Source organism: Paenibacillus sp. FSL H8-0259 (assembly GCF_037963255.1).
Lineage (GTDB): Bacteria > Bacillota > Bacilli > Paenibacillales > Paenibacillaceae > Paenibacillus_AQ > Paenibacillus_AQ phytohabitans.
The window spans coordinates 7,378,653-7,609,338 of the sequence record NZ_CP150147.1 but is presented as its reverse complement, the minus strand read 5'-3'; the positions used below and the strand labels follow the sequence as shown (position 1 = coordinate 7,609,338).

Below are 230,686 nucleotides of genomic sequence, written 5' to 3'. Positions count from 1 at the left end.
GCATGTTGCCCTCATGTACAGTCTTGATGCCCTGAATGATCCGGTCCGGCGGAATGTTCTTGAGCAGATAACCGCTGGCTCCGTTACGCAGTGCTTCAATGATATATTCATCATCGTCGAAGGTAGTCAGCATCAGAACGGCTACGTGCGGATAAGCTTCTTTGATCAGGCGTGTGCCTTCGACGCCACCGCAGCCCGGCATCCGGATATCCATGAGTGCGACATCAGCCCCGCCGCCTGGCGCCCCCAGCAAAGCGAGCGCTTCAAAGCCATCTCCTGCCGTTCCGGCCACCTCAATCTCAGGGTCCAGCCCAACCAGCACCTTCAAGCTCTCACGGATAAAAGAGTCGTCGTCCACGATTAATACTTTAATCATCCTATGTTTAGCTCCCTCTCACTGTAAATGGGGCTCTGCCAGCCCATAACTATTACTGAAAATCCTCTCCTTGCCTGTACACAGGCAACCGGGTAATGACTGTGAACTGCGGCACTGGCCGCAGCTCAAGGGTTCCGCCGATCAGGACGGTGCGTTCCGTCATACCGGTTAGACCCATGCCTCCGCCGCTTTGCAGTTTATGCAGGACGTCTTCTTCGGGCAGCCGGCCGTTATTTCCTGCCTCCATCATGATCTCGTGATCCCTATACGATAAGGTAATCCAGACAGAGTCCGCCTTGCCGTGCCGCAGTGCATTGGTGATGGCTTCCCGGGCGTTTTTGTAGAGCACGACCTGAATGCTCGGGTAGAGCGGATAGGGAATCCCTTGCACAGTATAGGCGGTTGCAATACCGGTATCACGGCCTACCTCCTCCAGCAGCCGGTCGAGCGCATACGCACCTTCAAGCTGCGGCGTATAGTTGATCCGCTTCAGCGCAGCCCGCATATCTTCCATACTGGCCGAGAGCTGGTCCCGGACCTGATGCATCATGCCAAGGCCAGTTTCGGGAGCAGCCGGCAGCGTATGGATGGCGGCTTCGGTCATCATTTTGACCCGGATTAGCCGGTGTCCGATATCATCATGCAGCTGGCGTGCGATCCGCACCCGTTCCTCCGCTTGCGCGGCAACCTCTACCTGCGAGGTGAACTGGAGCAGGCGCGAGCGTGCTTCCTCAAGCTCGAAATGCTTCTTGCGCAGCTCATCGTAAAGAAACAAGGTATCTGTGCGGCCGCGTCCAGTCCGGATCAGCTGTATATTCAGTGCGGCGGCCAGCAGGAAGGTAAGGTTCGTGAACGCCTGCACAGCCGGGGCAGCATCGCGGAAGGCAACATTGAGCAGCAACAGGTGAATACAGAAGAAGGCTATTGCCGTATTCTTACGCTGCAGCCAGGAGTAGGACAGTACCGCCGACAGGGCCGGAAAAATCATCAATGTGCTGTACTGGTAACACAGCCAGGCTGTGAAGATCAGCTCAATGCCCCCGGTGAGCAGAGGGAAGGGCTGCGGCAGTTTTGTGCCAAGCGTCGCGATCAGGAGCAGCAGGAGGAAATGAAGCGTGAACTGTTCATAGTCGGCGTACTCATAGACGTAGATAGATAGTACTGCAGGAATGATAATGAGACCGTAACGCAGCATATTCAGTTCTCTGGTCAATTAGGGTCATCCTTTTTTGGAATATATGAATTTATATGTCTTACTCGATAACTTATCCTTCTATCGCTTCTCAGGTATCTCCATCTTAGCATAAGAGCGCCATCGTTCAGGAGATGACTTTGGTCACCTCTGGAGGATGACCTTCTGTACCTTCGGCGGCGCCTTCACTGCGCTACAATGAGAATACGAGAACTAAGGGAACAGGAGCGATGGCAAATGGCACTTGCGGTATTAACCGATGTGGTGAAAAGGTATGACAGCAAACTGATCGTGGACCATGTGAATTTCAGTCTGCAGGAAGGTGAAATATTCGGTCTGCTCGGCCCTAATGGTGCCGGGAAAAGCACAACAATCAGCATGATCTGCGGTCTGCTTAAGGCGGACAGCGGCGAGATTATGATCGATGGCCTGTCCGTAAGGGAGAAGCCGCTGGAGGTTAAGAAGCGTATAGGGCTTGTCCCTCAAGAGCTGGCTTTATACGAGAATATGTCGGCGGCAGAGAATGTAAGCTTCTTCGGGAAGCTGTATGGCCTGCGCGGGAAGCTGCTGAAGGAACGGATCCAGGAAGCGCTCGAATTCACAGGTCTTAGCGACCGGGCCAGGGATAAGCCGTCCACCTTCTCGGGAGGGATGAAACGGCGCCTCAATATCGCCTGTGCCATCATGCACCGGCCGCGGCTGATCATTATGGATGAGCCGACCGTTGGCATTGATCCGCAGTCCCGCAATCACATTCTGGAATCAGTCAAAACACTGAATAAGCTGGGCTCAACGATTATCTATACCAGCCACTATATGGAGGAGGTAGCAGCGGTCTGTGACCGGGTGGCAATTATGGATAAAGGTCATATTATTGCCTGCGGCACGGAAAGCGAGCTGCGGGAACGGGTAGCCCATGAGGAGAAAATCGTAGTTAAGGCGGCGAATATCACTCAAGCTCTAATTAACGAGCTTCGTCAGCATCCACGGATTAGCCGGGTGGAGGTTGTGCAGGATGCTGTGGAGATGTATCTGCCTTCTTCACAAAATGAGCTGCAGGACATTCTGTTTATTTTCGCCAAGCATGAAGGGGTAATTGCCTCCCTTAACATTGAAGAGCCGGATCTGGAGACGTTGTTCCTCAGTCTGACCGGACGGACATTACGGGATTAGAGGGGGGACAGCGAGATGAATACCTGGACCATTATGAACTATGAACTGCGCAGATTGTTCCGCTCACGTTCGATGCTGCTTAATATGTTTCTGCTCCCGCTGGTGCTGATCTTTCTGCTGGGGGCTTCGCTCTCCGGGGTGGTGGGTGTGAAAGAAGCCGATGAGATCGACCCAGTACGGGTAGCTGTTGTGAATGCCGCAGGCGGAGAAGCAGGGACCTCTGCTATGATAACTGCTTTTCTGGAGGCACCGGAAGTGAAGGATCTCATCATCGCCCACAAGCCAGAGAGCCGGGAGGCGGCAGAAAGCGGGCTTCGTACAGGCAAATACGCCTATGCGGTCATTGTCCCTTCCGGCTTCGATGAAGAGGTACAGCGCGGAGAACACGCCCGGCTGGAGTTTATTCTCGGCAAGGATCATACCGATAATCTGGTGGCGGGAACGGCTTTTGACAATTTTCTTAGTACGATCAATTACAAGCAATCGGCAGCGGTAGCGCTTGGGCCGGAAGCACTTGCAGTTCCTCCGGTAACGGCAGAGGCAGGGGCAGTGGTGATGGGTGATCTGAATAACGGGGGTAAAACCTATACAGCCTCCCAGTTCTACGCGGCTTCCATGCTGATGATGTTTCTTCTGTACACCGGGCTGACGGTAACGGGCTCTCTCTTCAGTGATAAAGAGAACCATACGCTTTTTCGGATCAATTCGATGCCGGTCAAGGGCTCCCAGCTGTTTATCGGCAAAATGCTGGGGGTAGGCCTGGTCAGCATCCTTCAGTGTCTGGCGATCATTGTGCTGTCAGACCGGCTGTTCGGTGTATACTGGGGCAACCGGCCGGGACTTCTATTGTTGTTCTGCCTGTTGATGATCATCGCGTCCATGACGTTCTCCATTGTCATCTGCCTGTTCAGCAAAACTTCGGCCAGTGCAACGAATGTTATTAATGTTCTCGCCGTAGTGATGACCTTCGTCAGCGGGGGGATGGCTCCGCTTCCTGATTCCTGGGTGAACAGCATCGGTGCATTCACAGTCAACCATTGGGCACAGCAGGCGATTATCCGCATGATGCTCCATTCCGGTCTGAAGCAGATTCTGCCGAACTTATGGGTGATGTGTCTGATTTGTGCAGTTCTGCTGTGTGTAATGACTGTCTCATACCGGAAGGTGGGCTACCATGAATAAAATAATAACCATTGCCTGGAATATGATCCGCCGAAGCCTGGGCTCTGTCAAAGGGGTGCTGATATTTATTCTGCTGCCCAGTGTTGTGGTTGCAGGAATCATTTCGCTCACTGGGGGCGTTGGCGATGGTCCGGCGACCATATTGTACGCCAATATGGATAAGGGTGCTGCCGGAAAGCATCTGCTCTCCGAACTGGAGCAGACCGGCGATTACAAGTTTGAGCAGCGCAGGGATGAGGCGGCATTGAAGGAAGCGGCGATCGGGCAGGAGGGGGCGGCAGGGATATGGATTCCAGAGGGGTATTCAGCCGCCCTGATTGCCGGGCAGGAGCCGAAGATTAGCATCTATGAGCTTCGCGCGAGCGAGAGCTCCATTATCGTCAAGATGAAGGTCAATGCGATTGCCGGAAACATGGCTGAAGCTGCGCATGCCGTTGCTGCACTCAGCGGAGGCGCGGCAGCAGATCAGCAGGCGCAGTTCGCTGCTGTACTGAAGCAGGCGGAGCAGCATCATGTGGGAAGCATTCGTACGGATTATGATTTATACCCCCGGGAGACGCTGGGTGTGATTACCGGTCTGACGCTCATGTTCCTGATGACACTGGTGACAAGCTCCGTGTCCCTGATCAACGATGACCGCCGGGGGCGCACGATGATGCGGATGTTCAGCGCCCCGGTCCGCTCTTACGAAATTGCCCTCGGCAATTTCCTAGGCAGCTTTCTCGTAGGGATTATTCAGATCATCGTGGTGCTCTCGCTTGGGAGATGGGTGCTACGCTACGATTATGAGATGCCGATGTTTCTCTACTTCCTGGTTCTGGCCGCATTCATGCTGGTATCCATGGGCATCGCCAGCACCGTAGCGGGACTGATCCGTAATCCGCGCAATGCCGGCATGCTCAATTCGCTGATCCTTATACCCACCTGTATGCTGGGCGGCTGCTTCTGGCCGATCTCGATCATGCCGGATTATATGCAGAAGCTAGCTAATTTCACACCGCAGAAATGGGCCATCCAGGCGGTAGATATCGCCGCAACGGGCGGAGGCTGGAACGAGCTGTGGCTGCCTTTTGCCATTCTGGGCCTGATGGCGGCAGTCCTGCTGACGATTGGCTCCACCATACTGCGTCCGAATGAAGCGGGAATCAGTGGCTGAGCTTTAACATGCGTCGTGGTTTATAGCCATGTGTTTTTAGGAGGAGCCCGTCACCAAGGGTTCCTCTTTGTCTTTTTTAGGGACCCAATACAGAGTAAAGGGAGTAGAATGCAACATGGAATTCATCTTATATTTGCTGCTGATTCTGTTATTCACCAAACTGGCAGGGGAACTGTCCGTGCAGCTGGGGCAGCCTGGTGTTCTTCGCCGCCGCTGTCCTTGCAGGCTGGCTGGTTGTACCCCGGGTGATGCGCTGGCTTGCTCCGCTGCGGGTGACCGAAGCGACGATCACGGCAGCGCTGGTGATTCTGTTCGGATATGCTTATTTCGCTGAAATGATGGGGATGGCAGGCATTATCGGCGCGTTTGCCGCCGGGATTGCCAGTGCACAAACCTCCTTCAAGCATGTGGTGGAGTCCAAAGTAGAGCCGATTGCGTACTCGCTGTATGTGCCGGTCTTTTTTGTCAGCAGCGGTCTCAGTGTCAGCTTTGAGGGCCTCGGCAGCCAGATCGGATTCATGGTGGTGTTGTCGCTGGTCGCCATTCTGGCCAAGCTGCTTGGCGGCGGAATAGGCGCACGCCTTACCGGCTTCAATACCCGCTCGTCACTGGTGATTGGTACAGGAATGATCTCCAGAGGCGAGGTCGCCCTGGTCATTGCGGCCACGGGACTTGAGAGCGGGCTGCTGCGGAAGCAATATTTCACCGGTGTTATCATTGCCGTAATTATCACCACATTGGTGACACCGCCGCTGCTTAAGGTGGTGTTCCGGGAAGAAGAGATACAGGGGGTATGAATCCGGGTTAAGAGCAGCAGAGCAACTTGTCCATATTCTTTTTAAATAGATCTCTCGTTTCCAGGCTGTCCTCAACAGAACGGCCTTTGAATGATCAACTAAGCAAATCCCGCCAGTGAAATTAAACTGGTGGGATATTTTAATGCTTCAGGACTAAAAGCATAACATTATGCTCTATTAGATGATGATATCCATCAGTTCCCAGGCTGCTTCTACCGTGGGCAGCTCAATCGATCGCTTGGTGCCAAAATCCAACCGATAGCCATCCTCCATTTCATACTGCAAAATAAAGTAGCCCTTATGCTCCTCGATCTCCGTATAGGGATCCAGAGTAGCCAAGGTAAAGTAACTGACCGCAGCATCAGAATAGACTCGGCCACAGTCAGAGGTTGAATACCCTACTTTTTTTCTGGCTCTGGAACCTTTTCTTTATTTCTAATGGATTCTATAGCTTGTGTTAGCCCTTTTAAAGAGGCGTCCAAATTATCTAATTTTTCGCCAACAGTTTGTAATACATAGCGAATCAGAATAAAGCAAAGCGTCACGGGAAAACCGACATTAGTTACTAGCGATATTAAATCTGCAACTTGCATCAGTGCTACTCCTTTCTCTTTTATCTTTACCAATAGGGAAAAGAATTGCCACGTTCTACAACTTAGATGTAAAATATAATTAATAGAAACATATGTTCTTATTTAAGTTGTTAAATTAATCCCAAATTTCCCTATATATAGACACATTCAGTGAGGTGATATCTCGAATGGGAAAAGACACATCAATTTACGAGCGCTACAAAACCGAAATTTACCGAATAGGTTGGAGATTACAGTACAGAGCCAAAAAGATCAGAAGCCGAGAATGTTCTATTGACGACCATAATCCTAGCACACCTGACTTTACAGTAGTATCTGATGAAAAATTAATAGTTCAGCAGTTGTTTGCCACTTTAACCCCGCAAGAAAGATCACTACTGATAAAAATATATTTTCAGAACCTATCTGAAGCTGAAATTGCAAAACAATATCATATCAGTCAACAGGCGGTGAACAAATGGAAAAGAAAGATGATACAGAAATTATCTCAGACGATGAGATGATGAATTTATTGCACGCTGCCAAGAAAAGAGACAAGGAAGCCACTTTAAAACTGGTAGATCTATATAAGGAAGATATACAAAGAATAAGTCGATATATTTATTTACCGACTGAAGATGTAGTCTCTATGATTATCGTTGAGTTTCTAGAAATTTTATATAAATAAGCATTTTTCATAATTCATATTTTGATTCAAAGTCATAGTTAGGCCACAGTGGAAATTAATTGTAAACCACTCATAAGCTACGTATTAACCTTAAGAGGACCACTTCAAATGAAGCGGTCCTTTATTTCAGAAGAAGTCGAAAGAAAATAAGGTTGTAGACTGCCACAATAGGTTCGATCGTTGTGGAGAATTTATCTGTATGCAAATAGTGATGGGTAATTTCCTTAGTGTGAAGGTGGTGTATATAAGATTGGTGGCACTGCGTGGAAACCTATCTTAAATGCTTTCTTATTAAGGATATAAAATCCTTATTATGCAAAATCAACACCATTGATTTTGATGTCGGTATATTTTTTATTTTTTGGAATAAAGTGATATGATGGTTTTAGTATATATTTGCAGAGGAGGACAACATTGTGAAATGGGTGGGTTTAGGCTGTAAATTCATCTAAGTCTTGGCATACAAAGCAACGATCCTGCAAGGAGCATGTAGCAGTTGTCGACCTCTTAAGAGGCAGAACGAGAAATCTTAGGACTGTACTGTCGTGACAATATAGGGCAATCCGTCAGGTGTCGATATCCAAAGTGCGATCACAGGGAATATTTCAAGGTCCGGTTTTTCCGCCACCGGATTGACAGAAAACAAGGGAGGCCTAATATTTTTATGCGTAGTCGAAAGGTTCATTTAGCATTAAGAATTATATTTGCTGCCATTCTTATTTTCCTCTTATTCCAAAGTTATGGTAACACTCTTCGAATTTTGTTAAGTTCCGAAACAACCTTAGGAAATGTGGTTACCGTTCTACCTAAAAAGGATATAACAACAATTACTTTTCTTGCTAAAAATGACATAAAAAACGAAATCAAACTTACAGACGATGATATTCTTAGCGATATGATTAATCGACTTTCAAACTTGGAAGTCAAGGAAAAGATAAAAGGTGATCATAATTCAACAGATCAGTTTGACTCGATATGGTTAGATGTTCAGGGAACCCTAAAAATTATTCTGAATGTCTCAGAAGATAGGAATGAACTGCTTGTAATTGATCTTAACGATGAGAAAAAAATCAACCGTTGGTATTCTATCATTAACAAAGAGGATATTAATAATTTAGTAAGCACCATAATGGAAAAGAAAATAAATTGATAATTAAAAAAACCCATGTCATTTTCATGCCTGGTCGGGATTACCCCCCTAACGTGAGACAAATCAAAACACCTTCAAGAGAATGAAACCATGTCGTAAGATATGGAGATAACCTTGAAGGTGTTTTTGCGTTGGCAAATGAGTTAGCTACAGTAGAAATTATGATGGAATCCATTGAGATGAAAGAAATGAACCGGAGTTACAGTGCGGGAGGTCATGGAGCAGTTAGGCATCCGAAATGTGACTTCACTAAAGGTATGGATGAAGTGGTATCGAAAAGGTAAAATTCACCCCTGTAGCTGTAGGTAAGCAGTATAGTTAGGTCCGTAACACTCTTCAGAGTACGGAAAAATTGTGGCTTACAGTATAGCAGATAAGCAAGACACTTCCTTGGTTTTGGATACGTTAAACCAACTTCCAAAGCAGGAAACGGTGTTACTCCATAGTAACCAGGGCAGTGTCTACACCTCCTTTGTGTACAAGAGGCCGTCAAAGGAAAAGGCATTACCATGAGCATATCCCACAAGGGAGCGCCTGCTGATAATGCTCCCATTGAATCGTTTCATTCCAACGCTAAAGTCTAAAAACATTCTATCTCGAAGGGTTAACCTGCAAAACGCCTGCAATCGTTAAACAGACCGTTCGAGACTACAGTATCTATTACACCTAAATTCGAATTCAAACGAAGCTAAAAGCCAGTCGCCGATTAAATTCCGACGACTGGCTGCTTAGACTTGTAAGGTGTTTCGATCCCAGTCTCATTTACAGGCGGCAGTCTCATAATACCAAACAAGGCTTTTATTAGTTAGCATTGATCCAACCCGAAGGTGTATGAAGACGAGTAATTGTCCCATAGCCCGAAACAAATCTCCAGTTATCGGCACTATTGTTATAAGTGTATTCTAAAAATGGAAGCTGAACTTCAATTTGATCATATTGTGCGCTACTGTTTATAGCAGTGTTTACTGTTGCAAGAAATGAGAGTCCTTTATTTGCCATGAATTCGGCAGATGCTTTTTCATCTGGGAACAATGAAGAAAATACGGCGACAATTCCAGATGCAAGACTGGGTATAGTTTTCTTAAATATCAGAAGAGACAAAACTGAAGTAACTGCAGACACAGCAGAAATGAAATTAGAACTATTTGGTACCTTGATACCATGCTGAATAATAGCATTTTGTTCAGTAAGCGCTTGGGACACTTGAGATTTGGTCATCACAACAACCTGCGTATACTCATTTGTATAAACGGACATTTAAATTCCTCCTGTTTTGTATTTAGCCTAGCAGGGCGTTCTCGGCTAAACACTTCATTTAGTTAAGGTAAGAAAAGTGCCCTTTACTTTCCTCCTCACCTATTAGGGAGATTTTGAATATCACTTAACAACCAAGGTAGAAACATTAAATAATTTATGTGTTGAAACTTCTGTATTTTCGTCGTCTTCTCTATACAGAAGAAGAGAAGATTTGATCGCATTCTACCGTTTCTTACGGCAAAAAAACTCGTTATCTTCTATAAAATGAAAAAATGAGCGATTCAATAATGCAGCAAATGTTCGACGATTTTATTCAACAACTAGATCAGACAGGAATAGCCGATTGGACGATTGCAAATTACAAGGCAACTGCTTCCCTGGTTGCTAGGGACATTAGTAAAATGAGAGAAGAGTTACTTTTAAAACTTTTTTCAGCAAAAGGGATATTAGTAGAATCAGTTAAAGCCGCTGCCCACAGTTCCCTTGCTTTTTTATTGTGCTCCTTCGGTACGGGCGATGAGATTTCCTTAAGTCTGCTTATCGTCAAAAACTGCTGTTCTTCGCCGTTACCGTCCTCGCCGGCTGGCTGTACCCCGGGTTATGTGATGGAGTCCAAAGTAGAGCCAATTGCGTACTCGCTGTATGTGCCGGTCTTTTTTGTCAGCATCGGTCTCAGTGTCAGCTTTGAGGGCCTCGGCAGCCAGATCGGATTCATGGTGGTGTTGTCGCTGGTCGCCATTCTGGCCAAGCTGCTTGGCGGCGGAATAGGCGCACGCCTTACCGGCTTCAATACCCACTCGTCACTGGTGATTGGTACAGGAATGGTCTCCAGAGGCGAGGTCGCCCTGATCATTGCAGCCACGGGCTTAGAGAGCGGGCTGCTGCTGCCGCAATATTTCACCGGCGTTATCATTGCTGTAATTATTACCACACTGGTGACACCGCCGCTGCTAAAGAGTATGTTCCGGGAAGAAGCGGTACGGAATTCGCCTTAATTGCTATGCGGCGATACCAGGTTATTCTTTAACAGGCTGTCCTCTACAGGGCAGCTTTTTTGCGTTGTACCTCTGGAAGGAGGCGCCACCCGCCTTAAGACCGAGAACGAAACCCTCCGCCGGACCGTTTTGGCATCAGCCCAAAGCTTCTACACTTAAGCAAGAATCTGCAGCTCATACATAAGAGAACAGACATAAAGAGTTCAATACATTTGATGAAATGGAAGGGGTAAAAGAAATGACATGGCTTACGAAATGGTCGTTTGGCAATAAGGGGGCAGTCGGGCTTCTGGTGGTTATGGCGCTTGTGGTCGGTATCATGAGTTATACCTCGCTGCCGATGGAATTCATGCCGGAGGCAGATAATCCTCAGGTGACCGTTGCGGTTCTGGGTCCTGGCCAGGATGCGCATGCGATGGAGACGCAAGTGACGAAGCCGATTGAGGCTGCGACCTCACTGGTGAAAGGCAAGACGGAGCAGATGTCCACTTCCGCTGACGGCTATGCCAAGGTGGATATTTATTTTGACGGCAAAACCAATATGAAGGAAGCGGCGCAGGAGGTTGAGAAGGCAGTTCATGCCCTACAATTCCCGCAAGGCGTGATGGACCCGTTCATCATTCAGCTGAATACCTCGATGATTCCTGTGTCGCAGGTCACTGTAGCGTTCGATGAAGGGCTCACCAAGGAGAATCTGGAGATTGCCGAGAACAAGATCCTTCCCGAGATGCAGAAAATTGATGGTGTAGCGAGCGTAGCCCTCTACGGCAAAACTTCTCCGCAGGTCCGGGTGAAGCTTGATCCGGCAGCAATGGCTGCGAAGGGAGTAAACACGGCGCAGGTCATGGGATTGCTTCAGGGCCGCAGCGTATCGGCATCTGTGGGTGAGCAGACGATTGGCGGCCAGACGGGCAATGTGAACGTGGTTTCATCCATTGAGAGCGTCGATACGCTTCAAAAGCTGCCGGTGGCAGCGGGAGTAACACTAGGAGATATTGCTGCTGTCGAGCCCAAGCTGGACCAAGAGAGTGTGAGCCGCTCGAACGGCAAGGATGTACTATTCCTCATTATCACCAAAGAAGCAAGTGCCAACGCGGTGGATGTGGGCGACAAGGTGCGCAGTACAGCAGAGGAGCTTAGCGCCAGCGTCAAAGATGCCGAGGTATCCATGATCTTCAGCACTTCGGATATGGTCGTGACTTCGGTAAACAGCATGCTGCGTGAGGTGCTGCTCGGTGCTTTATTCGCCACGATTGTGATCCTGATCTTCCTCCGCAATGTACGGGCAACGCTGATTACGGCTATCTCCATTCCGTTATCACTGGCGGTTACCTTGTACCTGCTGAAGGTATCCGGGATCACGCTGAATATAGTTACGCTGGGCGGCGTTGCCGTTGCGGTTGGACGGCTGGTCGATGACAGTATCGTGGTGATCGAGAACATCTACCGGCGGATGCAAAAAGAACGCTTGTCCCGCGAAATGGTAGTCAGCGCAACTGGAGAGGTCGCCCGGGCGATTACTACCTCTACGATTGCCACGGTAGCAGTATTCCTGCCGATGGGGCTGCTGCGCGGCGGGCTGCAAGCCTTCCTGCTGCCGTTTGCCCTGACCGTCACTTACTCGCTGCTGACCTCGCTTATAGTTGCCTTAACGGTAGTACCGCTGCTCAGCTCCTTGCTGCTGAAGGGCTCCTCCTTGAAGGAGCATGAGCCTTCCCGCAAGTTCAGCCGCTTCCTGGAGTGGAATCTGCAGCGGAAGTGGATTACGTTATCCCTCGGACTGCTGCTGCTTGTGGGGTCCATTGGCGCCTATGTCACGATGCCCAAAGGGGCGCTCGATGCTACAGATGCCAGCACGGTAACCGTTCAGCTGGTCTATCCGAATAATGTGCCGGTATCAGAGGTGCTGGAGAACGGCAAGCAGCTGGAAGCTGAACTGATGAAGCAGCCGCAGGCGGAGATCGTCATTATGCAATCCGGTAATAGCGCAGATTCGGCACAATGGGGCAGTGTGGTGTCGCTGACCCAAGTGGATTATACCGTCATGATGAAGGAAGATGCAGATGCGCAGGTATTCATGGACCATATCCGCAGCTTGCAGTCTTCCTATGACGGAGCAGCATTGACCGTGGGAGCAGCCAGTATGATGGGCTCCAGCTCAACCAATGAATACATTGATATTGTGGGCGATGATCTTCAAGCCATTAATGCGGTTGCCAAGGAAGTCGCTGCCAAAGTGAAAACGATCGAAGGCGTAGGGAAAGTAGCCAGCAACATGGAGGATACCAAGCCGGTGTTTGCGTTCAAAGTAGATCCGGCTGTGGCGAATGCCCAGGAAATCTCCATGCAGCTTAGTGCGATGCTGAATCCGGTTCCGCTGGGCCAGATCGAGCTGGATGGTTCCCCTGCCTCAGTAGTGCTGGAGCCAGTGGTTCAGCCTGCATCGCAGGAGGAACTGCAGAAGATTATGCTTATGACATCCGCCGGCCCGCAGCCGCTGTCACAGGTGGCAGAGCTTACGGTCACTGACCAGCCGGCAATGCTGTATCATAAAGACGGCAAGCCTTATGTACGGATTACCGCAGAGGCAGATCCGAAGCGGGTCTCGGAGATCGGTGCAGATATTAAAGCAGCGACTGACAGCATTACCTTGCCAGAGGGAGTAACCCTGTTCGCAGGTGGTGCCTCGGCCGATCAGGCCGGAGATTTCAGTGATCTGGGCATGACCGCATTGATCTCAATTGGTCTGGTGTACCTGATCATGGTATTGACCTTCAAGACGCTGCGTGCGCCTCTGGCGATCATGTTCTCCCTGCCGCTCGCAGCAATCGGGGCCATCGTAGCCCTGCTGATCTCGGGTGTGACCCCTGACTTCACCGCATTGTTCGGCGCATTAATGCTCATCGGCATCGTGGTCACCAATGCGATCGTGCTGATCGACCGCATTAAGCATAATGAGGAGCATATGACGGTCCGCGAAGCCATTCTGGAGGCAGCCGGCACGCGGATGCGTCCGATTCTGATGACAGCCATTGCTACCGTCTGCGCCATGCTGCCGCTCCTGTTCGGGCAGTCCGAGCAGGGAAGCATCGTCTCGCAGAGTCTGGCCATTGTAGTTATCGGCGGCCTGACTGCGGCAACCCTGTTAACTCTGATCGTAGTTCCGGCAATCTATGAGCTGCTCTATTTCCGCAAATCGGCCAAAGAACGCAAGCAGCCTGCCGCAGCCGGAACTGTGGCGTCAACGGATCTGCCTAGCTGATTGGGGAAGTAGCTGCAGGAAGAAGGGAACGGGATGGAATAGCTGGAAGTAGTAGTTGATGAAATTAGTAGTGGATAGTAGTTATTGGGACAGCAATGGCAGTTGGCAGCAGTAGTGAGAGCATAAATGAGAGCAGTGCGGAAATGTCCGCACTGCTCTTCGCCGTCTGCGGGACGGCGGTCATGGAGCTTTCTTCGTCAGCTTCTTCCAAACTAGGCCGCACTTGAGACCGCAGGCAAGCAAGTAACTGATCCTGCGCTGGTGGAACCAGTCAGAGAAGCCTTCATTTTGCATACCGGATTTGTTGCTGGCAGGGGTGAGAATCTCAAGTTCACACTCGTAGGCAAAAATGTTGTACGTATTACAACTTTGACTTAAGGATACACGGGTGTTTAGGAAGATTGTTGTATGAAATGCAAGAATTGTTCCGCTAAGCCGCCGGGATGAGCGGGATTGTTGTATTTTGTACAACAATTTAGGATTATGGCCGTTTTGATGAGAGAATTGTTGTATTTTGGGCAGGATTTACGAGAAATACGATAGTTGCAGCCGGATATTATGCTTGAGTTGCAGGTTGTTCCGCTACGAGACCTCCACTTAAGTTCTAACTAAGTTCAATCTAAGCTCAATCTAAGCGCTAACTGTGATTTAAACAACTAAACCGGGGCTATTATTGCGCATGAGGCGTATAGAGATAGTAGTTACTATTTTTTAATGCATAGAAGATAAGATTTAAATTTGTGAGAGGATATTCTCAATGGCTGTAGTGGAAATTCCGGCACTTGAAGAAGTAATCAGTCTGTTCCCCCTGGAGGGACAGGCCAGTTCAGCGCTGATTGATTCCGTTAATGATGAGGGGACCATCCGGGCGAGAGCAGCGACGGAGCTGGGCGAACTGCTGATGATCTCCAGCGGTCCGGAAGAGCGGGGGCACCTGAATGTCTCCACCATTGACGGTGTGGAAGGGGATCAGACCTATCAGGCGGATTACTCCATCGTGTATAGGGAGGATAATCAAAACTCCCTATTGAACTGGTTGCTAACACTTTCAGTTTTAAAAGGTAGGTTTCTTTTTTGCAGTATTCAGGTATTCCGGTCTTCTGGCATTTATGTGATTAAAGGTGTTAAACCGATTCCCGCTTAAACAGCGGAGCGGACGGAACGATTGTGTAAAAGCGTTAGCGGTCGCCTTTGTGTCCGGATTTTCACCGATAGTTAAAATCAAAAAAATCTGGACACAACAGCGATTGGAGCAACGTTCCGATTGCTGAGCGTCCACCCGAGTGCTCACGTATATCCTACTCCAACTTGTTAAAGGTTGTTGCTGTTATTTCGCCATCAATTCCCCGTACTCTCATACTTAGACAATCCATACCGGAAGATACCATAAGCCGCAGCCGCGCTTCCTATTGCCGCAACAGGGGCGAGCAGCCACCAGCCGGACCATCCGCTTTTGCCGAAAATATAGGTTGCCGGATAAAAGCTGATGAACGCATAGGGCAGCACAGTAGAAATAAAGATGCGGATCGCCTGCGGAAACAGGGTAATCGGATATTTGGCCAGATCGGACAGGTTATGCACCATCAGCGGAAAGGCATTGCCCGCATTGCGGATCCAGAAGGCGGCGGAATTCCCCGCGAGGTTGATCGATACCCGGATGATAACCGCAGTAATAAACAGCAGGATCAGGATGGCGGCTTTGCCCAGCGTCCAGTGAACCGGGCTATGCACGAGCGACTGCCAGACGATCACTCCGCCAATCAGCAGATTACCGAGTCCGTTGATGCCGATCCCGGTGCAGAACACCTGAAGGACAACGGGCACCGGCCGCAGCAAATAACGGTCCAGCTCGCCCATGTTGACCAGCCGCCCGAGGCGCCAGGTGCCTTCGAAGAACAAAGAGCCGATGCCCTCCGTCAGAAAGATCATGGCGTACATAAACGTAACTTCCCAGAACTTCCAGCCGTTAATATCCGGAATCCGGTCATAGATCACCCAGAGGAAGACAAACCCCAGAATCTGTGTCAAGGCGGCAGAGCACATCAAAATATAGAAGTCCTTATTATATTCCAAAATCGCTTTAAGCTGCTGCACATACAGCCGTTTGTAGAGGTAGAGCATTTGGGACATTTTCATTCTGCGGCCTCCTCCTGCCTTAGCCTCCATGGATGGTCACCTGGCGTACCGCCCAGTTCCACATTGCCCTGCCGGCAATCCAGAGTGCTGCCCCCCAGAAAAGTTGAATACCGATCAGCTGCAGACTCTCCCCGGTATCTGCCTGCTGCAGAAAGATCATCGACGGCGTGTGGATGATGGCCTGGAAGGGCAGCAGGAGCGCCAGCTTTTCCAGCCAGTCCGGGAAGAAGGCCAGGGGCACCAAAGCTCCGGACAGGAGATTGGTCAGAGCAATCCGTGTCCAGACGATGCCCATCGATCCGGTGGACCAGAAGCATAAAAGTGCCGCCAGATAGACAACGCCGAATTTCACCACGATTGCACCGAGCAGACTGACTGCGAACAAGACATAGACAGAGAGCGAACCCGGAAAGGTGACTCCGGTCAGGAAGGTGGCGAACAGGATCAGCAGGACCGTACTCATGCCGCCTTCAAGCAGGCTCGAGCCCAAGGTTTCCGCGAATCTTGCGGTCTGGAAATCGACCGGCTTAAGCAGGTCTACGGCGACGCTGCCGTCAAGGATTTTGCCGGAAATGGCCGATTCCGAATACCAGGACAACACAGAGTTGGCCAGGAAGGTAACCAGCAGATAGGTTTTCATCTGGTCCCAGGTATAGCCGCCTACCACCTCACGCCCGCTGTAAATGCCCTGCCACAGAAAGTAGATGGCCAGCAGATTGATAGAGTTCGCCAGAAAGGTAATGATGTAAGAAATCCGGTAAGCCAAAACCCGTTGCAGGGAGCGGTTCGCGATACTTCTGTACATTTTAAACTGGGCAGCAGTCATCATCTTGTGTAAACCTCCTTATTCCCCGGTTCCGGTCAGATCCAGCTTGCCGTCATAGACGGCCTTGATGACCTGCTCAATATTAGTGTCTTCCATCCGGAAGTCGACCACTTCGCCATATCTCATCACCCGGCCCACCACTTCACTGGCGGTATATTCGTACCGGTCAAAAGAGACCGAGAATTCCTGCGCGCTCTGCTGCGCAAGCTTCATTCCCGGTGTCTTCGCGAGCTGCGCGTATAACTCCGGCATCGGTGATCCGACCTGAAAGAAGATGACACGGTTTTTGGCAAAACGGGCCTTGACCTCGCTCAGGCTGCCGTCATAAATAATCGCCCCATGGTCGATGATAATCAGCCGTTTGCACAGATCCTCAATATCCCCCAGATCATGGGTGGTCAGCATCACCGTAGTGTTCTGCTCCTGGTTGATCTGTTTGATGAACTCGCGGATTTTTTGCTTCACGGATACGTCGAGGCCAATGGTCGGCTCATCCAGATACAGAATCGGCGGGTTATGCAGCAGGGCTGCGGCCAGATCGGCGCGCATCCGCTGACCCAGGGAGAGCTTCCGGGCAGAGAGATGGATGAACTCGCTCATTCCCAGCATTTCAGTGAACAGCTCCATATTCGTCTTGTAGACGGCGCCAGGAATCTGATAAATATCTTTCAGCAGCGAGAAAGACTCCACAATCGGGATATCCCACCACAGCTGGGTACGCTGGCCGAACACGGCGCCAATCTGGGCGGCATTGTCCATTCTTTTTTTGTACGGATTGATACCGTTTACAGAAACAGTGCCGGCTGAGGGCATGAGGATTCCTGTCAGCATTTTGATGGTAGTCGATTTGCCTGCACCGTTCGGGCCCACGTAGGCCACCGTCTCGCCTGCTTCTACACTCAAATCCAGCGGCTTAACCGCCACCTTCTCAATATGCCGGGGGAGGAAGAGGTGCTTAACCGCTCCCCCCAGGCCCGGCTCCTTCACTGCCTGCATAAATGACTTGCTCAGCCCTCTGGCTTCAATAATACTCAAGGCTAACCCTCCTGAAAGTTACTTTGAAAGCGCGTTCGCTTTATCGCAGCATATAAATTTCTGAATCCCAATCTATGTAAAAGACGTATGAATAAATATATCACTGCGGCAATGTCGAAAACTATCATAATCCATCGAATGAATATATTTATTTAGATTATTATGGCGAATGATGCTGCAAAAAAGCGGCTACCCTGGTTAACTAGACTAACCGGGATTTGCCGCTTCGTTCGAGAATGGCTTTGAGGAGTAACCCTATTAATAGTGGCAGCAACAGCTGAACTTCCAGTCTCCAGTCTACAGCGTACAGGTCTACAAGGTTGATCTGCTTCAATAGAACATAGACCACGTTGTACATCAGGAAGGAGCAGCTGACCGTGAGCAGCGGGATTAGGGCCAGATTGCTTTTGGAGCGGAGCAGCCTGTAACCCAGGAAGAGCATTAGTGTATGGCTTATCATGATCGCCAGTGCATAATTACTGCCGAAGCGCATGAATGATACCATAGCGGTTGCCAGATTCAGGACTGCCGAGATATAGCCGATGCGAAGCATGTAGAACCTCCTTGCTGAAAGGGTACGGTCCTTATTACAGGACAACATAGCCGTTTTCACTGGTGATTTTTGACTGCAGATTTTTCTATTTTACAGCGCTTGCAGGTTCATTTACAGGTCCAATGCTGAATGTTCTTTATTCCGTAATTGTATGTTATAATACTTTCTTTTAAAATCGGTTATATAGGAAATGGTAAAAATGGAGGGGGATCGTCGTGAGAATCTTTGAACAATCGAGAGCATGGAGCGTGCCCGGAGATTTGGAAGCACAGCAGCTTGAAGCCTTCCGGCCGCTTGACGCAGAGCAAATCGAATTACATAGCGGGCAGTCCGGGGTTTCTTTTCCAGAAGAATCGAAGGAGCATATCTATCACAGAGCCATGATATCTTCCATCCGCAGTGAAATGAATAAATTAAACCAGCTGCTCTCTATTCCTTATGTTGTATTCCTGACGGACAAGGCGGGTACCATTCTGGAGCTGGTCTGTTCTTCTCCGGTTACCCGGGATGAGATGGAACAGGCGGAGCTGCGTCCGGGAGTTAGCTTATGCAGGCAGCGCTCGGGCATGAATGCCGTATCCTTGGCCATGGAGATGAATTGCATCGGGGTAGTGCGGGGGGCGGAACATTCCGACCAGGCCTTCCAGAACTGGAACTGTGTGTGTGCTCCGCTGCAGAATGAGGATACTGTCTTCGGATATGTGGACATTTCTTTTAATAGAGGAGAACCGATTGAATTCGCGATTCCGTTCGTGCAGCAGATTGCCGAGAATATTATGGAGAAGTGGATGGAGAAGAACCCGGAGATGCAGCAATACCGCCTGGAAGCCACTTTCCAGGAATATAAGCTGACAGCGCGGGAGCAGGATGTAGCACGGCTATGGTTACTTGAGAAAAGCGCGCTGCACATCGGGAGTGATCTGGGCATCAGTGAAGGCACGGTTCGGAATATGCTGAAGAGTATTTACAGTAAAATGAGGGTGAATGACCGCTTCCAGTTCGTCAAACGGCTTACGCCATAGAAGGCGCGCAAAGCCTATATATACATAAGAATAGCCGGGCAGTGATACTAGCGTATCGCTTGCCCGGCTATTTATTTGCGGTGCAGTTATTTTCGCCTGCGCGTTGCCGCCAGTGGCATTTAGCCGCAGGAGCAGTTCAGTACCGGCTTCCGCGCGGCCTGGGTCTCATCCAGACGGCTGATCTCCGTGGTATGCGGTGCATTAATTACGATCTCCGGTGTCTCCTGCGCTTCCTTAACGATCTGAATCATCGTCTCAATGAAGCCGTCCAGCGTTTCCTTGCTTTCGGTTTCAGTCGGCTCGATCATCATACATTCCTCTACCGTCAGCGGGAAGTAGACAGTCGGCGGATGGTAGCCGAAGTCGAGCAGCCGTTTGGCCACATCCAGGGTACGTACGCCGTACTGCTTGAGGTTTCTGCCGGACATGACGAATTCATGCTTGCAGACACCCGGGAATGGAATTTCGAAATAAGGTGCCAGACGGTGCATCATGTAATTGGCATTCAGCACAGCGTTCTCGGACACCTCGCGCAGTCCGTCCGGGCCGTAGGTGCGGATATAGGCGTAAGCGCGGACCAGAATACCGAAGTTGCCATAAAAGGCTTTGACGCGGCCAATAGATTGCGGCCCGCCGGAGTCAAGCGAGAAGCTGCCGTCTTCGTTCTGCACCACCGACGGCTGGGGCAGGAACGGAATCAGCTTCGCCTTCACGCCGACCGGTCCGGCTCCCGGACCGCCGCCGCCGTGCGGCGTACTCATCGTCTTGTGCAGGTTGAGATGGACCACATCGAAGCCCATATCGCCCGGGCGGGTGATGCCCATGATGGCGTTGGAGTTCGCTCCGTCATAATAGAGCAATCCGCCGGCTTCATGGACAATCGCGGCGATCTCGACGATCTGCGTCTCGAACAGTCCGAGAGTACTCGGGTTCGTGAGCATCAGCGCGGCGGTGTCGCTGCCGACCGCGGCCTTCAGCGCTTCGAGGTCGACCATTCCCTTATCATTGGAAGGAATGGTGACGGTGTCGAGTCCGGCGGCTGCGGCGCTGGCCGGGTTGGTACCGTGCGAGGAATCCGGCACGATGACCTTGGTGCGGACCTCGCCGCGGCTTTCATGGTAGGCGCGGATCATCATCAGGCCGGTCCATTCGCCATGGGCACCGGCGGCAGGCTGCAGGGAGACCGCATCCATGCCGGTCAGTCCGGCGAGATCCTTTTGCAGTGTATACATCAGCTCAAGTGCACCCTGGATACTCTCTTCCGGCTGGTACGGATGGATCTTGGCAAGGCCGGGGAAGCGGGCCACATCCTCATTGATCTTCGGATTATATTTCATCGTACAGGAGCCGAGCGGATAGAAGCCGTTATCGACCCCGAAGTTACGCCGGGACAGGGCAGTATAGTGGCGGATAACATCCACTTCGGATACTTCCGGCAGCACTACCGGCTCGCTGCGGAGCAGGCCCTCAGGAATCAGTGAGCTGATGCTCTCTTCCTGCGGCACATCACATAGAGGCAAAGAGTAAGCCGAGCGGCCGGGGCGGCTTAATTCAAAGATCAGGGTTTGTTCCGGTTTCATATACAGCCCTCCAGTGCAGTGGCGAATTCGTCAATTTCGGTCTTGCTTCTTTTCTCAGTCACGGCAACCAGCATATGTCCGGCAAGCTCCGGATACTCACGGCCCAGATCATAGCCGCCCAGATAACCTGCCTTCAGCAGCCTGGAGTTCACTTCACTGACACTGCTGCCTTCCGGGAGCTTCAGGACAAATTCATTGAAGAACGGGGCGGTGAAGACGCGCTCTGCACCGGTGATTTCAGCCAGCCGTCCGGCGGCGTAATGGCTCTTGCGGATGTTCAGCTCACCAACCTCGCGCATGCCCTCCTTGCCCATCACGGACAAGTAGACGGATGCGCATAACGCCAGCAGCGCTTGGTTAGAGCAGATATTCGACGTCGCTTTCTCGCGGCGGATATGCTGCTCACGCGCCTGCAGGGTCAAGACGAAGCCGCGCTTGCCGTTACGGTCAACGGTCTGGCCGACGATCCGGCCCGGCATGCGGCGCATCAGCGGTTCGGCAACCGCAAAGAATCCGCAGGTTGGTCCTCCGAGCGATGCAGCGATACCCAGCGGCTGTGCATCGCCGACTACGATGTCGGCGCCCAGCTTGCCGGGCGTTTCCAGCACGCCGAGTGCAATGGGATTCGCGCTGACCACGAGCAATCCCTTGACGGCGTGGATCAACGGCTCAACCTGGCGCAGATCCTCGATGCCGCCGAAGAAGTTGGGCGACTGGACCAGAACGGCGGCAGTATCGGCATCAATGGCCTCAGCCAGCTTGGCAAGATCGGTAACCCCGTCCTTATAATCGATTTCCACGATTTGCAGGCCCCAGGCATTGGCCGAAGTACGCAGCACCTGGCGGGCTTCCGGATGAACCGTACGGGAGACAATCAGCTTCTTGCGTTTGGTGGCGCCTGCGGCCAGCACGGCTGCTTCGGAGAAGGCCGTTGCACCATCGTACATGCTTGCATTAGCGACCTTCATGCCGGTCAGCTCACAGATATAGGACTGGAATTCGAAGATTGCCTGAAGCTCGCCCTGGCTGATTTCCGGCTGATAAGGGGTATAGGCAGTATAGAATTCCGAACGGGAAATAATATGGTTAATGACAACAGGAATGTGGTGGTCATAGAGGCCGGCGCCAAGGAAGCTGGCATGGGTATCAAAGTCGGCATTCTTGTCAGCCAGACCCTTCATATGGCGCAGCAGCGCATATTCGTCCAGCGGGCCGGACATCGGCATCGTTCCCTGGTAGCGGACAGATTGAGGGATATCAGCGAATAGCTCATCGATGGACTGAATCCCGACAGTCTCCATCATTTCTGCGCGGTCTTGCTCCGTCATAGGCAGATAGCGGTGCTTCATTACGGCTTCACTCCTTGGCTCTTTTTGTAGAACGGGGCTTTGATCACGGCAGCCTTCAGTTGCTTGCCGCGGATCTCCACATACACCTCTGTGCCGATCTCAGTATAGGCAGCATCCAGCAGGGCAAGTCCGAGATTCCGCTTCAGCGTTGGGGATTGAGTACCGGTTGTGACTTCACCGATCTTCACACCGTCGGCATATACAGGATAATGGGAGCGGGGAATCCCGCGGTCGATCATTTCAAGCCCCACAAGGCGGCGCGGGAGACCGGCTTCCTTCTGCTTCAGCAAGGCATCACGGCCGATGAAATCCGCTTTGTCCAGCTTCACGAAGAACTGGACACCCGCTTCGAGCGGCGTAATATCCGCCGAGAGCTCCTGGCCGTACAGCGGCAGCTTGGCTTCGAAGCGGAGCGTGTCGCGTGCGCCGAGTCCGGCAGGGGTCAGGCCATGCGGCGCGCCTGCGGCCAGCAGACCATTCCAGAGTGCAGCCGCTGTGTGGACCGGGGCGTACAGCTCAAAGCCGTCCTCCCCGGTATAGCCGGTGCGGGAGAGCAGTACAGATACGCCGCAGACCTCGGCGTGTTCGATGAAGTGGAAGGGCTTCAGCTCTGCGAGCGGGGCAGAGGTAACTTCGGCCAGAATCGTCTCAGCCAGCGGACCCTGCAGAGCGAGCAGCAGCGTCTCATCAGAGACGTCCTTCAGGCTGACACCGCTGAATTCAGCGGTGAGATGTTCCTGCAGCCACTGGAAGTCCTTGTCGATATTGGAGGCGTTCACGACGAGCATATAGCGCTCATGGCCCAGGCGGTAGACGAGCAGATCATCTACTACGCCGCCGCTCGGATAGAGCATCAGGGTATACTGCGCCGCGCCGTCTGCAAGGCGGCTGACGTCATTTGTGGTCAACTGCTGCAGGAAGGCTTCAGCGCCGCTGCCGTCAACCATGAATTCACCCATATGCGATACATCGAACAGTCCGGCCTGCTGGCGGACCGCTTCATGTTCCTTAACGATGCCAGTAAACTGCACCGGCAGCTCCCAGCCGCCGAAATCAATGCATCTGGACTCCGCATAAGCGGCATAGAGATCATAAAAAGGCGTTCTTCTCAAAGACTCCATCGTGTCACCCCTTAGTCTGTTTACATGCAAAAAAGGACAGGCGAAAGTCCATCAATGCACAACAAACATGCATCAATAGACGTTCGCTCTGTCCTTTGTACCTGAGAGTTACCCTGCTATCATGCCCGCAGGTTTCCCCGTTGGTGATCCGTTTCCTGTTGTCCAGGCTGTGGATGCTCTCCAGAGATGCGTCCGGCAAAGGTCCTTTTGCCTGAGAGATTCACCCATCCCGGGCTTACTCCTTCGGCGCTGCCCCTGAGGGTCAGTCTCTCCCTATGCCATCATTCGCAAACCATATGTTTTTCTACTGACTCCATTAAACCGGGTTTACAAGCACGCTGTCAATCAAAAAACGTCAAAAAGATGACAAATTTAATTTTCCTGTCAGTTATATTGACATTAGGCAAGGTCATAACTTAGGCTATAACTAAATTTAGAACTCCAAATGTGGAAAAGAGGCGGCTTGGAAATGAGTGAAGTGTTGGACAACCTGCTATACAGCGAAGAGCATGAATGGGCACAGCAGGGTGAAGGACGCGTAGTACGTGTGGGAATTACGGATCATGCGCAGCATTTATTGGGCGACATCGTGTTTGTTGAGTTTCCGGAAATCGGCGCAGCCATTACCGCAGGCGACAGCGTAGGCAGCATCGAGTCTGTTAAGACGGTGTCGGAGCTGTATTCACCGGTATCCGGCAAGGTTACCAAGATCAACGACGCACTCGAATCCAGCCCGGAGCTGATCAATGATCAGCCATACGGCGGCGGTTGGATTTTTGAGCTGGAGCTTGACGGTGAGTTTGCCGAGGCAGCTTCCGGCCTACTGGATGCGGCTGCTTATAAGGAATTGGTTGGGGAATAGTTTCAACCGTTTATGTACCCGGATTATTAGAATAGATGACTGAACTGGATTTACGAAAAGATGAACACGGCAGGCTTCTCTTATTACATTAGATGTCACTAATGTGAGAGGTCTGTCTTTTTGCGTTTCTGTATCACTCCGGAAAGCTAAGCAGCCCCGGATAAATGCTTGGCGCCAAGTGCCAAAGGGCGGGGAGCAGAGCCAGACCCGCAACGGCAAAGATAAGGCACAGCAATAGGAACCGGTATCTTTTTCTGGGACGGGTATTGGGTTTGAGCACGAAGTAATACACACCGGCCGAATAAAACGGGAAAAGCACCACGGCAGACATGCCCATACAGACCAGAAAGGTGGATTCCCCGGCAGAGGAAGGGATCATGGCTTCCGGGTCATAGACCGGATTGATCTGCAGAAAGAGAATCACAAATGTCAGATAGGCGAAGAGTAAAAGAAGAGGGAAACAGCGGATGCGTCTATCCTCGGACAAACCGTACAGCATCCACCAGACCCCGAGCCAGGGCAGGGCAAAGACTGCGCCGGCAATAAGGAAGTCAATGCCTATATACATCAGTTTATCGGGTGGATACACATGGGCCAGGTCCCCCCAGAAGTAATCGGAGGAGAAGAACATCATAAATATAGATAATAAACCCGCGAAGAAGGTGATTATTCCCTGGGCAAAAACAATCATGATCAGCGAAACCAGCTGCCGCAGAAAATAGAGAAAACGGGTGGCGTCCGGTGTCGTTCCGTTTGTAGTCTGCATAGCGTTCAATCTCCTTATACTAGCAAATGGTTGCCGTGCCTTCTCATCTGCAGAACTCTGAGCTGATTCGCTTGCGGATTCGCGTTATTCTTCCTCCTGAAGCTGCCGCAGGACAATGAGTTCGACCCGGCGGTTTTTTTGCCGTCCTTCAACGGTAGTGTTATCGTAAGCAGGTCTGGTATCCGCGTAACCGGCATATTGGAAAGTATCGGGGCTAAGCCCCTCGTTATCCAGGAAGAAGCGCAGCACAGAGAGTGCGCGGGCGCCGGATAGCTCCCAGTTATCCGTGTAATCTGAAGCGGCGGTTACCGGGACATTGTCGGTATGGCCTTCGATGCTGATCGTGGCACCAATTCCGCGGAACAGGCCGGATAGCTGACGCAGTGCCGGGAAGGCAGGTGATTTCAGCTCGGCTTTGCCGGCATCGAACAGGAACCGGTCGCTAAGCGTGATGGCAATGCCCTGCGGTTTATCCGCTACAAAGATCTGCTCCCCAAGGTTGTTATCTTCCACGTATTTGGTGATTACACCCATGAGCGCGGCCAGTTTGGCCTCCTGCTCACGAAAAGCGAGCTCACGCGCCGAAGGCTGGTGTTCGGCAGTCTCCCCGTTTTGCCCGGAGGTATCCGTGCCCGTCCCGGTTCCGTTCGAACCATTCTCCTTCACATTGCCCCCGGAAGAAAGACCGCCACCGGTGCTTCCGCCTGCTTCTTGTTCATTCGAGACTGCGGCTCCCGTGTTCCCCTGATTACCATCCAGCACTCCATTTCCGCCTTCAAGCACAGGACTGCCGCTCTTAAAGGTATCAGATAATGAACCGGTAACGATCGCGTATTTTTGCGTATCCAGACTGCTCATGGCGTACAGGATGATGAAAAAAATGAGCAGAAGCGTAATCAGATCCGCATAGGTAATCATCCAGCGGTCCCGGTTCTCCTTACCTCTACTACGTCCCTGGCGGCGGTTTCTTTGTCTCATAGCGGGTCTCCCGGGTTATTATTGCTGCTGCGTCTAGGTGAGGCATCGGGAATAAAGGCGGTCAGTTTTTTGCGGACCAGATGCGGATGATCCCCATTCTGCAGGGACAGGATACCGACAAGTAGCATCTCCATGCTACCCAGTTCGCTTTGGCTGCGGGATTTGATTTTGGAGGCGATGGGTAAAAATATAAGATTAGCACTGGCTACGCCATAGAGCGTTGCTGTAAAAGCTACAGCGATCGAGGCCCCCAGATTAGAGGGATCCGTCAGATTGCTCAGTACCCGTATTAATCCCATTACGGTGCCGATGATGCCCATAGTCGGAGCATAGCCGCCGGCGGCTTCGAAGATTTTGGCATAGCCTTCATACTTCAGTTCCTTGGCGTCCATCTCCAGTTCAAGAATTTGCCGGACCTGATCAGGATCGGTGCCGTCGACAATAAGAAACAGCCCTTCGCGGGTGAAGGTATCCGGATGCTCCTCCGCTCTCTTCTCCAGCGCAAGCACACCCCCGCGCCGAGTGATTGCAGCCATGGAGATCAGCTCCTCGGCCTTCTCCTGGGTGGTGTCGGGATGTCTGCCGAATGCCAGGCGCAGAGCCGCCGGGACGCTGCGTAATCTGGAGGCCGGAAAACTGATGAGTACAGCGGCAAGGGTGCCGCCGAATACGATCAGCGCGGCGTTCAGCTGCAGCAGGCCGGATAAGCTTCCGCCTTCCCAGAGAAAGCCGCCGATCATTGCGGCAATGCCTGCCAGCAGGCCGATAATTGAAGTGATATCCATAAGTTCAAGCTCCTTAAATTTCTATATATTATGGTTTGCATCAATCTGGGCAACGCTGTATAATAGACGGGAACATGTATTCCTATCTTCCATATTTTTCAGTACGGTATGGACAGGCAACTATTAGGGCTACAATTATAATATATTCATATATTTTAGACGATAGAGGGGAGACGGGCAAATGAGTGATATTGTCGTCAGTACAAAGACATTTGAACTGGAGTCCGAGTATACACCCCAGGGCGATCAGCCTCATGCCATAGAAGAATTATTGGACGGCATCCGGCAGGGCAAGAAGCACCAGACGCTGCTGGGAGCGACAGGTACAGGCAAGACCTTTACCATCGCACAAGTGATTTCCAAACTGAACCGCCCGACGCTGGTCATTGCGCACAACAAGACGCTTGCGGCGCAGCTGGCGAGTGAGTTCAAAGAATTTTTCCCGAACAATTCCGTTGACTACTTCGTCAGTTACTACGATTACTACCAGCCTGAGGCGTACATTCCTTCCTCCGATACCTTCATAGAGAAAGATTCCAGCATAAATGAAGAAATTGACAAGCTCCGGCACTCCGCCACCAGTTCGCTGTTCGAACGGCGTGACGTTATTATTGTTGCGAGTGTGTCCTGTATTTATGGCCTCGGTTCGCCACAGGAATACGGAAGTATGCTGTTGACACTGCGGGTAGGGATGGAGAAGCCGCGCAATCAGATTCTGAGCAGGCTCGTGGAGATCCAGTACCAGCGCAATGACATTAACTTCGTACGCGGGACGTTCCGGGTACGCGGCGATGTGGTCGAGATCTTCCCGGCTTCACAGGGGGAGCATGCGATCCGTGTGGAGCTGTTCGGAGATGAGATAGAGCGCATTACCGAGATTGATGTTCTCACAGGAGAGCTGATTGGTGAGCGCGATCATATAGCGATCTTCCCGGCTTCGCACTTTGTTACCCAAGAAGAAACAATGCGTGTAGCTATTATCAACATTGAGCGGGAGCTTGAGGAACGGCTGGCCGTGCTTCGTGATGCGGGCAAGCTGCTGGAAGCCCAGCGCCTGGAGCAGCGGACGCGGTATGATATTGAGATGATGAAGGAAGTGGGCTTCTGCTCCGGTATCGAGAACTATTCCGGCCCGCTCACCTTCCGTGAGCCGGGAGCAACTCCATATACCTTAATGGATTACTTCCCGGATGATATGCTGATTGTTATTGATGAGTCCCATGCAACGCTGCCGCAGATCCGGGCTATGTATAATGGTGACCGTGCGCGTAAGACTGTACTGGTGGAGCATGGCTTCCGCCTCCCGTCCGCGCTGGATAACCGTCCGCTGCAGTTCGAGGAATTCGAAGAGAAAGTGAACCAGATTGTATATGTGTCTGCTACACCGGGACCGTACGAAATGGAGCACTGCGATACTATGGTGCAGCAGATTATCCGTCCTACCGGCCTGCTGGACCCGATCATCGAAGTACGCCCTACAGAGGGGCAGATCGATGATCTGATCAGTGAAATTCGTGACCGTGTGGAGCGTGATGAGCGTGTACTCGTTACAACACTTACGAAGAAGATGTCCGAGGATCTGACCGATTATTTCAAGGAAATCGGGATTAAGGTGCGTTATATGCACTCCGATATCAAGACGTTGGAGCGGATGGCTATCCTGCGTGATCTCCGCCTCGGTACGTTCCATGTACTGGTGGGTATTAACTTATTAAGAGAAGGTCTTGACCTGCCGGAGGTCTCCCTTGTCGCCATCCTCGATGCTGACAAGGAAGGCTTCCTCCGCTCCGAGCGTTCGCTCATTCAGACGATCGGCCGGGCGGCCCGTAACTCTGATGGACGTGTCATTCTGTACGGCGACCGTATTACGGATTCCATGGAGAAGGCGATGAGCGAAACCCAGCGCCGCCGTGAAATTCAGATTGCCCATAATGAGAAGCACGGCATCACGCCAACGACAATCAATAAGAAAGTGCGTGACATCATCGAGGCCACCAAGGTGGCCGAGTCCAAGGCCGATTATCTCACCGGCGCCGGCGGCAAGCTGAACAAGAAAGAGAAGCAGAGCCTGATGCAGCGTCTGGAGGCCGAGATGAAGGACGCGGCCAAGAACCTGCAATTCGAACGCGCCGCCGAGCTGCGCGATGCGTTGCTTGAACTGCGGGCCGAGTAAGCTGGCCCCGCCAGCACTTACACTTAATGATCACGGAACGGCGCTTCACTGGCCGTTCTTTTTGAAGATACATTTGCACTTCGCGCATCCCGTAGGGACAGCTGCAGTTAAGCACTTAGCGCATTCCGTAGGAACAGCCGTAGTTTGCGCATCCCGTAGGGACAGCTTGTAGTTAAGCATTTAGCGCATTCCGTAGGAACAGCCGCAGTTTGCGCATCCCGTAGGGACAGCTGCAGTTAAGCACTTAGCGCATTCCGTAGGAACAGCCGCAGTTCGCGTATCCCGTAGGGACAGCTGCAGTTACGCACTTAGCGCATTCCGTAGGAACAGCCGCAGTTCGCGTATCCCGTAGGGACAGCTTGTAGTTAAGCTCTTAGCGCATTCCGTAGGAACAGCCGCAGTTCGCGCATCCCGTAGGGACAGCGGTTGTCGGCCCGCTAGTAGCATGCAGCGAGCCGTATCCTGCGCCTATAGTATAGCGGTCCCGTAGGGACTAGCGCTCCCATTGCCCCAGTAGCCAATTCCATCCCAGTCCTAACTCTTTCCGCCGAGCTTGCGGGTGTCCAGAGGGTGCAACCCTTGGGGCCCTCCCTTGGAAGGGAGGGTTTGGGAGGGATCGAAAATATTTTGCTAAATGTTTTTCCATTTTAATAGGTTTTTATAAAGGAGAGGTACCGTTGGCGAACGAAAGTATAATAATCAAGGGCGCAAGGGCCCATAATCTCAAGAACATCGACGTAACGATTCCGCGTGACCGCTTCGTCGTGCTGACGGGACTGAGCGGCTCGGGTAAATCATCTTTGGCATTCGACACGATTTATGCCGAGGGCCAGCGCCGTTACGTTGAATCGCTGTCTGCCTATGCCCGCCAGTTCCTGGGTCAGATGGAGAAGCCGGATGTGGATTCCATTGACGGGCTATCCCCGGCAATATCGATTGACCAGAAAACTACAAGCCGCAACCCGCGTTCGACCGTAGGTACGGTTACAGAAATTTATGACTATCTGCGGCTGCTGTTTGCACGGGTTGGGCATCCCCATTGTCCGGATCATGGCATAGAGATTACATCACAGACTGTGGAACAGATGGTTGACCGGATTATGCAATACCCGGAGAAGACCCGCCTGCAGATTCTGGCACCTGTGATTTCCGGCCGTAAGGGTGAACATAAAGGCTTGTTCACGGATATCTCCAAGCAAGGTTTCGTTCGTGTGCGTGTTGACGGTGAGCTTCGCGAAGTTACGGAAGATATTGTGCTGGAGAAGAATAAGAAGCATACGATTGAAGTTGTTGTCGACCGGATTGTCATTAAGGACGATATTGAGACCCGTCTTACCGATTCATTGGAGACTGCACTGAAGCTGTCGGGCGGTCAGATTCTGGTCGATGTGATGGGCCAGGAAGAGCTTTTATTCAGCGCAAGCTTTGCCTGCCCAATCTGCGGGTTCAGTATAGAAGAGCTTGCTCCGCGTATGTTCTCGTTCAACAGCCCGTTTGGTGCCTGCACGGAATGTGACGGGCTTGGTGTGAAGATGGTAGTCGATCCGGATCTGCTGATCCCGGATGCGGAGAAGTCCATCGAAGAAGGTGCATTCTTAGCCTGGACAGGCAGTACGTCGAACTACTATCCGCAGTTCCTGAAGTCGGTATGTGAGCATTTCAATATTCCGCAGAATGTTCCTGTCAGCAGCCTGTCGCCGGAGCATATGACCAAGCTGCTGCACGGAACGGGCAGCGAGAAGATCCGCTTCCGTTATGAGAACGACTTTGGCCAGCGCAAGGATGCACTTGTTGCTTTTGAAGGGATCATCCCGAATCTGGAGCGCCGTTACCGCGATACTGCCTCCGAAGGCATCCGTGAGTTTATCGAAGGCTTCATGAGCGCCAAGCCATGCCATGTCTGCAAAGGCAAAAGACTGAAGAAAGAGATTCTGGCCGTGACGATTAATCAGCAGAATGTTGCCGATGTAACGGATCTTTCGATTGGAGATTGTCTGGATTTCTTCGAGAATCTCAAGCTCAGTGAGAAAGAAACGGCCATCGCTAACCTGATTCTTAAGGAAATCAGCAGCCGCTTAGGATTCCTTGTAAATGTAGGGCTGAACTATCTGACGCTTAGCCGCGCAGCGGGCTCGTTATCCGGCGGTGAAGCGCAGCGGATCAGGCTGGCTACACAGATTGGCTCCAGTCTGATGGGTGTACTGTATATTCTGGATGAGCCGAGCATCGGGCTTCATCAGCGGGATAATGACCGGCTGATTGCTACGCTGGCTCATATGCGCGATCTGGGCAATACTCTGATCGTCGTTGAGCATGATGAGGATACCATGATGGCTGCCGATTATATTATTGACATTGGCCCCGGTGCCGGAATACATGGCGGACAGGTAATTGCTCAAGGTACACCTCAGGAGATTATGGACGATCCGAACTCCCTGACAGGTGAATACTTAAGCGGACGCAAATTCATCCCTGTCACCTCGACGCGCCGGCCTACCGATAATGAGCGCTGGATAGAGATTCGCGGGGCTAAAGAGAATAATCTGAAGAATGTAAATGTGAAGATTCCGCTTGGTGTCTTTACAGCGGTCACCGGAGTATCCGGTTCCGGCAAATCTTCACTTATTAACGAAATTCTCTATAAGAGCCTGGCACGCCAGCTTAACAAGGCTGTCAAGGTCCGTCCCGGTGTGCATAAAGAAATCCGCGGTCTGGAGAATCTGGATAAAGTAATTGAGATTGACCAGTCACCGATCGGGCGTACACCACGTTCCAATCCGGCCACGTATACAGGTGTGTTCGATGATATCCGCGATTTGTTCTCCAAGACCAATGAGGCTAAGGTACGCGGCTTCCAGAAGGGGCGCTTTAGCTTCAATGTGAAGGGCGGCCGCTGTGAGGCTTGCCGGGGAGACGGGATTATCAAGATTGAGATGCACTTCCTGCCGGATGTGTATGTGCCTTGTGAAGTCTGCAAGGGCAAACGGTATAACCGCGAAACGCTGGAAGTGAAATATAAAGGCAAGAGTATCTCCGATGTATTGGAGATGACCGTCGAGGATGCAACGGAATTCTTCAAGAATATCCCGCGTATCCACCGCAAAATGCAGACGCTGCTTGATGTGGGTCTGGGCTATATCAACATCGGCCAGCCGGGGACAACCTTGTCCGGTGGTGAAGCGCAGCGCGTGAAGCTGGCTTCCGAGCTGTACCGCCGCAGTACCGGCAAGACGCTGTACATTCTGGATGAGCCGACGACCGGCCTGCATGTAGATGACATTGGCCGTCTGCTTGAGGTGCTGCACCGTCTGGTGGATTCCGGTGAATCGGTCCTGGTCATTGAGCATAACCTCGATGTAATCAAGACTGCTGACTATATTATTGATATGGGGCCGGAAGGCGGCAGCGGCGGAGGAACGGTGCTTGCGACCGGAACGCCGGAGAAGCTGATTACTGTCGAGGAATCCTACACAGGCCGGTATCTGAAGCCAGTCCTCATCCGCGACACCGAACGTACTCAGGCGCTTGAACTTCAGACCTCTGATACGGTGTAACCGGAGGAAGCTGCAAACTTAAATAGCCCATGGTCCACTGCGAGGTGGGGCATGGGCTGTTTTTTTACTACAACTCACTCCGGATACCAAAGATCACTTTGAAGTGATTGCGCGCTTTGGTGGCTTTCTTGAAGCCGTCCTGTGAATCCAGAATCCATACCGTTCTTCTGATCCAGACTCTTATATACAGGGAACGGCATTTAACAGGCCCGATAATTCCCCGTGCTTCGGTCTCTGTACCATCAGGCTTCTCGGTCTCAGTTCGTACCAGCCATCTGTTTCCTATTCCGAATTCGATGTATTTCAAGCCGGCGGGCACCTCCAGTTCTGCATGACTGATCATAACATCGTCGTCAGGAGTTTTACAGTGAGGGTTGTGGCAGGCGATTTCATGTGCGCAGACAAAAATTAAGCGGGCGGCAGAGAAGCAGAACTGGCATAACTACAGCATGTCCGCAGTAAGATTCAAAGAGAGGGTTTTGCGTTGAATGATTAGCAGAGGCTGTTGCGGTTGCAATAGGAATCAGCTCCTTGAAAATCACATACCACAACGAATGGTCAATGATAAATATCTCTGTATTTTAGCTGATTTCCGGCTTCGGAAATATTTTTTATGACAAATACATAATTTTTAGACAATTTCTATTGCGTCACTGAAATGGTAGCGATAACATAGAAGGTGATATGGATTAGATGAACTTGCTTGACAACACTTTCAGGGAGGGATTGCCATGCTGCTTGCAGAAGCTGCCGCGCAAGAACCGTCTACATTTCATACCTTCGATGTATTTATGATTCTATTCACGATCCTGATATTTATCGGTGTGGTCCGGCTATTGAAAGCTCCGCAGAAGAACAAATTTGCAATCGGCTTCGGAGTGGTGAGCCTGCTGGTTTTTGCAGTCTCTGACTATGCAATGATTATGAATTGGTTCAGCTAAGTTCAGGCACAACTAACTTCAGAAGCAAGGTCTTTCAAAGACACCTTTATCCGCCACCCGGCGAGCCTAAAGGCGTCTTTTTTTAAAATGATGAAGGAATCAGCTGTACAGGAGAAAGGGGGAAGGCGATGAACGCGGGAAAGAATGCAGTTGCCCGGAGTGGCATTGTGCTGTTGTGCGGGTTGATATTGTCGGGATTCACAGGTAGTCCGCTGTCTGCACTTGGCACAGTGTACGGAGGGACAGGCCCTGTAACGGCTGGACAAATAGGCGGACTCAAGCCCGTTAACAAGGAGCAAGCGGCTAAACCTGCAGTGGATCCGGTACCACAAATTATCCGCGCGGTGTCGGCATCGGTCGTGGGCATTATCGGCAAAGCCAGTGGTGAATCTGGAGGCCCGGATGACCGCTACAATCTGACACACGGGTCCGGAATTATCGTCAAAGCAGACGGGTGGATTATTACCAATGCCCACGTCATGGAGGGGCTGCAGAATGCAGTAGTGGTTACCTCAGATGGCAAGAGCTATAACATTACGGATACATATATGGATGAGGTGAGTGACCTCGCTCTGATCAAGATTACAGCCAAATCCCTGAAGCCGGCAAAGTTCGCCGCTAGCCCGGCAGGGTTACAGGTTGGAGAGAAAGTCATAGCGATCGGCACACCTATTTCGTTCTCCCTCAGAAATTCGGCTACCGTAGGAGTGATTAGCGGCCTCAACCGTTCGGTGGATGCGGCTTACCGGCTGATTCAGAGCGACACGGCGATTAACCCTGGCAACAGCGGAGGGCCGCTGGTCAGCATGAAAGGTGAGGTGCTTGGGGTCAACAGCTTGAAATTTGCGGCAGTAGGCGTGGAAAATATGGGCTTCTCCATTCCGGCAGATACGGTGCAGTATATTATGAATCAGCTGCTCAAATACGGTGAGGTCCGTCGCCCGAGCCTTGGAGTTGAGCTGGAGGAGAGCTGGCCCGTCATTGTCGGGCTGCCTACCCAGGAGCCTTTAACGGTTACGAAGGTGGTCACTGCAGAAGCACGGAAGGCGGGGATTGCCGAGGGAGATGCACTGTATGCGATAGACGGCCACCGGGTCGCGTCCCTTGTGGACATTAACGAATGGTTCAAGCAATACAAGCCGGGAGCAGTGGTCAAGCTGCTCATGCAAAGTGACGGCGATATCGTCGCCAGAAGCCTTGTTCTGGGGCAAGGTGATCCATTGGTGAATACGGAAGAGGCGGAGGTGGATGGCGATGATCAGGCGGAAGAGTAGAAGACTTGCAGAAGCAGGAACGCGGCGATTGGGGAGGAAATCTATACCCCGCGGACTGTCTGTCATGCTGGTAGTGCTATTGTTGCTTGCTGTATTTCCGGGCATGAATGCCTATGCGGCAGAAACTCCGATTCTAAAGTTAAGCCTCAAAGTAGGCAGTGCATCTGCAAAGGTTAACGGGGAACCGATAGTGATTCAGAAGCCTTTTACGGAGAGCGGGGCGGTCATGGTGCCGCTGGGGATTTTCAAAAAAGCATTCGGCAGCACAGTCTCTCTTGAAGGTAACGATGTAGTGAAGGTGATGTACGGTCCGCATACCGGAGCGATGACGATAGGCAGTACCACTGCCTGGAAGGATGGCGTCAAAATTAAGCTTGCTGCGCCGCCGCGTATGGTTTCCGGTGTGCTGATGGTGCCCCTGCGGTTCGTGACAGGAGTGCTCGGTGCATGGATTACTGCGGCAGATGGCGGGGGATTGCTGGTTACACTTACTCCTTCGGAGAAGGAGGCGGCAGCAGAACCGGAGAGCGGCATCGACAGTGATGTCGGCAAAACCCGGATCGGCAACAGTTATTTTGAATGGAGTATGAATTATCCGTCCGGACTTGTTGTGGGTGACAGCGGGGGGAATGAGAATGTAGCGACTTTTATGAGTGCAGAGAATAATTATTATCTGGAGGTCCATGCTTCACCGCAGGAGGTACCGCTTGATCCGGAAGGGCTGCTGGAGAATCTGGTGCGGTCATCGGAGGAGGGCGGAGAGACTGTACTGGACCGGGAGGTCGTGCCTGAAGCCAAGCTTCCTTACGCCCGGATAGTCAGCAAGGATTCCAGTGGAGCGCTGTGGGAGGGCAGGCAATATTATGCCAGCGGCAGGCTGTATGAAATTTATCTGACGGACGATAACGCGGTGAACTATAAGGATCTGGATCAGTATGCCGTGCTGCTGGACTCCTTCCAACCTTCCTATAATTCTTCCGACAAAAGCATCCGTGATCTCTCCACAGTCACAAACGGCCTGCGCGAAGGATATAACGAAGACTACGGAATCTCACTGCTGGTGCCGGCAGACTGGAGTGTGGATGACCAGCATTTATATTATGAGAGCAAACAGGGAAGCTATCTGCGTGTAAAAGTGAGCTCTGCCCCTGCGGGATCAACGCTCGAGAGCTGGAGCCGGGAACTGGAGTCGCAGCTGCGTGACACCTACGTGGCCGAAGCTTATACGCTGAAGAACGGCATCGCAGGCAAAGTCTCCGGTGAGCCGGTATTGATCCATGAAATCGGACTCAATCCAGGCAACAGCTGGAGTACGGAATATCAGATTCTGCTGCTGAAGAACGGCTACCGCTATTATTTTGAATACCAGACAGCGCCAGGACAGGATGGCGACAAGGCGCGGTTCACAGATGTGCTTAACTCCATCGATATTGATTTTGCGCAGATCAAGGAGAACTTTGGCCGTCTGGAAACCGATGATTACGCGCTGCTCAGCACAAAGTCGATCCCTAAGAGCTCCAAAGCTTACGGTTACAGTATTGATATTCCGCGCCTGTGGACGCCATATCAGGATCTTTTTGAGAGCCAGACCGTGGAATACCGCTTCACCGGCGGACGGTTCCAGATTTATGCCAGTCCGGATGTTACCATGGAATATGCCGTCAGCCAGCTGCAGAGCTATTATCAGAACACCAAAAAAGACCCGAAAGGGCCGCAGGTGAAAAGTGTGGAGGAAACCACCTTTGCAGGAGTGCCTGCCACAATTCTCACCGTACATCAGACCAAGGGCAGCATCCCTGTGAGCACTCGGAATATTATCTTCAGCAAGAATGATGTGGTGTTCACGATCACTGTTACGCTGAATGATGCCAATGCAACAGCCAGCCAGCAGGCGGTGCTGGAGAGGGTGCTGGGGTCGTTTGGGTGGGGGGAATCCTCATAGTTTAATGTTAGCGTAAAATTAGCTATGACTAAGAACGTCTCAGTTGCCGGTAGGCAGTGGGGCGTTCTTTTTTATGTAAGGGAAAGAGTTTGAGAAGGTGTATGAATACTGGATGAGATATGATTTACTACAGCCGGACGATATTCCGTACACTGGTGATTTGCGATGTAAAAGACAAAAAAATGCAGCATGATGCTTCTGTCCTCCTATTATTCATATAATTCTTGCCATTTTGATGGCGCAGAGGTGTGATATTTGATACAATTAATAAGTTAAAAAGCTGTAAATGACCCGCCGAACAGGCGGTTTAGGAGGATATAAATGAAAGAGCAACAAATACGCAGAGAAGACGTAGAACTGCTGGCTCCGGCGGGAGACTGGGACTGCATGCGTGCAGCAGTGGCGAACGGGGCGGATGCTGTCTTTTTTGGCGTAGAGAAATTCAATGCACGGGCCAGAGCCAACAACTTCCGTATGGACGAGCTGCCGGAGATTATGGCCTTTCTGCACAGCTATGGAGTGAAGGGGTTTCTGACCTTTAATATACTGGTGTTTGAGAATGAGCTGCCGGATGCAAAGGAACTGATCGATGCCTGCGTGGATGCCGGTGTGGATGCGGTTATAGTACAGGACTTGGGTCTGGTCCAGATGATTCGTGAGATCTCTCCGGATTTCCCGATTCACGGTTCTACGCAAATGACGATTACTTCACCGGAAGCGGTGGAGTTCACGAAGCCTTGGGGGCTGGAACGTGTAGTCCTTGGCCGTGAAAATAATCTGAAGCAGATCCGCACGATTGGCGAACAAGCCCGCCTGCCGATGGAAGTCTTCGTGCATGGTGCACTATGTGTATCCTATTCCGGACAATGTCTGACTTCCGAAATGTGGGGCGGACGCTCTGCGAACCGCGGAGAATGTGCTCAGGCCTGCCGCCTGCCGTATGACCTGGTGGTAGACGGAGAAGTGAAGCCGATGGGTGATGTAACCTACCTGCTGTCCCCGAAAGATCTTGCCGCTATTGATCTGATGCCCGAACTGATTGAAGCTGGAGTGACCTCTTTCAAAATTGAAGGCCGGCTCAAGACTCCCGAATACGTTGCGAATGTGGTTAGTAAATACCGCAAAGCGATTGATAAGTATTTTGACGGTAACTGGACACCGACCTCGAAGGAGGACATGCGTGAGCTGCAGCAGAGCTTCTCGCGCGGCTTCACTCATGGTTTCCTGGACGGTACTAACAATAAGAAATTAGTTGATGGCACCTTCCCGAAAAGCCGGGGGGTGTTCATGGGAACCGTCGAACAGATTCTGCGCGACGGTGTAGTCTGCCGTATTCATGCTCCGCTTAAGCGCGGAGACGGAATCGTGTTCGATGCCGGAGATCCGACCAAGAAGGAGGAGGGCGGCCGCGTCTACGATCTGCGCCGCAAAGGCGTCAAGCTGGAGGGCGAAGCCGGTGAAGGCTGGATTATCGACATCGTACCCGGCCGTAATGACGTGGATCTGCGCCGTCTGCATGTTGGCGACCGCATCTGGAAGACGAATGATCCGGCGCTCGACAAGGCGCTGCGCCAGTCGTATGAGACTGAGAAGCCTTACCGGGTCTTCCCGGTTCACGTGAGAGTGCAAGGCTGCGCGGGGGAGAAGCTGACGACCTGGTGGACGGACATTCAGAAGAAGGTAACCGTCCGTGTGGATTCGGAGCTCGCGCTGGAGACAGCGCAGAAGCGTCCGATGGATACCGCGCTGCTGGAAGAACAATTTGGCCGCCTGGGCGGAACCGTATTCCAGCTTGAAGCGCTGGAGTCGCATCTGCAAGGCGACGTGATTGTGCCTATGCGCGAGCTGAACAGCATCCGCCGCCAGGCGGTGGACCTGCTTGCAGGCGAGCGCCCGAAGCCTCCCGTGTATGTGAAACGGGAGGTAGAGGTCTACGGCGGCGCTTCCCGCAGGGGCGCCGCAGAGGCGCGCGGTGAAGCAGAGCTCACCGCGCTGTGCCGCAGCCTGCCGCAGGTGCAGGCTGCGCTCGAAGCCGGCGTGACGAGCATTTACGCCGATTTCGAGTTCATCAAGCAGTTCCCGGCGGCAGTAGACGCTGTGCGGACTGCAGGGGCCAGCATCACGCTGGCCACACCGCGCATCCATATGCCGAACGAGAACGGCTATCATGCCAACATCCTGCGGCTGCAGCCGGATGCTGTGCTGGTGCGCAATACCGGCGCGCTGTATTATTACCTGCGCCACCGGATGGAGCATCCGGATGCTGTGCATCCGCGGCTGATCGGCGATTTCTCGCTGAACATCGCCAACCACAGAGCGGTTGATCTGTTCCTGAATGCCGGCCTTGACGTGGTGACACCGTCGTATGACCTGAACATCCAGCAGATGGTTGATCTGCTCGGACACAGCGACACCTCGCGGATGGAGGTTGTTATTCACCAGCATCTGCCAATGTTCCACACTGAGCACTGCGTATACTGCACCTTCATGAGTGAAGGTACTGACTACACTAACTGTGGCCGTCCTTGCGAGGAGCAGCGTGCTTCGCTGCAGGACCGGATCGGCATGTCCCATCCTGTCCGTGTAGACGAAGGCTGCCGCAACACCGTCTATAACGCCGTTGAACAGTCAGGTGCAGAATACCTGAATCACTTCCGTGAGCTTGGCGTATCTTCTTTCCGCGTAGAGTTCCTGGAGGAAACACCGGAGCAGGTAGCTGAGGTTATCAGCCTGTACAGCCGCGCACTGCGCGGAGAAATCTCCGGAACGCAGGTTTGGAAAAGCCTGAAGGCCACCAACCAGCTTGGGGTTACACGCGGGCAGTTGGTTAATGCGAAGTAAGGATTGAAAACTGTATACAAGGCCAGTCTTACCGAAGTATTAATGGATAATCTTCGGAACAGGCTGGCCTCTTTTTTTAGACTTTCATTTGAAAGTGCCTCTTCTATCATAAACAGCATTACATATACATTCTAAGCATCATAATCGATCTGCCCAATATAGCCCATAACTGCTATAATTGAATCAAATATGCCATTTTTCTTTAAGAAATCAAGTGGTGCAAACAAGATAATAGAAGGAGCTATGTGATGAAGATCCGTAAAGCTATTATTCCCGCAGCTGGTCTAGGTACCCGCTTCCTACCCGCAACTAAGGCAATGCCCAAAGAAATGCTGCCGATTGTAGACAAACCAACTATCCAATACATTGTTGAAGAAGCAGTGGCTTCCGGAATTGAAGATATCATTATTGTGACCGGGAAGGGCAAGCGTGCAATTGAGGACCATTTTGATAACTCATTCGAACTGGAGTTTAACCTGGCTGAGAAGCAGAAGTGGGAGCTGCTGGAATCGGTGCGTAAATCCTCGGAAATGGCCGATATCCACTACATTCGTCAAAAAGAACCGCGCGGCCTTGGACATGCCATCTGGTGCGCACGGAAGTTCATCGGTAATGAGCCGTTTGCGGTGCTTTTGGGAGATGACATCGTAGAATCAAATAAACCTTGTCTTAAACAGATGATTGAAGTGTACGAGCAGTACAAGTCCTCTATCGTAGGCGTTCAGCCCGTGCCTTGGGAAGAGGTTTCCCGCTACGGGGTGGTCGATGGATCTGAACTGGCAGAACGTGTCTATAAGGCTAACCGGCTAGTCGAAAAGCCGAAGCGTGAAGATGCACCATCCAACCTGGCGATCCTGGGACGGTATATCCTGACTCCGCGTATCTTCGACATGCTTGGTGAACAGCAGGTGGGCGTAGGCGGAGAAATCCAGCTTACCGATGCTATCTCCCGTTTAAGTGAAGTGGAGCGGATCATTGCTTATGATTTTGAAGGCAAACGTCATGATGTCGGTGAGAAAATGGGCTTCATTCAGACAAGCATCCATTATGCGCTTCAGCATGAGGAGCTTAAAGAAGGGCTGTTGCAGTATCTTAAAGAAGTAATCGAGAATGAGGAAAGACTCATTAGCAGATAAAAGTTCATCTTGAGGCTAACAATCAGCTACTATGTACCCTTGCCTATTCATTATTAAAATGTAAAAAGCGGCCCACTGTACTCAGACAGGGGCCGCTTTTCTATATGTGTTCAGTTATTCGGTTCAGTATTGTGTATTTACAATAGTATCAATCTCTGCGGCCTCTGCAGGATCAGCTGCAATGAGCTTATCGTACACAGGTTGATCCTGTGCCGCTCCAGCCTTTTTCAGTGCCGCTAAATACCAGCGGGCTGCATCGCTGTAGTCATCGCTCAAGGCAAGTTTTAAAGTCGCCGCAGCTGCCTGTACCTGACCTGCCATATACTGAAGTTTTCCTGCATTCAAGTTGATTGACGAAGGAAGAGGCTGGCCTTGCAGATCAGATGCCACTTGATTGTAGGCATCCAGTCCAATATTGAGATGAATCATCTTGTTAGCCTCATCCTGCTGAGTGAAGGATTGTTGTGCCAGTTCGAAGGCACGGGCAATCAGAGAGCTATACCAGTTAGTGTCCCATAGTGTTGTGCTACTGACGATATCTGCATAATTGTCTGCAAAACCAAGCTTCAAGGTAGCAGCAGCTTGCTCAGCTTGTCCTGATAGCAATTGCAGCTTTCCGGCATTCAATGCAATTGTTGGCGTGATTGAGAACGGGCGGCCCTGCAGCTGTTCAGGCGGCAAAGTCTTCAGGTGCTCTACCCCGTCAACCACATGCTGGTACGCTTCAAGACCGGCAGTCAGGTACTCCTGTTTCTTAGCTTCGTCTTTTTGCACATCGGCAGCAGCTGCAAAAGCCTGTGCACGGCGAATCAATGCTTCATACCAATCGATATCCCAATTGAATTTATCTGCGTTGTCGCGGTAGACATTGAAGCCCAGATCATTTTGTCCTTTGAGATCGTAGTAACTGATCAATTGTTTCAGTAGATCTTTATTGTAAGGCTCATCCTTGAGTGCGCGGCTCAGAACATTATAAGCTTCAGCCAGATACTGCTCATCTTGTGTTTGTTTAAAGACCGTCAGGTCAAGGGATGCAAGGTAGATTGCTGCTTCCGGCTGGAACGGACGGCTCTTCAGCGCCTCAACCAGCGGAGTCTTAATCTCTTCGTATGATTGACTCACGCTAACTAGATTTTTACCTTTGAGTGCAGCATTGCTGGACCCGATATAGCTGATGGACAGGAAGAGCAGGAACACAGAACCGATGGCCAGCACAGCAAAGTACCCGAAGCGCAGTCCAGCCTTGTTCCAGCTCTGGCGTAGAGGCTTGTTGTCCATACCTGCTCCCATACCTGCCAAACCAATGAATACCAGAATCCCCATGAACGCGTAACTCATGTTAAAGTCCAGCAGACTGTGAACAAGAATGGACAGAGCAATAATGTAGAAGAAGAATCCATTATTGAACTCGTCCTTGTCCCGTTTCAGGTAAGCACGGATGTATTTATAGAAAATATATCCGATAAAGCCCATAAACACGATAAATCCGACGATTCCGACCTCAATCAAATACTGAAGGAAGAAATTGTGAACCTGACGGCTTACATAAGGGTTGTTCTGATAATGCTCATATAAGGAAGCCCAGCCGCCGCCGCCGGATCCGATTATCGGATAATCCTTCACAACCTTCATAGCATCCTTATAAAAAGTGATGCGTTCCAGTACACTATGTTGTTTAAAGTTAATGTTCTCCAGCCGTGTTTCAATATTATCAGGTAATATACTACGTACGCTTGTCCCGATAAGCAGGAAAGCAACAATAGCTACAAGAACGATTGAACCGAGTGGAATCCACAGCCCTGTTAATTTACGTGTTTCCCAGCTTCCCAGCTTCTCTTGCAGCCACGGAGCGGCGAAACGCTGAATTGCCCAGCCCAGAGCGGCAACAGCCGCTGAGGCAACAAGCAGGTACGCCCAGGCATTTAATGCAGCTGATGAAGTGAAGGTAGTGTTCAGCTCAGTTCCAAGTGTAGTTAACGGACTGGTAACCAGCAGAGCAGCGATACCGGAAATCGCAAGATGAATAATCCACAGAATCTGCTGAGCAGGCTTCAGGAACAACAGCAGAAGAATAAACACTACAGGCAGCATTACGAGCCCGCCACGGGATAAGGTCAGCAGCAGAGATACAATAATCGGTACAAGCATGAAGCTGTGAGTCAATGTACCGTACCACTTTTTAGAGCGGACGAGTGCAAACACTGCAACAAACAAGAAAGCCATCAGGAAAGCAGCGTAAGTGTTGGCATACTGGAAAATAGAAGTCAGACGCAGGCCGTTCGAGTCTGTCATCACGGCATCCAAGTATTTACCACTGCGTACTGTGTTGGAGAACCAGCCTATAAGGCCTCCAGCGAATTTCCAGCTTCCAAGCCAGTTCAGCAGGCCAAAGCCCACGATGAAATAGGCAATCGCCAGAATGGCATTCTGAATGACAACATTTAGTTGCTTTTGCTGGAGCAGATATAACGCTATAATGAATATTGCGACATACATGCTCTGTATAAACAGCAGGTTCATCGCCATATAATGCGAAACAGCGCCAATAAGCGACAACGCATACGTAGCGGGAAGCAGGAGCGAGGCTACAGCCAACAAGTCACGCTGTCCTTCCAGCTTGAACTTTGTGAAGTACAAGCCTACCCATACCAGCAGCAAGAGGCTGCTCAGCAGCGATGACACATAAATCGGCTTCTCGAAGTCGATCTGCTGCCCATTAAACAATCCCACTTGAAACGGGGTCCAAACCAAAAACACAATGAAACCAATAACCAAAGCCCATATGTAACTGGATATCTTTTCAACATTTCTCGACTGTACAGCATTTTTACCGTATACTGGTTTCGACACGTTATGATCTCCTTTTCCTGTAGGTACGACAATATTTTAGCATATAGAATTATAGCAGAGCTACTTTGCTCGGATTTTTGTGTTGTTTTTTGCGATATAGTTATATGAATGTTTCACCTAGACATATTATGGGGGCTTTGTTAATGGAATTCAATATAGGGTTGAATGTTAGATATGAGTAGTATCAAATCATTACTGTATAAAAGGCTTTATCAGCTTGCTGTTAAATTAAAACCAATTGCAGTTAAGATATTCCCCTTCGAAAAGAGACAAAGTATCAAACGGAAACTACTTAAAACTGCTTTTCCAATTGATAAAAATGGTGATACAAGTTCCATTAAGGGGAATGTAACAGGTGTTAATCTAGTGGGTTATTCGAGGGCAGAAATGGGTATTGGAGAATCTTGCAGAATTGCCGCTAAAAGTATAAATGCTGCTGGAATACCCTTCGGCATGATAAATTTTACAGGCACTAATTCGGCTAGGATGAGTGATACGACTTGGATGCACAAAGAAACGGAAGAACCCGAGTTTAATCTCAATGTATTTCATATTAATGCCGAACAAATGATCGAAATATACGCTCATTACGGGAATTCTATTTTTAAGGACCGATACAATATAGGATTTTGGCACTGGGAGCTTCCGGATTTTCCGGATGAGTGGAAGGAAAGCTTTAATTTAGTGGATGAGATATGGGCTCCTTCAACCTTTGTTGTTGATTCTATCGCGATGAAAAGTCCCGTGCCAGTTGTGAAAATCCCTCACAGCATCGAAGTGAGTATTGCTGATAAGCGTGATAGAAGCTATTTTGGTTTACCAGAGCATGCTTTTCTATTTCTCTCAATGTATGATTTAAAGAGCTATCAAGAGAGGAAGAATCCACAAGCATCCATTAAAGCCTTTCAACTTGCATTTGAGTCTGATGATATGTCTGTTGGTCTTGTTATCAAAGTGAACAGTGCGGAGCAAGGCTCAAAAGAGCTTGAAGAATTACATCAATTGATTGGAGTCTACAAGAATATTTATTTAGTAGACAAAACCCTATCCAGGAATGATACAAATGCTCTGATCTCAGTAACGGATAGCTATGTATCTCTGCATAGAAGTGAAGGATTTGGACTTGGCCTCGCAGAGGCGATGTTTTTAGGTAAGCCCGTTATCGGTACAAACTGGTCATCTAATACCGATTTTATGAATCATAACAACTCATGTTTGGTTGATTATTCACTCATACGACTTAACCATGATCACGGTCCTTATAAAGCGTATCAGACTTGGGCTGATCCTAGTGTTGAACATGCAAGCCGTTATATGCGTAGACTTTGTGACGATAAGAACTTTTATAAAGAGATCTCGTCTAAAGCTGAAGAACATATAAAACAAAACTACTCACCAGCAGCAATAGGTGAAATGATTAAACGAAGATTGGAATACATTTCTTTGTGGAAATTTGGAGGATGAAATGACAATTACATGTGTGATTATGGCAGGCGGTAAAGGGGAACGTTTTTGGCCTAAAAGCCGGACAAATCTTCCCAAACAATTTTTAAACATATCGGGCAATAAATCAATGATTCAGCAATCCATAGCCCGGCTCGAGTTGCTGATCGATATCAGTCAAATTTTCATTGTTACCAATGAATTGTATGCTGAATTGATCAAAGCTCAAATTCCACACTTACCTCATGAGAATATCATCATTGAACCGGTGGGTAGAAATACAGCACCTTGTATTGGATTAGCTTCTATTATTATAGAAGATCGCTTTCCTGATAGTACAATGATTGTTATCCCATCCGATCACATCATTGAGAACGAAGAAGGATTCGTTAAAATATTGCAAACCGCAGTTGAGGTAGCACAGGATAACTGTAATCTGGTAACTCTTGGAATACAGCCAACTTATCCAGAGACTGGGTATGGTTATATTGAGAGCAGCAATCAGTCACAGCAAATTAATGAACTATTCGTTCATAAAGTAAATAAATTCGTTGAGAAGCCTGATTTGGCTACAGCCCAGTCTTACCTGGAATCAGGTAATTTCTACTGGAACAGCGGAATCTTTGTCTGGAAGATTGAAACGATTAGAGGTTACATACAAGAACTCATGCCTGAGATGCATGATATCTTGGAAACGATGAAAACTGTTCTTGGTTCAAAAGATCGTGATGCGATTATCCGCTCTGAATTTTTGAAGATGCCTGATCAATCAATTGACTATGGTATTATGGAAAAGGTCAACAACATATATGTTATCCCTTGTGTTTTTGGATGGGATGATGTGGGTAGTTGGACGGCGCTGGAACGAATAAGCGATTTGGATGAAAATGGAAATGTGATAAAGGGTAACATATTAAACCTTGATACTAAACATTGTATTATTGAAAGTAATGGCAAACTGATTGCTACCTTAGGGATTGAGAATTTGATTATTGTTGATACTGAGGATGTTACTCTTATTTGTACGAAGGACAAAGCTCAGGAAGTGAAGCTTTTGCTTAAAGAACTTCGGATGCAGAAGCTTGAACAATATTTGTAGGATTAAGAATTAATTTTTATATAACCAAAAAGGGGAATAATGAAAAATGACTAAACGCGCACTAATCACGGGTATAACAGGGCAAGATGGATCTTATTTGGCGGAGCTTTTGCTGTCCAAAGGATATAAGGTATTTGGTTTACGCCGTAGAACGAGCATGCCAATTATGGATAACATCGAACACTTGAAAAATGATATAGAATTTATTGATGGGGATCTGCTGGATCTAGGCTCATTGATCAATGCTGTACGCATTTCTGATCCAGATGAAGTATACAACCTGGCTGCGCAATCATTCGTAGCAACTTCGTGGATTCAACCTGTAGCAACTGGACAAGCCACGGGGATTGGTGTCACCAATATGCTTGAAGCTGTTCGTTTGACTAAGCCGGAAGCGAGATTCTACCAAGCATCGAGTAGTGAAATGTTCGGTAAGGTAGTAGAGACTCCGCAGAAAGAAACTACTCCATTCTATCCACGCAGTCCTTATGGAGTTGCTAAGGTGTATGGCCACTGGATTACTGTTAACTATAGAGAAAGCTACAATATGTACGCTTGCTCAGGTATCTTGTTTAATCATGAATCTCCACGCCGCGGTATTGAATTCGTAACCCGCAAAGTAACGGATGCTGTTGCCAGAATTAAGCTCGGTCTCCAAACTGAACTTCGTATGGGAAACCTGGATGCTAAGAGAGACTGGGGTTTTGCAGGTGATTATGTAAAAGCTATGTGGTTGATGCTGCAACAGGATAAAGCTGATGATTTCGTTATTTCTACTGGAGAAACCCATACGATCGAAGAACTTGTTGAGATTGCATTTAGTCACGTTGGTTTAAACTGGAGAGATTATGTAGTTATCGATCAGAAGTTCGTTAGACCTGCTGAAGTGGATTTACTGCTTGGTGACTGCACCAAAGCAAAAGAAGAGCTTGGCTGGGAACTTGAAGTTGGATTTGAACAACTGGTCAAGATGATGGTGGATAGTGATCTGGAGAAGGTGTCAAAATGCTATCATAGCAATACGAAAAAAGGTGTTTGATATGCGAGCTTTGATTACGGGTATTACTGGATTCGTAGGAAGTAATTTGGAGAGAACGCTAAAACAACAGGGATATGAGGTATGGGGGACAACTAGAAAAAGTTGTTCCCTTACAATTCATTCAGCATTAGAAGGCAATGTTATCCCAATCGATTATAATAATGAAGAAGAAATTATAGGAATAATAAATAAAATCAAGCCTGATGAAATATACCATTTGGCAGGGCAAAGTTCTGTGAAATTCTCCTGGGATAACAAAGTGGAGACGTTTGAAGTGAATATTCTCATAACATTACGTTTATTAGAGGCGTTGCGCAAAAGTAAGATGGCGGAAACAACTAGAGTGATTATGGTTGGATCTTCTGAAGAGTACGGAACTATCGATAAGAGTGATATTGCTATTATAGAGACGGAAAATTTAAGGCCAATAAGCCCATATGGTGTATCAAAAGCCTCGACGTCACTGTTATTTCAACAATACGTAAGAGTATATGGATTGAAGCTTATATACGCTCGACCATTTAATCATATTGGTCCAGGTCAGGAGTTAGGTTTTGTTACGTCTGATTTTGCACAACAAATTTCTAGAATCGAGAAAAACATATTAGAACCTGTGATTTTCGTGGGTAACTTGGAGGCGCAACGAGACTTTACTGATGTGCGCGATATAGTTAAAGCATATATTATGTTAGCTCAACACGGCAAGGTAGGAGAAATATATAATATTTCATCTGGAGAGCCTCTATCCATAAAATTTATATTAGATCACTTGTTATCATTAAGTACTCATAAGAACATTGAAATACAACAAGATAATAACAAAATGAGACCATCAGAGTTTCCTATTTATATTGGTGACTCCTCCAAAATAAAGGAAGCAATCGGCTGGGAAAAAGAATATTCAATTGAAAAATCACTGCAGGATATTCTAGATTACTGGAGGAATTTGATTTAAGGGGATTGGAAAATGTTGAGAAAGATTAAAGAAATATTCAAATATAGACAAATGCTTGAAAGCATGGTTTTAACGGATTTGAGAACGCGATACAAAGGATCATTTTTAGGCTTTTTTTGGACGCTTCTTAACCCCTTATTAATGCTGGCAGTTTATTCAATGATTTTTAAATACGTAGTTAGGATTTCTTTAGATAATTATACATCATATTTATTCATAGGAATTATCACTTGGAATCTATTAAGTCAATCACTGACATCTGGAGCGTCATCCGTCATCAGAAACGCTGGTCTCGTAAAAAAAATTTACTTTCCTAAAGAAATACTGCCTTTAGCTGTAGTTATAGGTGGAATAATAAATTTCTTATTGAGTCTAATAGTTCTATTCCCGGTTCTGATTATATCACGTATCGAAATGGGATGGTCTTTATTACTTGTTCCGGTAATCTTGACAGTATACTCAATCTTTACGCTTGCATTAACTACCCTAGTCTCTTGTTTGAATGTTTATTTCCGTGATTTGGAGCATATTATTGGGGTTGTTATCATGGCTTGGTTTTATTTAACACCAATTGTTTTTACAGCTGATATGATTCCTGCAGGTCTACAATCTGTATTTAACCTTAATCCGATGACGACAATAATGGAGAGTTTTCATGATGTCTTTTTCTATAATAAAACTCCAGATTTAGTGGGGCTCGGCTATATTGCTGTTATATCTGTATTATTGTTGATACTATGTTACGCTATTTTTTCTAAGTTGAGTAGGAATTTTGCAGAAGAGATCTAAGGAGGGGGCAATAATGGATGCAATCTCCATTAAAAATGTAACAAAATCTTTTAAAATATTTACTGAAAGATCAGCGACTCTTAAGGATAGAATAGTTAATCGCAGAAAAAATAATTTCCAACAGTTTTTTGCCTTAGAAAATGTTTCACTTGAAATTGAACAGGGGCAAACAGTTGGTTTCATGGGGAGGAATGGTTCTGGAAAAAGTACTCTTCTAAAGCTTTTGACAGGAATATTATATCCTGATGCTGGTGAAATTGATGTTAAAGGGAAAGTGTCAAGTTTGCTTGAACTTGGGGCAGGTTTTCATCCTGATTTCACGGGCAGAGAGAATATTTTTATGAACGCCGCAATACTAGGACTTACTAAAAAAGAAATTAAAGCGAAATTAGATGAAATAATTTCATTTTCAGAGTTAAAGGAATATATTGACAATCCGGTTAGGAACTATTCTTCGGGTATGTATATGAGACTAGCCTTTTCAGTAGCCATTATGGTTGAACCAGATGTACTGTTAATAGATGAAGTATTAGCTGTAGGAGATGCATCGTTTCAACAGAAGTGTATGGACCAACTTTTACGAATGAAATCAAAGGGAACTACAATTGTTTTTGTATCTCATGATTTAGGAGCTATGGAGAAATTATGTGACCGAGTAGTTTGGATTAATAAAGGAATTGTTATGAGTGATGGAAAACCTAAAAAAGTTATCGACCAGTATTTAGCATATCTTTCAGAGGAAGAGAACAGAAGATTAATTGATGAATCTGTAATTAGTTCAGAACTAAATAAAGAGGCTAATATATCCGCAAGTGATACGGAGAATGTTGAATTAGAAGAGCCTTCAGATCCAGAAAGATGGGGAAATAGGTCAGTAGAAATTACGAGCGTGTATTTTACTGACTATAATGAACAAAATAAATTTAGCTTTTTGTCAGATGAACAAATGATTGTAAAAATTAAATATAGAGGTAAGAAGAAAGTGGAGAATCCTATATTTGGATTGGCTATTCACACAGTTGACCATACTCATTGCTATGGAACAAATACATTTATCGATTATTTTAAAGTGAATGATATTTATCCTAATGAAGAAGGTTTAATTCAGTTTAGAATTCCTTCTATAAACTTATGTTCTGGAACTTATCTTGTTACAGCAGCGGTACATGACGAGCATGGAAATCAGTATGATTTTCACGACAAAAAGTTTTCGTTCAAAATCACTAGTCTATCCAAGGATGTGGGTATCGCTAAAATTTCTCATGAGTGGCAACAAAACACGTAGAGGGAGAAGGAGTATGCAATGAATGATAATAAAATTAATCCCGGCAGCATAATGCATCAGATTCGTTCTGGGGTTAGAAAGCAAGAAATTGAATTGAAAAACCGTGATACTTTTCAGGAAGAACATGTTCTCCTTCTTGTAGATAGTGATTTGCGTGAAGATTTGCAGAAATTAAATACTAAAATCAATAAATTAGTTCACCGTATAACCCCAAATATGCCTGTTGCTTTTATGGAACCTCGACTGGTTTCACGATATAAAATTTTGGATAGATTTATAACACCGATTAGAAGGTTTGGTAATAGATTCTTTTCTAAATGGTATATTGATACAGTTTCAAATCAACAAAAGTACTTAAATAATGATTTATGGTTTGGATTGAATAATTCAATTGAAATTATTACAGAACAAAACAAGCTAATTGCTCAGTTAGTACAAAATGTATCCGCGTTAGAAAAGTATAATGATCAATTAAAGATGGATCAAAATAGTCTAAATATGGAACAAAATAATCTAGCACTTGAATTCCACCAATTTTTAAATTCATATAACCAAAAATACACAATCACAGATTTTAAATATTCTGATTTTGCTAAAAGGTTCTCTGGTGATGAAAAAGATGTGAAGAGAATATTCTCCCAATATATTCGGTATTTTAAGCCGAATGATAAAATAATAGATATTGGCTGTGGTAAAGGTTTTTTCTTAAAATTATTGAAAGATGAAAATTTAAAGGGTGTTGGCATAGATACTGATCCACAACTCATTGAAGAATGTAGATCAAAAGGATTAGAGGCATACGTTTATGAGGGTAGCGAATATCTTTTAGAGCAAAGTGATTCAAATATTGACGCTGTTTTTTTTGCTCATGTTATTGAACATTTATCTGTACCTCAAAAGATTACATTCCTAAAATTATGTTATCGGAAATTGAAAGAGGGGGGGATCTTAATTATTGAGACTCCTAATACTACTTCTAGTTATGTAATGAATAATCTATATTATCTTGATCCTACTCATGAAAAGCCACTATTTCCAGAGGCACTCAAACATTTATCTGAAATGGCTGGTTTTAAAGTAGTTAATTCATATTTAAGTGAAGAGATAGCATTAAATGATGAAGATACAAAACAATACTATAATTATTCATTGATTTTGGAAAAATAATATTGCAAGGGGATTTAGAATGAAGATAGCGTTAGTAACACCATGGTTTACTGATAGCATCTCCGGTGGCGCAGAACGGTTTGCAGGCGGTATTGCAAATAGTCTGCGTGAAAAAGGATGCAATGTTGAAATACTGACTACTTGTGGAAAAGACTCATTTTGGGATTGGGATAAAGATTTTTACGAACCTGGTATTTATAAAATCAACGGTATATCCGTTCGCAGATTCCCATTAAGAAAAAGAAATAAAAAAAAATACGAAGAGATACTTGGCAAGTTGCTTAATAAAGAGGAGATAAAATATACCGAAGAAATGCAATTATTCCATGAAACAGTAAACAGTGATGCTATGTATGAGTTTATTGCGGACAATAAGGACGGTTACATTTTTCTGTTCATTCCTTATATATTCGGAACTTCATACTGGGGCAGTAAAATGGCCCCTGATCAAAGCTTCTTAATTCCATGTCTTCATGATGAGGATATGGCATATTTAGAATCAATAGGACAGATGTTTAACAGAGTAAGGGGAATTCTTTTTAATACTATTGAAGAACAGTTACTCACTCAGAAGCTACATAATATTAATGTTGATGACTCAGTTATATCTGGAGGTGGAGTTGAAGTTAATTATACTCCAGATAATATGGGCTTTCGTAAGAAATACAATCTTAATGAAGAGTACTTTATATATGTAGGTAGACTTGTGGGCGGGAAAAATGTACCTCAAATGATTGAATTGTTTAATAAATATTATGAAGAAAGTGACAAAAATGTAAAGCTTCTAATAGTAGGTAAGGGTGAAGAACAAATTATTGAAACAATTAAAGGATCGCCAGGTATTATACACATGGGGGAGCTTAATGATGAGGAAAAATTCAGTGCTATTGCTGGGAGTATAGCATTGATACAGCCTTCATTAATGGAGAGCTTTTCAATTGTCATTATGGAAAGTTGGCTTTGTGGAGCTCCTGTCATTGTTCATGAGAATTGTGCTGTGACGAAAGGGCATTGCGATAGAAGTAACGGTGGTCTTTATTATAAAGACTATGGCTCTTTCCAAAAGGTGCTTAGTGTTTATGTTAATTCAAAAGAGAAGGCTATGCAAATGGGACAGAGTGGGAAAGACTACGTGGAGAAAGAATATACATGGGAAATGACAGCAAAAAGAATTATCGAGTTTTTAAATCAAAAAGGATTTAGTAAGGAGGAGTTCCTAGCTTGAGAATACTTATTGATATACAAACTCTATTTACAGATGAAAAAAAAAGAGGTATTGGGATATACACTTATCACTGGTTGAAAAGCTTTGTTAATATTAGTGGAAATCATCGAATATATTTAATGAAAAGAAACTTGGATAAATGGCAGTTTAGTTTTATATCAAAATTTGTCGATTTTGACATGAGAATAAATGAAGAAAGATATTGGTATGAACAAGATTTGGAAGAGTTTATAGAAGAGAAACAAGTAGATATTGTGCATTTTACTAGTCCCTACATGTTTGATGTGGAAATTCCTGATTTAAAAAATGATAAAGTGAAAAAGAGTTATTTAGTTTATGATTTGATACCTATTGTAATGGAACAGGAGTACTATGCTAAATGGCCGAAACACATACAAAGCTTGTACAAGAAAAGATCGCAAAAATTAAAAGAAGCAGATATGATATTGACAATATCTGAAGCTTCAAAACAGGACATTACTAAATTTCTTAGTATTGAACCTAATAAAATAGATGTAATATATGCATCTACTAATGAAAGTTTATTTATTCCTAAGTCAAGTTCTGATCAAAAAGAGCTCTTGAGCAAAGAACTGCATATAGAAGGAGCATTTATATATTCTTTAACCGGGTATGATCCTCGCAAAAATAATAAAGGACTGATAAGTGCCTTTTCCAAAATATCTCATACTAATGAAGATATAACGCTTATCATAGGAGGGATAAAACAGCCTCAAGAAAAAAAGGAGCTTGAAGACTATGCTAAAAGCAAAGGCATAGAAGAAGGGCGTTTGATCATTTTAGGTTTCGTGTCTGAGGATGCCTTAACAGCACTCTACCAAGAGTGTGAAGTTTTTGTGTTTCCCTCACTATATGAAGGTTTTGGGCTACCTGTATTAGAAGCGATGAGATGTGGCGCTCCAGTAATTACTAGTAATTGTTCATCCTTGCCTGAGATTGTTGGTACTTCTGCCGAACTTGTGGACCCTAACAGTGAACAAGAAATTGAACAAGCGATAACTCGTGTGATCTCAGACAAGGGTCTTCGGGATAGATTAATTAATCAAGGGTATAAACAATCTTGTAACTTTTCATGGGAGATTGTTGTTTCGAAGAGTTTGGAGAAATTCTTAGACTTGATTTTGAAAGGGAAGGAAGCTTCTCAGTTATATACACATAATAAACCTAAGCTAGCTTACTTTAGCCCCCTTAATCCTCAAACATCCGGAATATCAGATTACAGCGAAGAATTGCTTATGAATTTAAAAGAACATTATGAAATTACTATATTTGTAAATCAGTATCAACCCAATAACAATTTTATAATAGATACATTTGAAATTGTGGATATAAATAATCACAACGGGTATTTGGATTATTTCGAGAAAAAATTGTATCATATTGGAAATAACGAATACCACGAGTGGATTATAGATACATTAGAGAAATACCCTGGCTATATAGTTTTACATGATTTTAACTTATTTGGATATTTCGTTTACACGACATATCTGAAGGGTAGTAAAGAGAAGCTTGCATTCGAATTGATCTATAATAGCGGGAAGCAAGGTGAAGAGGCTGCAAAGTTATTACTTGAGGCTGGTATCATACCCGAAAGCCAACAATTCCCATTAAGTAATAGGATTGTTGATTTGAGTTTAGGCGTTATAGCTCATAGCAATTGGATCAAAAAATCGATAACTTTGAATAATAATTTTACAGGTCCGATTGAAGTAATACCTCATGGATTCACTATTGAGCCTGCTAAAGAACATGAAGTATTGAATGGAAAAAGCGAATTAATTATTGGAGTGTTCGGAAATGTTATTCCAAATAAGAGAGTGGACATTATAATTAGAGTAATATCCAGACTTCTAGAAACAAATCCGAAAGTGAAGCTTTACATTATTGGCCACGCAGAAGAGAATTACCTGAAGGATCTGACAAAACTCATTGATAATTTGAAATTAAAAAAGAGTGTTACCTTTATCGATTCTCCTGATATATACACTTTTAAAAATCATATCAAAGAAAGTGATATATGTATAAATTTACGTTGGCCAACAATGGGTGAGACTTCAGGTACTTTAATGAGAGCACTAGGCTACGGAATTCCATGTATAGTGTCCAATGTTGGCTCATATGCTGAATATCCTGATGACTGTGTTTGGAAGGTTGACGTTGATGAATATGAAGAAGAATTATTATTAGCATATTTAATAGAGCTGTGTAACAATCCAACTGTACGTAAGGAAATGAATCTTAATGCAAGAAAATATATAGAAGAAAAGTGCGATTTTAATATTACTGCTTCTCTATACAAAGAATTTATAGATTTGTAGTGATTTTGGGAATTAAAATCAAAGGGGAAAATTAATGTTATATATAATTATGTTCTTTTTATTTTATGTACTTATCGCCTCTGCATATGGGGGGCTGTATGGTGTTTATGCTAAAACTTATAATGCTAAAATTGAAGGGATGCATTTATTGTATCCTTTCTTTGGCTTTGCCATTTTAGTAGCCCTTTCTCAATTTGCAGGAATTTTTGTGGGGGCGAAACTTTTTAACCCATTTTTAATCTTTGGGGGTATTATAATTTGTTTTATCTGGATTTATAGAATTTTAGTTCAAAAACATGGTTTTGTGAAAAAATATAATAAAGTTCAACAAATAAGTTTTAGCATATTTGTAGGGGGAGTTTTTTTGGTGTATTTCCTCCCGAGTTTATATGCAGGGTTACCTACTTCTTTTGCAAGTATAAATAATGATTTGATTTTTTATTTGTCAATACCAGAATGGTTGATAGAGAAAAGTTACTTTTCTTTTTCAGTATCGGATAGTTTCCATCCATTTTTTTCAATCGCAGAAATTCACTTTTCAAGGTTTTCAAGAGTCGGGGCAGACTATTTTAATACCCTAGGAATGACGTTTTTTAATACCGATGCTATACACACATTTAATGTGATATCCTGTTTTTTTGTTTTTCTATTTTCTCTTTCAGTTTATTACACTTGTAAGTATAGCTTCCGTTTTTCAAACGAAATTGTATTTACTGCCGTTATATTAGTCACTATTAATACATTGTTGTTTTGGATGTTTACTACTCAATATATGCCTCAAATTGGAGGGAATGCATTTTATGTGTTATCTGCAGGGTTTATTTATCGAATCATTAATGAGAAAAGTAAAACTTTAATTCTACCAACTTGCTTAAGCATCTCAGGTCTTATAGCAGTGTATAGTGAATACTCGCTTTATCTATTTATACCTGCGATAATATTTCTAGGGATATCTGGTTTTAGAGATTTTAGGAATATGAAGTCCTATGTCAAAATTTTGGCTTGGATCATACCTCTAGTAGCACTATTAAATCCTGTGAGTACATTTTTGGCTGTGAAATATAACTATTTCGCATATACGTCTACTCAAAATTCTACTGGGATTGTTGAATACATCCCTTTCATTAATCAAGTACTAATGGTTTTTGGATTTAAGTCCCTTGATTATAGCCTTCCATCAGGAATGCATGTTGTACTTGCAATGATTTTCTTGGTTTTTGTGGCGTTGGGCTTGCTGAAAATGGGGAATAAAGTAAAACTATATTTGTTAGTATATTCTATTTTTATAATTTCATTATTTTTATATTTAAACTTTATAAACAAGTTCCCTTATGGCTATTATAAAACATTAATGTTTTCACAACCCTTTGCAATAATATTGTTCTCGATAGGACTTAACTTCCTAATAACTAAATATTCAATATTAAAAAATACAAGGATTATTTTAGTGGGGTTTTTATTAATCATAAACTTATTGCAGATAAGTAAATTAGAGAAGGTTATTCTCACTAAAGGATTATTAGTTACAAATGAATATAACGAGATTAAGGAAATTAATAATTTGATACCTAAAAATGAGATACTTTCCATAGAAAATGTGACTAAGGACGAAGAACACATACTTTCTTTTTTATTAAAAGATACAAAAATATCATTTAAAAACTCCAATTCTTATTTTGCTCCATCATCGATACCGGAAGAATTAAGATCGAATTACACACTAAAAGGAAGAGGAGATATTCTAAATTATAGTAGTTCTTTAATTTGGCACAATGAGAAGATGAATCTATATAAGAATTTTAATGTTTCATTGACGGAAGGTTGGCACGGTTTAGAAAATTGGAATGGAGTTCCTTCAAGATGGACTGAATCCGAATTTGAAATTACTGTGAAATCTCAAAACTCAACTTCACTATCCATTCAGTTTACACCGGTCTTACCTCCTAATATAACAGAACGAACTCTTTTGATTTATGTTAATGATAGGCTTACTGAAACGATAAGAGTGGAAGACCATAAGGAAATGTCCACAGCTGCATTTGATATAGAATTAAATGTCGTAAACAAAATAAAATTTATAGTTAAAGAAGGAGCAGTACAAGTAGGTCAAGATACAAGAGCGCTGGGAATAGCAATGCAAAATGTCGAAATAATTAATTAGTGGCTCAATTTAGTTTGAGTGAATATTGCTATGAATTATCATCACATGAATTATCATCATTATACTGATTGATTTTATCCAATTACTAAAGGTTAGTTGGTGTGTTATATTGTTGAATGAAAAGCAGACGGAGAAAATGAAAAGTGTATTGGAGTTTGTGAAATATAGTTTTTGGGGAGCTATTTCAACTGGTATTAACCTTTTGGCGTTCTTTTTACTGAACAATTTGGGGCTATACTATATTATTGCTAATATACTTAGCTATATATTTGCTGTTTTTGTGAATTATATTCTCAATAAGAAGTTTGTATTTAATAACCAATCCTCAAATAATAAGGAGAGCAGCCAACTCCTAAAATTCTTAGCGGTGAGATTAATCGCATTACTTATAGACAATATTTTGTTCTATCTATTAGTGTCCGTATTACATTACAATGTAAATATATCAAGAATTGCTCTGAGTGTTCTTCTTATTATAGCGACTTATGGTGTTAATAAATTTTTTGTGTTTAATACAAAGAAGAGGTAAACAATGAAATTAAAAATCTTGATCGTACTAAATTACTACTACCCCTATATAAGTGGTCTTTCTGAATGTGCTAAATCTCTAGCCGAGGAGTTGGCTAAGGATCATGATGTCACTGTACTTACAGCAAAGCACGAGAAGCATCTTTCTAATTCTGAAGTTATAAATGGTGTTAAAGTTGAACGGGCAGACTTACTTTTTAAAATAAGCAAAGGTTATATTAGCCCCGATTTTTTCAGGAAGTTCTATAAACTTCAAAAAAAATCTGATATTGTGAATTTACATTTGCCTATGGCAGAAGCTTCGATTTTCAGTTACCTCACAAGCAAACAAAAGTTAATTTTAACTTATCAATGTGATGTGAATTTGCCCAAATCTCTTTTTAATTCTGTCATTGTTAATCTGATGGATAAATCTTCACGAGCGAGTTTTAAACGAGCGAGAAGAATTGTTGTTAGTTCATATGATTATGCACATAGTTCGAGAGTATTGCCTGATTTTAAAGATAAGTGGGTAGAAATCCATCCCACCTCATCGTTTTATAAAGAGTTTAATACAACTCGCCTTGGAGCGACTGGGGATAAAAGTATAATTGGTTTTTGTGGCAGGATTGTCGAGGAAAAAGGTATAGATGTTTTGCTTAAGGCAGCTCCTCATGTGAAGAAGGCGATACCGAATGTACGGTTCCTAATCGCAGGTGATTATAAAAATATAGCTGGCGGTAGCATTTATGAAGAATTAAAGTCTGGAATAGGCTGGGATGAGACTTATGTTGAGTTTTTAGGTAAGTTAACGACTGAAGAGCTTATTGATTTTTATTACTCCCTTGATTTGTTTGTATTACCCAGCACTAATTCGCTTGAAGCCTTTGGAATGGTACAAGTAGAAGCAATGTTAGCTGGAGTACCTGTTGTGGCTTCAGACCTTCCGGGAGTAAGAGAGATAACGAGAAAAACAAAAATGGGAGAAACGGCCACACCTAAAGACGAGAAGAAGCTTGCTGATGCTATTATTAAGGTGCTCCAGAACCGAGATGCGTATATAAAAGACAAGGCTAGCATTGATAATTTGTTTGGAGTATCCAGCGCAGCTTTTAAGTATAGCAAGTGTTTCAAAGAGATATAACTTATACTTATAAGGGAATGGGAGAAACGGAAATATGTATTATTGCTTTGTTCCTTTTGTCGCCTGGCTTGTTGCAGGTTCATTGAAATATTTAATAAATAGATTCAGGTTTGGAAAAGCTGCTCATGGCTATATTGGAAATGGTGGGTTTCCTAGTAACCATACTACAGTAGTTACTACAATCACCTGGTTAATAGGTTTAAAGGAAGGGTTTGACTCACCGGTTTTTGGACTAGGTATTGCTGTGATTATGATAGTTATATTTGATGCGACAGGACTAAGAAGGTATGTTGGAAATCATGCGAGAACAATTAATGTTTTAATTCAAAATCCCGTGGAAAAGCATAGGGAGAGGATTGGACATACCAGAACTGAAGTATTAGGTGGTTTATTATTAGGAATTATATTGGGTTATTTAATATTTCTTCTATAGTGGGAGTGTGTATTTTGAATCATATTGTTTTGAAAAAGGAACGGAATGTTGCAACTTTTATTTTGAATATATTACTTGAGATGCGAATTAAACAATGGACCAAAAATCTACTGGTATTCGCATCTGCTATTTTCTCTGGAGCGATACTAAATCCTACTACATTAATTGATGCTTTCATAGGGTTTCTTTCATTCTCGTTTATGGCAAGTACAATTTATATTATCAATGATCTTGTAGACGTAGAAAAGGACCGTCGTCATCCAGATAAAAGACGCAGGCCTATTGCTTCAGGAGCTATTAATATCCCCTCAGCAATCGTGTTGGCGGTTTTTACGTTTATCATTGCGGCTGGACTGGCGATTTATGTTAATAACTATGTCTTTTTAGCCGTGCTAGTTTATTTTGTTATGAACCTCTCCTATAGTCTTTATTTAAAACACGTAGTTTTAATTGATGTTATGATTATTGCTGCTGGTTTTGTTCTGAGAGCAGTGACAGGAGCACTTGCGGTAGATGGGGTTCTTACATCTTGGTTTATCTTATGTACCTTAGGACTTTCATTGTTTTTAGCTTTAGGAAAAAGAAGACATGAATTATTACTCTTTAAGGATGATCCTGCTAATCAACGGAAGGTTTTAAATTTTTATAGTGTGGAACTTTTAGATCAGCTTATGAATATAATAACTGCTGTCTTGATTATGTTCTATTCCATGTATGCTGCTTCAGAGGAACCAGCAATGATGTTCTCGATTCCTTTTGTACTCTACGGTATATTCCGTTACTACTATTTAATTCATATGAAGAATGCTGGTGGAAAGCCGGAAGAAGTTTTATTGAATGACAAACATATTTTAGTGACTGTGCTCTTGTTTTCAGTCTGTGTTGTTGCAATCAAAAAATTTATGTGAAATTAAACGGAGTGGATCATATGAAAGGTATAATCCTAGCCGGAGGAACAGGCTCTCGCCTTTATCCTCTGACCAAAGTAACCAATAAGCATTTGCTCCCTGTAGGGAAATACCCAATGATCTTTCATGCCATATATAAGCTCAAGCAGGCCGGGATAAAGGATATCCTTATTGTTACAGGAAAAGAGCATATGGGAGATGTAGTCAACTTATTAGGAAGCGGAAGCACAATGCACGTCACATTTACCTACAAGGTCCAAGACGAGGCTGGCGGCATAGCACAAGCTCTTGGGTTGGCTGATCAGTTCGTCGGTCAGGATCAATGTGTTGTCATTCTTGGGGACAATGTATTTGAGGAGGATATTACTCCGTATATCCAGAACTTCCGGACGCGAGGGAATGGGGCCAAAATATTAATCCAAAAGGTTTCTGATCCCCAACGCTTCGGTGTGCCAGAATTGCAAGATGACAAAATTATTTCTATTGAGGAGAAACCTCAAATTCCAAAGAGCAGCTTTGCGGTAACCGGCATATATATGTTTGACAGTAAGGTTTTTCAAATTATCAAGACGCTCACCCCTTCTAAACGTGGAGAGCTTGAAATAACGGATGTAAACAATGCATATATTCTAAGGAATGAACTCACCTACGATGTTCTAAATGGTTGGTGGACTGATGCGGGTACACACGCATCGCTGGCCAGAGCGAATGAATTGGCGCAGAATATTGTTTTTGAGGAAGAGTTCGGTAAGCTGAAACTATAGATATGAGGAGGAGCTCCATTATGAATGTCACTCCTTTAAAACTTCAAGGCGCAAGCCTACTCGAACCCGTGGTCCATGGCGACAAACGGGGTTTTTTTATGGAGAGCTATAACGAAGAAATAATGCATAAGACAGGGGTGAACTTTAACTTCATCCAAGACAATCAATCCCTCTCGGCAGAGGTTGGCGTACTCCGGGGACTTCACTACCAATTGAATCCCAAGGCGCAGACCAAGTTGATTCGTGTACTCACAGGGGCGATTTATGATGTGATCCTAGATATCCGCCGCAACTCCCCCACATTCGGACATTGGGTCGGAGTTATTCTCAGTGAATATAATAAGCGGCAGCTGCTGGTGCCTAAGGGGTTTGCTCATGGCTTCTGCACGCTCGTGCCAAACACCCAAGTCTTGTATAAAGTGGACGAATATTATTCCCCTGAGAATGACCGCGGCATACTATGGAGTGATCCGGCGCTTGGGATTGACTGGCCCACAACGAAGCCAGTGTTGTCTGACAAAGATCAGCATCATCCGTTATTAAAGGATGCAGAGTTGAATTTTGATTAATACTCAATGTACAGAATCGCTTCCTCCTTGGAGTCGATAGCATAAATCATTTCTCAAGTAAAAGGTGGTCTAACAAATGAAACTCCTCATCACCGGCGGAGCCGGCTTCATCGGCAGCAACTTCGTAATTTATATGCTGCAGCAACATCCTGATTACAAGATCGTCAACGTAGATGCGTTGACTTACGCAGGGAATCTTGAGAACTTAAAATCAATCGAGAATCATCCGAACTATACATTTGTCAAAGCGGACATTACCGATGTAGCGGCGATGGATGCGCTGATCGGCGACGGTGTGGATGTCGTGGTTAACTTTGCCGCAGAGTCTCACGTGGACCGGAGTATTCTGGAGCCGGAAGTGTTCGTGAAGACGAATGTGCTGGGTACTCAAGTGCTGCTGGATGCAGCTAAGAAATACAGTATAACTAAATTCGTGCAAGTATCCACGGATGAGGTCTATGGATCGCTTGGCGCTACGGGTCTGTTCACTGAAGAAACACCGCTGACACCGAACAGTCCTTATTCCGCGAGCAAAGCGGGCGGGGATTTGCTGGTTCGAGCTTATCACGAAACATTCGGATTGCCGGTTAATATTACCCGTTGCTCCAATAACTACGGGCCTTATCAATTCCCGGAGAAGCTGATTCCGCTGATGATCTCCCGTGCGCTGGCTGATCAGGCGCTGCCTGTATATGGTGACGGAATGAATATCCGTGACTGGCTGTATGTTGAGGATCACTGCAGCGCAATCGATCTGGTAATTCATGAGGGTGTTAACGGTGAAGTGTACAACATCGGTGGCAATAATGAGCGGACGAATGTGCATATCGTGAATACCGTGTTACAGGAGATGGGCAAACCGGATTCGCTGATTTCTTATGTTCAGGACCGTCCTGGACATGACCGCCGTTACGGTATAGATCCGACCAAGATCACGAACGAGCTGGGGTGGAAGCCAAAGCATACGTTCGAAACGGGCATTAAGGAAACCATTCAGTGGTATCTGAATAACAAAGAATGGTGGACCCGCATTCAGTCCGGAGAATACCAGAAGTATGCCGCACTCCAGTACGGCAGCCGTCTGGGGGATTCACTGTAATGGCGAAAATGAAAGTGTTCGTTACAGGTTCGGGAGGACAGCTGGGGCAAGATCTTATGCTCTTACTTCAAGGTCAGGATTATGAGGTTCTGGGCTGTGACCGTCAGGAGATGGATATTACTGATCTGGACCAGTGCCAGGAGGTTATCGGTGCTTTTGCTCCTGATGCTGTTATTCATTGTGCGGCCCATACCGCGGTTGATGCGGCAGAGACCGATGTTGACGCAGCGTACCTGATTAATGCTACCGGAAGCCGGAATGTGGCTCTTGCTGCAGAAAAGGCGGGCGCCAAGCTGGTCTATATCAGCACGGATTATGTGTTCGATGGCATGGGGGTTCAGCCTTACCATGAATATGATAATACAGATCCTAAGAGTATCTACGGTAAGTCTAAGCGGGCTGGAGAGATCCTGGTCCAGTCTTTATCGTCTAAATTCTTTATCGTACGTACCTCTTGGGTTTATGGCAAATACGGCAATAACTTTGTGAAAACCATGCTGAAGCTGGGGCAGGAAAAGCCGTTGCTGCAGGTTGTAGATGACCAGAAGGGCTCGCCTACCTATACGGTGGACCTGGCAAGATTCTTGCTTGAGCTTATCCAGACTGAAAAGTATGGAGTGTACCATGCCTCGAACACAGAGTCTTGTACATGGTATGAATTCACCCAGGCCATCTTTGCGGAAGCAGAAGATATTCTGGGGCTGAAGTTCACAGCGAAGCTTGAGCCGTGTGCTACCGAACAGTTTCCACGTCCAGCGCCGCGTCCGCGCAACTCGGTGATGGAGCATCTGGCCATCCGTACCAACGGGTTTCAGGACATCCGCCCATGGCGGGAAGGTCTGAGAGACTTTTTGCTGGAGCTGAAGTAACCATTGGCGCGGGATTTGCATAAATAACTAACTATATAAGCCGCATTAAAAAATAAACAAAAAGCGAAAGAAGCGGAGGACAAATTTGGAACTGTAGGAGCGGTAGCGACCGCCTTTGTCACCGGATTTCTACCGCGAATAGCGGATCAAGAAATATGGGACAACAGCGGCCGGAAGTCCAAATGTTCACCGCAGTGACGACTAAGCTTCAAGTTCAAATTAAAAGTGAGTCTTATATAGCAACTAATGAAACTCCTGATCGCTTATGCGGTAAGGAGTTTTTTGCTGTCTGTGACAATATAGCAATAGGGTTGAACCACAATAACTATGTAACTAACATTACCTTCTAATGTGCTTAACATAGCCTGTCAACCTTCTTTTCGCTATAATAGGTATAGATTTCCCAATAAAGAACCAGGAATTCGAGGTCACCTATGAACCCTAAAACAGTCAGTGTACATATCGTTACCTATAACAGCGCGGATGACATCATTGAATGCTTGTCGGCTGTATTAGCTCAGGATTATCCGGTCAAAAAAATTGTCATAGTGGACAACGCTTCAACGGATGGTTCGGCGGATAAAGTCAGAGCGTTCTACCACGGGCTAAACTCGAACTCGGCCCAAGGAGCTACAACTGCCCAAGGAGTAGCCGATTCTGCAAGTAGCAGTACCCTGACACCTTCACTTGTCTTACTTGAGAATGAACATAACACCGGCTTTGCCCCAGCACACAATCAGGCTATTGCCGGTACAAATACAGATTATGTGCTGGTGTTGAACCCTGATCTTACGCTTGCCCCGGACTATATATCCAGACTTGTCGCCCGCTTTGAAGACAATCTCCAGATCGGCAGTGCCACAGGCAAACTGCTGCTGAAGGCGGATCACTCACTCGTTGACAGCACGGGACTGCGGATGAATAAAGCCCGCCGGGCGTTTGACCGTGGAGCGGGAGAGTCCGCTGATCTGTGGAACGAGTCTGGTGTGGTATTCGGTGTATCCGGTGCAGCAGCGATGTACTCCCGGCGGATGATTGAGGATGTCAGCGTCGAAGGCGAGTTTTTTGATGCGGACTTTTTTGCCTATAAGGAAGATGTGGATGTAGCCTGGCGCGCCGGATTGTTTGGGTGGCAGGCCTACTATGATGCGGAAGCGATAGGTTACCACGAACGGGGCTGGAAGACATCCGGGCGGAGCGGCAAGGCGATGTTCATCAAGCGGATTTCTTATATCAACCGTTATAAAATGATTTATAAGAACGAGTCCTCCCGCAGGATGTTGCTTACCCTGTTATATTCCTTGCCTTATGAGATCGCCGCACATGGCTACTCGTTATTGAAGGAACCTAAGTTATTAGGAGCCTGGCCATCTTTCTTCTCGCAGTGGACAGCTCTGAAACGCAAGCGCCGTTATATTCAGGAGAAGGCTAAGCGTCAGGGATTATGAAGCGAAACGAGAGAGAACTCAACCGATTGTGAAAAAGATTCTTCTATTCCCCGGATTTCCGTCAGCTATTTAGATTGAACTTAAAAATAAATGGACAGGGAAAAGTGGCGGAGGAGAATTTTGGAACTGTAGGAGCGATAGCGTCCGCCTTTGTCTGCGGATTTCCACCGAGAACAGCGGTAAAAATCAAGAAATCTGCAGACAACAGCGGCCGGAGGGCCAAACTTTCTTTGGAGTCACGGCAATCCGATAATAGATAAAATACAAGTTCAATCTTATAGCACTGTTCCTCCCACATTATCCTCACGCTTGTAAAAACCTCCCTGAACAGGCTGCGCCTATCAAGGAGGTTTTTGTGTTATAATAATTGTCGATAGATTACTATATTTGTCAGGAGAGTATAGCAGTGAATGTAGATGTTAGTATAATCATTCTTAATTACAACACATGCCGCCTGACGATGGACTGTCTGAGGTCGGTATATGACTCCGAGACCCGCTACTCCTATGAAATTATTTTAATAGATAATAACTCCCATGATCACTCGGTAGAGACGATAAGCAAGGAATTCCCGGATGTGCTGCTGATTGCCAATTCGGAGAATGTAGGGTTTGCCAAGGGTAATAATCAGGGGATGGAAGCGGCCTCCGGGCGATATGTGCTGCTGCTCAATTCCGATACGGTGGTGCGTAAGGATACGCTGGAGACAATGGTTGCTTTTATGGACACCCGTCCGGATCTGGGGGCTTCTGGCTGTAAGGTGATTTTGCCGGATGGTTCGCTGGATAAGGCGTGTAAAAGAGGATTCCCGACGCCATCCGCTTCCTTCTATTATGCTTTTGGCTTCAGTAAGCTGTTTCCGGACCGTCCAAGGTTCAACGGCTATCAGCTTGGTTATCTGGACCCCGACGACTCCTACCCGGTAGATTGTCTGGTGGGAGCGTTCATGCTGCTGCGGCGGGAGACCATCGAGCAGGTGGGCGGACTGGATGAGACGTTTTTTATGTATGGAGAGGATCTGGACTGGTGTTACCGGATCAAAGCGGCCGGCTGGGGGATTTATTACTATCCGCAGACATCGATCGTGCATCTCAAAGGTGGCAGTGCGCGCCGCAGACCGTTTAAGATCGTGTACGAATTTCACCGGGCGATGATTTTATTCCATAAGAAGCATTATAGCAGGCGGTACAACAGTATGATAAACGGAGCGGTATATGCGGGAGTTGGCGTCAAGTTCACGCTTTCGCTGCTGCGCAATGCGCTGATTGCTCCACGCAAGGTTCCAACACCAGCACAGAGTCTGACTGTCCCCGGGGAAGCCGGTTTACGCAATGAATCGAATGCTGAGGTGAGATTATGATCCGCCGTAATCAAAAGTTTCTAACACAGTTATATATGGTTGCCGATTTCCTGGTCATTCAAGTGGCCTTTCTGGCTGCCTGGTGGCTGAAGTTCAAAAGCGGTTTGCTGGAATCCTACAGGACTCTTCCTGTAGAGTCTTATGCCTACTGGAGTATTATCTACGGAGCCATCGCTATTCTGATCGGAATTGTGCTTCAATTGTATTTGCCGAAGCGCAAGAAACGGTTCATTGACGAATTCATCAAAATCTTTCAGGTTCACGCCATGGGTATCTTCATTCTGCTCGGCCTGATGTTCTTCCTGAAGGAGATTGACGTCTCCCGTCAATATCTCGCTATATATATGGGCTTCAATATTCTTTCCATTATGCTGTACCGTTATGTGCTGAAGAAGATGCTGAAATCGCTGCGTGAAAAAGGCTTCAACCGCCAGTTTGTACTGATTCTCGGCGCAGGTACGCTGGGTAAGAGATTCTACAATAATCTGGAGCAGTATCCTGAGCTGGGGTACGAGGCCATCGGCTTCCTGGATGATTTTCATGAATGGGATGGTCTTGAGGAACAACGGTATAAGCCGATTCTCGGCACCGTGGATCAGCTGGAAGGCATGCTGGAGATGCTGCCGGTCGATGAGGTCATTCTGGCGCTTCCGCTGGATGCCCATTCGAAATATCCGACCATTATCGCTACCTGCGAGAAGGCGGGTGTACGGACACTGATTATCCCTGACTTCTTCGACTACCTGCCGGCCCGTCCTTACTTCGATAACTTCGCCGGGATGCCGATGATTAACGTACGCGACATTCCGCTGGATATGGCCGGCAACAAAATGGCGAAGCGGGCGTTTGATCTGGTGTTTTCCCTGTTCGCCATTATTATGCTGTCTCCTGTAATGCTGATTGTAGCGCTGGGTGTGCGCCTAACCTCGCCCGGACCTATTATTTTCAAGCAGGAGCGTGTAGGACTTAACCGCCGTAACTTCATGATGTACAAGTTCCGTTCGATGAAGATGCAGACAGACGGTGAAGTGGATACGGGCTGGAGTACGCGTGAAGATCCGCGCCGCACACGTTTTGGGACATTTATCCGCCGGACCAGTCTGGATGAGCTGCCGCAATTTTTCAATGTGCTGTTTGGCCAGATGAGTGTGGTCGGTCCGCGTCCGGAGCGCCCGTACTTTGTAGAGCAGTTCCGCGGTGAGATTCCGAAGTATATGGTGAAGCACCATGTGCGTCCGGGAATTACCGGCTGGGCTCAGAGCAACGGTCTGCGCGGGGACACGTCGATTGAGGACCGGATCAAACACGACATTTTCTATATCGAAAACTGGTCACTACTGTTCGACATCCGGATCATCGCCAAAACCATCCGCAACGGCTTCAAGAACGCTTATTAATGGACCGGTCTCATACTATATCATTCCATAGAAACGGTTGCTGCCCCCCTGAGGACGACACAGCCGTTTCTTCTTGTTTTCAGGCCAACTACTCTAACACTTGCAAAGGAACCTGCCATCATGGATAGAAAAAAGATTATCGCCTCCGTCATTATGATCGGAGCTATTGTACTCCTGCTTGTACTCACACTTGGGGGAAAAGAGAAACAGCCGGCTACCGGCTTTGCAGCCCATAGAGTTGTAGCTCATGCTATGGGAGGGATTCATAACTATACGTATACGAATACGCTGGATGCTTTTATCGCTAACTATGAGCAGGGAACCCGGGTTTTTGAGGCAGACCTGCTGCTGACAAGTGATGACAAGCTGGTGGCCCGCCATGAATGGACCGCTAATATGAGCAAGCTTCTGGGCCAGCAGGGTGTTCTTCCTGCCGCGAAGCAAGGGATCGTACTCAACTATGCGGATGTCATGAGCAGCCCGATTCTTGAACTCTACTCCCCGCTGGATATTGATAAGATCATGGACTTGATGGTGATCTACCCGGATGCCTACATTGTAACGGACACGAAAGAGCTCGAACCGGAACTTGTAACGAAACAATTTCAGCTGATTGTGGAAGCGGCCGAGAAGAGGGACCCTGCCCTGCTGCAGCGGATTGTTCCGCAGATTTACAGCCGGGATATGCTGGATGTGGTGAACCGGGTGTACGCTTTTCCTGAAGTGATCTTTACGCTATATCAGACGCAGGATAGTGATGAAGTGGTCATTGATTTCGCCAGTCAAACCGGAGTGGATATCACCATGCCGACGGTAAGAGCTACCAAGAGTTTCGTGCGGAAGCTGAAGAATGCCGGGGCAAGAGTCTATGTGCATACAGTGAATGACGAGAAGGAAATTTCGGAGCTGTCCCGGATGGGAGTGGACGGATTCTATACCGATTTTGTCTCTGAGGACGACTTAAGCAGGGTCAAGGGTGTCCGCTAGTAGTTGAACGTGCAGGCTTCTGTACATCAAAAAGCTTATACTCTAAAAATGCGAAAAAATGTTCGCATTTTTGTTCGCTTTAAATTGACACCCGCCTTCGTACTGACTTAGACTAGAGATACGGCTTTTGCATGTGCAGGAGTATATTTGTTGTTTTGAAATACTGGGAAATAGAGTATTTACTTAGATGAACATTGAGGATGGACGATAATGAATGGAATGCGGCAAATGATCAAGCCGTGGCGGCATGTGTTCAAGCTGGACCCGGACCGGGAGCTTGCTGATAGGGAACTTGCGGCTGTCTGTCTCTCGGGAACCGATGCGATACTGGTAGGCGGCTCCACTGGAGTGACTTATGAGAATACGGTGAGTCTTCTCTCGAGAATCCGGCAGTATGATCTGCCTTGTGCCCTGGAGGTGTCGGATCTCGAAGCCGCTGTGCCCGGATTTGATCTGTATATGATTCCCATGGTGCTCAACACTGCCGATACTTCATGGATTCTTGGCCATCACCGCCGGGCAATTGAACGGTTCGGCAGTCTGATTCCATGGGAATTGCTGCTGACAGAGGGCTATATTGTGCTCAATGGCGATTCATCCGTAGCGCGGCTTACAGGGGCAGACCACTCGCTTAGCGCAGACGGGGCAGCGGCTTATGCGCAGATTGCGGACAAGCTGATGAATCTGCCTGTCGTTTATCTGGAGTACAGCGGAAGGTTTGGAGATATGGAGACTGTGCGTGAGGTCAGGGCAATGGTCGAGCACAGCCAGCTTTTTTATGGAGGCGGTATTACAGGTGAGGAAGAAGCCATGCAGGCAGCTGCTCTATGTGATACAGTAGTGGTCGGCAATATTATTTATTATGATGTGGAGCAGGCGCTGCTGACCGTTCAGGCAGTGAGAAATACGCAGCAGCTGGACCGGGAGAACTTATAAATTTCAAGCTTATATTCAGAAAGGAGCATGTCACACATGCAACTTGTTAACATACAAGACGCCGTAAGCCGGCTAAACCCCCCGCAGCGTCAGGCTGTAGAAGCTACCGAAGGGCCTTTATTGATCATGGCCGGAGCGGGCAGCGGTAAGACCCGCGTGCTTACCCACCGGATCGCCTGGCTGATTGCGAACCGCAAGGCACCGCCTTGGGCGATTCTGGCGATTACTTTTACGAACAAGGCCGCCCGGGAGATGCAGGATCGTGTCTCCAAGCTGGTAGGGACGGAGGGCCGGGATATTTGGGTATCCACCTTCCACTCGATGTGTGTGCGGATCCTGCGGAAGGATATTGAGCGAATCGGCTTCACTTCGAACTTCTCCATTCTGGATTCGACGGACCAGTTATCCGTTATCCGCAATTGTATGAAGGATCTGGACATTGATACCAAGAAATTCGAGCCGAAGGCCATTCAGGCTGTGATCAGTACGAACAAGAATGAGCTGATTACACCGGCGCAGTATGAGCAGAAGATCGGCGATTATTTCGAAGGCCTTGTGGCCAAAGTGTATACCAAGTACCAGCAACGGCTGAGAAGTAATAACTCGCTGGATTTTGATGACCTCATCATGAAGACGATCCAATTGTTCAAGGAAGTTCCTGAGGTATTGGATTTCTACCAGAAGAAGTTCAAATATATTCATGTCGATGAGTATCAGGATACGAACCGGGCGCAGTATATGCTCTGCAAGATGCTGGCCGAGGGTCATCACCGGATCTGCGTAGTCGGGGACAGTGACCAGTCGATCTACCGCTGGCGCGGGGCGGATATTTCGAACATCCTTAATTTCGAAGAAGACTATCCGGAAGCCAAAACCATTCTGCTGGAGCAGAATTACCGTTCAACCTCCAATATTCTGAACGCAGCCAATGGTGTTATCGCACTCAATACCGGACGCAAGCCGAAGAAGCTGTGGACCGATTCGGACGAAGGCGCGAAGATCAAGGTGTTCCGCGGTGACTCCGAGCATGATGAGGGATACTTCGTCACCGGAGAGATCAGCAAGAATGTGAAGCAGGGCCAGGCGTACCAGAACCATGCGATTCTGTACCGTACGAACGCCCAGTCCCGTGTAATAGAAGAAATTCTGATCAAGTCGGATATTCCTTACCAGATTGTCGGCGGGATCAAGTTCTATGACCGCAAAGAAATCAAGGATCTGCTGGCGTATCTGCGCCTGCTCTCCAATCCTGATGATGATATCAGCCTGACGCGGATTATCAATGTTCCCAAGCGTGGCCTCGGGGATACGACTGTCGGTAAATTGGCTGCAGCCGCGGCTTCCCAGGGAGTATCAATCTTCCGGGCGCTGCAGACGGTGGATGATTTGGGCTTTGCCGGCCGGACGCGTAATACGCTGGTGGAGTTCTATGATATGATCGAAGCCCTGCACCGCATGGTGGAATTCCTCTCGGTGACCGAGCTGACAGAGAAGATTCTTGAACTGTCCCAGTACCGACTGGAGCTGCAGAATGAGAATACTCTTGAATCCCGTTCCCGGCTGGAAAATATCGATGAATTCCTGTCCGTAACGATGGAATTCGAGAAGAACAACGAGGATAAGTCGCTGGTCTCCTTCCTGACGGATCTGGCGCTGATCGCTGACATTGACAGCGTGAATGACGAAGAAGAGCGCAGCGATGCTGTCGTGCTGATGACAATGCACAGCGCGAAGGGGCTGGAGTTCCCGACCGTCTTCATCATCGGGATGGAAGAGGGAGTGTTCCCGCACAGCCGTGCCTTCCAGGACAATGACGAACTGGAAGAGGAACGCCGGCTGGCGTATGTGGGCATTACCCGTGCGGAGAAGCAGCTGTTCCTCAGCTGTGCACGGATGCGCACGCTGTTCGGGCGGACGACCGCGAATGCGCCGTCCCGCTTCCTGGAGGAGATTCCGGAGGAGCTGAAGGAAGACACCGTGAAGGAATCAGACCGCTTCCGGCGCGGAGGCGCGGAGGTTGGCGGTGCATATGGCGGCCGCGGCTTCGGCGGAGGCGGAGGCAGCCGCGGGAACTTTGGCAGCCGCACCGCTGCTGCCGGGAACGCGCCGGCAGGCGGCGGGGCCGCCAGCTTCGGCAGCGGCAGCTCGGCGAGCGCGGTGCCTGGCGCGGGCCGCGTTGTGGTGACGACCGGAGGCGCGCAGAGCGCTCCGGGAGCAGGGGCCGCAGCGTCCGCCGGCTTCAAGGCGGGCGACAAGGTCTCCCACGGCAAATGGGGCATAGGCACCGTTGTGGCCGTGAAGGGCAGCGGCAACGATACGGAGCTGCAGATTGCCTTCCCGGCGCCGGTGGGCGTGAAGCGGCTGCTGGCCGGCTTTGCACCGATCACCAAAGTTGAATAAAGCAAGCTGCGATTAACGATTGTGTTTTTGGATCACGCTAACCGTAGGAAACCTATTTGACGGAGGGATGTGCCGGATGGATATTATGTTCACGATGGAAGAGCTCGTAGCCGAGCTGAATCAATATAACTATCATTACTATACAATGGATGCGCCGCAGATCAGCGACAAGGAATATGATGCGCTCTATGACAAGCTGGTGGCGCTGGAAGCGGAGAGCGGAATTGTACTGCCGCATTCTCCAACACAGCGGGTGGGCGGGGAACTGCTGAAGGGCTTCACGCCACACCGCCATCTGGCACCACTGTGGAGTCTCGACAAGGCGCAGAATATTGAACAGCTGCGCACCTGGAACGCCCGTGTGCTGAAGCTGGTGAATGACTACAACACCAAGAATCCGGAGAATCCTCTGCCTGACCCGTGTTATGCGGTGGAGCTGAAGTTTGACGGCTTAACGCTGAACCTGACCTACCGTGACGGCGTACTTGTCCAGGCGGCAACACGGGGCAACGGCGTAACAGGCGAAGGTATCCTTGCCCAGGTGAAGACGATCAAATCCGTTCCTTTGAACATCCCGTTCAAGGAAGGCCTGATCGAAGTGCAGGGCGAGGGGATCATGAACCTGTCTGTACTGGCTGACTATAATACACGTGCGGCGGAGCCGCTCAAGAATGCGCGCAACGGTGCAGCCGGTGCGCTGCGCAACCTGAATCCTAAGATGACTGCAGACCGCAGACTGAATGCCTTCTTTTATAATGTGGGGTACTCGGAGGGCGTACAGTTTGCCGATCATCAGGAAATGATGGATTTCCTGCGCAGCAACCGGTTCAAGGTCAACCCGTATCTCAATTACTTCAGTAATTTCGATGACGTTACCGAGCAGCTGGCTGAGATCGAAGAGAGCCGTTCCGGCCTCGATTATCTGATTGACGGGGCAGTCATCAAGGTGACAGATTTCCGGATCCGCGAAGCGCTGGGCTATACGGATAAGTTTCCCCGCTGGGCGGTTGCCTATAAATTCGAGGCGGAAGAAACCACGACGATTCTGGAGTCGGTCAGCTGGAACGTAGGCCGTACAGGCAAAGTAACTCCGCTGGCGCGCGTAGAGGCTGTGGAGCTTGCCGGTGTTACGGTGCAGAATTGCACACTTAACAACGTGGGCGACATTGAACGGAAGAATCTGAAGTTTGCACTGGGCACACGGGTGTTCATCCGCCGCTCCAATGATGTAATCCCGGAGATTCTGGGCAAGGTGACCGAAGAGAGTGACGGCGGGGAGATTATTTTCCCTGAGAATTGTCCGGCCTGCGGCTTCCCGCTGGAGATGCGCGGTGCACATCTGTTCTGTAATAACAAGCTGGACTGCAAGCCGCAGATTGTCAGCCGGATTACGCATTTTGCCTCTAGAGATGCCATGGACATTGAGACATTCAGTGAGAAGACGGCTGCTCAGCTGCATGAAGAGCTTAGTGTACGTGAGCCGGCCGATCTCTATGAATTGACCTTCGAGCAGCTCGTGAAGCTGGACCGTTTCGGGGAGAAGAAGGCGGATAATCTGCTCCAAGCACTGGAAGAGAGCAAAGGGCGGGACCTCGCCTCCTTCTTATATGCCCTCGGTATCCCGAATACCGGAAAAGCAACCACCCGAATGCTGGCTGACCACTACCGCAGTCTGGACGCTGTAATGTCCGCTACGGCGGAGGAGCTGGCCGGTCTGCCGGATATCGGCGGAATTGTGGCTGAGAGCATCGTGAATTATTTTGCCGACCCGTTCGTGGTTGTAAGCATTAACCGCATGCTGGCGCTGGGTGTAGAGGCTAAGGCACCCGAAGCTCCGCGTGTATTCAGTACCAATACTTTCTTTAGCGGCAAAACCGTTGTCCTGACCGGTTCCCTGCAGAAAATGACCCGCGAGGAAGCGGCTGAGCGTCTGGAGGCTCTCGGAGCTAAGGTGTCCGGCAGTGTCTCCAAGAAGACCGATCTGGTCATTGCCGGTGAGAAGGCAGGCAGTAAGCTGGCCAAAGCGCAGCAACTCGGCATTCAGGTCATTGAAGATGAAGACGAACTGATTCGGCTTCTGGAAAGCTAAGCATACACAAAATCCCGGGGTCCTCGCACTTAGCGAACGACACCGGGACTTTTTTTATCTCAAATATAGACTATGCCTGCATTATTTCGCCGCGTTCAGCCCCATCGACTGCAGAAGCTTATCAAATATAAGAGTGTTCTCATAGACGCCAGTGAATAGCTGGGCGTTCTTGCCCATAGCCGTAACCGGAATATCAACAGCAGTATGTCCCGAAGTCGTCCAGTCGACTACAAAGTTAAGCTTGGAGTTGGCAATAGCGAAAGGGCCATCTTCCTGAGAAATAGCATCTCCGCTCTCATCCTCTGCATCCACCGCTTCAATCGAGAATCCGCCCGTTTCATGGTCAGCCAGTACAAGTACCAGGGTGTCAGGGTTTTTCTTCGCATAGTCTTTAGCCACCTGAACGGATTTGTCCAGCTCCTGGCCGGATTTGATCGTCATTTTGGCGTTGTTTTTGTGGGCGAACTCGTCCGTGCCTTCTTCTTCAACCATCAGGAAGAATCCTTTGGAGTTGGCGTCCAGCGTATCGATCGCTTTCTTCGTCATCTCAGCCAGGGAGACTACAGACTTATAGATATCCCCTTTGCCTTCTTCATTCTGCTGGAACATTTCTTCATTGGCGAAAAGCCCCAGCAGCTTGCTGCCCTTAGCCTTCTGCAGATCAGTCTTAGTGGAGACATAGCTGTAGCCCAGTTGTTTCGCTTTTTCTACCAGATTCCCCTGGGTTCCCTTGCTCTTCTCGGAAGGATCTTCAGCAGGCTCGTCCGGGAATTTGCCGGGCTGTCCGGCCGGATACCAGAAATCCTCCCCTCCGCCGAGTAGCACATCTACCTTGCTCTTGGTCAGCAGCTGGAGTGCGATATCGCTCTGCTTGGAACGGTCTTCCACATGTGCGCCAAAAGCAGCTCCTGTAGCGTCAGTAACCTGGCTCGTCGTCACCACTCCGGTGGACTTACCCGCTTTTTTGGCATATTCCATAAGAGTCGCAACCGATTTCTTGTCGGCATCCATGCCGATGGCCCCGTTATAAGTCTTCACACCGCTTGCGTAGGCTGTTGCGGATGCCGCAGAGTCCGTTACCGGAACCGTGGAGCTTGTATGAATCAGGCCGACGTATGGCATCGAGTCCATAGCAAGGTTGCCTTTTTCACCTACAGTGGCTAACCGGATGGCATTACGCTGAGCAGTCCCCATGCCGTCGCCGACGAATAGAATTACATTTTTGGTTTTGGAGGTTGCCGCGTCGGCCTGATTGCTTGAAGATCCTGTGGTGACTACACCTGAGACGAGCAGCGCAGCGGCTGCAGTTGCGGCAAAAGCGGTCTTCACTCCATACTTTTTAGCTGATTTCATATTTACCCTCCTATAATCTTTGGTTTACTCCCTTATACTAGAGAGCATTCATTAAGAGAGTGTTACTCGAATATACATATAATGTAAAGGTAGATGAATGTTTATATAAAAATAAAAATCTCCCGCCCCTGATCCAGGGAAGCGAGAGATTAAGAGTAGCCTTAAGTTACAGCATATAGAGAGTAGAGTGGAGAAGTTATACCCGCTTGGCGTTAGGCAGCCAGGCATCAATGTCATACCCGCGCTGTTCCCAGTAGCCGACATGATCACCTGCGATCAATTCGATACGGTTGAGCCATTTAACCGACTTGTAGGCATACATTTGCGGAGTAACCAGGCGTACAGGTCCGCCGAGCTGATTAGGGATAGGTTTGCCGTCATGCATTACAGCCACCATGATATCCTCCATCCGCGCTTGAGCCAGCGTTAGAGAGTCCGTGTAGACACCGTCTCCCGAGTAGAGCTTGACCGTGACAGCTTCATCCTGCACACCGGCCATATCCAGCAGCTTATAGAGTGGAAGACCCTCCCATGTGTTTTTATAGACCGACCAGCCGGTTACACAGTGAAAATCACTGACCTGCACCTCGCGCTGCAGCTTGACGAATTCTTCCCAGCTCCAGGTGAACTTTTTGTCCACCAGACCGTCGATTGTAAAAGACCAGTTGGAGTTATCGAAGGCGGGAATGTCAGTGACGGTGTATACACGAAAGCTGCCTTCGGCTCCCCCGCCGATGGGAGGGGCTGATTCCGCCAGCGGAACCGGATCGGGAATCAGGGCATTGGCATTGGAGGCCGCATAATCGGCTGTACCCGGAAGCTGCAGGGATTTGCCGATCCAGCGTACAAAGGTTGGGCCGAGCGTTACGGCGAGACCTGCTCCTACAGCTACTTTGATGAAACCTCGGCGTGTGTACATAGGTTGAGCTTCTGACGAAGCTGCGGGTCGTGGCCGTACAGTAGGTTCAGTATTACTCTCTACAGGTAACGTCTCCGCTATGATAGAGCGCTTCTTAGGCTCCTTCAGCCATTTAACCCGGGTAACGGAATGGTAGATGATCACCGGGAGTCCTACCCAGGTCAGCAGATCATGAACGAACAGCGCACTGTTAGCCGCTCTGGGCCCGGCAAGTCTGAATTGCCACAGGACAACTCCGGAGACCAGCCAGCCGATCAGAAGAGTGAGCACAAAGATGACATTAGCCTTTTGACCCGTTTTGCCCTTCAATCGCTTCCAATGCTTCGCAGCCAGCAGCAGATAATAGACGACAGGGATCAGCAGCGCCAGTCCAAACATAATATGGCCCCATTTCAGCCACACTCTGCCTTCGCCCAGCATCTCCCTCCAGAAACCGCCCACCAGCATCAGGCCGCTGAGCGCGAGGAACAAGACCAGCCAGGCATTCCACATGTGAATGGATACTAGCTTTTTACCGTACCCTTTGCGGATTTTCGTAAGTATATTCTTCAATTGCCTACCTCCTTCGGAGCTTCCAGCCTGACAATAGATAATTCAAGTTTAAACTAATTGTACCGCAAAAAAAGCCTGTTGAATAATGTTCCCCAGCCAGGCTGGACAGAGTGGTTGCCTTTCCTGAACTTTATCTTATAGACTAATGGAAAGAGCTCTGGAAAGGATCAAGTACCCGTGAACCAAGAAACGATTCTGCTGGTGGATGATGAAGTGGAGATTGTGGAGCTGCTGGATATCTATCTTAGTAATGAGGGATACCGGCTGCTTAAGGCTTTTGACGGAATGGAGGCGCTGGAGTGCCTTGGCAAAGAGGAGGTGGATCTCATTATACTCGATGTGATGATGCCCCGCATGGACGGGATTGCCGCCTGCATGAAGATCCGTGAGGAACGGAACATGCCGATTATTATGCTCTCCGCCAAGAATGCGGATATGGACAAAATTCTTGGACTCAGCATCGGTGCCGACGATTATGTAGGCAAGCCGTTTAATCCGCTGGAGCTTGTGGCGCGGGTCAAATCGCAGCTGCGCCGTTACCATAAATTGAATCGGGACGCTCCTGCCAGAACGAATGAGCATGAACTGGTCTTTGAAGATTTGCTGATAGATACGCTTCGGCATGAGGTGAGCGTGGACAACCGCAAGGTAAAGCTGACGCCCCGCGAGTTTTCTATCCTGGAACTGCTGGCGCGGCATCAGGGACAGGTGCTCAGTATGGAGCAGATTTACCTGAAGGTGTGGAATGAGCCTTTTCTGGATGGGGGCAACACCGTGATGGTGCATGTCCGCAATATCCGTGACAAAATCGAGCTGGACGCCAAGCAGCCCCGTTATGTGCAGACCGTGTGGGGCATTGGCTACAAGCTGGATCATCCGTCCTGAAAGCTGAGGTGAAATGTAGTGAATACCAAATATATCAGTACCATCCGCTGGAAGTTCATCTGGGCCTTTGTACTGAGTATTATGTCGGGGGCAGTGCTGCTTTTGGGTGGCTATCGGCTGGTCAATTCCATGATCTATCTGAATCCGGCGGAGCCCTCCGCACCGTACTCTCGTATTCTGAAATGGATTATCAACCATATCGGTTCGGCGCCGCTGATGACTGCTGTCGGGATCGCCAGCTTCCTGATCTTCTTCTTCATCTACACGCGTAAAATCGTCTCCTACCTCGAAGAGATCACCAGAGGTATCCAGCAGATTACGAAGCTTGATGAATCGCACCGGATCGAGGTTCGTACGGCGGACGAGCTGGGGGTGCTTGCGGAGAACATCAACATTATGTCTGAGCGGCTGCAGCGTTCGCTGCTGGAAGAGCGCAAGGCTGTTGAGTCCAAAAACGAGCTGATTACCGGCGTATCGCATGATCTTCGCACCCCGCTGACATCGGTGCTTGGCTTCTTGGAGTATATTGAGCAGGACCGCTGCCGGGAAGAGACGGAGATACGCTACTACGTAGGGATTGCCTATCAGAAAGCATTAGTGCTGCGCAAACTGATTGACGACCTGTTTGAATACACACGGGTTAACAGCAGCAGACTGCCGCTTGTGCTGGAACGGCTCGATCTCAAGGCCTTTATGCGCCAGCTTGCGGAAGAATCCGTTCCGGCCCTGGCCCGTGCAGGCATGACTTATGAATTGTACGATGATACCGAATCGCTGTGGATTGAAGCGGCTCCTTATGAACTGGTGCGCGCTTACGAGAATCTGATTGCCAATGCGATCCGGTACGGCAAGGACGGGAAGCGGCTGGAGATCGGGCTGAGCCGTGAAGGAGACGATGCGCTCGTGCGGATCAGTAATTTCGGCGAGATGATCGCGGAAGGGGATCTCCCGCATATTTTTGAACGGTTCTACCGGGCGGAGCGCTCCAGATCGCAGGTCACCGGGGGATCGGGGTTGGGGCTGGCGATTGCCAAGGGGGTTGTGGAACGGCATCATGGAGAGATCACGGCCCGCAGCAGCAGTTCCCGGACGGACTTTATTACCCGGTTTCCGGTGACTTCTTAACAATCTTCAGCGTTTCTTAAGAAGTGGCAGCGGTAATTCTTAAGATTTAGCCGATATCCTTGTGCTATGGGGATGAAACCCGGGAAGGCAGGAGGAATTGGCTGATGTCAAAAATACACACGATACGCTCACTTTACCTCTACATGTTCTGCGGTAGCGCCCTGCTTAGTGCAGGGCTGCTACTGGCTATGCGGGGGCTGTTTGCTATGCTCTACTCCCGGTATACGCCTGATTCGGCGGCGCTGTTTGTCCGTTTCACGCATTGGATAATGAATCATATCGGCGCAAGACCGGCGGCTGTCATGATGTTCACCGCTGTATGTGCAGGGCTGTTCCTGCTCCGTTCGCAAAAAGCAGCCAGCGATACCACGGCGCTGCTGCGCGCCGCAGAGCAGCTGGCGGCCCGCGGCTCCTGTGAGCTTGCGGACCTTGAGGTGCAATCCGGCGGGGAATTCGGCCGGCTGGCCGCCAGTCTGCGCCGGATTCAGCAGGCCGGGTTGCGGCCGGCCGCGGCCTCCGCCATACAAATACCGGCGCCGGACCCGCAGGAGTCCATGGCGCTTATTCTGCGGACACGGACGCTGATCCGCATGCTGGGACAGGCAGAAGCGGAGTCAGAGGAGGCGGGCTGTAGCATACCGGGTGCGGTTCTGCAGCAGCTGGAGATTGCCAGGCTCGAGGCGCAGGGACTGGAGAAGACTCTGGAGAGATGGATACGGCAGGTATGAGAACAGGACGGAAGCAACTGCTGCGTATTTGCTATGCCGGTTTTGATCTGGCGGTCATCCTAACCATACCGATGCTGGCAGGACTTATCTATATTTTTCAGTATGGGGGACTGATGCTGGACCGTTATCCGGAGAAACTGATTTTACTGGAATCGAGCGTCATTATGGCCTCAGACGGAACTGTGTTGCGGAGAATACCGCTGCCTGAAACAGGCTATCGGACCAATGCCGGACTTGGAGAAATGCCGCAGCTGCTCATAGACACTTTTATTGCTGTCGAGGACCGCCGCTTTTACAGCCATGAGGGTCTGGACTACCAGGGAATAGCCCGCGCATTGGTGAACAATACGGTACGGATGGGGGTATCCGAAGGCGGAAGCAGCATCACCCAGCAGTTGGCACGGGGATTGTATCTGAACCGGGGGCAGAATCTGCTGCGCAAGCTGAATGAGGCTTCGATAGCGCTGGCGCTGGAGAGGCGGTTATCGAAGGATGAGATTCTGCAGCTGTATCTCAACCAAATTTATATGGGGCAAGGGCAATATGGGGTAAAGTCTGCAGCGGAGCGTTATTTTGGCATATCTGACCTGAAGCAACTGGGGATTGGGCAGATCGCGACGCTGGCAGCTATTCCTAAAGGCCCGTCCATTTACAATCCGGCAGACAACCTTGAACGGTCAGCAAGCAGACGGAATCTTGTCCTGAGGATTATGCAGCAGCACAAGCTGATAACAACGGATCAGATGACGGCGGCAATGAACAGCACCTATCAGCCTCCAGTTAGGGCTAAGACTGAGGTTGTCGGGGCGTCCTATATGGATGCGGCACTTCAGGAAGCGATGCAGCAGACCGGGTTATCCCAAAAGGAGCTGCGCACAGGCGGGTACACTCTCGTGACGGGAATGAATATCGGGGCGCAGCGGGCCATGGAACACATATTCTCTCAGGAGGATGCGTTCCCTCCGGATGGAAAAGACCAGAGAGCGGAAGCAGCCATGGTCATCATCGACCAGCGGACTGGTGAAGTGGCCGCGCTGTTAGGCGGGCGAAACCCGAGTACAGGCGATCTGAACAGAGCTGTAATCCCTTCCCGGCAGCCAGGCTCCGCGCTCAAGCCCATTATAGATTATGGGCCGGCGCTGGAGAGCGGCAAATATACGCCGGACAGTCTCCTGCCTGACGTCAAAACAGCCTATGGCAGCTACAGTCCCGCCAATCTGAACGGAGTATATCGTGGGCAGGTGAGCATGAGGGTAGCCCTGCAGCAGTCCATCAATGCCCCTGCGGTATGGTTGCTGCAGCAGGTGGGGGTCAGCTATGCCCGCAGCTTTGCCGCCAGGCTGGGGGTGAAACTCGCGGCAGAGGACAATCATCTGGCTATTGCCCTTGGAGGTCTGCACAGCGGCGTCTCTCCGCTTACGATGGCCCAGGCTTACACCGTCTTTGCGAACGGAGGCATTCTTAACAAGGCATATCTGGTGCGCAGCATCAGGGATGCGCAGGGCCGGGAGGTGTACGCGCATGTCTCTGCGCCGCAGCAGGTCATTTCGGCGCGCACCGCAGCGGATATGACCGGGATGCTCCGTCAGGCGGTGAGTGAAGGAACGGGCAGACGGGCGCGTATGAACGTTACAGTGGCCGGCAAGACAGGAACCACACAGCTGGATCTGCCGGGAGTCCCCGGCAAGGCCAACCGGGATTTATGGTTCGTCGGTTATACCCCTAGATGGACATCGGCGGTATGGATGGGCTTTGACCGCTCCGACCCTGACAACTATATAACTGCCGGAAGCGGGCTGGCGGCTGCTTTATTCTCCAGGGTTCTCTCAAAGCTTTGAATAGATTTGTTTACTCAGCCGCCCATTCCTCAAGCTTCCTGTCACCGGGCAGAAGCAGTGCAAGCAGACCAAGCAGGGGGAGAAATCCGCATGCCACGAACACCGTCGCAATTCCGATCGTATCAATTAAATGTCCGATCACGACAGATCCTATACCGCCAAGACCGAAGGCAAGTCCGGTAATCAGACCTGAGACCGTACCGATATTGCCGGGATACAGCATCTGCGCGTAGATCACAGTTACGGAGAAACTGGATAATAGGATGAACCCGGAGATGATCAGCAGCACTGCCGCCCAGAACTGATTCACAAAAGGCAGAGCCAGCGCAAACGGCACCGTCCCGATCATCGAGACCAGGATGAGATTACGGCGGCCGAAACGGTCGGCGAGCGGACCCCCGAAGAACGTCCCGACTGCACCAGCCGCGAGGTACATGAAAATATAGATCTGGGCATCATCAAGTGTCATTCCGTATTTGTCCATTAAGTAGAAGGCATAATAGCCGCCGATGGAGGCGCCGTACCAGGATCGCACGAACACAATGAAGACCAGAATGACCGTTGTAATCAGAATACGTTTGCTGCGGGCGGGATCAATGGAGCGGGACACTGATTTTTTGCGAAAAGTATACCCGGCATCGAGCATTTCCCGGTACCAGCGGGCCACATAAGTCTGGACGGCGATCCCGGCAGCGGCGATTACGGTGAACCCGAGGGCCCCCATCTGCCCGAAGGGGATGAATACCCATTTCATCAGAAGCGGACCCAAGGACTGACCGGCGTTGCCGCCCACCTGGAAAATAGATTGCGACAGCCCCTTCCGTTGACCGGCGGCCATATGGGCTACACGCATGCCTTCCGGATGAAAGGCGGCTGAACCAAAGCCCACGAGCATCACGGATACGATGACAAGTACGTAGTTCCCGGCAAAAGCGAGTAAGAAGACGCCGGCAAAAGTGCAGCACATCCCCAGAGGAAGCAGAATTGGGCGGGGTTTGCGGTCAGCGGCAAAGCCGATAATGGGCTGAATCACCGAGGAGGTGAGGTTAAGCGCGAATGCAATCCAGCCAATCTGGGCATAAGAGAGCAGCATGTTATCCTTCAGTACAGGAAACATCGCCGGAATAAGCGCCTGGATGGAATCATTGAACAGATGAACAAAACTGACTGCGAGTAAAATCCGGTAAATAGTTGCCTGCTGCAAATTGCGGGATTCCTCAATAGCGGTGGCAGGAGCAGCGGGTATTGACTTGTTGGACATTTGGACTCCTTTCAGAGACGGGAATTAGCAAGAGCATCTATAAGATGAAGATAAATCCTATTGTAGCCATAAGCGATGTATTATGGGAATCAATTTGTGCGGTATAGAGCGTAATTATGCGTTCCTGGTTTTATTTATAAAAAAGGCTTGCAAACATCTGGGCCGCATGATATATTATCTCTTGTGCTTATGAGACATCGACGCTGAAACAAGCGGCGAAGGAAAAATAAGTTGACATGAAATATAGAAACATGATATGATCTAATTCCTGTGCAAGATACATAATGTTGAAATGCCGGGAGCAAGTTCTTTGAAAACTGAACAAATGGAACGCGTTAATTTTTACAAGATTCATTTAATGAATCGTCAGTTTCAAAATGAGCAATCGCTCTTTCTAAATACAATTTGGAGAGTTTGATCCTGGCTCAGGACGAACGCTGGCGGCATGCCTAATACATGCAAGTCGAGCGGAGTTTGAATGGAAGCTTGCTTCCATTCATGCTTAGCGGCGGACGGGTGAGTAACACGTAGGCAACCTGCCCTCAAGACTGGGATAACTACCGGAAACGGTAGCTAATACCGGATAATTTCTTTCCTCTCCTGAAGAGAGAATGAAAGGCGGAGCAATCTGCCACTTGGGGATGGGCCTGCGGCGCATTAGCTAGTTGGTGGGGTAACGGCTCACCAAGGCGACGATGCGTAGCCGACCTGAGAGGGTGAACGGCCACACTGGGACTGAGACACGGCCCAGACTCCTACGGGAGGCAGCAGTAGGGAATCTTCCGCAATGGGCGAAAGCCTGACGGAGCAATGCCGCGTGAGTGATGAAGGTTTTCGGATCGTAAAGCTCTGTTGCCAGGGAAGAACGTCCGGTAGAGTAACTGCTACCGGAGTGACGGTACCTGAGAAGAAAGCCCCGGCTAACTACGTGCCAGCAGCCGCGGTAATACGTAGGGGGCAAGCGTTGTCCGGAATTATTGGGCGTAAAGCGCGCGCAGGCGGTCATTTAAGTCTGGTGTTTAAACCTTGGGCTCAACCTGGGGGCGCACTGGAAACTGGGTGACTTGAGTACAGAAGAGGAAAGTGGAATTCCACGTGTAGCGGTGAAATGCGTAGATATGTGGAGGAACACCAGTGGCGAAGGCGACTTTCTGGGCTGTAACTGACGCTGAGGCGCGAAAGCGTGGGGAGCAAACAGGATTAGATACCCTGGTAGTCCACGCCGTAAACGATGAGTGCTAGGTGTTAGGGGTTTCGATACCCTTGGTGCCGAAGTTAACACAGTAAGCACTCCGCCTGGGGAGTACGGTCGCAAGACTGAAACTCAAAGGAATTGACGGGGACCCGCACAAGCAGTGGAGTATGTGGTTTAATTCGAAGCAACGCGAAGAACCTTACCAGGTCTTGACATCCCGATGAAAGCATTAGAGATAGTGCCCCTCTTCGGAGCATCGGAGACAGGTGGTGCATGGTTGTCGTCAGCTCGTGTCGTGAGATGTTGGGTTAAGTCCCGCAACGAGCGCAACCCTTGACTTTAGTTGCCAGCAGGTCGAGCTGGGCACTCTAGAGTGACTGCCGGTGACAAACCGGAGGAAGGTGGGGATGACGTCAAATCATCATGCCCCTTATGACCTGGGCTACACACGTACTACAATGGCCGGTACAACGGGAAGCGAAACCGCGAGGTGGAGCCAATCCCAGCAAAGCCGGTCTCAGTTCGGATTGCAGGCTGCAACTCGCCTGCATGAAGTCGGAATTGCTAGTAATCGCGGATCAGCATGCCGCGGTGAATACGTTCCCGGGTCTTGTACACACCGCCCGTCACACCACGAGAGTTTACAACACCCGAAGTCGGTGGGGTAACCCGCAAGGGAGCCAGCCGCCGAAGGTGGGGTAGATGATTGGGGTGAAGTCGTAACAAGGTAGCCGTATCGGAAGGTGCGGCTGGATCACCTCCTTTCTATGGAGAATCGTCACCTGCAACGGTGACATTCAAATCGGAAGTATTGCTTCCAAAAGATACTTAACGCGTATCCATTTGTTCGGTTTTGATGGAATTTGCGGGGCCATAGCTCAGCTGGGAGAGCGCCTGCCTTGCAAGCAGGAGGTCAGCGGTTCGATCCCGCTTGGCTCCACCAACAAACTTCATCAATTTGTTATGTCTAGAAACTTTAATATCGTCTGTAATTTCGAACAACACAACCGTGTTTGTCCCGTGATTTCAGCACCTTGATCCTTGAAAACTGGATACCGAAACGAATTTGCGTTTTAGAACATCTTTTAGCTGAAACTTGTGTAAGCAAGTTGAAATAGTTATTAGTGCAGAACGAAGGTTTTCGATTGTGCAGCGACCTTTGGCTTTGAATGTGTTAGTGAATGGAGCAATCCATGAGCGGCATTCAAAACAAGATGAGCAAGCAAGCGAAACACCGGAGTGACGGTTAAGCTAATAAGAGCACACGGAGGATGCCTAGGCGCCAGGAGCCGACGAAGGACGTGGCGAACAACGAAACTGCCTCGGGGAGCTGTAAGCAAGCTTTGATCCGGGGGTGTCCGAATGGGGAAACCCAGCTGTGGTAATTCGCAGTTACTCGTATCTGAATACATAGGATACGCAGAGGCAGACCAGGGGAACTGAAACATCTAAGTACCCTGAGGAAGAGAAAACAATAGTGATTCCGTCAGTAGCGGCGAGCGAACGCGGAACAGCCTAAACCAAGGGGCTTGCCTCTTGGGGTTGTGGGACGTCTCACATGGAGTTACAAAGGAATATGGTAGGCGAAGAGGTCTGGAAAGGCCCGCGATAGAGGTAAAAGCCCTGTAGCCTAAACTGTGTTCTCTCCGAGACGGATCCCGAGTAGTGCGGGGCACGTGAAACCCCGTATGAATCCAGCAGGACCATCTGCTAAGGCTAAATACTACCTGGCGACCGATAGTGAAACAGTACCGTGAGGGAAAGGTGAAAAGCACCCCGGAAGGGGAGTGAAATAGAACCTGAAACCGTGTGCTTACAAAAAGTCAGAGCCCGATCTATGGGTGATGGCGTGCCTTTTGTAGAATGAACCGGCGAGTTACGTTTAACATGCAAGGTTAAGGTGAGAAGCCGGAGCCGCAGCGAAAGCGAGTCTGAATAGGGCGATTGAGTATGTGGACGTAGACCCGAAACCGTGTGATCTACCCCTGTCCAGGGTGAAGGTGCGGTAACACGCACTGGAGGCCCGAACCCACGCATGTTGAAAAATGCGGGGATGAGGTGGGGGTAGCGGAGAAATTCCAATCGAACTCGGAGATAGCTGGTTCTCCCCGAAATAGCTTTAGGGCTAGCCTCGGTGAATGGAGTGGTGGAGGTAGAGCACTGATTGGGTGCGGGGCCCGCAAGGGTTACCAAGCTCAGTCAAACTCCGAATGCCATTAACTTCTTGCCGGGAGTCAGACAGTGAGTGCTAAGATCCATTGTCAAAAGGGAAACAGCCCAGACCATCAGCTAAGGTCCCCAAGTGTGTGTTAAGTGGGAAAGGATGTGGAGTTGCACAGACAACCAGGATGTTGGCTTAGAAGCAGCCACCATTGAAAGAGTGCGTAATAGCTCACTGGTCGAGTGACTCTGCGCCGAAAATGTAACGGGGCTAAACACACCACCGAAGCTATGGCTAGATGCTTTGCATCTGGGGTAGGGGAGCGTTGTATGTAGGTTGAAGGTGTACCGTAAGGAGCGCTGGACAGCATACAAGTGAGAATGCCGGTATGAGTAACGAAAAGATCAGTGAGAATCTGATCCGCCGAAAGCCCAAGGTTTCCTGAGGAAGGCTCGTCCGCTCAGGGTAAGTCGGGACCTAAGGCGAGGCCGAAAGGCGTAGTCGAAGGACAACAGTTTGAAATTACTGTACCACCGTAATCCGCTATGAGCGATGGGGTGACGCAGGAGGGTAGTGACGCGGACTGATGGATATGTCCGTCTAAGCAGTGAGGCTGATGTGTAGGCAAATCCGCACATCACTAAGGCTGGGCTGTGATGGGGAGCGAAAATTGTAGTAGCGAAGGTCATGATCTCACACTGCCAAGAAAAGCCTCTAGCCAGGAGAAGGTGCCCGTACCGCAAACCGACACAGGTAGGCGAGAAGAGAATTCTAAGGCGCGCGGAAGAACTCTCGTTAAGGAACTCGGCAAAATGACCTCGTAACTTCGGGAGAAGAGGTGCCTCGGTAGGGTGAATAGCCCGAGGGGGCCGCAGTGAAAAGGCCCAAGCGACTGTTTAGCAAAAACACAGGTCTGTGCGAAGCCGCAAGGCGAAGTATACGGGCTGACGCCTGCCCGGTGCTGGAAGGTTAAGGGGAGTGGTTAGGAGCAATCCGAAGCTGTGAACCGAAGCCCCAGTAAACGGCGGCCGTAACTATAACGGTCCTAAGGTAGCGAAATTCCTTGTCAGGTAAATTCTGACCCGCACGAATGGCGTAACGACTTGGGCGCTGTCTCAACGAGAGATCCGGTGAAATTTTAATACCTGTGAAGATGCAGGTTACCCGCGACAAGACGGAAAGACCCCATGGAGCTTTACTGCAGCTTGATATTGAATTTGGGTACGATCTGTACAGGATAGGTGGGAGCCGTTGAGGCAGGAGCGCAAGCTTCTGCGGAGGCGCCGTTGGGATACCACCCTGATCGTATCTAGGTTCTAACCTAGTGCCCTAATCGGGTACGGGGACCGTGTCAGGCGGGCAGTTTGACTGGGGCGGTCGCCTCCTAAAGAGTAACGGAGGCGTTCAAAGGTTCCCTCAGAATGGTTGGAAATCATTCGCAGAGTGCAAAGGCATAAGGGAGCTTGACTGCGAGACCTACAAGTCGAGCAGGGACGAAAGTCGGACTTAGTGATCCGGTGGTACCGCATGGAAGGGCCATCGCTCAACGGATAAAAGCTACCCTGGGGATAACAGGCTTATCTCCCCCAAGAGTCCACATCGACGGGGAGGTTTGGCACCTCGATGTCGGCTCATCGCATCCTGGGGCTGAAGTAGGTCCCAAGGGTTGGGCTGTTCGCCCATTAAAGCGGTACGCGAGCTGGGTTCAGAACGTCGTGAGACAGTTCGGTCCCTATCTGTCGTGGGCGCAGGAAATTTGAGAGGAGCTGTCCTTAGTACGAGAGGACCGGGATGGACGTACCGCTGGTGCATCAGTTGTTCCGCCAGGAGCATGGCTGAGTAGCTACGTACGGACGGGATAAGCGCTGAAAGCATCTAAGCGTGAAGCCCCCCTCAAGATGAGATTTCCCAATTAGTAAGACCCCTTGAAGACGACGAGGTAGATAGGTTGGAGGTGGAAGTGCAGCAATGCATGGAGCTGACCAATACTAATCGGTCGAGGGCTTATCCAAATTTCTTAGAGCGCAGATTCGTTTCGGATTCAGTTTTCAGGTGATCAAGCCTGTACGCCATGAAATTTCATTCACACATTCGTGATGAACCGAATTTCAAGCGGCAGCGTCTGTTTCACAGACGCATGTTTGGTGGCGATAGCGGAGGGGTTCCACGCGTACCCATCCCGAACACGACCGTTAAGCCCTCCAGCGCCGATGGTACTTGGACCGAAGGGTCCTGGGAGAGTAGGACGTTGCCAAGCACATGAAGCCATTGTTGAGCAATCGACAGTGGCTTTTTTGGTTTGTGCAGGGTTGTGGAAAAGCTGTGGATAAATTTCAGTAACTGCTGAAAACTTACGCACATGTGGATACAATTTCAGGAAGAAGTCTTTTCCCTGATAATGTGGATTAAAACGCATATTCAGGCGAATGAGTCAAGAGAAAACCTAAGTAATCCACTGTTTTTGTGGATAAAAAGTGAATTTTGTGGATAGATAAATATGAATCGTGGATAACTAATTTTTGCCGGAAGAAACTCTTTCCGGTTTTTTGTTTTACTGTTCAAAACCTGTGGATAACTTTTGTCCGCGGGCTATTTTTGTACCTCATTAGCTTCTGGACAATTTGCTTGATATACTCAATCTGAGCAACCATTGGACTCTATCTCTATAAATTCATTAACGGGGTGAGCAGCATGGAAATAAGGCAATTGCACGCAGATGATTTTGAAGAAGGCTTAGGCTTGTCAGAATATGCTTTTCAGTACAAGGTGATAGGAGAAGACAGGGAACGCGCCAGAGAGAAGTTCAAGCCGGAACAAATATGGGGAGTATTCGAAGGACCAAGTTTAAGTGCCAAGCTGGTACTTCTTCCACTTCAGGCATACATACAGGGCAAGCCCGTATCTATGGGCGGAATTGCGGGTGTAGCCACGTGGCCGGAGAACCGCAGGCAGGGATATGTGGCCAAGCTGTTGACCCATGCGCTGCAAACCATGAACGAAGCAGGGCAAACACTGTCTTTTCTGCACCCGTTTTTAATCCCCTTTTACCGGAAATTCGGCTGGGAGATCTATTGTGAATATAAGAAATATAACATACCTGTGGATAAATTTCCGCGGAAGGCTGAAATACAGGGCTCTGTGAAGCGCGGGGCGGCTGATATTAAAGTATTGCAACAGCTGTATGTCTCATTTGCAACCCGGTACAACGGCACACTGCAGCGTACGGAGGAATGGTGGAAGGAAAAAGTACTCGATGAAGATACACATCAGTGTGTATTTTATTCGCAGCAGGGTGAACCGGAAGGGTATGTGCTGTATAAAATAGTGAACAAAGAACTGGTCATCGATGAATTTGTCTATCTGAATGAGAAGGCCCGGCAAGGGCTGTGGACATTTCTGGCTAACCATGACTCTATGATCACCGGAGCTTCATTGAAGCTGGTTCCCTCTGATGACATTCTGCCGTATTTGCTTCCCGACCCGCGGATTGCCCAGGAGAATTATCCGTACTTCATGGCACGCATTGTCAACGCCCAAGCCTTTATAGAGAATTTGTCTTTCCATGCGCTGAGCGGTATCCGGGAGCGGCTGCTTTATATTGAAGATGAGCATGCCCCCTGGAATAACGGCCTGTGGCGGTGGACAGTAGCTGAACATGGGGAGGTATCATTTACTCAGATCCAGGGGGACAGATCAAACGCTGATCTTATATGCAGTATTGGTACACTTACCGCACTGTTGATGGGATACAGACGTCCAGTTGAAATGGCCCGGTATGGACAGTTATCCGGTACACATGAAGCTGTAGATTGGCTGGAGAAGCTGATCCCGCAGGCGCAAACGGCTTTATTTGATTTTTTCTGACAAACCTGAAGGCTCTTCCGCTTACATTAGAAGCAGGAGAGCCTAAAATACATATCCCCTTGCAATGGGATCCGTGAAGCTATTCGGAATACAATGCGGCTAAAAAGTAAAAAATAAGAGCAACCCCTTGGAATTCAGTGAGAATATGTTATAATATGAAAAAAGTCAAAGAAAGTCAAAGTCAACGCGAGCTCGACAGCAGTGTTCTTAGGATTGTAACAGTTGGAGGTCAGGCTCAGTACGAAGGCTATTGCAGCCGATTCGCACTTCAGTCCCCGGGTTAAATTCTTTAGAGCTATGTATGGACGGTGGACGTTGATACAGCACAAGCTTAACCAAGGCTTACACACTGGAGGATGAGTGATGCGTAATATCTCCGATATTATTGAACAATATCTGAAGAATATTTTGCATGAAAGTCCCGAAGGTACGGTGGAAATTCAGCGCAATGATCTGGCGGACCAGTTCTCCTGTGTGCCGTCGCAGATCAATTACGTCATCAGTACACGCTTTACTTTGGAAAAGGGATATGTAGTGGAGAGCAAACGCGGCGGTGGAGGGTATATCCGGATTCAGCGCTTCGAGCTGCCTCAGAATGTGGCACTGTATGCACATCTGAACTCCACAATAGGGAATGATATTGACCAGAATTCCGCCGAAGGACTGATTTATCAGCTGGAGGAGGCCCGTTTTCTCTCCAAGCGTGAAGCGTGTCTTATGCGGTCCGCTGTTTCCCGGGAATGCCTGACGGTTAATCTGCCGTACCGGGATGAGATTCGTGCCAAGCTAATGAAGGCCATGCTAATCTCTTTGTTAGGCAAATAATTGTCAAAATGTGAGGGAGGGACACCGCTCATGCTATGCCAGGAATGCGGGGTCAAACCGGCTACACTCCATTTCACGAAGATCGTGAACGGAGAGAAGACAGAATTTCATATTTGTGAAAGCTGTGCGCGGGAAAAAGGGGAGCTCATCCCCGGTACTGCCGGAGGATTCTCCATACACAGCTTGCTTTCCGGGCTGCTTGATCTGGAGAGCGCAGGCAAGGGCAAGTCAGAGGCCGCACAGACTGTGCAGGGGCTGCAGTGTGAGAACTGCGGTATGACCTACTCACAGTTCAGCAAGCTTGGACGGTTCGGCTGCAGCTCCTGCTACAAATATTTTGACAGCACGCTGGACCCGCTCTTCAGACGGGTACACGGAAGTACAGCCCATGTGGGTAAGCTTCCCAAACGGGCGGGTGCACAGATCATGTGTAAACGCCAAATTGATGAGCTGAAGCAGGAATTACAGCAGAGCATTATGCAGGAGGAGTTTGAAACTGCAGCCGAGCTGAGGGACAGAATCCGCAAACTTGAAAAAGAAATGCCACAAGAGTAAAGTCTTTGATATATAGGAGGGGATTCCACATGTCAAGTCTCCGGTTTACCGAACAAGCACTTAGTGACTGGATGCGCTGCGGCGGGAGTCATTCCGAGATTGTTATCAGCAGCCGAATGCGTATCGCCCGTAATCTGGAGCACCTTCCTTTCCCGCTATTGGCGTCTGCGCAGCAGTCGGAAGAGGTGCTGGAGCAGCTTGCTCCTGTATTTCAGGGAGAAGCCTCTGCGGATTTCGGCAACTTTCAGCTGCTGAGGCTGGATGAGCTCGATGAGCTGGATAAAAAAGTACTGGTGGAGAAGCATCTGATCAGTCCTAATCTGGCTGATGATTCCAAAGGCGGAGCAGTCATTCTTAATGAGGACGAGTCAGTCAGCATTATGATCAACGAGGAGGATCATCTCCGCATTCAATGCCTGTTTCCGGGTCTGCAGGTGAGAGAGGCCTGGGTCAGGGCAACAGCCATCGATGATATCTTTGAGGCTGCTGTCAATTACGCTTTTGATGACCGCAGAGGATACCTGACCAGTTGTCCCACCAATGTGGGAACCGGGCTCAGAGCCTCGGTAATGGTTCATCTGCCGGCATTGGTTATGACCCATCAGATTAACCGGATTCTATCCGCTGTTAATCAGGTCGGTCTTACCGTTAGAGGAATTTATGGTGAAGGCAGCGAAGCAGTAGGGAATATCTTTCAGATTTCCAACCAGATTACGCTCGGTCAGACCGAGAATGAGATTATTGAGAATCTCCACAGCGTAGTCACCCAGATTATAGAGCATGAGCGGAACGCACGTGAGCGCTTGCTTGTGGATTCCGCTCTGCGGATTACCGACCGCATCAAACGTTCATATGGGATTCTAGCCTACGCGGCTGTGATGGAGCTTAAAGAGTCAGCACAGCGGCTCTCCGATCTAAGGCTTGGTGTAGATTTGGGGATACTGGAAGGGCCTTCGATTTCAGTGCTTAATGAGCTGAATGTCAAGACTCAGCCGGGTTTTCTGCAAAAGCTGTTCGGCGACGAGCTTTCGTCCACCGAACGGGATATGTACCGGGCGAAGCTGCTCCGGGAAACACTGGGATCACAACATTAATTATAGATATATATTATCCGTGGAGGTGCAGGAGATATGATGTTTGGAAGATTTACGGAACGCGCACAAAAGGTGCTGGCGCTGGCGCAGGAAGAAGCCGTACGTTTGGGACACAACAACATTGGGACAGAACATATTTTGCTCGGACTGATTCGTGAAGGTGACGGCATTGCCGCCAAGGCACTGATCGGACTCGGTCTGGGTCTTGAGAAGATTCAGGATGAAGTGGAAACGCTGATTGGCAGAGGTCAGGAACAACCGACCAACATCGCTTATACTCCTCGTGCCAAAAAAGTTATCGAGCTGTCTATGGATGAAGCCCGCAAGCTTGGACATACGTACGTGGGCACAGAGCATATCCTGCTCGGACTCATCCGTGAAGGAGAGGGCGTAGCTGCCCGCGTGCTGAATAATCTCGGTATCAGCCTGAATAAAGCCCGCCAGCAGGTGCTGCAGCTTCTGGGCAGCAGTGAAGCCACTTCAAGCCATAGCGGTGCTCCGGTTAATGTCAGCACACCAACGCTGGATGGTCTGGCCCGTGACTTGACTGCCTATGCTAAGGACGGAAACCTCGACCCTGTTATCGGCCGCAGCAAGGAAATTGAACGTGTCATTCAGGTGCTCAGCCGCCGTACCAAGAATAATCCGGTACTGATCGGTGAGCCAGGGGTGGGTAAGACAGCAATTGCTGAAGGCCTGGCCCAAAAGATCATCAACAATGAAATTCCGGAAACCTTGCGCGACAAACGCGTAATGACCCTGGATATGGGTTCTGTAGTTGCCGGTACGAAATACCGCGGTGAGTTCGAGGACCGCCTCAAAAAAATCATGGATGAGATTCGCCAAGCAGGCAATATCGTGCTCTTCATCGATGAGCTGCATACGCTGATCGGAGCCGGTGGTGCGGAAGGTGCAATTGATGCCTCCAATATCCTGAAGCCCGCTCTGGCCCGTGGTGAACTGCAGTGCATCGGTGCCACAACGCTTGACGAATACCGCAAATATATTGAGAAAGACGCTGCCCTGGAACGCCGCTTCCAGCCGATTACGGTGGATCAGCCTTCTCCTGCAGAAGCTGTACAGATCCTGTTCGGTCTCCGCGACCGTTATGAGGCCCATCACCGGGTGAAGATTACGGATGAAGCTATTGTGGAAGCTGTGAAGCTGTCTGACCGCTATATCCCAGACCGGTTCCTGCCGGACAAGGCGATTGACCTCATTGATGAAGCAGGCTCCAAGGTAAGACTTAACTCTTACACGATCCCGCCGAATCTGAAGGAACTCGAAATGCGTCTGGATGATATCCGCAAGGAGAAGGATTCCGCTGTACAAAGCCAGGAATTCGAGAAGGCTGCAGCGCTGCGCGATACCGAGCAGAAGATCCGTGAAGAGCTGGACACAACGAAGAACCAGTGGAAAGAGAAGCAGGGCCGTACGGACTCCCAGGTTACACCTGAGGATATCGCACAGGTGGTTGCCAGCTGGACCGGAATTCCGGTCAGCAAGCTGAAGGAAGAAGAGACAGACCGTTTGCTGAATATGGAGTCTTTGCTGCATGAACGTGTAATCGGGCAGGATGAAGCCGTTAAGGCTGTCAGCCGGGCACTCCGCCGGGCGCGTGCGGGTCTGAAGGATCCGAAACGTCCAATGGGCTCCTTCATCTTCCTCGGTCCAACCGGGGTCGGTAAAACCGAGCTGGCACGGGCACTTGCCGAAGCCATGTTCGGTGACGAGAATGCGGTAATCCGTATCGATATGTCGGAGTACATGGAGAAGCATTCTACATCCCGTCTGGTCGGGGCGCCTCCAGGCTATGTAGGATATGAAGAAGGCGGACAGCTGACTGAGAAGGTACGCCGCAAACCGTATTCCGTGGTCCTGCTGGATGAGATTGAGAAGGCTCACCCTGAAGTATTCAATATTCTGCTGCAGGTACTGGAAGACGGCCGTCTGACCGACTCCAAAGGCCGTGTAGTCGATTTCCGCAATACCTTAATTATCCTGACCTCTAACGTAGGCGCACAAGCAATCCGTAAGAATTCGACTCTGGGCTTCACCGCGGTACAGGATGCCGGTGCCGATTACGGCAATATGAAGGGCAAGGTAATGGAAGAGCTGAAGAAGAGCTTCCGCCCTGAGTTCCTGAACCGGATCGACGAGATTATTGTCTTCCACTCTCTGGATGAGAAGCATATCGCCGAGATCGTTACCCTGATGTCCGAGGAGCTGCGCAAGCGTCTGCGTGAATATGATGTAGACTTCCTGCTTACTGACGGCGCCAAGGCGTTCCTGGCCAAAGAGGGCTATGACCCGGCCTTCGGTGCCCGCCCGCTCCGCCGGGCGATTCAGAAGCACATCGAAGACCGCCTTTCCGAAGAGCTGCTTAAGGGCAACATCAAGAAAGGTGACTCCCTCAACATTGATGAGGTGAACGGTGAGCTTGTGGTAACCAAAGTGGAAGTGCCGGCCGAGCTCTCCCTGGAGAAGGAAGAGAAGGAAGTCGAAACTGAATAATTTTCCAGCAATATGAAACAAAGCTCCCGCTCCTCCGTATAGAGGGGCGGGAGCTTTTATATGTCCGGAATGATTAATAATTCTGCCCTGAATCAGGCAGGTTAAGGAGGACGCAAACGAAAAGTAGATCTTAAGTGACCTTTCGTTCAGTGTGCAGAAATGGTAAACTTTGATTAAGAGAAAATTATCCGCAATTTTAGCAAGTTCGGACCGTAAGGAGCGCACATGGCCAAACCAAAAACAAAATTTTTCTGCACCGAATGTGGTTACGAATCACCGAAATGGTTCGGGAAATGCCCGGGCTGCCAGGAATGGAACTCAATGGTGGAAGAAACGGAAAGCGTAGTCAAAACCCAAGGCATGAATGCACCTATTTTTCAGAGTAAAGAAAAGGCGCAATCGATCATAAATATAGAAAGTGACAAAGAGCCGCGTATCCTGACAGGCATCGGAGAGCTTAACCGTGTGCTTGGCGGCGGTATCGTACCCGGCTCGCTGGTACTGGTCGGTGGCGACCCCGGAATCGGGAAGTCCACACTGCTGCTGCAGACATCTCACGCCCTTACAACCCAGGGGCTCCGTGTTCTGTATATCTCCGGGGAAGAATCGGTACGCCAGACCAAGCTTCGGGCTGACCGCCTCGGGGCGTTGTCGGCGGAACTGTATGTTCTGTGTGAGACGAACATGGAGAGCATTGAAGAAGCAATCGAGCAGATTAAGCCGCAGTTTCTGGTCATCGACTCGATCCAGACCGTATTTATGCCTGAAGTGACCAGTGCGCCAGGCAGTGTAACACAGGTGCGGGAATGTACGACAAGATTTATGCGGATTGCCAAAATCCGTGGAATCGCAACGGTACTTGTAGGACATGTAACGAAAGAAGGCGCAATTGCCGGTCCACGGATGCTGGAGCATATGGTGGACTGTGTGCTCTATTTCGAAGGGGAACGTCATCATACGTACCGGTTGCTGCGTGCGGTGAAGAACCGCTTTGGCTCAACCAATGAAATCGGTATTTTCGAGATGGGTGAGGTTGGCCTTACCGAGGTGGAGAACCCTTCCGAGCTGTTTCTTTCTGAACGGCCGCTCGGAGTGGCCGGTTCCGCGGTTGTAGCCAGCATGGAAGGCACAAGACCGGTGCTTGTTGAATTACAGGCGCTGGTTGCAGCAACCCATTTCCCTTCGCCCCGCAGAATGTGCACAGGTATGGATCATCAGAGAATGGCGCTGATCATTGCTGTCCTGGAGAAACGGATGGGCATGTTCCTGCAGAATCAGGATGCTTACCTCAATGTTGCCGGAGGTGTTAAGCTGGATGAGCCGGCGGTGGATCTGGCTGTCGCCATCAGTATTGCTTCCAGCTTCCGGGATATTCCGACCAAGCCGTATGATGTGTTTTTTGGGGAGGTAGGACTTACCGGCGAGGTGAGAGGGGTGTCACGCGCAGAGATGCGGGTGAAGGAGGCCGCTAAGCTCGGCTTCCGGCGGGTAATTATGCCTGAGAAAAGCATGAAAGGCTGGAAGCATCCGCAGGATATCCAGATTATAGGCGTCAGCACCGTAGCAGATGCACTAGCGGTCGCGTTAGATTAGGGGGCACAGGGACATGAAAGAATACAATCCATTAGATAATATGAATGATCTGCTTAGAATGGCCGCACCCGGAACACCTTTCCGGGAGGGGCTGGAGAATGTGCTGCGCGCGAAGACCGGGGCACTTATTGTTGTCGGATACAGTCCGGAAGTGATGGAAGTTGTCGATGGCGGATTCTCCATTAACTGCGATTTTTCACCCAATTATTTATACGAGCTGGCCAAAATGGACGGAGCGATCATCCTGAGTGAGGATCTGAAGCGGATTCTGTATGCCAACACCCAGCTGATCCCCGATTCCTCTATTTCATCCATCGAGACAGGCATCCGTCACCGGACCGCTGAACGGGTGGCTAAACAGACCGGCAAACTGGTTGTTTCCATTTCCCAGCGGCGGAATATAATCACCCTGTATCAAGGCTCTATCCGCTATGCGCTGAAGGAGATCGGAGCGATTCTGGCCAAAGCCAATCAGGCGATTCAGACCTTAGAAAAGTATAAAGCCGTGCTGACACAGGGGTTGACTAACCTTTCTGCTGCCGAATATGAGGGGCTTGTGACGGTGGCTGAGGTAGTCGGCGTGATCCAGCGGGTAGAAATGGTATTGCGGATCAAAATGGAAATTAAGCGTTATATTAACGAACTCGGCAATGAAGGCCGGCTGATCAGCATGCAGATGGAAGAACTGGTCGGAAATACAGAGGAAGAAGCCTGGCTTCTGTACAGAGACTATGCAAGAGAGGAGCAGGAGGACAAAATCCGCGAAATTATCGCCGGGCTGAAGCGAAGCAGTGACGATGAATTGATGGATGACAATCATATTGCCCGCTTGCTGGGCTATTCCTCCACGGCTATTGCATCCGAGGAAGCCGTAACTCCGCGCGGTTACCGTCTGCTCAACAAAATTCCGCGGCTGCCGAATGTGATCATCCACAATCTGGTGGAACGCTTTGAAATGCTGCCTAATCTGATGACGGCGAGCATTGCTGAACTTGATGAGGTAGACGGCATTGGCGAGGTTCGCGCACGTAATATTCAGGACGGACTGAAGCGGCTCCAGAAACAAGTTCTTATTGACAGGCAAATGTAAATAACATACAATCACGTAATATTGGGAACCCATGAAGTTCAAAGTAGGAAAATTGAGGTGAAGAAATGATACAAAAATCAATTCCGAGTCTTTTTACCATCGGTAATCTGATGCTTGGAATGTTTGGTATCATGATGGCGTTTGACGGTAAGCTGAGCATGGCCGCTATCATGGTGATTATCGCTATGCTGCTCGACGGGCTCGATGGCCGTGTTGCGCGCGCGCTGAAGTGTGAGAGTGAGTTCGGCAAGGAGCTGGATTCCTTATCCGATGTAGTTTCTTTCGGTGTGGCACCAGCGCTGATCATGTATCTCACAAGCCTGCAGGATTTGAACTCTGCACTAGGATGGACTATTACAGCGATTTTCCCGGTGTTTGGGGCTTTGCGTCTGGCCCGGTTTAATGTCCGCCCGGGGATTCCGGGATATTTTGTAGGATTGCCGATTCCTGCTGCAGGTGGCGTTCTGGCCACGCTGGCACTTTTTCATAAAGATGTATCTGCACCGTTTATGATTGTCGCTACCCTGCTGCTGTCTTACCTGATGGTTAGCACGGTGAAGTACCCTAACTTCAAGAAGATCGGCTTCCCCAAAAAGGCAGTTATAGGTGCACCTGTAGTAATTGTGATCGCCGTAGCGGTAGCCGTTGTTTTCCCTGAACAGATTGCCAAGCTGATCTTTGCTTTGCTTGCGTTATATGCCCTATACGGGTTCAGGCAGAGTCTGGGCCTCTTGACAGCCCGTCGTCAACGCCGCCGCAGGAAGAGACATGCGGAAGATAAGGTGTATCACTCCAAGAACGGATAGTCCTAACTACGTAATTATTACTTTTTTAATCTATACAGAAAAGGCTGTGCCCTCCCTGACTCAGGAGAAGGCACAGCCTTTTCTGTATTTGTAACGGATGAAGGAGAGCGCGGGCTGCCCTAGGACAAGTTAAATAATCCGAGTGTAGCGCATTTTTGAGATTCCTTTGACACAACCTCGTCCATATTAATATCGAGCAAATTGCAAAGTGCAGACATATAGAACAGCTCGCGGCCCAGTTCTGAGGCAATGACTTCCCGGCAGTTCTCACACAGTTCACCTTCAAGGTGGGTTCCGGCAAGCTCTTTGGCTTGTTCAAGTCCCAAAGCCGGTTCGAAGACCTGCTTAGTTGCGTGCAGCTGAATGCAGCCGCATTCAGTAATGGATTTGACGACAGCTCGGTTGACGGATGCACTGCTCTGTCCGTTCTTGGACATTACATCCAGAAGACTGCGGTGACGGAGCAGCAGTTCGGAAACTTGATCCTGGAAAGCCTGTAAACTTGGTGCGCTCATTTTCCATTCACCCCTGGGTTCGTAATTGAGTTCATTATATGCCAGGGTCTCCCCTGTTTTCAACAAGGAATAGAAGTTTACGGCAGGCTTTGCAGACCAGGGAATTAATGGATTCAGAAAAAATAATGGCCCCCCGGATTATCGTCCTGAAAATTGGAACATACTGGTGAGGTATAGATGATTTTTGGATGAATAGAAGGAGGTGCTGGTTATGTGGAAAAAGATTATTTTGACGCTTGCCGGGTTATGTGGAGCCTGGTCCGGTTATTCGCTATATCATGCGGCAGAAAGAGGGTTCCCGAAGGGCATGGGGAAACTGGGTGATAGCTTGCCTGTGGAAGGAAGCATTTTGTTTGCGGTGCTGGGTGCCATTATTTTTTTGATTGCGGGGACGTTATGCGCGGATTGGGCGAGTACAAAACTGCAGGAGGCGGTTCAGTATTGTTCGCGTATACCGATGAGCGAACTCGCTGCAGGCGCTGCAGGGCTTACAGGAGGTCTGCTGCTGTCACTGCTGCTGTATCCAGTCATGGCCTGGCTGGGCAAGGCCGGAGAGCTGCTGCAGGTGGCAGCAACCCTGGCTCTGGGTTATATGGGCCTGCGGATCGGGCTGGAGAAGAAGGAAGAGCTGGCTTCGCTATGGACTACCGGACGCTGGGGACGTTCTGCTGAACCGGAGGGACGGGGACCTGAGGAGCATAAGATTCTTGATACGAGCGTTATTATCGATGGCCGGATTGCCGATATCTGCAAAACGGGTTTCATTGAAGGAACCATCGTTATTCCCGAGTTTGTTCTTGAGGAGCTTCAGCATATCGCGGATTCGTCAGATCTGCTGAAGCGCAACCGCGGGCGCAGAGGGCTTGATATCCTAAACAAGATTCAGAAAGAGCTGGATGTCAAAGTGCTGATCTACGAAGGTGATTTCGAGGAGATTTCCGAAGTGGACAGCAAGCTGGTCAAGCTGGCTAAGGTGCTGCATGGCAAGGTTGTCACCAATGACTTCAATCTCAACAAGGTTTGCGAGCTCCAGGGCGTATCGGTGCTGAATATTAACGATCTGGCCAACGCGGTGAAGCCGGTGGTTCTGCCTGGTGAGGAAATTATTGTGCAGGTGATCAAAGACGGCAAAGAACATGGACAAGGCGTGGCTTATCTTGACGACGGCACCATGATTGTCGTGGAAGGCGGCCGTGATTATATCGGCACTACGATGGAGGTCCTGGTTACCAGTGTGCTACAGACTTCCGCAGGCCGGATGATTTTTGCCAAACCGAAGCTGCTGGAAAAAGCGCAATAAGGGTAAATCAGCCCCTGGAGCGGTCTTATAGGCTTGGAAATGCCGTCCAAACACGTTATGATGGGGATATACGTGAAAGACAGGAGCCGAAAGAATGTCAAACAGTGTAGGCGCCGTTATAGTGGCGGCAGGCAGAGGGACACGAATGGGAACGGCAGAGAGCAAACAATATCTGCTGCTTCAGGGCAAACCGATTATCGTGCATACCCTGGAGGTATTCCAGAAGCATGAACTCATCTCTGAAATCGTGCTTGTCACCGGTGAAGAGGATGTGCAGCGCTGCCGGCAATGGGTACAGGCCTACAAGCTGGACAAAGTGTCTGTTGTTATTCCGGGAGGGGCTGAACGCCAGCACTCGGTACGCCGGGGACTGGGAGAACTTACGACCACCTGGGTAATGGTACATGATGGTGTCCGGCCTTTCGTACAGGGCAGTGAGATTGAAGCTTGTTACGAACGGGCCAGATCTGCCGGAGCCTCTGTGCTTGCAGTTCCGGTTAAGGATACGATCAAGCAGGTGGATGGCGAAGGCAATGTGCTGTCTACGCCGGACCGGCGAAGTCTGTGGGCGATTCAGACCCCGCAGACTTTTCGTCTGTCCGAACTGTTGTCAGCCTATGACGAGGCAGAACGTGACGGCTTCCTCGGTACAGATGACTCCAGTCTGGCGGAACGCAGCGGAATTACCGTATCTGTAGTAGAAGGAAGCTACAGGAATATTAAGATTACGACACCGGAAGACCTGGATTTCGCTGAATTCACAGAAAGAAGCAGGGGAGAGGAACAGAGATGATCGCTGTAGGACAAGGATTTGACGTGCATCAGCTGGTGGAAGGAAGGCCGTGTATTATTGGGGGAGTGACTATTCCCTATGAGAAGGGGTTACTGGGACACTCTGACGCGGATGTGCTCCTGCATGCAGTAAGCGATGCTATACTTGGGGCGCTTGGACTGGGGGATATCGGCAGACATTTTCCAGATACCGATCCTGCCTTCAAGGATGCAGACAGCCTGAAGCTGCTGGAGCATGTATGGGCGCTTGCCCGTGACCGGGGATACCGGCTGGGAAATATAGATTCGACCATCATTGCCCAGAAACCCAAAATGGCGCCTTATATTCCGCAAATGACCGAGGTTATTGCCCGTGCACTGGATGCGGACCTCTCAAAGGTCAATGTAAAAGCGACAACTACCGAGCAGCTCGGCTTCGCCGGACGCGGAGAAGGAATTGCCGCACAATCTATTGTCTGTCTGCTCCAAGATGTGATATCATCTTGAGATGGCTGAAGTAACAACAGCCTAATTTTAACCAATATGAAGCGGAGGGAAACCCATGACGGATCAAGTCCGGGTGCGTTACGCACCGAGCCCTACGGGACATTTACATATCGGAAATGCCAGAACGGCGTTGTTTAACTACCTGTTCGCCCGCAATCTGGGCGGCAAATTCATTATCCGGATCGAAGATACAGACCTTAAGCGTAATATCGCAGAAGGTGAAGAAAGCCAGTTGAAATATTTGAAATGGCTGGGAATGGACTGGGATGAGAGCGTAGATGTAGGCGGCGAATATGGCCCTTACCGCCAGACAGAACGTCTGGATCTGTACCGTGTCTACTGGCAGGATCTGCTGGACCGCGGCCTTGCTTACCGCTGTTATTGTACAGAAGAGGAGCTGGAAGCAGAGCGTGAAGAGCAGACCGCACGCGGCGAAACCCCACGTTATTCCGGCAGACACCGTAATCTGACGGAGGAGCAGCGCCTTGCCTATGAGGCGGAAGGCCGTATTGCCAGCATCCGTTTCCTGGTTCCGGAAGACCGTACTTATACCTTCAATGATATTGTTAAAGGCAGCATTTCGTTCAACACCAAAGAAATGGGCGACTTTGTCATCGTGAAGAAGGATGGTATTCCAACCTATAACTTCGCTGTAGCTGTAGATGACCATTTGATGGCCATCTCCCATGTGCTGCGCGGGGAAGACCATATCTCCAACACGCCGCGTCAGCTCATGATCTATGAAGCTCTTGGCTGGGAAGCGCCGCTGTTCGGCCACATGACACTGATTGTCGGCGATGACCACAAGAAGCTGAGCAAACGGAATGAATCGATCATTCAGTTTATCGAGCAGTATGACCAGCTTGGCTATCTGCCGGAAGCGCTCTTCAACTTCATCACATTACTCGGCTGGTCGCCGGAGGGTGAGGAGGAGATTTTCAGCAAGGAACAGCTGATCTCTATCTTCACTGCCGACCGTCTGTCGAAGAGCCCGGCTGTATTCGATACGAACAAGCTGGCACATCTCAATAATCACTATATCAAGCATGCCGATCCTAAGCGGATCGCGGCACTTGCTATTCCCCATCTGCAGAAGGCGGGACGTCTGCCGGAGGTTCTGAGTGATGAGCAGCAGATCTGGGCAGAGAGCCTGGTTGCGCTGTATCAGGAACAGATGAACTCCGCTTCTGATATTGTGGGGCTCTCCGAGCTCTTCTTCCGCAGCCATCTGGAACTGGAGACGGAAGCGGCACAAGTACTTGCCGAAGCCCAGGTTCCTGAAGTGCTCTCCGCTTTTCTCGCTAAAGTGGAAGCTGCTGAGGATTTCAGCGCTGCCAATATGGCTGTGCTGATCAAAGAAGTCCAGAAGGAAACCGGACACAAAGGCAAGGCGCTGTTTATGCCGATCCGTGTCGCTCTAACCGGTCAGATGCATGGCCGTGATTTGAATGCGACCATCGCGCTGCTTAGCCGGGACCGGGTCATCGAACGTCTGAAATCGCAGATCAAAGGCGCATAAACCGGGGGATATGAGGGTAGAACCCCTTGTCAGCCCTGCGGCTTTTCGCTAAGATAGAAGAATATAATAACTAATAATAGCTGTGATCAGGAAAAGTACGCGTATACGGGCAATTGCCAGAGAGAATAACCGCTGAGGGAGATGTCCCTTGCAGGCTGGGAGTTATTCATTTGTCTGCCGCTGAACATGCACCTGTGAGCTGCACAGTTGAGCGTCCCTGTCTGTCAGGGGACAGTAGACTGTGCCGGGGACGTTGCCGTTACAGACGCCAAGAGGAACACCGCATGCACCTGCCGCGAAGTTAACGGCAGTCTGATTGTGCGAATGTTCAAGCAGAGTGGGACCGCGGTTAAACGTCTCTGCAGCATAATGCTGCAGGGGCGTTTTTTGTTGAACTATAAGGATACCGATTGAATGCTCACAGCATACAGATGAATAGAGCAAGTGGGCTGAAGACACTATCTTCCTTTGCGCACCTGTAAACAGGAGGTGGGGAAGTCACAGAAGAGGGGAACCGTGATGTTTAAGCATATCAAGTCGGACATTCGGGCAGTATTCGACAACGATCCCGCTGCCCGCAGCAAGTTCGAGGTTGTCTTCACCTACGCCGGGCTTCATGCGATCTGGGCACACCGGATTGCCCACTCTTTTTATAAACGCCGCTGGTTTACACTGGCACGCATCGTATCGCAGATGAGCAGATTTATGACCGGAGTGGAAATTCATCCGGGTGCGGTTGTCGGCAGCCGGTTGTTCATCGACCATGGAATGGGTATAGTCATTGGTGAAACCTGTGAGATTGGTGACGATGTCATTATCTATCAGGGGGTCACACTTGGAGGGACAGGGAAAGAAAAGGGCAAACGCCATCCTACCGTCGGCAACAATGTTGTCATCGGCTCCGGTGCCAAAGTACTGGGATCGTTTAGAATCGGCGATAATTGCAATATCGGCTCCAATTCAGTGGTTCTGCGCGAAGTGCCCAGCAACAGCACCGTTGTTGGAAATCCCGGACGCGTGGTTAAGCGCAACGGGGAACGCGTGTCCGACCGGCTGGATCATACCCAGATGCCGGATCCGCTGATTGATTCCCTGCGTTTCCTGCAGAAGGAAATCGAAGAGCTGCGCGAGCAGATGGGGTCTGAAGACAAGCAGAAGAAGGAACAGCGGCGGCTGGAGAGCCAGCAGTATATCGGCGATTATGAAATATAACCATATGGAGATTCAAGAGAATCCAGGGGGAACAGAAAGGATTGGGAACAGAATGGCTGTACAGATTTATAACACAATGACACGGAGCAAGGAAGAATTCATACCGCAGGAACCTGGCAAAGTAAAAATGTATGTATGCGGTCCAACCGTTTACGGCTATATGCATATCGGGAATGCCAGACCGGTTATCGTTTTTGATATGGTCCGCAACTACCTGGAGGCCCTCGGCAATGAAGTCCGCTATCTGACGAACTTTACCGATGTGGATGATAAAATGATCCGCAAAGCGGAAGAAATGAACATTACTGTAGCTGAGGTTGCAGAAATGTTCATCTCCGCCTATCAGGAGGATCTGGCCGGACTTGGCGTAAAGCCGGCAACAATGAATCCGCGCGTTACAGAGAGCATGGACAAGATCATTGAGTTCATTAAGGAGCTTGAGGAGAAGGGATATGCTTACGAGAACGGCGGAGATGTGTACTACCGGACCGGCAAGTTTGCCAATTATGGCAAGCTGTCAGGCCAGAATCTGGAGGAGCTGCGCTTCGGTATCCGTGTCGAGGTGGATTCACGCAAGGAGAACCAGGAGGATTTTGTGCTCTGGAAGGCAGCCAAGCCGGGTGAGGTACACTGGTCCAGTCCATGGGGAGAGGGGCGTCCGGGCTGGCATATTGAGTGCTCGGCAATGGTCCGCGAATATTTGGGTACAACGATCGACATCCATGGCGGCGGTGAGGATTTGAAGTTCCCGCACCATGAGTGCGAATGCGCGCAAACAGAAGTGCTGACGGGTGAGCCGCTGTCGAAGTATTGGATGCACAACGCATTTTTGAACATTGGTGATGAGAAAATGTCGAAATCACTTGGAAACGGTCTGCTTGTGAAGGATATTCGTGCACGCTTCAAAGCGGGAACTATCCGTTATTTCATGCTTTCAAGCCATTACCGCAATCAGCTGAACTTCTCGAAGGAAGCACTGCTGTCTGCTGAAAAAAGCGTGGAGCGCATCACTACGGCAGCAGGTAATGTGAAGCATCGCCTTGAACTGGATACGGACGGGGCAGACGGAGGGGCAAGTCCACAGATTGTGGAACGCCTGGCAGCTATTGTTGGCAATTTCCACGCCAGAATGCAGGATGATTTCAATACGCCGGATGCGATTACCGCTCTGTTTGACTGGGTAAGCCTGGCCAATTTGACGCTTGCTGATAATGACGCTCATTCCGCAGACTTTGCAGCACTGCTGAAGGCTTTTGCCGAGATGAATTCAGTACTGCGCCTTACTCCGGAGGCGGATGAAGAGGTCGCCAGTGAAGAGGTTGAGCGTCTCATTGCTGAACGCGCTGAAGCTCGCAAGAATAAGAACTGGAGCCGGTCCGATGAAATCCGCGATGAGCTGAATGCTCTGGGCATCCTGCTGGAAGACACTCCACAGGGAATGCGGTGGCGGCGTAAATGAGCGGGCAGTTTGATCTGAACAGCGCATGGTTCCCGTATGAACCGTCCAAGCCGGCCCGGTTGCTCTCGCCAATTGTTCTGGCGTATGCAGGAGATGCCATTTATGAAGTGGCTGTGCGGCAGTATCTGATTTCGCTGCCCAATCTGCGTCCGAATCATCTGCACCGCTCGGCAACGGGACTGGTCTCGGCCAAAGCCCAGAGCACGATTCTTGCCTACCTTGAGCCGGTGCTTACGGAGGAAGAGAAGGATGTGGTAAGACGAGGGCGCAATGCCAAGTCCGGCACGATTCCCAAAAACGCGGATGTGCTGGAATACCGCCACGCGACTGCTTTTGAATGCCTGATCGGGCATTTGTATTATACAGGACAGCAGACGAGAATCCAGGAGCTTGTTCACAGCAGCATCGAATACATGTTGAACCGGACCAAGTGAGTTTAAACAGGCCGCGGAGTTTATAGTTATATATGGGTACTTAGAACAGGAGACATGAACATGGAAGAATTGAGAACGGAAGAGGAAATACTGGCGGGCAAGCATTCAGTCCTTGAAGCGCTTCGTGCCGGCCGGACACTGAACAAAATATGGATCGCCGAAACTGCACAAAAGCACTTAACGGCACCTATCGTCGCTGAAGCCCGCAAAGCAGGCATTGTAATTCAGCATGTAGATAAGCGGAAGCTGGATCAGCTTGCACCGGGAGTTCAGCATCAAGGGGTGGTAGCGCAGGCGGCACCGTTTGCCTACACCGAGGTTGCTGATATTCTTGCGGCTGCTGAAGCCAAAGGGGAACCGCCTTTTCTTCTTTTGCTGGATGAAATTGAGGACCCTCATAACCTGGGATCTATCTTGCGTACTGCCGACTGCACCGGTGTGCATGGTGTCATTGTACCGAAACGGCGTTCGGCGCAGATTACAGCAACAGTATCCAAAACCTCTGCCGGTGCAGTGGAATATGTGCCTGTTGCACGCGTAACCAATCTGGGCCAGACGATAGACCGCCTGAAGGAACTAGGGGTGTGGGTGGTTGGAACCGATGTGGATACGGATCAGAATCTCTTCGGATCTGATATTTTTACCGGACCGGTAGCAGTGGTTATCGGCAATGAGAATAAAGGAATGGGCCGCCTGATCCGTGAAAAATGCGATGTGCTGCTGAAGCTGCCGATGGCGGGAAGAATCAACTCTCTTAATGCTTCCGTAGCAGCCGGTGTAATTATGTACGAGGTGCTCCGCCGCCGGCAAGAACAGGGATAACTATGGCAGACTGGCGCGATATACTGCTCGTGGACGGATACAACATGATCGGCGGCTGGCCGGAACTTGCGGCGCTGTCGCAGACCGGCATGCAGGGGGCACGCGACCGGCTGCTCGATATGCTGGCCGATTATCAGGCATTCTCCGGGCTGCGCGTCATAGCCGTATTCGATGCATACCGTGTGCCGGGACTTGGACGGTCGTTTGTACAGGGGAAAGTCCAGGTCTTCTTCACTAAGGAAAAGGAAACGGCAGATGAATGCATTGAGCGGCTGGTGGGAGAATTCACTCACCGCCGCAGACAGATTTCTGTGGCGACCAGCGATTTTGTGGAGCAGCATGTTGTTTTTGCACAAGGGGCGCTCCGGATCTCGGCAAGAGAACTGAGACTGGAGATTGAAGAGAATCATAAACAGGTTAAAAAGGCTATTGAACCGGGAAGTGTAAGCAGCACCCGTCACTCCCTGGAAGACAAGCTGCCTCCGGAAACGCGGAAACGTCTTGAAGACTGGCGCAGGCAGTAATTAAGAAATGCCATAATATGTTATAGAAGATTGTTTTTGGACAATCTTCGGTTGACGTTGTAAGGTAACATAATATATACTGATCCTATATTTCGCGAAGTAACGATGTGTCTTGCGTTGCAGCCGGGGGGATTCTTGGTGAGTGTCGACCTCAAGGAATTAATGCTATCCGAGTATGATTTCATAAGTGATGAAGAAATTGTCGAGATCTTCCGTGGTGGCGACAGTGGCGCATTGGAACATTTAATCAACAAGTACCGTAATTTCGTACGTGCCAAGGCTCGTTCCTATTTTTTGATCGGGGCAGATCGTGAAGATATTGTACAGGAAGGCATGATTGGCTTATATAAGGCAATTCGTGACTTCAAGGGGGACAAGCTTTCCTCGTTCAAGGCGTTTGCCGAGCTGTGCATCACCCGACAGATTATAACTGCCATTAAGACGGCGACCCGCCAGAAGCATATTCCGCTGAACTCATATGTCTCGCTCGACAAACCCATCTATGATGAGGATTCCGACCGGACGCTGATGGATGTGATTTGCGGAACGCAGGTGCTTGATCCTGAAGAACTGATTATCAACCAGGAGGAGTTCATCGGACTGGAAGATAAGATGGCGGAGATCCTTAGTGATCTGGAACGCAAGGTTCTGATGCTCTATCTGGATGGACGGTCCTATCAGGAAATTGCTGAGGACTTGAAACGGCATGTGAAGTCTATTGACAATGCTCTGCAGCGAGTGAAACGTAAGTTGGAAAGATATCTGGAAGTGCGTGACAATTAATGATATAATGAACTAGAAAGGCTCGGGACTCGAGTCTTTTTTTAGTGTCCCGCAAGATTTCGGCGTGATGGAAGTGTAATTTGTTCAGACAACAGTAGGCTGCAGGTTTATACCATGGCGGAATGATCCATAATGGTAGTGAAGACAGCGAGTGATGAAGGAATACTCAAGACCAAAGATTATGTACGGCACCAGGCTACACCACCCGGAAAAACCCAGTGCGATGGGGGAATTCTTTCGTTGACACGGGCAATGATATTATGCTAAAGTGTTTTAGGTAGGCCTAAATTCGCGGCTTTTTTTTGAATCAATATTTGCGTCTTCTAATTTAACGGTTAGAAGTACGTCTTCGGGAGGTGCATATCATGCGGGTAATTATCACTTTAGCTTGTACAAGTTGCAAACAAAGAAACTATGCAACAACCAAAAACAAGCGAAATCACCCCGACCGCTTGGAGATGAAGAAATTTTGCAAGTTTTGTAACGAGCAAACTCCTCATCGCGAAACCAGATAGTCTTTGGAGGTGTAGTCGGCGTGAAACGTAGTTTCAAGTCTTTGTTTTCCTTTTTCACTGAGAGCTGGAGTGAACTCAAAAAGGTTCGCTGGCCTAGCCGTAAGGAACTGAAAAACTATACATTGATCGTTCTCGGTACAATTGTAGTTATCGCTCTTTACTTCTGGGTTCTGGACATCGGTATTTCCGCTGTGATTGAAGCGATTATTTAGAGAGGTCCCAGGTGGCTTGATATGGAAAAAAGATGGTATGTCGTTCATACCTATTCCGGGTATGAGAATAAGGTCAAGGCCAATTTGGAAAAACGCGTTGAGTCCATGGGCATGGAAGACAAAATATTCCGCGTTCTTGTTCCTATGGAAGAAGAACTGGTAAACAAGGATGGCAAGAAAAAAACTGTCATGCGCAAAGTTTACCCTGGTTACGTTTTGGTCGAAATGGTTCAGACTGATGATTCCTGGTATGTAGTCCGCAATACGCCGGGCGTTACCGGATTTGTCGGTTCAACTGGTTCGGGCTCCAAGCCTACCGCTCTGCTCCCTGAAGAGGTTGAACAAATTCTGAAGCATATGGGCATGGTTGAACCTAAAGCGAAGATTGATTTCGAAATTAAGGAATCCGTACGTATTATGGTCGGTCCGTTTGCGAATTTTGTGGGCTCCGTGGAAGAGATTTTGGCAGACAAAAGCAAGATCAAGGTACATGTCAACATGTTTGGACGGGAAACCCCGCTCGAGTTGGATTTCACTCAAGTGGAGAAGATATAACAAGCGCAAGGGTTTCTTGTGGGAGAATGCTGCTTAGCATTCGAATACCACTATTTACGCAAGGAGGTGTCACTCATGGCTAAAAAAGTTATTAAAATGGTGAAACTGCAGATTCCTGCAGGGAAAGCGAATCCAGCGCCTCCAGTAGGTCCGGCGTTAGGTCAAGCAGGTGTCAACATCATGGCATTCTGTAAGGAATTCAACGCTCGTACTGCCGACCAGGCTGGCCTGATCATCCCGGTTGAAATTACAGTATTTGAAGACCGTTCCTTTACCTTCATCACTAAAACTCCTCCGGCTGCTGTTCTGCTTCGCATCGCTGCAAAAGTAGAAAAAGGATCCGGTGAACCAAACAAGAAAAAAGTAGCAAAACTCGGCCGCGCAGCGGTTCGTGAAATTGCTGAAACAAAAATGCCCGATCTGAACGCTGCATCTATCGAAGCTGCAATGCGTATGGTTGAAGGTACTGCCCGCAGTATGGGTATCACAATCGAAGACTAATATGTATTCGATGAACCGGTCATTCATGACCGCAATATGTGGGAGGAATTTCCGCTAACACCACAAAGGAGGAACATTTTCATGGCTAAACATGGTAAGAAATACCAAGAATCTGCTAAGCTGATCAACAGCGAAGCAACTTACGAGCCTTCAGAAGCTGTAGAGCTTGTGAAAAAGGCAGCAACTGCTAAATTCGACGAAACCGTTGAAGCAGCAGTTCGTCTGGGTGTAGACCCGCGTAAACAAGACCAAGCTGTTCGTGGTGTTGTTGTCCTGCCTCACGGCACAGGCAAAACTCAACGCGTGCTTGTATTTGCAAAAGGTGAAAAAGCGAAAGAAGCGGAAGCTGCTGGCGCGGATTTTGTTGGTGATGCTGATATGATCAACAAAATTCAACAGGGCTGGTTTGAATTCGACGTCTGCGTAGCTACACCTGATATGATGAGTGAAGTCGGTAAACTGGGTCGTCTGCTCGGTGGTAAAGGCCTCATGCCTAACCCTAAAGCAGGTACAGTTACTTTCGACGTTACCAAGGCTGTTCAAGAAATCAAAGCCGGTAAAATCGAATATCGTCTTGACAAAGCGGGTCAAATTCACGCGCCAATCGGCAAAGTGTCTTTCAACGCTGAACAACTGAACGAGAACCTTAAATCTCTCATCGACGCTCTGAACCGTGCGAAACCGGCTGCTGCTAAAGGTGTATACCTTAAAGGCATCGCTATTTCGTCCACAATGGGACCTAGCGCTCGCGTGAACGCAGCTGCTTTCAGATAATTAAGGGTTGACTCTTTGAGTCATCTTTGATAATCTATAACAGTTGTGAACATTAAGGTGATCAATCTTGAATTCGAATATGCTTACCGTAGACAGTAGGTGCCGTAGGGCTTAATTTCCTACCGAGGTGTTGTGATAGAAACAAAAAGTAACAGGCTCGCCTGACTGCTTTCCGTTTTATCAAGCCTTCGTGAATCTGCGGAGGCTTTTCTAATGCCTGCGTAGGAACGGCGCGGATTCTCCGGAAGAATCGCCGTCACATAAATTTTCAGGAGGTGTATACAATTGGCAAATGCAAAAGTAATCCAAGCTAAACAGGATGCGGTTGATGTTGTAACTGGCAAACTGCAGAACAGTATCTCTACTGTTGTTGCGGACTACCGCGGATTGAACGTTTCGCAAGTGACTGAACTGCGTAAGCAGCTTCGTGAAGCTGGCGTTGATTTTCAAGTCCTGAAGAACACATTGCTTCGCCGTGCAACTGCAGCGGCTGAGTTGACTGATCTGGACGCTGTCCTGACTGGTCCTACAGCGATCGCTTTCAGTGAAACTGATGCGGTAGTAGCAGCCAAAATTTTGAACGACTTCGCTAAGAAGAACGACGCTCTGAAACTTAAAGGCGGCGTTGTAGAAGGTCGCGTTATCGACGCTGACCAACTGAAAGCACTGGCTGAGCTTCCATCCCGCGATGGTTTGCTGTCCATGCTGCTTAGCGTGCTTCAAGCTCCAATCCGCAACTTCGCGCTTGCAGTTAAAGCTGTTGCTGAAAAAGAAGAACAAAGCGCGTAAGCCTTTGCTTCTAGCTTCATAATCAATACCACAAACCAATTCAAATATAATGGAGGTTCAATCATGAGCAAAGAAACAATCTTGGAAGAAATTAAAGGCATGAGCGTATTGGAACTGAACGACCTGGTTAAAGCAATCGAAGAAGAATTCGGCGTAACTGCAGCAGCTCCAGTAGCAGCTGGCGGCGCAGTAGCAGCTGTTGAAGAAGAACAATCCGAATTCGACGTAATTTTGACAGGCGCTGGCGCTTCCAAAATCAACGTTATCAAAATCGTTCGCGAAATCACAGGTCTTGGCTTGAAAGAAGCTAAAGACGTTGTAGACAACGCTCCAAAAGCAATCAAAGAAAAAGTAAGCAAAGAAGAAGCAGAAGCTACTAAAGCAAAATTGGAAGAAGCAGGCGCTTCTGTAGAAGTAAAATAATTTGATTTAAGTAGGTACTGCCCCGGATATGAAGTGATTCTTTCCGGTTCTTGCAACCCCCTTGAACTTGTTCAAGGGGGTTGCTCTATAAGATATGCTTTGTATATTAGAGCCAAGTGAAAGGGAGGATTGTATGTCGCAGCATTATTACTCGCAGCAGCCGGAAGCACGTCATGACAGACGCAGCATCGATACGGTACTGAGAGGCAAAAGCCTCCGCTTTACAAGCGACGCCGGTGTTTTTTCCAAAGGGGATATTGATCATGGCAGCCGAGTTCTGATCGAAGCAATGGAAATTCCAGATGGGGCAGAGGTGCTGGATGTTGGCTGTGGTTACGGCCCTATGGGGATTAGTGCAGCACTCCTCACTCCCAAGGGACATGTGACGATGATTGATATCAACAGCCGTGCTGTAGAGCTTGCCCGCGAGAATGCGCAGCATAACGGAATCCGCAATGTTACGGTTATGGAAAGTGATGTACTGTCTGCGGTGAAGGGGCGTACATTCGATGTGATTCTTACCAATCCGCCGATTCGTGCAGGCAAGGCTGTAGTACATGAGATTTTTGAGCAGGCACATGCGCATTTGAATGAGGGTGGAAGTCTGTGGATAGTCATCCAGAAGAAGCAGGGCGCACCATCGGCCACCGCCAAGCTAGAAAGCTTGTTCTCGGATGTGGAAGAAGTGGGGAAAGACAAGGGTTATCGCATTATCAGAGCGAAGAAGTAAAAAAATATTAATACTTATTGACATGCAATGTTGATAGTGTTATTATTATAAAATGTCAGTATTAAGCTAGGCTCCATGTCTTTAGTTTGCTGAAATGTCAAGTGATATATTGTCGCCCGGTAAGCGCATGCCGTACGGCAGGTTTTTGCGAATTCCGTTCTCTATGTTCCTGTCACGGCGAAGGTCGCCGGGACAATAGATAATAGCGCATAAACTGTTGCTTGGTGACGTATAATACGCACGTTTTGGGCAAATCTACTGGATAAGGAGTATTTTGGCCGTGGATAGATGCGCTCTTTTTTCGAAAGATTTCGATAAGGGGCTTTTCTGTATTTATGGCTGAATCCTTGTGTTATGGTTCCATTATACGGGTCCAAACAAGGGTTCGCAATCAATTTTTAAGTGAGTAGACATGAGGGGTGAGTAAAGTTGGCAGGACATCTTGTTCAGTATGGTCGACGCACTCGGCGGAGCTATGCGAGAATTAACGAGGTACTCGAGGTCCCGAACCTGATCGAGATCCAACAAAAATCTTATGACTGGTTTTTGGAGGAAGGATTGCGGGAAATGTTCCAGGACATCTCGCCGATCCAGGATTTCACAGGGAATTTGGTACTAGAGTTCATTGATTACAGCCTGGGTGAACCGAAGTATACGGTTGACGACGCTAAAGAGCGGGACGTAACATATGCGGCTCCTCTGCGTGTGAAGGTGCGTCTCATCAATAAGGAGACCGGTGAGGTCAAAGAGCAGGAAGTGTTCATGGGAGATTTCCCGCTGATGACGGAAACCGGCACTTTTATTATCAATGGTGCGGAACGGGTTATTGTCAGCCAGTTGGTTCGCTCTCCAAGCGTCTATTTCAGCACAAAAGTGGATAAGAACGGCAAAAAAACCTACACCGCCACAGTAATTCCGAATCGCGGAGCTTGGCTGGAGCTGGAGACCGACGCTAAGGACATCATGTATGTCCGTATCGACCGGACCCGTAAGATCCCGGTAACCGTGCTTTTGCGTGCTCTAGGCTTCGGCAGTGATGCTGAAATTCTGGAACTGCTTGGCAATGATGAATATATTCGCAATACGCTGGATAAAGACAACACGGACTCCACGGAGAAGGCGCTTATTGAAATTTACGAGCGTCTGCGTCCGGGCGAACCACCGACACTTGACAATGCCAAGAGCCTATTGGTCGCACGTTTCTTTGATCCGAAACGTTATGATTTGGCCAATGTAGGCCGTTACAAAATCAATAAAAAGCTGCATATCAAGAATCGTCTGTTCAATCAGCGTCTGGCACAGCCTTTGGTTGATGAATCTACAGGAGAAATCCTGGCAGAATCCGGCCAGATGGTTGACCGCCGCCTGCTTGATGAGCTGATTCCTTATTTCGAGAAGAATGTAGCTGGCAAGAACTACCGTGTTACCGGCGGGGTTATGGACAGTGAAGATATTCCGCTGCAGACCATTGACGTATTCTCGCCAATTGAAGAAGGCCGGATTATCAAACTGATCGCCAATGGCAACATTGACAAGTCGGTCAAGCATATTACCCAGGCTGATATTATATCCTCAATCAGCTACTTTATTAATTTGCTGCACGGTATCGGTAATACAGATGATATCGACCACTTGGGTAACCGCCGTCTGCGTTCTGTAGGTGAATTGCTGCAGAATCAGTTCCGCATCGGTCTGTCCCGTATGGAGCGCGTGGTGCGGGAGAGAATGTCGATTCAGGACGCCAATGCGATTACACCGCAGGCACTGATCAACATCCGTCCGGTTATCGCGTCCATCAAAGAGTTCTTCGGTAGTTCGCAGCTGTCCCAGTTTATGGATCAGACGAACCCGCTTGCTGAACTTACACACAAACGCCGTCTGTCGGCACTCGGACCCGGCGGTCTGACCCGTGAACGCGCAGGCTTTGAAGTCCGCGACGTACATCACAGTCACTACGGCCGTATGTGTCCTATCGAAACACCGGAAGGTCCGAATATCGGTCTGATCAACTCCTTGTCCACCTTTGCACGCATCAATGAATACGGCTTTATCGAAGCTCCGTATCGTTGGGTGGATCCAAAGACTGGCAAGGTTACAGAACAAATCGATTACCTGACTGCCGATGAAGAAGATAACTATGTAGTCGCCCAGGCGAATGTACAGATTGATGAGCATGGTACATTTAAGGAAGACATGGTTATCGTCCGTTACAACAAAGATTCAGATAACATTACTACAATGCCTAGTAACCGTGTTGACTACATGGACGTTTCGCCTAAGCAGGTTGTGTCGGTCGCTACGGCGCTCATTCCGTTCCTTGAGAACGATGACTCCAACCGTGCACTGATGGGATCGAACATGCAGCGGCAGGCCGTTCCGCTTCTGATTCCGAAAGCTCCGCTTGTCGGCACAGGGATGGAACATAAATCCGCCAAGGATTCGGGCGTATGTATTGTCTCCAAATATGACGGTATTATCGAACGCTCCTCTGCCAATGAAATCTGGCTGCGCCGTGTAGAGGCAGTTGAAGGCAAGGAAGTTAAAGGCGATATCGTTAAATATAAATTACACAAATTTATGCGTTCGAACCAAGGTACCTGTATTAATCAGCGTCCTCTGGCTAAACGTGGCGATATTGTTAAGAAAGGTGACATCCTGGCAGACGGACCTTCCACAGAAATGGGCGAACTTGCTCTTGGCCGCAACGTAGTTGTTGCGTTCATGACTTGGGAAGGTTACAACTACGAGGATGCGATCCTGCTGAGTGAGAAGCTGGTTAAGGAAGATGTATACACTTCGATCCATATCGAGGAATACGAATCCGAAGCCCGTGACACCAAGCTGGGACCTGAAGAGATCACGCGTGATATTCCAAACGTTGGTGAAGAGGCACTCCGCAATCTGGATGAGCGCGGAATCATCCGTATCGGTGCGGAAATCAATGCCGGTGACATTCTGGTAGGTAAAGTTACTCCGAAGGGTGTAACTGAACTAACTGCTGAAGAACGCCTGCTGCACGCTATCTTCGGTGAGAAGGCCCGTGAAGTCCGCGATACCTCCCTGCGCGTTCCGCATGGTAGTGATGGTATTATCGTTGACGTTAAGGTGTTCACCCGTGAGAACGGCGATGAGCTGCCTCCTGGTGTGAATCAACTGGTTCGTGTCTACATCGCTCAGAAACGTAAGATTTCTGAAGGTGACAAGATGGCCGGACGTCACGGTAACAAGGGTGTCGTTGCCCGCATTCTGCCTGAAGAAGATATGCCGTTCCTTCCGGACGGTACACCGGTACAGGTTGTCCTGAACCCGCTGGGCGTACCTTCGCGTATGAACATCGGACAGGTGCTGGAAGTCCATATCGGTATGGCGGCACTTCGTCTGGGTATCCACGTAGCTACTCCGGTATTCGACGGAGCCCGTGAGTATGACGTGTTTGATACGATGGAAGAAGCAGGCATGCAGCGTAATGGTAAGACTGTGTTGTATGACGGACGTACAGGCGAGCGCTTCGAGCGTGAAGTTACTGTCGGCGTCATGCACATGATCAAGCTTGCGCACATGGTTGACGATAAGATTCATGCCCGTTCTACAGGTCCTTACTCACTCGTTACACAGCAGCCACTGGGCGGTAAAGCTCAGTTCGGCGGACAGCGTTTCGGGGAAATGGAAGTGTGGGCACTTGAAGCTTACGGCGCGGCGTATACACTGCAAGAAATTTTGACTGTGAAATCCGATGACGTGGTCGGCCGTGTGAAAACGTACGAATCCATCGTCAAAGGTGAAAATGTTCCAGAACCGGGTGTTCCGGAATCGTTCAAGGTATTGATCAAGGAGCTGCAGTCGCTGGGTATGGATGTCAAAATCCTTAGCGGTGACGAGCAGGAGATCGAGATGAAGGAACTGGACGATGAGGACGAGACGTCAGGCGACAAGCTGAGCCTCAATTTGGAAGGCGCAGAAGTCGGCATAGAGTAGTTCACCAGCAAGCCACTAATTTCATTACACAAAGGACCGCGCCCTCTGTTGACTTACCGTCAAGAGAGGGCTGTGGTACTAAATCAGGATATAGGTTAAGGAGGGTTGCTCCTTGTTGGACGTTAACAATTTTGAATTTATGAAAATCGGGCTCGCTTCCCCGGAAAAAATTCGTTCTTGGTCCCGCGGAGAAGTTAAAAAACCGGAAACCATTAACTATCGTACTTTGAAACCGGAAAAAGAGGGTCTTTTTTGCGAACGCATCTTTGGGCCGCAAAAGGACTGGGAATGTCACTGTGGTAAATACAAACGCGTCCGTTATAAGGGCGTTGTGTGCGACCGCTGCGGCGTGGAAGTTACCCGCGCTAAAGTCCGCCGCGAACGTATGGGCCACATCGAGCTGGCAGCTCCGGTATCTCATATCTGGTATTTCAAAGGTATTCCGAGCCGTATGGGTCTGGCACTGGATATGTCTCCAAGATCGCTCGAAGAGATTATCTACTTTGCATCTTATGTTGTAACCGATCCGGGTGAAACTCCTCTGGAGAAGAAACAACTGCTGTCTGAGAAAGAATACCGCAGCTACCGTGAGAAATACGGCTACGGGTTCCAGGCTGGCATGGGTGCTGAAGCCGTCAAAAAACTGCTTCAGGATATCGATATCGATAAAGAACTGGAATTCCTCAAAGAAGAGCTGCGCACGGCCCAAGGCCAGCGCCGTAACCGGGCGATCAAACGTCTGGAAGTTATTGAGGCCTTCCGCAACTCCGGCAACAAGCCAGACTGGATGATCATGGATGTGCTCCCGGTTATTCCTCCGGAGCTTCGCCCTATGGTTCAGCTCGACGGCGGCCGTTTTGCTACGTCTGACCTTAATGACCTGTACCGCCGCGTAATTAACCGTAACAACCGTCTGAAAAGACTGCTGGATCTCGGCGCTCCTGATATTATCGTGCAGAATGAGAAACGGATGCTTCAGGAAGCTGTTGATGCCCTGATCGACAATGGCCGCCGCGGCCGTCCTGTAACAGGTCCTGGTAACCGTCCGCTCAAATCGCTCAGCCATATGCTGAAAGGTAAACAAGGACGTTTCCGCCAGAACTTGCTCGGTAAGCGCGTTGACTATTCCGGACGTTCCGTTATCGTCGTAGGACCTTACCTCAAGATGTACCAATGCGGTCTTCCGAAGAAGATGGCACTGGAACTCTTCAAACCGTTTGTAATGAAAGAATTGGTTAATAAGGGCCTTGCCCATAACATCAAGAGCGCGAAACGTAAGGTTGAGCGCGTAAGTCCTGAAGTCTGGGATGTACTTGAAGAAGTGATCAGAGAGCATCCGGTTCTGCTGAACCGTGCCCCTACGCTGCATAGACTGGGTATACAGGCGTTTGAACCGATTCTGGTAGAAGGTCACGCGATCCGTCTTCACCCGCTTGTATGTACGGCTTACAATGCCGACTTTGACGGTGACCAGATGGCGGTACACGTTCCTCTATCCGCTGAAGCTCAAGCTGAAGCCCGTATCCTCATGCTGGCATCCGGTAACATCCTGAACCCTAAAGATGGTAAGCCGGTTGTTACACCTTCCCAGGATATGGTCCTTGGTACGTTCTATCTGACCATGGATAACAAGGAAGAAAAGGGAACAGGTATGATTCTGCGTACCGTGAACGAAGCTGTTTCAGCTTACCAACGCGGAACCGCTGGTCTGCATGCACGTGTTGCTATTCCTGTTAAGGCACTGGGTAAAACCAACTTTACAGAGGCACAGCAGAATGCATTACTGATTACAACAGTGGGTAAGATTATCTTCAACGAAATCTATCCAAGCAGTTTCCCATACATCAATGAAGCCACCAAAACAAACCTGCTGCAAGGCACACCAGAGAAGTACTTCATCTATGAAAAAGGCGCGGATATCCGCGAATTGATCATGGCTGCTCCGGAAGCCAGTGCTGTAGGTAAAGAATATCTGGGCTTAATCATTGCCCGCTGCTTCGAAACCTATCACACTACCAAAACTTCAGTGATTCTGGATAAAATTAAGCAACTCGGCTTTACGTACTCTACACGTTCCGGTGTTACGGTTGCCGTATCAGACGTTATCGTGCCTGAGGAAAAAGCTACAATTCTTAAAGAATCCGAAGCTAAGGTTGATGTAGTAGCGAATCAATACCGCCGTGGTCTGATTACTAATGATGAACGGTATGACCGTGTTATCGAGATCTGGTCGAAGACTAAGGATGAACTTACGAACGTCCTGCTGAAATCGATGGACCGTTTCAACTCCATCATGCTCATGGTTGACTCCAAGGCGCGTGGTAACAAATCGCAGATCACTCAGCTCGGTGGTATGCGTGGTCTGATGGCTACACCTTCGGGCCGGATTTTCGAATTGCCAATCAAAGCGAACTTCCGTGAAGGTCTGACCGTCCTCGAGTACTTTATCTCCACTCACGGAGCGCGTAAAGGTCTGGCCGATACAGCGCTGCGTACAGCGGATTCCGGGTACTTGACACGCCGTCTCGTTGACGTGGCACAGGACGTAATCGTCCGCGAAGAAGATTGCGGTACCGATAAAGGCTTCACCGTCAGCCGGATTCAAGATGGCAAGGAAGTTATTGAGGATCTCTACGACCGTATTGAAGGCCGTTATTCCTTTGAGACTGTCCGTCATCCGGAAACGAAGGAAATCATCGTTCACCGTAACGATCTGATTGACTCCGATAAGGCCGAGGAAATTGTGAATTCTGGGGTTACCAAACTGCAGATCCGCTCTGTACTCAGCTGCCGTGCCCGTCATGGGGTCTGCAAGAAGTGCTACGGACGTAACCTGGCAACAGGTAAATTCGTGGAAATCGGGGAAGCTGTCGGCATTATTGCTGCACAATCCATCGGTGAACCAGGAACACAGCTTACCATGCGTACATTCCATACCGGCGGTGTTGCCGGAGACGATATCACGCAAGGTTTGCCGCGTATCCAGGAGTTGTTTGAAGCCCGTAACCCTAAAGGTCAGGCAACAATCAGTGAGATTGACGGGGTAGTTAAGGAAATTCGTGAAACTAAGGACCGTCGTGAAATCGAAGTCCAGGGTGAAGCGGAGTCCAAGACCTATTCCATCACTTACGGTTCCCGTCTGCGTGTCAGTGAAGGCCAGGAGATTGAAGCCGGCGATGAATTGACAGACGGTTCTATTGACCCTAAAGAAATGCTGCGTATCAAAGGGATCCGCGGGGTACAGAACTACATTCTGCAAGAAGTACAGCGTGTATACCGTAACCAGGGCGTTGAGATCAATGATAAGCACATTGAAGTTATGATTAAGCAGATGCTGCGCAAAATCCGTATTATCGATGCTGGAGATACCACTCTCCTGCCGGGTGCTTTTGCGGATATTCATGAATATGAAGCAGCCAACAAGGAAGCTATCCTGTCTGGTAAAGAACCTGCAGTTGCTAAGCCAGTACTGCTCGGTATTACCAAAGCCTCTCTGGAAACAGACTCCTTCCTGTCTGCTGCCTCTTTCCAGGAAACTACCCGTGTCTTGACGGATGCAGCAATTAAGGGTAAAGTGGATAAGTTGCTCGGTCTTAAAGAAAATGTTATCATCGGTAAGCTGATTCCTGCAGGTACAGGTATGAATCGTTACCGTAATGTTAAGCTTAGTGATCCGAATGAAGAAAGCAAGCAAGCCGCTTTAGAAACGGTTCCAGCTGAGTAATAAATAATCATCGCATTCAGCATTCGCGTCACGTGATAACCTTGCGTGACGCGGCTGTCTGTTATGAATATTAATAAAATTATTGCTGTTTTTCTTGACATCGTGTGCTGAGGATGCTAATATGTCTAAGGTGCGTGAGTAGCCTTGTCATTCTTGTTCAGTGGAGGTAATGTTTTTCATGACTGATGATAGAGGGTTACAGGATGCTCAGGTCAAGATCGGTTCCAAACAAACCGTCAAGGCGGTGGAGTTGGGCCAAGCCGCAGAAGTCTATGTGGCGGAGGACGGAGATCAACGGCTTACTTCCAGAATTGTTATGCTTTGCGGCAAACAAGGTGTGAAGGTCACATATGTGGACACCATGCTGAATTTGGGCAAGGCCTGCGGTATAGAAGTTGGTGCTGCTATGGCAGCCGTCTTAAAACAATAGCAACAAGAGAACGTTTTTGTACCGGGGTACACTTCGGCAGCAAGGACTTTTCATTTGTCTTTTTATGAACCACCTGGGTCTGTGGACTTAATGTTTGTAAATTGACTATCATTTCAGGAAGGGGGTGGCACAACATGCCAACTATTAATCAACTGGTTCGTAAAGGCCGTCAAGCCAAAATCGAAAAATCCAAATCTCCCGCTCTTCAAAAAGGGTTCAACGCCCTCAAGCGTGAGGCTACAAATTTGAGCGCCCCGCAGAAACGCGGTGTGTGCACTCGTGTAGGCACAATGACTCCACGTAAACCAAACTCAGCACTTCGTAAGTATGCCCGTGTTCGTTTGACGAACCGTCTTGAGGTGACTGCTTACATTCCGGGTATCGGACACAACCTTCAAGAGCACAGTGTAGTATTGCTGCGCGGAGGTAAAGTTAAGGACCTTGCAGGAGTTCGTTACCACATCGTTCGTGGTGCACTTGATACTGCAGGTGTTGCTAACCGGATGCAAGCTCGCTCCAAATATGGTGCGAAACGTCCTAAGGCTAAGAAATAAGACAAGCATATCCGAATAATAACCATTTAAGAAAGGGGGATATCCATGCCACGCAAAGGTCCAGTTACTAAGAGAGATGTATTGCCAGATCCATTGTATAATAGCAAGTTGGTTACTCGTTTGATCAACCGTATTATGCTGGGTGGTAAAAGAGGTGTCGCTCAAAGCATTTTGTACAATTCGTTCAAGTTGATTCAGGAACGTACAGGTAAAGAACCGATGGAAGTTTTCGAAGCTGCCATCAAGAACATCATGCCTGTATTGGAAGTTAAAGCTCGTCGTGTCGGCGGTGCTAACTACCAGGTACCTATCGAGGTTAAACCTGAAAGACGTACTGCTTTGGGATTACGTTGGCTTGTAAACTACTCACGCAACCGCGGTGAGAAGACTATGGAAGAGCGTTTGGCGGCTGAGATTATCGATGCTTCCAACAACACAGGCGCTTCCGTTAAGAAACGTGAAGACACGCACAAAATGGCTGAAGCGAACAAAGCGTTTGCTCACTACCGCTGGTAGGATTATAGCCGTTCAAATAACTTCTATTTTGAAAGGAGATCCATTTCATGTCAAGAGAGTTCTCCTTAAAAAATACACGTAATATCGGGATCATGGCACATATTGATGCTGGTAAAACTACCACTACTGAGCGGATTCTTTTCTACACAGGCCGTACGCACAAAATCGGTGAAGTTCACGAGGGCGCTGCTACAATGGACTGGATGGAACAAGAACAGGAGCGCGGAATTACGATTACTTCCGCTGCTACGACCGCTGCATGGAAGGGCCACCGCATCAATATTATTGATACCCCTGGGCACGTTGACTTCACTGTTGAAGTTGAACGTTCCCTTCGTGTATTGGATGGGGCAGTTGGTGTATTTAGTGCGAAAGAGGGCGTAGAGCCTCAGTCCGAAACCGTATGGAGACAGGCTGACCGTTACGGCGTTCCCCGTATCGCTTATGTGAACAAAATGGATATCATCGGTGCAGACTTCCTGAACGTTATCGACAGTATGCGTGACCGCCTGCAAGCCAACGCAATTGCAATTCAATTGCCAATTGGTGCCGAGAACGACTTCACGGGTATCATTGACCTTGTTGAGCAAAAAGCTCACATGTTCAAGGATGACCTGGGACAGAACATCGAAGTTACTGATATTCCTGCTGATTATTTGGAACAAGTTGAAGGACTGCGTCTCGAGTTGATCGAGAAGGTTGCAGAACTTGACGAAGATCTGACTATGAAGTATCTGGAAGGCGAAGAAATCACAGTGGATGAGATTAAGGCAGCATTGCGCAAAGGCGTATGTGATGTTAAGATCTTCCCTGTAATTGTCGGATCCTCCTATCGTAACAAAGGTGTTCAGCTCATGATGGATGCTGTTGTTGATTACTTGCCATCCCCACTGGATGTACCGGCTATTCAAGGTCATCTGGATGACGGTACAGAAGCGGTTCGTCACTCTTCGGATGAAGAACCATTCGCAGCACTGGCATTTAAAATCATGACTGACCCTTATGTAGGTAAACTTACGTTCTTCCGCGTATACTCCGGTGTACTGGAATCCGGTTCTTATGTAGTTAACGCTACCAAGAACAAACGTGAGCGTATCGGCCGTATCCTGCAAATGCATGCAAACAGCCGCCAAGAAATCTCCATTGTATACTCCGGTGATATCGCGGCAGCAGTTGGTCTGAAGGACACAAGTACCGGCGATACACTTTGCGACGAGAAACATCCGGTTATCCTGGAATCCATGAACTTCCCTGATCCGGTTATCGAAATCGCAGTTGAACCAAAAACCAAAGCTGACCAAGATAAGCTCGGCGTAGCTCTCGGAAAGTTGACTGAAGAGGATCCTACTCTTCGTGCTCACACTGATGAAGAAACTGGCCAAACTATCCTGGCAGGTATGGGTGAGCTTCACCTGGATATTATCATCGACCGTATGCGCCGCGAATTCAAGGTAGAAACCAACGTGGGTAAACCACAGGTTGCTTACCGTGAAACATTCAAAGCACCAGCACGTGTTGAAGGTAAATTCGTTCGCCAATCCGGCGGTCGCGGTCAGTATGGTCACGTATGGGTTGAATTTGAACCTCTCGAGCCGGGTACTGGCAGCAAGTTCGAAAGTAAAGTTGTCGGTGGTTCTGTTCCTAGAGAATACATCGCTCCTGCACTTGCCGGTATTGAAGAGCAAATGAAAAACGGCGTTATTGCAGGCTTCCCGCTTGTTGACGTTAAGGCTACCATCGTAGATGGTTCCTATCATGATGTTGACTCCAACGAAATGGCGTTCAAAATCGCCGGCTCGATGGCACTCAAAGCAGCTAAAGACAAGTGTAAACCTGTCCTGCTTGAGCCAATCATGAAAGTGGAAGTAACTGTTCCTGAGGAATACATGGGCGATGTAATGGGTATGTTGAACTCCAGACGCGGACGGATCGAAGGTATGGATTCCCGTGGCGGTGCGCAAATTATCCGTGCAAAGGTACCTCTTTCCGAAATGTTCGGATACTCCACAACACTTCGTTCCGGTACTCAAGGACGCGGCGTATTCTCAATGGAACTTTCTCACTATGAAGAAGTACCTAAATCCATTGCTGAAGAAATCGTAGCCAAGAACAAAGGCGGAGAATAAATTCAATTTTTAACTTGCCGTCCGGGTATATCACATAAGTCATCTAAGAATTGCATGTAGGCGGGCGGCTCAAATATAAGGAACCCCACATTAAGGAGGAACTGTTCAAATGGCAAAGGCAAAGTTTGAACGTAACAAACCGCACGTTAACATTGGTACTATTGGTCACGTCGACCATGGTAAAACAACTCTGACTGCTGCAATCACTACTGTATTGTCCAAAAAATACGGTGGCGCTGCTGTAGCATTCGACCAAATCGATAAGGCTCCTGAAGAACGCGAACGTGGTATCACTATCTCCACTGCTCACGTTGAATATGAAACTCCTAATCGTCACTACGCTCACGTAGACTGCCCTGGACACGCCGACTATGTTAAAAACATGATCACTGGCGCAGCGCAAATGGACGGAGCTATCCTGGTTGTATCCGCAGCTGATGGCCCTATGCCACAGACTCGTGAACACATCCTGCTGTCCCGTCAAGTAGGCGTTCCTTACATCGTTGTATTCTTGAACAAATGCGACATGGTTGAAGACGAAGAGTTGCTTGAACTGGTTGAAATGGAAGTTCGCGACCTGCTGAGCGAATACGACTTCCCAGGCGATGATACTCCAATCATCCGTGGATCTGCTCGTGAAGCTCTACAGAACCCTGAAGGCGAATATGCACAGAAGATCGTTGAAATGTTCGAAACGATCGACACATACATCCCGCTTCCAGAACGTCAGACTGACAAACCATTCTTGATGCCTGTCGAAGATGTATTCTCCATCACTGGCCGCGGTACTGTGGCAACTGGTCGCGTAGAACGCGGAACAGTAAAAGTCGGAGAAGAAATCGAAATCGTTGGTATTCATGAAGAAAAGAAAAAATCCGTTGTTACAGGCGTTGAAATGTTCCGTAAATTGCTCGATTCCGCACAAGCGGGCGACAACATCGGCGCATTGCTGCGTGGTGTAGACCGTAACATGATCGAGCGCGGCCAAGTATTGGCTAAGCCGAACTCCGTTAACCCACACACAGAGTTCACTGCTCAGATCTACGTTCTGACTAAAGAAGAAGGCGGACGTCACAAACCATTCTTCACTGGTTACCGTCCACAGTTCTACTTCCGTACAACTGACGTAACTGGCATCATCAACTTGCCAGAAGGTACTGAAATGGTTATGCCTGGTGACAACATCACTGTAACTGTTTCCCTGATCTCCCCAATCGCTATTGAAGAAGGTACTAAATTCTCCATTCGCGAAGGCGGACGTACAGTTGGTGCCGGTTCCGTAGCTTCCATCCAGAAATAATTCGTCTCTATCCGTTAGGATAGATCCGGAATATAAGTCAGGGCCCCTTCATTATGAAGGGGCCCTGTTTTTATTGCTGGCTGTAGGGTCTAGATTTCTTTGGCATAGGCCGGACTCGGCAGCTTGGACAGAACAACATGCAGACTGGAAGGGGATGAGCTGTCATTGGTGTAGGCAAAAGATTCATCTCCGGCGATATAGATAGTCTCTCCTTCAATAAGGGGCTGCTCCGCTTCATTTACATGAATGGTTCCATCTCCTTTTAAAGCAAGAATATATACATCCGCTCCAGGATGCTTATGAACAGGCAATTTTTGACCCGGCATGAAATTAAGCACGAATACAACACTTTCACCTTGCTGGAAGAGGATTTTCTTTGTAAAACGTTCCTCCTGATACTGCAGCACGTCAACTAAACTTTTCTTTTCCATTAGATAATCCCTGCTTTCATAATTAAAAATTTTTTATCTCGTTCTCATCCATTAAAGCTTTACTTCGTATTCGCAGTGCTCATGACCGGTAACGTTGCATTTGATCTCTTTAACAGAGACCTTACGGCCAAGAATCTTGCCGAGTGCCCCTTCAAGAATCGCTCCCTCTAAATCACATACCATTTTTTCATCTTCAAGTGAAGGAAGCCCTTTGCAAAAACAGTCCTCCACAGCAATATTGATCCTACGTTCATCAGAATGAACAATCCGCGGAATACCGATTTTGAGCTCCTCAAACATTTGTAGAAGATCTTCAACAGAACTGACAGGCAGACTTTCACCAATCTTTCTGCCAATGGTAAGCGTAGTCCCTTTTCCTCCCAGAGGAAGCCCCTGGTTGAGTCCAATCAGACGTATGGTACGAAACAACTCAAGGGGTACCGTATTACCAAGGGTACTCCTATCAATCTGACGCATATCCTCAAATGAATATTGCAGCAATTACTCCAACTCCTTTACTCTCTCTATGATTCTATTGTAAGGATAAGCCGGTGAAGAATCCTTGATACAAATCAAGTTTTTGAGAATTATGTGTTTCCAGTCACCCGCCGGAATCCGGAATCTTGATATGTTAGAGTCAGCTATAAGGAAGGGTGAAGGATCATGAGCTGTACTACCTGCAATTCGCATGCCTGTGTACGTCAGGTTCCTGTGTTTCGGAGCTTGTCTGATGAGGAATTAGTGATGATTGAATCGATTACAGAGACCCATAACTATAAAAAAGGAAGTCAAGTGTGCAGAGAAGGGGAGCCGTCTGAAGCATTGTTTGTAGTAAAGAGCGGTCTCATCAAGCTGACTCAGAACAGTAAGGATGGAAAACAGCATATTGTCCGTTTTCTTTTCCCGGGCGATTATTTCGGCCAGTTTGCCTTACTCCATAATAAGAATAATGATGTAACGGCAGAGGTGATTGAGAGCGGAGAGGTATGCCGGATGCACCGCAAAGACTTTATTCCCTTGCTGGAGCAGAATGCAGGGCTTGCCTTTAGCTTCCTGATGTCTGTTAGCGAGCAGCTGCATCAGGCCGAGGAGGCTGCAGGGGCATTGCACATGTTTGAGGTAGAGAAGAGACTGGCCAGGCTGTTGGTATACCTGTATACAAGGAATCTTGCAGAATCGGCAGTGACTGCACATGCCTTAGCACAATCCGTAGATTTGCCGTCAGCCCAAAAAGAGGTAGCAGCCATGATTGGAACTACCGCAGAAACTCTAAGCCGTAAACTGAATAAACTGGAAGCTTTGAAGATTATCGCCATGCATAAAAGAACCGTAAATATTCTTGAGCTGGAAGCTCTTATTCAGATTGCAGAAATCTGAGATTGAAATCCTATTATTCGACAAAATGTGACTAATTACAGTGCTGTACATGCGTATTTTCAACATAATTCTACAAAATAATACTTAAAATTCTTTACATCTAATCTATTGATAGAGTAGAATATTTCTATATAGACAATGTAAATTATTAGGATTTTAGGGAGTGTGGAAGTATGGGGAAATGTCCTTTTTCATTTATGCATGGTCTGACTTCAAAGAACACCAATGAGGAATCTCCCGCCGCTCCATCAACGGACAGCAAGAGCTTTGCACCCACTGCCACAGAGATGTATCATACCCTTGACGGGCATGATGATTTGAATGAGCAAATGCGAATGATTGATTTAACTGAGGAAGATCTAAGACTCCTGCGCTTGATGAAACCGGTTGTAGAACAGAGAATCGACGATATCACTAATCAATTCTATAATACGGTTCTTGGAGTTAACAAACTTGAAGCAATCATTCTGGAACACAGCAGTATTGAACGGCTCAAAAAGACTTTGCGCGAGCATATCATCGAGATTTTTGATGGTAATGTTAACGAGGAGTACATAGCCAAGCGGCTAAAAATTGCGAATATTCATAAGAGGATTGGCCTGGAGCCTAAATGGTATCTCTCCGCTTTTCAGAATCTGCAGAATGTATTCATTACGGCTATCTATAATGAGACGCATACAGATGTCGAGAGGATCAAATTGGTCCAGACCGTAACCAAATTGCTTAATCTGGAACAACAGCTGGTCCTTGAGGAATATGAGAAGGAGAACATTAGGGAAAAGGAAGAACAGTATCTGCTGGTTAAGAACGAATTGAAACACAAGATAGCTGAATTCAGCGGAGAACTGATAGACCTTAGTATAGATACTAACGCCGCTGTGGAGCAGCTGGTGGCGAGCAGCAATGAAGTCAACAATACATTCCAGCGCACTGCCGCCTCCGCTCTGGAGTCACAGGGGAAGGCCAGGGAGGGACATGGACAGCTTAACAACCTTACGGGTCAGATTAATCTTATATATGATAGTACTAATGAGATGGAGCGTTCAGTAAATGAACTGAGCAGTTCATCACAGAAGATCCGTAAAATTGTGGCGGCTGTCCAGGATATTGCTGACCAGACCAAGATTCTGTCATTGAATGCAACGATCGAGGCTGCAAGGGCGGGAGACCACGGGCGGGGATTCAGTGTTGTAGCGCAGGAGGTAAGCAGACTTGCAGAGGATACCAAGAACACGGTGGTCCGGATCGGTGAACTGACCCTTCAGTCCAGCTCGCTAACATCGCAGGTTGTTGGGGAGATCCGTAAAGTTCAGGAGTTGACAGAGAGTGGCAAACACCAGTCCCTCGAGACTAGCAGGCTCTTCAGCGATATTGTAGACTCGATGCAGACGAGTACCCAGAGAATTGTTACGGTAGAGGAAGAGATTAAGGTGCTCATTCAGACCATTGAAGGTATTGGGTCAGCAACTGCGCAGACAGCAGCTTCGGCAGGACAATTCAAATCTGCAACGGATAATTTATAGAAGGAACCTTATATATAGAAGAAAAACGTCATATTGCAGCTCGTACGGTACCATTCTGAACAAGAAAGGTACCTTTTCTATTTTTTTCGGAAAAAGTTGATTTGTTTTTGCAAATCCCCTTGCAATATAGCCGCCTATTATATATAATAATAAATGTTGTTCTGAGACGTTGCGATGATGTGAGAGGTTACTGACACACCCGGCCCCTTTGCCATGAGGTCGACGTCAGAAAATTTTCACGGAGTATGTCCGATAATAAATTGGGCGATAGAAGGAGGGACTAAAATGGCAAAGCAAAAAATTCGTATTCGCTTGAAAGCATACGACCACAGAATTCTTGATCAATCCGCAGAGAAAATCGTTGAAACAGCAAAACGTTCGGGTGCTGGTGTATCCGGGCCGATCCCGCTGCCAACTGAGAAGCAAATCATTACTATTCTCCGTGCGGTACACAAGTACAAGGATTCCCGTGAACAGTTTGAACAACGGACTCACAAACGTTTGATCGATATTGTGAACCCAACACCACAAACTGTGGATGCCTTGATGCGCTTGGATCTACCGTCCGGTGTAGATATCGAAATCAAATTGTAATTTCATTATTAAGCAACTAGGAAAAGAAAAGAGGTGTCAACATTGAAAGGTATCTTAGGAAAAAAACTCGGTATGACTCAAGTGTTTACTCCAGAAGGTAACGTAATCGCGGTTTCTGTTATCGAAGCTGGCCCTTGTGTGGTACTGCAAAAGAAAGACCTGAATATCGACGGATATGAAGCAGTGCAGTTGGGCTTTTCCGATAAAAAGGAAAGTCGCTCCAACAAGCCTGAACAAGGTCACGCCAAAAAGGCAAACGCAACACCTAAGCGCTACGTTCGCGAAATTCGCGGTGTTGACCTCGGGTCACTCGAGGTTGGACAAGAGCTTAAGGCTGACATCTTCGCAGAAGGCGAATTTGTTGACGTAACAGGTACTTCGAAGGGTAAAGGCTTCCAGGGTAACATCAAACGCTGGGGACAAAGCCGCGGACCAATGGCACACGGATCGCGCTACCACAGAAGACCAGGCTCCATGGGTTCCATTCAAGCTAACCGTGTTCCTAAGGGCAAACGCCTGCCAGGACATATGGGTCACACGACTGTAACGGTTCAAAAGCTTGAGATCATCCGAGTTGACGTAGAACGTAATGTATTGCTGGTTAAAGGCGCGATTCCGGGCCCTAAAAACAGCTTCGTGAAAGTTAAACAAACCGTTAAGAAATAATTTCTGAAGAAAGGAGGAACATGAAATGCCAAAAGTAACACTTTTTAATACTAGTGGTAACGAAGTTGGCGAAGTTGAACTGAGTGATTCAGTTTTCGGTATCGAACCGAATGTACATGTGCTGCATGAAGCTGCACTTATGCAAAGAGCTTCCCTTCGTCGTGGTACACACAAAGTAAAAGGACGTTCTGAAGTACGTGGCGGCGGACGTAAGCCTTGGAAACAAAAAGGTACAGGTCGTGCTCGTCAAGGCTCCATTCGTTCACCACAATGGAAAGGCGGCGGCGTAGTCTTCGGACCAACACCACGCAGCTATTCCTGGAAATTGCCTAAGAAGGTTCGCCGGTTGGCCATCAAATCCGCGTTGTCCTCAAAAGTACTTGAGAATGACATCATCGTATTGGATAGCTTGACTATGAGTGCTCCGAAGACGAAAGAATTCGCAGCTATTCTGAACAACCTGAAGGTTGGTACAAAAGCATTGATCGTAGCTCCTAGCTATGATGACAATGTAGCACTTTCCGCTCGTAACATCCCTGGGGTGAAATTCGTAGCGGCTGACGGCATCAATGTTCTTGACGTACTGACGTACGACAAACTGATTATCACTAAAGAAGCAGTTCTGAAGGTAGAGGAGGTGTTCGCGTAATGAAAGATCCGCGTGATATTATCAAGCGTCCGGTGATTACGGAACGCACATCCGAATACATGAGCGAATTGAAATACGCTTTTGAAGTGGATATCCGTTCTAACAAGACCGAAATCAAAAAAGCTGTTGAAGCTATTTTTAAAGTTAAAGTTGTTAGTGTGAACACAATGCGCGTACCTGGCAAACTGAAACGTTACGGCAAATATTCCGGTTACACTCCGGAGTGGAAAAAAGCCATCGTTAAGCTTAGCCCGGACAGCAAACCGCTCGAATTCTTTGAAGCGGTAGAATAATACTCTTAAAGTAAGGAGGAAACTATAGTGCCAATCAAAAAGTACAAACCGACCTCTCCGGCAAGACGCAACATGTCTGTGTCTACGTTTGAAGAAATCACAACAAACCAGCCAGAGAAATCGTTGCTTTCTCCGCTGTTCAAACATGCGGGACGCAACAACCAAGGTAAAATTACGGTTCGTCACCACGGCGGCGGACACAAGCGTAAATACCGTATCATCGACTTCAAACGGACTAAAGACGGCATACCAGGTAGCGTTGCTACAATCGAGTATGACCCGAACCGTACTTCCAATATTGCTTTGATCCACTATGCTGATGGAGAGAAACGTTATATTATCGCTCCTAAAGGCCTTAAAGTTGGGGATAAAGTTGAGTCCGGCCCTGCTGCGGACATCAAAATTGGTAACAGCCTTCCGCTAATCAACATCCCGGTAGGTACAATTATCCACAACATCGAGTTGAAACCAGGTAAAGGCGGACAATTGGTTCGTGCTGCTGGTACTGAAGCTCAGTTGCTGGGTAAAGAAGAAAAATACGTATCCGTTCGTTTGAACTCCGGCGAAGTTCGCAGAATCCTCAGCGTATGCCGCGCAACCATCGGATCCGTAGGTAACGAAGATCATGAATTGATCAAGATTGGTAAAGCCGGACGCAGCCGCTGGCTCGGACGTCGTCCTGAAGTTCGCGGTGTTGTCATGAACCCTAACGATCACCCACACGGTGGTGGTGAAGGCCGTGCTCCAATCGGACGTAAATCGCCAATGTCACCTTGGGGTAAACCAACCCTCGGCTACAAAACGCGTAAGAAAAACAAAGCATCTGATAAATATATCGTTCGTCGCCGCACAAAATAAGACGCTTCTGGCAAGTTAGGCTAGCGCGAAGCGTCGATTCGCGGTTTGAAGAACCGGATGAAGGGAGGATTCACACATGGGTCGCAGTTTAAAGAAGGGGCCGTTTATTGATGGCTACCTGCTGAAAAAAGTTGAGGATTTGAACGAGGCAGATAAGAAAGTTGTAGTTAAAACTTGGTCCCGTCGCTCAACCATTTTCCCTCAGTTTATCGGACATACGTTTGGTGTATATGACGGCCGCAAACACGTGCCTGTATACGTAACAGAAGATATGGTAGGTCACAAGTTGGGCGAGTTCGCGCCAACACGTACTTACAAAGGCCACGCGGGTGACGATAAGAAAACCAGAAGATAATTAACGTCTTCGTTTGAGAGGAGGGAAAACAATGGAAGCAAAAGCACATGCAAGATCGGTGCGGATTTCCGCTCGTAAAGCGAAACTGGTTGTTGACTTGATTCGCGGCAAGCAAGTGGGGGAAGCAATTGCAATTCTTCGCCACACTCCGAAATCCGCTTCTCCGGTTGTTGAGAAGCTACTGAACTCGGCGATTGCGAACGCTGAGCATAACTACTCTTTGGACGTGAACAGCTTGTTCGTAAGCGAAGTTTTCGTTAACCAGGGTCCAACTATGAAACGTTTCCGTCCGCGCGCCATGGGCCGCGCAAGCCGGATTAACAAACGTACCAGCCACATTACTTTGGTGGTATCTGAGAAATAAGGAGGGATAACACGTGGGTCAAAAGGTAAATCCAGTCGGACTCCGAGTCGGTATTATTCGCGATTGGGAATCTAAATGGTATGCAGGCAAAGATTTCGGTACTCTTTTAATGGAAGACGTCAAAATCCGGGAATACCTTAAAGGCAAGTTGAAGGATTCCGCTGTTTCCCGCATTGAAATCGAAAGAGCGGCAAGCCGCGTGAACGTTACAATTCACACTGCTAAACCTGGTATGGTAATTGGTAAAGGCGGAGCAGAAGTAGAAGTACTTCGCAGCGCAGTTACAACTATCGCCGGTGGCAAAAAAGTACACATCAACATCAACGAAATTAAACACCCTGAACTGGATGCAATTCTGGTTGCAGAAAGCATTGCACAACAATTGGAACGTCGCGTATCGTTCCGTCGTGCACTGAAACAAGCTATTCAGAGAACTATGCGTTCCGGCGCAAAGGGAATTAAAACTCAAGTAGGCGGACGTCTTGGCGGCGCTGAGATTGCCCGTTCAGAAGGTTATAGCGAAGGAACAGTTCCACTTCATACGCTTCGTGCTGATATCGATTACGGAACAGCTGAAGCACATACAACTTACGGCCTGATCGGCGTAAAAGTATGGATCTACCGTGGAGAAGTTCTTCCCCCAGCTAAGAAACAAGCTGCTCAGGAAGGAGGCAACTAATCATGTTGGTACCAAAACGCGTTAAACACCGCAAGCAACAACGCGGTCACATGAAGGGTATGGCAAAAGGCGGTACAGAATTGAACTTCGGCGAATATGGTTTGCAGGCTCTGGAACCATCGTGGATCACTAACCGTCAGATCGAAGCTGCCCGTATCGCAATGACTCGTTACATCAAACGTGGCGGTCAGGTATGGATCAAGATTTTCCCAGATAAGCCTATTACTCAGAAGCCTCTCGAGGTTCGTATGGGTAGTGGTAAAGGTAACGTTGAGAAGTGGGTAGCCGTAGTTAAACCGGGCAAGATTATGTTCGAACTCGGAGGCGTGTCGGAAGAAATCGCTCGTGAAGCGATGCGTCTTGCCGCTCACAAGCTGCCTGTAAAGACTAAGTTTGTGAAACGTGAAGAATTGGGTGGTGAAGCAAATGAAAGCTAATGAACTTCGCAACTTAACCACTGCCGAGATTGAACAAAAGATCGCTGGATTCAAAGAGGAACTTTTCAATCTCCGTTTTCAATTGGCAACTGGCCAACTGGATAACCCGACTCGGATTCGTGACGTGCGCAAGGAAATAGCTCGTGCTAAAACCGTTATCCATCAAAGAGTACTTGGGATCAGTTAAGTGACCGCGGATTCTTAATCCGTAATCAGGAAGGAGGCTAACTATGAGCGAAGAACGTAATGCACGTAAAGTGCTGACCGGTAAAGTAGTCAGTGATAAAATGGATAAAACCATCGTAATTGCTGTTGAAACCTATAAAAAGCACAATCTGTATCACAAACGCATCAAGTCCACGAAGAAATTCAAGGCACATGATGAAGAGAATGTAGCTAAAATTGGTGATGTCGTGAAAGTCATGGAAACTCGTCCATTGTCCAAAGACAAACGGTGGAGACTGGTTGAAGTGGTAGAAAAAGCGGTAATCATCTAATACGAAGCTGAACCCTTTCCGGAAGGAGGAAATTAATAATGATTCAACCATTTACACGTTTGCATGTGGCTGACAACTCTGGTGCGAAGGAACTGATGTGTATCCGCGTACTAGGTGGTACTGGACGCCGTACAGCAGCAATCGGCGATTTGATCGTTTGTTCCGTTAAACAAGCAACACCAGGCGGCGTTGTCAAAAAGGGTGATGTTGTTAAAGCGGTAGTTGTTCGTACGAAACGTTCTGTACGCCGTAAAGATGGATCTTACATCGCATTCGACGAAAACGCAGCTGTTGTTGTAAAAGACGACAGAAGCCCGCGCGGAACACGTATCTTCGGACCAGTTGCTCGCGAACTTCGCGACAAGGACTACATGAAGATCGTTTCCTTGGCACCGGAAGTAATCTAATAAATCGAGCCGGTCTCGGTTTTAATTGAAAAGGTCAGTTATAGGAGGTGTAATAAATGCCTAGAGTGAAAAAAGTTCTGGAATCCCATAACAATAAACTGCACGTGAAGAAAGATGATGTGGTACTTGTGATCAGCGGGAAAGACAAAGGTAAAAAAGGCCGTGTCATCGCTGCTTATCCTCGTGAAAACCGCGTCCTGGTAGAAGGCGTGAACATGGTGAAAAAACACCAGAAGCCGAACCAGTTGAATCCACAGGGTGGAATCATCGAGCAAGAAGCTTCGATTCATGTGTCCAACGTAATGCACATCGATCCGAAGAGCGGTAAAGTAACACGTATTGGCTACAAAGTGCTCGATAACGGTAAGAAGGTTCGGGTAGCAAAACGATCCGGAGAGATTATCGACTAATACAGTCCTAAAGAAAGGAGGTAAATCTTCATGGCAGCAAGAATGAAAGAACGTTTTCTGAATGAAATTACACCTGCTCTGATGCAGAAGTTTAACTATACTACTGTTATGCAAGTGCCTAAGATCGAGAAGATCGTCATCAACATGGGTGTGGGTGACGCTGTTCAAAACTCCAAAGTACTTGATGCTGCAGTAAATGATATGCAATTGATCACTGGTCAAAAGCCAGTTATCACTAAAGCAAAGAAATCCATCGCCGGTTTTAAACTGCGCGAGAATATGCCGATCGGGGTTAAAGTAACACTGCGCGGCGAGCGTATGTATTACTTCCTGGATAAATTGATCAACGTAACGCTTCCACGCGTACGTGACTTCCGTGGTATTTCCAACAAAGCCTTTGATGGCCGTGGTAACTACACACTGGGTCTTAAAGAGCAATTGATCTTCCCGGAAATCGAATATGACAAAGTGGATAAAGTCCGCGGTATGGACATCGTTATTGTAACGACTGCAAAGACGGACGAGGAATCCCGTGAGCTGCTGAATCAGCTGGGAATGCCTTTCACAAAATAAGAATCATCCATTTCTCCGAAAATGTTTAGGAGGTGTCAGTCTAAGTGGCAAAGACTTCAATGAAAGTTAAACAACAACGCGAGCCTAAGTTCAAAGTACGTGCATATACACGTTGCGAGCGTTGCGGTCGTCCACATTCGGTATTGCAAAAGTTCAAAATTTGCAGAATTTGTTTCCGTGAATTAGCTTATAAAGGCCAGATTCCTGGCGTGAAAAAAGCAAGTTGGTAAGAAGTTTATAAACGGGAAGGAGGTTTACACACATGACTATGTCTGATCCTATTGCAGATATGCTTACTCGTATTCGTAACGCCAACACTGTGCGTCACGAGACAGTAGAAATGCCTGCTTCTACTATGAAGAAACAAATCGCGGACATCTTGAAACGTGAAGGTTTCATCCGTGATGCTGAATTCGTTGAAGATAGCAAACAAGGGATTATCCGTATTTTCTTGAAATACGGCCCGAACCAGGAACGCGTTATCTCTGGTCTGAAAAGAATCAGTAAACCAGGTCTTCGCGTTTACACGAAGAGCAATGAAGTGCCTCGTGTACTCGGTGGTCTGGGAATCGCGATTATCTCCACATCTAAGGGAGTTATGACCGACAAAGAAGCTCGTCAATCAAAATCCGGCGGAGAAGTTGTCTGCTACATTTGGTAATAAACGTCACAAGATAAGGAGGTGCAACACATGTCTCGTATTGGTCGCAAACCAATCGCAGTACCTAGCGGTGTAGATGTCACTTTGGACAACGCCGTTATTACAGTAAAAGGTCCTAAAGGCACTTTGACTCGTGAGCTTCATAAAGACATGAAGATTACAGTTGAAAATAACGAAATCACTGTTGTTCGCCCGTCGGACAACAAATTGCATCGTTCACTTCACGGCACAACCCGCTCCGTTGTCAACAACATGGTGAGTGGTGTGACTGAAGGTTTCTCGAAATCTCTGGAGCTGGTTGGGGTCGGATATCGTGCAAGCAAATCCGGAGATAAAATCGTACTTAACGTTGGTTACTCCCACCCGGTTGAAATTACACCGGAAGCAGGTATCGAGTTCGATGTTCCTGCGAACACGAAGATCATCGTTAGAGGTATCGATAAAGAACGCGTAGGCGCTTATGCTGCCAAAATCCGTTCCGTACGTGAACCAGAACCGTACAAAGGTAAAGGTATCAAATATGAAGGCGAGCGTATCATCCGCAAGGAAGGTAAAGCTGGTAAGAAGAAATAACCAGCTCTACCTTAATTGTAAGATACCCCGTGCATCTTAAAGTGAAGCTGTTTACGGCAAACTGAAGGGAGTGAAAGGGAAGTCATGATTACAAAAGAGGATAAAAACAAGGCTCGTCTCAAAAGACACCTGCGTGTTCGTAAGAAGATCCAGGGTACTACTGAGCGTCCACGTTTGAACGTATTCCGTTCTTCGAAACACATCTACGCTCAATTGATCGATGACGTGACAGGCGCTACTATCGTATCCGCCTCCACACTGGATAAAGAATTGAGTGCTACAATCGGAAATGGCGGCAGCGTTGAAGCTGCAGGCAAAGTGGGTCAATTGATCGCTGAGCGCGCTAAAGAAAAAGGTTATGCAGTGGTTGTATTTGACCGCGGTGGATACTTGTACCATGGACGGATTCAGGCTTTGGCTAACGCAGCACGCGAAGCTGGTCTTGAATTCTAGAATATTTCTTAAAAGGAGGTTAACGACTTGCGTGTAGATCCGAACAGTTTAGAACTGACAGAAAGAGTTGTGCACATTAACCGTGTTGCAAAAGTTGTAAAAGGCGGACGCCGTTTCAGCTTTAGCGCACTTGTTGTTGTGGGCGACGGCAACGGCTATGTCGGTGCGGGTATCGGTAAAGCCGGCGAAGTTCCGGATGCCATCCGTAAAGGCATTGAAGACGCCAAGAAAAACCTGATCCACATTCCAATCGTAGGAACTTCGATTCCTCACTTGGTTACTGGGCATTTCGGCGCAGGACGCGTTCTGCTGAAACCAGCATCCGAAGGTACCGGCGTTATCGCTGGTGGTCCAGTTCGTGCGGTACTTGAATTGGCAGGCGTTGGCGACATCTTGACAAAATCTTTGGGTTCTTCGAATTCCATGAACATGGTCAATGCTACTTTAGAGGGACTTTCCCGTCTGAAACGCATTGAAGAGGTCGCGAAGCTTCGCGGCAAATCTGTCGAAGAATTACGCGGTTAAGGAGGGGAACGTCAATGGCAAAGTTGCAAATTACCCTCGTACGCAGTGTGATCGGACGTCCAGAAACACAACGTGTTACTGTTAAGACGCTCGGCCTGCGCAAAACCAACTCGTCCGTGGTTCACAACGATACTCCTGCAATTCGCGGAATGATCAACAAAGTGAGTCACTTGCTATCCGTTACTGAAATTGAAGGCTAATTGCCTCGCATAAATTAACAAACATAAGGAGGTGCAAACGATGAAGTTACATGAACTTGCTCCAGCTCCTGGTTCACGCAAAGAACGCAACCGCGTTGGTCGTGGTCCAAGTAGCGGGAACGGTAAAACTTCGGGCCGCGGTCACAAAGGTCAAAACTCCCGTTCCGGCGGTGGTGTGCGTCCAGGCTTCGAGGGTGGACAAAATCCACTCTATCGTCGTCTGCCTAAACGTGGTTTCATCAATCCTACCCGTAAAGAGTACGCGATTGTGAACCTGGAAGATCTGAATAGCTTTGCTGAAGGAACAGAAGTGACTCCACAACTGTTGCTTGAAACTGGTGTTGTCAGCAACACTAAGAGCGGCATTAAGATTCTCGGCAATGGCGAACTGGCTGTTAAATTGACTGTACAAGCAAATAAGTTCTCTCAATCTGCGGTAGAGAAAATCGAAGCTGCCGGCGGTAAAACCGAGGTGATCTAATGTTCAAGACGCTTAAGAATATATGGCATGTTGAAGATTTGCGCAAAAAGATCCTGTTTACCCTGTTCGTTCTGATCATTTACCGCATCGGTTCGTTTGTACCGGTTCCCGGTGTGAACAAAGAAGTACTGGAATCAACAAATCAGAGCGGAGACGCTTTGATGGGTCTTTTGAACACCTTCTCGGGCGGAGCGCTCAAAAACTTCTCGATTTTTGCGATCAGCATTTACCCGTATATTACAGCATCCATCATAGTGCAATTGCTCTCGATGGATGTTATCCCTAAGTTTGCCGAATGGGCTAAGCAAGGGGAGCACGGGAAAAAACAACTGGCGCAAATTACGCGTTACGGCACAGTAGTGCTAGGTTTGATTCAAGCGTTTGCCACATCTATCGGTTTTAACCGGATTTATGGCACTGAGATGATTCCAAATGCAACCTTTGCGGATTACCTGCTTATCGCGATCATACTGACGGCGGGTACATCGTTCTTGATGTGGTTAGGTGAACAGATCACTGAAAAGGGAATAGGAAACGGGATTTCGATCCTGATTTTTGCGGGAATCGTCGCTGCTATACCGGGATATTTCACGGCTACGGCACAATCAAGCTTCATTCAGCCGGATCAGATGTTCCTGAATATTCTTAAAGTCGTTATTATACTGCTCGTGGTTGTAGCGATTATTGTCGGGGTTATCTTTGTTCAACAAGGTATCCGTAAAATCCCTGTACAATATGCTAAACGCGTAGTCGGTAACAAAATGTACGGTGGACAGAATACGCATATTCCGCTTAAAATTAATGCGGCTGGTGTAATTCCTGTTATCTTCGCCGTTTCACTGCTTCAATTCCCGGTTGTTCTCTCATCTTTCTGGTCTACACATGATTGGGCAAAATGGATTGCCAAGTACTTGGCAATTGAAGCACCGCTCGGAATGCTCCTGTATGTGGTAATGATCATCGGATTTACGTTCTTCTATACGTTTGTTCAGATGAATCCGCAGCAGATGGCAGAGAATATGAAGAAGAACGGCGGATACATTCCAGGTATTCGTCCGGGCAAGGCAACTGAGAAGTATCTGACCAGAGTAATGTCCCGCCTGACTATGTCTGGCGCGTTGTTCCTGGCTTTGATCTCTATCTTGCCAATGTTCTTTGGTACTCTGGCAGGGCTGCCTAAGCAGGTTAAAATCGGCGGTACTGCGCTGCTGATCGTAATCGGTGTGGCATTGGATACCATGAAGCAGATCGAGAGCCAATTGATCAAACGCCATTACAAAGGCTTCATCAATAAATAGGCGATAGGTTCCGGTGAAGTACCTAGGGTTTTAAACTTCCCGGTACCTATTGTGCTGTTTCTTGCTTGGTGGCGAACTTTTGGGGGGAGAAGAGAATCGTGAACATTTTATTCATGGGCCCTCCTGGGGCAGGCAAGGGAACACAAGCCGCTGTAGTAGTGAAGGAACTTGGTATTCCGCATATTTCGACTGGAGATGCTTTCCGCTTGGCGATCAAGCAGGGAACTCCAATCGGGCTGAAAGCTAAATCTTACACGGAACAAGGCTTGCTTGTACCTGATGATGTGACTATTGGAATCGTTGAAGAACGGCTGCAGCAGTCCGATTGCGAAAAAGGTTTTTTATTGGATGGCTTTCCAAGAACCCTTTCGCAAGCGGAAGCGCTGGGAGAAATCCTTAGCCGACTCGGCACTTCATTGGATCACGTAATCAACTTGAATGTGGACCGCGGACTGCTGATGGCGCGCCTTACAGGACGCCGGATCTGCAGCACTTGCGGAACATCCTACCATTTAATTTTCAACCCGCCGAAGCAAGATGGCATCTGCGACATTGATGGCGGTGAATTGTATCAGCGTCCGGATGACAACGAAGAGAGTGTAGGCAAGCGTCTGGATGAGTATGATAACAAAACAGCGCCGCTGCTTGCATTTTATGACGATAAAGGTCTTTTGCGTCAGGTAAACGGAGAAAACGAAATCAATGTCGTTTCTTCCGAAATCGTGTCTTTATTGCGGGGTTAATGTAATGATCATTTGTAAATCCGAACAGGAACTTGCCTTTATGAGGGAAGCTGGACGAATTGTTGCCGAGAGTCACCGCCGTATTGCTGAGGCTATAGAGCCTGGTATTACAACTGGAGAACTCGACAGAATCGCCGATCAATACATCCGCAGTCAAGGTGCTGTGCCGTCTTTCAAAGGTTACAACGGTTTTCCTGCCAGCATTTGCGCTTCAGTCAACGAACAATTGGTGCATGGATTTCCAGGTAAACGCAAACTGGTAGAAGGCGATATTGTTACGCTAGATATCGGTGCAGAGTACCGCGGTTATCACGGTGATTCCGCCTGGACCTACGGGGTGGGCAGCATTTCTGAAGAGGCTCAGCGTCTGCTGGACGTCACGGAAGGCTCCTTGTACGCAGGACTGGCGTTAATCAAACCGGATGTGCGCTTGTTTACAATCTCCCATGCTATCCAGCAGTACATCGAGGACGCCGGCTTCTCCGTTGTCCGCGAGTATGTTGGTCATGGCATTGGGGCAGAACTGCATGAAGAACCGCAAATTCCGAACTATGGCATAGCGGACCGCGGACCACGTCTGAAGCCGGGTATGGTACTCGCGATTGAGCCGATGGTTAACGCCGGGGACAGATATGTCAGAACGCTGGAAGATAACTGGACGGTCGTTACGGTAGACGGTTCACTATGCGCTCACTTTGAGCATACAGTAGCAGTTACACCGGACGGCATGGAGATTTTCACAAAACTGAATGCGTAGGTGATCTTCACGTGAATACTGGGAGCAGCCCGCAGATTGGTCAAATCGTGAGAATTCTCAAAGGCAAGGATGCCGGAGAGGCTGCCGTTGTTATCGCAGTTGTTGATAGCAGATTTGTATATATTGCTGACGGGGACAAACGCAAGTTTGATAGTCCAAAGAAGAAGAATATTCAGCACTTGGAGCTCATACCCTTCATCAGCAATGAGATTGTAGATAGTTTGGAAGAAACCGGCCGGGTAACCAACGGAAAGCTGCGGTTCGCAGTGATGAAGTATGGGGGGCCAGCTGGAAAAAGTGCTAATGAGAAAGGAGACTAACTGTGGCTAAGGAAGATGTCATTGAGGTAGAAGGAACGGTCATTGAGCCGTTGCCTAACGCAACGTTTAAGGTTGAGCTTGAGAACGGTCATCAAATACTTGCCCATGTGTCCGGGAAATTGCGGATGCACTTTATCCGTATCCTAACCGGAGACAAAGTGGTCGTGCAGTTATCGCCTTATGATTTATCAAAAGGCCGTATAACTTACCGTAAATAGATGGGAACTACAACAAAAGTTTTGCTTCGCAAAACTTTGAGGAGGTAATTAACATGAAGGTAAGACCTTCTGTAAAGCCCATTTGCGAAAAATGCAAAGTCATCCGCCGCAAAGGGACTGTTATGGTAATTTGCGAAAATCCGAAACACAAACAAAAACAAGGTTAAGAAGGGGGTGTAGCGTAAAATGGCTCGTATAGCTGGAGTGGATTTGCCACGTGATAAGCGCGTTGAGATCGCCTTGACTTATATTTTCGGAATCGGTAAAACGACTTCCCAGAAAATTCTTAATGAAACAGGCATTGACGTTAACACACGTGTCCGTGATTTGACGGAAGATGAAGTCAGCAAACTGCGTGAAACGATCGACAAGCAGGTTAAGGTTGAAGGTGACCTTCGTCGTGAAATTTCCTTGAATATTAAACGTCTTACTGAGATCGGCTGTTACCGCGGTGTTCGTCACCGTCGTGGATTGCCTGTTCGCGGTCAACGTACCAAAACAAATGCCCGTACCCGTAAAGGCCCGCGTCGTACGGTAGCAAACAAAAAGAAATAAGAAGAGGTGATAAGAGACAATGGCTAAACCGAAAAAAGTCGTACGTACGAAACGTCGCGACCGGAAAAATATCGAGTCTGGCGTGGCACATATCCGTTCCACGTTCAATAACACTATCGTTACGATCACGGACCCTCACGGAAATGCAATTTCCTGGGCAAGCTCCGGCGGTCAAGGATTCAAAGGTTCCCGTAAATCGACTCCATTTGCAGCGCAAATGGCAGCCGAATCTGCTGCTAAAGCAGCTATGGAACACGGCATGAAGTCCGTTGAAGTTATGGTTAAAGGACCGGGCGCGGGCCGCGAAGCAGCCATCCGTTCCCTTCAGGCCGCTGGCCTTGAAGTAAACCTCATTAAAGACGTTACTCCGGTTCCTCACAATGGATGCCGTCCGCCGAAGCGTCGCCGCGTTTAGTAAAATCAGAATTGTGATTGTGGTATAATTCTGACGCATCTGCTAATAATAGGTGTTTAGGCATACTACATGATACACCTGATGGGGTGACTGTTTCATATAGGAGCGACGTTTGAAGGAGGGGTACACTCGTGATAGAAATCGAAAAGCCGAAGATTGAGACCGTAGAAGCCAATGATGATGGAACCTATGGGAAATTCGTAATTGAACCGCTGGAACGTGGATATGGCACGACTCTGGGGAATTCGCTTCGCCGGATATTGCTTTCCTCCCTTCCGGGAGCCGCAGTGACTTCGGTCCAAATTGACGGCGTTCTGCATGAGTTCTCGACCGTTCCCGGCGTAATGGAAGATGTGACGGAAATCATCCTGAACCTTAAAGCTCTGTCTCTGAAGATTCATTCGGATGAAGAGAAAGTGTTCGAGATTGATGCTGAAGGAGAAGGCATTGTTACCGCAGGTGATATTCGTGCGGATAGCGATGTTGAGATCCTGAACCCGGATCTTCATATTGCAACGCTGGGACCTGGAGCGAGACTACACATGCGCATTTTTGCAGGCCGTGGTCGCGGCTACGTCCAAGCGGACCGGAACAAACGCGACGATCAGCCAATCGGTGTTATTCCAGTTGACTCCATCTACACTCCTATTTCCCGCGTGAATTATGGTATTGATAATACCCGTGTTGGTCAAGTGACTAACTACGACAAATTGACGCTTGAAATTTGGACGGATGGCAGTATCAGACCGGAAGAAGCCGTTAGTCTTGGAGCCAAAATTTTGAACGAGCACCTCGTTCTGTTCGTAGGTCTTACGGACGAAGCGAAAGACGCCGAAATTATGGTTGAAAAAGAAGAAGACAAAAAAGAAAAAGTACTCGAGATGACCATCGAAGAGCTAGATCTTTCTGTCCGTTCCTACAACTGCCTCAAACGTGCCGGTATTAATACCGTGCAAGAGCTGACTACGAAAACTGAAGAAGATATGATGAAGGTCCGTAACCTGGGCCGCAAATCTTTGGAAGAAGTTCAAGAGAAGCTTGAGGAGCTTGGTTTGGGTCTTCGTACAGAAGAATAGTTATAGGGCTTCTTGAGATTTGAGTGAAGGAGGGAAAACAAATGGCATACCAAAAATTGGGCCGTGATTCCAGCGCGCGCAAAGCACTATTCCGCGATATGGTAACGGATCTGTTCCTATACGAACGCATCCAGACAACAGAAGCCAAGGCGAAGGAAGTTCGTTCCATCGCTGAGAAACTGATCACAAAAGCGAAAAAGGGCGATCTTCATGCTCGTCGTCAAGTAGCAGCATTTGTTCGTCGTGAGACTGTAGACGGTGAACAAGATGCAATCCAAAAATTGTTCTCTGATATTGCTCCTCGTTACACTGAGCGTCCAGGCGGATACACTCGTATCCTGAAGCTGGGACCTCGCCGTGGCGATGCTGCGCCTATGGTTTATCTTGAACTGGTAGACCGCGCGTAGTTTCACAAGCATGATTTCCGGATGTACGCATTACGTATTTAACGTTATTGTACTGCAGGGCATTTTGACCCTGCCGTGCAAATAACCGCGGGAATCACCTTGTATAGAGTAGAAGGAGCTCCCGCCGGGGCTCTTTTTTTATGAAACAGAAAAACCTATGGACTAACAGGAGAATGAAATGCGCAATCTATTGATGAAAGTCAATTATGACGGTACCCATTATGATGGCTTTCAGACCCAGCCTCAGGGCAATACGATTCAGGACAAGCTGGAGCATGCCATTCTTCATCTGACCGGTGAGACGCTCAAGATAACGGGCTCAGGACGGACAGACGCAGGAGTGCACGCTTATGGCCAACCTTTTAATTTCATAACCTCTTCCCAGATCCCGCTGGAACGCTGGTGTCTGGCTCTGAACGCCAGGCTTCCGCAGGATATCGTGGTTACCGAGGCCTGGGAGGTTCCGCTCTCTTTCCACTCCCGTAGAGGAGCGAAGCGTAAAACCTACCGGTACACGATTAACGGCAACCGGTTCCCGGATCCGTTCCAGCGGCGCTGGCAGCATCATCATCCGATGAAGCTGGATATTCCGGCGATGGAGCAGGGGTTGGCTGGGCTGCTGGGCACCCATGATTACACTTCATTTGCGTCCAGGAAGTCTACCAAGACTTCGCATGTACGCACGATATTTGAAGCACGTCTTGAGGTGGACCGCAGCATGTGCCGGCCCGGGTCTCCCGATCAGGGTGTTATCCATACGTATATTACAGGCAGTGGCTTCCTGCAGCATATGGTACGCATAATTATGGGCACGCTGATGCAAGTGGGGCAAGGCAAGATCAGCGCGGATAGAATCCCTCTAATTCTTGCGGCATGTGACCGCGCGGCAGCCGGACCTACAGCTGTGTCTAAGGGTTTGGCACTCTGGAGTGTAGAATATGACGAGAATGAGAACTAAACGATCAGCATAATATTTTCTATGAAAAATAGTGTTTGAAAAGTTAAAAATCACTTGCACTTGTCATGTTTATGCTGTAATATAAAAGTTGTGTTTTCTTGATGGCTATCCCACAGCCCCGATCAAGGAAATGCCAACAAACAAGCTTTTCTTAACTCACATAATTGTAATCCAATGAGAAACAAGATATACGAAACAGATGATTTTCGTACGAGAACAAGGAGGAAACATTCATGCGTACCACCTATATGGCGAAGCCGAACGAAGTTGAACGCAATTGGCACATCATTGATGCCGAAGGCAAAACACTTGGCCGTTTGGCAAGCGAAGCCGCTGCTCTAATCCGTGGCAAACACAAACCGCAATTCACTCCACATGTTGATACTGGAGATTTCGTAATTGTTATCAACGCTGAGAAGATTCACCTGACCGGTAAGAAAATGCAAAACAAGAAATACTACCGTCACTCGATGCACCCAGGTGGTTTGAAAGTCACTGTTGCTGAAGACCTGATCAAAACCAAACCTGAGCGTATGATTGAATTCGCAGTTCACGGCATGATTCCTAAGACTCGTCAAGGGGATCACATGAAACTGAGACTCAAAGTATATGCAGGCGCTGAACATCCACATGCAGCACAAAAACCTGAAGTTTACGAACTTCGCGGATAAGAATAGAGGAGGACAGTTTCATGGCACAAGTACAATACTATGGGACAGGTCGTCGTAAACATTCGGTAGCACGTGTTCGCCTTGTACCGGGTGAAGGACGCATTGTCATTAACAAACGCGAGATGGACGAATATTTCGGTGTAGAAACACTGAAGATGATCGTAAGACAACCTTTGAACCTGACTGAAACTCTAGGCAACTACGATGTAATCGTTCTTGCACATGGTGGCGGCATTTCCGGTCAAGCTGGCGCAATCCGTCACGGTATCTCCCGTGCATTGCTTAAAGTAGACCCTGAATATCGCGGTGCGCTGAAGAAAGCCGGCTTCCTGACTCGTGACCCACGTATGAAGGAACGTAAGAAATACGGCCTCAAAGCCGCTCGTCGTGCTCCACAGTTCTCGAAACGTTAATATCTGTCTCCTTGTTATCAAGGAACTCAAGCTCCTGGCCTTTATGGCCGGGAGCTTTTTTATTGTTTATATCACCAAAATATTAAATCCCCGAATACTTTATTCCAAAATGAACAAAACCCATTGACTTCGGCACTGAAACAGATATACTATACCATATAGAATTAGTCGGGATTAATCTCTCAGAGGATTCGATCTTGGCTATATCCGGATGGAGGAAGATTAAATGAATCTGCTTGAGAAAGAGGATTTAATCAAAGTTAAAGCTGAAGAATTGGAGAATGCCACTCCCGAAGAGATTATCCGCTGGGCGGTAGAGACTTTTCCTAATATAACCTTTGCCTGCAGCTTTGGTGCCGAGGATGTAGTACTGGTGGATATGATCCAGAAGGTCAGCCCGTCGACAGATGTGTTCTATCTCGACACCGATTATCATTTCAAGGAAACCTATGAGACAAGAGATATTATGGCTGACAAGTACGGAATGGAGTTCGTCCGTGTATCGCCGCAGATTACAGTGGAAGAGCAGGCGCTGCAGTATGGTGAGGCGCTTTGGAACACTGACCCGAATCAATGCTGCGCCATCCGTAAGGTTGAGCCGCTCACGCGTATTCTTTCGCAATACGACGCTTGGATTACCGGAATTCGCCGTGACCAGGCGCCAACCCGCGCCAACTCCAAAAAGGTGGAGTATGATAACAAATTTGGCCTTGTAAAGTTTAATCCGATTGCAAGCTGGACCACAGAGGATGTATGGAATTATATCCGCGAGAATGATGTAGTCTATAACCCGCTTCATGACCGTAACTTCCCTAGTATCGGCTGTGAGCAATGCACCCGGGCTGTTATGCCTGGTGAAGATCCGCGTGCCGGAAGATGGTCCGGATCAGACAAAACAGAATGTGGATTGCATAAATAACACACTAGCATTGCACACAGGAGGAGAGAACAAGGATGACTTCAATACTTCCTCATGGAGGAGCGCTGGTTCAGCGTATAGCAGAGGGTGTGGAGAGAGAACAACTCTTGCAGCAAGCCTCAGCCAATAAATCAATTGCTCTCAATACATGGACTTTATCTGATTTGGATTTGATTGGTGTAGGTGCATTTTCGCCGCTTACTGGTTTCTTGAATGAAGCGGACTACCATTCTGTGGTCACTAGCATGCGTCTGGCAGATGGAACTGTATGGAGCATTCCTATCACACTCGCTGTTGATGACAAGCAGGCGGCATCCCTTGCAGTGGGTGAAAGAGTGTCGCTGATTGGTGAAGAAGACGGTGTAATCTACGGACTGCTTGATATTGAGAGTATTTACGAAGTGGATCAGCAGCTTGAAGCGCAGAATGTTTTCAAGACAACCGATCCAGAGCATCCTGGCGTAAGCAAACTGCTCGCCCGTCCGGCAACTTATGTAGGTGGTCCTATAACTGTACTGAACCGGCCGCAGCCTGAGAAATTCGGTGAGTTCTATTTCGACCCTGCCGAGACCCGTCAGATCTTCGCGGATAAAGGCTGGAGAACCGTTGTGGGCTTCCAGACACGCAATCCGGTGCACCGCGCTCATGAGTACATCCAGAAGTGCGCTATGGAGGTTGTAGACGCCCTGTTCCTGAATCCGCTTGTAGGTGAAACCAAGTCTGACGATGTGCCGGCCAACGTGCGGATGAAGAGTTATCTTGCGCTGCTGGAGAATTATTATCCGGAGAACCGCACATTCCTCGGTGTATTCCCGGCGGCAATGCGTTATGCCGGACCGCGTGAAGCGATATTCCATGCGATGGTGCGCAAGAATTACGGCTGCACACATTTTATTGTCGGTCGTGATCATGCCGGTGTGGGTGACTACTATGGCACTTACGAAGCCCAGGAGATCTTTGCGAACTTTACCGCCGAGGAACTTGGTATTACGCCATTATTCTTCGAACATAGCTTCTTCTGTGTGAAATGCGGCAACATGGCCTCCAGCAAAACCTGCCCGCATCCGGGTGATCAGCATTTGACGCTCTCCGGAACTAAGGTACGGGCACTTCTTCGCGACGGACAATGTCCGCCACCTGAATTCACGCGCCCCGAAGTGGCGCAGATTCTGATTGAAGGCATGTCTCCGGAAGTTTCGGTCCAAGCTTAAACAGCCAGTACTATTTGGCCCTCTTGTCCCATATAGATGAGTAGAATCTATCGGGACGAGGGGGTCTTTGTTATGTCTGGAGGGCAGCAGCATAAAGTCTCGGTCTGGATCTCTTGGAGCAGCATCAAAAAAAGCATCCTGGGCACTGCATTACTCGCTGTGATGATCGGTATTATTGCTTATGATATGCCGACTGCCAAGACGATCAATTATTGGAGTCTGCCGCTTTCCGGCAAGGTAATTGCCATTGATGCTGGCCACGGGGGGCCGGATGGCGGTGCAGTGAGCCGTGAGGGGCTGATTGAGAAGGATATCAACCTTTCGGTGTCCCTTTATTTGCGCGACTATCTGCAGCAGGCGGGAGCTATTGTAGTAATGACCCGGGAAGGGGATTATGATCTGGCCCAGGACAGCACCAAAGGGTATGCCAAGCGCAAGACGGAGGATCTGAAGCAGCGGGTCAGAAGCATCGAGGAGAAGGGCGCCGATCTGTTTATCAGCGTACATATGAACAGTATTCCTTCGAACCGCTGGAGCGGAGCACAAACCTTCTATTATCCAAGCAATGAGGGCAACAAGGCGTTGGCCGGATTGGTACAGGATGAGCTGAAGGCTACCCTTGAGAATACAGACCGTGTGCCCAAGACTGCGAACACCATTTATTTGTTAAAAGTATTAAAGATGCCTGCTGTCTTAGTTGAGGTAGGGTTCCTATCCCATCCTGAGGAATCCGTTCTGCTTGGAGACGATGTGTATCAACGGAAGGTGGCAACCAGTATCTACCGGGGGATCCTGCGGTATACCTCTGAGCAGCCATAGGGTGGGACTACTCTTCCGCCGGAGGGTAATGCTATAATAGACGAAAATACCGGAGCTTACCCGTCCGGGAAGGAACAGAGGTGCTTTCCATGCTGACTAGGGAACAAATTCAGGAACTTTTGCAGCCGCTCACAGACCCGGAATCCGGAAAAAGCCTTGTCGAATTACAGCTGATCCGCGATATCATGATTAAAGAAGACCGGATCTCGCTATCTGTCGTGTGTCTTGACTCCGAGGAGAAGCAGCGTATGGAGCTGGAGCAGCAGGTTCGCGATCTGCTTACTGAAGGCGGAGCGGATAATATTCATATCCGTCTGCGTGATGCCACCGATTATGAACGCGCTATACTCCGTGGAGAGAGTGCAGAGGACGAGCGGGAATCAGAACAAGGCGAGAAGCTGAAAGGCCATGCAGCGGGCCTTGAGGGGCATGAGCTGATCAATGAGAATTCGGGCGTGAACTTCATCGCGATCGCCAGCGGCAAGGGGGGAGTGGGGAAGTCTACGGTGACGGTGAACCTTGCCGTAGCACTAGCCAGAAAAGGTAAAAAGGTCGGTCTGATCGACGCCGACATTTATGGCTTCAGTATCCCGGATATGATGGGCATTGAAGAGGGACCAGTCGTGGAAGAAGGTACCATTATTCCGGTGGAACGATTTGGAGTGAAGGTCATGTCGATGGGCTTCTTCATCCGTGAGAATAGTCCTGTTATCTGGAGAGGGCCGATGCTTGGCAAAATGCTGCGCCAGTTCTTCAGCGATGTAGGCTGGGGCGAGCTGGATTACCTGCTGCTGGATCTGCCTCCGGGAACGGGCGATGTGGCGCTTGACGTGCACCAGATGCTGCCGCACAGCAAGGAGATCATTATAACCACCCCTCATGCTACGGCGGCCTTTGTGGCTGCCAGAGCAGGCTCTATGGCTCTGCAGACGGATCATGAGATTCTTGGGGTCATCGAGAATATGGCGTATTATGAATGTTCCTCCTGCGGCAAGAAAGATTATATCTTCGGACGCGGCGGAGGTGCCCGTCTGGCCGAAACGCTGCATACAGAGCTGCTGGCCCAGGTGCCGCTCGGTGCACCGGACAACCATATCTCTGAGCCTGATTTCTCACCGTCAGTGTATAAGGCGGATACGCCAACCGGAGGGTTATTTGCAGAAATTGCAGACAAGCTGATCGCTAAGTACGAGGAGTAAGCGCTGAGTAATTTGTTTGCAACACAAAAAAGGCCTGTCCCATATGGGGCAAGGCCTTTTTTGAATAGAATGTATGTTATTTTAGGAGCCGGAATCATCTCCGCCTTCCTGCTTCTGACTGTCGCCCCCGCTTTCTTGTTCCTCTCCGCCGCCCCCGCCGCCTTTTTCGGCATCCTTTTTCTGTACCTTAGGCTGCAGCTCTTCCTGTACTACAGTTTTGAGCAGATCAAGCACTTCCATACGGAAGAGCGGGTTCTGCATGGCCTCCTGCATAATGGTCATGGATTGCTTGCGGTAATCGGAAGTCTTAGTAAGGTCGAGGAACATCTTCATCATTTCAGGCGATTTCATAATTTCTTCGACAGACTTTTGATAAGTGGGGTCCTTGATTAATTGAAGATGCAATTCCTTGCTCTGCGTATTAATCGCTTTGGCGAACTCCCCGGCAAACTGCGGGTCCGTCATGATCTTTTCGATTTCCTTCTGGTACTCAGGAGCTGTGATGGTGTCTTTAACCGCGATCCGGATCTGCTCGGTTGTTTGCATCGGCATCATTTTCATGCTCAGCCCGCTTGTGCTGCTTTCACCCGAGCTGGGAGTGGAGAGGGCCTCCTCAACCGCTTTTTTTCCCTCATCACTTTTCAATATATCTACAACCATCGTCTTCATTTCCTTATATCCGCCCTGTCCGGAAGAAGAACTGCTGCTCTGTTCGCCTCCGCAGGCCGTTAAGGCCATAACCAAGCCGAGTGCCAAGCCTCCAGACCACAAAGTCCTCCATTTCATTGGCGCTGCCCTCCTTTATAGAGTTACTGACTGTAGTATGCCGCGGGGGCACACATTTATGTTGGAGTGTAATGGTTTTTTGACGGTAACCTTGGTAAAATAAATCTGACACGGGGAGGTGAAAGCGCTGAACTTAAGAAAATGGTTTTATTTATTCTGGACCACGCTTTTGATCGGAGCAGGAGGGGCCGTGATTGCCGGCCTTGCCCTGCAGATAGTCAATGGCGGAATCGATTTCAAGAGCACCGCCGACCTTTTACTTTACTCCCTGATCCTTTTTGGCTACGGAGTGCTCGTCAGTGTATATGCACAGCTGGGGTTCTTCGCTTATCTGATTCTTAATTACATGGGCACCGGCGTGTTCCCGCGCAAGGCATGGCGGTACATACAACTGGTGCTGGCAGTGCTCGCGCTGCTTGAACTGGTTTTCCTGCGTACATTTGTGAGCGGGGACCGGAGTGTTGCATCCGACCTGATTTTGGGTCTGGGGATTCTGCTTACCGCAATTATTGTTTCCTGGTTCAAAATGCGGGGTACCAATGCTTCAGCCTGGATTCCAACCTTTTTCTTTATGACCGCCATCACCATTGTTGAGATTATCGGTGTACTCCGGATCGGCGTAGATAGCGCCACCATTTTTATTCTGGTTCCGCTGGTCGCTTGCAATGCGTTCCAGATTTTGATGCTGCACCGGATTTTGAAACCGGCCTCAATTTAAAAGTCCATAAACCAAAACCCCGCTCACCTGAATACACTCAGGGTGGCGGGGTTTTGGCATTGCTTGTGCGGAACGGTTAAAATCAACTTTAAGAGGTTAATCTTAAAGAACAGAGTGGAGGAGGGAATATATGAACATCAAGCGTTATATGATAAAAGACACAAGTGAAACACGCCTGAAGGACCTCGATCCCAATGAACGCGGTGAATTCAAATCCAAAGAAGAAGCGGAAGCCAAAATGGAGAAGCTGAAGAAACGGCTGGCTGAGCTTCAGGATATCCTTTTTGCACAAAAGAAGCATTCCCTGCTCGTTATACTTCAAGGGATGGATTCCAGCGGGAAGGACGGGACCGTTAAGCATATTTTCTCCGGCATCAACCCGCAAGGGTTCATCGTTACCAGCTTCAAGAAGCCCTCTCTTGAGGAGGAAGCTCACGATTTCCTGTGGAGAGTCCATATGAAGACACCACCCAAAGGCTATATCGCTGCGTTCAACCGTTCACATTATGAAGATGTGCTGGTACCGCGTGTGCATGGCAGCCTGAAGAAAGAGGATGCCAAGCGGCGTTTCCGCTACATCCGCCAGTTTGAGGAAATGCTGGCGGAAGAGGGGACAACGGTAATCAAGCTCTTTCTGCATATCTCCAAGGAGAAGCAGCTGGAGAAGATCCAGGAGCGGCTTCATGATCCGGCGAAACATTGGAAGTTCGACGCCAGTGATCTGCAGGAGCGTGAATACTGGGACGATTATCAAAAGGCCTATGAAGATGTTTTTGAGCAAAGCAGCATAGAGAAAGCCCCGTGGTACTGGATTCCGGCGAATCACCGGTGGTACCGCAATTACCTGGCGCTGGCCATTGTGGTGAAAACGCTGGAGGGGCTTGACCTGAGTTATCCGAAACTAAATACACCTACTCCGGATATTTCCGAGCTTATTTCTCCGCGCCACTAACAGATAACTATCCCCTGCAGCGGCTGCGTTCAGAATAGGCCAGATCTACATGCCGGCAGCGTCTTCCAAGCCATTATCCAGCCAAGCGGAGTCGCGGACTTCCTTGCCTTCGGCACTGCTTTGGCTGATTAGTTCAGAGACAGTAACGAATTCATATCCCTGGCTGCGCAGCTTATCAATGATTTGCGGCAATGCCTCATGAGTCTGCTTACAGGAGTCACTGGCATGCAGCAGTACGATATCTCCGGGATGGGCCTTGCTCGTCACACGGTTCACGATATTATCCACACCGATATTCTTCCAGTCCAGCGAATCCGTATCCCATTGAATGACCTTATAACCAAGGTCAGAGGCGACCTGCAGCACTCTTTTGTCAAAATCGCCGTTAGGCATTCTGATCAGATTAGGCTGTGTTCCCGTCAGTTCGGTTAATACCGTATGGGCAGTAGTAATTTGCGTACGGATTTCTTCATTGCTCAGCGTACTGTAGTTCACATGCTTGTGGCCGTGGCTGCCAATCTCATATCCGGCGTCTTTGATGCTGGTGACAATCTCTGGATGGGTCTTACTCCAAGGGGAGGATAGAAAGAAGGTAGCCTTATCCACCTTTTTGTCTTCCAGCACCTTCAGGATCGGTTCCGGTCTCTTCTCCCCCCAGCTAATATCAAAGGTTAAGGCGATCAGCTTCTTTTCCGTCGGCACGCTGTAAATGGCGGAAGGGGCTGCTTCAGAGAAAACAGTAATATTACCCCTCTCGACATAGACGACGCCGGCGGTAAGAAGCGCAGCAGCAAAGATATAAATGAACCGTTTTATCTTTTTGCCGCTGAATACATAAAAAGAATTCATAATGTCAGCGCTCCTCTCCCATGCGAAATGCTTGTTTGTTCTAAATGTATGCTCGTACAGGGCGCTTATGACCGCAGATATAAAACCGCAGCAAATGCTTTTAAAGAGCGATATCATTTCAGGAGGTACACATGTTATCTTTTAATACGTTTATCAAAGATCTGGGAACGATCCGCAAAGCGCTGCTGACAGCAGCCTTGTTATTCATAGCCGGCGGAGTAATTGGCTGGATCGGTACGGGAAGTCTGCAGCAGCTGCTGAATGAGCAATTGAAAGGAATCAGCGAAATCAGCGGGAGCCTTAGAGAATCCTCTAATCCGCAATGGAGCTTTTTTGTATTTATCTTTCTGAACAACAGCATCAAAAGCGTGGTCATTATATTTCTAGGAGCACTGTTTGGAATATTGCCGGTGTTCTTCCTGCTGATTAACGGTGCAGTCATTGGTTATCTCATTCATCTATCCGCAATACAGGGACAGGACCTGTTCACCCTGATTGTAAAAGGATTGCTGCCGCACGGGATCATTGAGATTCCGGCAATCATTATCGCCTGCGCCTTTGGGCTGAAGTTCGGAAGCAAAGCGTTGTCTGCCCTATTTCGGGCGGGAAAGAATGAGAGGGAAGCGGACCATTGGCAGGCGTTCATGCGGCAGACTTTTACCGCTTCGGTATGGATTGTTATTCTGCTGTTCGTTGCCGCAATCATTGAGAGTACAATTACATTTTCACTTTTATCATAAAATTTATGGGAATTGAGCATAACATTAAAAGCCAAATAAATTGGTCCCATAGTCGGAATTTGGATATAAAGAGACCATAATGGAATTTTTTATAATTATGGTTATAGATCCTATGCTCCGGTTAATCTAGTGTAAGCAGTACAATTGGAGCTTCCCACATCGAATGGTCTATTTTCTACAGTAGAAGACACGGCATTTGATGGTTGTTGATAGCTATGAATTTCATGAAGGAGGCCAAGCATATGCTCGGGATGTTGTTCAATGAGAAGGAATGCAAGGAGCTGGACTATGTTTTGCGCAAAGAGCTGGATGAAATGCTTCTGGATTTGAGCGATCAGCGTTTAGATCAGAATATCAGACACGCTATTGCCAATCGATATAAAACCGTATTCCGTATGTATGCACGTTTTGCCCCACAGAAGGAGTTGTCCAAGTACGCGTGGGGAGGACGTTCCTCACAGTTCAAACATTGAATTCTAAAGGCTATAAGACCAGAACAAATAAAATTAACCTAATAGCTTGACTAAAAGGGAGCCGGCATGATACATTATATCTCGCGCTCCTTTTGAATGTTTAAAAGGGTGCTGCAGGCAGGAAATAATGAAAAATAACTTTTTCAAAAAAAAGCTTGCCAAACAACGAAACACTATGATATATTATAAAGGTCGCCGCTGAGATGCGGTGAAGAGCTAAAATGAGACATTGATCTTTGAAAACTGAACAACGAGTGAGTGGGAAATCACGAAAGTGACTTCCAAAATAGAGAATGAAAATTCTCGTCAGATGTTTCAAAATGAGCAATCGCTCTTTCTAAATACAATTTGGAGAGTTTGATCCTGGCTCAGGACGAACGCTGGCGGCATGCCTAATACATGCAAGTCGAGCGGAGTTTGAGTGGAAGCTTGCTTCCATTCTTACTTAGCGGCGGACGGGTGAGTAACACGTAGGCAACCTGCCCTCAAGACTGGGATAACTACCGGAAACGGTAGCTAATACCGGATAATTTCTTTCCTCTCCTGAAGAGAGAATGAAAGGCGGAGCAATCTGCCACTTGGGGATGGGCCTGCGGCGCATTAGCTAGTTGGTGGGGTAACGGCTCACCAAGGCGACGATGCGTAGCCGACCTGAGAGGGTGAACGGCCACACTGGGACTGAGACACGGCCCAGACTCCTACGGGAGGCAGCAGTAGGGAATCTTCCGCAATGGGCGAAAGCCTGACGGAGCAATGCCGCGTGAGTGATGAAGGTTTTCGGATCGTAAAGCTCTGTTGCCAGGGAAGAACGTCCGGTAGAGTAACTGCTACCGGAGTGACGGTACCTGAGAAGAAAGCCCCGGCTAACTACGTGCCAGCAGCCGCGGTAATACGTAGGGGGCAAGCGTTGTCCGGAATTATTGGGCGTAAAGCGCGCGCAGGCGGTCATTTAAGTCTGGTGTTTAAACCTTGGGCTCAACCTGGGGTCGCACTGGAAACTGGGTGACTTGAGTACAGAAGAGGAAAGTGGAATTCCACGTGTAGCGGTGAAATGCGTAGATATGTGGAGGAACACCAGTGGCGAAGGCGACTTTCTGGGCTGTAACTGACGCTGAGGCGCGAAAGCGTGGGGAGCAAACAGGATTAGATACCCTGGTAGTCCACGCCGTAAACGATGAGTGCTAGGTGTTAGGGGTTTCGATACCCTTGGTGCCGAAGTTAACACAGTAAGCACTCCGCCTGGGGAGTACGGTCGCAAGACTGAAACTCAAAGGAATTGACGGGGACCCGCACAAGCAGTGGAGTATGTGGTTTAATTCGAAGCAACGCGAAGAACCTTACCAGGTCTTGACATCCCGATGAAAGCATTAGAGATAGTGCCCCTCTTCGGAGCATTGGAGACAGGTGGTGCATGGTTGTCGTCAGCTCGTGTCGTGAGATGTTGGGTTAAGTCCCGCAACGAGCGCAACCCTTGACTTTAGTTGCCAGCAGGTGAAGCTGGGCACTCTAGAGTGACTGCCGGTGACAAACCGGAGGAAGGTGGGGATGACGTCAAATCATCATGCCCCTTATGACCTGGGCTACACACGTACTACAATGGCCGGTACAACGGGAAGCGAAACCGCGAGGTGGAGCCAATCCCAGCAAAGCCGGTCTCAGTTCGGATTGCAGGCTGCAACTCGCCTGCATGAAGTCGGAATTGCTAGTAATCGCGGATCAGCATGCCGCGGTGAATACGTTCCCGGGTCTTGTACACACCGCCCGTCACACCACGAGAGTTTACAACACCCGAAGTCGGTGGGGTAACCCGCAAGGGAGCCAGCCGCCGAAGGTGGGGTAGATGATTGGGGTGAAGTCGTAACAAGGTAGCCGTATCGGAAGGTGCGGCTGGATCACCTCCTTTCTATGGAGAATCGTCACCTGCAACGGTGACATTCAAATCGGAAGCTAAGCTTCCGCAATAGAACCTCCGGGTTCGGACACTCACTCGTGTTCAGTTTTGAAAGAGCAAGTCTCTTTCGTATGCGTTTGGTGGCGATAGCGGAGGGGTTCCACACGTACCCATCCCGAACACGACCGTTAAGCCCTCCAGCGCCGATGGTACTTGGACCGAAGGGTCCTGGGAGAGTAGGACGCCGCCAAGCGAACAATCAATTTATTGGTTGATTCACAATGTTATCTGTTATATGGGCTTTTAGCTCAGTTGGTTAGAGCGCACCTCTGATAAGGGTGAGGTCGGTGGTTCGAGTCCACCAAGGCCCACCATATAACATTTTAGAATTGAATACCTCTATGGGGCCATAGCTCAGCTGGGAGAGCGCCTGCCTTGCAAGCAGGAGGTCAGCGGTTCGATCCCGCTTGGCTCCACCAATACTTCTTTACAAGATTATATGCAAGAACTTGATCCTTGAAAACTGGATACCGAAACGAATTTGCGTTTTAGAACATCTTTTAGCTGAAACTTGTGTAAGCAAGTTGAAATAGTTATTAGTTGCTACAGCGATTTTCCTAACGGAAAACGCATTGGTTAAGCTAATAAGAGCACACGGAGGATGCCTAGGCGCCAGGAGCCGACGAAGGACGTGGCGAACAACGAAACTGCCTCGGGGAGCTGTAAGCAAGCTTTGATCCGGGGGTGTCCGAATGGGGAAACCCAGCTGTGGTAATTCGCAGTTACTCGTATCTGAATACATAGGATACGCAGAGGCAGACCAGGGGAACTGAAACATCTAAGTACCCTGAGGAAGAGAAAACAATAGTGATTCCGTCAGTAGCGGCGAGCGAACGCGGAACAGCCTAAACCAAGGGGCTTGCCTCTTGGGGTTGTGGGACGTCTCACATGGAGTTACAAAGGAATATGGTAGGCGAAGAGGTCTGGAAAGGCCCGCGATAGAGGTAAAAGCCCTGTAGCCTAAACTGTGTTCTCTCCGAGACGGATCCCGAGTAGTGCGGGGCACGTGAAACCCCGTATGAATCCAGCAGGACCATCTGCTAAGGCTAAATACTACCTGGCGACCGATAGTGAAACAGTACCGTGAGGGAAAGGTGAAAAGCACCCCGGAAGGGGAGTGAAATAGAACCTGAAACCGTGTGCTTACAAAAAGTCAGAGCCCGATCTATGGGTGATGGCGTGCCTTTTGTAGAATGAACCGGCGAGTTACGTTTAACATGCAAGGTTAAGGTGAGAAGCCGGAGCCGCAGCGAAAGCGAGTCTGAATAGGGCGATTGAGTATGTGGACGTAGACCCGAAACCGTGTGATCTACCCCTGTCCAGGGTGAAGGTGCGGTAACACGCACTGGAGGCCCGAACCCACGCATGTTGAAAAATGCGGGGATGAGGTGGGGGTAGCGGAGAAATTCCAATCGAACTCGGAGATAGCTGGTTCTCCCCGAAATAGCTTTAGGGCTAGCCTCGGTGAATGGAGTGGTGGAGGTAGAGCACTGATTGGGTGCGGGGCCCGCAAGGGTTACCAAGCTCAGTCAAACTCCGAATGCCATTAACTTCTTGCCGGGAGTCAGACAGTGAGTGCTAAGATCCATTGTCAAAAGGGAAACAGCCCAGACCATCAGCTAAGGTCCCCAAGTGTGTGTTAAGTGGGAAAGGATGTGGAGTTGCACAGACAACCAGGATGTTGGCTTAGAAGCAGCCACCATTGAAAGAGTGCGTAATAGCTCACTGGTCGAGTGACTCTGCGCCGAAAATGTAACGGGGCTAAACACACCACCGAAGCTATGGCTAGATGCTTTGCATCTGGGGTAGGGGAGCGTTGTATGTAGGTTGAAGGTGTACCGTAAGGAGCGCTGGACAGCATACAAGTGAGAATGCCGGTATGAGTAACGAAAAGATCAGTGAGAATCTGATCCGCCGAAAGCCCAAGGTTTCCTGAGGAAGGCTCGTCCGCTCAGGGTAAGTCGGGACCTAAGGCGAGGCCGAAAGGCGTAGTCGAAGGACAACAGTTTGAAATTACTGTACCACCGTAATCCGCTATGAGCGATGGGGTGACGCAGGAGGGTAGTGACGCGGACTGATGGATATGTCCGTCTAAGCAGTGAGGCTGATGTGTAGGCAAATCCGCACATCACTAAGGCTGGGCTGTGATGGGGAGCGAAAATTGTAGTAGCGAAGGTCATGATCTCACACTGCCAAGAAAAGCCTCTAGCCAGGAGAAGGTGCCCGTACCGCAAACCGACACAGGTAGGCGAGAAGAGAATTCTAAGGCGCGCGGAAGAACTCTCGTTAAGGAACTCGGCAAAATGACCTCGTAACTTCGGGAGAAGAGGTGCCTCGGTAGGGTGAATAGCCCGAGGGGGCCGCAGTGAAAAGGCCCAAGCGACTGTTTAGCAAAAACACAGGTCTGTGCGAAGCCGCAAGGCGAAGTATACGGGCTGACGCCTGCCCGGTGCTGGAAGGTTAAGGGGAGTGGTTAGGAGCAATCCGAAGCTGTGAACCGAAGCCCCAGTAAACGGCGGCCGTAACTATAACGGTCCTAAGGTAGCGAAATTCCTTGTCAGGTAAATTCTGACCCGCACGAATGGCGTAACGACTTGGGCGCTGTCTCAACGAGAGATCCGGTGAAATTTTAATACCTGTGAAGATGCAGGTTACCCGCGACAAGACGGAAAGACCCCATGGAGCTTTACTGCAGCTTGATATTGAATTTGGGTACGATCTGTACAGGATAGGTGGGAGCCGTTGAGGCAGGAGCGCAAGCTTCTGCGGAGGCGCCGTTGGGATACCACCCTGATCGTATCTAGGTTCTAACCTAGTGCCCTAATCGGGTACGGGGACCGTGTCAGGCGGGCAGTTTGACTGGGGCGGTCGCCTCCTAAAGAGTAACGGAGGCGTTCAAAGGTTCCCTCAGAATGGTTGGAAATCATTCGAAGAGTGCAAAGGCATAAGGGAGCTTGACTGCGAGACCAACAAGTCGAGCAGGGACGAAAGTCGGACTTAGTGATCCGGTGGTACCGCATGGAAGGGCCATCGCTCAACGGATAAAAGCTACCCTGGGGATAACAGGCTTATCTCCCCCAAGAGTCCACATCGACGGGGAGGTTTGGCACCTCGATGTCGGCTCATCGCATCCTGGGGCTGAAGTAGGTCCCAAGGGTTGGGCTGTTCGCCCATTAAAGCGGTACGCGAGCTGGGTTCAGAACGTCGTGAGACAGTTCGGTCCCTATCTGTCGTGGGCGCAGGAAATTTGAGAGGAGCTGTCCTTAGTACGAGAGGACCGGGATGGACGTACCGCTGGTGCATCAGTTGTTCCGCCAGGAGCATGGCTGAGTAGCTACGTACGGACGGGATAAGCGCTGAAAGCATCTAAGCGTGAAGCCCCCCTCAAGATGAGATTTCCCAATTAGTAAGACCCCTTGAAGACGACGAGGTAGATAGGTTGGAGGTGGAAGTGCAGCAATGCATGGAGCTGACCAATACTAATCGGTCGAGGGCTTATCCAAATTCTTAGAGCGCAGATTCGTTTCGGATTCAGTTTTCAGGAATCAATTCCTGAAGCATTTACGCTGTAAATGCCCGTTTGGTGGCGATAGCGGAGGGGTTCCACGCGTACCCATCCCGAACACGACCGTTAAGCCCTCCAGCGCCGATGGTACTTGGACCGAAGGGTCCTGGAAGAGTAGGACGCTGCCAAGCGGACAATATTCCCTGATAGCTCAGTTGGTAGAGCACTCGACTGTTAATCGAGTTGTCACAGGTTCGAGTCCTGTTCGGGGAGCCATGCTCTCATAGCTCAGCAGGTAGAGTGCTTCCATGGTAAGGAAGAGGTCACCGGTTCGAATCCGGTTGAGAGCTCCACAGATTTACTAAGGCCCGTTGGTCAAGGGGTTAAGACACCTCCCTTTCACGGAGGTAACATGGGTTCGAATCCCATACGGGTCACCAATTTTTATACCCCTTTGGGTCACCATACATATGGAGGCTTAGCTCAGCTGGGAGAGCATCTGCCTTACAAGCAGAGGGTCGGGGGTTCGAACCCCTCAGCCTCCACCATAATTTTCTTGATTTTTGTGGGAGATTGTGGGCATTATATAGGTATCTATTGTAGGGGATTCGCCAAGCGGTAAGGCAACGGACTCTGACTCCGTCATCATAGGTTCGAATCCTATATCCCCTGCCAATTGCGAGCCATTAGCTCAGTTGGTAGAGCACCTGACTTTTAATCAGGGTGTCGAAGGTTCGAGTCCTTCATGGCTCACTTTTATTAGTTTTATGCGCGTGTGGCGGAATGGCAGACGCACCAGACTTAGGATCTGGCGTCGTAAGACGTGGGGGTTCAAGTCCCTTCACGCGCACCACTTGTTTGCGGACGTGGCTCAGCGGTAGAGCATCGCCTTGCCAAGGCGAGGGTCGCGGGTTCGATTCCCGTCGTCCGCTCCATAATTTTTGCGCCCTTAGCTCAGCTGGATAGAGCGTTTGACTACGAATCAAAAGGTCGGGAGTTCGAATCTCTCAGGGCGCGCCATTTATAACTTCATCGGGATGTAGCTCAGCTTGGTAGAGCACCTGGTTTGGGACCAGGGGGTCGCATGTTCAAATCGTGTCATCCCGATATTTCACCTTTGCGGGTGTAGTTCAATGGTAGAACTTCAGCCTTCCAAGCTGATAGCGTGGGTTCGATTCCCATCACCCGCTCCATATTAAATTTCATAGTTTCGGGATGTAGCTCAGCTTGGTAGAGCACCTGGTTTGGGACCAGGGGGTCGCATGTTCAAATCGTGTCATCCCGATAACACAGCTAATAGCTGGCAATGAACTCTTACTTCGGTAAGAGTTTTTTGTTGCGTTATTAAAGGAACATATGTTCCTTTAATCGTCTAAAAAAAAGACAACCTCTGCCGGGATGCCGATCCTTGCATAATAGCTCTGTAAAGATTCATCCTGCTCGATAGAAGTTCCAGCGGATAGCAGCTTCACTGCGAATATATTAGCCTGACGCTCCAGCTTCCCCGGTGAGAAAAAAGAGTTTTCCTCCAGGAAAAAACGGTTGACCCCTTTATGCAGACGGTCATGAGCCAATTCATGCGCACATACAAACCGCTGCCACTCCAGAGGCAGCTCATTATGAATGACGATAAACCTTCTTCTTAACTTACGGTAATACAAGCCCTTGGTGCCTTCGCCCAGATTGATGAATCTGATGTGAATGCCGAGGGCCCCAGCCAGCTCGAAGGGGTTGTTGGTTTTATATTTTTTGACCAGACGCTTGATTAGCTCATCCATATTCTTCACCCGCAGCATGTTAATAGTTGTATGATTGCCTGGCTATTCCTTTGTATCTGAATCGTGCTTGGGCTTGGTTCTTTTGTTCATATGCTTGGCCTCCCAGAATAGACCTGTCAACACATCCTTGATCCGCTGCTTATCTTCCTTGTTCAGTGGGATCCCGTCAAACATCAGCTCGCCATCATCCTCAAGCATTTGGCGGAAATCACGCTTATCCTTACTCGTAGCCCATGCAGGCATTGACCCTCCAGTACTGCTCTGTGATTCGGTTAAATGACCGGCATGGCCCATAAGCTCCTCATAAGAGACATCGGTCGCTTCAGCAATCTTACGCAGTGTAGCCGGCTTAGGGACACCCCGTAGTCCATTCTCTATCCGCGAAATTTGTGCTCCGCTAATTCCGGCAAGGGATGCCAACTGATTGATTGTCAGTCCCTTTCCTTCCCGAAGCTGTTTCAGATAGTTCCCGAATTCCTCTGCCATTGTTAACCACTCCTTATCACCTAATAAGCTGTTGCTATTAATATAAGCTATTTATGCCAATAGGTAAACAATAAAGCGGCTATTATTGCCAAAAGGTAAGATAAATAATGAATATAGCTTGTTTATGCTCTAAAACGGGCCTAAATGGGATTTTACGGAATTGGCAGATAAGTGGTATATTATCGAAAAAGGCGAACAATATACGAACAAGTAGAATTCTACCACATTTCGCTGGAAAGGTCCGCAATAAAGTTCTCAAATCTGTATGACATCAAAAGGAGTGGTTAACATGATGATTCTAGCTTCGCTGCCCGAGCTTGACCGCCGTCTTACTCAGGTCACTATAGAGAATATGCTGGAGAAATACCGTATTTTTAAGACCGTAACTTTCGAGGCTAAAGAGGCCGGGATTACGTACTCCTATACGGAAAGATTCCATGGCGCGACTAACTCGGTTACGGATCAGACGGCGGCCATAGCAACTCATAATGTGGATGTGCCAGCTGCAAGAAGAGCATACTGTGCAATGATAGATTCCGTAGTAGAGAGACTTACACTTAGAGAACAGCAGCTTGTGCGGGAGCGTTACTTGCGCAGAGAGGAGAGCTACGACTACACGATCTATAATCATGTGTTTGATCCCCCGGTGAGCAAGGACACTTATGTGAAAATAAGGTCGAAGGCGTTCTATAAGATGGCGCTGGCGCTCGCAGATCTGCAGTTGTTGTCATTAGCTTCGCTAGAGAAAACATCAGGGACCCGGAAAGAGAAATAGCAGACTGTCTGCTGAAGCTGAACCTTTTCGCAGAAATAGTTTGGAGATTCGGTTGTTTAGATAATAAGAAGTACACGAAGCCGTGTTGCCCAATGGGTGATGCGGCTTTTTTTGCGGCACCACTGGTACCTCCTTTTTTCATCCCAAGGGTCTCCGGAAGTTAGTCCTTTCTCCTCTATAATAGCGTCTGCGCAAGGATTCAAAGGGTCTATATTTATAACATGGCAAATGAAGCAGAAGGACACCGCAGGAGCATGAATGCTCTACAAGATACAGTCCCTTGGTGGCTGAGGCACAAGTGTGGTGAAAGTTCCTTCAGCAGTTGCCTAATACAAGCGGATATTATTCTTGTCAGGATAGTATCCGTTGTGATTCCAGGAAGGGGGGAGGGATTATCACAACTAATCATGAGAGGAATGAAATCATGACTGTACAACAATTGCGGGAGAACATCACAGATGCGCTGGCAGAGTATTATCCGGATGTACCTGTCTATGTGGAAGGGGACAAGCCGCAGTCAGCCTACTTCAAACCGGGGCTCATCTCAGCAACCTACGACCGGCAGCGTGAAGGCAGATACATGGCGGTGTACCGTTTCGGTATCCGCTACGAGCAGGGAAGTCTGCTGGATGCAGAGAGCATGGCGGACGGCTTGTGTGAAGCGCTGGCGGCCAGGGAAAGCGGGAATTATTCTTTTCGTGTGATTCGCCAGTCATGGGAGGCAGGAGCAGAGGGACATGGGCCGCTGTTCACAGTGGACTATATGCTCTATCTCCAGAAGCAGAAGCAGCCGCAGGGCGAGGCAGAACTGATGGGTCACTTCACAGAAGGAGCACGGCTGAAATGAGTTCAAAGGAAACGAATGCAAGTGAGCTGAAGCGGGGCGGGGAAGAGCAGAATGCTTTTGGCAAGAAGCAGATTATGGGTTCTGTCGTATACACGCCGAAGGAAAAAGATGTACTGGAAGTAGTTCTGCAAGAGAGCGGGAGCTACACCCTGGAAGAGGCTAAGCAATTAATGGAGCTTTATCTAAATAAGGAGGTTATCTAATGGCTGGAGGAACATGGACAACACAAAACAAGGTGCGTCCGGGGGTATACGTAAATGTGGCTTCGAACGGAAGCGTGTCAGGTAAAATGGGGGAACGCGGTACGGCGGCCCTGGCGCTTACGCTGCCTTGGGGACAAGCTGGAGTCATTCTTAAGCTTACTGCCCAGGATGATTTCAAGCAGAAGCTAGGGTTTGATCTGACAGATTCGCAGCTGCTGCCGGTAAGAGAGGTGCTGAAACGGGCAGGTACGCTGCTGCTCTACCGCTTGAATCAGGGAGTTAAGGCTACTGTCACCAATAACGGGGTTCAGGCTACGGCGCTGTATGGCGGGGAACGCGGAAATGCACTCAAGATCGTTATCGAAAAGAATATCGACGACAACGCTCAGTTCGATGTGCGGACTTTGCTTGAGAATACAGAGGTGGACAAGCAGACAGTAGCTGCGGCTGCCGGGCTGACTGCGAACGACTATGTAGAATTTAAGCCGAATGGACCCGGTGCGCTGACGTTAACAGCTGGAATGCCGCTTGTAAGCGGTGCAAATGGTACGGTAACGAATGCAGAACATAGCGACTTCCTGGCGGCGCTGGAGGTTCAGGACTTCCAGACTGTGGGGCTGGTATCCGAGGATAACACACTCAAGGCGCTATATAGCGCTTATGTGAAGCGTCTGCGCAATACGGAAGGCAAGAAGGTCCAGGCGGTATTGTCCGATTATGCTACGGCTGACCATGAGGGCATTATCAGTGTGGCAAACGGTGTAGTGCTGAGTGATGGAACCGTGGTGGATAAAGCGCATGCCGTGGCTTGGGTAGCCGGTGCTACTGCCGCCGCTGCAGTGAACGAATCTCTGACTTATCAGGCCTATGATGATGCCGTTGACGCGGATGTGCGCTTCAGCCATTCCGAGACCGTAGCCGCGCTTACAGACGGTGAACTGCTCTTTACGTATAATGGCGGCCGGGCTGTGGTCGAGCAGGATATCAACACGTTCACTTCCTTTTCACCAGACAAGGGGAAGGCATTCTCCAAAAACCGTGTGCTGCGCGTGCTGGATGGAATCGCCGGAGATTTGAAACGGATTTTTGAGAATTACTTCATCGGTAAATTGCCGAATAATGAAGACGGGCGTGCGCTGTTCTGGTCGCAGTGCGTTACCTATATGAATGATCTGCAGAACCTTGGGGCGATTGAGAACTTCAACGCACAGAGCGATATTGTAGTTACCCCGGGAGCGGACAGTGACAGTGTTGTACTGGATGTGGCTGTGAAGCCGGTGGATTCCGTAGAAAAAGTATATATGAAAGTGAAGGTGGTTTAAGATGACATTCTTGAAAGCCAGCGATACGCTATCCGGCCAGGAGGGCCGGGCCTATGCCACAATTAACGGACAGACGGAAGAAATGTTCTATGTAAAAACGCTGGAGGCCACGGTGGAGAAGCAGAAGGCGGAAGTGAAAACGCTTGGTCGCCGCGGGGTGCAGCATAAGGCAACCGGATGGTCGGGCAGCGGTACGATGACGATTTTCTATATGACGAGCCGTTTCCGCCAAATGATGCTGGAATACATGAAGACGGGGATTGACCAATATTTCAGTATTATTGTGACGAATGAAGACCCGTCCTCTACAGTTGGCGCGCAGCGCATCATGCTGAAGGATGTTAATCTGGATAGTGTCATTATGGCCTCGCTGGATACGGAATCGGATGCGCTTGAGGAAGAGGTCAGCTTTACCTTTGAGGATGTGGAATTGGTTCAGCCCTTCAGTGCCCCGGCAAATTCCGGCCAATAAGATTAAGCAGGCATATCCATAGACAACAGCTGGAAAGACCCGGGCGTATTATATGCCGGCGGGTCTCTTCTTTTGTTGATACACAATAAGAATCCGGGAGGAACAACATGAGTGAATTAAGTTTGTTTTTTGCACAAAATGCGGCATGTGATACAACAGAGGAGTTTGTGGTCTCGCAACGTTTCAAGGATAAGGAAGGTAAAGCTGCCGTCTGGAAGCTGCGCAGCATGAATGAGGATGAGAACCAGGAATGCCGCAAAGCCGCAACCCGCAAGGTCAAAGGAAAGAACGGCACCTACACCACAGAGATTGATCCCAATGAGTATATGGCCAAGCTGATGACAGCAAGCGTAGTGCATCCGGATCTGAAGAATACCGAGCTGCAGCGTTCTTATGGGGTGATGGGGGCCGAATCACTGCTGCGCAAAATGCTGCTGCCCGGTGAGTTCGCGGCGCTTGGAGAGCGGGTACAGGCCCTGAACGGCTTCGCTACAGATATGAACGAGCTGGTAGATGACGTAAAAAACTAATCAACGAGGGCGATGGTGAGGCCAATCTGGCCTACTACGCCCTCCACGAGCTGCATATTCTGCCGCATGAGCTGATGAAGCTCTCCGTCCGCGAACGTGCGGCGATCTATGCCATGATTGCTGTGCGCGTGGACAAGGAGAAGCGGGAGCGCGCCCGGAGTAAGGGGAAGAAGAGATGAAGGGGGTGAATGAATGGAAATTACGAGTACAGCATTGGTTCCCGTAACAGCATTAACCGTCTGGCAAAATGTGAACTCACAGTGGGACCGGCTGAACCAGAATTTTAACCGGGCCAGCCACTCGCTGGGTGATCTGCAGCAGATACTGGAGCGGGTGTATGAAGAGAAAAACAAGTCTTTCATGGAAGGGTTCATGCAGTCTCAGGAAGCGGCCAGACGGATCGCGGATGAAGGTGACTCTTCCAGGTCCCGCCGCTCTGCGGGCAGTTCTAACGATGACGATCCGGATAATAACGATGTCCGGAATGCCAAAAGCGGATTCATGGGTGAAGTTCAAAAAATAATGAAGGCACTGGACGTAGGCGGATTCGAACTAATCACTTACGTTGGGGATAAAGCCATAGGTTATATGCAGAACAAGAAGAAGGAAGCTGCAGCGGAAAAGGAACAAAAGGCAGCAGAAAAGGCACGGAAAGCAGCGGAGCCGGGATTCCTCTCCAAAACGAAGGACTCCTTGGGTTCACTGGACCTTGGCGGTGTGTTCGATAAGGTTAAGTCTCTGGGTACGAAAGCGATAGCTGCGAACGCAACGGAAGAAGATAAGGGGAAATGGAACAAGCTGCAGGGCAACATGGATAGCGCAGTTGAAATGATGGGTCAAAAAGCCATCGTTGCGTTGCGTCCGATTCTGGATACCTTGAATAATGCATTTCAGTCTGAAGGAATGTCTACTGCACTAAATCTGATCGCGAATGCATTCTTGGTAATAGCTGCTGTGATTGGAGAAGTTGTAAATGGCATCTTGTATATGTTTACAGCGTTCCAGGAGAACTGGGATGTTGTAGGGCCGATCCTTGCGGCCATTGCCATTGTCTTCATAGCTGCAATGATTGTGCAGTTATATAATCTTGCTGCCGCGTGGCTTGTAGGCATGTGGCCGATCCTTTTAATTGTTGCGGCTGTAGCGCTGCTTATCTATATTCTTCAACAAGCAGGTGTGTCCGTAAACGAGGTAGTGGCTTTTATCGGGGGAGCTTTTGGCTGGCTGCGGGCAACGATAGAGAATTTTGTTATCGGTCTCTATAATAACTTCGTTTCATTTGCAGACTTCTTCCGTAACTTGTTTATTGATCCGACATATGCTGTGCAAAAGCTATTTTATGACCTGGCCACGAACTTCCTGGGCTTCATCTACCAAATGGCGTTAGGTGTTGAAAGCTTTGCAGGCGGGTTCGTAAAGGCTATAGCAGAAGGCATCAATTTTGTGCTTAAGGGAATTCAAGTTATGGCGGGGTGGTTAAGCAAATTTCCCGGTTTTGAATTTCTGGCCGATTTCAAACCCAACTTTCTTGAAGCAGAGAATCCGCATGTCTTCAGTGATATGGTTAAGAATGCTCAAGGTACCCTGGTAGAGCCTACATCAACTAAGGATGTGTACAATACCAAAAAGAAAGAATTTGTGGATACCGCCAAAACAGTAAAGGAGTATGGGGACAAGGCATCAGATCTCCCCGCAAAATTCAATACCAAGCTGGATCGGGTCAAGCCAAAAGATGATAAATCCCAGAATCCTGCTCAAGCCGCTGCAGCGAACATCAACAGCGTCAACAAAGTGGGCGAAGTAGGTTCCATTAATGAAAAGGTGGATATCTCCAGCGATGATCTGGATATGCTGCGGGAGCTGGCGGAGATTCAGTCGATTCAGAATTTTGTCGAGCTGACGCCAACTGTTCAGGTAACAACGGGTAATATTAATAACTCCGGCGATATTGACTCCATCATCACGAAGATCGGGCAAAAGCTGAAAGAGGAATTTGTCTCTACGGCCCAGGGGGTGTATACGTAACGTGGAAGAGTATGGGTTCTATCTTAGCTTCAACAACTATGAAGAGGTGATCCGGCTTCCGGTTAACCCTGAGACCCTCGAGATCAAAGAGAATGGTGACAGCAAGAGCTATACGGTCATTGATTTTGGTGAGATCAATGCTATTGCTTATCCGAAGCTGACAGAGATCACCATTGAGAGTATTTTTCCGGCACAGTATTATCCGTTTGTGGTGTATTCGGGAGAGAATGCCGGCAAGCTGCTGAAGCCCTATGAATATGTGGAGCTGATCCGGAAATGGATGCTGAGCCGCAGGCCGGTCCGGTTTGTTTTCTCGGGGCTGAAGGCAGTGAATGTGCAGGATACGCAGACTCCAGATTGGCTGAAGCAGGCGAAAACGCAGGCGCAGCAGACTTTTACCGGGGACATTGGCATCAATATGGCGGTCAGCATTGAAAGCTTCTCCTGGAAGCTGAGTGCGGGTTCTTCCGGGGACATCGAGTATACTATCGGTCTCAAAAAGTATGTATTCTATCAGGCGTTAGCCATGAAGATTGACAACAAGGGTGAAGTGAAGACGCAGCAGAAACGGGCAAGCGAGAAGACAGCCCCCGCCACTTATACGATCAAAGCCGGGGATACCCTCTGGTCCATTGCTCAAAAGCACCTGGGTGACGGCAGCAAAAGCAAAACTCTGCAAAAGCTTAACAGTATCCCGGACAGTGAACTGAAGAAGCTTAAAATCGGCAGAGTGATTAAGCTGTCGTAGGAGGCCATGGGGATGGAATTAATAGTAATCAATAAAGAAGGCGCGATCTGGGATGTTTCCGGGATTGCCACTGATATCTCATGGAAAACCACGCGTACCGGAAAGCCTGCCACACTCGAGCTTACGCTTGCGGACAGCGGGATTTACCAGCATGCGAAGTTCGGCATCAGTAACGGGGATATAGTGCAGTTCAGGAAAGACGGGATTGATGTGTTCTACGGGTTCGTCTTCAGCATCGATACGGGAGCGAATCAGGAAATTAAGCTGACGGCGTATGACCAGATCCGTTATCTGCTGGGCAACGGCAGCTACGTGCTGCAGGATATTACTGCAAGTGAGCTGATCCGCAAAGTCGCTACAGACTATGGCCTTCGGCTCGGAGTGCTGGACCCGGCGAAGTACACGATTCCCTCCCTGATCGAGGATAATAAAAAATTGCTTGATATTATTATGGGCGCCATCGGCAGCGAGCTGCAGTATATGGGCCAGCTGATGGCTTTTTATGATGATTTCGGAAAGCTGACCCTGCGTGCGCCTCAGGCAATGCTGCTGAATGTGATCCTTGGTGCTGGTCATTATCTGTATGATTATTCGCTTAAAAGAAGCATTGACGATGATACGTACAATACGATCCTGCTCTATCAAGACAATGAGGAAACCGGCAAACGTGAGTTTTTCCCGGCAACGGATAAGGAAAATGTGGAACGCTGGGGAATTCTTCATCTGTACCAGAAGGCGGATGACAAGGCGAATGCTGCGCAAATCCAGGAGAAGGCAGGCAATCTGCTCAAGCTGCATAACCGCGAGAAGCTTAGCCTCTCTGTACAAGCGATTGGTGATATTCGGGTCCGGGCCGGGAATTTCATCTATGTGCTGCTTGATGATTTTGAGACGCAGCTGTTTCTGGTCGACCAATGCAGCCATAAGATTTCAGGCGGGGAGCATACGATGTCCCTAGACATTAAGGTGGTGTAGAAGACATGCTCGATATTATTAAACAAGCAAGCCTCGGGGCCGTATCGAATACGAATCCGGTGGCTTTTTCTTATGGAACGGTAGTCGGGGCACAGCCGTTGCAGATCCAGGTGGAGCAGCGGTTCATTCTGACTGGACCGGCGCTGGTTGTGCCAGAGTCCGTGATGGAGAGCAAGGCAGTGCTTGAGGGCAGAGAGATCTTGCTCCGCCGGGGTCTGGCAGCGGGTGACCGCGTGCTGCTCGTCCGGATGCAGGGCGGGCAGAGCTATATCGTTCTGGATCGGCTGGTGGACCTATGATCCCGGCAATCGGCAGATCGGGTCCGGTTACGGCAGCTCTTGAGGGGAGTGCAACAGCTTCAGGCTTTAGCCCCAGCCTAACGTACCGGATGGATTTTGAGCACAAGCGGATAGCCGGACGTATGGATGGACTTGAGGCAGTGAAACAGGCAGCGGTTAAAGTTCTGCAGACCGCCCGCTTCGAGCATTTGATCTATAGTCCAAACTACGGTGCGGAATGGAGTCTCGTACTTGGACAGGACAGGCTGCTGGCCCGGCCGGAGCTGCGCAGAATCGTAAGTGAGGCGCTGCTTCAGGATGAGCGGATTCAGCAGCTTGAGGATGTGGAAATTCTTTTTAACGGTGATACGGTAAGCTTCAGCTGCACAGCTGTCACGGTTTACGGCAATTTTGAACTGAGAAAGGAGGAGATTGCCGGTGTATGAAGATCAGACCTATGAGGCCCTGCTTGAACGTATGCTGGACCGGGTTCCGGAAGGGATGGACAAGCGCGAGGGAAGCATTATTTATGATGCGCTCGCTCCGGCGGCGGCCGAAATGGCCCAGATGTATATTGAGCTTGAGGTCAGCAATAATCTGTATTTCCCTGATACAGCGGGTGGTGAGTATCTGGAACGCAGCATTGCCTGGACGGGAATCACCCGTCACCCCGCAGGAAAAACGCAGCTAAGCGGAAAGTTCTATACCAGCGGAGGGGAACTGCTGGATGTTCCTCTGGGCAGCCGGTTTTCGCTGGGCTTGCTCCACTATAGCGCGGCGGAGAAGCTGTCACCCGGAACGTACCGTCTCGAAAGTGAGACCGCCGGTGCAGAGGGGAATCAGTACTCGGGTGCGCTGCTGCCCATCGATTATATCCCGGGGCTGGCCCGTGGGGAGATTACGGCACTGCTCGTTCCCGGTACGGATGCGGAGTCAGATGAGGCGCTGCGCCAGCGGTACTTCGATTCGGCAAGACGGCCTTCGACGAGCGGCAATAAATATCATTATATGGAATGGGCACAGGACATCCAGGGCGTAGGGGGAGCGCGGGTCTTTCCGCTATGGGCCGGGCCGAAGACGGTCAAAGTGGTCATTGTAAATGCGGAGCATAAGCCTGCTTCCGCGCTGCTGGTCTCTCAAGTGCAGCAGTATATCGATCCTGCTCCGGGTCTTGGCGAAGGACAAGCTCCGGTGGGAGCCGTAGTGACGGTGGAATCCGCCACAGGCAAAACCATTAACGTCACTGCCAGGGTTACGCTGGCAGCGGGTTATGCGCTGCAGCCGGTCATTAATGCTTTTACAGCGATTCTGGAGAAATACCGCAAAGAGAAAGCTTTTGCCGCCACCTATATCAGTCAATCCGTAGTTGGATCGCTGCTGCTGGATACCGAGGGTGTTATGGATTATAGCGGTCTGAAGCTGAACGGCGGGACGGGAAATGTGACTCTAAACGAAACTGAAGTGCCGCTATTCGGCAATGTCATCCTGGAGGTGTAGCTATGGGATATCCGGAGCAGATTGACGTCTTTCAGGACAAGCTGAACAAAAAAGCAAACGGCAGTAGCTATGTCGTCGAGGAGAAGCTTCTTCTGACAGGCGGTGTGTACAGCGGGCTTCTTGCCCACGATAACATTAATAATCAGACCCTATCTGTCTATACAGGTTCGCGCTATAGCGGGACAGAGGTGCGGAATTACTCGGTGTCTTTTCCTGACGAGGCGCCTTGGCGGCGGATGATTAAGATCTATGCCGATGTGCCGGAAGTGTATGTGACTTACGAAACGCCGGGAGATACGGTGGAAGCGGATGATGTGAATCAGCTGCAGTCGGGGCTGACCGCTACACAAAGCGAGCTTGAACGTTACAAAAAAGCCGGGCTGATTGACGGCGGATCTTTCAAAAGAGAGGTGTAAAATGGCACAAACTATTCAAGTGAAACGCGGTACGCGGGCAGAGCTGTCCACTTACGGGACGCTGAAGGCCGGCGAAATGGGCTTTTGTACAGACACGAAGGAGATTTATATCGGAGACGGTACCTCCAATTCCATGGTCGGACGGGCGTTGTCCGGTCCTGAAGCTTCGCGTCCTGCGGCAGCGTCTGTGGGCCGGCTGTATTATGTGAGCAGCGGAAGTAACAGCGGTTATTTGTACTTCGATGACGGGGCGGCCTGGCGCCGGGTGAATGCGCAGAAATTAACAGATCTGACCGGCACCGTGGATGATATCGCAGATGGCACTACCTATGCCAAAGTACTCAAGGCGGACATCACCGGAGGTCATCCGAATAAGGTGTCGGACGGCACCAATACGAAGACCGCAGCAGAGATCAAAACCCATATCGACGATGCCACTAAGCACCGGTTGATCAATGATACGGGTACGGCAATTACGGATCTGTGGTCTGCGCAAAAAATCAAAAATGAGATTGAGCTGGCCAAGCATAATATTGAGCCTCAGGCCTCGGTCAAGGATCAGAATCTGACCGCTCCGCCGGCCAGTCCGGTTGAAGGTGAACGGTATATCATCCCGGCTGGAGCTACCGGTGTATGGGCAGGGAAAACTAATCAGGTCGCCGAGTATCAGTCTGCGGTCTGGGTGTATTATGTTCCTGCGGTCGGCTGGACGGCTTATGTGGATGATGAGCAGAAAATTTACAGCTGGAACGGGACCGCCTGGGTGCGTACGGGTGGAGCCCTGCAGACCATTACAGCAGGGAGCGGACTCATCGGCGGCGGACAAGCTGATGCGGTGACGCTGAATATCGGAGCGGGCAACGGGATTACGGTAAGTGCGGATGCAATTGCTGTCACAGCAGGCAAAGGAATTACTGTAGATGCGGCAGGTGTTGCAGCCAACGTGGACGGAAGCAGCATTGTGTATGATGCGGGCAACGGCAACCGGCTGACAGTGGGCAGTATAGATGGCGGAACATTCTAGGGGGCGGTGACCATGGCACTGAAGACATTGATTCAAATCCGCCGCGGACTGGAAAGTGCGCTGGGTACGCTTGCCGCAGGCGAACTGGGCTACTGCACCGATACAGGCAAGCTCTACATTGGGAACGGCAGCAGCAATTTGCTGCTGGTAGCCGCCCAAAGCACCGGCGACATGCTGAAGAGCATCTATGATACCAATAACAATGGCAAGGTCGATTACGCGCAGGTTGCGGATAGTGTGCCTTGGTCCGGTGTGGACGGCAAGCCATCCGTATTCCCGCCGGCGGCGCATACGCATGAGTATATGCCCAAAGGTCCGCTAACCTGGAATCAGCTTAAGGGGGTGTAGCCGTGGCCTACGGAGACAGTATATATGGCCTTTTGGAGTATTCGACAGATGGTGTGACGGGGGAGGGGCCGGAGGTTAATATCCCGGATCTGATGAAGTACCTGCCGGAGTATTACCAGGGCGTGCCCGAGATGGAGCAGCTGCAGGCGAGCGCCGGTGCGCAGTGCGGTGAGCTTGCCTATGCGATGGCTGACAGCGATGCGCAGAAGGCTCTGGAGTCTGCAACGTGGAGTCTGTCCCGCTGGGAGCGGATGCTGGCGCTGACTTCGGATACGGGCAAGTCTTACGCAACCCGCCGGGAGATGATCAAGGCCAAGCTGCGGGGTAGCGGAACGACCACGCCGGAGATGATCCGGCGGACGGCATCCGCTTTTTCCGGCGGGGATGTTGAGGTGGTGGAGGTGCCTGGAGCGTACAGCTTCGAGGTGCGTTTCGTCGGCACGCTGGGTATCCCCGCCAATATGGCGGGTCTGATCCAGATCATGGAGGAGATTAAACCGGCACATCTGGATTATAGCTTCGTGTACAGCTACACCTGGTGGGACTCTGTTATGAAGCTTACCTGGAATAGTGCACATGCCAGAACCTGGAACGAATTAAGAGTATACGAATAGGAGTGTGAGCGATGAAAACAACGGGGAATTTGGGGCTGAAAAAGCCGGATGGTACAGACATTGTAGATATAACGGATTTGAACGGCAATATGGATATTCTGGACACAGCCGTCAAGGCTGTACAGGATCATGCCGCAGATGCGGTCAAGCATATCACGGCTGCTGAGCGCACAGCATGGAATGCCAAGGCATCCACCGCTGCTGCTACTGCGTCCGCTGCCGGGCTGATGGCTGCAGCGGATAAGGCGAAGCTGGATGGTGTGGCTGCCGGGGCAAATAATTATGTGCATCCCAATCATACAGGGGATGTAACCAGCACGGGGGATGGTGTTACCGCGATTGCTCCGGGGGTGATTGTGAATACGGACGTTAATGCCGCTGCAGCGATTGATGCGACTAAGATCGGGACGGGTGTTGTGTCTAATGCGGAGTTCGGGTATTTGGATGGGGTGACCTCGGGGATTCAGGGGCAGCTGAATGGGAAGTCCCTTACTGTGGACTACGTGCGGCAGCCTGCTTATTCAGTAACGGCAGGTACAGGCGGAGCCTATACCGTAACTCTAACTCCTGCACCAGCAAGTTTGCCAGAAGGATTCGGTATTACAATTGTGCCGAATCTAGTGAATACAGCAGGCGCGACACTCAATGTGAACGGTCTTGGAGCTATTCCATTAAAAGATCAAAAAGGTATCGCGTACGCCGCCGGGAAACTGCTTGCAGGCAAACCCTATATGTTCCGCAAGGTAGGAACGGATTTTTTGGCAGATAGCGCGGGTGGCTCCGGTAACGCAGTGGCCGGGGATATTCGCGCGGGAAAAACGGCGGCAACAGATGCGGGGGATGTAACCGGTACGCTGACGGTGCAAACAGGAGGGACGGTTACGCCGGGTCCCAGTGCACAGGTCAAGGCAGCGGGGATTTATGATACAGCGATTACGGTGGTGGGTGTTTCGGTTCCAGCTGCATCTGTTCTAGCCGGAACAACTATTGCGGGTACAGCAGGGACGATGCCAAATAGATCTGCGGAAAATAGCAACATACCACCCACTGCCACCGCCTACTGGCGACCGGGTGAGGCTGGTAACACATCCGCTGTAGTACACCTTAGACCATCTGCCGGTTACTATAACGGGTCTACCTGGGTTAGTACAGACACACCTGGTTTGATAGCAAGTAACGTGCGTTCTGATATTAATATTCTCGGTATGCAAGGCAGTATGCCGGTTATCACTGTCGGAGCCGATCCAGCTCTGTCCGTAGGCAAGTGGGGAGACGGGGCACTTGCTGTATACCCTCGAGAAGGTTACCGGAAAGGTGGAGCCGGAGCCGGGGAGATCAAGGTTAGTGTTGATCAGCTTAAAAGTGTGAACGGATATTTACAGCCGTGGTACATTGCACAGGGAGCTGAGATCTTTGGCGTATATGGGACAGTTCAGCCTAAAAAATATGCAACAGGTTCGACATGGGTTTCAGCCAGCAGCCTAGCAGTGGGCGGGCTTGGATTCCGTCCACAATCTTTTTGCTTGTTTATACCTGGGTTTAGCGCATATTTCATATTTTATCTGAACTCATCTCGTTCTTACCCGTTCACAGGTAATTCAACCGCTAATGGCGGTGGATATGCAGCAGACTATTATGTTAACGATGATGGGTTCTCAGCCACAAGCAGTTTCAGCCAATTCGGTTCAGGAACCTACACATGGGAAGCCTGGGGATAAGAAAGGAGAATGACAATGCAAATAGGACGCAGATTATATTATGAGTTGACATCAGGAAACATTATACAAGACACCGGGGAGAGATCCGGCGATGTTATAGAGACCACGCAAGAACAGGACTTTGGAACATATAAGGCGCTGGCAGAGAGAACGCCGGAAACAGTGGGGGTGCTAGAACTAGAATATGGCGAGTATAGCGAAGACTTTGCGCGCTGTAACGGTTACCGGATTGAACCTACTACACTAAAAATTAAGTTCAGCTATCCCGATCCTAACATGGGGTCAGGAGGGCCAACGGAGCCTATCTATCAAAAGCCACTGACGGAGATGCTTGCAACGCTGGAGCAGCGTACCGAGGCGAACGAGGCCGCAATCCTGGCGCTGCTAGATTTCGGCCTGTGATGGATCTGCATAGAGGAGGAGATGATATTAATGTATCCGTTTTTGCTTAATATGTGGGTTATGGGTAAGGTCACAGAGACCAAACTGCAGACGTATAGCCCAAAATATATCACAGCTGAAGAACTGGTTGAAATTCTAGCCACATCACAAAAAGAGTAGCAGGCGCCCTATAAGGCATTTTTATTTTGCCCCCGGCCCGTACGGGGGCATTTCTTTTACCAACTCAGAAGGGAGTGAAGCAATGGACAGCAACGATGTTGCGAATTTGGAGAAGCTGCTGCCTTTGGCAGATAAGTATGGGCTGGCCTACATCATCGCTTTGATTCTGCTGATGATTTTTCTTGTGCTTTTGCGGTCGATTGTGAAGGGGAATCTGGTGCCGCGTGAACTGCTGGAGCGTGCCGAGGAAGATAGGGACAGGCTGCAGAACATCCTCGACAAAGAGCGGTCCGACTTCATGGCGCCGACACTTGAAGTGCTGCAGCGATTGAAGATCGACCATTCAGCGGGCAACAAGAATTCGGATGGTATTAATGAAGAAGACAGGGGGGGATAACGTGCTGAGTGAGTGGATCAAGCGACTATCTCCCCTGCACCGGGATAGAGAACGGAAGCTGACGCAAGCGGGAATGAGAGTATCGCTCTCTATCCGAAGGTACAAGAATGTCTCCAAAGAAATTCAAGAGGAAATCAGGAACAACGGGTTCGCCGAGTTCCTAATCTATGATCGGGGGGCAGAGGATGGGCATCATTGATATTGTGTTGTTAATAGCGTATTCCATATCCTTTATCTGTGCGCTGCTGCTGATAGCTGCGCTTTTTTTGTATTTCCGCAAAAGGCTCCGGGCGCGCGTAGTCAGTTTGTTTATGCTGGCAGCATTCTTTTTTCTGGGGGCGTATACCGTTAAGATGGCGGTTGCCTTCTGGATCAGATTCAGCAGCACTTCCGGTTCGGACGCCGTGCTAAGCTTGCTGCAATCGGAAGCCTGGGCCATTGCCCAGACGTGCACTACTGTAGGATTGGTCATCCTGACGCTGTTAATGTACACCAAACGCCAGGATCTGTTCGTGGTGTTGTCCGGGATCAGGAAAGGGAGGAATCCGCATGCTGACTCTGACTCAGGTTCTGAATAAATCCGCTGCCCGTCTATCCGGGCTTCATCCCGCTGTACTCACCGCAGCCACAACGCTGATTGAACGCTGCTATGCTTGCGGTGTTCCCATCCTGATTACCCAGGGGCTGCGGACGACTGCCGAGCAGGATGCGCTTTACGCCCAGGGACGAACCAAGCCGGGAGCGATTGTCACTAATGCACGCGGCGGATATAGCTATCACAATTATGGACTGGCGGTGGATTTTGCGCTGCTGCTTCCGAATGGTTCAAGTGTTTCTTGGGATATGAACAGGGACGGGGACAATGACTGCACGGCTGATTGGCTGGAGGTGGTGCAGCAGGCCAAGGCGATCGGGTTCGAATGGGGCGGGGATTGGACCAGTTTCAAGGATTATCCGCATTTTCAGCTGAGCTTTGGAATGACGCTGGCAGCACTTCGGACAGGAGCGAGGCCTGCTGCGGTGGCAGTAGCGGCGGTGTATGAACGCATCAAGCTCAAGGAGGAACAAACTGTGAAGAGTGAAATTACAGCGACGGTAAAAGTGAACGGTGTGAAGATTGCAGAAGGAATAATGGAGAATGGCATTACTTATGCTCCCGTTCGCGTTATTGCCGAAGCGCTTGGGGCACAGGTAGGCTACAATCCGGCCACAAAAACAGTAGATATTACAAGTAGCCACCAGAAGGGAGCGAACTCATGATTAACAGTGAACTGTTTGACAATGTGTTAACTTTTGCTTCAATACTGGCCGTAGTTATTCTGGCGTTGGTGCAGCTGATCAAAAATAATACCCGTTTGCCCCGTAACATTATCCCGTTTGTAGGACTAGGAATTGGACTGCTGGTTGGAGCGGCAGCGTATCCTTTTACGGATCTCGGTATGACCCTTCGCCTCTGGGCAGGGGGGCTTGCCGGACTGTCTGCTACAGGATTATTTGAATTGGCATTCAATAACCGCTCAGGGAATACCATGAAATGAAACGTGACTTAAAATTGACGGCCGGCTCTGCGGAGCCGGTTTTTTTGCTGTTTTACGTCATATAATATTACATAGTCACTACATAAAACAGACAATATAAATAGGAAGAGATACATAATTAATTCTGACTGTATAAATAACTGGATTGGTGTATAATCTTAATTGCTGTATCGCTTTACCGCGCAATAAAGTTGAAGATTTCCGGGCGGTTTTATTGTATGATATGAGGAAAGCTTTCAAATAGACAATGTTAAGAGCATTGATCCGGAAGAGGATGGGGGGAGCAGCATGACCGAACTTACGACTACCGTTAGCAAAAGCAACTCCAATAATCTGCTGCGGCGGGACGTACGGTTCCTGGGGAATATTCTGGGCGAAGTCTTGGTACACCAAGGCGGCAACGAACTGCTGGATATCGTGGAGAAGATCCGTGAAACCAGTAAATCGCTGCGCTCATTGTTTTTGCCTGAACTGCACAATGAATTTAAAGAGCTAATTAGTTCACTGGATACGGAGAACCGGCATCAGGTGATACGGGCTTTCGCCATTTATTTTCAATTGGTGAACATAGCCGAGCAGAATCACCGCATTCGCCGTAAGCGCGATTATGAACGTTCTGCCGGGGAGACCGTACAGCCAGGGTCGATCGAAAGCGCGATTCAGGAGCTCCGCGAGCGGGATTTCTCCCACGAGGATGTTCATGAGATCATGAACGGCCTGTCTCTGGAACTAGTTATGACGGCTCACCCTACGGAAGCCATGCGCCGTGCGATTCTCGATATCCACAAACGGATCTCCGATGATGTCATGGGACTGGATAATCCGACTCTGACTTTCCGCGAACGCGAACAGCTCCGTGAGAAGCTGCTGAATGAAGTAATTACCCTGTGGCAGACGGATGAGTTACGTGACCGCAAGCCTACCGTGCTCGATGAAGTGCGCAATGGCATGTATTATTTCCATGAGACGATTTTTGAAGTGTTGCCGGATGTGTATCAAGAGCTTGAGCGATGTCTAAGCAAATATTATCCGGGCCAGAACTGGCATGTGCCGACCTATCTGCGTTTCGGTTCATGGATTGGCGGCGACCGTGACGGTAACCCTTCGGTGACTGCGGCCGTAACCTTGCAGACGCTGCGTCTGCAGCGCAAGCTGGCTATTCGTGAATATCAGCGGATTATGCGCGAATTGATGCAGTACCTGAGCTTTAGTACAAGCATCGTCAATGTGACGCCGGAGCTGCTGGAGTCCATTGAGAAGGACCGTAACATTATTAATCTTAACCGGGTTGATGCCTGGCGCAATGATAATGAACCTTACCGGATTAAACTCAGCTATATGATCTCCAAGACGCAGAATGTTCTGGATGATGAGAAAAAAGGTACGCCTGAGCGCTATTCCTCACCAGAGCAATTTATAGATGATTTGAACGTGATTGACCGCAGCCTGCGGCATCACTATGCCGACTATGTAGCAGACACCTACATTAAGAAGCTAATCCGCCAAGTGGAGCTGTTCGGCTTCCATACGTCGACCCTGGATGTCCGCCAGCACAGCCAAGAACATGAGAATGCGATGACGGAGATCCTGGCCAAAATGAATGTTACACCGGATTACTCCAAGCTGGAGGAGAAACAAAAGATTGAGCTGCTCGAAAAGCTGCTGAATGATCCGCGTCCGCTGACATCCCCTTACCAGTCTTATAGTGAAGGTACGGAGGAATGCCTTGCGGTATACCGGACGATCTTCCAGGCACAGGAGGAATACGGCAAGCAGTGTATCACAAGCTATCTGATCAGTATGGCAGAAGCAGCCAGTGATATTCTTGAGGTCATGGTATTCTCCAAAGAAGTGGGCCTGTTCCGCAAAGACAACGACGGTACGGTTGTTTGTACTTTGCAGGCTGTGCCGCTGTTTGAAACCATTGACGACCTCCATGATGCACCGCAGATTATGCATACGCTGCTCAGCATGCCGATCTACCGCGATGCCGTTACTGCGATGAATGACCTGCAGGAAATCATGCTTGGTTATTCGGACAGTAATAAAGACGGTGGTGTGGTTACTGCGAACTGGGAGCTGCGCGTTGCCCTGAAGCAGATTACAGCGACTGCCGATGAATTCGGCATTAAGCTGAAGTTCTTCCACGGACGCGGCGGAGCCCTCGGACGCGGCGGTATGCCGCTGAACCGGAGTATTCTGGCCCAGCCGGCTTCCACCATTGGCGGCGGTATCAAGATTACCGAGCAGGGGGAGGTTATCTCTTCCCGGTATTCGATGAAAGGCATTGCTTACCGCAGTCTGGAGCAGGCGACATCTGCTCTGGTTACGGCGGCGATTCATGCCAGATCGCCACAGGCGGATCTGTATGAAGCGAAGTGGGATGAGATTATTGCCCGCATCTCTGAAGTCTCCCTGAACAAATATCAGGATCTGATCTTCCGTGATCCGGATTTCCTGACGTACTTCAAAGAATCAACCCCGCTGCCGGAGGTTGGGGAACTGAATATCGGTTCACGTCCTTCGAAGCGTAAGAACAGTGAACGCTTCGAGGATCTGCGTGCCATCCCTTGGGTATTCGCCTGGACGCAGAGCCGTTATCTGCTGCCTGCGTGGTATGCTGCCGGAACTGGACTGCAGAGCTTCTATGAGGATAAAGAAGAGAACCTGAAGATCATGCAGCATATGTATGCCAACTTCTCTTTCTTCACGACCTTGATCGATACCCTGCAGATGGCTATTGCCAAGGCGGATCTCGTAATCGCCAAGGAATATGCCGGCATGGGCAAAAACGAAGAGGCGCGGGTGCGTATCTTCGGCCAGATCGAAGCCGAGTTCAAGCTGACCTCCGAGCTCATCCTGAAGATTACCGGCCAGCAGGATATTCTGGATAATGTTCCGGTTATTCAGGAGTCGATCCGCCTGCGTAACCCGTATGTTGATCCGCTCAGCTACCTGCAGGTCCAGCTCCTTGCCGAGCTTCGCGCCCTGCGCGATGTGGAGGGCGATGACGCTGAGCTGCTGCGTGAGGTGCTGCTTACGATCAACGGTATTGCCGCCGGCCTTCGGAATACCGGCTGATGCCTTTGCTCGAGCGCTTGCTCTTACGATTTTGATCTAGCCGATCTTGATCTTCAAAGTCGGCGAAGCCGCTTTAAAAGGTTTGTTTGTGTCTGAAGCCGGCTAAGCCGCTTCAGGAAACCCCGTCCGCCTCTTACCCAGAGGATGGGCGGGGTTTTTATCTTTCTGAGTGAGACCGGGAGTCTTAGACCCGGCCGAACCCATGCCCCACCCCATTGTTGCCTGAGATATACTTTGGGCAACAAAAAAGAGGCCCACCGTGGCTGATGGAGACGGCGGAGCGGAAATTTGGAACTGGAGGAGCGGCAGCGTTCGCCTTTATTGGCAGATTTCGACCGCAAATTGCGGTTCCAATCAGGAAATCTGCCAATAACAGCGACCGGAAGTCCAAATGTTTCGCGCAGTCCGCGACTAATCAGCCGCCCGTGTCAGCCCCCGGCCTCTTTTCAGAGTACAATATATATAGAAGGTAACAATACAAACCTTGATTTTTACAAGAACTTGAATTACGATTTAAATGCTTGTACCGTGGATGATCAAGAGCTGAGATACCAAGGGCGGCAAGTCTGGGGGAGTTAACAGGTGGAGAATCTGGAAGGCAGATTGACAAAGCTCGCCTTGAAGGGCGACCAAAGGGCATTTGCCGAGCTTGTGGAACTATATAAAGACAAAATATATCATTTGGCTTACCGTATGCTGAATAACCGCCATGAGGCGGAAGATATTGTTCAGGAAACTTTTTTGCGCGTGTACCGGAATTTGGACCGTTATGATGATAAACAGAAGTTCTCAACGTGGATCTACCGTATCGGCACGAACCTTTGTATTGACCGGCTGCGCAAGCGGCGGCCGACGTATTCACTGGATGCCGAGATGAACGATCAAGAGGGAATTGACGGGTATTCGATGATTCCGAGCGACAATGTGACACCGGAGACGGAGCTGCTGCTCTCGGAGACACAGAGCCTCATCTATGAAGCCATCGACAGCCTGCCCGTGAAATACAGGTCGGTGATGATACTGCGCTATCTGCAGGATTTATCGCTTCAGGAGATCAGTGATGTGCTGGATATGCCCGTGACGACGATCAAGACCCGTGTGCATCGCGGACGTGAGTTTTTACGTAAAAAATTAGGCCCTAAATTGTAAAAATAGATTATTTTTTTATGAAACTCCTGCATGGCAGTGACGTATGTAAGTTAAGCAAGTCTTATGCGTCCTGCTCCTATGTCTTGAAAGAATTAAATAAGCACTCATGAAAGGATTGGCTCCTATGGAATGCAAACTGGCCGTCTCTATGATGCACGACTACCTGGATGACGACTTGCCCGAACTGCAGCAGAGGGAATTGAAGGAGCATCTTCTATCCTGTACGGATTGCCGTGCGAAGTTCAAGGAACTGGAACAGACCGATATGCTGATGTTTTCCCTGATGCACCAGACCCCTGTTGCCTCGGAGGATCTTGTAGGCCGGATTATGAATTCATTACCGAAACCCAAGAAGGAAAGAGCTTTTATCACCTGGATCAAACGACATCCGGCGCTTACGGCAGCCTCTGTGTTTATCTTCGTGATGCTGATGAGTTCTGTAACTTTTTGGAATCAGGATAGACAGCTTGTAGTCAGAGGGACTGACCTCGATCAGGTTGTTATCAAAGGGGATACGGTTATCGTACCCTCCGGCAAAATCATTTCCGGGGATCTGACGGTGGAGAACGGTAAAACTCAAGTATACGGGGAAGTCAACGGCAATGTGACGGTGATCGACGGCTCGCTGTATCAGGCTTCAACCGCCCATATTTCCGGGCAAGTCAAAAGCATAGACCAAGCGGTAAGTTGGCTCTGGTATAAAGTGACGAACATGTTCTCTGAAGTTGCCTACCGATAGCTAATGTTGGTCGCTTGTAGCAGAAAACTCATTTGCGCCTCTTTTTCCGGAAAGATGGCGCTTTTTTGTTGCCTGAAAACACCAGTTTTGCAATTTGCTTCAGCCCTAAACTTGCAACCGGAGGCTGAACGTTATAACCTAGATATGATAAAGTGCTAACAGACAATTTACATAAACCCAGCTAATTTTGAAATGACGGGGGTTTTCGGCAATGAGCTATTTTACCGACCTTACATGGAAAGAGTCCATTAAAGATATAATCGATATTCTGATTGTCAGTTACATCATCTACAAAGTACTGAATATGGTGCGTGGTACGCGGGCCGTTCAGCTCCTGAAGGGAATTCTGGTCCTGGTTGTAATCTGGGGGGGCAGTACCCTATTGGATTTGTACACGCTCAAATGGCTGATGAACCAGATGTTTACGTTTGGGGTATTTGCGATCTTTATTATTTTCCAGCCGGAACTGCGCAGGGGGCTGGAGCAGCTCGGCCGGGGGAAATTCTTCGGGCGGACTGCCGAGAATGATGAAGAGATCAGTAAATTAATAGGTGAAGTAATTAAAGCGGTGAATTATTTAGCTGTGCGCAAAATCGGGGCCTTAATCGTCTTCGAGCGGTCTACGGGACTCAACGAATATACGGAATCCGGTATTGCTATGCGTTCTGAGGTCAGCTCTGAACTGCTGATTAACATATTCATTCCCAATACACCGCTGCACGACGGGGCGCTGATTATGCAGGGGAGCCAGATTGCTGCGGCCGCCTGTTACCTGCCATTGTCGGAGAATCCATTCATCAGCAAGGAGCTCGGAACAAGGCATCGCGCCGCCATCGGCATTAGTGAAGTGGCAGACTCCGTATCTGTTGTCGTCTCCGAGGAGACCGGACAGATCTCTCTGGCCATTAACGGACAAATCGTCCGGGATATCAAGGAAGAGTCGCTGATCTCGAAGCTGCATCAAGAGCTGAGTGCAAGCTCACTCCTGAAGGATAAAAGTTCCGCTTTCTGGAAATGGAGGGGGACTAAGAACAATGGATAAATGGATGAAGAATAATAACTTCAACAAAATTCTTGCGCTTGCCCTCAGTATTATTCTCTGGACCATTGTGCATGTAGATACGGCGCCGGCGAATCAGACTACGGTTAATACCGAATCGAAGACCATCGAGAATGTCAAAGTGGAGATCGAAGGCTTCGATAGTGATACCTATGTGCTGACGAAGGATGTAGAGAGCGTCAGGATGGAGGTAAGGGGCAAAAAGTCCGATCTTACCTACAAGTTCTCCGATGCCTACCGGGTGTGGCTGGATCTTAGTGATGTGAAACCCGGCGACAATACGCTTCCCTTAATGTATTCGACGCCGAGTGGGGTAACCTTGGATGATATGGTGCCGAATCAGGTGAATGTGCATATTGAGCTGCGGACGACCAAGTCTTTTCCGGTTACCCTGAATATCACGGGGGAGCCTGCAGCAGGCTATGAAGTGGGGACTCCGGTGGTTGATCCGGTATCGGCAGAGGTGACCCTTCCGGCCAGTGAACTCGGACGGGTTGCGAAGGTACAGGGGAATATTGAGCTGGATGGCGAGAATGAGCCGTTCAGTGAGAAGAAGCTGAAGCTCTATGCTTATGATAGTGAAGGGAACGAGCTGAAGGATGCTGTGATCGAGCCTTCAACAGTGGGTGTAGAGCTGCCTATTACGCTTCCGTCCAAAACACTGCCGCTGGATATCAGCTTTACCGGCAGTCTGCCCGGTTCACTGGTCCTGTCCCGGGTTACGCCTGAACAGGATATGGTGACTGTATATGGCAGCGCGGAGACTTTGCAGAACCTATCCTCCTATGAGGCGGTTCTTAATCTAAGCTCCATTACAGCTGCCGGTACAGAACAGCTGAAGCTGGAGCTGAAGCCGCCGGAGGGGACCGGGAAGATCGAGCCTGCGGCCATGAATGTATCGGTCTCAACAGCGGAGATCGCCCAGCGGACGATCTCCGCTGTGCCTATTAAGCTGGAGGGGGTAGGCAACGGGCTGACAGCCCTTATATTAGATCCTGTGAGCACTTCCATGGATCTGACGGTATCGGGTGCGCCTACCCTGCTGGACCAGCTGGACCAGGATAATGTCAGTGTGGTTGCTGATGTGGGCGGGCTTACGGCTGGAATTCATGATATTCCGCTGCAGGTCTCCCTTCCCCGGTTCATAGCACTGCAGAATGACGGTTCGCAGCTTACGGTAAAGGTAGAACTGCTCGCTCCAGCTACACCGGAGCCTTCTGCCGCAGCTGACAACAGCACGGCTGTTCCTACTACGGAGCCCAGTGCTGAGCCGGCTGCCGTTGAGGAGACGCCCCTAGAGCCGTCTCCTACCCATACTGACGAGTCTGCAGAGCCGACCCCGACTCCGTCACACACTCCTGCGGAGAACGCAGCTACACCGGCAGCAGGCGGCAATAACGCCGGCAGTACGGGTGGAACGTAACTTTTTGTTCAAGACTACGTCTATTTATTATGCATCTCATATACACGGAATAAAGAATCAATCATACTATAATTTATTAAGCTGAAGCAGCGTATTAAAAGGAGAAAAAAGATGGGTAAGTATTTCGGAACAGATGGCGTACGCGGAGTCGCAAACCGTGAATTAACAGCAGAGATGGCATACAGCATTGGACGCTGCGGGGGATATGTACTGGCAGGAAATGTGGAAAAGCCTAAGGTCGTAATTGGGATGGATACACGGATATCCGGTCCGCTTCTGGAATCGGCACTGATTGCCGGCTTATTGTCCATTGGCGCGGATGTGATCCGCCTGGGTGTGGTATCTACACCTGCGGTTGCTTATATTACAAGATTGCTCAAGGCTGATGCCGGTGTCATGATTTCAGCTTCGCATAACCCGGTGGAGGATAACGGGATTAAGTTTTTTGGCGGAGACGGCTTCAAATTGACTGATGAAACAGAGCTGCGGATTGAAGAGCTGATGGATGCCGAGCAGGATGAGCTGCCGCGTCCGGTCGGATCGGGTCTTGGTACGCTCCGGGTAGATAATGATGCGAAATATCTGTATCTGGAATATCTGAAAACAACGATCGACCAGAACTTCAAGGGCATTAAGGTAGTACTGGACTGTGCGCACGGCGCGGCTTATGAGCTTGCGCCACGGCTGTTCAGAGAGCTGGGAGCCGAAGTAATCTCCATCGGTGCAGAGCCGGACGGGCTTAATATTAACGACGGATTCGGTTCCACACATCCGGAGACCCTGCGTGCGGAAGTACTGCGCCACGGCGCGGACCTGGGACTCGCTTTTGATGGCGATGCCGACCGCCTGATTGCTATCGATGAGAACGGCGATGAGGTTGACGGCGACTTTATCCTCTGCATTTGCGGGGATGCCATGAACCGTGCGGGTAAGCTGAAGGATGGTACAATTGTATCTACAGTAATGAGCAATATCGGATTCTACAAAGCTACAGAGAAATTATCGCTGAATACAGCGAAGACTGCGGTCGGCGACCGTTATGTCATGGAAGAAATGCGCCGTGGCGGCTATAATCTGGGCGGAGAACAATCCGGCCATGTAATCTTCCTGGACTACAATACGACAGGTGACGGTATTCTGACGGCGATTCAACTGGTCAATACGATGAAGACTTCCGGCAAGAAGCTTAGCACGCTGAAGTCCATGATGACCAAATATCCGCAGGTACTGGTAAATGTGCGTGTGCAGGACAAAACCAATTATCCGAACAATCCGGCGATTGAAGCCGCGATCATAGAAGTCGAAGGCAAGCTGGGCGACAACGGGCGTGTATTGGTGCGTCCTTCGGGAACCGAGCCGCTGATCCGTGTAATGGCGGAAGGGCCGGATAAGGCCGAGCTTGATCTTTTTGTAGGACAGATTGTTGAAGTGGTTCAGCGCGAGCTGGTGTAATTACGCTAATAAGGCAAGAATGGGCAGCCGGTGGACGGAGGAGTAATGTTTGTTCACCGGCTGAACCTTTAGTGTTGACGATGTTTTCAATTGAAATGGATGAAAAAGGTTTTCTTTGCCGCATCATTGCCAAAACGATGTAAGGTGCATATAATAGACTAAGTGTCATTCCAGAAGGAAAGCGGGGATAGTAAGGTTGAAGCAATGCAAGCGCCAGAGCTTGATCTTGCGCGGGGGAGAAGGGAAGACCGGAAGCTGCCATTAAGGGCAGAACGGCCTGAACGGATCACGGCAGATGTAAGCTGACGAGGTGGAGGTGTTCGAAATGTTCGGCGGGGACCTCCCGGTGATGCACCAGAGCCGTAAATGGAAGCGGAAAATGCGAGGGCGACCTCTCACACAACGCTCCTGTGGGTGCCAATTGAAATGTACAAATCATGGGTATGCGCATATGCAGGAAACGCAGATGGTTCTGCCACGGCAGAGGAGAAGACTGTGCATTTTCATGACTATAGATGCAAGTGACAGGTTATTTTGTTGAGCTGTAACGGACAACAACATATTTGCTTTTCTTCAAAACATGCCGCACGGCACGTTTCTTTCCTCATGGCCGCCCTTACTACGAAAAATTGGACGGAGGAAAATATAATGTGTGGTATTGTAGGATATATTGGTAATCAGAATTCGCAGGGGATCTTGGTCGAGGGTTTGAAGAAGCTGGAGTATCGCGGGTATGATTCCGCAGGTATTGCCGTATTCACCAAGGAAGGTCTGCAGGTTGTAAAAGCACAGGGCCGTATGGCGAACCTGGAATCCCGTCTCGAAGCAACTCCGCTGACAGGCAGCGCAGGAATTGGCCACACCCGCTGGGCTACACACGGCAAACCATCCGATGAGAACTCTCATCCACACACAGATAACACCCACAAATTCTCCGTAGTTCATAACGGGATTGTTGAGAACTATCTGGATCTCAAGGAAGAACTGATTGCCGGAGGAGCTAATTTCTCTTCCGAAACAGATACCGAAGTTATCTCCCATCTGATTGCGCGTGAATACAATGGGGATATCGTGAAGGCTGTGCAAAAAGCAATCACTTATATGCGCGGAGCGTTCGCACTGGGTGTTCTGACTGAATACGAACCGGATAAACTGGTAGCAGTACGTCAGGCCAGCCCGCTTATTATCGGTCTTGGAGAAGGCGAAAACTTTATCGGGTCTGATATTCCTGCTCTGCTGGAATATACCCGCAACGTATATATTCTGAACGACGGCGAAATGGCTGTATTGACACGGGATGCTGTCGAATTAATGACGATTGAAGGCAACTTTATTTCTCGGGAAATGATTACTGTCGATTGGGATGCTGTTACCGCAGAAAAAGGCGGTTATGAGCACTTCATGCTGAAAGAAATCCACGAGCAGCCAAAGGCTTACCGCGATACCATGCGCGGACGCATGAATGCTGCAGGCAACAAAGTCATTCTGCCTGAGCTTAACCTGACTGAAGAACAAATCAAGAACATCCGCAACATCCAGATCGTAGCTTGCGGTACTGCTTATAATGCTGGTCTTGTTGGACGTAACCTGATTGAGTCCCTGGTGCGTATTCCGGTAGAGAATGATATTGCTTCCGAATACCGTTACCGTGCGCCAATCGTGACCCCAGAAACACTGGTTATCGTAGTCAGCCAATCCGGTGAAACTGCAGATACACTGGCCGCTCTTCGTGAAGGTCAAGCCAACGGAGCCCATGTTCTGGCAATCACTAACGTGGTAGGCAGCTCTATTGCCCGGGAAGCGAACAGTGTACTCGTAACCCTGGCTGGTCCGGAAATCGCTGTAGCATCGACCAAAGCTTACACTTCCCAGCTGATCGCATTCACTTTGCTGGGTCTGTACCTGGCTGAAGTACGCGGCACCCAGTCTGAGCCTGAAGTTGCCAAGATTCTGGCAGCTATGCAGTCCCTGCCTGAGCAAGTGGAAGTAATCCTGGCTCAGAAAGATGCGATCAAAGCTTACGCTGAGCAAATCGCTGAGCACAAACACCTGTTCTTCATCGGCCGCGGTGTAGATTATGCAGTAGCCCAAGAAGGCTCGTTGAAGCTGAAAGAAATCTCCTACATTCACTCCGAAGCTTATGCTGCGGGTGAACTGAAGCATGGTACACTGGCGCTGATCGAAGAAGGCGTTCCTGTTATTGCCCTGGCAACCCAGGAATCCGTACTTGAGAAGACTGTAAGCAACATCAAAGAAGTGAAAGCCCGCGGCGCACATGTCCTGGCGATCACTCATGAAGAGCACAAAAACGACCTGCTCCGGTCCGTTGACCAGGTGTTCGTGATTCCTCAGACTCTGCCGCTGCTGACCGCTGCTTTGTCCGTAGTGTCGCTGCAGTTGCTGGCCTACTACGCGTCATTGGCTCTGGGTCATGATGTTGATAAGCCAAGAAACTTGGCTAAGAGTGTTACTGTGGAGTAAGGGGATTATTACTGAACATGTGTCCAAGAGTTTGGATACTTTAGAGTTATGAATTGTCTGATGTAAAATTTCAGACAACAAGCCAGACATCATGCGCCGTCCTGAAATCTCAGGACGGCTTTTTTTTGATGGAGGACAAACCCAAATTATTAAACAATTAGTATTGTTAAGAGAAAATGCTTCATTAACTAACAGGGGAAAATAACGTGAAAAGTGATAAAACTAAAAATTTCTAATTATGGTAACCCGTAATTGTGAATGCTTTTTAATTTCAGACAGAATAAGTGAGGGTTTATTAATGAGTGACTTGAACACAGTTTATATCGAAACAGAAAGGCTGGTCGTCAGAACTTTTGACGATAATGATTTCGAGCAATTCGAAAAGCTTTTGGATTTGTATGAAGGTTGGCAAATGCAGAAGCCAAGGGCAAAAGAGTTTTTTAATTGGCACCTTTCTAACTATAAAAATATGGGTATTATAACTGGAACATTATGCTTAGGTGTTTTTGAAAAAGAAACAGGTGATATTCTTGGCCAGGTCGCTGCACAAGAACATGATGAGTTACATGAACCTGAATTTGGCTATGGAATCCTCCCATGTGCAAGAGGGAAAGGTTATGCTAAGGAGGCTGCAAAGGGAACACTTGAATGGATAGCGGGAAAATACGATATTCCCTATATCATTGGAACCGTTGAGCTTGACAACATCCCATCTCAAAAGGTTCTTGAATACTGCGGATTCCAGCTTATGGATGAGCAAAATTTGCTGATTCATATATTGAATGAGCGACATGATTTTAAGTATTACCGGTATTATTTGAGTCCTCCTGAATAGGCCGATATGCAATATATCGACACAAAGGCAGTCGGTTAATAGTCGGTTGCCTTTGTTCAACGAAAGGGCAGGATAGCTCAATAATTCCGCGAATATTCTACATATGTGGTTATTTACGAAGTACTATTGGAGGTTATTCATGGAAGTTATTATGAAAGACTCAATCGTTCAGTTGGTCCGGGGAGATATAACTAAAATTGAAGTAGAAGCAATAGTCAATGCTGCCAACACTAGTCTGTTGGGTGGAGGCGGCGTAGACGGTGCTATCCATAGAGCTGGGGGAAAAGCAATATTAGAAGAGTGCATGAAGATCCGCAATCAACAGGGTGGCTGTGCAGTTGGAGAAGCGGTAGTTACCACAGGAGGGAACTTGAAGAGCCGTTTGGTTATCCATACCGTGGGGCCCGTTTGGAATGGCGGATTGAACAATGAGGAACAAAAGCTAAAAGACTGTTACAGGAATTCATTAACGCAAGCGGAGTTAAACGAAGCTACAAGTATTGCTTTTCCAAATATAAGTACAGGTATATACAAATATCCGAAAGACTTAGCCTGCTACATAGCCGTAGAGGAAGTGTCTAAGTACTTATTAAATAAGGAAACAAATATTAAGAAAGTAGTATTTGTATGTTTTGATGAAGAGAACTTTGAAATATACAAGAATGAACTAAAGAAGTATTGAGATTGACTAATTAGAGATTGAAAAATCACTAAAAATAAAGCAAATGGCTCCGCCCTTATTATCAAAGGGCGGAGCCATTTGTGATTTCTTTAATCAGCAATAATACACTTTCTCTACCTTATATAAAGTATCCTCAATCACCGGGCAGAGAGCAGCATCTGCTTTGTAGAATTTTACCCGGAAATATAAACTTTTCAGGAAATTCTTAATATTATTTTTTTGCCTGAAGGCAGGCAGGAAGTCTGGACTTTTCTCCACCTTACCAAAACGTTGAATCCATTGCTCTACATCAGTCTGACTAAGCAGTTTTCTGTTTAAAACACTGATTACGGGTCTGACCATCCGCTCCTCCTCACCATCGGAGTAAACCCGTTCGGTTATGGTCATCTTGTCGTATACTAGATCAAGGATGGTGAAGAGGTCACCTTGATCCAGTTCGGAGCATTGGGCCAAATCATCTAAAGCATCTGCCCCATGGGCTATGGCATGAGCCCAGCCCTTTTCTTCGTCATACCCGCGGTAATCCCGCTCTTCCTGCACACTGTAGAACACTTTCTCTTTGATCTGGTGAACTTGCTCTCTTGAGAGGAAGGGGGATTCCCTATGCTTTATGATGAGAAGCGGGATGACCAGCATAGAGAAAGACCGGGTGAATACAGAGTCTGTATTGCTTTCACCGAGCTTATAATGCAAATGATCAGTATCCAATAGGGCAGGGAGAAGTTGCTCCAACTCGTCTTCGGAAAGCGAATTACCGGGAATCCAGTGGGATAGGGTTGTATAGATTAGATCATCACGCAGCTCGGCATCCAAGGAGCCGATGTTATGTATCATTTCTTGTACCAATTGGAAGGGTTCCGCTGGTGTCTGGTAGTCATTTTCTTTGATTAGGATCAACTGTTCTTTTAAATTCATGGTTTGCGCTCCTACTGGGTATTTTCCGGACTCTTCTCTTACTATAAGATACAGGCATGATGGGATACAACTTCATCATATCTTAATGCAATCTTAATGTCTTTGAGGAATCCTTAACGCTATATTAATGCCGGAAATGATAGGCTGAACTTGGAAGTAAATGATAGTTTACTCCGCAGAATTCGAACAGTTCCTTGCCTCTATAATCACGGAATATTCTTCTGTGGTCTTTTTGTTGTGTCTGAGTAGGGTACAGATGCTGCACTATCAAGAATTTTACAAAATAATAAGCGAGTGGTGAAACCCGTGATCTCATTTTTAAAACGATTTCTGATCGGCAGGCCCTTAAAGTCTACTGAGTTAGGGGAGCAAAAGCTAAATAAAAAGAAAGCGCTGGCCATACTGTCTTCAGATGCCTTGTCTTCCGTTGCGTACGGGCCGGAACAAATCTTGATTGTTCTCGTTACGATTGGGGCAGCTGCCTTCTGGTATTCCATTCCGATTGCGATTGGCGTATTAGTATTGTTGACCGCACTCATTTTGTCCTACCGGCAGATTATTTTTGCTTATTCGCATGGTGGTGGAGCCTATGTGGTATCCAAGGAAAACCTGGGGAAATACCCCGGACTGATTGCCGGCGGATCGCTGTTGGTGGACTATATTTTGACGGTGGCTGTAAGTATATCGGCCGGCGCGGACGCGATTACCTCAGCTTTTCCAAGCCTGCATGAGCATAAAGTAGTTATCGCTATCGTCTTCGTGATCCTGATTACGATTCTGAACTTAAGAGGGGTAACGGAATCCGCTTCCGTACTTGCTTATCCGGTTTATTTATTCGTGCTGGCTTTATTCATTCTGATTGGTACAGGCCTGTATAATATCCTAACCGGTAACGTTCCGGCAGAGCTGCATACCTCTTTGGGCACACCGGTAGCGGGGATCAGTCTATTCCTGCTGCTGCGCGCATTTTCTTCCGGGAGCTCTGCGTTAACGGGTGTAGAGGCGATATCCAATGCCATTCCGAATTTCAAAAGTCCGGAGGCTTCTAACGCCGCCAAAACCTTAGTGGCCATGGGAGCCTTACTTGCTGTTATGTTCTCAGGAATTGTTGTGCTGGCCTATTACTATGGTATAGCTCCCCGTGCTGATGTGACGGTCGTGTCGCAAATTGCCGAGCAAACGTTCGGCCGGAATGCGATGTATTTCTTCATACAGGGAACCACTGCATTAATACTAATTCTGGCTGCCAACACCGGGTATTCCGCATTTCCTTTACTGGCTGTGAATCTGGCCAAGGATAAGTTCATTCCGCGGATGTTCACCATGCGTGGAGACCGGCTGGGTTACTCTAACGGCATTATTATTCTGGGTGTTCTGTCTATGGTCCTGATTTATGTATTTGAAGGGAAGACAGAGCAGTTGATCCCACTTTATGCTGTAGGTGTGTTCATTCCCTTTACGCTGTCACAGACAGGGATGATGGTTAAGTGGCTCCGGGAAAAACAGGCGGGCTGGCTGCAAAAATTCATCATCAACACCGTTGGTGCTCTAATCAGCCTTATTGTTACGATGATGTTCTTCTTGACCAAGTTCACACAGGTCTGGCCGGTATTTGTATTTTTGCCGATTCTCCTTCTGGTGTTCCACCGGATTCATAAGCATTACGAGGCCGTTGCCGACCAGCTCAGAATAACGACCTGTGAGGAAACGATTAAGATTGAAGGCAATGTAATCATCGTGCCGGTTGCCGGAATCACTCATGTGGTGATGAACTCCCTGGAATATGCCAAATCGCTGAATCCGCAGCAGATTATCGCCGTGTATGTGCCCTTCGAAAGAGAAGAAGAAGCAATATTCGAGGAGAAATGGAAAAAGTGGCAGCCGGAAATAAGATTAGTGACTTTGTATACTCCATATAGAAGCATCGTACAACCGTTGACCAAATTCATTGATACGATCAATTGGAAGGCGGCAGAGTTAAATCATAGGGTAACGGTCATCATTCCACAGTTCATTCCGAAGAAAGGCTGGCATAACATCCTTCATAATCAATCGAGTCTGCTGATACGTGCCCGGTTACTGTTCCGCAGCGATGTTATTGTCACTACAGTGCCTTATCATTTGAAGAAGTAATTTATTATATAAAAAAGCCTGCACCCCCATTCCCGGGCGTGCAGGCTTTTGGCTATTTCACCCCTAAGCTAAGCCTATGCGGCCTGCTTAGACGGCAATGCACGGCGGACAAGCTTCGCCAGCTCCATCACGATGACCGAGCCTAGGGCAAGGCCAGTGGCTGTGAGCCAGTGGTCCATCCCGAAGGAAGCGGGGATGGAGAAGATGTCTCTGACGCCGGGCAGGACAGCAATGCCGTAGAAGGCAAAGCAGACCATCACTGCGCCGATCACATATTTGTTGCTGAAGAAGCCGGCTTCCACAGAGGTCTGGCTGTTGGAGCGGGCCGCGAAGGTCTGGAGCGTACGCGCCAGAATCAGCGTGGTGAAGGCCATCGCGATGCCCATTTCATCGGAATGCTGCAGCCCGATATACTGGGAGACAATGACGGCAATCCCGATCAGCAGCCCGCGGGTAATGACAGCCTGCATCATGCCTCCGGCGAAGATGCCTTCGCCAATGTCCCGTGGCTTGCGGCTCATTACATCCGGCTCAGCCTTCTCCATGCCCAGGGCAATGGCCGGCAGGGAATCGTTGGCCAGGTTAATGAACAGTAACTGGATGGCGGTAAACGGGTTGATCCAGTCGAAGATCAGCGCGAACAGGATGGCGATGATCGCCCCCAAATTGCCGGCGAACAGATAGGCAATGGCCTTCTTGATGTTGTCGAACACCGTCCGGCCGACAGCGACCGCATTGACGATGGATACGAAGTTATCATCGGTCAGGATCATGGCTGCGGAATCCTTGGCTACATCAGTTCCGCTGCCCATGGCTACACCGATATCGGCCTGCTTTAGGGCCGGGGCATCATTGACTCCGTCGCCGGTCATGGCGGTGATTTTGCCTTTACGCTGCCAGGCACGGACAATTCTGATCTTATTCTCAGGAGAGACACGGGCATAGACGCCAATCTGCTCCAGCCTGCTGTCCAGCTCCTCCTCGGACATGGCATCCAGCTCCTGGCCGGTGACCGCGATCTCATGCTCAGCCATCAGTCCGATATCGCGACCAATCGCCTGAGCGGTGGTCTTATGGTCCCCGGTAATCATGATCGTGCGGATACCCGCCTTGTTGGATTCAGCAATGGAGCCATATACCGCCTCGCGCGGCGGATCAATCATCGCTGAGAGGCCAACCAGAACCAGGTTCTGCTCATCTTCAAGGCCTACTTCGGTGACGGTATTTGGCACGGTCTTATAGGCATAAGCAAGCACCCGCAAGGCTCGGCTGGAGAACTGCTCGTTAGCTTCGGTGAAGCGTTCCAGAACCTCCGGTGTCAGCGGGACCTCCTGGCCGCTCAGCAGCACGTGGGTACATCTGCTGAACAGGACATCCGGGCCGCCTTTGGTAAGCAGGGCTTTCTGGCCGTCGAAGGTATGCAGCGTCGTCATCAGTTTGCGTTCTGAGTCGAACGGCAGCTCGGCTTCGCGCGGGAAGTTATCGCGGATCTCGCGGTAATCCCGGTTCTTGCTGTTACTGAAGGCAATCAGCGCAACCTCTGTAGGGTCACCCAGCTCTTTGCCTTCCTCGTTAATGTTGGAATCGTTGCAGAGTACGGCGATATGCAGCAGTCTGCGGGCTTCTTCCGACCATTCATCGGCCTGCAGGCTGAACTGCTCCTGCGATCCTTCCGGCAGGAAGTAATCGACAACTGTCATTTTATTCTGTGTCAAGGTACCGGTCTTATCTGTACAGATTACACTGGTTGATCCCAGGGCTTCAACAGCGGGCAGTTTGCGGATAATGGCGTTCTGCCGGGCCATCTTGTTGGTGCCTACGGAGAGCACGATGGTTACAATCGAGGACAATGCCTCGGGAATCGCGGCGACGGCTACAGCGACGGCGAACATAAGGGCATTTAGAATCGCTTCGGTCGTGTCGACCGTATCGTTCGAGAGCCAGACGCGTGCAGCCTGAATGGAGAAGATGAGGATGGACAAGCCGAGAACGGCCAGGCCCAGCTTCTTGCCGAAGCTCTCCAGCTTGCGCTGAAGCGGAGTCTGCTTCGCTTCTGCACTCTCGATCAGACCGGCAATCTTCCCAAGCTCAGTGCCGAGAGCAGTTCCTGTAATGACCAGCGTTCCCCGGCCATAGACAACGAGCGAGCCGCTGAAGGCCATATTGCGCCGGTCTCCAAGCGGAGCGTCATGATCAATAGGCTGAATATGCTTCTCTACGGCTTCGGATTCTCCGGTCAGCATTCCTTCGTCAATCCTCAGGCTCCCGGATTCAATAATCCGTCCGTCCGCAGGCACGTAATCGCCAGCCTCCAGGAAGACGATATCACCGCGGACCAGTTCCCTCGCGGGAATGGACAGCAAGGCTCCGTCCCGGATGACCTTGGCTTCAGGCGCAGACATTTTGCGCAGTGCGTCAAGCGAGCTCTCGGCCTTACGGGTCTGGACAACGCTGATCACAGCATTCAGAATCAGCACTACAAAGATAATGACGGATTCCATCACATGCCCCATCACAATCTGAACTGTTGCTGCTATGAGCAGCACAATAACCATCGGATCTTTGAAATTCTCCAGAAACAGCTTCCAGAGCGGGTCTTTCTGTTTACCTTTTAACTCATTGTAGCCGTCCTTGGTGAGCCGGTTGTCTACTTCAGCAGACGTAAGCCCTTTGGTCTGGCTCTGCACTTCTTCCAGGGTGTCTGTCACACTGCGGCGGTAATACTCCATCAGGTACAAGCTCCTCTCCAGTTTTTCATTCTCTGTATGGTCCAAATCTACGTTAGAAAATATGACAAGTTTCAACATTTCTCGTTCAGGGCAGTTAAATACTTATACCCAGATGGACGTTGTTCGTATAGAATAGAATGAAAAAATTGAAAACTACAACTCCGTTAAGGACAAGGAATGTCTGGAACAACGGAGGGTACAAAACATGAAAAACACTTTATTAGGTTCTTAGTATTTATCGCTCGCTGCCAGCATCTGGGGCGGGATGTATGTGGTTGTAAAATACGTGGTGGACGTTGTACCGCCGCTTGAATTAGTATGGATCCGCTATGTAATTGCGGTTATTGCATGCTCCTTATTGGTATTATTACCAGACAATCGTGGCGTATCGAGAAACGGGATATCCTGTTAATTGTCATGATTGGCGTGATTGGAAATACCATTTCAATCGTAACCCAAGAGATAGGCACGATGCTCTCTACCGCACAAATGGGTGCGATCATTACCGGGGCGACACCTGCATTTATGGTTCTGTTTGCGCGGATTATTTTGAAAGAGAAGATCACCTTTAAAAAGGCCTTTTCCGTTATTTTAGCAACGCTCGGTGTCGGTATTATTGTCGGAAATGCGGACATTGATCCATCGCTTCAGCTCGGCGGGATATCCCTGCTCGTTGCGGCGCTTTCCTGGGGTGGTTATTACTCGGAGAGCAGATTGGCTTGTCCTTTTGGGCAGGGACCGTTCTGATTTGTATGGGAGTTGCTGGTCATTAAGGAAAAATAAGTGTGAAAACATCGGGTCGTCCTCAGTTGAGGGCGGCCTGATTTCCGTTCTGCAGAGAGGATAGTGCGGGGGTACTCCCGAATACAGATGAATGGGAAGCATGTAAGCGTTAAGAAAGGAAGTGCAAAATGGTTGTATTAAGATTCACGCAGGCTTTATTGAAGGAAATGAAAGCTGCACCGATAGAGAATGAGCTAACCGCTCCGTTATTCAGTTGGCACACGAATATGATATGGGTAAATAGACGGAAGCATATCCTCCTCATCAATGATCTAAGCCGGTTGAGTGTGATTTTTAACGGGGTAAGATCGGCTCAGTTAAATAGTTTAACCGATAAGTTCCGCACAGAATTGAGGGATTATCTGGTAAGTGAAGGAATTGAACCGAAGTTAATTGAATCGTATATGAAAGACAGCCAGCAGATCAATATAGCAAGAACCAACAATAGAAGTGTCTTAGGAACAATGAAAGAAGTAACCTTCTTTAATGATCATGCACAAGGAGAACATGCAAGTAAGGAAGAGCATATGAAATGGCTGAACAGAATAATTCACAAACCTATAGATTATGAAAAACCCATAGATGTATTCAAAAAAGCAATTGAAAAGCATTATTTGTAAGGACCGGAGGAACTGACAATGATCACAGAGCTTAATAAAGAGGACTTTTATAAGATACGGCATCTCACAGATCCATGTAAAAATATTGAGGCCAAGGCTATAGTTGATGGGATGAACCCGGGTAGGGTCTACGCAGATCATCCGACAGAACCAACAGCAGCGTTAATCTGGATTCAGGGACAGCAGGGGTTTCAAGTCGTTGGTGATGCGTGGAGTTCAGTGTTTGCAGAGAAGCTGGGCGAATACATGCGAACCGTTATAGAACCTGAGCTACAGAAACAAGGGATCAATTGGGTCGAGATCGGCGCGGAGATGGATACCTGGGATGAAACGCTAAGTACCATCTTCGGGGACAGTAATATTTCGGCGGAAAATCAGCATGTGTTCTGTGCAGGAGAGCAAGCGGGAGCTGTGGAATTTCAAGCTAATGAAATAACGATCCGGTCAATCGACAGGGAGCTGCTTACGTCAAGGCGATTAGAGAACCATTCATTTGTAGAAGAGAAAATACTGCATTACTGGGAGTCGGTAGATGTTTTCCTTCAGCAGGGACTGGGGTGTTATGCCGAGTATAATAACCAGGTCGTGAGTTTGTGTTTCTCGGCTTTTATTGCAAAAGAGACGCATGCGATTGATATCGAGACCCTGGAAGGATACAGAGGAAGAAATTATGGGACGGCAGTGGCTACTGCACTGTTACAAGAATTCAGACGAAAAGGAATCCTGCCTTACTGGGACTGTACTCCGGAGAACACAGGCTCTATCCGTATAGCTCAAGCAATCGGGATGAAGCCGGATTTTGACTATCGGATATTCTGGTATAAGTTCTCGTGAGGGAGTCATGACTGATTCTAGTTAAAGCTATAGGGTTTGAAATTGCAGGGTGTATGCTAGGAGACTCGCGCTCAAGTTCTAACAGTTATTCCTGTGATTAAAAAGGTTGAAATCAAAAAAATCAACTACCAGGGGGAGCCTATTGTGGGTGAACCGCTGAAGTTAATACTAGATCAATTAATATCACCGAGACTAATACAATTCGGACTGAAATGGCAAAGGGCAAATTGAAAAGAACATTTCGTTAGGACAGATACATAATCCATCGCCAATGTATATATTGGCCTTCCTATATGCTAAAAACGGGCAAAAGGATAAAGCTTGTGACTTGTTGGAAAATAGAAATTCAACTATTTGTAGTGGGGAAATAACTAAAGAAGATATTAAGAAGAAGTTATTAGCGATCTAAAATAGCAATAGGCAACAGAAGTCTCTAAGAATGTGCTAATCACTCTATTAAGATGCAGTAATCTTACTGCAATTCTGATGACACTGGTAGATTAAAATAACTTGAAGGCAGGAAACCGTGTTGAACCGGACTTTTCTTTATATTATGTTGTTTATAGTATTCATCCTCTTGTTATCCATGGTTGAGCCGTCAGTCATGCATGGGGTACTCGGTGCGGTCATACTGACTTTGTTTAAATATCTGGACACGTTCGTACACGAACTCGGACATTATTTGGCAGGGAAGTTAATGGGGTACCCAATAAAATTAGTGGTCATAGGTGACCGGAAACAGTTGTGGAGTGCAGATATCTTCGGCACATCCTTTATATTCTGCTACGGATTTGGCGGGTTAACGTTTATAGAGAGCGGCAAAAAGGCCAGCAGGCTGCGTCATTCTATTTTTGCTCTCGGCGGGGTAATGTTCCAGACGTCTGTAATTGGCATCATCTACTTCACGCTTGGCATTGGCAGTGAACATAATTATTATCTTCCGCTGCTATTCATAGTTCTGAATGTATGGACAATAATAGTTAGTTTATATCCAAGAGATTTGGCCCGGTATGGAAAGTTTTATCCCAGTGACGGATTGCTCTTGAAAAGGATACTACAGGCAAAGACGCCTGCGGACATCGGGTTGTAGCATGACTGGACTGAAAGGTAGTACAGGCATCAAAGGCTTTACTTTTCTAAAGTATATATAAAAAAATAGCCTCCTTATGAAAATAATAATTACCTGCTATAGTTTGTCTCGAGGCAATTGAATGCCAAAGAAGGAGAGACAATTATATGACAGATAAGCAGCACCATGAGCAGGCAGTCATGAACGGGCCGGAGATTATTATGAATAAACTCCATCAGCTGGAACGGAAAGTTCAACGGCTGGAGGGCATCGAAGAGATAAAAAAACTGAAAGCACGCTATTTCCGTTTTGTGGATGAGAAGAACTGGTCTGAATTAGCAGAAATTTTCACAGCTGAGGTCAAACTCGAACCTGATGGACATGTGTTCAAAAACGGGGAAGAATTCAGTAAAGTGATAAACGATCTAGTCGGAAAGGCACCTTCCGTTCACCATGGACATATGCCGGAGATTGATTGGATAGATGAGAATCACGCGAAGGGTGTTTGGGCAATGGAAGATTTATTGAGTTTTCCTGATAAGGGCGACTCGCCTCCAGGACATAACGGGTATGGTCAATATAGAGAATCCTACGAGCGTGTAGATGGTGTATGGAAAATCAGCAGTTTAAACTTAACCCGGTTCCGGATGGATCCGCTGGCTAACTGGGAGGAGAAATGAATACATCTGCAAGAAAAACAGAGATGCTGGAAACCTTCAACTATCGGCATGCAACCAAAGAATTTGACCCGGAGAGAAAAATTTCTAAAGAGGATTTTCAATTTATTCTAGAGGCTGGCCGGCTATCTCCAAGCTCGGGCGGAAATGAGCCATGGAAATTCATTGTTGTGCAGAGCCCGGAATTCAGAAATGAATTGGCTCCATATGCATATGGCGCAGTTCGGCAGCTGCCCACATCGAGTCATTTTGTTATGATTTTAGCCAGGAAGGACCTTACCTATGATTCTCCTTATTTAAAAGAGCAGCAAACTCAAACCTTGGAGATGCCTCTGGAAATTTACAAGGGAATGAAGCCGGCATATGCCCAATTTTATCATGACCTGCATTTGGATTCAGAAAGAGCTTTGCTGGACTGGTCCTCCAAACAGACATTTATTGCACTTGGAAACATGATGACGGCAGCGGCGCATATTGAAATCGATTCATGCGCCATTGAAGGCTTCAATCTGGATGCCGTTAATGACCTGCTTCAAAAGAAAGGACTTCTGGGACAGAATGAATATAGCTTAAGTGTCATGGCAGCCTTCGGTTATCGCGTCCGGGAAGGGCGCTCTAAAAAAAGACGTCCGATGAAAGATATCGTACAGTTTGTCTAACGAATTGTCCTTTTTATGAGGATTGCTGGACAGGAGAATCCCATTCATTTTTCCAGTGATTGATCTGCTCAAATACCTTCGAGAAGGCTTTTCCCTTATCGGTAATTGAATATTCGACGGTTACGGGTACCGTTGGAAAGACCTGGCGGTTTAACATTTGATGTTCTTCTAAATTCCGTAATGTATCTGTTAGGCCCTTCGTATTGACGTTACCTAAATTCCGTCGGAGTTGGTTAAAACGCTGAGGTTCCCTAAGAAGCTGTGTCATCACCAGAAAAGTCCATTTTCCTGAAAGAAACTGTAAAACCTCAGATATTGAATCAATACAGCTACTCTCAAACTTTGATTCTTCCAATGCGCTCATCTCTCATTCTTTTATGATATCGAACTAAAAAATAAAGTAACTAATTTAATTATAGTATAGTGAAAAAGATTAGGACTGTCACTGGGAGTTGTATACTGATTTGGTTATTCGATGAGATGTAATGATGCCAGGCTACCGGTAAGATCGGTGGCCTGTTTTTTTATGCAGTAATTAACTGATTGTTCCATTTCGCTATTTTATGCCTGGTACAGAGCAGGAACCAAAAATAGTGGTATTTTTCCCAATGAGGGGTTCCTTATGTCTGAGAGAGTCTGGCACTATAATATGAATGCGGTTACATAAAACCGAGGATTGAATATAAAAGGGGAGGCAAAGTATGAAAAGTATGAAGCGTGTTCTAGCGGGGATCTCTACACTGGTTTTGATGTCATCTGCTCTGGCAGCGTGTGGAGGCAATAATAATTCAAGCTCATCCGGCGCAAACGCAACAACTGCTCCAGCAGCTAATACTGCTGCAGAGGCTACAACTGCTCCAGCAGCAGGATCTGGTGAGAAAGTTACTATCAATCTCTGGAGCTTCACGGACGAGATTCCAAACATGACCAAGAAGTACATGGAGCTACATCCTGAAGCGAATGTGGAATTCAAAACTACGATTGTCGCAACTACAGATGGAGCTTATCAGCCTGCTCTTGACCAGGCGCTGGCCGCTGGCGGAAAAGATGCACCAGATATTTACGCTACTGAAGGGGCATTCGTACTCAAATATACACAAGGCGATGCATCCACTTTTGCCGCCAATTATGCTGACCTGGGCCTTACCGATCAAATGGTTAAGGACGCAGGCATCGCTCAATATTCTGTTGATATCGGCAGCAAAGACGGTCAGCTGAAAGGTCTGGGCTATCAGGCAACAGGCGGAGCCTTTATCTATCGCCGCTCGCTTGCCAAGGATGTGTTTGGAACAGATGACCCGGCTACTATCAAGACTGAAATCGGTCCAGGCTGGGATAAATTCTTCAGTGCAGCAGAGAAGCTGAAAGCTAAAGGATATGCCGCAGTTTCTGGTGACGGCGATATCTGGCACGCGGTCGAGAACAGTTCTGATAAAGGCTGGATTGTCGATGGCAAGCTGCATATTGATCCGAAGCGCGAAGAGTTCCTCGATCTTTCCAAGAAGCTGAAAGACAATGACTATTACAACGATACGACAGACTGGCAAGAAGCCTGGTTCGCTGATATGAACGGTACTGGTGCAAAACCGGTCTTCGGCTTCTTCGGTCCTGCGTGGCTCATTAACTATACGTTAAGCGAACATGCAGTAGAAACAAAGGGTGACTGGGCAGTTACTGAATCACCAACTGGCTTCTTCTGGGGAGGCACTTGGTTGCTCGCTAACAAAGATGTAGTCAAGGACGAAGCCAAGAAACAAGCCGTTGCCGACTTTATCAAGTGGGTAACACTTGACACCTCTGAAACCGGACTCCAGTACTCCTGGGCTAACGGAACAATGAAAGCTGGCGAGCAAGGAGCGAAGGACAGCGTTGCTTCCTCCGTTGTTATGGATAAATCTAAAGGTGATTTGGAATTGGTTGGCGGACAGAACATTTTCGATATCTTTGTTCCAGCTAATGCCAACGCTTCGGGTAAGAACTTGACTGCATTCGACGAAACGATCAACAAGCTCTGGCGTGATCAAGTACGCGAATATACTGCAGGCAACAAAGACCGTGCTAAAGCGATCGAAACCTTCAAACAGCAAGTCAAAGATCAACTGAATATCGATAGCGAATAAAAAGCAATCGAAGGGGCGGGGGAGTCATCCCGCCCCTTCATATCAACTAAAGGGGTGAGAGCATGCGCCGCAATGGTGTGAACTACTCTAAATTTGGCTATATTTTTACGTTTCCGTTTGTTTTGGCATTTCTGATCTTCTCGCTGTATCCTATTTTATACACCGCATTCATCGGGTTCACCGATTTGCAGGGATTAATACCAAAACCAATACATATTTTGGATAATCCTTTTCAGAATTTCAAAGATTTGATCCTTAGTAACGCCTCTTTCCGAAAATCTCTGATTAACACCGGGATACTCTGGATTGTCAACTTCGTTCCCCAAATTCTTCTTGCACTCTTGCTTACTGCATGGTTTACGAACCAGCGTCTCAAAATAAAAGGACAAGGTTTCTTCAAGGTTCTGCTGTATATGCCTAATATTATTACTGCGGGTACAATCGCCTTGCTTTTCAGTACTCTGTTTGGCTATCCAATGGGTCCAGTAAACAGTTTCTTTGAAATGATGGGTTGGTCCGACGCTCCGATCTACTTCCTTCAGGATAAGACGACAGCGCGGGGCATTGTGGCGTTCATCCAGTTCTGGATGTGGTACGGGAACACCATGATCATTCTGATCGCAGGTGTTATGGGTATCAATCCCGCGCTCTTCGAGTCTGCAGCGATTGACGGTGCAAACGGAGTTCAAACGTTCTTCCGGATCACGCTGCCAAGTTTACGTACAATTCTACTATTCACACTGATTACATCTATGGTCGGTGGCTTGACCATGTTTGATATTCCGCAGCTCTTCCTTGCGGGCGGACCGGATGACTCTACGCTTACCACGTCCATGTTCATTTATGGGCAAGCCTTTAAGGGAAGCTATTTATACAATCGCGCTGCTGCTGCGAGTATGATTATGTTCTTGATTTCAGGGGTATTGTCTGTACTTGTGTTCTATTTAATGCGTGACCGTGACGCGGCAAGACTTAAAAAAATCGAAAAAATGCACCGGAAATCCGCCAAGAGCAGCCATAAGGGGGGCGTATCACATGAACAATAATAAAAAAGACGGAAACGTCACCCGGAGGATCAACAAGACGATTGTCTATATCGTCTGTATCTGTCTGGCGGTACTCAGCGTTCTTCCGTTTTGGATCATGTTTGTAAACGCCACCCGCTCTTCGGCAGAAATTCAAAGCGGTATCTCACTGTTTCCTTCGACACATATGATGGACAACCTACGGGTACTGCTCGAAAAGAGTTTCGATCCGATTCAGGGGTTCATGAATTCATTTATTATCTCTTCTTCAGCAACTCTCTTAACGGTCTATTTCTCCTCCCTGGCGGCTTATGGTCTTGTGACCTATAGCTGGAAGCTGCGCGGGGCATTCTTTACCTTTATTTTGTGCGTAATGATGATTCCTTCTCAGGCAAGTGCCATCGGATTCTATCAGTTCATGTATAAAATCCATTGGACCAACAGCTTTCTCCCACTGATTCTGCCTGCGATTGCAGCGCCGGCGGTAGTGTTCTTTATGCGCCAATATCTGCTGGCAACGCTGTCGATAGAGATCGTGGAAGCAGCACGCGTAGACGGGTCTGGTGAATTCAAAACCTTTAACCGGATTATCCTGCCGCTCATGGTTCCGGCAGTGGCGACGCAGGCAATCTTTGCCTTCGTGGGGAACTGGAACAACCTGTTCATGCCGCTGATCCTGCTTACCCAAAAAGATAAGTATACGATGCCAATCATGGTCAGCTTGCTTCGCGGGGATATATACAAGACGTCGTTCGGCTCGATCTACATGGGTCTGGCTTTGACGGCACTGCCGCTGTTTGTGGTGTACTTCCTGCTATCCCGGTATATTATCGCGGGTGTAGCACTGGGTGGCGTCAAAGAATAAACCCACTCAGAATCATCCCAAATTGAGATCTGTTGATTAGCTAAATTATGGTTATGGAAACGTAGTAGACTTTTTCTTGAGGCCGCCACATTGCGGAGATCTGCAGAGGTGTAGAAGATTTACGGAATGAGCGATTTCTTTGCTACTTATTTTGGCTAATCAACAGGCGTACTCCCGATAATGCACAACATTATCGGGAGTCTTTTTATTTTCACATCCATCCATTAGTGTATAATAAACGTTACTTGTCCATACGGATGTACTTTATAGCATGCTTAAAACAAAGGAGTTGCCCGCTGCATGATGAGGCTGCAAGATGAATACGCAGTGACAACGGAGCCTGGAAATGCAGAGAGGCTGCTTGAGGCAGAAACAGCCAGACTGGTCCAGCTGATCTCTGCCCTTGTTCCTCATGACGGTACCTTTAGCCAGCGCATACCCGGGCTCTATGTCAGCCGGTATTCACGTACCGATAGAGATACCATCAAAACCTTCTATTCCACCTCGTTTATAATCGTGGCCCAAGGGTCAAAGGATGTCATGATCGGGCAGGAGGTTTATCATTTTGACAAATCGCAGATGATTCTGTTGCCTGTCGCCCTGCCGTTAGCCATGCAGCTCATGGAGGCCAGTTCATCTGAGCCTTATCTTGCCGTGAGGCTGGAGCTTGATCCGCAACGGATTAGCGAATGGGTCCTGAAGCTGTACCCTCAGGGTTTGCCCCCGGTACGTCAGATGAGTAAAGGTTACATTGCTGATGTCAATCTGAGTATCATTAACGCAGTGGCGAGACTGGTGGAATGCCTGCACAATGACGGTGATGCTGAATTGCTTGCCCCGCTGGTTCTGGATGAAATTCTGATCCGGATTCTGCGCAGTCCGATTGGCGCCCAGGTTGTGGAGATGGGGTTCGCGGAGTCGGATGTGCAGCGGGTGTCGAAGGTCATAACCTGGCTGCAGGGCAACTTCTCCCGGCAGATGAAGGTTGCTGAGCTGGCGGAGCTGGTACATATGAGTCCATCTTCTTTTCATGTGCATTTCAAGTCCGTCACCTCCATGAGCCCGCTGCAATATCAAAAAGCGCTTCGCCTTCATGAGGCCAGACATCTGATGTTAGCCAGTGCCATGGACGCGACCACTGCCTGCCGGCTTGTCGGATATGTGAGTGATTCCCAATTCAGCCGGGATTACAGCCGGTTCTTCGGAAATCCGCCAAGCAGAGATATCGCCAGATTACGTCAGCAAACCCACAGAACCGACTGAACCATTCCTTCGGGAAGCCCGCAGCCGCTTGGTCTGCGGGTTTTTGTGTGCGGTCATAAGACCAGTTCGCCCTTCTTGTAGGATCGGGCAAAAAGTGAAAGGGAACAGGCAAAGGTTCCGGTAATGCGCAGACTATAATGAGTGTAGCCTTGTACGCGCGGCGGCAACCGGTTATGCCGCCAGGGTGCACCGGGCAGTTCTACCACATAATAGTTATTGGAGGAATTTAATATGCGTGTTTTTGTCACAGGTGCTACTGGTTTTGTCGGCTCTGCCATTGTACGTGAATTGATAGATGCGGGGCATGAAGTACTCGGCCTCGCCCGTTCGGATGAGGCGGCAGCTGCGCTTGCTGCTGCCGGGGCCGCCATACACCGCGGTTCTTTGGATGATCTGGACAGCCTGCGGCGGGGAGCGGCTGGAGCGGATGGTGTTATCCATGCCGCGTTCATTCACGACTTCTCGGATATTACGGCTGCAGGCGAGTCAGACCGGCTTGCGGTCGAAGCAATAGGGGCCGAGCTTGCGCAGTCCGGCCGGCCGTTAGTCGTAACCTCTGTGATCGGGCATCTAACGCCGGGTCAGCTGGGAACAGAAGAGGATGCACCCTATCCTGGCTCTGTGAAGCATCGCTCGGCCTCGGAGGAAGCGGCCCTTGCATTGGCAGCGCAGGGCGTACGCGTATCGGTGCTGCGGCTCCCGCTATCCGTGCATGGTGATGGCGACATCGGCTTTGTTCCGGGCCTAATCAATATGGCCCGTACTACAGGAATCTCGGGATATGTGGGCGATGGCGCAAACCGCTGGCCAGCTGTGCACCGGCTGGATGCCGCACATCTCTACCGGCTGGCGCTGGAATCAGCTCCTGCCGGAGTTCGGCTGCATGCAATCGGCGATGAAGGTGTGCCGGTCCGTGATATTGCCGGCGTAATCGGCCGCCGGCTCGGGGTACCTGTAGTCAGCATTCCCCCTGAAGAGGCAGGAGGGCATTTCGGCTGGCTGGCTCACTTTGTGGCGCTGGATATCCCAGCTTCGAGCATCTGGACCCAAGAGCAGCTTGGATGGAAGCCTGTGCATCCGGCACTCCTTCCAGATTTGGACCGGGAGCAGTATTTCATACGGAGGTAGAGATGGATTACAAGATAAGACTTGTGAACGAAAGTGATAGAGGCTGCCGCGGGCAGTCTCTTTGTCTTGAAAGCTGCATTCATAAAAGGGCAACTGGAGCTGTCAAAAAAATAAATATCGGATGAGTCAGGGCTTATTGTACAATTGGAGGGATGATGTGAAGTTCCTTTTATTTAGCTTATAGGGAGGAAGAATGGATGAAAATCGGTTTGCTGATTATTGATTTGCAAGAGGTGCATTTGGGCAAGGTGGAACAGAAAGTAATAGATCAGGCCTGCGAGTTCATTAACTATGTCTCGGAGCTGCTGCGCTCCAAAGATCATACGGTGATTCATATCCAGGACATCGAGGGGATGCAGCCTTCCGATGAGGAGAAATTCAAGATTATTCCGGGCATTGAGATTAAGGAAACAGATCTTAGAGTGACGAAGGAATATTCGAATGCCTTCTGGAAGACGGATCTGGAGCAGATTGTGCTGGAGCAGGGCATCGATCTGCTGATTCTCTCGGGATATGCCGCTGAGCACTGTGTACTGTTCACCTATAACGGGGCTATGGAGAGAGGGTTCAAGGCTGTACTTCTGCAGGATGGGATTCTAAGCTCGAAGAGTGACGTGATTCCTGCAACCTACAGGGACCATAAACTGATCTCATATCCTGTGATTGAAGCGTTAGTGCAGTAAGGGCGTATCGCAGGGCTGGAGGAAGAACAATGGAACGGTATATTGTCTACAATGCGGAGAACAACGATAGAACGGTTGTGGTGCTTCCGGCGCTTGGTGAACGAAAGGAAATATACGCTCATTTAGCTGAGCAATTGCCAGATTTCAGGTTCATAGCAATCGACCTGCCAGGACATAACCAGGACGATCAGGCAGATGTGTCGATTGGAGCTTTTGTACGGGAGATTAAAAGGATTCTGAATGATCTGCAGATTCCGGCAGCACATTTCGCAGGGAATTCCATTGGCGCATGGATGTGTGAGGCTTTTTATGCGGAGTATCCTGCTGATGTGAAATCACTTACTTTGCTCGATGGCGGATATTATTTTCTTGCGGACAGGGAAGAGGATGAGGGGGAGATTACGTTACCCGTCATTGATAGTCTGGAGGAGCTTGAACAGACAGTGGATGAAACCGTCCTGGCGATGGATAAGCTTGCTGAATCTGAACGACAATTATTCAAGGACTATTTAATGAATAACTTCTACCTGTTGGATGATTCTTACATACATCATAGCTGTGAACAAGCCCTTGATCGTCTGAGCAAGGAAGTAACTGCCACCGATTATTGCCTGAAGCAAGCGGCTGATATTCCTTTGATATTGCTGTTGGCAGAAGAGAGTATGGATGAATTCAGTCTGGAGAAAATGCAGCTTTTCAAGGTTGCCCACCCTGATGCGGATGTGAAAATAATCGGCAGAGGCTATCACTTCCTCCCGATTACGAATGCAGCAGATGTGGCAGCGGTGATGCGTAAATTGTTAAGTCCGCAGTAACACCGCTTCTTTAATTCAGCAGAGCATAAGAATACGCCAAAAACACTTCAAGAGCAGTTAAGCGCCTGAAGTGTTTTTGGCGTATTAGGGTCACATTATCAGTTATTTAGCCCCGGTACGGGCTAATTCTTGATGCACGATAGGGGCAACCTTGGTGCCCAATAGCTCAATGGCGCGCAGCACCTCGCGGTGCGGCATGGTGCCTACATTCACATGCAGGAAGAAGCGGGTCACGCCAAGATTCTTGCGCAGCAGGAGGATCTTCTCGGCTACATATTCGGCATCGCCGACATAGAGTGCGCCGCGCAGGCTGCGGGCATCGTCAAAGGCCGCACGGTTGTAGGTTCCGCCCCAGCCCCGTTCGCGTCCGATGACATTCATCTGGGCTGCGGTGGACGGGTAGAACAAGGCGGCTGCCTGTTCGTTAGTTTCACCTACGAAGCCGTGGGAGTGCGTGGCAATCTGCAGCTTGTCGGGATTATGTCCCGCCCGGACAGCGGCCTCCTTGTATAAGGCGACAAGCGGAGCGAAGCGTTCCGGCATACCGCCAATGATCGCGAAAGCGATCGGAAGGCCGAGCGTTCCGGCCCGCACGGCAGATTCAGGATTGCCGCCGCTGGCCACCCAGACGGGAAGCGGATCCTGGACGGCGCGGGGATAGACGGCAAGATTATTAATCGCCGGACGATGGCCGCCGCGCCAGGTGACCTTCTCGGAAGCGCGGATCGCCAGCAGTAGCTCCAGGTTCTCTTCGAACAATTCATCATAATCATCCAGGCTGTAGCCAAACAGCGGGAAGGACTCAATGAATGAGCCGCGGCCCGCCATAATCTCTGCCCGGCCATTCGATATTCCGTCCAAAGTGGCGAAATCCTGGTATACCCGGACCGGATCATCTGAAGACAAGACGCTGACCGCGCTGGTCAGTCTGATCCGCTTGGTCGTAGCTGCCGCTGCGGCAAGAACTACAGCCGGAGCACTGCCTGCATAATCGGCCCGGTGATGTTCACCTATGCCATATACGTCCAGGCCCACCTGGTCAGCGAGCACAATTTCTTCTACGGCTTCGCGCAGTCTCTCCGCATGGCTAATGGCCTTGCCGGTTACCGGATCAGGCGTAGTCTCCAAAAACGTGCTTATTCCTATTTCCATCAATTGTTTCTCCTCGGCCATATCAATCCGCCCCCTTCTTCATGTACTCATTCTACTATACTTTATAATGTTTCTCAACTTTAGTAAGTGAAATTTAGATGGAAAGTGATCTATAACTTGGCCACGTTCGCCGTTACCGCCGCTCGTCCGCAGACATAAATATATTGTAATACGATGAAAGCGGTGATCAGGATGGGAAGCGGAGTAGGGAATACGGCGAGCGGCTTTGCTGCGCATGCCGAGGGGCTCAATACAACAGCAAGCGGTGCAGCCGCTCATTCTGAAGGGTTCTCTACACTTGCCAGCGGAGATACCGCGCATGCAGAAGGCAATACTACTATTGCCAGCGGAAGCGCATCGCATGCGGAAGGCTATCTCTCCCAGGCAACGAATGATACGGCACATGCAGAAGGATCTTCTACTATAGCCAGCGGAGTAGCAGCACATGCAGAAGGTTATTTAACCAACGCAATGGGCGAAAGCTCACATGCGGAAGGCTCGACGACACTGGCTGCCGGCCTCGAAGCCCACTCTGAAGGGTTCGGCACACAGGCCTGGGGCGCACGTTCACATACAGAAGGCTTCAATACTTCGACGCAGACGACAGCCATTAACGCCCATGCGGAAGGAGAAGGCAATTCAGCCAGCGGCCGGGCCTCCCACGTAGAAGGCGGCGGTGTCGATCCGCTGGATAATCCGGCACCAAGCTTTGCCAGCGGCGCCAGCTCGCATGCCGAGGGAGTAGGAACCACGTCCATGGGCTTCGCCTCACATGCGGAGGGCGGCACTGCGGACATCACCCTAGCCGCCGGGCCCTCAGCTCTTGGCGACTTCTCGCATGCCGAGGGGCAGAATACAGTGGCCAGCGGTTCGGCTTCCCATGCCGAAGGATTAGCAACAACGGCCAGCGGCAATGTGGGTGCGCACGCTGAAGGGCAGAATACAACGGCCAGCGGAACAGCCTCGCACGCCGAGGGCTTCCAGACTACAGCCAGCGGGGCTTCCGGCCATGCCGAAGGGGCCAACACACAAGCCAGCGGCTCCTTTTCCCACGCCGAGGGAGTCGGTACATTGGCGAATGCGCCTTATGCGCATGCCGAAGGTGCGGATACTACTGCTTCCGGCCAGGCTTCCCATGCGGAAGGGTTCCAGACCCAGGCTTTTGCTCCGAACTCCCATGCCGAGGGGGAAGCGACGATTGTTCTCGCGGAGCATACAGGCGCCCATATCATGGGCCAGAACGGCTCAACGCGGTTTCCGTATTCGTGGCATTTGGCCAACGGGCTGGCGGTCGGCCCTACCTTTAACTCGGCAGTGATTGAAGGGCTTACGGGTAATATTTATCTGGATGGTACGCTGATGTCTCCAGGTGCAGCAGATTATGCAGAAATGTTCGAAACCTCGGACGGGCTCACCATTGACGCAGGTTATTTCGTTACGTTTGATGGGGCCAGTGACAGAATCCGCAAAGCCAAGGCAGGGGATGAATATATTCTTGGTGTCATCAGCGCCAGACCGGCTATCGTTGCCGATTCGAGTGACCTGCGCTGGAACGGCATGTTCGTAACCGATGAGTGGGACCGGATTCTGTATCACGAGGTAGAGGTCGCTGAGGTTAGAAATGAATACGGCGATATTGTCCGTGAGGCGGGTAAGAAATCAGAACCGGTGCTTAACCCTGAATGGGATGGCTCCCGGGAATATGTTTCCCGCCAGGACAGGGAAGAATGGGTAGCTGTAGGAATTGTCGGCAAGCTGCTTGTCCGTGATGACGGTACCTGTGTAGCCGGGGGCTACTGCCGCCCGGACGATAACGGCATGGCAACGGTAGCGGATACCGGGTACCGGGTAATGAAGCGTACGGGTGAACATCAGATTCGCATTTTTGTGAAATAACCGGCCGGATCAGCGGCCCAGCCAAACACAGCCAAGCGAACCGGGATGACCCCCCGATCCGCTTGGCTGTTTGCTGTCCTTAGGATTTATCCTTTTTGACAGCAAGCTGTACGATCATAATGATGAGAACGAGCAATGCGATGAGCTGATCTGTACTCATGGTGGTCCGGCCTCCAATCCACTGGCTAGGATGGCTCTTCGGACCTGCATCTCCTCTCCAAGAAGCTGCTGCGTTCCCCATAATCTAACCTATGAACCGGCAGAGAAGGTTAGTACTTAAGGATATAAAATATTGTTATAGCAGCAGCTTCTCCATAATCATGACATCAATCATCCGGCCGTCCAGTTTCCCCTGTTTCTCGAAGACGCCAACCTCACGGTAACCGCTTTTGCGGTATAAGCCCTGAGCCATTGGGTTAAAGGGAAAAGTGAACAGCACAATTTTATAGAAATCAGCCGCTACGGCCTTGTCCTCCAGGGCATGCAGTAATAGACTGCCAATGCCGCGGCCGCGGGAGGCCCGTTCAATATAAATGGAGAGATCGGCAACACCGTCATAAGCGCAGCGGTGGGAATAACGATTGAGCGAAGCCCAGCCCAGAACACTGCCTTCGGCTTCGGCAACGAGTATAATAAAGCGTCCTTGATGTTCCTGGAACCAGTCAGACATCGCATTCAAATCTTTAGCTGAGCTTTCCAGTGTAGCGATCCGGTCTTCAATCCCCTGATTATAGATATGCAGGATGTGGGTGAGGTCTTGGAAGGTGGCGGGACGAATCATAAATGTCGAAAGCATATTATCGGCCTCCTAAGGTACCTTGCGAATTATGGCTTCACAGCAGTAATTACTGCTGAGGCAATATACTGGTCAATGTCTGCACCGGGAACCCAGTCTTTAATGAAGGCGCGGGATTCATCCTGAGGTTCGACTGATATCCGGATGAAACCGCTGTTTGCCAGCATGGTCTGCAGGGCAGGCACAGAGGAGGCTCCTGAGATGCAGCCGGAATAAAGATTGCCCAAATCCTGTGCGATTTCAGGAGGCAGCTCGGCAGTGGTGACGATGTCGGATATTGCCAGCCTTCCGCCAGGCAACAGCACCCGGAACGCTTCATTGAATACTTGCTGCTTATCAGGAGAGAGGTTGATTACGCAGTTGGAGATAATGACGTCTATGATGGCATCGGCGACAGGCAGATGTTCGATTTCTCCCAGCCGGAAGCTGGTATTGGCGTAATGTCCCCGGGCAGCATTATCACGTGCCCGGCTGATCATTTCAGGGGTCATGTCTACGCCTATGACAGAACCGGACGCTCCCACCTGGCGGGAAGCCAGGAAACAGTCGAAGCCGCCGCCGCTGCCAAGATCCAGAACGGTTTCTCCAGGCTGCAGTCCGGCAATCGCCTGCGGATTGCCGCAGCCAAGTCCAAGGTTCGCGCCTTCAGGTACAGCGTTCAATTCTTCGCCGGAATAACCAAGACTTGCGGAAATGCTGTTGAAATCGGCTGGTGCCGAACAGCAGGCGGAGGAAGCCTCCTCCGGGCAGCAAACGGAGGGAGCAGAGCGGCCAGTAACAGCGATTTGCTGATACCGGGTTCTTACATTTTGGCGGATTCCATCATGAGTAGGCTGGTTCAAGTTCATCACTCCTTTATAATAATTGCAAATTGCAATTATGTAGCGGAAGAAATCAGCCTGAGACAGGCGCACAGCATTTGCTTGATTTCCCCATAGCTTCATTGAAGATCTTTACGGATCGCAGTACCGTTTCCTGTTCAAATTCAGACATGTAGGAGAAGACCTCCTCCAGATATTCATTCATTTGCCGGTCGATGGTTCCGGCAACAGATGAGCCTTGCTCTGTTAAAGACAATATAAACACCCTGCCGTCGGAGGGATCGGGACTTTTGCGGACGAGTCCCATTTTGACCAGTGCCTGCACCTGGCGGCTGAAGGTTGTAACATCCGTTCCGAGCACTTCCGCAATTTGCTGCATGGACGGATTATGCCTCCGCTGTACTTCATAGAGCAGATGGCTCTGGGCCAGAGAAATGTCATGCCCGCCTACGGTGCAGCAGTTTTTGTTAAGCAGACCGAAGCGGCGGGTCATGATCTGAAAGAGCTCGCGTGCATTTTCCATTGAAGTTCACCTCATATTTCAGTTATAGCTTATATATTTGTAAAGTGCAACTATAGAATCGAAATATTACCTCTTGTCCTTTTGATAAGACTGTTTTAGTATATAAGCATTGGCTTATATACTAAGGAGGCTGAACCGCGATGGATAAGCTTAACGAGGTGGCTGATGACCTGAAGCTTCTGGGGGACAAGACCCGCCTGATGATGCTTGGACTGCTGCAGGAGCGGGAATGGTGTGTCTGTGAGTTCGTCGAACTCTTTGAGATCTCACAGCCGGCCATCAGCCAGCATCTGCGTAAACTGAAGGATAAGGGGATGGTGAAGGAGAGTAAACGCGGGCAGTGGGTGCATTACTCCCTGAATGTGGAGGGCAAGCCGCATATCACGGCCGTCCTGCATGGATTGCCGGATTCACATACTCTGCTGTCGTCATTGAATAAGACAGGGGTTACTGCCTGCTGCGACTGATATAATACTAGATCGATGAGAACGTCTGGAGGACAGGCTGGCGTTACTCTTATATATAAATTTATCTATTGGGGAGTGCTGCGGGAAATGTTGCTGCGGGTCAAACGGAGGGCGGGATTATGGTTGTCCTAGCCAGCCTTATTTTTGTTATTACTTTAATCTTTGTGATCTGGCAGCCGCGTAAGTTATCCATTGGCTGGTCAGCCTGCGGCGGAGCGCTGCTGGCCCTGGCGGCAGGCGTGGTCAGCTTCGGGGATGTCCGCGATGTGACGCTGATTGTGTGGAATGCCACGCTGGCCTTTGTAGCTATTGTTCTGATTTCTTTGATCCTCGACCGTGTTGGATTCTTCGAATGGGCGGCACTGCATATGGCTGCGGCGGCACGCGGCAACGGTACGCTGATGTTCATCTATGTTATCTTGCTGGGCGCAGTGGTAGCGGCGTTGTTTGCCAATGACGGGGCGGCGCTGATCCTGACACCGATTGTGCTGGCGATGGTCCGGGCGCTGAATTTTGATGAGAAAAAAGTGTTTCCCTTCATTATCGCCAGCGGCTTCATCGCCGACACGACTTCGCTGCCGCTGATCGTCAGCAATCTGGTCAATATTGTATCCGCCGATTTCTTCGGCATCAGCTTCACGGAATATGCAGGACGTATGCTGCTGCCTACGCTGTTCTCGCTCGCCGCCAGTATTCTGGTCTTATACCTGTTCTTCCGCAGAAGTATACCCAAAGTGTATGACACTGCAGGGATGAAGCTCCCGGAGGAGGCGATTAAGGACAAGCGGATGTTCCGGTTATCCTGGGGCGTGCTGGCGCTTCTGCTGGCCGGGTATTTTGTCAGTGAATTTCTGAACATTCCGGTCTCTGTAGTGGCAGGTGTAATCGCGGTTTGCTTCCTGCTCATGGCCCGCCGCAGTCCCTACGTCAAGACGATGGAAGTGGTCAAAGGCGCGCCGTGGGCGATTGTCTTTTTCTCCATTGGCATGTATGTCGTGGTGTATGGCTTGCGCAATGCCGGACTGACCGATGTGCTTGCAGAGATGATCAGTGAGGTGGCGGAGCACGGTTTGTTCGCAGCAACGATGGGGATGGGCTTCCTCGCTGCGATCCTCTCCTCAGTGATGAATAATCTGCCAACGGTGCTGATTGGGGCGCTGGCCATTGATAACGCACAGGCGACAGGTCTCATTAAAGAGGCTCTGATCTACGCGAATGTCATCGGTTCCGATTTGGGTCCGAAGATTACGCCGATCGGTTCGCTCGCTACTCTGCTGTGGCTGCATGTGCTATCAGGCAAAGGTGTAAAGATTTCTTGGGGCACTTATTTCAAAACAGGAATTATTCTGACGATTCCGACGTTATTTATCACATTGTTAGGTTTGTATCTGCAACTGAAGCTGTTCTAATCTAATCCTGAAGGAGAAATCAGACATGGGCAAAAAGACGATCTATTTCCTGTGCACGGGGAATTCGTGCCGGAGCCAAATGGCGGAGGGCTGGGCAAAACAATTTCTCGGGGACGCCTGGAATGTGTACAGTGCGGGAATTGAGGCCCATGGCTTGAACCCCAAGGCAGTACAGGCAATGAACGAGGTGGGGATCGATATTTCGGCCCAGACCTCGGATATTATTGATCCTGCGCTGCTTAACAGTGCTGATCTCGTAGTAACATTATGCGGGGATGCCGCCGATAAATGTCCGGTGACGCCTCCGCAGGTACGGCGGGAGCACTGGGGATTCGATGACCCGGCCAAAGCGCAGGGCAGTGAGGAAGAGAAGTGGGCGGTATTTCAGCGGGTCCGAGATGCAGTCGGCGAGCGGATCAAGCGGTTTGCTGAGACGGGCGAATAGAGGTTTCCTATACGGGAATGAAACACAAACTGATGATTAAGAACAAAAAGCGGTGCAGACGGGTGTCTGACCGCTTTTTATGTTGTTCTGGAATGAATGCAGTTCGAACAATTGGAGCTACCCATTAATTATAGGACGATCATTAAAATCTTGCAGAAAATACAACAATTTTCTCCGGATATTGCTTCTAGAGCAAAATTGTTGTATGAATTACAACATTATTACTGCTCCAGCTTCTTAATGGAGGATATTATTGTATTTTGTGCAACAATTCTCCCAAACAGCCGGATATTCAGATGTTCAAGTTGCAGAATGTACAACATTAAGGCCGGTCTATACAGCTGACCTTATGGATTTTCACTTCAGCCGCCTGGTTGGGGTAAAGATAAGGCCATAGGGCAGACTGACCTGCCCAATCCAGTCTCAAACTGGGCAAAACCACGCGCTACTCCTTCTGCTTCCCATGCCCAAGCTCATGCCCAAGCTCATGTCCGTGCTCATGTCCCTGATCCGGGTATTTCACCACAGGCCATTTCACTTTGCGCAGGGCATCCATCAGCTCCGGCCCCACATTCAGATTGCTGCTGACCAGTTCATGGGGAGTAAGCGCCATCCACTGGTTCAGGGAGACATCGGCGAACCTGTCGCTCCGGAACATTTCCAGGAACCAGAGCGTGTCTGTCCCGGTATTCTGAATATAATGTCCCTGGGCAAAAGGCACATAGCCGACATCGCCGGCTCTGACGTTAAATGTACGCGCTGCGCCGTCCCCGCCGAAGACCGTCATCCGGCCTTGCCCGGTCAGATAATACTGCCACTCGTCATTATTCGGATGCCAGTGCAGCTCCCGCATGCCGCCGGGCTCAATCTCCACCAGCGCGGCGGCAATATTCCGGGAGATGGGGAAATTACTGGAGTCGACAATCCGCACACTGCCTCCGGGCGTCCGAAGCGGCGGCTGGGCCAGCAGCTGATGCTTGAAGCTCAGCGGAATCTCTCCATAAGGTGACTCCACCCTCTGACTCTCCAGGGGGCCGGGCACCTGATCCTGATATATATACACTTGTTCCTTCGGAATACACTCAAATGCAGATTCGGGTACGCCGAAGTTGGCGGACAGGACCTCTGGCGGCGTATGGGCGAACCAGTCGGAGATCGACAGGGTGTTCAGATCCGAGAAGCTTCCATCGTCAAAAACAAGCAGGAACTCGCATCCCTCGGCCAGCCCCTGGATTGAATGCGGGATTCCCGGAGGGAAGTACCACAGATCGCCCGGGCCGACATCGGCAATGAAGTTCCGGCCATTCTGGTCCACGGCGGTAATCCGGGCGCTGCCGAGCAGCATATAGGACCATTCCGCCTGCTGATGCCAGTGCAGCTCGCGTACTCCGCCCGGGGTCAGGCTCATGTTCACTCCTGCAAGTGTGGTGGCGATAGGCAGCTCTCTGACGGTAACCTCCCGGGACCAGCCGCCGAAGTTCAGCTGCATATGGGCGTCGGAGAATGAGAATTTCAGATTGGGGATCAGCCCGTTATCTGTAGAGGGCGGGACGAACATATCGGGATTCTCCCGGTCGCGCAGAATATCGCGGGGGCCGAGGTCGACATTGCCAGCACCGTCACTGCGGATAGGCTGGGGGATAACGGGCTTGCTTGAAGAACCGGGTTCGGCAGGGCTCATGGCTTAAGCTCCTTTCTGGATCGCACAGCACTCCAAGAAATATATGCGCCAGTATGCCACTTATGTGTTGTGAAGGGCTGAGCGAAATGTGATAATATTTGACTACCGGACAAATTTCCGTACGATAATCAGAGAGCAGGGTTTGAACTAATGACAATAGACGGACAAGAACGCTACCGCTTCAGTGAAGCGCCAATATGGGAACTGCAGCGCAGGTATTATGAGCAGCTGGGACTGCAGGCTTGGGCGAATGACCAGGTCCCGCAGTACATTACAAGCAATCCGATGATCGGAACAGCGTATGCGGAGATGATCTTCGGGTTTCTGCAGGACCGTGCAGAGAAGGGGCATACTACAGAACCGGTTATTATTCTGGAGCTTGGCGCAGGTGTCGGACGCCTGGCATTCCATGTCCTGCAGCAGCTGTGTGAGCTGATTCAGTATGCCGGAGTGCTGCTGCCCCCTTTCCGCTACGTCATGAGCGATTTGCCCTGGAAGAATATTGAGGGCTGGCAGAAGCATGAAGGGCTGAAGCCTTTTGTGGAGCAGGGGATTCTTGATTTCGCCCGCTTTGATGCGGTGCAGGATACAGAGCTGTCCCTGACGCAGAGCGGAATGGTGATTAAGCCCGGCGGACTGCAGCAGCCGCTGATGGTGATCGCCAACTACTTCTTCGATAGTATTCAGCAGGAGCTGCTCTATATTGATGAAGGCAAGATTTATGAATGTGAGGTTTCGTTAAAATATCCCGAGCAATCCGGCTCGATGAGCACGTCCGAAGTACTGCGGGATCTGGTGCCGGAATATCATTACAAGCGGGCCGAAGGCTATGAGGACCCTTCATACAAGTACCATGAAGTAATTTCATTCTATCTGGACAAGCTGGAGGATTCGCATATCCTGTTCCCGGCGGCTGCCATTTCCTGTATGGAGCGGCTCGGGGCGCTCTCCCAGGGGAGCTTCCTGCTGCTTACCGCAGACAAAGGCGACCACCGGCTGGAGAACTGGGAATTCGCCGAGCCGCCGAAGCTGATTCACCACGGCAGTATTTCACTCACGGCGAATTACCATGCGCTGGTGCATTATTTTGAACGGAAGGGCGCACAGTCCCAGTTCACGCAGCATCATTATAAGAATCTGAATGTCGGGTGCATTCTGATGCTTGAAGAGCCGATGCTCCATCCCCATACCCGTCTGGCCTACCGGCGGTTTGTAGAGCGGTTCGGACCGGATGATTTCTTCAGTCTGAAGGTGTGGATCGACAAAAATTACGATACGATCGGCATGCAGCAGATCCTGGCCTTCTGGCGGCTGGGCGGATATGATGCCGAGCTGTTCATCCAGAGTGCGGAGCGTATCTCCGCTCTGCTGCCGGATGCCAGTGATGATGAGCTGCTGGACCTGCAGCGCGGGATTGATCTGATGTGGAAAGGCTTCTATCCGATGCCGCAGAAATATGATCTGGCCCTGGACTGCGGTCTGCTGCTGTTCGAGATGGAGCAGTACGGGGAGTCCCGCCGCTTCCTGGAGCATTCACTGGCGACCAGTGACGAGGAGCCGGTAATTACTGTACTGTACTGCCTGGCTATTTGCAGCTATGAGCAGGAGGATGACGAAGCGGCGCTGGATTACACGCGCAGATCGCTTCTGATTGAGCCGGAGCATGAGGAAGCTTTGGAGCTCTTGGCGGCGCTGAGTCAGGGGTAAGGTTGTCCCGCAGACTGCTGCGCCTCCGGACACTGCTACACTTTACACGCTGCCTGTGATTTGTTATTCTGGATCAAATGATGAAACGCGATGACGAGAAGAGTACGTCTATTCATTCCCTCACAGAGAGCTCCGGGTGGTGCGAAGGAGCAGGGAAGGCTGGACCGAAACAAGCCTCTGAGCGGTGCACCGGAACCGGCTATGGCCGGGGATGGTACAACAGGAGCTCCTGTTACAGAGCTAGAGTATAAGCCCTGCCTTGCCGGCAGAGCAGTACTTGATGAGATTAATATGGCGACATATTAATAAACCTGGGGTGGTACCGCGAGAATCTCGTCCCCAAGACTACAGTCTTGGAGGTGAGGTTCTTTTTTGTTGTCCCGTAAGGGCAGGTATCACCAATATACAGGAGGAGATCAGAATGACTGACGTTAATGTGAATGAGAGTGAACCGGCCGTGCCGGAGAATTATATGGATAAGCTGATCAGAGAAGACGTGGAGGGCGGAGTCTACAGCAGGGAGATCTGCACAAGGTTTCCGCCGGAGCCCAATGGTTATCTGCATATCGGCAGCGCTTTTGCCATCCACACGAATGTTGAGATTGCACGTAAGAATGGCGGCAGATTCCATCTGCGCTTCGATGATACCAACCCGCTGAAAGAGGATATGGAGTATGTAAAAGCTATTACCGAGGACATGGAATGGCTGGGCTGCAGCCCGGGAGAGCATATCTATTACGGCTCCGATTATTCGGAGGAAATCTGCCGCAGCGCAGAGGAGCTGATTCTTAAGGGGAAAGCTTATGTCTGCGACCTGACTCCGGAGGAAGTGACGTCCTACAGGGGGACATTAACCGAACCTGGTAAGGACAGTCCGTACCGGGAGCGCTCGCCGGAAGAGAATTTGCGGCTGTTCCGGGAGATGCGTAATGGAGAATATCCTAACGGTGCTAAGGTGCTGCGGGCCAGAATCGACATGTCTTCGCCGAATATCAATCTGCGCGACCCGGTGCTCTACCGGATCATTCATGCGGAGCATTACCGCACGGGAAAAGCCTGGTGCATCTATCCGATGTATGATTTTGCCCATCCGATTCAGGATGCCATTGAAGGGGTGACGCATTCACTGTGCTCCATCGAGTTCAAGGATCACCGGCCGCTATATGAGTGGGTGCTTAAGGAGCTGAATATTCCTGAACCCCCTAAGCAAAGGGAATTCGGCCGGGTGAATCTGACGGGAGTGGTCACGAGCAAACGTTATCTCCGGGCGCTGGTTGCCGGGAAGTATGTGGACGGCTGGGATGATCCGCGTCTGCCAACGCTCCGTGGACTGCGCAGACGCGGATTCACTCCGGAGAGCATCAAGGCTTTTGTCCGGGAGATCGGGATGGCCCGCAATACGGCAATGGTTGATTTCTCGCTGCTGGAGCACTGCGTAAGACAGGATCTTAAGGCGAAGGCACCGGCCATCATGGCCGTGCTGAATCCGCTGAAGGTCGTGCTTACCAACTATGAAGCCGGGGCTTCTGAATTCCTTACCATTGAGTACAACAGTGAGAATCCCGCGCTCGGCACAAGGGACGTTCCGTTCTCCGGCACACTCTATATCGAGCGGGAGGACTTCATGGAGGTACCCTCCAAGGGCTTCCGCAGACTGACGCTTGGCGGTGAAGTAAGGCTGAAGGGCGGGTATTTCATCCGCTGCAACGAAGTGATTAAGAGTGCGGACACTGGTGAGATTGTCGAGCTGCGCTGTACTTATGATCCGGATACGAGAAGCGGGAGCGGTTTTGACGGGCGGAAGGTTAAAGGAACCATCCATTGGGTGTCCGCCGAGCATGCGGTCAAAAGTGATGTGTACCTGTATGAGAAGCTGCTTGTAGACAATGAAGGGCCGAAGGAGGAAGGGGAGACCTGGGAAGCGTACATCAACCCGGATTCTGCCACTTTGCTTAAGGATTGTCTGCTGGAGCCGCTTGCGGATAAACCACAGCCCGGGGATAAATTTCAATTCCTGCGCCACGGCTATTTCTGCGTCGACAGCAGGTTCAGCTCAGGGCACAGGCTGGTATTCAACCGGATCGTACCGCTGAAGGACACCTGGAAAGGGAAAGCAGAAAAATAAGCTTCAACACAGTTTCTCCACAAACGGCGGCTATACTAATGGCAGCACCTTGAATCCCGGAGGGAGGAAAAGCCATGAACTGGTCCTGGTTAATCACACTGATCTGTCCGCTGATGATGATCCTTATGATGTTCGGAATGCCCGGCATGCGCGGCAAACATGGAGGCCACTCGAGGAAGCAGGCGGATGTGGAGAAGCTGCAGCAGGAGCTGAATGAGCTGAAGCTGCAGAATGAACAGATGCGTGCAGATATCCGCAGTATTACCTCTTAAGCGGTATGGATCACACCGGAATGCCCGGCGGGCGAGAGTCAGGATGAATGTCCTGGGGCTCGCCTGTTTTTTGTTTTGGGGTTCCCGCAAAGTGCCTGAGTAATCGTCGAAGCTACGGCCCTACTTTGTGGGGTTATTTTATATTTTAACTGCTTAAATAACTCTGTGTTGTATTGGGTAATTACATATGGACCGGAGCATCACTTTGCTGCAGGTTTGCACATAATATAATTTGGAGCAGCCGGGCGGATGCCGTAGTTTAGAATCAACCCATTGCTCGTATGAAAAATCCAATGAAAATACATTTACATTTCTCAATTAGCGGATTATAATGAAAACAAATCAAATGTTGCATCAGGGAAACTTTCGTGTATATAGACAACTTTTTCCGGGCAAGAGGAGGGATAGAAATGATGGAGCAAAATACAGCAGTAGAATCATCCCCTATACTAAAAGGACATACTAATAAACACTCGGCACAATCAGTGCTGAATGGAGATGTCAAAGGACTGAAGAGACTCCTTCCTTTCCTGGGTCCGGCTTTTATCGCTTCTGTAGCGTACCTGGACCCCGGCAATTTCGCCACTAATATTACAGCAGGCTCGAAATACGGATATTTGTTATTATGGGTTATCTTTGCCTCGAATCTGATGGCTGTCCTTATACAATCCTTATCCGCCAAGCTTGGCATTGCCACCGGCAAGAATCTGCCGGAGGTCGCCCGGGAGAAATTCCCGAGAGGCGTGTCCATCTTCCTGTGGATACAGAGTGAACTGGTCATTATCGCTACCGATCTGGCGGAATTTATCGGGGCAGCCCTTGGACTATACTTACTGTTCGGTATACCAATGCTGCCGGCTGCGCTGATTACCGCTGTTGGATCTTTCGCTATTCTGGAGCTCCAGCGGCGCGGCTACCGTACCCTGGAGGCCGGAATTGCCGGGATGGTAATGATTGTTGTTCTGGCTTTTGCATTCCAGGTCATTATGGCGAAGCCCGATACGGGCAGTGTGGTTGCCGGAATGTTTACGCCAAGATTCGAGGGTGTGGACAGCATCCTGCTGGCTGCCGGGATTCTCGGCGCGACAGTTATGCCGCATGCGATTTATCTGCATTCCTCGCTGACCCAGAGCCGGGTCGTCGGGATCGATGAACGGGAGAAGAAACAGATTTTCCGGCTGGAATTCATCGATATTCTGATTGCGATGCTGATTGCCGGTGCCGTGAATATGGCCATGGTGGTTGTAGCTGCTGCGCTCTTTTTCAAGAATGGTCTGGTCGTTGAGGATTTGGATGTCGCCTTCGAGCAGTTCCGTAATCTGGCAGGACCGGTTACCGCCATCTCCTTCGGCCTCGGCCTCCTGATCGCAGGTCTGTCGAGCTCCTCGGTCGGTACAATGGCCGGTGATGTGGTCATGCAGGGCTTCATTAATAAAAAGATCAATCTCTACCTGCGGCGGGCGATTACCATCATCCCACCGCTGACCATCATCGCCTTCGGGATTAACGCGACAAGTGCACTGGTGATGAGCCAGGTCGTTCTCTCCTTCGGGATTGCCTTCGCCCTGATTCCGCTCGTGATCTTCACCAGCGACCGCTCGATAATGAAGGGGCTGGTGAACCACCGGATCACCACCATCCTCGGCTGGATTATCTCGGCTCTGGTAGTGTCACTGAATTTGTTCCTGATTGTGGAGATGTTTGTGTAAGCTCTATAAGGAATTGAATATTTTACGTTAGAATGAACAGAGCAGCGATTCTCCTTGACTGGAGGGTTGCTGCTTTGTTTTATGACTTGAGCGCTTGGATGGACACTGTGTTAACGGTGAAGCATCTTAATGCCTATTATGTTGTACGTATTACAACTTTGGCCCAGCAATATCAGCGTATTCGCAAGGATTGTTGTACGATATACAGCAATTTTCCCGGAAAATCGCTTGTAGCAGGAGAAATGCTGCTTTTTATACAACATTTTTGGATTTTGGCCGAGTTAGGGAGGGGAATGTTGTAATATATGCAGGATTATTGGGTTAGGTCTTTAAGATTGCAGAAGCTCCCCCTCTTAAACAGCAGAGCGGACGGAATGACCCGCGGAAAAGCGGAGCGGTCGCCTTTGTGTCCGGATTTTCACCGCTAAGGGGAATAAATAAAATCTGGATACAAGAGCGATTGGAACAACGTTCCGTTTGCGGAGCGTGCTCTAAAATGCCAACGTAAATCCTGCTCTAAAACAAATATAAAAAAGAGGCACCCAAGCCATTTTGGCTTTGAGGCACCTCTTGCTTTTTATTAAATCCTATTGCTTCACAATATCCTGCACAGCCTTATCCAGCTTCTCCAGCAGCTTATCACGGTCAAGCTGTCCGCCGAGATATTCCTGCATCGCAGCGCCGAAGCCCTGGGTTACGCCGTCAGGGAACATATCCCAGTTCCAGCCGAGGGCGGTAGCGGATTTCTCCTGCACGGCAACGGCAACCTGGCCGATGTCTGCCGCGTCAGCGGTGACGTTAGTTTCAGCCGGAATGAACTTGAATTCCTTGGTCAGATACTTCTGGCCGGTCTCCGAGCTTACGAGCCAGTTCAGGAAGGCTTTGGCTTCTTCCGGATGCTCGGATTTGCTGTTCACCACATAGTTGTTAGGTACGCCTACCAGGATGGTGCCTTCTTCGTCGCTGATCGGAAGCGGGAGGAGGCCCAGATTCAGGGCAGGATCGATTTTGTCGATATCGCCTTGCGTCCAGTTACCCTGCAGCATCATTGCAGCTTTGCCGGATGCGAACTCAGCAACCTGGGTAGCATAGTCGGTAGTCATCTTGTTATCCTGAGCGTTGTCGAAGATCACATCCACCAGATCCAGCCACTGCTCGAATACAGCGTTGCCTTTGATTGTCTGCGTGCCGGCTTTGACATCGTCGATGAACTGCTTCGGATCAGGCTGATGGGCTAGACCTACGTTCACAAGGTGAATTCCCATCGACCACCACTCATTCGTAGCTTCAAACGGTGTGATGCTGGCGGCTTTCAGCTTGGCTGCCGCATCTTTCAATTGCGGGAGGGTCTTAGGCTCTTCCGTAATGCCGGCTTTGGCGAACAGATCCTTGTTGTAGATCAGTCCATAGCCTTCTACGTTCATTGGCATACCATAGAGCTTGCCGTCCACGGTTGCCGGAGTTTTGGCGGTTGGGATCAGACTCTCCGCCCAAGGCTCATTGCTCAAATCAGTGGCGCGGTCCATATAAGGTACGAGGGCAGTATAACCGCCGTTATTGAAAATTTCAGGCTCAGAGCCGGAAGCAATCTCCGCTTTGAGCAGCGCGCCGTAATCTTCACCGCCGCCATGCGTTTCCACTTCGACCTTCACACCGGTTTCTTTCTCATATTCTTCGGCGAGTGCATTCAGCTGCTCGGCAATTTCAACCTTGAACTGGAACATTTTGATCGTAACATCCTTGGCAGGTGCCTTGGTTGCTTCCGGTGCTGTGGTTTCGGTTGACGTGTCAGGAGCATTGGTTGCGTTTCCATTGCCTGCGGAATTCGTATTGCCGCTATTCCCGCAACCTGCGATAATAAGTGTGCAAACGGTTGCGATAACGAACGCGAACTTTCTTTTCATAGAATAACCTCCCTGGTCTGTGGTTCCTGCAACTAGATCGTAATGCAAATGAGAGTGGACTTACACTTAATATTTTGCCGGGAAAAGTGGATATTGTTGCAAGGGATCTCGCGATCATCCCTTAATGGAGCCTGTGGTTACACCTTCGACAATATAACGCTGCAGGGACAGGAAGAATATGAGGATAGGCGTAATCGCCATCACGAGACCCGCAAGGGCCAGATCCCACTTCTTGGTGTACTGCCCGAAGAACTTGGTCACGGCGACCGGCAGGGTCGTCAGATCCTTATTTCCCCCGATGACGAGCACCGGCAGCAGATAGTCATTCCAGATCCACAGTGTGTTAAGGATAATGACCGTTACAATAATCGGCATGAGCAGCGGGAACACAATTTTGAAGAATACGCCATACGGATTGGAGCCATCCACCCGCGCCGCTTCCTCCAGCTCAAAAGGCACTGTCTTAATGAACCCGTGGAACAGAAATACGGACAGCGGCATTCCGAAGCCGAGATAGCAGGCCACGATTCCGTATAATTCCCCGCGAAGCTCCAGAATACTGGTCACACGGACTAATTGCAACATCAGCGACTGGAACGGAATGATCATCGCCGAGACCAGCAGCAGGAAGACGAAGGAATTGAAGCGCGTCGGCTTCCGTACAATCTGATAAGCGGCCATCGAGCTGAACAGGACGATGAAGATTACGCTTAAGACAGTGATTTGCAGGGAACTGAAGAAGGCTTGCGGGAAGTCAATGGCATCCCAGACCTTGGAGTAATTATCCCAGTGGAACACCTGCGGCCAGGAAGCGGCGTCGATCAGGATGTCCTTCAGCCCCTTAACAGAATTGCTCAGTACCAGGTAGAAGGGGGATAGGAAAATAATGGCCAGAAGTATGGCGGCGATCTCCAGAATGAAGTTTCTGGGCCGGTATCTGCTGCTGTTCATTAGGCCGACACCTCTTTTCTTTTGGTAAGCCAGACCTGAGTGACCGTGATCAGTGAAACGGCGGCGAAGAAGAGCAGCGCTTTGGCCGTACCGAGGCCGTACCGGTTGTTGATCAGTGCTTCCGCATAAATGTTATAGGCCAGCGACTGGGTCGAGGTGCCCGGTCCGCCTTTGGTCAGCGACAGGTTGAGGTCGAACATTTTGAATGCGTTAGAGGTTGTCAGGAACAGGCAGATGGTGATCGCCGGCATAATCAGAGGTACATAGACACTCTTGAACAGCTGCGGGGCACGGGCGCCGTCAATTTTGGCCGCTTCGACCAGATCCTTAGGGATACCAGCCAGCGCCGCAATATAAATGACCATCATATACCCGGCAGTCTGCCAGACGAACACAATGACCAGACCCCAGAATCCTGTGCTGGGCGTACCCAGCCAAGGCAGCTGGAAGAAGGAAATCCCGGTAAGCTCGCCGATCGTGGCGAAGCCTTTGGTGAAGATGAACTGCCAGATGTAGCCGAGCAGAATGCCGCCGATTACATTGGGCATGAAAAAGATGGTGCGGAGCAGCTTCTTCGTCTTCAGCGTCGTCATCAGAATGAAGGCAAGCAGCAGCGCCAGTACGTTGGCGGCCACTACGGAAATTACGGTGAAGCGGAGCGTAAAGAGCAGAGACTCCCAGAACTTATCGTCGTTCGTAAAAATCCGTCTCCAGTTGGCCGCGCCGGTCCAGACCGCTTTGTCCAGATCGAGCCCGTTCCAGTCGGTGGAAGAGTAGTAGAAGCCGAGGAAGAATGGGGTGACCACAATGGTCAGGAAAAAGAGCAGACAGGGGCCGAGAAATACGATTTGCTGTCCCCAGCCTCGTTGCAAGCGCAGAGCTTTTCTCATATGGAATCTCCTTTGTATAATATTTCTACGTGTTCACAGCTTCATTATAGAAAGCCCGGGCCATCGCCAACACTCAATTTGATGATGAGAAAAGTGGATTATATTGCAGCCGGGTTGCTTCCGGAGCGAGTTCTGCTGCAAGGTTATATCAGAGAAGCGGTTCTTCCGCAAAACGTTCAGGAGGTTCGCCCATGTTCAGAAACAGTATCCGGACGCGGCTGATGGCCCTAGTGCTGCTGGCGTCAGTGATTCCGTCAGGCATATCCGTTACCTTCTCCTATCTCTATACCAAACAGTCGGTTACGGAGCAGTCCGTGAAGCAGAATACGAAGCTGCTGACGCTGGGGGAAGCGAATCTCAGCAGTTATTTCAGCGGCATGAATCAGCAGGCCATGTCGCTGTACAGCGGAATTAATGTTCCGAGCTCCTTCTACACCACGCTGCTTACCGCCAAAAGCAATGAGCAGGCGCCAGAAGGTACGGTTCTGCCGGATACCCGTGCGGTGATCTCCACCCAGCTATACAATTTGTTCCTCTCGGACCGCAATACCTTCCAGATCCATCTCTACGTCAGAGCGGCCCGGCAGTCCAATCTGCTGCTGGGCGGATTGTTCCGCCGGGAAGAGAATGCGGATTACGCGGAGGCAGAGCATCCTGAAGGGACATACCGGCCGTATATTGAGGTGACACATATGGATCATCAATACGGCGTAAAGTCCGGCTTCCCCAATCTGAAGCCGGGGAGCGTTCCGGTCTTCACTGCACATTTCCCCCTCTACCGTACGCCCAGCGACAGTGTACTGGCCGATCTGTCCATTGATTACACCCTGGAGGAGCTGGAGGGAATCGTCAAATCGATGTACAACTCGGACACGGAGCGTCTGTATGTGCTGAATGAGCAGGGGCAGGCCTTGTTCGCTTCCGATCCGGACTGGGTCGGCAAACAGGTGGAGACCGGATGGAGCCGTCTTCCCGAAGATAGTGACAGCGGGCATTTCACCTGGAAAAAGGACGGCTTCCAGGGCATTGTCATGTACAAGCATATCAAGGACCCGCTCTTCAGCGGCAGCATCATCAAGCTGGTGCCTTATGAGGATCTGTATGGTGATGCGAGGGTTATCACCCGGTTCAATATGGGGATCGGGCTGCTGTTTCTCCTGATCGGGGGAATCAGCGCGGTGCTCATCTCCATCGGCTTTACCCGGCCGATCAAGAAGCTGATCAACTTCACCCAGAAGGTGCAGATCGGCCAGCTGGATGCGCATATGGACGCCGAACGCGAGGATGAATTCGGCCTGCTGACCCGCAAAATCACCGGCATGACCCGGACCATCAATGACCTGATCGTCAAGGAATACCGCCTGGAGCTGGCGAACAAGACGAATCAGCTGAAGGCGCTGCAGGCCCAGGTCAATCCGCATTTTCTTTACAATGCCCTGCAGTCCATCGCCAGCTTATCCTTGCGCTATAATGCGCCGAAGGTGTATGATCTCATCTATTCCCTGGGCAGTATGATGCGCTACTCCATGAACACGGAACGGACGCAGGTGCCGCTGCGCGATGAAATGGAGCATGTGCAGAATTATGTGATTCTGCAGACCGAGCGGTTCGGCGAAGAGAATCTGCGCCTGGAGATTCATGCGGCGGAAGCAGCGCTGGAGACGGTCCTGCCCAAGATGATTCTCCAGCCGATCGTGGAGAATATCTTCAAGCACGGCTTCGCGGACGGAATCCGCGAAGCCGTCATCCGGATAGACTGCACGCTGGAGGGGCAGTCGCGGCTGGTTCTTGCCGTCAAGGATAACGGCAAGGGCATTAGCCCGGAACGGCTGGAGGAGATTACAGCCGGACTTAGAAGCAGCGGCCGGCCTGAGAACGAAGAAATCGGCCTGTATAATGTGCTGGCCCGCCTGCGGCTGCAGTTCGGCAGCGGGGCGGAG

General features: G+C 49.1%; 216 protein-coding genes, 15 tRNA genes, 7 rRNA genes, 3 pseudogenes, 1 riboswitch and 2 other annotated features (2 of these 244 only partly in view). Of the genes and pseudogenes, 203 read left to right on the top strand and 38 right to left on the bottom strand.

Going from position 1 to position 230,686, the window contains the following annotated elements; all coding sequences use genetic code 11:
- On the bottom strand, positions 1-376 hold the 5' portion of the coding sequence (locus NSU01_RS32755) for a response regulator transcription factor (protein ID WP_042140200.1). 284 nt of this gene lie to the left of the window's left edge; 376 of the gene's 660 nt are visible here — the first part of the coding sequence; it begins with the start codon at positions 374-376; the stop codon falls past the left edge of the window.
- 52 nt (positions 377-428) lie between these two features.
- Positions 429-1,589 (bottom strand): histidine kinase, encoded by a 1,161-nt coding sequence (locus NSU01_RS32750; RefSeq protein WP_076246476.1) that lies wholly within the window; start codon positions 1,587-1,589, stop codon positions 429-431.
- 216 nt (positions 1,590-1,805) lie between these two features.
- On the opposite strand from NSU01_RS32750, the gene NSU01_RS32745 reads away from it, so the two are divergent.
- From NSU01_RS32745 to NSU01_RS32730, 4 genes and pseudogenes are all read left to right on the top strand, one after another.
- Complete coding sequence (locus NSU01_RS32745; RefSeq protein ID WP_042140198.1) at positions 1,806-2,741, top strand: ABC transporter ATP-binding protein; 936 nt, start codon at positions 1,806-1,808, stop codon at positions 2,739-2,741.
- 15 nt (positions 2,742-2,756) lie between these two features.
- A complete protein-coding gene (locus tag NSU01_RS32740) occupies positions 2,757-3,923 on the top strand; it encodes an ABC transporter permease (protein WP_076246479.1) in 1,167 nt (388 codons plus the stop codon).
- On the top strand, positions 3,916-5,079 hold the full coding sequence (locus NSU01_RS32735) for an ABC transporter permease (protein WP_076246481.1): 1,164 nt from the start codon (positions 3,916-3,918) through the stop codon (positions 5,077-5,079). The genes NSU01_RS32740 and NSU01_RS32735 overlap by 8 nt, the downstream gene beginning before the upstream one ends.
- Positions 5,080-5,273: 194 nt before the next feature.
- Positions 5,274-5,876 (top strand): annotated as a pseudogene (locus NSU01_RS32730) (cation:proton antiporter); the annotation flags it as partial.
- Positions 5,877-6,053: 177 nt separating this feature from the next.
- On the opposite strand, the gene NSU01_RS32725 reads toward NSU01_RS32730, so the two are convergent.
- Positions 6,054-6,215, bottom strand: coding sequence for a hypothetical protein (locus tag NSU01_RS32725; protein WP_179093579.1), 162 nt, complete (start codon positions 6,213-6,215; stop codon positions 6,054-6,056).
- A 59-nt stretch (positions 6,216-6,274) separates the two neighbouring features.
- Positions 6,275-6,469, bottom strand: a complete 195-nt coding sequence (locus NSU01_RS32720) for a hypothetical protein (RefSeq protein WP_076246486.1) — start codon at positions 6,467-6,469, stop codon at positions 6,275-6,277.
- Between the two features lie 167 nt (positions 6,470-6,636).
- Between NSU01_RS32720 and NSU01_RS32715 the strand changes: the two genes are divergently transcribed.
- From NSU01_RS32715 to NSU01_RS32695, 5 genes and pseudogenes are all read left to right on the top strand, one after another.
- Entirely contained in the window at positions 6,637-6,972 is a 336-nt protein-coding gene (locus tag NSU01_RS32715; protein WP_042140194.1) for a sigma-70 family RNA polymerase sigma factor, read from the top strand.
- On the top strand, positions 6,927-7,136 hold the full coding sequence (locus NSU01_RS32710) for a hypothetical protein (RefSeq protein WP_076246488.1): 210 nt from the start codon (positions 6,927-6,929) through the stop codon (positions 7,134-7,136). The genes NSU01_RS32715 and NSU01_RS32710 overlap by 46 nt, the downstream gene beginning before the upstream one ends.
- A 664-nt stretch (positions 7,137-7,800) precedes the next feature.
- Positions 7,801-8,286: a hypothetical protein gene (locus NSU01_RS32705; protein ID WP_076246491.1), complete on the top strand. Its 486-nt coding sequence runs from the start codon at positions 7,801-7,803 to the stop codon at positions 8,284-8,286.
- A gap of 131 nt (positions 8,287-8,417) precedes the next feature.
- On the top strand, positions 8,418-8,570 hold the full coding sequence (locus NSU01_RS32700) for a hypothetical protein (protein ID WP_256703965.1): 153 nt from the start codon (positions 8,418-8,420) through the stop codon (positions 8,568-8,570).
- A gap of 61 nt (positions 8,571-8,631) precedes the next feature.
- A pseudogene (locus NSU01_RS32695) lies at positions 8,632-8,953 on the top strand (IS3 family transposase); the annotation flags it as partial.
- A 134-nt stretch (positions 8,954-9,087) separates the two neighbouring features.
- Here NSU01_RS32695 and NSU01_RS32690 read toward each other — a convergent pair.
- Positions 9,088-9,543, bottom strand: coding sequence for a hypothetical protein (locus NSU01_RS32690; protein ID WP_042140192.1), 456 nt, complete (start codon positions 9,541-9,543; stop codon positions 9,088-9,090).
- Between the two features lie 272 nt (positions 9,544-9,815).
- On the opposite strand from NSU01_RS32690, the gene NSU01_RS32685 reads away from it, so the two are divergent.
- The 3 genes from NSU01_RS32685 (at position 9,816) to NSU01_RS32675 (ending at position 14,944) form a co-directional block, all read left to right on the top strand.
- Positions 9,816-10,538, top strand: coding sequence for a cation:proton antiporter (locus tag NSU01_RS32685; RefSeq protein ID WP_083705654.1), 723 nt, complete (start codon positions 9,816-9,818; stop codon positions 10,536-10,538).
- A 238-nt stretch (positions 10,539-10,776) separates the two neighbouring features.
- Complete coding sequence (locus NSU01_RS32680) at positions 10,777-13,800, top strand: efflux RND transporter permease subunit (RefSeq protein ID WP_076246493.1); 3,024 nt, start codon at positions 10,777-10,779, stop codon at positions 13,798-13,800.
- Between the two features lie 757 nt (positions 13,801-14,557).
- Positions 14,558-14,944 (top strand): hypothetical protein, encoded by a 387-nt coding sequence (locus tag NSU01_RS32675; RefSeq protein ID WP_042140188.1) that lies wholly within the window; start codon positions 14,558-14,560, stop codon positions 14,942-14,944.
- 194 nt (positions 14,945-15,138) lie between these two features.
- Here NSU01_RS32675 and NSU01_RS32670 read toward each other — a convergent pair whose 3' ends face one another.
- The 4 genes from NSU01_RS32670 to NSU01_RS32655 form a co-directional block, all read right to left on the bottom strand.
- Complete coding sequence (locus NSU01_RS32670; RefSeq protein ID WP_042140187.1) at positions 15,139-15,936, bottom strand: ABC-2 family transporter protein; 798 nt, start codon at positions 15,934-15,936, stop codon at positions 15,139-15,141.
- A gap of 19 nt (positions 15,937-15,955) precedes the next feature.
- Positions 15,956-16,765 carry an ABC-2 family transporter protein gene (locus NSU01_RS32665; RefSeq protein ID WP_256703968.1) on the bottom strand — a complete coding sequence of 270 codons (810 nt, stop codon included), beginning with the start codon at positions 16,763-16,765 and terminating at the stop codon, positions 15,956-15,958.
- A 15-nt stretch (positions 16,766-16,780) separates the two neighbouring features.
- Positions 16,781-17,797: an ATP-binding cassette domain-containing protein gene (locus NSU01_RS32660; protein WP_076246495.1), complete on the bottom strand. Its 1,017-nt coding sequence runs from the start codon at positions 17,795-17,797 to the stop codon at positions 16,781-16,783.
- Positions 17,798-17,999: 202 nt separating this feature from the next.
- Entirely contained in the window at positions 18,000-18,350 is a 351-nt protein-coding gene (locus NSU01_RS32655; RefSeq protein ID WP_076246497.1) for a hypothetical protein, read from the bottom strand.
- A 215-nt stretch (positions 18,351-18,565) separates the two neighbouring features.
- Between NSU01_RS32655 and NSU01_RS32650 the strand changes: the two genes are divergently transcribed.
- Positions 18,566-19,372, top strand: coding sequence for a helix-turn-helix transcriptional regulator (locus NSU01_RS32650; protein ID WP_076246499.1), 807 nt, complete (start codon positions 18,566-18,568; stop codon positions 19,370-19,372).
- 119 nt (positions 19,373-19,491) lie between these two features.
- On the opposite strand, the gene gcvPB is transcribed toward NSU01_RS32650, so the two are convergent.
- From gcvPB to gcvT, 3 genes are read right to left on the bottom strand one after another with little or no spacing between them, the layout of a single operon-like run.
- Entirely contained in the window at positions 19,492-20,952 is a 1,461-nt protein-coding gene (gene gcvPB / locus NSU01_RS32645; RefSeq protein WP_076246501.1) for an aminomethyl-transferring glycine dehydrogenase subunit GcvPB, read from the bottom strand.
- Positions 20,949-22,301: an aminomethyl-transferring glycine dehydrogenase subunit GcvPA gene (gene gcvPA / locus NSU01_RS32640; RefSeq protein WP_076246503.1), complete on the bottom strand. Its 1,353-nt coding sequence runs from the start codon at positions 22,299-22,301 to the stop codon at positions 20,949-20,951. Before gcvPA ends, gcvPB begins: the two co-directional genes overlap by 4 nt.
- A complete protein-coding gene (gene gcvT, locus NSU01_RS32635; protein ID WP_076246504.1) occupies positions 22,301-23,422 on the bottom strand; it encodes a glycine cleavage system aminomethyltransferase GcvT in 1,122 nt (373 codons plus the stop codon). Before gcvT ends, gcvPA begins: the two co-directional genes overlap by 1 nt.
- 189 nt (positions 23,423-23,611) lie before the next feature.
- Positions 23,612-23,707, bottom strand: a riboswitch (glycine riboswitch).
- Between the two features lie 184 nt (positions 23,708-23,891).
- Here gcvT and gcvH point away from each other — a divergent pair.
- Complete coding sequence (gene gcvH / locus NSU01_RS32630) at positions 23,892-24,284, top strand: glycine cleavage system protein GcvH (protein ID WP_076246506.1); 393 nt, start codon at positions 23,892-23,894, stop codon at positions 24,282-24,284.
- Positions 24,285-24,417: 133 nt separating this feature from the next.
- Here gcvH and NSU01_RS32625 read toward each other — a convergent pair whose 3' ends face one another.
- From NSU01_RS32625 to NSU01_RS32615, 3 genes are all read right to left on the bottom strand, one after another.
- Positions 24,418-25,050 carry a hypothetical protein gene (locus NSU01_RS32625; RefSeq protein WP_076246508.1) on the bottom strand — a complete coding sequence of 211 codons (633 nt, stop codon included), beginning with the start codon at positions 25,048-25,050 and terminating at the stop codon, positions 24,418-24,420.
- 84 nt (positions 25,051-25,134) lie between these two features.
- Positions 25,135-26,028 carry a flagellar motor protein MotB gene (locus tag NSU01_RS32620; RefSeq protein WP_042140178.1) on the bottom strand — a complete coding sequence of 298 codons (894 nt, stop codon included), beginning with the start codon at positions 26,026-26,028 and terminating at the stop codon, positions 25,135-25,137.
- Positions 26,025-26,813 carry a flagellar motor protein gene (locus tag NSU01_RS32615; RefSeq protein WP_042140177.1) on the bottom strand — a complete coding sequence of 263 codons (789 nt, stop codon included), beginning with the start codon at positions 26,811-26,813 and terminating at the stop codon, positions 26,025-26,027. The genes NSU01_RS32620 and NSU01_RS32615 overlap by 4 nt, the downstream gene beginning before the upstream one ends.
- Before the next feature lie 181 nt (positions 26,814-26,994).
- On the opposite strand from NSU01_RS32615, the gene uvrB reads away from it, so the two are divergent.
- Both uvrB and uvrA read left to right on the top strand, forming a co-directional pair.
- Positions 26,995-28,986, top strand: a complete 1,992-nt coding sequence (uvrB, locus tag NSU01_RS32610) for an excinuclease ABC subunit UvrB (RefSeq protein WP_042140176.1) — start codon at positions 26,995-26,997, stop codon at positions 28,984-28,986.
- Between the two features lie 677 nt (positions 28,987-29,663).
- Positions 29,664-32,540, top strand: coding sequence for an excinuclease ABC subunit UvrA (gene uvrA, locus NSU01_RS32605; protein ID WP_076246510.1), 2,877 nt, complete (start codon positions 29,664-29,666; stop codon positions 32,538-32,540).
- A gap of 67 nt (positions 32,541-32,607) precedes the next feature.
- Here the strand turns inward: uvrA and NSU01_RS32600 are convergent, their stop codons facing one another.
- The gene (locus tag NSU01_RS32600; protein WP_042140175.1) at positions 32,608-32,847 is read right to left on the bottom strand and encodes a DUF3977 family protein; all 240 of its coding nucleotides are present in this window, start codon (positions 32,845-32,847) and stop codon (positions 32,608-32,610) included.
- A 424-nt stretch (positions 32,848-33,271) separates the two neighbouring features.
- Between NSU01_RS32600 and NSU01_RS32595 the strand changes: the two genes are divergently transcribed.
- The 5 genes from NSU01_RS32595 to galU all read left to right on the top strand — a co-directional run bounded on the left by NSU01_RS32595 (position 33,272) and on the right by galU (position 40,674).
- A complete protein-coding gene (locus NSU01_RS32595; protein ID WP_042140174.1) occupies positions 33,272-33,481 on the top strand; it encodes a hypothetical protein in 210 nt (69 codons plus the stop codon).
- A 128-nt stretch (positions 33,482-33,609) separates the two neighbouring features.
- Positions 33,610-34,755, top strand: coding sequence for a trypsin-like peptidase domain-containing protein (locus NSU01_RS32590; protein ID WP_083705655.1), 1,146 nt, complete (start codon positions 33,610-33,612; stop codon positions 34,753-34,755).
- A gap of 28 nt (positions 34,756-34,783) precedes the next feature.
- Positions 34,784-36,697 carry a stalk domain-containing protein gene (locus NSU01_RS32585; RefSeq protein WP_339302382.1) on the top strand — a complete coding sequence of 638 codons (1,914 nt, stop codon included), beginning with the start codon at positions 34,784-34,786 and terminating at the stop codon, positions 36,695-36,697.
- Positions 36,698-37,018: 321 nt separating this feature from the next.
- Entirely contained in the window at positions 37,019-39,538 is a 2,520-nt protein-coding gene (locus tag NSU01_RS32580; RefSeq protein ID WP_076246512.1) for a U32 family peptidase, read from the top strand.
- Positions 39,539-39,786: 248 nt separating this feature from the next.
- Positions 39,787-40,674 (top strand): UTP--glucose-1-phosphate uridylyltransferase GalU, encoded by an 888-nt coding sequence (gene galU, locus NSU01_RS32575; protein ID WP_042140171.1) that lies wholly within the window; start codon positions 39,787-39,789, stop codon positions 40,672-40,674.
- A gap of 123 nt (positions 40,675-40,797) precedes the next feature.
- Here galU and NSU01_RS32570 read toward each other — a convergent pair whose 3' ends face one another.
- Positions 40,798-43,524 carry an O-antigen ligase family protein gene (locus NSU01_RS32570; protein ID WP_076246514.1) on the bottom strand — a complete coding sequence of 909 codons (2,727 nt, stop codon included), beginning with the start codon at positions 43,522-43,524 and terminating at the stop codon, positions 40,798-40,800.
- Between the two features lie 174 nt (positions 43,525-43,698).
- Between NSU01_RS32570 and NSU01_RS32565 the strand changes: the two genes are divergently transcribed.
- The 24 genes from NSU01_RS32565 to ligA all read left to right on the top strand — a co-directional run bounded on the left by NSU01_RS32565 (position 43,699) and on the right by ligA (position 73,939).
- Positions 43,699-44,988, top strand: a complete 1,290-nt coding sequence (locus NSU01_RS32565) for a glycosyltransferase family 4 protein (protein ID WP_076246580.1) — start codon at positions 43,699-43,701, stop codon at positions 44,986-44,988.
- 1 nt (position 44,989) lies between these two features.
- Positions 44,990-46,066 carry a mannose-1-phosphate guanylyltransferase gene (locus NSU01_RS32560; RefSeq protein ID WP_076246516.1) on the top strand — a complete coding sequence of 359 codons (1,077 nt, stop codon included), beginning with the start codon at positions 44,990-44,992 and terminating at the stop codon, positions 46,064-46,066.
- Between the two features lie 46 nt (positions 46,067-46,112).
- Positions 46,113-47,105, top strand: a complete 993-nt coding sequence (gene gmd, locus NSU01_RS32555) for a GDP-mannose 4,6-dehydratase (RefSeq protein WP_076246518.1) — start codon at positions 46,113-46,115, stop codon at positions 47,103-47,105.
- Position 47,106: 1 nt separating this feature from the next.
- Entirely contained in the window at positions 47,107-48,060 is a 954-nt protein-coding gene (locus NSU01_RS32550) for a GDP-mannose 4,6-dehydratase (RefSeq protein ID WP_076246520.1), read from the top strand.
- Between the two features lie 12 nt (positions 48,061-48,072).
- Positions 48,073-48,849 (top strand): ABC transporter permease, encoded by a 777-nt coding sequence (locus NSU01_RS32545; protein WP_076246522.1) that lies wholly within the window; start codon positions 48,073-48,075, stop codon positions 48,847-48,849.
- Positions 48,850-48,862: 13 nt separating this feature from the next.
- A complete protein-coding gene (locus NSU01_RS32540; protein ID WP_076246524.1) occupies positions 48,863-50,134 on the top strand; it encodes an ABC transporter ATP-binding protein in 1,272 nt (423 codons plus the stop codon).
- An 18-nt stretch (positions 50,135-50,152) separates the two neighbouring features.
- Positions 50,153-51,301 carry a class I SAM-dependent methyltransferase gene (locus NSU01_RS32535; protein WP_076246526.1) on the top strand — a complete coding sequence of 383 codons (1,149 nt, stop codon included), beginning with the start codon at positions 50,153-50,155 and terminating at the stop codon, positions 51,299-51,301.
- Positions 51,302-51,320: 19 nt separating this feature from the next.
- Positions 51,321-52,526: a glycosyltransferase family 4 protein gene (locus tag NSU01_RS32530; protein ID WP_076246528.1), complete on the top strand. Its 1,206-nt coding sequence runs from the start codon at positions 51,321-51,323 to the stop codon at positions 52,524-52,526.
- The gene (locus NSU01_RS32525; RefSeq protein WP_076246529.1) at positions 52,523-54,868 is read left to right on the top strand and encodes a glycosyltransferase; all 2,346 of its coding nucleotides are present in this window, start codon (positions 52,523-52,525) and stop codon (positions 54,866-54,868) included. Before NSU01_RS32530 ends, NSU01_RS32525 begins: the two co-directional genes overlap by 4 nt.
- A 34-nt stretch (positions 54,869-54,902) precedes the next feature.
- Positions 54,903-57,029: a hypothetical protein gene (locus NSU01_RS32520; RefSeq protein WP_076246531.1), complete on the top strand. Its 2,127-nt coding sequence runs from the start codon at positions 54,903-54,905 to the stop codon at positions 57,027-57,029.
- A 532-nt stretch (positions 57,030-57,561) separates the two neighbouring features.
- A complete protein-coding gene (locus tag NSU01_RS32515) occupies positions 57,562-58,680 on the top strand; it encodes a glycosyltransferase family 4 protein (RefSeq protein WP_076246535.1) in 1,119 nt (372 codons plus the stop codon).
- A gap of 34 nt (positions 58,681-58,714) precedes the next feature.
- Positions 58,715-59,113, top strand: coding sequence for a divergent PAP2 family protein (locus NSU01_RS32510; RefSeq protein WP_076246537.1), 399 nt, complete (start codon positions 58,715-58,717; stop codon positions 59,111-59,113).
- A 14-nt stretch (positions 59,114-59,127) separates the two neighbouring features.
- Complete coding sequence (locus NSU01_RS32505) at positions 59,128-60,021, top strand: decaprenyl-phosphate phosphoribosyltransferase (RefSeq protein ID WP_256703970.1); 894 nt, start codon at positions 59,128-59,130, stop codon at positions 60,019-60,021.
- Positions 60,022-60,041: 20 nt separating this feature from the next.
- On the top strand, positions 60,042-60,785 hold the full coding sequence (locus NSU01_RS32500) for a sugar phosphate nucleotidyltransferase (protein WP_076246539.1): 744 nt from the start codon (positions 60,042-60,044) through the stop codon (positions 60,783-60,785).
- A 20-nt stretch (positions 60,786-60,805) separates the two neighbouring features.
- A complete protein-coding gene (rfbC, locus tag NSU01_RS32495; protein ID WP_076246541.1) occupies positions 60,806-61,354 on the top strand; it encodes a dTDP-4-dehydrorhamnose 3,5-epimerase in 549 nt (182 codons plus the stop codon).
- A 76-nt stretch (positions 61,355-61,430) separates the two neighbouring features.
- On the top strand, positions 61,431-62,453 hold the full coding sequence (gene rfbB, locus NSU01_RS32490; RefSeq protein ID WP_076246543.1) for a dTDP-glucose 4,6-dehydratase: 1,023 nt from the start codon (positions 61,431-61,433) through the stop codon (positions 62,451-62,453).
- A gap of 8 nt (positions 62,454-62,461) precedes the next feature.
- Complete coding sequence (gene rfbD, locus NSU01_RS32485; RefSeq protein WP_042141731.1) at positions 62,462-63,322, top strand: dTDP-4-dehydrorhamnose reductase; 861 nt, start codon at positions 62,462-62,464, stop codon at positions 63,320-63,322.
- A gap of 434 nt (positions 63,323-63,756) precedes the next feature.
- Entirely contained in the window at positions 63,757-64,770 is a 1,014-nt protein-coding gene (locus NSU01_RS32480; protein WP_076246545.1) for a glycosyltransferase family 2 protein, read from the top strand.
- Between the two features lie 406 nt (positions 64,771-65,176).
- Positions 65,177-66,130, top strand: coding sequence for a glycosyltransferase family 2 protein (locus NSU01_RS32475; protein WP_076246547.1), 954 nt, complete (start codon positions 65,177-65,179; stop codon positions 66,128-66,130).
- Entirely contained in the window at positions 66,127-67,527 is a 1,401-nt protein-coding gene (locus tag NSU01_RS32470) for an undecaprenyl-phosphate glucose phosphotransferase (RefSeq protein WP_039307143.1), read from the top strand. The genes NSU01_RS32475 and NSU01_RS32470 overlap by 4 nt, the downstream gene beginning before the upstream one ends.
- 120 nt (positions 67,528-67,647) lie before the next feature.
- The gene (locus tag NSU01_RS32465) at positions 67,648-68,514 is read left to right on the top strand and encodes a phosphatidylinositol-specific phospholipase C/glycerophosphodiester phosphodiesterase family protein (protein ID WP_076246549.1); all 867 of its coding nucleotides are present in this window, start codon (positions 67,648-67,650) and stop codon (positions 68,512-68,514) included.
- Positions 68,515-68,733: 219 nt separating this feature from the next.
- Positions 68,734-69,450, top strand: coding sequence for a heptaprenylglyceryl phosphate synthase (locus NSU01_RS32460; protein ID WP_042141728.1), 717 nt, complete (start codon positions 68,734-68,736; stop codon positions 69,448-69,450).
- 36 nt (positions 69,451-69,486) lie between these two features.
- The gene (pcrA, locus tag NSU01_RS32455; protein ID WP_042140155.1) at positions 69,487-71,850 is read left to right on the top strand and encodes a DNA helicase PcrA; all 2,364 of its coding nucleotides are present in this window, start codon (positions 69,487-69,489) and stop codon (positions 71,848-71,850) included.
- Between the two features lie 76 nt (positions 71,851-71,926).
- The gene (gene ligA / locus NSU01_RS32450; protein WP_076246551.1) at positions 71,927-73,939 is read left to right on the top strand and encodes an NAD-dependent DNA ligase LigA; all 2,013 of its coding nucleotides are present in this window, start codon (positions 71,927-71,929) and stop codon (positions 73,937-73,939) included.
- Between the two features lie 81 nt (positions 73,940-74,020).
- Here ligA and NSU01_RS32445 read toward each other — a convergent pair whose 3' ends face one another.
- Positions 74,021-75,292 (bottom strand): alkaline phosphatase, encoded by a 1,272-nt coding sequence (locus NSU01_RS32445; protein ID WP_076246553.1) that lies wholly within the window; start codon positions 75,290-75,292, stop codon positions 74,021-74,023.
- 196 nt (positions 75,293-75,488) lie between these two features.
- On the bottom strand, positions 75,489-76,763 hold the full coding sequence (locus NSU01_RS32440; RefSeq protein ID WP_083705657.1) for a molybdopterin-dependent oxidoreductase: 1,275 nt from the start codon (positions 76,761-76,763) through the stop codon (positions 75,489-75,491).
- A gap of 177 nt (positions 76,764-76,940) precedes the next feature.
- On the opposite strand from NSU01_RS32440, the gene NSU01_RS32435 reads away from it, so the two are divergent.
- The 4 genes from NSU01_RS32435 to NSU01_RS32420 all read left to right on the top strand — a co-directional run bounded on the left by NSU01_RS32435 (position 76,941) and on the right by NSU01_RS32420 (position 81,339).
- Positions 76,941-77,648, top strand: coding sequence for a response regulator transcription factor (locus NSU01_RS32435; protein ID WP_076246555.1), 708 nt, complete (start codon positions 76,941-76,943; stop codon positions 77,646-77,648).
- Positions 77,649-77,666: 18 nt separating this feature from the next.
- A complete protein-coding gene (locus tag NSU01_RS32430) occupies positions 77,667-78,773 on the top strand; it encodes a HAMP domain-containing sensor histidine kinase (protein WP_052422126.1) in 1,107 nt (368 codons plus the stop codon).
- Positions 78,774-78,877: 104 nt separating this feature from the next.
- A complete protein-coding gene (locus NSU01_RS32425; protein ID WP_076246557.1) occupies positions 78,878-79,501 on the top strand; it encodes a hypothetical protein in 624 nt (207 codons plus the stop codon).
- The gene (locus NSU01_RS32420) at positions 79,498-81,339 is read left to right on the top strand and encodes a PBP1A family penicillin-binding protein (RefSeq protein ID WP_256703971.1); all 1,842 of its coding nucleotides are present in this window, start codon (positions 79,498-79,500) and stop codon (positions 81,337-81,339) included. Before NSU01_RS32425 ends, NSU01_RS32420 begins: the two co-directional genes overlap by 4 nt.
- A gap of 10 nt (positions 81,340-81,349) precedes the next feature.
- Here NSU01_RS32420 and NSU01_RS32415 read toward each other — a convergent pair whose 3' ends face one another.
- Entirely contained in the window at positions 81,350-82,600 is a 1,251-nt protein-coding gene (locus tag NSU01_RS32415) for an MFS transporter (RefSeq protein ID WP_076246562.1), read from the bottom strand.
- A 402-nt stretch (positions 82,601-83,002) separates the two neighbouring features.
- Between NSU01_RS32415 and NSU01_RS32410 the strand changes: the two genes are divergently transcribed.
- From NSU01_RS32410 to pssA, 12 genes are all read left to right on the top strand, one after another.
- Positions 83,003-84,560, top strand: a 16S ribosomal RNA gene (locus NSU01_RS32410).
- A gap of 102 nt (positions 84,561-84,662) precedes the next feature.
- Positions 84,663-84,738: transfer RNA gene (locus NSU01_RS32405), tRNA-Ala, on the top strand.
- 301 nt (positions 84,739-85,039) lie between these two features.
- Positions 85,040-87,968, top strand: a 23S ribosomal RNA gene (locus NSU01_RS32400).
- 128 nt (positions 87,969-88,096) lie between these two features.
- Positions 88,097-88,213 (top strand): 5S ribosomal RNA (rrf, locus tag NSU01_RS32395).
- The 16S, 23S and 5S rRNA genes sit together here with 1 tRNA gene alongside, the layout of an rRNA operon.
- A 434-nt stretch (positions 88,214-88,647) precedes the next feature.
- Complete coding sequence (locus NSU01_RS32390) at positions 88,648-89,820, top strand: GNAT family N-acetyltransferase (protein ID WP_076248519.1); 1,173 nt, start codon at positions 88,648-88,650, stop codon at positions 89,818-89,820.
- A 363-nt stretch (positions 89,821-90,183) separates the two neighbouring features.
- Positions 90,184-90,645 carry a CtsR family transcriptional regulator gene (locus NSU01_RS32385; protein WP_039298529.1) on the top strand — a complete coding sequence of 154 codons (462 nt, stop codon included), beginning with the start codon at positions 90,184-90,186 and terminating at the stop codon, positions 90,643-90,645.
- 30 nt (positions 90,646-90,675) lie between these two features.
- A complete protein-coding gene (locus tag NSU01_RS32380; protein WP_039298531.1) occupies positions 90,676-91,200 on the top strand; it encodes a UvrB/UvrC motif-containing protein in 525 nt (174 codons plus the stop codon).
- A gap of 29 nt (positions 91,201-91,229) precedes the next feature.
- On the top strand, positions 91,230-92,294 hold the full coding sequence (locus tag NSU01_RS32375) for a protein arginine kinase (protein WP_039298534.1): 1,065 nt from the start codon (positions 91,230-91,232) through the stop codon (positions 92,292-92,294).
- Between the two features lie 36 nt (positions 92,295-92,330).
- Positions 92,331-94,808: an ATP-dependent protease ATP-binding subunit ClpC gene (clpC, locus tag NSU01_RS32370; protein WP_042240021.1), complete on the top strand. Its 2,478-nt coding sequence runs from the start codon at positions 92,331-92,333 to the stop codon at positions 94,806-94,808.
- A 225-nt stretch (positions 94,809-95,033) separates the two neighbouring features.
- Entirely contained in the window at positions 95,034-96,401 is a 1,368-nt protein-coding gene (gene radA, locus NSU01_RS32365; RefSeq protein ID WP_039298540.1) for a DNA repair protein RadA, read from the top strand.
- A 13-nt stretch (positions 96,402-96,414) separates the two neighbouring features.
- Positions 96,415-97,491 (top strand): DNA integrity scanning diadenylate cyclase DisA, encoded by a 1,077-nt coding sequence (gene disA / locus NSU01_RS32360; RefSeq protein WP_039298543.1) that lies wholly within the window; start codon positions 96,415-96,417, stop codon positions 97,489-97,491.
- A gap of 65 nt (positions 97,492-97,556) precedes the next feature.
- Complete coding sequence (gene pssA, locus NSU01_RS32355; protein ID WP_039298546.1) at positions 97,557-98,297, top strand: CDP-diacylglycerol--serine O-phosphatidyltransferase; 741 nt, start codon at positions 97,557-97,559, stop codon at positions 98,295-98,297.
- A gap of 119 nt (positions 98,298-98,416) precedes the next feature.
- Here the strand turns inward: pssA and NSU01_RS32350 are convergent, their stop codons facing one another.
- Positions 98,417-98,812, bottom strand: coding sequence for a hypothetical protein (locus NSU01_RS32350; RefSeq protein WP_039298549.1), 396 nt, complete (start codon positions 98,810-98,812; stop codon positions 98,417-98,419).
- A gap of 211 nt (positions 98,813-99,023) precedes the next feature.
- Between NSU01_RS32350 and NSU01_RS32345 the strand changes: the two genes are divergently transcribed.
- The 25 genes from NSU01_RS32345 (at position 99,024) to tuf (ending at position 125,267) form a co-directional block, all read left to right on the top strand.
- On the top strand, positions 99,024-100,112 hold the full coding sequence (locus NSU01_RS32345; protein ID WP_042140145.1) for a PIN/TRAM domain-containing protein: 1,089 nt from the start codon (positions 99,024-99,026) through the stop codon (positions 100,110-100,112).
- Positions 100,113-100,206: 94 nt separating this feature from the next.
- The gene (ispD, locus tag NSU01_RS32340) at positions 100,207-100,905 is read left to right on the top strand and encodes a 2-C-methyl-D-erythritol 4-phosphate cytidylyltransferase (RefSeq protein ID WP_039298554.1); all 699 of its coding nucleotides are present in this window, start codon (positions 100,207-100,209) and stop codon (positions 100,903-100,905) included.
- Positions 100,902-101,390 (top strand): 2-C-methyl-D-erythritol 2,4-cyclodiphosphate synthase, encoded by a 489-nt coding sequence (ispF, locus tag NSU01_RS32335; protein ID WP_042140144.1) that lies wholly within the window; start codon positions 100,902-100,904, stop codon positions 101,388-101,390. Before ispD ends, ispF begins: the two co-directional genes overlap by 4 nt.
- A gap of 55 nt (positions 101,391-101,445) precedes the next feature.
- Positions 101,446-102,909 carry a glutamate--tRNA ligase gene (gltX, locus tag NSU01_RS32330; protein WP_076248521.1) on the top strand — a complete coding sequence of 488 codons (1,464 nt, stop codon included), beginning with the start codon at positions 101,446-101,448 and terminating at the stop codon, positions 102,907-102,909.
- A 519-nt stretch (positions 102,910-103,428) separates the two neighbouring features.
- On the top strand, positions 103,429-104,121 hold the full coding sequence (gene cysE, locus NSU01_RS32325; protein ID WP_039298562.1) for a serine O-acetyltransferase: 693 nt from the start codon (positions 103,429-103,431) through the stop codon (positions 104,119-104,121).
- Between the two features lie 52 nt (positions 104,122-104,173).
- Entirely contained in the window at positions 104,174-105,580 is a 1,407-nt protein-coding gene (gene cysS, locus NSU01_RS32320; RefSeq protein WP_076248533.1) for a cysteine--tRNA ligase, read from the top strand.
- Complete coding sequence (locus NSU01_RS32315; protein ID WP_042140141.1) at positions 105,577-106,014, top strand: Mini-ribonuclease 3; 438 nt, start codon at positions 105,577-105,579, stop codon at positions 106,012-106,014. The genes cysS and NSU01_RS32315 overlap by 4 nt, the downstream gene beginning before the upstream one ends.
- A gap of 60 nt (positions 106,015-106,074) precedes the next feature.
- Complete coding sequence (gene rlmB, locus NSU01_RS32310) at positions 106,075-106,836, top strand: 23S rRNA (guanosine(2251)-2'-O)-methyltransferase RlmB (RefSeq protein ID WP_042140140.1); 762 nt, start codon at positions 106,075-106,077, stop codon at positions 106,834-106,836.
- Positions 106,837-106,838: 2 nt separating this feature from the next.
- Positions 106,839-107,360, top strand: coding sequence for an NYN domain-containing protein (locus tag NSU01_RS32305; RefSeq protein ID WP_039298569.1), 522 nt, complete (start codon positions 106,839-106,841; stop codon positions 107,358-107,360).
- 138 nt (positions 107,361-107,498) lie between these two features.
- Positions 107,499-108,143, top strand: coding sequence for an RNA polymerase sporulation sigma factor SigH (gene sigH / locus NSU01_RS32300; RefSeq protein ID WP_020427086.1), 645 nt, complete (start codon positions 107,499-107,501; stop codon positions 108,141-108,143).
- 365 nt (positions 108,144-108,508) lie between these two features.
- Positions 108,509-108,658, top strand: coding sequence for a 50S ribosomal protein L33 (gene rpmG / locus NSU01_RS32295; protein ID WP_074086515.1), 150 nt, complete (start codon positions 108,509-108,511; stop codon positions 108,656-108,658).
- A gap of 20 nt (positions 108,659-108,678) precedes the next feature.
- Positions 108,679-108,870 carry a preprotein translocase subunit SecE gene (gene secE / locus NSU01_RS32290; protein WP_020427085.1) on the top strand — a complete coding sequence of 64 codons (192 nt, stop codon included), beginning with the start codon at positions 108,679-108,681 and terminating at the stop codon, positions 108,868-108,870.
- A gap of 21 nt (positions 108,871-108,891) precedes the next feature.
- Positions 108,892-109,425, top strand: a complete 534-nt coding sequence (gene nusG, locus NSU01_RS32285; protein WP_020427084.1) for a transcription termination/antitermination protein NusG — start codon at positions 108,892-108,894, stop codon at positions 109,423-109,425.
- 75 nt (positions 109,426-109,500) lie between these two features.
- Positions 109,501-109,926, top strand: a complete 426-nt coding sequence (rplK, locus tag NSU01_RS32280) for a 50S ribosomal protein L11 (RefSeq protein WP_020427083.1) — start codon at positions 109,501-109,503, stop codon at positions 109,924-109,926.
- A gap of 81 nt (positions 109,927-110,007) precedes the next feature.
- A complete protein-coding gene (gene rplA / locus NSU01_RS32275; RefSeq protein ID WP_039298583.1) occupies positions 110,008-110,700 on the top strand; it encodes a 50S ribosomal protein L1 in 693 nt (230 codons plus the stop codon).
- A 68-nt stretch (positions 110,701-110,768) separates the two neighbouring features.
- Positions 110,769-110,921, top strand: a sequence feature (ribosomal protein L10 leader region).
- Positions 110,922-110,985: 64 nt separating this feature from the next.
- Complete coding sequence (gene rplJ / locus NSU01_RS32270) at positions 110,986-111,489, top strand: 50S ribosomal protein L10 (RefSeq protein WP_039298586.1); 504 nt, start codon at positions 110,986-110,988, stop codon at positions 111,487-111,489.
- Between the two features lie 63 nt (positions 111,490-111,552).
- Complete coding sequence (gene rplL, locus NSU01_RS32265) at positions 111,553-111,912, top strand: 50S ribosomal protein L7/L12 (RefSeq protein WP_039298590.1); 360 nt, start codon at positions 111,553-111,555, stop codon at positions 111,910-111,912.
- Positions 111,913-112,045: 133 nt separating this feature from the next.
- Positions 112,046-112,642 carry a class I SAM-dependent methyltransferase gene (locus NSU01_RS32260; protein ID WP_076248523.1) on the top strand — a complete coding sequence of 199 codons (597 nt, stop codon included), beginning with the start codon at positions 112,046-112,048 and terminating at the stop codon, positions 112,640-112,642.
- A gap of 429 nt (positions 112,643-113,071) precedes the next feature.
- Positions 113,072-116,617, top strand: coding sequence for a DNA-directed RNA polymerase subunit beta (rpoB, locus tag NSU01_RS32255; protein ID WP_039298596.1), 3,546 nt, complete (start codon positions 113,072-113,074; stop codon positions 116,615-116,617).
- Positions 116,618-116,729: 112 nt separating this feature from the next.
- Positions 116,730-120,341, top strand: coding sequence for a DNA-directed RNA polymerase subunit beta' (gene rpoC / locus NSU01_RS32250; protein ID WP_042140138.1), 3,612 nt, complete (start codon positions 116,730-116,732; stop codon positions 120,339-120,341).
- Between the two features lie 178 nt (positions 120,342-120,519).
- A complete protein-coding gene (locus NSU01_RS32245; RefSeq protein WP_039298604.1) occupies positions 120,520-120,771 on the top strand; it encodes a ribosomal L7Ae/L30e/S12e/Gadd45 family protein in 252 nt (83 codons plus the stop codon).
- Positions 120,772-120,905: 134 nt separating this feature from the next.
- Entirely contained in the window at positions 120,906-121,325 is a 420-nt protein-coding gene (gene rpsL, locus NSU01_RS32240) for a 30S ribosomal protein S12 (protein WP_020427075.1), read from the top strand.
- 45 nt (positions 121,326-121,370) lie between these two features.
- Positions 121,371-121,841, top strand: a complete 471-nt coding sequence (rpsG, locus tag NSU01_RS32235) for a 30S ribosomal protein S7 (RefSeq protein WP_020427074.1) — start codon at positions 121,371-121,373, stop codon at positions 121,839-121,841.
- 47 nt (positions 121,842-121,888) lie between these two features.
- Positions 121,889-123,967, top strand: coding sequence for an elongation factor G (gene fusA, locus NSU01_RS32230; protein WP_042140137.1), 2,079 nt, complete (start codon positions 121,889-121,891; stop codon positions 123,965-123,967).
- A gap of 109 nt (positions 123,968-124,076) precedes the next feature.
- The gene (gene tuf / locus NSU01_RS32225; protein ID WP_039298612.1) at positions 124,077-125,267 is read left to right on the top strand and encodes an elongation factor Tu; all 1,191 of its coding nucleotides are present in this window, start codon (positions 124,077-124,079) and stop codon (positions 125,265-125,267) included.
- An 89-nt stretch (positions 125,268-125,356) separates the two neighbouring features.
- On the opposite strand, the gene NSU01_RS32220 is transcribed toward tuf, so the two are convergent.
- Complete coding sequence (locus tag NSU01_RS32220; RefSeq protein ID WP_042140136.1) at positions 125,357-125,698, bottom strand: cupin domain-containing protein; 342 nt, start codon at positions 125,696-125,698, stop codon at positions 125,357-125,359.
- Positions 125,699-125,749: 51 nt separating this feature from the next.
- Positions 125,750-126,199 carry a V4R domain-containing protein gene (locus NSU01_RS32215; RefSeq protein ID WP_231575237.1) on the bottom strand — a complete coding sequence of 150 codons (450 nt, stop codon included), beginning with the start codon at positions 126,197-126,199 and terminating at the stop codon, positions 125,750-125,752.
- Between the two features lie 243 nt (positions 126,200-126,442).
- Between NSU01_RS32215 and NSU01_RS32210 the strand changes: the two genes are divergently transcribed.
- From NSU01_RS32210 to NSU01_RS32015, 40 genes are all read left to right on the top strand, one after another.
- Entirely contained in the window at positions 126,443-127,075 is a 633-nt protein-coding gene (locus tag NSU01_RS32210; protein WP_052422125.1) for a Crp/Fnr family transcriptional regulator, read from the top strand.
- Between the two features lie 173 nt (positions 127,076-127,248).
- Positions 127,249-128,598: a globin-coupled sensor protein gene (locus NSU01_RS32205; protein WP_076248525.1), complete on the top strand. Its 1,350-nt coding sequence runs from the start codon at positions 127,249-127,251 to the stop codon at positions 128,596-128,598.
- A gap of 285 nt (positions 128,599-128,883) precedes the next feature.
- Positions 128,884-129,192, top strand: coding sequence for a 30S ribosomal protein S10 (gene rpsJ, locus NSU01_RS32200; protein WP_017692074.1), 309 nt, complete (start codon positions 128,884-128,886; stop codon positions 129,190-129,192).
- Positions 129,193-129,234: 42 nt separating this feature from the next.
- A complete protein-coding gene (gene rplC, locus NSU01_RS32195) occupies positions 129,235-129,858 on the top strand; it encodes a 50S ribosomal protein L3 (protein ID WP_036721840.1) in 624 nt (207 codons plus the stop codon).
- Positions 129,859-129,883: 25 nt separating this feature from the next.
- Positions 129,884-130,507, top strand: coding sequence for a 50S ribosomal protein L4 (rplD, locus tag NSU01_RS32190; protein WP_039298632.1), 624 nt, complete (start codon positions 129,884-129,886; stop codon positions 130,505-130,507).
- Complete coding sequence (gene rplW / locus NSU01_RS32185) at positions 130,507-130,800, top strand: 50S ribosomal protein L23 (RefSeq protein WP_039298634.1); 294 nt, start codon at positions 130,507-130,509, stop codon at positions 130,798-130,800. Before rplD ends, rplW begins: the two co-directional genes overlap by 1 nt.
- A 27-nt stretch (positions 130,801-130,827) precedes the next feature.
- Positions 130,828-131,658 (top strand): 50S ribosomal protein L2, encoded by an 831-nt coding sequence (rplB, locus tag NSU01_RS32180; RefSeq protein WP_039298637.1) that lies wholly within the window; start codon positions 130,828-130,830, stop codon positions 131,656-131,658.
- 76 nt (positions 131,659-131,734) lie between these two features.
- On the top strand, positions 131,735-132,013 hold the full coding sequence (gene rpsS, locus NSU01_RS32175) for a 30S ribosomal protein S19 (protein WP_039298640.1): 279 nt from the start codon (positions 131,735-131,737) through the stop codon (positions 132,011-132,013).
- A gap of 31 nt (positions 132,014-132,044) precedes the next feature.
- Positions 132,045-132,377, top strand: coding sequence for a 50S ribosomal protein L22 (gene rplV, locus NSU01_RS32170; RefSeq protein WP_036680546.1), 333 nt, complete (start codon positions 132,045-132,047; stop codon positions 132,375-132,377).
- A gap of 13 nt (positions 132,378-132,390) precedes the next feature.
- Positions 132,391-133,056, top strand: a complete 666-nt coding sequence (gene rpsC, locus NSU01_RS32165; RefSeq protein WP_039298645.1) for a 30S ribosomal protein S3 — start codon at positions 132,391-132,393, stop codon at positions 133,054-133,056.
- 2 nt (positions 133,057-133,058) lie between these two features.
- The gene (gene rplP / locus NSU01_RS32160; protein ID WP_039298647.1) at positions 133,059-133,493 is read left to right on the top strand and encodes a 50S ribosomal protein L16; all 435 of its coding nucleotides are present in this window, start codon (positions 133,059-133,061) and stop codon (positions 133,491-133,493) included.
- Positions 133,483-133,680 carry a 50S ribosomal protein L29 gene (rpmC, locus tag NSU01_RS32155; protein WP_019908232.1) on the top strand — a complete coding sequence of 66 codons (198 nt, stop codon included), beginning with the start codon at positions 133,483-133,485 and terminating at the stop codon, positions 133,678-133,680. The genes rplP and rpmC overlap by 11 nt, the downstream gene beginning before the upstream one ends.
- A 43-nt stretch (positions 133,681-133,723) precedes the next feature.
- On the top strand, positions 133,724-133,990 hold the full coding sequence (gene rpsQ, locus NSU01_RS32150; protein ID WP_039298654.1) for a 30S ribosomal protein S17: 267 nt from the start codon (positions 133,724-133,726) through the stop codon (positions 133,988-133,990).
- Positions 133,991-134,028: 38 nt separating this feature from the next.
- Complete coding sequence (gene rplN / locus NSU01_RS32145) at positions 134,029-134,397, top strand: 50S ribosomal protein L14 (RefSeq protein WP_019908234.1); 369 nt, start codon at positions 134,029-134,031, stop codon at positions 134,395-134,397.
- Positions 134,398-134,453: 56 nt separating this feature from the next.
- Positions 134,454-134,807, top strand: coding sequence for a 50S ribosomal protein L24 (gene rplX / locus NSU01_RS32140; protein WP_019908235.1), 354 nt, complete (start codon positions 134,454-134,456; stop codon positions 134,805-134,807).
- Between the two features lie 30 nt (positions 134,808-134,837).
- Positions 134,838-135,380 carry a 50S ribosomal protein L5 gene (gene rplE, locus NSU01_RS32135; protein ID WP_039298657.1) on the top strand — a complete coding sequence of 181 codons (543 nt, stop codon included), beginning with the start codon at positions 134,838-134,840 and terminating at the stop codon, positions 135,378-135,380.
- 44 nt (positions 135,381-135,424) lie between these two features.
- Complete coding sequence (locus tag NSU01_RS32130) at positions 135,425-135,610, top strand: type Z 30S ribosomal protein S14 (protein ID WP_036589425.1); 186 nt, start codon at positions 135,425-135,427, stop codon at positions 135,608-135,610.
- Between the two features lie 32 nt (positions 135,611-135,642).
- The gene (rpsH, locus tag NSU01_RS32125; RefSeq protein ID WP_019908239.1) at positions 135,643-136,041 is read left to right on the top strand and encodes a 30S ribosomal protein S8; all 399 of its coding nucleotides are present in this window, start codon (positions 135,643-135,645) and stop codon (positions 136,039-136,041) included.
- A 30-nt stretch (positions 136,042-136,071) separates the two neighbouring features.
- Positions 136,072-136,614, top strand: a complete 543-nt coding sequence (gene rplF, locus NSU01_RS32120; RefSeq protein WP_036721827.1) for a 50S ribosomal protein L6 — start codon at positions 136,072-136,074, stop codon at positions 136,612-136,614.
- Between the two features lie 84 nt (positions 136,615-136,698).
- Entirely contained in the window at positions 136,699-137,067 is a 369-nt protein-coding gene (rplR, locus tag NSU01_RS32115; protein WP_042140134.1) for a 50S ribosomal protein L18, read from the top strand.
- Positions 137,068-137,094: 27 nt separating this feature from the next.
- Complete coding sequence (rpsE, locus tag NSU01_RS32110) at positions 137,095-137,592, top strand: 30S ribosomal protein S5 (protein ID WP_036652980.1); 498 nt, start codon at positions 137,095-137,097, stop codon at positions 137,590-137,592.
- 14 nt (positions 137,593-137,606) lie between these two features.
- Positions 137,607-137,792, top strand: coding sequence for a 50S ribosomal protein L30 (rpmD, locus tag NSU01_RS32105; protein ID WP_019908243.1), 186 nt, complete (start codon positions 137,607-137,609; stop codon positions 137,790-137,792).
- Positions 137,793-137,832: 40 nt separating this feature from the next.
- Entirely contained in the window at positions 137,833-138,273 is a 441-nt protein-coding gene (gene rplO, locus NSU01_RS32100; RefSeq protein WP_039298666.1) for a 50S ribosomal protein L15, read from the top strand.
- A complete protein-coding gene (gene secY, locus NSU01_RS32095; protein WP_042140133.1) occupies positions 138,273-139,571 on the top strand; it encodes a preprotein translocase subunit SecY in 1,299 nt (432 codons plus the stop codon). Before rplO ends, secY begins: the two co-directional genes overlap by 1 nt.
- Before the next feature lie 98 nt (positions 139,572-139,669).
- Complete coding sequence (locus NSU01_RS32090) at positions 139,670-140,314, top strand: adenylate kinase (protein WP_042140132.1); 645 nt, start codon at positions 139,670-139,672, stop codon at positions 140,312-140,314.
- A 4-nt stretch (positions 140,315-140,318) separates the two neighbouring features.
- On the top strand, positions 140,319-141,071 hold the full coding sequence (map, locus tag NSU01_RS32085; RefSeq protein ID WP_042140131.1) for a type I methionyl aminopeptidase: 753 nt from the start codon (positions 140,319-140,321) through the stop codon (positions 141,069-141,071).
- 11 nt (positions 141,072-141,082) lie between these two features.
- Complete coding sequence (locus NSU01_RS32080; RefSeq protein WP_042140130.1) at positions 141,083-141,391, top strand: KOW domain-containing RNA-binding protein; 309 nt, start codon at positions 141,083-141,085, stop codon at positions 141,389-141,391.
- 2 nt (positions 141,392-141,393) lie between these two features.
- Positions 141,394-141,609, top strand: a complete 216-nt coding sequence (gene infA / locus NSU01_RS32075; RefSeq protein ID WP_018753971.1) for a translation initiation factor IF-1 — start codon at positions 141,394-141,396, stop codon at positions 141,607-141,609.
- A 53-nt stretch (positions 141,610-141,662) separates the two neighbouring features.
- On the top strand, positions 141,663-141,776 hold the full coding sequence (gene rpmJ / locus NSU01_RS32070; RefSeq protein ID WP_003322638.1) for a 50S ribosomal protein L36: 114 nt from the start codon (positions 141,663-141,665) through the stop codon (positions 141,774-141,776).
- Positions 141,777-141,795: 19 nt separating this feature from the next.
- Entirely contained in the window at positions 141,796-142,164 is a 369-nt protein-coding gene (gene rpsM, locus NSU01_RS32065; RefSeq protein WP_025706577.1) for a 30S ribosomal protein S13, read from the top strand.
- Between the two features lie 19 nt (positions 142,165-142,183).
- On the top strand, positions 142,184-142,579 hold the full coding sequence (gene rpsK / locus NSU01_RS32060; RefSeq protein WP_019908251.1) for a 30S ribosomal protein S11: 396 nt from the start codon (positions 142,184-142,186) through the stop codon (positions 142,577-142,579).
- A gap of 131 nt (positions 142,580-142,710) precedes the next feature.
- The gene (locus NSU01_RS32055) at positions 142,711-143,655 is read left to right on the top strand and encodes a DNA-directed RNA polymerase subunit alpha (RefSeq protein WP_039298711.1); all 945 of its coding nucleotides are present in this window, start codon (positions 142,711-142,713) and stop codon (positions 143,653-143,655) included.
- 41 nt (positions 143,656-143,696) lie between these two features.
- Positions 143,697-144,062: a 50S ribosomal protein L17 gene (gene rplQ / locus NSU01_RS32050; RefSeq protein ID WP_019908254.1), complete on the top strand. Its 366-nt coding sequence runs from the start codon at positions 143,697-143,699 to the stop codon at positions 144,060-144,062.
- Between the two features lie 178 nt (positions 144,063-144,240).
- Entirely contained in the window at positions 144,241-145,020 is a 780-nt protein-coding gene (gene truA, locus NSU01_RS32045; protein ID WP_076248527.1) for a tRNA pseudouridine(38-40) synthase TruA, read from the top strand.
- Positions 145,021-145,253: 233 nt separating this feature from the next.
- A complete protein-coding gene (gene rplM, locus NSU01_RS32040; RefSeq protein ID WP_042140128.1) occupies positions 145,254-145,691 on the top strand; it encodes a 50S ribosomal protein L13 in 438 nt (145 codons plus the stop codon).
- A 20-nt stretch (positions 145,692-145,711) separates the two neighbouring features.
- Positions 145,712-146,104: a 30S ribosomal protein S9 gene (gene rpsI / locus NSU01_RS32035; RefSeq protein WP_042140127.1), complete on the top strand. Its 393-nt coding sequence runs from the start codon at positions 145,712-145,714 to the stop codon at positions 146,102-146,104.
- A gap of 226 nt (positions 146,105-146,330) precedes the next feature.
- Positions 146,331-147,023: a phosphoadenylyl-sulfate reductase gene (locus tag NSU01_RS32030; protein ID WP_039310345.1), complete on the top strand. Its 693-nt coding sequence runs from the start codon at positions 146,331-146,333 to the stop codon at positions 147,021-147,023.
- A gap of 35 nt (positions 147,024-147,058) precedes the next feature.
- Complete coding sequence (sat, locus tag NSU01_RS32025) at positions 147,059-148,234, top strand: sulfate adenylyltransferase (RefSeq protein WP_042140126.1); 1,176 nt, start codon at positions 147,059-147,061, stop codon at positions 148,232-148,234.
- Positions 148,235-148,306: 72 nt separating this feature from the next.
- Positions 148,307-149,053 carry an N-acetylmuramoyl-L-alanine amidase CwlD gene (cwlD, locus tag NSU01_RS32020; protein ID WP_042140125.1) on the top strand — a complete coding sequence of 249 codons (747 nt, stop codon included), beginning with the start codon at positions 148,307-148,309 and terminating at the stop codon, positions 149,051-149,053.
- Positions 149,054-149,142: 89 nt separating this feature from the next.
- Entirely contained in the window at positions 149,143-150,252 is a 1,110-nt protein-coding gene (locus tag NSU01_RS32015) for an Mrp/NBP35 family ATP-binding protein (RefSeq protein WP_076248529.1), read from the top strand.
- An 81-nt stretch (positions 150,253-150,333) separates the two neighbouring features.
- Here the strand turns inward: NSU01_RS32015 and gerD are convergent, their stop codons facing one another.
- Positions 150,334-151,038 carry a spore germination lipoprotein GerD gene (gerD, locus tag NSU01_RS32010; RefSeq protein ID WP_042140123.1) on the bottom strand — a complete coding sequence of 235 codons (705 nt, stop codon included), beginning with the start codon at positions 151,036-151,038 and terminating at the stop codon, positions 150,334-150,336.
- Positions 151,039-151,165: 127 nt separating this feature from the next.
- Here gerD and NSU01_RS32005 point away from each other — a divergent pair, with 127 nt between their 5' ends.
- Positions 151,166-151,756, top strand: a complete 591-nt coding sequence (locus NSU01_RS32005) for a KinB-signaling pathway activation protein (protein WP_042141718.1) — start codon at positions 151,166-151,168, stop codon at positions 151,754-151,756.
- 130 nt (positions 151,757-151,886) lie between these two features.
- Positions 151,887-152,708 carry a PPK2 family polyphosphate kinase gene (locus NSU01_RS32000; RefSeq protein WP_042217852.1) on the top strand — a complete coding sequence of 274 codons (822 nt, stop codon included), beginning with the start codon at positions 151,887-151,889 and terminating at the stop codon, positions 152,706-152,708.
- A 45-nt stretch (positions 152,709-152,753) separates the two neighbouring features.
- On the opposite strand, the gene pdaB is transcribed toward NSU01_RS32000, so the two are convergent.
- Positions 152,754-153,557, bottom strand: a complete 804-nt coding sequence (gene pdaB / locus NSU01_RS31995; protein WP_042239954.1) for a polysaccharide deacetylase family sporulation protein PdaB — start codon at positions 153,555-153,557, stop codon at positions 152,754-152,756.
- A gap of 131 nt (positions 153,558-153,688) precedes the next feature.
- On the opposite strand from pdaB, the gene NSU01_RS31990 reads away from it, so the two are divergent.
- The 20 genes from NSU01_RS31990 to NSU01_RS31895 all read left to right on the top strand — a co-directional run bounded on the left by NSU01_RS31990 (position 153,689) and on the right by NSU01_RS31895 (position 161,511).
- Positions 153,689-154,297, top strand: coding sequence for a stage II sporulation protein M (locus tag NSU01_RS31990; RefSeq protein WP_076248531.1), 609 nt, complete (start codon positions 153,689-153,691; stop codon positions 154,295-154,297).
- A 242-nt stretch (positions 154,298-154,539) separates the two neighbouring features.
- Positions 154,540-154,770: a hypothetical protein gene (locus NSU01_RS31985; RefSeq protein ID WP_025336637.1), complete on the top strand. Its 231-nt coding sequence runs from the start codon at positions 154,540-154,542 to the stop codon at positions 154,768-154,770.
- Positions 154,771-155,115: 345 nt separating this feature from the next.
- A 16S ribosomal RNA gene (locus NSU01_RS31980) occupies positions 155,116-156,673 on the top strand.
- A 124-nt stretch (positions 156,674-156,797) separates the two neighbouring features.
- Positions 156,798-156,914 (top strand): 5S ribosomal RNA (gene rrf / locus NSU01_RS31975).
- Between the two features lie 44 nt (positions 156,915-156,958).
- Positions 156,959-157,035: transfer RNA gene (locus NSU01_RS31970), tRNA-Ile, on the top strand.
- A 29-nt stretch (positions 157,036-157,064) separates the two neighbouring features.
- Positions 157,065-157,140 (top strand) — tRNA-Ala (locus tag NSU01_RS31965).
- 155 nt (positions 157,141-157,295) lie between these two features.
- Positions 157,296-160,224: ribosomal RNA gene (locus NSU01_RS31960) — 23S ribosomal RNA — on the top strand.
- Between the two features lie 76 nt (positions 160,225-160,300).
- A 5S ribosomal RNA gene (gene rrf, locus NSU01_RS31955) occupies positions 160,301-160,417 on the top strand.
- 9 nt (positions 160,418-160,426) lie between these two features.
- Positions 160,427-160,502 (top strand) — tRNA-Asn (locus tag NSU01_RS31950).
- Between the two features lies 1 nt (position 160,503).
- Positions 160,504-160,579, top strand: a tRNA-Thr gene (locus NSU01_RS31945).
- Between the two features lie 12 nt (positions 160,580-160,591).
- Positions 160,592-160,666, top strand: a tRNA-Glu gene (locus tag NSU01_RS31940).
- A gap of 32 nt (positions 160,667-160,698) precedes the next feature.
- Positions 160,699-160,774: transfer RNA gene (locus NSU01_RS31935), tRNA-Val, on the top strand.
- 53 nt (positions 160,775-160,827) lie between these two features.
- Positions 160,828-160,901, top strand: a tRNA-Gln gene (locus tag NSU01_RS31930).
- A gap of 5 nt (positions 160,902-160,906) precedes the next feature.
- Positions 160,907-160,979 (top strand) — tRNA-Lys (locus NSU01_RS31925).
- A gap of 16 nt (positions 160,980-160,995) precedes the next feature.
- A tRNA-Leu gene (locus tag NSU01_RS31920) sits at positions 160,996-161,079 on the top strand.
- A gap of 7 nt (positions 161,080-161,086) precedes the next feature.
- Positions 161,087-161,161: transfer RNA gene (locus NSU01_RS31915), tRNA-Gly, on the top strand.
- Positions 161,162-161,169: 8 nt separating this feature from the next.
- Positions 161,170-161,246, top strand: a tRNA-Arg gene (locus tag NSU01_RS31910).
- A 13-nt stretch (positions 161,247-161,259) separates the two neighbouring features.
- Positions 161,260-161,333 (top strand) — tRNA-Pro (locus tag NSU01_RS31905).
- 12 nt (positions 161,334-161,345) lie between these two features.
- Positions 161,346-161,419 (top strand) — tRNA-Gly (locus NSU01_RS31900).
- 18 nt (positions 161,420-161,437) lie between these two features.
- Positions 161,438-161,511 (top strand) — tRNA-Pro (locus NSU01_RS31895).
- Positions 161,512-161,590: 79 nt separating this feature from the next.
- Here the strand turns inward: NSU01_RS31895 and NSU01_RS31890 are convergent.
- Positions 161,591-162,004 (bottom strand): ImmA/IrrE family metallo-endopeptidase, encoded by a 414-nt coding sequence (locus NSU01_RS31890; RefSeq protein ID WP_039294354.1) that lies wholly within the window; start codon positions 162,002-162,004, stop codon positions 161,591-161,593.
- Between the two features lie 42 nt (positions 162,005-162,046).
- A complete protein-coding gene (locus tag NSU01_RS31885) occupies positions 162,047-162,490 on the bottom strand; it encodes a helix-turn-helix transcriptional regulator (protein WP_076247157.1) in 444 nt (147 codons plus the stop codon).
- Positions 162,491-162,785: 295 nt separating this feature from the next.
- On the opposite strand from NSU01_RS31885, the gene NSU01_RS31880 reads away from it, so the two are divergent.
- From NSU01_RS31880 to NSU01_RS31725, 32 genes are all read left to right on the top strand, one after another.
- On the top strand, positions 162,786-163,265 hold the full coding sequence (locus NSU01_RS31880; RefSeq protein WP_144026172.1) for an ArpU family phage packaging/lysis transcriptional regulator: 480 nt from the start codon (positions 162,786-162,788) through the stop codon (positions 163,263-163,265).
- Positions 163,266-163,689: 424 nt separating this feature from the next.
- Entirely contained in the window at positions 163,690-164,112 is a 423-nt protein-coding gene (locus NSU01_RS31875) for a DUF6838 family protein (RefSeq protein ID WP_076247155.1), read from the top strand.
- Positions 164,109-164,315: a hypothetical protein gene (locus tag NSU01_RS31870; protein ID WP_076247153.1), complete on the top strand. Its 207-nt coding sequence runs from the start codon at positions 164,109-164,111 to the stop codon at positions 164,313-164,315. The genes NSU01_RS31875 and NSU01_RS31870 overlap by 4 nt, the downstream gene beginning before the upstream one ends.
- The gene (locus NSU01_RS31865) at positions 164,315-165,637 is read left to right on the top strand and encodes a phage tail sheath family protein (RefSeq protein WP_076247150.1); all 1,323 of its coding nucleotides are present in this window, start codon (positions 164,315-164,317) and stop codon (positions 165,635-165,637) included. Before NSU01_RS31870 ends, NSU01_RS31865 begins: the two co-directional genes overlap by 1 nt.
- A gap of 1 nt (position 165,638) precedes the next feature.
- A complete protein-coding gene (locus tag NSU01_RS31860) occupies positions 165,639-166,109 on the top strand; it encodes a phage tail tube protein (protein ID WP_039294168.1) in 471 nt (156 codons plus the stop codon).
- A 107-nt stretch (positions 166,110-166,216) separates the two neighbouring features.
- Positions 166,217-166,639 (top strand): phage portal protein, encoded by a 423-nt coding sequence (locus NSU01_RS31855; protein WP_039294170.1) that lies wholly within the window; start codon positions 166,217-166,219, stop codon positions 166,637-166,639.
- Positions 166,640-166,831: 192 nt separating this feature from the next.
- Positions 166,832-168,664: a hypothetical protein gene (locus tag NSU01_RS31850; protein ID WP_076247146.1), complete on the top strand. Its 1,833-nt coding sequence runs from the start codon at positions 166,832-166,834 to the stop codon at positions 168,662-168,664.
- Position 168,665: 1 nt separating this feature from the next.
- On the top strand, positions 168,666-169,412 hold the full coding sequence (locus NSU01_RS31845; RefSeq protein WP_076247144.1) for a LysM peptidoglycan-binding domain-containing protein: 747 nt from the start codon (positions 168,666-168,668) through the stop codon (positions 169,410-169,412).
- A 12-nt stretch (positions 169,413-169,424) separates the two neighbouring features.
- Positions 169,425-170,387, top strand: a complete 963-nt coding sequence (locus NSU01_RS31840; protein ID WP_076247142.1) for a hypothetical protein — start codon at positions 169,425-169,427, stop codon at positions 170,385-170,387.
- 5 nt (positions 170,388-170,392) lie between these two features.
- The gene (locus NSU01_RS31835) at positions 170,393-170,686 is read left to right on the top strand and encodes a DUF2577 domain-containing protein (RefSeq protein ID WP_076247140.1); all 294 of its coding nucleotides are present in this window, start codon (positions 170,393-170,395) and stop codon (positions 170,684-170,686) included.
- The gene (locus tag NSU01_RS31830; protein ID WP_076247137.1) at positions 170,683-171,111 is read left to right on the top strand and encodes a DUF2634 domain-containing protein; all 429 of its coding nucleotides are present in this window, start codon (positions 170,683-170,685) and stop codon (positions 171,109-171,111) included. Before NSU01_RS31835 ends, NSU01_RS31830 begins: the two co-directional genes overlap by 4 nt.
- The gene (locus NSU01_RS31825) at positions 171,104-172,162 is read left to right on the top strand and encodes a baseplate J/gp47 family protein (RefSeq protein WP_076247135.1); all 1,059 of its coding nucleotides are present in this window, start codon (positions 171,104-171,106) and stop codon (positions 172,160-172,162) included. The genes NSU01_RS31830 and NSU01_RS31825 overlap by 8 nt, the downstream gene beginning before the upstream one ends.
- Positions 172,163-172,164: 2 nt before the next feature.
- Positions 172,165-172,578 carry a phosphoglucomutase gene (locus NSU01_RS31820; protein ID WP_076247133.1) on the top strand — a complete coding sequence of 138 codons (414 nt, stop codon included), beginning with the start codon at positions 172,165-172,167 and terminating at the stop codon, positions 172,576-172,578.
- 1 nt (position 172,579) lies between these two features.
- Positions 172,580-173,602 (top strand): DUF2793 domain-containing protein, encoded by a 1,023-nt coding sequence (locus NSU01_RS31815; RefSeq protein ID WP_076247131.1) that lies wholly within the window; start codon positions 172,580-172,582, stop codon positions 173,600-173,602.
- A 12-nt stretch (positions 173,603-173,614) separates the two neighbouring features.
- On the top strand, positions 173,615-173,950 hold the full coding sequence (locus NSU01_RS31810; RefSeq protein ID WP_076247129.1) for a hypothetical protein: 336 nt from the start codon (positions 173,615-173,617) through the stop codon (positions 173,948-173,950).
- A gap of 2 nt (positions 173,951-173,952) precedes the next feature.
- Entirely contained in the window at positions 173,953-174,564 is a 612-nt protein-coding gene (locus tag NSU01_RS31805) for a putative phage tail protein (RefSeq protein WP_076247127.1), read from the top strand.
- An 11-nt stretch (positions 174,565-174,575) separates the two neighbouring features.
- Positions 174,576-176,282 carry a hypothetical protein gene (locus NSU01_RS31800; RefSeq protein ID WP_076247125.1) on the top strand — a complete coding sequence of 569 codons (1,707 nt, stop codon included), beginning with the start codon at positions 174,576-174,578 and terminating at the stop codon, positions 176,280-176,282.
- A 15-nt stretch (positions 176,283-176,297) separates the two neighbouring features.
- A complete protein-coding gene (locus NSU01_RS31795; protein ID WP_042140106.1) occupies positions 176,298-176,684 on the top strand; it encodes a hypothetical protein in 387 nt (128 codons plus the stop codon).
- A 241-nt stretch (positions 176,685-176,925) separates the two neighbouring features.
- The gene (locus NSU01_RS31790; protein ID WP_039294205.1) at positions 176,926-177,240 is read left to right on the top strand and encodes a hypothetical protein; all 315 of its coding nucleotides are present in this window, start codon (positions 176,926-176,928) and stop codon (positions 177,238-177,240) included.
- Positions 177,218-177,439 (top strand): hypothetical protein, encoded by a 222-nt coding sequence (locus NSU01_RS31785; protein WP_231575236.1) that lies wholly within the window; start codon positions 177,218-177,220, stop codon positions 177,437-177,439. The genes NSU01_RS31790 and NSU01_RS31785 overlap by 23 nt, the downstream gene beginning before the upstream one ends.
- Positions 177,426-177,818, top strand: a complete 393-nt coding sequence (locus NSU01_RS31780; protein WP_076247123.1) for a hypothetical protein — start codon at positions 177,426-177,428, stop codon at positions 177,816-177,818. The genes NSU01_RS31785 and NSU01_RS31780 overlap by 14 nt, the downstream gene beginning before the upstream one ends.
- On the top strand, positions 177,790-178,500 hold the full coding sequence (locus NSU01_RS31775; RefSeq protein ID WP_076247121.1) for a M15 family metallopeptidase: 711 nt from the start codon (positions 177,790-177,792) through the stop codon (positions 178,498-178,500). The genes NSU01_RS31780 and NSU01_RS31775 overlap by 29 nt, the downstream gene beginning before the upstream one ends.
- On the top strand, positions 178,497-178,778 hold the full coding sequence (locus NSU01_RS31770; protein WP_076247118.1) for a holin: 282 nt from the start codon (positions 178,497-178,499) through the stop codon (positions 178,776-178,778). The genes NSU01_RS31775 and NSU01_RS31770 overlap by 4 nt, the downstream gene beginning before the upstream one ends.
- A gap of 288 nt (positions 178,779-179,066) precedes the next feature.
- Complete coding sequence (gene ppc, locus NSU01_RS31765) at positions 179,067-181,859, top strand: phosphoenolpyruvate carboxylase (RefSeq protein ID WP_039294221.1); 2,793 nt, start codon at positions 179,067-179,069, stop codon at positions 181,857-181,859.
- Positions 181,860-182,441: 582 nt separating this feature from the next.
- Positions 182,442-183,008: an RNA polymerase sigma factor SigW gene (gene sigW / locus NSU01_RS31760; RefSeq protein WP_039294228.1), complete on the top strand. Its 567-nt coding sequence runs from the start codon at positions 182,442-182,444 to the stop codon at positions 183,006-183,008.
- Positions 183,009-183,132: 124 nt separating this feature from the next.
- Complete coding sequence (locus tag NSU01_RS31755) at positions 183,133-183,747, top strand: zf-HC2 domain-containing protein (RefSeq protein WP_076247115.1); 615 nt, start codon at positions 183,133-183,135, stop codon at positions 183,745-183,747.
- Between the two features lie 211 nt (positions 183,748-183,958).
- A complete protein-coding gene (gene cdaA / locus NSU01_RS31750; RefSeq protein ID WP_039294234.1) occupies positions 183,959-184,789 on the top strand; it encodes a diadenylate cyclase CdaA in 831 nt (276 codons plus the stop codon).
- Positions 184,782-186,230, top strand: a complete 1,449-nt coding sequence (locus NSU01_RS31745; RefSeq protein WP_076247112.1) for a CdaR family protein — start codon at positions 184,782-184,784, stop codon at positions 186,228-186,230. Before cdaA ends, NSU01_RS31745 begins: the two co-directional genes overlap by 8 nt.
- Positions 186,231-186,341: 111 nt before the next feature.
- Positions 186,342-187,682 (top strand): phosphoglucosamine mutase, encoded by a 1,341-nt coding sequence (gene glmM, locus NSU01_RS31740; protein WP_039294242.1) that lies wholly within the window; start codon positions 186,342-186,344, stop codon positions 187,680-187,682.
- A 648-nt stretch (positions 187,683-188,330) separates the two neighbouring features.
- Complete coding sequence (glmS, locus tag NSU01_RS31735) at positions 188,331-190,163, top strand: glutamine--fructose-6-phosphate transaminase (isomerizing) (RefSeq protein WP_042140099.1); 1,833 nt, start codon at positions 188,331-188,333, stop codon at positions 190,161-190,163.
- A gap of 298 nt (positions 190,164-190,461) precedes the next feature.
- On the top strand, positions 190,462-190,998 hold the full coding sequence (locus NSU01_RS31730) for a GNAT family N-acetyltransferase (protein WP_076247110.1): 537 nt from the start codon (positions 190,462-190,464) through the stop codon (positions 190,996-190,998).
- A 139-nt stretch (positions 190,999-191,137) separates the two neighbouring features.
- Positions 191,138-191,680: an O-acetyl-ADP-ribose deacetylase gene (locus NSU01_RS31725; RefSeq protein WP_231575234.1), complete on the top strand. Its 543-nt coding sequence runs from the start codon at positions 191,138-191,140 to the stop codon at positions 191,678-191,680.
- 93 nt (positions 191,681-191,773) lie between these two features.
- Here the strand turns inward: NSU01_RS31725 and NSU01_RS31720 are convergent, their stop codons facing one another.
- Positions 191,774-192,595, bottom strand: coding sequence for a DUF2785 domain-containing protein (locus tag NSU01_RS31720; protein WP_076247108.1), 822 nt, complete (start codon positions 192,593-192,595; stop codon positions 191,774-191,776).
- Between the two features lie 306 nt (positions 192,596-192,901).
- Between NSU01_RS31720 and NSU01_RS31715 the strand changes: the two genes are divergently transcribed.
- Positions 192,902-194,728, top strand: a complete 1,827-nt coding sequence (locus NSU01_RS31715) for an APC family permease (protein WP_039300618.1) — start codon at positions 192,902-192,904, stop codon at positions 194,726-194,728.
- A 74-nt stretch (positions 194,729-194,802) separates the two neighbouring features.
- On the opposite strand, the gene NSU01_RS31710 is transcribed toward NSU01_RS31715, so the two are convergent.
- Positions 194,803-197,457: a cation-translocating P-type ATPase gene (locus tag NSU01_RS31710; protein WP_042140098.1), complete on the bottom strand. Its 2,655-nt coding sequence runs from the start codon at positions 197,455-197,457 to the stop codon at positions 194,803-194,805.
- Positions 197,458-197,722: 265 nt separating this feature from the next.
- On the opposite strand from NSU01_RS31710, the pseudogene NSU01_RS31705 reads away from it, so the two are divergent.
- The 6 genes and pseudogenes from NSU01_RS31705 to NSU01_RS31680 form a co-directional block, all read left to right on the top strand.
- Positions 197,723-198,147: pseudogene (locus NSU01_RS31705) on the top strand (DMT family transporter); the annotation flags it as partial.
- 221 nt (positions 198,148-198,368) lie between these two features.
- Positions 198,369-198,860, top strand: coding sequence for a hypothetical protein (locus NSU01_RS31700; RefSeq protein ID WP_042140097.1), 492 nt, complete (start codon positions 198,369-198,371; stop codon positions 198,858-198,860).
- Between the two features lie 18 nt (positions 198,861-198,878).
- Positions 198,879-199,694, top strand: a complete 816-nt coding sequence (locus tag NSU01_RS31695; RefSeq protein ID WP_076247106.1) for a GNAT family N-acetyltransferase — start codon at positions 198,879-198,881, stop codon at positions 199,692-199,694.
- A gap of 529 nt (positions 199,695-200,223) precedes the next feature.
- A complete protein-coding gene (locus tag NSU01_RS31690) occupies positions 200,224-200,784 on the top strand; it encodes a site-2 protease family protein (RefSeq protein ID WP_144026170.1) in 561 nt (186 codons plus the stop codon).
- 146 nt (positions 200,785-200,930) lie between these two features.
- Positions 200,931-201,443: a nuclear transport factor 2 family protein gene (locus tag NSU01_RS31685; protein ID WP_052422119.1), complete on the top strand. Its 513-nt coding sequence runs from the start codon at positions 200,931-200,933 to the stop codon at positions 201,441-201,443.
- A complete protein-coding gene (locus NSU01_RS31680; RefSeq protein ID WP_042140094.1) occupies positions 201,440-202,099 on the top strand; it encodes an NAD(P)H-dependent oxidoreductase in 660 nt (219 codons plus the stop codon). The genes NSU01_RS31685 and NSU01_RS31680 overlap by 4 nt, the downstream gene beginning before the upstream one ends.
- A 13-nt stretch (positions 202,100-202,112) precedes the next feature.
- Here NSU01_RS31680 and NSU01_RS31675 read toward each other — a convergent pair whose 3' ends face one another.
- The gene (locus NSU01_RS31675; RefSeq protein ID WP_076247168.1) at positions 202,113-202,454 is read right to left on the bottom strand and encodes a helix-turn-helix domain-containing protein; all 342 of its coding nucleotides are present in this window, start codon (positions 202,452-202,454) and stop codon (positions 202,113-202,115) included.
- A gap of 346 nt (positions 202,455-202,800) precedes the next feature.
- On the opposite strand from NSU01_RS31675, the gene NSU01_RS31670 reads away from it, so the two are divergent.
- From NSU01_RS31670 to NSU01_RS31640, 7 genes are all read left to right on the top strand, one after another.
- Positions 202,801-204,219, top strand: coding sequence for an ABC transporter substrate-binding protein (locus NSU01_RS31670; protein ID WP_081970294.1), 1,419 nt, complete (start codon positions 202,801-202,803; stop codon positions 204,217-204,219).
- 62 nt (positions 204,220-204,281) lie between these two features.
- On the top strand, positions 204,282-205,265 hold the full coding sequence (locus NSU01_RS31665) for a sugar ABC transporter permease (RefSeq protein ID WP_039300634.1): 984 nt from the start codon (positions 204,282-204,284) through the stop codon (positions 205,263-205,265).
- Positions 205,255-206,109: a carbohydrate ABC transporter permease gene (locus NSU01_RS31660; protein WP_042140092.1), complete on the top strand. Its 855-nt coding sequence runs from the start codon at positions 205,255-205,257 to the stop codon at positions 206,107-206,109. The genes NSU01_RS31665 and NSU01_RS31660 overlap by 11 nt, the downstream gene beginning before the upstream one ends.
- A 300-nt stretch (positions 206,110-206,409) precedes the next feature.
- Positions 206,410-207,372, top strand: coding sequence for an AraC family transcriptional regulator (locus NSU01_RS31655; protein ID WP_256703996.1), 963 nt, complete (start codon positions 206,410-206,412; stop codon positions 207,370-207,372).
- A 231-nt stretch (positions 207,373-207,603) separates the two neighbouring features.
- Positions 207,604-208,500 carry an SDR family oxidoreductase gene (locus tag NSU01_RS31650; RefSeq protein WP_042140091.1) on the top strand — a complete coding sequence of 299 codons (897 nt, stop codon included), beginning with the start codon at positions 207,604-207,606 and terminating at the stop codon, positions 208,498-208,500.
- Positions 208,501-208,697: 197 nt separating this feature from the next.
- Complete coding sequence (locus NSU01_RS31645; protein WP_076247103.1) at positions 208,698-209,183, top strand: isochorismatase family cysteine hydrolase; 486 nt, start codon at positions 208,698-208,700, stop codon at positions 209,181-209,183.
- A 29-nt stretch (positions 209,184-209,212) separates the two neighbouring features.
- A complete protein-coding gene (locus NSU01_RS31640; protein ID WP_076247101.1) occupies positions 209,213-209,998 on the top strand; it encodes an alpha/beta hydrolase in 786 nt (261 codons plus the stop codon).
- Between the two features lie 102 nt (positions 209,999-210,100).
- Here the strand turns inward: NSU01_RS31640 and NSU01_RS31635 are convergent, their stop codons facing one another.
- Positions 210,101-211,150 (bottom strand): LLM class flavin-dependent oxidoreductase, encoded by a 1,050-nt coding sequence (locus NSU01_RS31635; protein ID WP_042141705.1) that lies wholly within the window; start codon positions 211,148-211,150, stop codon positions 210,101-210,103.
- 192 nt (positions 211,151-211,342) lie between these two features.
- Here NSU01_RS31635 and NSU01_RS31630 point away from each other — a divergent pair, with 192 nt between their 5' ends.
- Entirely contained in the window at positions 211,343-213,046 is a 1,704-nt protein-coding gene (locus NSU01_RS31630) for a peptidase G2 autoproteolytic cleavage domain-containing protein (RefSeq protein ID WP_144026169.1), read from the top strand.
- Positions 213,047-213,341: 295 nt separating this feature from the next.
- Here the strand turns inward: NSU01_RS31630 and NSU01_RS31625 are convergent, their stop codons facing one another.
- Genes NSU01_RS31625 through NSU01_RS31615 form a run of 3 tightly spaced genes read right to left on the bottom strand, consistent with a single transcriptional unit; the run spans position 213,342 to position 215,186 of the window.
- A complete protein-coding gene (locus tag NSU01_RS31625) occupies positions 213,342-213,842 on the bottom strand; it encodes an arsinothricin resistance N-acetyltransferase ArsN1 family A (RefSeq protein ID WP_076247099.1) in 501 nt (166 codons plus the stop codon).
- A 29-nt stretch (positions 213,843-213,871) separates the two neighbouring features.
- Positions 213,872-214,684: an arsenite methyltransferase gene (locus NSU01_RS31620; protein WP_179093595.1), complete on the bottom strand. Its 813-nt coding sequence runs from the start codon at positions 214,682-214,684 to the stop codon at positions 213,872-213,874.
- A gap of 52 nt (positions 214,685-214,736) precedes the next feature.
- The gene (locus tag NSU01_RS31615) at positions 214,737-215,186 is read right to left on the bottom strand and encodes a MarR family winged helix-turn-helix transcriptional regulator (protein WP_042140086.1); all 450 of its coding nucleotides are present in this window, start codon (positions 215,184-215,186) and stop codon (positions 214,737-214,739) included.
- A 140-nt stretch (positions 215,187-215,326) separates the two neighbouring features.
- Between NSU01_RS31615 and NSU01_RS31610 the strand changes: the two genes are divergently transcribed.
- From NSU01_RS31610 to arsC, 3 genes are all read left to right on the top strand, one after another.
- Positions 215,327-215,653 carry a metalloregulator ArsR/SmtB family transcription factor gene (locus NSU01_RS31610; RefSeq protein WP_042140085.1) on the top strand — a complete coding sequence of 109 codons (327 nt, stop codon included), beginning with the start codon at positions 215,327-215,329 and terminating at the stop codon, positions 215,651-215,653.
- A 119-nt stretch (positions 215,654-215,772) separates the two neighbouring features.
- On the top strand, positions 215,773-217,062 hold the full coding sequence (locus NSU01_RS31605) for an arsenic transporter (RefSeq protein WP_076247094.1): 1,290 nt from the start codon (positions 215,773-215,775) through the stop codon (positions 217,060-217,062).
- Positions 217,063-217,087: 25 nt separating this feature from the next.
- Positions 217,088-217,507, top strand: a complete 420-nt coding sequence (gene arsC / locus NSU01_RS31600) for an arsenate reductase (thioredoxin) (RefSeq protein ID WP_076247092.1) — start codon at positions 217,088-217,090, stop codon at positions 217,505-217,507.
- 445 nt (positions 217,508-217,952) lie between these two features.
- On the opposite strand, the gene NSU01_RS31595 is transcribed toward arsC, so the two are convergent.
- Positions 217,953-219,188: an oxalate decarboxylase family bicupin gene (locus NSU01_RS31595; protein WP_076247089.1), complete on the bottom strand. Its 1,236-nt coding sequence runs from the start codon at positions 219,186-219,188 to the stop codon at positions 217,953-217,955.
- Positions 219,189-219,338: 150 nt separating this feature from the next.
- Here NSU01_RS31595 and NSU01_RS31590 point away from each other — a divergent pair, with 150 nt between their 5' ends.
- From NSU01_RS31590 to NSU01_RS31575, 4 genes are all read left to right on the top strand, one after another.
- Positions 219,339-220,895 carry a hypothetical protein gene (locus NSU01_RS31590; RefSeq protein WP_076247087.1) on the top strand — a complete coding sequence of 519 codons (1,557 nt, stop codon included), beginning with the start codon at positions 219,339-219,341 and terminating at the stop codon, positions 220,893-220,895.
- 81 nt (positions 220,896-220,976) lie between these two features.
- Positions 220,977-221,239: a binding site (T-box leader), on the top strand.
- Between the two features lie 77 nt (positions 221,240-221,316).
- The gene (locus tag NSU01_RS31585) at positions 221,317-223,020 is read left to right on the top strand and encodes a glutamine--tRNA ligase/YqeY domain fusion protein (protein ID WP_076247083.1); all 1,704 of its coding nucleotides are present in this window, start codon (positions 221,317-221,319) and stop codon (positions 223,018-223,020) included.
- Between the two features lie 74 nt (positions 223,021-223,094).
- The gene (locus tag NSU01_RS31580) at positions 223,095-223,292 is read left to right on the top strand and encodes a DUF2933 domain-containing protein (protein WP_076247080.1); all 198 of its coding nucleotides are present in this window, start codon (positions 223,095-223,097) and stop codon (positions 223,290-223,292) included.
- A 413-nt stretch (positions 223,293-223,705) separates the two neighbouring features.
- Positions 223,706-225,001 carry an Nramp family divalent metal transporter gene (locus tag NSU01_RS31575; RefSeq protein ID WP_076247161.1) on the top strand — a complete coding sequence of 432 codons (1,296 nt, stop codon included), beginning with the start codon at positions 223,706-223,708 and terminating at the stop codon, positions 224,999-225,001.
- 587 nt (positions 225,002-225,588) lie between these two features.
- Here NSU01_RS31575 and NSU01_RS31570 read toward each other — a convergent pair.
- From NSU01_RS31570 to NSU01_RS31560, 3 genes are all read right to left on the bottom strand, one after another.
- Positions 225,589-226,905: an extracellular solute-binding protein gene (locus tag NSU01_RS31570; RefSeq protein ID WP_076247076.1), complete on the bottom strand. Its 1,317-nt coding sequence runs from the start codon at positions 226,903-226,905 to the stop codon at positions 225,589-225,591.
- A 114-nt stretch (positions 226,906-227,019) separates the two neighbouring features.
- On the bottom strand, positions 227,020-227,856 hold the full coding sequence (locus NSU01_RS31565; RefSeq protein WP_039300683.1) for a carbohydrate ABC transporter permease: 837 nt from the start codon (positions 227,854-227,856) through the stop codon (positions 227,020-227,022).
- A complete protein-coding gene (locus NSU01_RS31560; RefSeq protein ID WP_039300685.1) occupies positions 227,856-228,746 on the bottom strand; it encodes a sugar ABC transporter permease in 891 nt (296 codons plus the stop codon). Before NSU01_RS31560 ends, NSU01_RS31565 begins: the two co-directional genes overlap by 1 nt.
- Before the next feature lie 191 nt (positions 228,747-228,937).
- Between NSU01_RS31560 and NSU01_RS31555 the strand changes: the two genes are divergently transcribed.
- A protein-coding gene (locus NSU01_RS31555; RefSeq protein WP_076247073.1) for a sensor histidine kinase crosses the window boundary here: on the top strand, positions 228,938-230,686 show its 5' portion. The gene runs 75 nt beyond the window's last position; only the first 1,749 of its 1,824 coding nucleotides appear in the window; the start codon lies at positions 228,938-228,940; its stop codon lies beyond the right edge, outside the window.

Bases quoted from the DNA above. Each gene is read 5' to 3' on its own strand.
- NSU01_RS32745 (WP_042140198.1), top strand. From the start codon at position 1,806: ATGGCACTTGCGGTATTAACCGATGTGGTGAAAAGGTATGACAGCAAA.
- NSU01_RS32740 (WP_076246479.1), top strand. From the start codon at position 2,757: ATGAATACCTGGACCATTATGAACTATGAACTGCGCAGATTGTTCCGC.
- NSU01_RS32735 (WP_076246481.1), top strand. From the start codon at position 3,916: ATGAATAAAATAATAACCATTGCCTGGAATATGATCCGCCGAAGCCTG.
- NSU01_RS32720 (WP_076246486.1), bottom strand. From the start codon at position 6,469: ATGCAAGTTGCAGATTTAATATCGCTAGTAACTAATGTCGGTTTTCCC.
- NSU01_RS32715 (WP_042140194.1), top strand. From the start codon at position 6,637: ATGGGAAAAGACACATCAATTTACGAGCGCTACAAAACCGAAATTTAC.
- NSU01_RS32710 (WP_076246488.1), top strand. From the start codon at position 6,927: ATGGAAAAGAAAGATGATACAGAAATTATCTCAGACGATGAGATGATG.
- NSU01_RS32705 (WP_076246491.1), top strand. From the start codon at position 7,801: ATGCGTAGTCGAAAGGTTCATTTAGCATTAAGAATTATATTTGCTGCC.
- NSU01_RS32690 (WP_042140192.1), bottom strand. From the start codon at position 9,543: ATGTCCGTTTATACAAATGAGTATACGCAGGTTGTTGTGATGACCAAA.
- NSU01_RS32685 (WP_083705654.1), top strand. From the start codon at position 9,816: ATGAGCGATTCAATAATGCAGCAAATGTTCGACGATTTTATTCAACAA.
- NSU01_RS32680 (WP_076246493.1), top strand. From the start codon at position 10,777: ATGACATGGCTTACGAAATGGTCGTTTGGCAATAAGGGGGCAGTCGGG.
- NSU01_RS32675 (WP_042140188.1), top strand. From the start codon at position 14,558: ATGGCTGTAGTGGAAATTCCGGCACTTGAAGAAGTAATCAGTCTGTTC.
- NSU01_RS32670 (WP_042140187.1), bottom strand. From the start codon at position 15,936: ATGAAAATGTCCCAAATGCTCTACCTCTACAAACGGCTGTATGTGCAG.
- NSU01_RS32665 (WP_256703968.1), bottom strand. From the start codon at position 16,765: ATGATGACTGCTGCCCAGTTTAAAATGTACAGAAGTATCGCGAACCGC.
- NSU01_RS32655 (WP_076246497.1), bottom strand. From the start codon at position 18,350: ATGCTTCGCATCGGCTATATCTCGGCAGTCCTGAATCTGGCAACCGCT.
- gcvPB (WP_076246501.1), bottom strand. From the start codon at position 20,952: ATGAAACCGGAACAAACCCTGATCTTTGAATTAAGCCGCCCCGGCCGC.
- gcvPA (WP_076246503.1), bottom strand. From the start codon at position 22,301: ATGAAGCACCGCTATCTGCCTATGACGGAGCAAGACCGCGCAGAAATG.
- gcvT (WP_076246504.1), bottom strand. From the start codon at position 23,422: ATGGAGTCTTTGAGAAGAACGCCTTTTTATGATCTCTATGCCGCTTAT.
- gcvH (WP_076246506.1), top strand. From the start codon at position 23,892: ATGAGTGAAGTGTTGGACAACCTGCTATACAGCGAAGAGCATGAATGG.
- NSU01_RS32625 (WP_076246508.1), bottom strand. From the start codon at position 25,050: ATGCAGACTACAAACGGAACGACACCGGACGCCACCCGTTTTCTCTAT.
- NSU01_RS32620 (WP_042140178.1), bottom strand. From the start codon at position 26,028: ATGAGACAAAGAAACCGCCGCCAGGGACGTAGTAGAGGTAAGGAGAAC.
- NSU01_RS32615 (WP_042140177.1), bottom strand. From the start codon at position 26,813: ATGGATATCACTTCAATTATCGGCCTGCTGGCAGGCATTGCCGCAATG.
- uvrB (WP_042140176.1), top strand. From the start codon at position 26,995: ATGAGTGATATTGTCGTCAGTACAAAGACATTTGAACTGGAGTCCGAG.
- NSU01_RS32595 (WP_042140174.1), top strand. From the start codon at position 33,272: ATGCTGCTTGCAGAAGCTGCCGCGCAAGAACCGTCTACATTTCATACC.
- NSU01_RS32590 (WP_083705655.1), top strand. From the start codon at position 33,610: ATGAACGCGGGAAAGAATGCAGTTGCCCGGAGTGGCATTGTGCTGTTG.
- NSU01_RS32580 (WP_076246512.1), top strand. From the start codon at position 37,019: ATGAAAGAGCAACAAATACGCAGAGAAGACGTAGAACTGCTGGCTCCG.
- galU (WP_042140171.1), top strand. From the start codon at position 39,787: ATGAAGATCCGTAAAGCTATTATTCCCGCAGCTGGTCTAGGTACCCGC.
- NSU01_RS32565 (WP_076246580.1), top strand. From the start codon at position 43,699: ATGAGTAGTATCAAATCATTACTGTATAAAAGGCTTTATCAGCTTGCT.
- NSU01_RS32560 (WP_076246516.1), top strand. From the start codon at position 44,990: ATGACAATTACATGTGTGATTATGGCAGGCGGTAAAGGGGAACGTTTT.
- gmd (WP_076246518.1), top strand. From the start codon at position 46,113: ATGACTAAACGCGCACTAATCACGGGTATAACAGGGCAAGATGGATCT.
- NSU01_RS32550 (WP_076246520.1), top strand. From the start codon at position 47,107: ATGCGAGCTTTGATTACGGGTATTACTGGATTCGTAGGAAGTAATTTG.
- NSU01_RS32545 (WP_076246522.1), top strand. From the start codon at position 48,073: ATGTTGAGAAAGATTAAAGAAATATTCAAATATAGACAAATGCTTGAA.
- NSU01_RS32540 (WP_076246524.1), top strand. From the start codon at position 48,863: ATGGATGCAATCTCCATTAAAAATGTAACAAAATCTTTTAAAATATTT.
- NSU01_RS32535 (WP_076246526.1), top strand. From the start codon at position 50,153: ATGAATGATAATAAAATTAATCCCGGCAGCATAATGCATCAGATTCGT.
- NSU01_RS32530 (WP_076246528.1), top strand. From the start codon at position 51,321: ATGAAGATAGCGTTAGTAACACCATGGTTTACTGATAGCATCTCCGGT.
- NSU01_RS32520 (WP_076246531.1), top strand. From the start codon at position 54,903: ATGTTATATATAATTATGTTCTTTTTATTTTATGTACTTATCGCCTCT.
- NSU01_RS32515 (WP_076246535.1), top strand. From the start codon at position 57,562: ATGAAATTAAAAATCTTGATCGTACTAAATTACTACTACCCCTATATA.
- NSU01_RS32510 (WP_076246537.1), top strand. From the start codon at position 58,715: ATGTATTATTGCTTTGTTCCTTTTGTCGCCTGGCTTGTTGCAGGTTCA.
- NSU01_RS32500 (WP_076246539.1), top strand. From the start codon at position 60,042: ATGAAAGGTATAATCCTAGCCGGAGGAACAGGCTCTCGCCTTTATCCT.
- rfbC (WP_076246541.1), top strand. From the start codon at position 60,806: ATGAATGTCACTCCTTTAAAACTTCAAGGCGCAAGCCTACTCGAACCC.
- rfbB (WP_076246543.1), top strand. From the start codon at position 61,431: ATGAAACTCCTCATCACCGGCGGAGCCGGCTTCATCGGCAGCAACTTC.
- rfbD (WP_042141731.1), top strand. From the start codon at position 62,462: ATGAAAGTGTTCGTTACAGGTTCGGGAGGACAGCTGGGGCAAGATCTT.
- NSU01_RS32480 (WP_076246545.1), top strand. From the start codon at position 63,757: ATGAACCCTAAAACAGTCAGTGTACATATCGTTACCTATAACAGCGCG.
- NSU01_RS32470 (WP_039307143.1), top strand. From the start codon at position 66,127: ATGATCCGCCGTAATCAAAAGTTTCTAACACAGTTATATATGGTTGCC.
- NSU01_RS32465 (WP_076246549.1), top strand. From the start codon at position 67,648: ATGGATAGAAAAAAGATTATCGCCTCCGTCATTATGATCGGAGCTATT.
- NSU01_RS32460 (WP_042141728.1), top strand. From the start codon at position 68,734: ATGCGGCAAATGATCAAGCCGTGGCGGCATGTGTTCAAGCTGGACCCG.
- pcrA (WP_042140155.1), top strand. From the start codon at position 69,487: ATGCAACTTGTTAACATACAAGACGCCGTAAGCCGGCTAAACCCCCCG.
- ligA (WP_076246551.1), top strand. From the start codon at position 71,927: ATGGATATTATGTTCACGATGGAAGAGCTCGTAGCCGAGCTGAATCAA.
- NSU01_RS32445 (WP_076246553.1), bottom strand. From the start codon at position 75,292: ATGAAATCAGCTAAAAAGTATGGAGTGAAGACCGCTTTTGCCGCAACT.
- NSU01_RS32425 (WP_076246557.1), top strand. From the start codon at position 78,878: ATGTCAAAAATACACACGATACGCTCACTTTACCTCTACATGTTCTGC.
- NSU01_RS32420 (WP_256703971.1), top strand. From the start codon at position 79,498: ATGAGAACAGGACGGAAGCAACTGCTGCGTATTTGCTATGCCGGTTTT.
- NSU01_RS32415 (WP_076246562.1), bottom strand. From the start codon at position 82,600: ATGTCCAACAAGTCAATACCCGCTGCTCCTGCCACCGCTATTGAGGAA.
- NSU01_RS32390 (WP_076248519.1), top strand. From the start codon at position 88,648: ATGGAAATAAGGCAATTGCACGCAGATGATTTTGAAGAAGGCTTAGGC.
- NSU01_RS32385 (WP_039298529.1), top strand. From the start codon at position 90,184: ATGCGTAATATCTCCGATATTATTGAACAATATCTGAAGAATATTTTG.
- NSU01_RS32380 (WP_039298531.1), top strand. From the start codon at position 90,676: ATGCTATGCCAGGAATGCGGGGTCAAACCGGCTACACTCCATTTCACG.
- NSU01_RS32375 (WP_039298534.1), top strand. From the start codon at position 91,230: ATGTCAAGTCTCCGGTTTACCGAACAAGCACTTAGTGACTGGATGCGC.
- clpC (WP_042240021.1), top strand. From the start codon at position 92,331: ATGATGTTTGGAAGATTTACGGAACGCGCACAAAAGGTGCTGGCGCTG.
- radA (WP_039298540.1), top strand. From the start codon at position 95,034: ATGGCCAAACCAAAAACAAAATTTTTCTGCACCGAATGTGGTTACGAA.
- disA (WP_039298543.1), top strand. From the start codon at position 96,415: ATGAAAGAATACAATCCATTAGATAATATGAATGATCTGCTTAGAATG.
- pssA (WP_039298546.1), top strand. From the start codon at position 97,557: ATGATACAAAAATCAATTCCGAGTCTTTTTACCATCGGTAATCTGATG.
- NSU01_RS32350 (WP_039298549.1), bottom strand. From the start codon at position 98,812: ATGAGCGCACCAAGTTTACAGGCTTTCCAGGATCAAGTTTCCGAACTG.
- NSU01_RS32345 (WP_042140145.1), top strand. From the start codon at position 99,024: ATGTGGAAAAAGATTATTTTGACGCTTGCCGGGTTATGTGGAGCCTGG.
- ispD (WP_039298554.1), top strand. From the start codon at position 100,207: ATGTCAAACAGTGTAGGCGCCGTTATAGTGGCGGCAGGCAGAGGGACA.
- ispF (WP_042140144.1), top strand. From the start codon at position 100,902: ATGATCGCTGTAGGACAAGGATTTGACGTGCATCAGCTGGTGGAAGGA.
- gltX (WP_076248521.1), top strand. From the start codon at position 101,446: ATGACGGATCAAGTCCGGGTGCGTTACGCACCGAGCCCTACGGGACAT.
- cysE (WP_039298562.1), top strand. From the start codon at position 103,429: ATGTTTAAGCATATCAAGTCGGACATTCGGGCAGTATTCGACAACGAT.
- cysS (WP_076248533.1), top strand. From the start codon at position 104,174: ATGGCTGTACAGATTTATAACACAATGACACGGAGCAAGGAAGAATTC.
- NSU01_RS32315 (WP_042140141.1), top strand. From the start codon at position 105,577: ATGAGCGGGCAGTTTGATCTGAACAGCGCATGGTTCCCGTATGAACCG.
- rlmB (WP_042140140.1), top strand. From the start codon at position 106,075: ATGGAAGAATTGAGAACGGAAGAGGAAATACTGGCGGGCAAGCATTCA.
- NSU01_RS32305 (WP_039298569.1), top strand. From the start codon at position 106,839: ATGGCAGACTGGCGCGATATACTGCTCGTGGACGGATACAACATGATC.
- rpmG (WP_074086515.1), top strand. From the start codon at position 108,509: ATGCGGGTAATTATCACTTTAGCTTGTACAAGTTGCAAACAAAGAAAC.
- nusG (WP_020427084.1), top strand. From the start codon at position 108,892: ATGGAAAAAAGATGGTATGTCGTTCATACCTATTCCGGGTATGAGAAT.
- rplK (WP_020427083.1), top strand. From the start codon at position 109,501: ATGGCTAAAAAAGTTATTAAAATGGTGAAACTGCAGATTCCTGCAGGG.
- rplA (WP_039298583.1), top strand. From the start codon at position 110,008: ATGGCTAAACATGGTAAGAAATACCAAGAATCTGCTAAGCTGATCAAC.
- rplL (WP_039298590.1), top strand. From the start codon at position 111,553: ATGAGCAAAGAAACAATCTTGGAAGAAATTAAAGGCATGAGCGTATTG.
- NSU01_RS32260 (WP_076248523.1), top strand. From the start codon at position 112,046: ATGTCGCAGCATTATTACTCGCAGCAGCCGGAAGCACGTCATGACAGA.
- NSU01_RS32245 (WP_039298604.1), top strand. From the start codon at position 120,520: ATGACTGATGATAGAGGGTTACAGGATGCTCAGGTCAAGATCGGTTCC.
- rpsL (WP_020427075.1), top strand. From the start codon at position 120,906: ATGCCAACTATTAATCAACTGGTTCGTAAAGGCCGTCAAGCCAAAATC.
- rpsG (WP_020427074.1), top strand. From the start codon at position 121,371: ATGCCACGCAAAGGTCCAGTTACTAAGAGAGATGTATTGCCAGATCCA.
- fusA (WP_042140137.1), top strand. From the start codon at position 121,889: ATGTCAAGAGAGTTCTCCTTAAAAAATACACGTAATATCGGGATCATG.
- tuf (WP_039298612.1), top strand. From the start codon at position 124,077: ATGGCAAAGGCAAAGTTTGAACGTAACAAACCGCACGTTAACATTGGT.
- NSU01_RS32220 (WP_042140136.1), bottom strand. From the start codon at position 125,698: ATGGAAAAGAAAAGTTTAGTTGACGTGCTGCAGTATCAGGAGGAACGT.
- NSU01_RS32210 (WP_052422125.1), top strand. From the start codon at position 126,443: ATGATTGAATCGATTACAGAGACCCATAACTATAAAAAAGGAAGTCAA.
- NSU01_RS32205 (WP_076248525.1), top strand. From the start codon at position 127,249: ATGGGGAAATGTCCTTTTTCATTTATGCATGGTCTGACTTCAAAGAAC.
- rpsJ (WP_017692074.1), top strand. From the start codon at position 128,884: ATGGCAAAGCAAAAAATTCGTATTCGCTTGAAAGCATACGACCACAGA.
- rplD (WP_039298632.1), top strand. From the start codon at position 129,884: ATGCCAAAAGTAACACTTTTTAATACTAGTGGTAACGAAGTTGGCGAA.
- rplW (WP_039298634.1), top strand. From the start codon at position 130,507: ATGAAAGATCCGCGTGATATTATCAAGCGTCCGGTGATTACGGAACGC.
- rpsS (WP_039298640.1), top strand. From the start codon at position 131,735: ATGGGTCGCAGTTTAAAGAAGGGGCCGTTTATTGATGGCTACCTGCTG.
- rplV (WP_036680546.1), top strand. From the start codon at position 132,045: ATGGAAGCAAAAGCACATGCAAGATCGGTGCGGATTTCCGCTCGTAAA.
- rplP (WP_039298647.1), top strand. From the start codon at position 133,059: ATGTTGGTACCAAAACGCGTTAAACACCGCAAGCAACAACGCGGTCAC.
- rpmC (WP_019908232.1), top strand. From the start codon at position 133,483: ATGAAAGCTAATGAACTTCGCAACTTAACCACTGCCGAGATTGAACAA.
- rpsQ (WP_039298654.1), top strand. From the start codon at position 133,724: ATGAGCGAAGAACGTAATGCACGTAAAGTGCTGACCGGTAAAGTAGTC.
- rplN (WP_019908234.1), top strand. From the start codon at position 134,029: ATGATTCAACCATTTACACGTTTGCATGTGGCTGACAACTCTGGTGCG.
- rplX (WP_019908235.1), top strand. From the start codon at position 134,454: ATGCCTAGAGTGAAAAAAGTTCTGGAATCCCATAACAATAAACTGCAC.
- rplE (WP_039298657.1), top strand. From the start codon at position 134,838: ATGGCAGCAAGAATGAAAGAACGTTTTCTGAATGAAATTACACCTGCT.
- rpsH (WP_019908239.1), top strand. From the start codon at position 135,643: ATGACTATGTCTGATCCTATTGCAGATATGCTTACTCGTATTCGTAAC.
- rplF (WP_036721827.1), top strand. From the start codon at position 136,072: ATGTCTCGTATTGGTCGCAAACCAATCGCAGTACCTAGCGGTGTAGAT.
- rplR (WP_042140134.1), top strand. From the start codon at position 136,699: ATGATTACAAAAGAGGATAAAAACAAGGCTCGTCTCAAAAGACACCTG.
- rpmD (WP_019908243.1), top strand. From the start codon at position 137,607: ATGGCAAAGTTGCAAATTACCCTCGTACGCAGTGTGATCGGACGTCCA.
- rplO (WP_039298666.1), top strand. From the start codon at position 137,833: ATGAAGTTACATGAACTTGCTCCAGCTCCTGGTTCACGCAAAGAACGC.
- secY (WP_042140133.1), top strand. From the start codon at position 138,273: ATGTTCAAGACGCTTAAGAATATATGGCATGTTGAAGATTTGCGCAAA.
- map (WP_042140131.1), top strand. From the start codon at position 140,319: ATGATCATTTGTAAATCCGAACAGGAACTTGCCTTTATGAGGGAAGCT.
- rpmJ (WP_003322638.1), top strand. From the start codon at position 141,663: ATGAAGGTAAGACCTTCTGTAAAGCCCATTTGCGAAAAATGCAAAGTC.
- rpsM (WP_025706577.1), top strand. From the start codon at position 141,796: ATGGCTCGTATAGCTGGAGTGGATTTGCCACGTGATAAGCGCGTTGAG.
- rpsK (WP_019908251.1), top strand. From the start codon at position 142,184: ATGGCTAAACCGAAAAAAGTCGTACGTACGAAACGTCGCGACCGGAAA.
- rplQ (WP_019908254.1), top strand. From the start codon at position 143,697: ATGGCATACCAAAAATTGGGCCGTGATTCCAGCGCGCGCAAAGCACTA.
- truA (WP_076248527.1), top strand. From the start codon at position 144,241: ATGCGCAATCTATTGATGAAAGTCAATTATGACGGTACCCATTATGAT.
- rplM (WP_042140128.1), top strand. From the start codon at position 145,254: ATGCGTACCACCTATATGGCGAAGCCGAACGAAGTTGAACGCAATTGG.
- rpsI (WP_042140127.1), top strand. From the start codon at position 145,712: ATGGCACAAGTACAATACTATGGGACAGGTCGTCGTAAACATTCGGTA.
- NSU01_RS32030 (WP_039310345.1), top strand. From the start codon at position 146,331: ATGAATCTGCTTGAGAAAGAGGATTTAATCAAAGTTAAAGCTGAAGAA.
- sat (WP_042140126.1), top strand. From the start codon at position 147,059: ATGACTTCAATACTTCCTCATGGAGGAGCGCTGGTTCAGCGTATAGCA.
- cwlD (WP_042140125.1), top strand. From the start codon at position 148,307: ATGTCTGGAGGGCAGCAGCATAAAGTCTCGGTCTGGATCTCTTGGAGC.
- NSU01_RS32015 (WP_076248529.1), top strand. From the start codon at position 149,143: ATGCTGACTAGGGAACAAATTCAGGAACTTTTGCAGCCGCTCACAGAC.
- gerD (WP_042140123.1), bottom strand. From the start codon at position 151,038: ATGAAATGGAGGACTTTGTGGTCTGGAGGCTTGGCACTCGGCTTGGTT.
- NSU01_RS32000 (WP_042217852.1), top strand. From the start codon at position 151,887: ATGAACATCAAGCGTTATATGATAAAAGACACAAGTGAAACACGCCTG.
- pdaB (WP_042239954.1), bottom strand. From the start codon at position 153,557: ATGAATTCTTTTTATGTATTCAGCGGCAAAAAGATAAAACGGTTCATT.
- NSU01_RS31990 (WP_076248531.1), top strand. From the start codon at position 153,689: ATGTTATCTTTTAATACGTTTATCAAAGATCTGGGAACGATCCGCAAA.
- NSU01_RS31985 (WP_025336637.1), top strand. From the start codon at position 154,540: ATGCTCGGGATGTTGTTCAATGAGAAGGAATGCAAGGAGCTGGACTAT.
- NSU01_RS31890 (WP_039294354.1), bottom strand. From the start codon at position 162,004: ATGGATGAGCTAATCAAGCGTCTGGTCAAAAAATATAAAACCAACAAC.
- NSU01_RS31885 (WP_076247157.1), bottom strand. From the start codon at position 162,490: ATGGCAGAGGAATTCGGGAACTATCTGAAACAGCTTCGGGAAGGAAAG.
- NSU01_RS31875 (WP_076247155.1), top strand. From the start codon at position 163,690: ATGACTGTACAACAATTGCGGGAGAACATCACAGATGCGCTGGCAGAG.
- NSU01_RS31870 (WP_076247153.1), top strand. From the start codon at position 164,109: ATGAGTTCAAAGGAAACGAATGCAAGTGAGCTGAAGCGGGGCGGGGAA.
- NSU01_RS31865 (WP_076247150.1), top strand. From the start codon at position 164,315: ATGGCTGGAGGAACATGGACAACACAAAACAAGGTGCGTCCGGGGGTA.
- NSU01_RS31860 (WP_039294168.1), top strand. From the start codon at position 165,639: ATGACATTCTTGAAAGCCAGCGATACGCTATCCGGCCAGGAGGGCCGG.
- NSU01_RS31855 (WP_039294170.1), top strand. From the start codon at position 166,217: ATGAGTGAATTAAGTTTGTTTTTTGCACAAAATGCGGCATGTGATACA.
- NSU01_RS31850 (WP_076247146.1), top strand. From the start codon at position 166,832: ATGGAAATTACGAGTACAGCATTGGTTCCCGTAACAGCATTAACCGTC.
- NSU01_RS31840 (WP_076247142.1), top strand. From the start codon at position 169,425: ATGGAATTAATAGTAATCAATAAAGAAGGCGCGATCTGGGATGTTTCC.
- NSU01_RS31835 (WP_076247140.1), top strand. From the start codon at position 170,393: ATGCTCGATATTATTAAACAAGCAAGCCTCGGGGCCGTATCGAATACG.
- NSU01_RS31830 (WP_076247137.1), top strand. From the start codon at position 170,683: ATGATCCCGGCAATCGGCAGATCGGGTCCGGTTACGGCAGCTCTTGAG.
- NSU01_RS31820 (WP_076247133.1), top strand. From the start codon at position 172,165: ATGGGATATCCGGAGCAGATTGACGTCTTTCAGGACAAGCTGAACAAA.
- NSU01_RS31815 (WP_076247131.1), top strand. From the start codon at position 172,580: ATGGCACAAACTATTCAAGTGAAACGCGGTACGCGGGCAGAGCTGTCC.
- NSU01_RS31810 (WP_076247129.1), top strand. From the start codon at position 173,615: ATGGCACTGAAGACATTGATTCAAATCCGCCGCGGACTGGAAAGTGCG.
- NSU01_RS31800 (WP_076247125.1), top strand. From the start codon at position 174,576: ATGAAAACAACGGGGAATTTGGGGCTGAAAAAGCCGGATGGTACAGAC.
- NSU01_RS31795 (WP_042140106.1), top strand. From the start codon at position 176,298: ATGCAAATAGGACGCAGATTATATTATGAGTTGACATCAGGAAACATT.
- NSU01_RS31790 (WP_039294205.1), top strand. From the start codon at position 176,926: ATGGACAGCAACGATGTTGCGAATTTGGAGAAGCTGCTGCCTTTGGCA.
- NSU01_RS31785 (WP_231575236.1), top strand. From the start codon at position 177,218: ATGAAGAAGACAGGGGGGGATAACGTGCTGAGTGAGTGGATCAAGCGA.
- NSU01_RS31780 (WP_076247123.1), top strand. From the start codon at position 177,426: ATGGGCATCATTGATATTGTGTTGTTAATAGCGTATTCCATATCCTTT.
- NSU01_RS31775 (WP_076247121.1), top strand. From the start codon at position 177,790: ATGCTGACTCTGACTCAGGTTCTGAATAAATCCGCTGCCCGTCTATCC.
- NSU01_RS31770 (WP_076247118.1), top strand. From the start codon at position 178,497: ATGATTAACAGTGAACTGTTTGACAATGTGTTAACTTTTGCTTCAATA.
- ppc (WP_039294221.1), top strand. From the start codon at position 179,067: ATGACCGAACTTACGACTACCGTTAGCAAAAGCAACTCCAATAATCTG.
- NSU01_RS31755 (WP_076247115.1), top strand. From the start codon at position 183,133: ATGGAATGCAAACTGGCCGTCTCTATGATGCACGACTACCTGGATGAC.
- cdaA (WP_039294234.1), top strand. From the start codon at position 183,959: ATGAGCTATTTTACCGACCTTACATGGAAAGAGTCCATTAAAGATATA.
- NSU01_RS31745 (WP_076247112.1), top strand. From the start codon at position 184,782: ATGGATAAATGGATGAAGAATAATAACTTCAACAAAATTCTTGCGCTT.
- glmM (WP_039294242.1), top strand. From the start codon at position 186,342: ATGGGTAAGTATTTCGGAACAGATGGCGTACGCGGAGTCGCAAACCGT.
- glmS (WP_042140099.1), top strand. From the start codon at position 188,331: ATGTGTGGTATTGTAGGATATATTGGTAATCAGAATTCGCAGGGGATC.
- NSU01_RS31730 (WP_076247110.1), top strand. From the start codon at position 190,462: ATGAGTGACTTGAACACAGTTTATATCGAAACAGAAAGGCTGGTCGTC.
- NSU01_RS31725 (WP_231575234.1), top strand. From the start codon at position 191,138: ATGGAAGTTATTATGAAAGACTCAATCGTTCAGTTGGTCCGGGGAGAT.
- NSU01_RS31720 (WP_076247108.1), bottom strand. From the start codon at position 192,595: ATGAATTTAAAAGAACAGTTGATCCTAATCAAAGAAAATGACTACCAG.
- NSU01_RS31710 (WP_042140098.1), bottom strand. From the start codon at position 197,457: ATGGAGTATTACCGCCGCAGTGTGACAGACACCCTGGAAGAAGTGCAG.
- NSU01_RS31700 (WP_042140097.1), top strand. From the start codon at position 198,369: ATGGTTGTATTAAGATTCACGCAGGCTTTATTGAAGGAAATGAAAGCT.
- NSU01_RS31695 (WP_076247106.1), top strand. From the start codon at position 198,879: ATGATCACAGAGCTTAATAAAGAGGACTTTTATAAGATACGGCATCTC.
- NSU01_RS31685 (WP_052422119.1), top strand. From the start codon at position 200,931: ATGACAGATAAGCAGCACCATGAGCAGGCAGTCATGAACGGGCCGGAG.
- NSU01_RS31680 (WP_042140094.1), top strand. From the start codon at position 201,440: ATGAATACATCTGCAAGAAAAACAGAGATGCTGGAAACCTTCAACTAT.
- NSU01_RS31670 (WP_081970294.1), top strand. From the start codon at position 202,801: ATGAAAAGTATGAAGCGTGTTCTAGCGGGGATCTCTACACTGGTTTTG.
- NSU01_RS31665 (WP_039300634.1), top strand. From the start codon at position 204,282: ATGCGCCGCAATGGTGTGAACTACTCTAAATTTGGCTATATTTTTACG.
- NSU01_RS31660 (WP_042140092.1), top strand. From the start codon at position 205,255: ATGAACAATAATAAAAAAGACGGAAACGTCACCCGGAGGATCAACAAG.
- NSU01_RS31655 (WP_256703996.1), top strand. From the start codon at position 206,410: ATGATGAGGCTGCAAGATGAATACGCAGTGACAACGGAGCCTGGAAAT.
- NSU01_RS31650 (WP_042140091.1), top strand. From the start codon at position 207,604: ATGCGTGTTTTTGTCACAGGTGCTACTGGTTTTGTCGGCTCTGCCATT.
- NSU01_RS31645 (WP_076247103.1), top strand. From the start codon at position 208,698: ATGAAAATCGGTTTGCTGATTATTGATTTGCAAGAGGTGCATTTGGGC.
- NSU01_RS31640 (WP_076247101.1), top strand. From the start codon at position 209,213: ATGGAACGGTATATTGTCTACAATGCGGAGAACAACGATAGAACGGTT.
- NSU01_RS31635 (WP_042141705.1), bottom strand. From the start codon at position 211,150: ATGGAAATAGGAATAAGCACGTTTTTGGAGACTACGCCTGATCCGGTA.
- NSU01_RS31630 (WP_144026169.1), top strand. From the start codon at position 211,343: ATGGGAAGCGGAGTAGGGAATACGGCGAGCGGCTTTGCTGCGCATGCC.
- NSU01_RS31625 (WP_076247099.1), bottom strand. From the start codon at position 213,842: ATGCTTTCGACATTTATGATTCGTCCCGCCACCTTCCAAGACCTCACC.
- NSU01_RS31615 (WP_042140086.1), bottom strand. From the start codon at position 215,186: ATGGAAAATGCACGCGAGCTCTTTCAGATCATGACCCGCCGCTTCGGT.
- NSU01_RS31610 (WP_042140085.1), top strand. From the start codon at position 215,327: ATGGATAAGCTTAACGAGGTGGCTGATGACCTGAAGCTTCTGGGGGAC.
- NSU01_RS31605 (WP_076247094.1), top strand. From the start codon at position 215,773: ATGGTTGTCCTAGCCAGCCTTATTTTTGTTATTACTTTAATCTTTGTG.
- arsC (WP_076247092.1), top strand. From the start codon at position 217,088: ATGGGCAAAAAGACGATCTATTTCCTGTGCACGGGGAATTCGTGCCGG.
- NSU01_RS31595 (WP_076247089.1), bottom strand. From the start codon at position 219,188: ATGAGCCCTGCCGAACCCGGTTCTTCAAGCAAGCCCGTTATCCCCCAG.
- NSU01_RS31590 (WP_076247087.1), top strand. From the start codon at position 219,339: ATGACAATAGACGGACAAGAACGCTACCGCTTCAGTGAAGCGCCAATA.
- NSU01_RS31585 (WP_076247083.1), top strand. From the start codon at position 221,317: ATGACTGACGTTAATGTGAATGAGAGTGAACCGGCCGTGCCGGAGAAT.
- NSU01_RS31580 (WP_076247080.1), top strand. From the start codon at position 223,095: ATGAACTGGTCCTGGTTAATCACACTGATCTGTCCGCTGATGATGATC.
- NSU01_RS31575 (WP_076247161.1), top strand. From the start codon at position 223,706: ATGGAGCAAAATACAGCAGTAGAATCATCCCCTATACTAAAAGGACAT.
- NSU01_RS31570 (WP_076247076.1), bottom strand. From the start codon at position 226,905: ATGAAAAGAAAGTTCGCGTTCGTTATCGCAACCGTTTGCACACTTATT.
- NSU01_RS31565 (WP_039300683.1), bottom strand. From the start codon at position 227,856: ATGAACAGCAGCAGATACCGGCCCAGAAACTTCATTCTGGAGATCGCC.
- NSU01_RS31560 (WP_039300685.1), bottom strand. From the start codon at position 228,746: ATGAGAAAAGCTCTGCGCTTGCAACGAGGCTGGGGACAGCAAATCGTA.